244 protein-coding genes, 5 tRNA genes, 1 other RNA gene and 2 pseudogenes (2 of these 252 running past the window's edge) are annotated in these 219,904 nt (G+C 59.5%); 142 read left to right on the forward strand and 110 right to left on the reverse strand.

Annotated elements, in window-relative coordinates:
• On the reverse strand, positions 1 to 218 hold the 5' portion of the coding sequence (gene hemN, locus F6A13_RS00900) for an oxygen-independent coproporphyrinogen III oxidase (protein ID WP_126604615.1). It extends 1,174 nt beyond the left edge of the window; the window shows 218 of its 1,392 coding nt (coding positions 1-218); its start codon is at positions 216 to 218; its stop codon lies off the left edge, out of view.
• 37 nt (positions 219 to 255) lie between these two features.
• Complete coding sequence (locus F6A13_RS00905; RefSeq protein ID WP_225981893.1) at positions 256 to 1,275, reverse strand: LysR family transcriptional regulator; 1,020 nt, start codon at positions 1,273 to 1,275, stop codon at positions 256 to 258.
• 151 nt (positions 1,276 to 1,426) lie between these two features.
• On the opposite strand from F6A13_RS00905, the gene F6A13_RS00910 reads away from it, so the two are divergent.
• Positions 1,427 to 2,770 (forward strand): OprD family outer membrane porin, encoded by a 1,344-nt coding sequence (locus tag F6A13_RS00910; protein ID WP_113526193.1) that lies wholly within the window; start codon positions 1,427 to 1,429, stop codon positions 2,768 to 2,770.
• 72 nt (positions 2,771 to 2,842) lie between these two features.
• Here the strand turns inward: F6A13_RS00910 and waaF are convergent, their stop codons facing one another.
• Genes waaF through F6A13_RS00940 form a run of 6 tightly spaced genes read right to left on the reverse strand, consistent with a single transcriptional unit; the run spans position 2,843 to position 9,321 of the window.
• A complete protein-coding gene (waaF, locus tag F6A13_RS00915; RefSeq protein WP_151528010.1) occupies positions 2,843 to 3,973 on the reverse strand; it encodes a lipopolysaccharide heptosyltransferase II in 1,131 nt (376 codons plus the stop codon).
• A gap of 1 nt (position 3,974) precedes the next feature.
• Positions 3,975 to 4,739, reverse strand: coding sequence for an RMD1 family protein (locus F6A13_RS00920; RefSeq protein ID WP_126604613.1), 765 nt, complete (start codon positions 4,737 to 4,739; stop codon positions 3,975 to 3,977).
• Between the two features lie 3 nt (positions 4,740 to 4,742).
• Positions 4,743 to 6,128, reverse strand: a complete 1,386-nt coding sequence (locus F6A13_RS00925) for an FAD-binding oxidoreductase (RefSeq protein ID WP_126604612.1) — start codon at positions 6,126 to 6,128, stop codon at positions 4,743 to 4,745.
• On the reverse strand, positions 6,125 to 7,201 hold the full coding sequence (gene rfaE2, locus F6A13_RS00930) for a D-glycero-beta-D-manno-heptose 1-phosphate adenylyltransferase (RefSeq protein ID WP_126604611.1): 1,077 nt from the start codon (positions 7,199 to 7,201) through the stop codon (positions 6,125 to 6,127). Before rfaE2 ends, F6A13_RS00925 begins: the two co-directional genes overlap by 4 nt.
• Positions 7,198 to 7,563: a YraN family protein gene (locus tag F6A13_RS00935; protein WP_113526198.1), complete on the reverse strand. Its 366-nt coding sequence runs from the start codon at positions 7,561 to 7,563 to the stop codon at positions 7,198 to 7,200. The genes rfaE2 and F6A13_RS00935 overlap by 4 nt, the downstream gene beginning before the upstream one ends.
• Positions 7,564 to 7,566: 3 nt before the next feature.
• The gene (locus tag F6A13_RS00940) at positions 7,567 to 9,321 is read right to left on the reverse strand and encodes a penicillin-binding protein activator (RefSeq protein WP_225981894.1); all 1,755 of its coding nucleotides are present in this window, start codon (positions 9,319 to 9,321) and stop codon (positions 7,567 to 7,569) included.
• A gap of 153 nt (positions 9,322 to 9,474) precedes the next feature.
• Here F6A13_RS00940 and rsmI point away from each other — a divergent pair, with 153 nt between their 5' ends.
• On the forward strand, positions 9,475 to 10,350 hold the full coding sequence (gene rsmI / locus F6A13_RS00945) for a 16S rRNA (cytidine(1402)-2'-O)-methyltransferase (protein ID WP_126604610.1): 876 nt from the start codon (positions 9,475 to 9,477) through the stop codon (positions 10,348 to 10,350).
• 13 nt (positions 10,351 to 10,363) lie between these two features.
• Positions 10,364 to 10,439 (forward strand) — tRNA-Phe (locus tag F6A13_RS00950).
• A gap of 6 nt (positions 10,440 to 10,445) precedes the next feature.
• On the opposite strand, the gene F6A13_RS15290 is transcribed toward F6A13_RS00950, so the two are convergent.
• A complete protein-coding gene (locus F6A13_RS15290) occupies positions 10,446 to 10,727 on the reverse strand; it encodes a hypothetical protein (RefSeq protein WP_172959343.1) in 282 nt (93 codons plus the stop codon).
• A gap of 33 nt (positions 10,728 to 10,760) precedes the next feature.
• Here F6A13_RS15290 and ssb point away from each other — a divergent pair, with 33 nt between their 5' ends.
• Entirely contained in the window at positions 10,761 to 11,270 is a 510-nt protein-coding gene (gene ssb, locus F6A13_RS15900) for a single-stranded DNA-binding protein (protein ID WP_269149223.1), read from the forward strand.
• A gap of 499 nt (positions 11,271 to 11,769) precedes the next feature.
• On the opposite strand, the gene F6A13_RS00965 is transcribed toward ssb, so the two are convergent.
• The 7 genes from F6A13_RS00965 to F6A13_RS01000 all read right to left on the reverse strand — a co-directional run bounded on the left by F6A13_RS00965 (position 11,770) and on the right by F6A13_RS01000 (position 20,757).
• Positions 11,770 to 12,480: a hypothetical protein gene (locus tag F6A13_RS00965; RefSeq protein WP_126604608.1), complete on the reverse strand. Its 711-nt coding sequence runs from the start codon at positions 12,478 to 12,480 to the stop codon at positions 11,770 to 11,772.
• A 152-nt stretch (positions 12,481 to 12,632) separates the two neighbouring features.
• Entirely contained in the window at positions 12,633 to 13,571 is a 939-nt protein-coding gene (locus F6A13_RS00970) for a viperin family antiviral radical SAM protein (protein ID WP_197722483.1), read from the reverse strand.
• A 186-nt stretch (positions 13,572 to 13,757) separates the two neighbouring features.
• Positions 13,758 to 15,434, reverse strand: a complete 1,677-nt coding sequence (locus tag F6A13_RS00975; RefSeq protein WP_126604606.1) for an SUMF1/EgtB/PvdO family nonheme iron enzyme — start codon at positions 15,432 to 15,434, stop codon at positions 13,758 to 13,760.
• A gap of 539 nt (positions 15,435 to 15,973) precedes the next feature.
• Complete coding sequence (locus F6A13_RS00980; RefSeq protein WP_126604605.1) at positions 15,974 to 16,747, reverse strand: hypothetical protein; 774 nt, start codon at positions 16,745 to 16,747, stop codon at positions 15,974 to 15,976.
• A gap of 58 nt (positions 16,748 to 16,805) precedes the next feature.
• Positions 16,806 to 17,072 (reverse strand): hypothetical protein, encoded by a 267-nt coding sequence (locus F6A13_RS00985; RefSeq protein WP_151528011.1) that lies wholly within the window; start codon positions 17,070 to 17,072, stop codon positions 16,806 to 16,808.
• 783 nt (positions 17,073 to 17,855) lie between these two features.
• Positions 17,856 to 20,153 carry an EcoAI/FtnUII family type I restriction enzme subunit R gene (gene hsdR, locus F6A13_RS00995; RefSeq protein WP_151528012.1) on the reverse strand — a complete coding sequence of 766 codons (2,298 nt, stop codon included), beginning with the start codon at positions 20,151 to 20,153 and terminating at the stop codon, positions 17,856 to 17,858.
• A 10-nt stretch (positions 20,154 to 20,163) separates the two neighbouring features.
• Positions 20,164 to 20,757, reverse strand: a complete 594-nt coding sequence (locus F6A13_RS01000; protein ID WP_172959342.1) for a restriction endonuclease subunit S — start codon at positions 20,755 to 20,757, stop codon at positions 20,164 to 20,166.
• A gap of 48 nt (positions 20,758 to 20,805) precedes the next feature.
• On the opposite strand from F6A13_RS01000, the gene F6A13_RS15510 reads away from it, so the two are divergent.
• Entirely contained in the window at positions 20,806 to 20,949 is a 144-nt protein-coding gene (locus F6A13_RS15510; RefSeq protein WP_225982036.1) for a hypothetical protein, read from the forward strand.
• Between the two features lie 65 nt (positions 20,950 to 21,014).
• Here F6A13_RS15510 and F6A13_RS15940 read toward each other — a convergent pair.
• The 12 genes and pseudogenes from F6A13_RS15940 to F6A13_RS01060 all read right to left on the reverse strand — a co-directional run.
• Positions 21,015 to 21,305: pseudogene (locus F6A13_RS15940) on the reverse strand (restriction endonuclease subunit S); the annotation flags it as partial.
• Positions 21,302 to 22,756: a type I restriction-modification system subunit M gene (locus tag F6A13_RS01010; RefSeq protein WP_126604601.1), complete on the reverse strand. Its 1,455-nt coding sequence runs from the start codon at positions 22,754 to 22,756 to the stop codon at positions 21,302 to 21,304. The pseudogene F6A13_RS15940 and the gene F6A13_RS01010, both read right to left, overlap by 4 nt.
• Positions 22,757 to 22,854: 98 nt before the next feature.
• Positions 22,855 to 23,229, reverse strand: a complete 375-nt coding sequence (locus tag F6A13_RS01015; RefSeq protein WP_126604600.1) for a type II toxin-antitoxin system VapC family toxin — start codon at positions 23,227 to 23,229, stop codon at positions 22,855 to 22,857.
• On the reverse strand, positions 23,226 to 23,423 hold the full coding sequence (locus tag F6A13_RS01020) for a type II toxin-antitoxin system VapB family antitoxin (RefSeq protein ID WP_012536620.1): 198 nt from the start codon (positions 23,421 to 23,423) through the stop codon (positions 23,226 to 23,228). Before F6A13_RS01020 ends, F6A13_RS01015 begins: the two co-directional genes overlap by 4 nt.
• A 98-nt stretch (positions 23,424 to 23,521) precedes the next feature.
• Positions 23,522 to 23,728: pseudogene (locus F6A13_RS15515) on the reverse strand (type II toxin-antitoxin system YafQ family toxin); the annotation flags it as partial.
• Positions 23,715 to 23,984: a type II toxin-antitoxin system RelB/DinJ family antitoxin gene (locus tag F6A13_RS01030; protein ID WP_126604598.1), complete on the reverse strand. Its 270-nt coding sequence runs from the start codon at positions 23,982 to 23,984 to the stop codon at positions 23,715 to 23,717. The gene F6A13_RS01030 and the pseudogene F6A13_RS15515, both read right to left, overlap by 14 nt.
• Before the next feature lie 220 nt (positions 23,985 to 24,204).
• Positions 24,205 to 25,278: an alkene reductase gene (locus F6A13_RS01035; protein ID WP_126604597.1), complete on the reverse strand. Its 1,074-nt coding sequence runs from the start codon at positions 25,276 to 25,278 to the stop codon at positions 24,205 to 24,207.
• A gap of 270 nt (positions 25,279 to 25,548) precedes the next feature.
• A complete protein-coding gene (locus tag F6A13_RS15520) occupies positions 25,549 to 25,809 on the reverse strand; it encodes a deoxyribodipyrimidine photo-lyase (RefSeq protein ID WP_126604596.1) in 261 nt (86 codons plus the stop codon).
• 401 nt (positions 25,810 to 26,210) lie between these two features.
• Entirely contained in the window at positions 26,211 to 26,456 is a 246-nt protein-coding gene (locus F6A13_RS01045; RefSeq protein WP_113526222.1) for a DUF6868 family protein, read from the reverse strand.
• A gap of 208 nt (positions 26,457 to 26,664) precedes the next feature.
• The gene (locus tag F6A13_RS01050) at positions 26,665 to 27,459 is read right to left on the reverse strand and encodes a transferase (protein WP_126604595.1); all 795 of its coding nucleotides are present in this window, start codon (positions 27,457 to 27,459) and stop codon (positions 26,665 to 26,667) included.
• Positions 27,460 to 27,572: 113 nt separating this feature from the next.
• Positions 27,573 to 27,971 carry a rhodanese-like domain-containing protein gene (locus F6A13_RS01055; protein WP_012535979.1) on the reverse strand — a complete coding sequence of 133 codons (399 nt, stop codon included), beginning with the start codon at positions 27,969 to 27,971 and terminating at the stop codon, positions 27,573 to 27,575.
• Positions 27,972 to 28,001: 30 nt separating this feature from the next.
• On the reverse strand, positions 28,002 to 28,385 hold the full coding sequence (locus F6A13_RS01060) for a DUF423 domain-containing protein (RefSeq protein WP_113526224.1): 384 nt from the start codon (positions 28,383 to 28,385) through the stop codon (positions 28,002 to 28,004).
• Between the two features lie 188 nt (positions 28,386 to 28,573).
• On the opposite strand from F6A13_RS01060, the gene F6A13_RS01065 reads away from it, so the two are divergent.
• The 3 genes from F6A13_RS01065 to F6A13_RS01075 all read left to right on the forward strand — a co-directional run bounded on the left by F6A13_RS01065 (position 28,574) and on the right by F6A13_RS01075 (position 30,996).
• Complete coding sequence (locus F6A13_RS01065) at positions 28,574 to 29,266, forward strand: VIT family protein (RefSeq protein ID WP_126604594.1); 693 nt, start codon at positions 28,574 to 28,576, stop codon at positions 29,264 to 29,266.
• 299 nt (positions 29,267 to 29,565) lie between these two features.
• Positions 29,566 to 30,222, forward strand: a complete 657-nt coding sequence (locus tag F6A13_RS01070; protein ID WP_113526226.1) for an MIP/aquaporin family protein — start codon at positions 29,566 to 29,568, stop codon at positions 30,220 to 30,222.
• 168 nt (positions 30,223 to 30,390) lie between these two features.
• A complete protein-coding gene (locus F6A13_RS01075; protein WP_113526227.1) occupies positions 30,391 to 30,996 on the forward strand; it encodes a histidine phosphatase family protein in 606 nt (201 codons plus the stop codon).
• A 30-nt stretch (positions 30,997 to 31,026) separates the two neighbouring features.
• Here F6A13_RS01075 and speE read toward each other — a convergent pair whose 3' ends face one another.
• Both speE and speD read right to left on the reverse strand, forming a co-directional pair.
• The gene (gene speE, locus F6A13_RS01080) at positions 31,027 to 31,863 is read right to left on the reverse strand and encodes a polyamine aminopropyltransferase (RefSeq protein ID WP_126604593.1); all 837 of its coding nucleotides are present in this window, start codon (positions 31,861 to 31,863) and stop codon (positions 31,027 to 31,029) included.
• A 115-nt stretch (positions 31,864 to 31,978) separates the two neighbouring features.
• Positions 31,979 to 32,380, reverse strand: coding sequence for an adenosylmethionine decarboxylase (gene speD, locus F6A13_RS01085; RefSeq protein ID WP_113526229.1), 402 nt, complete (start codon positions 32,378 to 32,380; stop codon positions 31,979 to 31,981).
• 320 nt (positions 32,381 to 32,700) lie between these two features.
• Between speD and F6A13_RS01090 the strand changes: the two genes are divergently transcribed.
• Genes F6A13_RS01090 through pdxA form a run of 8 tightly spaced genes read left to right on the forward strand, consistent with a single transcriptional unit; the run spans position 32,701 to position 37,929 of the window.
• Complete coding sequence (locus tag F6A13_RS01090; protein WP_151528013.1) at positions 32,701 to 33,525, forward strand: ABC transporter ATP-binding protein; 825 nt, start codon at positions 32,701 to 32,703, stop codon at positions 33,523 to 33,525.
• Between the two features lie 2 nt (positions 33,526 to 33,527).
• Entirely contained in the window at positions 33,528 to 34,310 is a 783-nt protein-coding gene (gene mlaE / locus F6A13_RS01095) for a lipid asymmetry maintenance ABC transporter permease subunit MlaE (RefSeq protein ID WP_113526231.1), read from the forward strand.
• 14 nt (positions 34,311 to 34,324) lie between these two features.
• A complete protein-coding gene (mlaD, locus tag F6A13_RS01100) occupies positions 34,325 to 34,783 on the forward strand; it encodes an outer membrane lipid asymmetry maintenance protein MlaD (protein ID WP_126604592.1) in 459 nt (152 codons plus the stop codon).
• A gap of 16 nt (positions 34,784 to 34,799) precedes the next feature.
• A complete protein-coding gene (locus tag F6A13_RS01105) occupies positions 34,800 to 35,438 on the forward strand; it encodes a phospholipid-binding protein MlaC (RefSeq protein ID WP_126604591.1) in 639 nt (212 codons plus the stop codon).
• The gene (locus F6A13_RS01110; protein WP_126604590.1) at positions 35,435 to 35,752 is read left to right on the forward strand and encodes a lipid asymmetry maintenance protein MlaB; all 318 of its coding nucleotides are present in this window, start codon (positions 35,435 to 35,437) and stop codon (positions 35,750 to 35,752) included. The genes F6A13_RS01105 and F6A13_RS01110 overlap by 4 nt, the downstream gene beginning before the upstream one ends.
• A complete protein-coding gene (locus tag F6A13_RS01115; RefSeq protein WP_113526235.1) occupies positions 35,745 to 36,665 on the forward strand; it encodes an ABC transporter ATP-binding protein in 921 nt (306 codons plus the stop codon). The genes F6A13_RS01110 and F6A13_RS01115 overlap by 8 nt, the downstream gene beginning before the upstream one ends.
• A 2-nt stretch (positions 36,666 to 36,667) precedes the next feature.
• Positions 36,668 to 36,931, forward strand: a complete 264-nt coding sequence (locus F6A13_RS01120; protein ID WP_126604589.1) for a S4 domain-containing protein — start codon at positions 36,668 to 36,670, stop codon at positions 36,929 to 36,931.
• Positions 36,928 to 37,929, forward strand: coding sequence for a 4-hydroxythreonine-4-phosphate dehydrogenase PdxA (gene pdxA / locus F6A13_RS01125; RefSeq protein WP_126604588.1), 1,002 nt, complete (start codon positions 36,928 to 36,930; stop codon positions 37,927 to 37,929). The genes F6A13_RS01120 and pdxA overlap by 4 nt, the downstream gene beginning before the upstream one ends.
• Positions 37,930 to 37,955: 26 nt before the next feature.
• Here the strand turns inward: pdxA and F6A13_RS01130 are convergent, their stop codons facing one another.
• Positions 37,956 to 38,510, reverse strand: a complete 555-nt coding sequence (locus tag F6A13_RS01130) for an HNH endonuclease (RefSeq protein ID WP_113526238.1) — start codon at positions 38,508 to 38,510, stop codon at positions 37,956 to 37,958.
• Between the two features lie 62 nt (positions 38,511 to 38,572).
• On the opposite strand from F6A13_RS01130, the gene rsmA reads away from it, so the two are divergent.
• Both rsmA and F6A13_RS01140 read left to right on the forward strand, forming a co-directional pair.
• Positions 38,573 to 39,379, forward strand: a complete 807-nt coding sequence (rsmA, locus tag F6A13_RS01135; protein WP_172959341.1) for a 16S rRNA (adenine(1518)-N(6)/adenine(1519)-N(6))-dimethyltransferase RsmA — start codon at positions 38,573 to 38,575, stop codon at positions 39,377 to 39,379.
• On the forward strand, positions 39,376 to 39,843 hold the full coding sequence (locus F6A13_RS01140) for a YbjN domain-containing protein (RefSeq protein WP_113526239.1): 468 nt from the start codon (positions 39,376 to 39,378) through the stop codon (positions 39,841 to 39,843). Before rsmA ends, F6A13_RS01140 begins: the two co-directional genes overlap by 4 nt.
• On the opposite strand, the gene F6A13_RS01145 is transcribed toward F6A13_RS01140, so the two are convergent.
• The 3 genes from F6A13_RS01145 to F6A13_RS01155 form a co-directional block, all read right to left on the reverse strand.
• Positions 39,809 to 40,642 (reverse strand): SPOR domain-containing protein, encoded by an 834-nt coding sequence (locus tag F6A13_RS01145; protein ID WP_126604587.1) that lies wholly within the window; start codon positions 40,640 to 40,642, stop codon positions 39,809 to 39,811. The two genes, F6A13_RS01140 and F6A13_RS01145, sit on opposite strands and share 35 nt — an antisense overlap.
• A gap of 7 nt (positions 40,643 to 40,649) precedes the next feature.
• Positions 40,650 to 42,389, reverse strand: coding sequence for an arginine--tRNA ligase (gene argS, locus F6A13_RS01150; protein WP_126604586.1), 1,740 nt, complete (start codon positions 42,387 to 42,389; stop codon positions 40,650 to 40,652).
• A gap of 133 nt (positions 42,390 to 42,522) precedes the next feature.
• Positions 42,523 to 44,085, reverse strand: coding sequence for an MFS transporter (locus F6A13_RS01155; RefSeq protein ID WP_126604585.1), 1,563 nt, complete (start codon positions 44,083 to 44,085; stop codon positions 42,523 to 42,525).
• Positions 44,086 to 44,175: 90 nt separating this feature from the next.
• On the opposite strand from F6A13_RS01155, the gene F6A13_RS01160 reads away from it, so the two are divergent.
• On the forward strand, positions 44,176 to 45,069 hold the full coding sequence (locus tag F6A13_RS01160) for a LysR substrate-binding domain-containing protein (RefSeq protein ID WP_126604584.1): 894 nt from the start codon (positions 44,176 to 44,178) through the stop codon (positions 45,067 to 45,069).
• A gap of 15 nt (positions 45,070 to 45,084) precedes the next feature.
• Here F6A13_RS01160 and prmB read toward each other — a convergent pair whose 3' ends face one another.
• From prmB to F6A13_RS01180, 4 genes are all read right to left on the reverse strand, one after another.
• Positions 45,085 to 45,996, reverse strand: coding sequence for a 50S ribosomal protein L3 N(5)-glutamine methyltransferase (gene prmB, locus F6A13_RS01165; RefSeq protein ID WP_113526244.1), 912 nt, complete (start codon positions 45,994 to 45,996; stop codon positions 45,085 to 45,087).
• Positions 45,997 to 46,764: an exodeoxyribonuclease III gene (locus F6A13_RS01170; protein WP_225981896.1), complete on the reverse strand. Its 768-nt coding sequence runs from the start codon at positions 46,762 to 46,764 to the stop codon at positions 45,997 to 45,999.
• A gap of 6 nt (positions 46,765 to 46,770) precedes the next feature.
• On the reverse strand, positions 46,771 to 47,055 hold the full coding sequence (locus F6A13_RS01175) for a DUF2322 family protein (protein WP_113526245.1): 285 nt from the start codon (positions 47,053 to 47,055) through the stop codon (positions 46,771 to 46,773).
• A gap of 74 nt (positions 47,056 to 47,129) precedes the next feature.
• Complete coding sequence (locus tag F6A13_RS01180; protein ID WP_113526246.1) at positions 47,130 to 47,966, reverse strand: 23S rRNA (adenine(2030)-N(6))-methyltransferase RlmJ; 837 nt, start codon at positions 47,964 to 47,966, stop codon at positions 47,130 to 47,132.
• 85 nt (positions 47,967 to 48,051) lie between these two features.
• Between F6A13_RS01180 and F6A13_RS01185 the strand changes: the two genes are divergently transcribed.
• The 15 genes from F6A13_RS01185 (at position 48,052) to F6A13_RS01255 (ending at position 62,588) form a co-directional block, all read left to right on the forward strand.
• Positions 48,052 to 48,660, forward strand: a complete 609-nt coding sequence (locus tag F6A13_RS01185; RefSeq protein ID WP_225981897.1) for a glutathione S-transferase N-terminal domain-containing protein — start codon at positions 48,052 to 48,054, stop codon at positions 48,658 to 48,660.
• A gap of 5 nt (positions 48,661 to 48,665) precedes the next feature.
• Complete coding sequence (gene xth, locus F6A13_RS01190) at positions 48,666 to 49,439, forward strand: exodeoxyribonuclease III (protein ID WP_113526248.1); 774 nt, start codon at positions 48,666 to 48,668, stop codon at positions 49,437 to 49,439.
• A complete protein-coding gene (gene hemH / locus F6A13_RS01195) occupies positions 49,436 to 50,449 on the forward strand; it encodes a ferrochelatase (RefSeq protein WP_113526249.1) in 1,014 nt (337 codons plus the stop codon). The genes xth and hemH overlap by 4 nt, the downstream gene beginning before the upstream one ends.
• A gap of 68 nt (positions 50,450 to 50,517) precedes the next feature.
• The gene (locus tag F6A13_RS01200; protein ID WP_113526250.1) at positions 50,518 to 51,006 is read left to right on the forward strand and encodes an FKBP-type peptidyl-prolyl cis-trans isomerase; all 489 of its coding nucleotides are present in this window, start codon (positions 50,518 to 50,520) and stop codon (positions 51,004 to 51,006) included.
• Between the two features lie 66 nt (positions 51,007 to 51,072).
• Positions 51,073 to 52,236 carry an anhydro-N-acetylmuramic acid kinase gene (locus F6A13_RS01205; RefSeq protein WP_232027826.1) on the forward strand — a complete coding sequence of 388 codons (1,164 nt, stop codon included), beginning with the start codon at positions 51,073 to 51,075 and terminating at the stop codon, positions 52,234 to 52,236.
• Positions 52,217 to 53,113 (forward strand): shikimate dehydrogenase, encoded by an 897-nt coding sequence (gene aroE / locus F6A13_RS01210; protein WP_113526252.1) that lies wholly within the window; start codon positions 52,217 to 52,219, stop codon positions 53,111 to 53,113. The genes F6A13_RS01205 and aroE overlap by 20 nt, the downstream gene beginning before the upstream one ends.
• On the forward strand, positions 53,083 to 54,792 hold the full coding sequence (pilB, locus tag F6A13_RS01215; RefSeq protein WP_126604582.1) for a type IV-A pilus assembly ATPase PilB: 1,710 nt from the start codon (positions 53,083 to 53,085) through the stop codon (positions 54,790 to 54,792). Before aroE ends, pilB begins: the two co-directional genes overlap by 31 nt.
• Before the next feature lie 122 nt (positions 54,793 to 54,914).
• On the forward strand, positions 54,915 to 56,519 hold the full coding sequence (locus F6A13_RS01220) for a two-component system sensor histidine kinase NtrB (RefSeq protein WP_225981898.1): 1,605 nt from the start codon (positions 54,915 to 54,917) through the stop codon (positions 56,517 to 56,519).
• On the forward strand, positions 56,512 to 57,867 hold the full coding sequence (locus tag F6A13_RS01225) for a sigma-54-dependent transcriptional regulator (protein ID WP_113526254.1): 1,356 nt from the start codon (positions 56,512 to 56,514) through the stop codon (positions 57,865 to 57,867). Before F6A13_RS01220 ends, F6A13_RS01225 begins: the two co-directional genes overlap by 8 nt.
• The gene (locus tag F6A13_RS01230) at positions 57,864 to 58,664 is read left to right on the forward strand and encodes a prepilin peptidase (RefSeq protein WP_113526255.1); all 801 of its coding nucleotides are present in this window, start codon (positions 57,864 to 57,866) and stop codon (positions 58,662 to 58,664) included. The genes F6A13_RS01225 and F6A13_RS01230 overlap by 4 nt, the downstream gene beginning before the upstream one ends.
• The gene (gene coaE / locus F6A13_RS01235; protein WP_126604581.1) at positions 58,665 to 59,279 is read left to right on the forward strand and encodes a dephospho-CoA kinase; all 615 of its coding nucleotides are present in this window, start codon (positions 58,665 to 58,667) and stop codon (positions 59,277 to 59,279) included.
• 40 nt (positions 59,280 to 59,319) lie between these two features.
• The gene (locus F6A13_RS01240) at positions 59,320 to 60,150 is read left to right on the forward strand and encodes a cell division protein ZapD (RefSeq protein WP_225981899.1); all 831 of its coding nucleotides are present in this window, start codon (positions 59,320 to 59,322) and stop codon (positions 60,148 to 60,150) included.
• 30 nt (positions 60,151 to 60,180) lie between these two features.
• On the forward strand, positions 60,181 to 61,191 hold the full coding sequence (locus tag F6A13_RS01245) for a class 1 fructose-bisphosphatase (protein ID WP_113526257.1): 1,011 nt from the start codon (positions 60,181 to 60,183) through the stop codon (positions 61,189 to 61,191).
• A gap of 309 nt (positions 61,192 to 61,500) precedes the next feature.
• On the forward strand, positions 61,501 to 61,926 hold the full coding sequence (locus F6A13_RS01250; RefSeq protein WP_113526258.1) for a ClpXP protease specificity-enhancing factor: 426 nt from the start codon (positions 61,501 to 61,503) through the stop codon (positions 61,924 to 61,926).
• 11 nt (positions 61,927 to 61,937) lie between these two features.
• Positions 61,938 to 62,588: a lytic transglycosylase domain-containing protein gene (locus F6A13_RS01255; RefSeq protein ID WP_113526259.1), complete on the forward strand. Its 651-nt coding sequence runs from the start codon at positions 61,938 to 61,940 to the stop codon at positions 62,586 to 62,588.
• Here F6A13_RS01255 and F6A13_RS01260 read toward each other — a convergent pair.
• The 7 genes from F6A13_RS01260 to F6A13_RS01290 all read right to left on the reverse strand — a co-directional run bounded on the left by F6A13_RS01260 (position 62,570) and on the right by F6A13_RS01290 (position 67,177).
• Positions 62,570 to 62,812, reverse strand: coding sequence for a helix-turn-helix domain-containing protein (locus tag F6A13_RS01260; protein ID WP_113526260.1), 243 nt, complete (start codon positions 62,810 to 62,812; stop codon positions 62,570 to 62,572). The two genes, F6A13_RS01255 and F6A13_RS01260, sit on opposite strands and share 19 nt — an antisense overlap.
• Positions 62,813 to 62,822: 10 nt before the next feature.
• The gene (locus tag F6A13_RS01265) at positions 62,823 to 63,455 is read right to left on the reverse strand and encodes a zinc-ribbon and DUF3426 domain-containing protein (RefSeq protein WP_126604580.1); all 633 of its coding nucleotides are present in this window, start codon (positions 63,453 to 63,455) and stop codon (positions 62,823 to 62,825) included.
• 2 nt (positions 63,456 to 63,457) lie between these two features.
• The gene (prmA, locus tag F6A13_RS01270) at positions 63,458 to 64,336 is read right to left on the reverse strand and encodes a 50S ribosomal protein L11 methyltransferase (protein WP_113526262.1); all 879 of its coding nucleotides are present in this window, start codon (positions 64,334 to 64,336) and stop codon (positions 63,458 to 63,460) included.
• Positions 64,333 to 65,679 carry an acetyl-CoA carboxylase biotin carboxylase subunit gene (gene accC / locus F6A13_RS01275; protein ID WP_113526263.1) on the reverse strand — a complete coding sequence of 449 codons (1,347 nt, stop codon included), beginning with the start codon at positions 65,677 to 65,679 and terminating at the stop codon, positions 64,333 to 64,335. The genes prmA and accC overlap by 4 nt, the downstream gene beginning before the upstream one ends.
• Position 65,680: 1 nt before the next feature.
• Positions 65,681 to 66,151 (reverse strand): acetyl-CoA carboxylase biotin carboxyl carrier protein, encoded by a 471-nt coding sequence (gene accB, locus F6A13_RS01280; RefSeq protein WP_113526264.1) that lies wholly within the window; start codon positions 66,149 to 66,151, stop codon positions 65,681 to 65,683.
• A gap of 19 nt (positions 66,152 to 66,170) precedes the next feature.
• Complete coding sequence (gene aroQ / locus F6A13_RS01285; RefSeq protein WP_113526265.1) at positions 66,171 to 66,632, reverse strand: type II 3-dehydroquinate dehydratase; 462 nt, start codon at positions 66,630 to 66,632, stop codon at positions 66,171 to 66,173.
• 167 nt (positions 66,633 to 66,799) lie between these two features.
• Positions 66,800 to 67,177 (reverse strand): winged helix-turn-helix transcriptional regulator, encoded by a 378-nt coding sequence (locus tag F6A13_RS01290; RefSeq protein WP_113526266.1) that lies wholly within the window; start codon positions 67,175 to 67,177, stop codon positions 66,800 to 66,802.
• Positions 67,178 to 67,514: 337 nt separating this feature from the next.
• Here F6A13_RS01290 and F6A13_RS01295 point away from each other — a divergent pair, with 337 nt between their 5' ends.
• Complete coding sequence (locus F6A13_RS01295) at positions 67,515 to 68,372, forward strand: ferritin-like domain-containing protein (protein ID WP_113526267.1); 858 nt, start codon at positions 67,515 to 67,517, stop codon at positions 68,370 to 68,372.
• Positions 68,373 to 68,492: 120 nt separating this feature from the next.
• Here F6A13_RS01295 and ftsZ read toward each other — a convergent pair whose 3' ends face one another.
• From ftsZ to rnpB, 17 genes are all read right to left on the reverse strand, one after another.
• Complete coding sequence (gene ftsZ / locus F6A13_RS01300; RefSeq protein ID WP_113526268.1) at positions 68,493 to 69,656, reverse strand: cell division protein FtsZ; 1,164 nt, start codon at positions 69,654 to 69,656, stop codon at positions 68,493 to 68,495.
• Between the two features lie 58 nt (positions 69,657 to 69,714).
• Positions 69,715 to 70,983 (reverse strand): cell division protein FtsA, encoded by a 1,269-nt coding sequence (ftsA, locus tag F6A13_RS01305; protein ID WP_113526269.1) that lies wholly within the window; start codon positions 70,981 to 70,983, stop codon positions 69,715 to 69,717.
• A gap of 30 nt (positions 70,984 to 71,013) precedes the next feature.
• Positions 71,014 to 71,856, reverse strand: a complete 843-nt coding sequence (locus tag F6A13_RS01310; protein WP_151528014.1) for a cell division protein FtsQ/DivIB — start codon at positions 71,854 to 71,856, stop codon at positions 71,014 to 71,016.
• Positions 71,849 to 72,775 (reverse strand): D-alanine--D-alanine ligase, encoded by a 927-nt coding sequence (locus F6A13_RS01315; protein ID WP_113526271.1) that lies wholly within the window; start codon positions 72,773 to 72,775, stop codon positions 71,849 to 71,851. The genes F6A13_RS01310 and F6A13_RS01315 overlap by 8 nt, the downstream gene beginning before the upstream one ends.
• The gene (gene murB / locus F6A13_RS01320) at positions 72,768 to 73,655 is read right to left on the reverse strand and encodes a UDP-N-acetylmuramate dehydrogenase (protein WP_113526272.1); all 888 of its coding nucleotides are present in this window, start codon (positions 73,653 to 73,655) and stop codon (positions 72,768 to 72,770) included. Before murB ends, F6A13_RS01315 begins: the two co-directional genes overlap by 8 nt.
• The gene (gene murC, locus F6A13_RS01325) at positions 73,652 to 75,046 is read right to left on the reverse strand and encodes a UDP-N-acetylmuramate--L-alanine ligase (protein WP_113526273.1); all 1,395 of its coding nucleotides are present in this window, start codon (positions 75,044 to 75,046) and stop codon (positions 73,652 to 73,654) included. Before murC ends, murB begins: the two co-directional genes overlap by 4 nt.
• Positions 75,039 to 76,121 carry an undecaprenyldiphospho-muramoylpentapeptide beta-N-acetylglucosaminyltransferase gene (murG, locus tag F6A13_RS01330; RefSeq protein ID WP_126604579.1) on the reverse strand — a complete coding sequence of 361 codons (1,083 nt, stop codon included), beginning with the start codon at positions 76,119 to 76,121 and terminating at the stop codon, positions 75,039 to 75,041. Before murG ends, murC begins: the two co-directional genes overlap by 8 nt.
• Positions 76,114 to 77,286 (reverse strand): putative lipid II flippase FtsW, encoded by a 1,173-nt coding sequence (gene ftsW / locus F6A13_RS01335; RefSeq protein ID WP_113526275.1) that lies wholly within the window; start codon positions 77,284 to 77,286, stop codon positions 76,114 to 76,116. The genes murG and ftsW overlap by 8 nt, the downstream gene beginning before the upstream one ends.
• Positions 77,283 to 78,629, reverse strand: a complete 1,347-nt coding sequence (gene murD, locus F6A13_RS01340) for a UDP-N-acetylmuramoyl-L-alanine--D-glutamate ligase (protein ID WP_113526276.1) — start codon at positions 78,627 to 78,629, stop codon at positions 77,283 to 77,285. Before murD ends, ftsW begins: the two co-directional genes overlap by 4 nt.
• Before the next feature lies 1 nt (position 78,630).
• On the reverse strand, positions 78,631 to 79,713 hold the full coding sequence (gene mraY / locus F6A13_RS01345; RefSeq protein WP_113526277.1) for a phospho-N-acetylmuramoyl-pentapeptide-transferase: 1,083 nt from the start codon (positions 79,711 to 79,713) through the stop codon (positions 78,631 to 78,633).
• Positions 79,713 to 81,065: a UDP-N-acetylmuramoyl-tripeptide--D-alanyl-D-alanine ligase gene (locus F6A13_RS01350; RefSeq protein WP_113526278.1), complete on the reverse strand. Its 1,353-nt coding sequence runs from the start codon at positions 81,063 to 81,065 to the stop codon at positions 79,713 to 79,715. Before F6A13_RS01350 ends, mraY begins: the two co-directional genes overlap by 1 nt.
• Positions 81,062 to 82,513 carry a UDP-N-acetylmuramoyl-L-alanyl-D-glutamate--2,6-diaminopimelate ligase gene (locus F6A13_RS01355; RefSeq protein WP_126604577.1) on the reverse strand — a complete coding sequence of 484 codons (1,452 nt, stop codon included), beginning with the start codon at positions 82,511 to 82,513 and terminating at the stop codon, positions 81,062 to 81,064. Before F6A13_RS01355 ends, F6A13_RS01350 begins: the two co-directional genes overlap by 4 nt.
• A complete protein-coding gene (locus F6A13_RS01360; protein ID WP_126604576.1) occupies positions 82,500 to 84,275 on the reverse strand; it encodes a peptidoglycan D,D-transpeptidase FtsI family protein in 1,776 nt (591 codons plus the stop codon). The genes F6A13_RS01355 and F6A13_RS01360 overlap by 14 nt, the downstream gene beginning before the upstream one ends.
• Complete coding sequence (ftsL, locus tag F6A13_RS01365; protein WP_113526281.1) at positions 84,272 to 84,535, reverse strand: cell division protein FtsL; 264 nt, start codon at positions 84,533 to 84,535, stop codon at positions 84,272 to 84,274. Before ftsL ends, F6A13_RS01360 begins: the two co-directional genes overlap by 4 nt.
• Positions 84,525 to 85,490: a 16S rRNA (cytosine(1402)-N(4))-methyltransferase RsmH gene (gene rsmH, locus F6A13_RS01370; RefSeq protein ID WP_113526282.1), complete on the reverse strand. Its 966-nt coding sequence runs from the start codon at positions 85,488 to 85,490 to the stop codon at positions 84,525 to 84,527. Before rsmH ends, ftsL begins: the two co-directional genes overlap by 11 nt.
• A complete protein-coding gene (gene mraZ, locus F6A13_RS01375) occupies positions 85,487 to 85,942 on the reverse strand; it encodes a division/cell wall cluster transcriptional repressor MraZ (RefSeq protein WP_113526283.1) in 456 nt (151 codons plus the stop codon). Before mraZ ends, rsmH begins: the two co-directional genes overlap by 4 nt.
• Positions 85,943 to 86,264: 322 nt before the next feature.
• Positions 86,265 to 86,610: RNase P RNA component class A (gene rnpB / locus F6A13_RS01380), an RNA gene on the reverse strand.
• Positions 86,611 to 86,759: 149 nt separating this feature from the next.
• Here rnpB and F6A13_RS01385 point away from each other — a divergent pair.
• Positions 86,760 to 87,026, forward strand: coding sequence for a hypothetical protein (locus F6A13_RS01385; RefSeq protein WP_113526284.1), 267 nt, complete (start codon positions 86,760 to 86,762; stop codon positions 87,024 to 87,026).
• Here F6A13_RS01385 and F6A13_RS01390 read toward each other — a convergent pair.
• The 3 genes from F6A13_RS01390 to F6A13_RS01400 are packed head-to-tail and all read right to left on the reverse strand — an operon-like array spanning position 86,971 to position 90,711.
• The gene (locus F6A13_RS01390; RefSeq protein WP_126604575.1) at positions 86,971 to 88,341 is read right to left on the reverse strand and encodes an HD domain-containing protein; all 1,371 of its coding nucleotides are present in this window, start codon (positions 88,339 to 88,341) and stop codon (positions 86,971 to 86,973) included. The genes F6A13_RS01385 and F6A13_RS01390 overlap by 56 nt on opposite strands.
• A gap of 5 nt (positions 88,342 to 88,346) precedes the next feature.
• Entirely contained in the window at positions 88,347 to 90,089 is a 1,743-nt protein-coding gene (locus F6A13_RS01395; RefSeq protein WP_126604574.1) for an AMP-dependent synthetase/ligase, read from the reverse strand.
• 1 nt (position 90,090) lies between these two features.
• Entirely contained in the window at positions 90,091 to 90,711 is a 621-nt protein-coding gene (locus F6A13_RS01400) for a glutathione S-transferase N-terminal domain-containing protein (RefSeq protein WP_113526287.1), read from the reverse strand.
• Positions 90,712 to 91,000: 289 nt separating this feature from the next.
• Here F6A13_RS01400 and lpxC point away from each other — a divergent pair, with 289 nt between their 5' ends.
• On the forward strand, positions 91,001 to 91,915 hold the full coding sequence (gene lpxC / locus F6A13_RS01405; protein ID WP_113526288.1) for a UDP-3-O-acyl-N-acetylglucosamine deacetylase: 915 nt from the start codon (positions 91,001 to 91,003) through the stop codon (positions 91,913 to 91,915).
• Here lpxC and F6A13_RS01410 read toward each other — a convergent pair.
• On the reverse strand, positions 91,855 to 92,367 hold the full coding sequence (locus F6A13_RS01410) for a DciA family protein (protein ID WP_126604573.1): 513 nt from the start codon (positions 92,365 to 92,367) through the stop codon (positions 91,855 to 91,857). The two genes, lpxC and F6A13_RS01410, sit on opposite strands and share 61 nt — an antisense overlap.
• Before the next feature lie 52 nt (positions 92,368 to 92,419).
• Between F6A13_RS01410 and secA the strand changes: the two genes are divergently transcribed.
• From secA to waaA, 13 genes are all read left to right on the forward strand, one after another.
• Positions 92,420 to 95,161 carry a preprotein translocase subunit SecA gene (secA, locus tag F6A13_RS01415; RefSeq protein ID WP_126604572.1) on the forward strand — a complete coding sequence of 914 codons (2,742 nt, stop codon included), beginning with the start codon at positions 92,420 to 92,422 and terminating at the stop codon, positions 95,159 to 95,161.
• A gap of 9 nt (positions 95,162 to 95,170) precedes the next feature.
• Complete coding sequence (gene argJ, locus F6A13_RS01420) at positions 95,171 to 96,397, forward strand: bifunctional glutamate N-acetyltransferase/amino-acid acetyltransferase ArgJ (protein ID WP_126604571.1); 1,227 nt, start codon at positions 95,171 to 95,173, stop codon at positions 96,395 to 96,397.
• Positions 96,397 to 97,386 (forward strand): Nudix family hydrolase, encoded by a 990-nt coding sequence (locus F6A13_RS01425; RefSeq protein ID WP_126604570.1) that lies wholly within the window; start codon positions 96,397 to 96,399, stop codon positions 97,384 to 97,386. The genes argJ and F6A13_RS01425 overlap by 1 nt, the downstream gene beginning before the upstream one ends.
• On the forward strand, positions 97,387 to 98,349 hold the full coding sequence (locus F6A13_RS01430) for a glycosyltransferase family 2 protein (protein ID WP_126604569.1): 963 nt from the start codon (positions 97,387 to 97,389) through the stop codon (positions 98,347 to 98,349).
• Positions 98,350 to 98,366: 17 nt separating this feature from the next.
• Complete coding sequence (locus F6A13_RS01435; RefSeq protein ID WP_225981901.1) at positions 98,367 to 99,062, forward strand: polysaccharide deacetylase family protein; 696 nt, start codon at positions 98,367 to 98,369, stop codon at positions 99,060 to 99,062.
• On the forward strand, positions 99,059 to 100,135 hold the full coding sequence (locus F6A13_RS01440) for a glycosyltransferase family 4 protein (protein ID WP_126604567.1): 1,077 nt from the start codon (positions 99,059 to 99,061) through the stop codon (positions 100,133 to 100,135). The genes F6A13_RS01435 and F6A13_RS01440 overlap by 4 nt, the downstream gene beginning before the upstream one ends.
• Positions 100,136 to 100,385: 250 nt before the next feature.
• Positions 100,386 to 101,777, forward strand: coding sequence for an ArnT family glycosyltransferase (locus F6A13_RS01445; RefSeq protein WP_126604566.1), 1,392 nt, complete (start codon positions 100,386 to 100,388; stop codon positions 101,775 to 101,777).
• A 437-nt stretch (positions 101,778 to 102,214) separates the two neighbouring features.
• Positions 102,215 to 103,117, forward strand: coding sequence for an O-antigen ligase family protein (locus tag F6A13_RS01450; protein ID WP_225981902.1), 903 nt, complete (start codon positions 102,215 to 102,217; stop codon positions 103,115 to 103,117).
• 310 nt (positions 103,118 to 103,427) lie between these two features.
• Entirely contained in the window at positions 103,428 to 104,375 is a 948-nt protein-coding gene (locus F6A13_RS01455) for a glycosyltransferase family 2 protein (protein ID WP_126605677.1), read from the forward strand.
• Positions 104,376 to 105,176 (forward strand): glycosyltransferase family 2 protein, encoded by an 801-nt coding sequence (locus tag F6A13_RS01460; protein ID WP_126604565.1) that lies wholly within the window; start codon positions 104,376 to 104,378, stop codon positions 105,174 to 105,176.
• A complete protein-coding gene (gene waaC, locus F6A13_RS01465) occupies positions 105,173 to 106,225 on the forward strand; it encodes a lipopolysaccharide heptosyltransferase I (protein WP_126604564.1) in 1,053 nt (350 codons plus the stop codon). Before F6A13_RS01460 ends, waaC begins: the two co-directional genes overlap by 4 nt.
• Positions 106,222 to 106,902: a tyrosine-protein phosphatase gene (locus tag F6A13_RS01470; protein WP_126604563.1), complete on the forward strand. Its 681-nt coding sequence runs from the start codon at positions 106,222 to 106,224 to the stop codon at positions 106,900 to 106,902. Before waaC ends, F6A13_RS01470 begins: the two co-directional genes overlap by 4 nt.
• Positions 106,899 to 108,152, forward strand: a complete 1,254-nt coding sequence (gene waaA / locus F6A13_RS01475) for a lipid IV(A) 3-deoxy-D-manno-octulosonic acid transferase (RefSeq protein ID WP_126604562.1) — start codon at positions 106,899 to 106,901, stop codon at positions 108,150 to 108,152. Before F6A13_RS01470 ends, waaA begins: the two co-directional genes overlap by 4 nt.
• A 4-nt stretch (positions 108,153 to 108,156) precedes the next feature.
• Here the strand turns inward: waaA and F6A13_RS01480 are convergent, their stop codons facing one another.
• The 5 genes from F6A13_RS01480 to F6A13_RS01500 form a co-directional block, all read right to left on the reverse strand.
• A complete protein-coding gene (locus tag F6A13_RS01480; protein WP_126604561.1) occupies positions 108,157 to 109,065 on the reverse strand; it encodes a lysophospholipid acyltransferase family protein in 909 nt (302 codons plus the stop codon).
• A 100-nt stretch (positions 109,066 to 109,165) separates the two neighbouring features.
• Entirely contained in the window at positions 109,166 to 110,323 is a 1,158-nt protein-coding gene (locus F6A13_RS01485) for a pyridoxal phosphate-dependent aminotransferase (protein ID WP_113526304.1), read from the reverse strand.
• Positions 110,320 to 112,428, reverse strand: coding sequence for a 5-histidylcysteine sulfoxide synthase (gene ovoA / locus F6A13_RS01490; RefSeq protein WP_126604560.1), 2,109 nt, complete (start codon positions 112,426 to 112,428; stop codon positions 110,320 to 110,322). Before ovoA ends, F6A13_RS01485 begins: the two co-directional genes overlap by 4 nt.
• A gap of 44 nt (positions 112,429 to 112,472) precedes the next feature.
• The gene (gene trmL / locus F6A13_RS01495) at positions 112,473 to 112,988 is read right to left on the reverse strand and encodes a tRNA (uridine(34)/cytosine(34)/5-carboxymethylaminomethyluridine(34)-2'-O)-methyltransferase TrmL (protein WP_113526306.1); all 516 of its coding nucleotides are present in this window, start codon (positions 112,986 to 112,988) and stop codon (positions 112,473 to 112,475) included.
• 10 nt (positions 112,989 to 112,998) lie between these two features.
• A complete protein-coding gene (locus tag F6A13_RS01500) occupies positions 112,999 to 113,712 on the reverse strand; it encodes a ComF family protein (protein WP_126604559.1) in 714 nt (237 codons plus the stop codon).
• A 111-nt stretch (positions 113,713 to 113,823) separates the two neighbouring features.
• Between F6A13_RS01500 and bioF the strand changes: the two genes are divergently transcribed.
• From bioF to F6A13_RS01555, 11 genes are all read left to right on the forward strand, one after another.
• Complete coding sequence (gene bioF / locus F6A13_RS01505; RefSeq protein WP_126604558.1) at positions 113,824 to 114,993, forward strand: 8-amino-7-oxononanoate synthase; 1,170 nt, start codon at positions 113,824 to 113,826, stop codon at positions 114,991 to 114,993.
• Positions 114,990 to 115,745 (forward strand): alpha/beta fold hydrolase, encoded by a 756-nt coding sequence (locus F6A13_RS01510; RefSeq protein WP_113526309.1) that lies wholly within the window; start codon positions 114,990 to 114,992, stop codon positions 115,743 to 115,745. Before bioF ends, F6A13_RS01510 begins: the two co-directional genes overlap by 4 nt.
• A 2-nt stretch (positions 115,746 to 115,747) precedes the next feature.
• A complete protein-coding gene (gene bioC / locus F6A13_RS01515) occupies positions 115,748 to 116,626 on the forward strand; it encodes a malonyl-ACP O-methyltransferase BioC (protein ID WP_113526391.1) in 879 nt (292 codons plus the stop codon).
• Positions 116,623 to 117,327: a dethiobiotin synthase gene (gene bioD / locus F6A13_RS01520; RefSeq protein WP_126604557.1), complete on the forward strand. Its 705-nt coding sequence runs from the start codon at positions 116,623 to 116,625 to the stop codon at positions 117,325 to 117,327. Before bioC ends, bioD begins: the two co-directional genes overlap by 4 nt.
• Positions 117,328 to 117,440: 113 nt before the next feature.
• A complete protein-coding gene (gene htpX / locus F6A13_RS01525) occupies positions 117,441 to 118,337 on the forward strand; it encodes a protease HtpX (protein WP_113526311.1) in 897 nt (298 codons plus the stop codon).
• 46 nt (positions 118,338 to 118,383) lie between these two features.
• Positions 118,384 to 119,109 carry a leucyl/phenylalanyl-tRNA--protein transferase gene (gene aat / locus F6A13_RS01530; protein ID WP_225981903.1) on the forward strand — a complete coding sequence of 242 codons (726 nt, stop codon included), beginning with the start codon at positions 118,384 to 118,386 and terminating at the stop codon, positions 119,107 to 119,109.
• A 2-nt stretch (positions 119,110 to 119,111) separates the two neighbouring features.
• Positions 119,112 to 119,822, forward strand: a complete 711-nt coding sequence (locus F6A13_RS01535; protein ID WP_126604556.1) for an arginyltransferase — start codon at positions 119,112 to 119,114, stop codon at positions 119,820 to 119,822.
• Positions 119,819 to 120,598: an ABC transporter permease gene (locus F6A13_RS01540; RefSeq protein ID WP_113526313.1), complete on the forward strand. Its 780-nt coding sequence runs from the start codon at positions 119,819 to 119,821 to the stop codon at positions 120,596 to 120,598. Before F6A13_RS01535 ends, F6A13_RS01540 begins: the two co-directional genes overlap by 4 nt.
• A 6-nt stretch (positions 120,599 to 120,604) precedes the next feature.
• Complete coding sequence (rnt, locus tag F6A13_RS01545; RefSeq protein ID WP_012536046.1) at positions 120,605 to 121,210, forward strand: ribonuclease T; 606 nt, start codon at positions 120,605 to 120,607, stop codon at positions 121,208 to 121,210.
• Positions 121,211 to 121,284: 74 nt separating this feature from the next.
• The gene (locus tag F6A13_RS01550; protein ID WP_126604555.1) at positions 121,285 to 122,301 is read left to right on the forward strand and encodes a CDP-6-deoxy-delta-3,4-glucoseen reductase; all 1,017 of its coding nucleotides are present in this window, start codon (positions 121,285 to 121,287) and stop codon (positions 122,299 to 122,301) included.
• Positions 122,302 to 122,363: 62 nt separating this feature from the next.
• A complete protein-coding gene (locus tag F6A13_RS01555; RefSeq protein ID WP_113526315.1) occupies positions 122,364 to 122,732 on the forward strand; it encodes a hypothetical protein in 369 nt (122 codons plus the stop codon).
• An 84-nt stretch (positions 122,733 to 122,816) separates the two neighbouring features.
• Here F6A13_RS01555 and F6A13_RS01560 read toward each other — a convergent pair whose 3' ends face one another.
• Positions 122,817 to 123,128: a zinc ribbon domain-containing protein gene (locus F6A13_RS01560; protein ID WP_113526316.1), complete on the reverse strand. Its 312-nt coding sequence runs from the start codon at positions 123,126 to 123,128 to the stop codon at positions 122,817 to 122,819.
• On the reverse strand, positions 123,121 to 124,059 hold the full coding sequence (locus F6A13_RS01565) for a hypothetical protein (RefSeq protein WP_113526317.1): 939 nt from the start codon (positions 124,057 to 124,059) through the stop codon (positions 123,121 to 123,123). The genes F6A13_RS01560 and F6A13_RS01565 overlap by 8 nt, the downstream gene beginning before the upstream one ends.
• 191 nt (positions 124,060 to 124,250) lie before the next feature.
• Here F6A13_RS01565 and F6A13_RS01570 point away from each other — a divergent pair, with 191 nt between their 5' ends.
• Both F6A13_RS01570 and argB read left to right on the forward strand, forming a co-directional pair.
• On the forward strand, positions 124,251 to 124,895 hold the full coding sequence (locus F6A13_RS01570; protein ID WP_113526318.1) for a TetR/AcrR family transcriptional regulator: 645 nt from the start codon (positions 124,251 to 124,253) through the stop codon (positions 124,893 to 124,895).
• Entirely contained in the window at positions 124,892 to 125,764 is an 873-nt protein-coding gene (gene argB, locus F6A13_RS01575; protein WP_113526319.1) for an acetylglutamate kinase, read from the forward strand. Before F6A13_RS01570 ends, argB begins: the two co-directional genes overlap by 4 nt.
• 63 nt (positions 125,765 to 125,827) lie before the next feature.
• Here the strand turns inward: argB and F6A13_RS01580 are convergent, their stop codons facing one another.
• The gene (locus tag F6A13_RS01580) at positions 125,828 to 126,841 is read right to left on the reverse strand and encodes an HlyD family secretion protein (RefSeq protein WP_113526320.1); all 1,014 of its coding nucleotides are present in this window, start codon (positions 126,839 to 126,841) and stop codon (positions 125,828 to 125,830) included.
• 236 nt (positions 126,842 to 127,077) lie between these two features.
• Between F6A13_RS01580 and F6A13_RS01585 the strand changes: the two genes are divergently transcribed.
• A complete protein-coding gene (locus F6A13_RS01585; protein WP_113526321.1) occupies positions 127,078 to 127,644 on the forward strand; it encodes an acyloxyacyl hydrolase in 567 nt (188 codons plus the stop codon).
• A 45-nt stretch (positions 127,645 to 127,689) separates the two neighbouring features.
• On the opposite strand, the gene bioB is transcribed toward F6A13_RS01585, so the two are convergent.
• The 5 genes from bioB to F6A13_RS01610 are packed head-to-tail and all read right to left on the reverse strand — an operon-like array spanning position 127,690 to position 130,779.
• Positions 127,690 to 128,640, reverse strand: a complete 951-nt coding sequence (gene bioB / locus F6A13_RS01590; RefSeq protein WP_113526322.1) for a biotin synthase BioB — start codon at positions 128,638 to 128,640, stop codon at positions 127,690 to 127,692.
• Positions 128,637 to 128,987: a DUF167 domain-containing protein gene (locus F6A13_RS01595; RefSeq protein WP_126604554.1), complete on the reverse strand. Its 351-nt coding sequence runs from the start codon at positions 128,985 to 128,987 to the stop codon at positions 128,637 to 128,639. The genes bioB and F6A13_RS01595 overlap by 4 nt, the downstream gene beginning before the upstream one ends.
• Before the next feature lie 24 nt (positions 128,988 to 129,011).
• Complete coding sequence (locus F6A13_RS01600; protein ID WP_113526324.1) at positions 129,012 to 129,290, reverse strand: YggT family protein; 279 nt, start codon at positions 129,288 to 129,290, stop codon at positions 129,012 to 129,014.
• Positions 129,287 to 130,114, reverse strand: coding sequence for a pyrroline-5-carboxylate reductase (gene proC, locus F6A13_RS01605; protein ID WP_113526325.1), 828 nt, complete (start codon positions 130,112 to 130,114; stop codon positions 129,287 to 129,289). Before proC ends, F6A13_RS01600 begins: the two co-directional genes overlap by 4 nt.
• Complete coding sequence (locus F6A13_RS01610) at positions 130,111 to 130,779, reverse strand: YggS family pyridoxal phosphate-dependent enzyme (protein WP_113526326.1); 669 nt, start codon at positions 130,777 to 130,779, stop codon at positions 130,111 to 130,113. Before F6A13_RS01610 ends, proC begins: the two co-directional genes overlap by 4 nt.
• Before the next feature lie 101 nt (positions 130,780 to 130,880).
• On the opposite strand from F6A13_RS01610, the gene F6A13_RS01615 reads away from it, so the two are divergent.
• The 3 genes from F6A13_RS01615 to F6A13_RS01625 are packed head-to-tail and all read left to right on the forward strand — an operon-like array spanning position 130,881 to position 134,239.
• Positions 130,881 to 131,930, forward strand: coding sequence for a type IV pilus twitching motility protein PilT (locus F6A13_RS01615; protein ID WP_113526327.1), 1,050 nt, complete (start codon positions 130,881 to 130,883; stop codon positions 131,928 to 131,930).
• 9 nt (positions 131,931 to 131,939) lie between these two features.
• Complete coding sequence (locus F6A13_RS01620) at positions 131,940 to 133,070, forward strand: PilT/PilU family type 4a pilus ATPase (protein ID WP_151528015.1); 1,131 nt, start codon at positions 131,940 to 131,942, stop codon at positions 133,068 to 133,070.
• 5 nt (positions 133,071 to 133,075) lie between these two features.
• A complete protein-coding gene (locus F6A13_RS01625; protein WP_151528412.1) occupies positions 133,076 to 134,239 on the forward strand; it encodes a glycosyltransferase in 1,164 nt (387 codons plus the stop codon).
• 38 nt (positions 134,240 to 134,277) lie between these two features.
• Here F6A13_RS01625 and F6A13_RS01630 read toward each other — a convergent pair whose 3' ends face one another.
• The 5 genes from F6A13_RS01630 to trmB all read right to left on the reverse strand — a co-directional run bounded on the left by F6A13_RS01630 (position 134,278) and on the right by trmB (position 138,381).
• On the reverse strand, positions 134,278 to 135,405 hold the full coding sequence (locus F6A13_RS01630) for an NAD(P)/FAD-dependent oxidoreductase (protein ID WP_113526330.1): 1,128 nt from the start codon (positions 135,403 to 135,405) through the stop codon (positions 134,278 to 134,280).
• 124 nt (positions 135,406 to 135,529) lie between these two features.
• Positions 135,530 to 136,147 (reverse strand): hypothetical protein, encoded by a 618-nt coding sequence (locus F6A13_RS01635; RefSeq protein ID WP_113526331.1) that lies wholly within the window; start codon positions 136,145 to 136,147, stop codon positions 135,530 to 135,532.
• 13 nt (positions 136,148 to 136,160) lie between these two features.
• A complete protein-coding gene (gene sdo, locus F6A13_RS01640) occupies positions 136,161 to 136,850 on the reverse strand; it encodes a sulfur dioxygenase subunit alpha Sdo (protein WP_126604552.1) in 690 nt (229 codons plus the stop codon).
• A gap of 140 nt (positions 136,851 to 136,990) precedes the next feature.
• Positions 136,991 to 137,656 (reverse strand): Crp/Fnr family transcriptional regulator, encoded by a 666-nt coding sequence (locus tag F6A13_RS01645; protein WP_225981905.1) that lies wholly within the window; start codon positions 137,654 to 137,656, stop codon positions 136,991 to 136,993.
• Between the two features lie 32 nt (positions 137,657 to 137,688).
• Positions 137,689 to 138,381: a tRNA (guanosine(46)-N7)-methyltransferase TrmB gene (gene trmB, locus F6A13_RS01650; protein ID WP_172959340.1), complete on the reverse strand. Its 693-nt coding sequence runs from the start codon at positions 138,379 to 138,381 to the stop codon at positions 137,689 to 137,691.
• Positions 138,382 to 138,418: 37 nt separating this feature from the next.
• On the opposite strand from trmB, the gene purE reads away from it, so the two are divergent.
• Positions 138,419 to 138,916 carry a 5-(carboxyamino)imidazole ribonucleotide mutase gene (purE, locus tag F6A13_RS01655; RefSeq protein ID WP_126604551.1) on the forward strand — a complete coding sequence of 166 codons (498 nt, stop codon included), beginning with the start codon at positions 138,419 to 138,421 and terminating at the stop codon, positions 138,914 to 138,916.
• A complete protein-coding gene (locus tag F6A13_RS01660; RefSeq protein ID WP_126604550.1) occupies positions 138,913 to 140,046 on the forward strand; it encodes a 5-(carboxyamino)imidazole ribonucleotide synthase in 1,134 nt (377 codons plus the stop codon). The genes purE and F6A13_RS01660 overlap by 4 nt, the downstream gene beginning before the upstream one ends.
• Positions 140,047 to 140,079: 33 nt before the next feature.
• On the opposite strand, the gene F6A13_RS01665 is transcribed toward F6A13_RS01660, so the two are convergent.
• The 4 genes from F6A13_RS01665 to smpB are packed head-to-tail and all read right to left on the reverse strand — an operon-like array spanning position 140,080 to position 143,321.
• Positions 140,080 to 140,592 (reverse strand): disulfide bond formation protein B, encoded by a 513-nt coding sequence (locus tag F6A13_RS01665; protein WP_225981906.1) that lies wholly within the window; start codon positions 140,590 to 140,592, stop codon positions 140,080 to 140,082.
• Positions 140,589 to 141,200 carry a thioredoxin fold domain-containing protein gene (locus tag F6A13_RS01670; protein WP_113526337.1) on the reverse strand — a complete coding sequence of 204 codons (612 nt, stop codon included), beginning with the start codon at positions 141,198 to 141,200 and terminating at the stop codon, positions 140,589 to 140,591. Before F6A13_RS01670 ends, F6A13_RS01665 begins: the two co-directional genes overlap by 4 nt.
• Positions 141,197 to 142,867, reverse strand: a complete 1,671-nt coding sequence (locus F6A13_RS01675; RefSeq protein WP_126604548.1) for an ArnT family glycosyltransferase — start codon at positions 142,865 to 142,867, stop codon at positions 141,197 to 141,199. The genes F6A13_RS01670 and F6A13_RS01675 overlap by 4 nt, the downstream gene beginning before the upstream one ends.
• Positions 142,860 to 143,321, reverse strand: coding sequence for an SsrA-binding protein SmpB (gene smpB / locus F6A13_RS01680; RefSeq protein WP_126604547.1), 462 nt, complete (start codon positions 143,319 to 143,321; stop codon positions 142,860 to 142,862). The genes F6A13_RS01675 and smpB overlap by 8 nt, the downstream gene beginning before the upstream one ends.
• A 127-nt stretch (positions 143,322 to 143,448) precedes the next feature.
• On the opposite strand from smpB, the gene F6A13_RS01685 reads away from it, so the two are divergent.
• Together F6A13_RS01685 and F6A13_RS01690 are read left to right on the forward strand one after the other, a co-directional pair.
• Entirely contained in the window at positions 143,449 to 144,618 is a 1,170-nt protein-coding gene (locus F6A13_RS01685; protein ID WP_113526340.1) for a phospholipase D-like domain-containing protein, read from the forward strand.
• A gap of 9 nt (positions 144,619 to 144,627) precedes the next feature.
• Positions 144,628 to 145,113 (forward strand): type II toxin-antitoxin system RatA family toxin, encoded by a 486-nt coding sequence (locus F6A13_RS01690; protein WP_113526341.1) that lies wholly within the window; start codon positions 144,628 to 144,630, stop codon positions 145,111 to 145,113.
• Here the strand turns inward: F6A13_RS01690 and F6A13_RS01695 are convergent.
• Positions 145,110 to 145,457 (reverse strand): outer membrane protein assembly factor BamE, encoded by a 348-nt coding sequence (locus F6A13_RS01695; RefSeq protein ID WP_113526342.1) that lies wholly within the window; start codon positions 145,455 to 145,457, stop codon positions 145,110 to 145,112. The genes F6A13_RS01690 and F6A13_RS01695 overlap by 4 nt on opposite strands.
• A gap of 66 nt (positions 145,458 to 145,523) precedes the next feature.
• On the opposite strand from F6A13_RS01695, the gene fur reads away from it, so the two are divergent.
• Positions 145,524 to 146,000: a ferric iron uptake transcriptional regulator gene (fur, locus tag F6A13_RS01700; protein ID WP_113526343.1), complete on the forward strand. Its 477-nt coding sequence runs from the start codon at positions 145,524 to 145,526 to the stop codon at positions 145,998 to 146,000.
• Here the strand turns inward: fur and proB are convergent.
• The 5 genes from proB to F6A13_RS01725 all read right to left on the reverse strand — a co-directional run bounded on the left by proB (position 145,997) and on the right by F6A13_RS01725 (position 149,394).
• The gene (gene proB / locus F6A13_RS01705; protein ID WP_126604546.1) at positions 145,997 to 147,127 is read right to left on the reverse strand and encodes a glutamate 5-kinase; all 1,131 of its coding nucleotides are present in this window, start codon (positions 147,125 to 147,127) and stop codon (positions 145,997 to 145,999) included. The genes fur and proB overlap by 4 nt on opposite strands.
• The gene (gene cgtA, locus F6A13_RS01710) at positions 147,124 to 148,248 is read right to left on the reverse strand and encodes an Obg family GTPase CgtA (RefSeq protein ID WP_126604545.1); all 1,125 of its coding nucleotides are present in this window, start codon (positions 148,246 to 148,248) and stop codon (positions 147,124 to 147,126) included. Before cgtA ends, proB begins: the two co-directional genes overlap by 4 nt.
• Positions 148,249 to 148,303: 55 nt before the next feature.
• On the reverse strand, positions 148,304 to 148,564 hold the full coding sequence (gene rpmA, locus F6A13_RS01715; protein ID WP_113526346.1) for a 50S ribosomal protein L27: 261 nt from the start codon (positions 148,562 to 148,564) through the stop codon (positions 148,304 to 148,306).
• Between the two features lie 11 nt (positions 148,565 to 148,575).
• Positions 148,576 to 148,887, reverse strand: coding sequence for a 50S ribosomal protein L21 (gene rplU, locus F6A13_RS01720; RefSeq protein WP_113526347.1), 312 nt, complete (start codon positions 148,885 to 148,887; stop codon positions 148,576 to 148,578).
• 69 nt (positions 148,888 to 148,956) lie between these two features.
• Positions 148,957 to 149,394: a YaiI/YqxD family protein gene (locus tag F6A13_RS01725; protein WP_113526348.1), complete on the reverse strand. Its 438-nt coding sequence runs from the start codon at positions 149,392 to 149,394 to the stop codon at positions 148,957 to 148,959.
• A 167-nt stretch (positions 149,395 to 149,561) separates the two neighbouring features.
• Between F6A13_RS01725 and F6A13_RS01730 the strand changes: the two genes are divergently transcribed.
• From F6A13_RS01730 to F6A13_RS01755, 5 genes are all read left to right on the forward strand, one after another.
• Positions 149,562 to 150,485, forward strand: a complete 924-nt coding sequence (locus tag F6A13_RS01730) for a type I restriction endonuclease (RefSeq protein WP_225981907.1) — start codon at positions 149,562 to 149,564, stop codon at positions 150,483 to 150,485.
• Position 150,486: 1 nt separating this feature from the next.
• Positions 150,487 to 150,813, forward strand: coding sequence for a hypothetical protein (locus F6A13_RS15525; RefSeq protein ID WP_197722482.1), 327 nt, complete (start codon positions 150,487 to 150,489; stop codon positions 150,811 to 150,813).
• A 103-nt stretch (positions 150,814 to 150,916) separates the two neighbouring features.
• Positions 150,917 to 152,539, forward strand: coding sequence for a type I restriction-modification system subunit M (locus F6A13_RS01740; RefSeq protein ID WP_126604544.1), 1,623 nt, complete (start codon positions 150,917 to 150,919; stop codon positions 152,537 to 152,539).
• An 83-nt stretch (positions 152,540 to 152,622) separates the two neighbouring features.
• Positions 152,623 to 152,811 (forward strand): hypothetical protein, encoded by a 189-nt coding sequence (locus tag F6A13_RS01745; protein WP_225981908.1) that lies wholly within the window; start codon positions 152,623 to 152,625, stop codon positions 152,809 to 152,811.
• A 235-nt stretch (positions 152,812 to 153,046) separates the two neighbouring features.
• Positions 153,047 to 156,106: an L-glutamate gamma-semialdehyde dehydrogenase gene (locus tag F6A13_RS01755; protein ID WP_172959339.1), complete on the forward strand. Its 3,060-nt coding sequence runs from the start codon at positions 153,047 to 153,049 to the stop codon at positions 156,104 to 156,106.
• 3 nt (positions 156,107 to 156,109) lie between these two features.
• Here the strand turns inward: F6A13_RS01755 and F6A13_RS01760 are convergent, their stop codons facing one another.
• From F6A13_RS01760 to metX, 7 genes are all read right to left on the reverse strand, one after another.
• Positions 156,110 to 157,660 carry a SulP family inorganic anion transporter gene (locus F6A13_RS01760; protein WP_113527378.1) on the reverse strand — a complete coding sequence of 517 codons (1,551 nt, stop codon included), beginning with the start codon at positions 157,658 to 157,660 and terminating at the stop codon, positions 156,110 to 156,112.
• A gap of 9 nt (positions 157,661 to 157,669) precedes the next feature.
• Complete coding sequence (locus tag F6A13_RS01765) at positions 157,670 to 158,299, reverse strand: carbonic anhydrase (protein WP_113527379.1); 630 nt, start codon at positions 158,297 to 158,299, stop codon at positions 157,670 to 157,672.
• Positions 158,300 to 158,467: 168 nt separating this feature from the next.
• On the reverse strand, positions 158,468 to 160,822 hold the full coding sequence (metE, locus tag F6A13_RS01770) for a 5-methyltetrahydropteroyltriglutamate--homocysteine S-methyltransferase (protein WP_126604543.1): 2,355 nt from the start codon (positions 160,820 to 160,822) through the stop codon (positions 158,468 to 158,470).
• Between the two features lie 95 nt (positions 160,823 to 160,917).
• Positions 160,918 to 161,703 carry a bifunctional demethylmenaquinone methyltransferase/2-methoxy-6-polyprenyl-1,4-benzoquinol methylase UbiE gene (ubiE, locus tag F6A13_RS01775; RefSeq protein ID WP_126604542.1) on the reverse strand — a complete coding sequence of 262 codons (786 nt, stop codon included), beginning with the start codon at positions 161,701 to 161,703 and terminating at the stop codon, positions 160,918 to 160,920.
• Between the two features lie 47 nt (positions 161,704 to 161,750).
• Positions 161,751 to 162,407, reverse strand: coding sequence for a glutathione S-transferase family protein (locus tag F6A13_RS01780; RefSeq protein ID WP_126604541.1), 657 nt, complete (start codon positions 162,405 to 162,407; stop codon positions 161,751 to 161,753).
• Between the two features lie 19 nt (positions 162,408 to 162,426).
• Complete coding sequence (metW, locus tag F6A13_RS01785; protein WP_113527383.1) at positions 162,427 to 163,032, reverse strand: methionine biosynthesis protein MetW; 606 nt, start codon at positions 163,030 to 163,032, stop codon at positions 162,427 to 162,429.
• On the reverse strand, positions 163,029 to 164,180 hold the full coding sequence (gene metX, locus F6A13_RS01790) for a homoserine O-succinyltransferase MetX (protein ID WP_113527384.1): 1,152 nt from the start codon (positions 164,178 to 164,180) through the stop codon (positions 163,029 to 163,031). The genes metW and metX overlap by 4 nt, the downstream gene beginning before the upstream one ends.
• A 191-nt stretch (positions 164,181 to 164,371) precedes the next feature.
• Here metX and F6A13_RS01795 point away from each other — a divergent pair, with 191 nt between their 5' ends.
• From F6A13_RS01795 to F6A13_RS01840, 10 genes are all read left to right on the forward strand, one after another.
• Positions 164,372 to 165,151 (forward strand): hypothetical protein, encoded by a 780-nt coding sequence (locus tag F6A13_RS01795; RefSeq protein ID WP_225981909.1) that lies wholly within the window; start codon positions 164,372 to 164,374, stop codon positions 165,149 to 165,151.
• Positions 165,152 to 165,283: 132 nt separating this feature from the next.
• Entirely contained in the window at positions 165,284 to 166,528 is a 1,245-nt protein-coding gene (gene glyA / locus F6A13_RS01800; RefSeq protein ID WP_151528016.1) for a serine hydroxymethyltransferase, read from the forward strand.
• 6 nt (positions 166,529 to 166,534) lie between these two features.
• Positions 166,535 to 167,026 carry a transcriptional regulator NrdR gene (nrdR, locus tag F6A13_RS01805; protein ID WP_113527387.1) on the forward strand — a complete coding sequence of 164 codons (492 nt, stop codon included), beginning with the start codon at positions 166,535 to 166,537 and terminating at the stop codon, positions 167,024 to 167,026.
• Positions 167,016 to 168,116: a bifunctional diaminohydroxyphosphoribosylaminopyrimidine deaminase/5-amino-6-(5-phosphoribosylamino)uracil reductase RibD gene (gene ribD, locus F6A13_RS01810; protein ID WP_113527388.1), complete on the forward strand. Its 1,101-nt coding sequence runs from the start codon at positions 167,016 to 167,018 to the stop codon at positions 168,114 to 168,116. The genes nrdR and ribD overlap by 11 nt, the downstream gene beginning before the upstream one ends.
• 3 nt (positions 168,117 to 168,119) lie before the next feature.
• Positions 168,120 to 168,776, forward strand: coding sequence for a riboflavin synthase (locus tag F6A13_RS01815; RefSeq protein ID WP_113527389.1), 657 nt, complete (start codon positions 168,120 to 168,122; stop codon positions 168,774 to 168,776).
• Positions 168,773 to 169,906, forward strand: coding sequence for a 3,4-dihydroxy-2-butanone-4-phosphate synthase (ribB, locus tag F6A13_RS01820; RefSeq protein WP_113527390.1), 1,134 nt, complete (start codon positions 168,773 to 168,775; stop codon positions 169,904 to 169,906). The genes F6A13_RS01815 and ribB overlap by 4 nt, the downstream gene beginning before the upstream one ends.
• Positions 169,903 to 170,367, forward strand: a complete 465-nt coding sequence (gene ribE / locus F6A13_RS01825; protein WP_113527391.1) for a 6,7-dimethyl-8-ribityllumazine synthase — start codon at positions 169,903 to 169,905, stop codon at positions 170,365 to 170,367. Before ribB ends, ribE begins: the two co-directional genes overlap by 4 nt.
• 10 nt (positions 170,368 to 170,377) lie before the next feature.
• The gene (nusB, locus tag F6A13_RS01830; RefSeq protein WP_113527392.1) at positions 170,378 to 170,821 is read left to right on the forward strand and encodes a transcription antitermination factor NusB; all 444 of its coding nucleotides are present in this window, start codon (positions 170,378 to 170,380) and stop codon (positions 170,819 to 170,821) included.
• A gap of 125 nt (positions 170,822 to 170,946) precedes the next feature.
• Positions 170,947 to 171,234: a DUF2934 domain-containing protein gene (locus F6A13_RS01835; protein WP_113527393.1), complete on the forward strand. Its 288-nt coding sequence runs from the start codon at positions 170,947 to 170,949 to the stop codon at positions 171,232 to 171,234.
• A gap of 157 nt (positions 171,235 to 171,391) precedes the next feature.
• Positions 171,392 to 171,964 (forward strand): tetratricopeptide repeat protein, encoded by a 573-nt coding sequence (locus F6A13_RS01840; RefSeq protein ID WP_113527394.1) that lies wholly within the window; start codon positions 171,392 to 171,394, stop codon positions 171,962 to 171,964.
• A 17-nt stretch (positions 171,965 to 171,981) separates the two neighbouring features.
• On the opposite strand, the gene F6A13_RS01845 is transcribed toward F6A13_RS01840, so the two are convergent.
• The 3 genes from F6A13_RS01845 to F6A13_RS01855 form a co-directional block, all read right to left on the reverse strand.
• On the reverse strand, positions 171,982 to 172,335 hold the full coding sequence (locus F6A13_RS01845; protein WP_113527395.1) for a lipopolysaccharide assembly LapA domain-containing protein: 354 nt from the start codon (positions 172,333 to 172,335) through the stop codon (positions 171,982 to 171,984).
• Between the two features lie 54 nt (positions 172,336 to 172,389).
• Entirely contained in the window at positions 172,390 to 174,072 is a 1,683-nt protein-coding gene (gene ubiB, locus F6A13_RS01850) for a ubiquinone biosynthesis regulatory protein kinase UbiB (RefSeq protein WP_113527396.1), read from the reverse strand.
• Positions 174,073 to 174,171: 99 nt separating this feature from the next.
• Positions 174,172 to 174,825, reverse strand: a complete 654-nt coding sequence (locus F6A13_RS01855) for an OmpA family protein (RefSeq protein ID WP_113527397.1) — start codon at positions 174,823 to 174,825, stop codon at positions 174,172 to 174,174.
• Between the two features lie 216 nt (positions 174,826 to 175,041).
• Between F6A13_RS01855 and F6A13_RS01860 the strand changes: the two genes are divergently transcribed.
• The 47 genes from F6A13_RS01860 to rplQ all read left to right on the forward strand — a co-directional run bounded on the left by F6A13_RS01860 (position 175,042) and on the right by rplQ (position 206,698).
• Positions 175,042 to 175,126: transfer RNA gene (locus F6A13_RS01860), tRNA-Tyr, on the forward strand.
• 61 nt (positions 175,127 to 175,187) lie between these two features.
• A tRNA-Gly gene (locus tag F6A13_RS01865) sits at positions 175,188 to 175,261 on the forward strand.
• An 8-nt stretch (positions 175,262 to 175,269) separates the two neighbouring features.
• Positions 175,270 to 175,345, forward strand: a tRNA-Thr gene (locus F6A13_RS01870).
• 45 nt (positions 175,346 to 175,390) lie between these two features.
• Positions 175,391 to 176,581 carry an elongation factor Tu gene (gene tuf / locus F6A13_RS01875; RefSeq protein ID WP_113527398.1) on the forward strand — a complete coding sequence of 397 codons (1,191 nt, stop codon included), beginning with the start codon at positions 175,391 to 175,393 and terminating at the stop codon, positions 176,579 to 176,581.
• 52 nt (positions 176,582 to 176,633) lie between these two features.
• Positions 176,634 to 176,709 (forward strand) — tRNA-Trp (locus tag F6A13_RS01880).
• A 22-nt stretch (positions 176,710 to 176,731) separates the two neighbouring features.
• Positions 176,732 to 177,082 (forward strand): preprotein translocase subunit SecE, encoded by a 351-nt coding sequence (gene secE, locus F6A13_RS01885; RefSeq protein WP_113527662.1) that lies wholly within the window; start codon positions 176,732 to 176,734, stop codon positions 177,080 to 177,082.
• Positions 177,083 to 177,616 (forward strand): transcription termination/antitermination protein NusG, encoded by a 534-nt coding sequence (gene nusG / locus F6A13_RS01890; protein WP_126604540.1) that lies wholly within the window; start codon positions 177,083 to 177,085, stop codon positions 177,614 to 177,616.
• Positions 177,617 to 177,669: 53 nt separating this feature from the next.
• Positions 177,670 to 178,098 (forward strand): 50S ribosomal protein L11, encoded by a 429-nt coding sequence (gene rplK, locus F6A13_RS01895; protein WP_012536080.1) that lies wholly within the window; start codon positions 177,670 to 177,672, stop codon positions 178,096 to 178,098.
• Positions 178,099 to 178,101: 3 nt separating this feature from the next.
• A complete protein-coding gene (rplA, locus tag F6A13_RS01900) occupies positions 178,102 to 178,794 on the forward strand; it encodes a 50S ribosomal protein L1 (protein ID WP_012536081.1) in 693 nt (230 codons plus the stop codon).
• A 143-nt stretch (positions 178,795 to 178,937) separates the two neighbouring features.
• On the forward strand, positions 178,938 to 179,459 hold the full coding sequence (gene rplJ / locus F6A13_RS01905; RefSeq protein ID WP_009568780.1) for a 50S ribosomal protein L10: 522 nt from the start codon (positions 178,938 to 178,940) through the stop codon (positions 179,457 to 179,459).
• Between the two features lie 29 nt (positions 179,460 to 179,488).
• Complete coding sequence (gene rplL, locus F6A13_RS01910; protein ID WP_009568779.1) at positions 179,489 to 179,875, forward strand: 50S ribosomal protein L7/L12; 387 nt, start codon at positions 179,489 to 179,491, stop codon at positions 179,873 to 179,875.
• Positions 179,876 to 179,998: 123 nt separating this feature from the next.
• The gene (rpoB, locus tag F6A13_RS01915; protein WP_126604539.1) at positions 179,999 to 184,087 is read left to right on the forward strand and encodes a DNA-directed RNA polymerase subunit beta; all 4,089 of its coding nucleotides are present in this window, start codon (positions 179,999 to 180,001) and stop codon (positions 184,085 to 184,087) included.
• Between the two features lie 33 nt (positions 184,088 to 184,120).
• The gene (rpoC, locus tag F6A13_RS01920; RefSeq protein WP_126604538.1) at positions 184,121 to 188,275 is read left to right on the forward strand and encodes a DNA-directed RNA polymerase subunit beta'; all 4,155 of its coding nucleotides are present in this window, start codon (positions 184,121 to 184,123) and stop codon (positions 188,273 to 188,275) included.
• A gap of 109 nt (positions 188,276 to 188,384) precedes the next feature.
• Positions 188,385 to 188,756, forward strand: a complete 372-nt coding sequence (gene rpsL / locus F6A13_RS01925; protein WP_010641426.1) for a 30S ribosomal protein S12 — start codon at positions 188,385 to 188,387, stop codon at positions 188,754 to 188,756.
• A 26-nt stretch (positions 188,757 to 188,782) separates the two neighbouring features.
• Positions 188,783 to 189,253, forward strand: a complete 471-nt coding sequence (gene rpsG, locus F6A13_RS01930; RefSeq protein ID WP_064220035.1) for a 30S ribosomal protein S7 — start codon at positions 188,783 to 188,785, stop codon at positions 189,251 to 189,253.
• A 32-nt stretch (positions 189,254 to 189,285) separates the two neighbouring features.
• Positions 189,286 to 191,385, forward strand: coding sequence for an elongation factor G (gene fusA / locus F6A13_RS01935; protein ID WP_126604537.1), 2,100 nt, complete (start codon positions 189,286 to 189,288; stop codon positions 191,383 to 191,385).
• Between the two features lie 20 nt (positions 191,386 to 191,405).
• Positions 191,406 to 192,596 carry an elongation factor Tu gene (gene tuf, locus F6A13_RS01940; protein ID WP_113527398.1) on the forward strand — a complete coding sequence of 397 codons (1,191 nt, stop codon included), beginning with the start codon at positions 191,406 to 191,408 and terminating at the stop codon, positions 192,594 to 192,596.
• Positions 192,596 to 192,904: a 30S ribosomal protein S10 gene (gene rpsJ, locus F6A13_RS01945; protein WP_012536086.1), complete on the forward strand. Its 309-nt coding sequence runs from the start codon at positions 192,596 to 192,598 to the stop codon at positions 192,902 to 192,904. The genes tuf (F6A13_RS01940) and rpsJ overlap by 1 nt, the downstream gene beginning before the upstream one ends.
• 17 nt (positions 192,905 to 192,921) lie before the next feature.
• Positions 192,922 to 193,554 carry a 50S ribosomal protein L3 gene (rplC, locus tag F6A13_RS01950; RefSeq protein WP_126604536.1) on the forward strand — a complete coding sequence of 211 codons (633 nt, stop codon included), beginning with the start codon at positions 192,922 to 192,924 and terminating at the stop codon, positions 193,552 to 193,554.
• A gap of 10 nt (positions 193,555 to 193,564) precedes the next feature.
• On the forward strand, positions 193,565 to 194,182 hold the full coding sequence (gene rplD, locus F6A13_RS01955) for a 50S ribosomal protein L4 (protein WP_113527400.1): 618 nt from the start codon (positions 193,565 to 193,567) through the stop codon (positions 194,180 to 194,182).
• Positions 194,179 to 194,472, forward strand: coding sequence for a 50S ribosomal protein L23 (gene rplW, locus F6A13_RS01960; protein WP_113527401.1), 294 nt, complete (start codon positions 194,179 to 194,181; stop codon positions 194,470 to 194,472). The genes rplD and rplW overlap by 4 nt, the downstream gene beginning before the upstream one ends.
• Before the next feature lie 16 nt (positions 194,473 to 194,488).
• Positions 194,489 to 195,313, forward strand: a complete 825-nt coding sequence (rplB, locus tag F6A13_RS01965; protein ID WP_113527402.1) for a 50S ribosomal protein L2 — start codon at positions 194,489 to 194,491, stop codon at positions 195,311 to 195,313.
• 18 nt (positions 195,314 to 195,331) lie between these two features.
• Positions 195,332 to 195,607 (forward strand): 30S ribosomal protein S19, encoded by a 276-nt coding sequence (gene rpsS / locus F6A13_RS01970; RefSeq protein ID WP_009565435.1) that lies wholly within the window; start codon positions 195,332 to 195,334, stop codon positions 195,605 to 195,607.
• Between the two features lie 11 nt (positions 195,608 to 195,618).
• Positions 195,619 to 195,954 (forward strand): 50S ribosomal protein L22, encoded by a 336-nt coding sequence (gene rplV / locus F6A13_RS01975; RefSeq protein WP_113527403.1) that lies wholly within the window; start codon positions 195,619 to 195,621, stop codon positions 195,952 to 195,954.
• Between the two features lie 7 nt (positions 195,955 to 195,961).
• On the forward strand, positions 195,962 to 196,624 hold the full coding sequence (gene rpsC, locus F6A13_RS01980) for a 30S ribosomal protein S3 (RefSeq protein WP_009565437.1): 663 nt from the start codon (positions 195,962 to 195,964) through the stop codon (positions 196,622 to 196,624).
• 12 nt (positions 196,625 to 196,636) lie between these two features.
• Positions 196,637 to 197,053, forward strand: a complete 417-nt coding sequence (gene rplP / locus F6A13_RS01985; protein WP_113527404.1) for a 50S ribosomal protein L16 — start codon at positions 196,637 to 196,639, stop codon at positions 197,051 to 197,053.
• The gene (rpmC, locus tag F6A13_RS01990) at positions 197,050 to 197,247 is read left to right on the forward strand and encodes a 50S ribosomal protein L29 (RefSeq protein ID WP_009569559.1); all 198 of its coding nucleotides are present in this window, start codon (positions 197,050 to 197,052) and stop codon (positions 197,245 to 197,247) included. The genes rplP and rpmC overlap by 4 nt, the downstream gene beginning before the upstream one ends.
• Positions 197,244 to 197,519, forward strand: a complete 276-nt coding sequence (gene rpsQ / locus F6A13_RS01995; RefSeq protein WP_113527406.1) for a 30S ribosomal protein S17 — start codon at positions 197,244 to 197,246, stop codon at positions 197,517 to 197,519. Before rpmC ends, rpsQ begins: the two co-directional genes overlap by 4 nt.
• The gene (gene rplN, locus F6A13_RS02000) at positions 197,516 to 197,884 is read left to right on the forward strand and encodes a 50S ribosomal protein L14 (RefSeq protein WP_012536089.1); all 369 of its coding nucleotides are present in this window, start codon (positions 197,516 to 197,518) and stop codon (positions 197,882 to 197,884) included. Before rpsQ ends, rplN begins: the two co-directional genes overlap by 4 nt.
• Before the next feature lie 9 nt (positions 197,885 to 197,893).
• Complete coding sequence (gene rplX / locus F6A13_RS02005; protein WP_113527444.1) at positions 197,894 to 198,214, forward strand: 50S ribosomal protein L24; 321 nt, start codon at positions 197,894 to 197,896, stop codon at positions 198,212 to 198,214.
• Between the two features lie 14 nt (positions 198,215 to 198,228).
• Complete coding sequence (gene rplE / locus F6A13_RS02010; RefSeq protein ID WP_126604535.1) at positions 198,229 to 198,771, forward strand: 50S ribosomal protein L5; 543 nt, start codon at positions 198,229 to 198,231, stop codon at positions 198,769 to 198,771.
• Positions 198,772 to 198,784: 13 nt separating this feature from the next.
• The gene (locus F6A13_RS02015) at positions 198,785 to 198,970 is read left to right on the forward strand and encodes a type Z 30S ribosomal protein S14 (protein ID WP_012536091.1); all 186 of its coding nucleotides are present in this window, start codon (positions 198,785 to 198,787) and stop codon (positions 198,968 to 198,970) included.
• Between the two features lie 9 nt (positions 198,971 to 198,979).
• Complete coding sequence (rpsH, locus tag F6A13_RS02020; protein WP_009568793.1) at positions 198,980 to 199,375, forward strand: 30S ribosomal protein S8; 396 nt, start codon at positions 198,980 to 198,982, stop codon at positions 199,373 to 199,375.
• A 13-nt stretch (positions 199,376 to 199,388) separates the two neighbouring features.
• Positions 199,389 to 199,913 carry a 50S ribosomal protein L6 gene (gene rplF / locus F6A13_RS02025; protein ID WP_113527408.1) on the forward strand — a complete coding sequence of 175 codons (525 nt, stop codon included), beginning with the start codon at positions 199,389 to 199,391 and terminating at the stop codon, positions 199,911 to 199,913.
• 18 nt (positions 199,914 to 199,931) lie between these two features.
• Positions 199,932 to 200,285 (forward strand): 50S ribosomal protein L18, encoded by a 354-nt coding sequence (gene rplR / locus F6A13_RS02030; RefSeq protein ID WP_113527409.1) that lies wholly within the window; start codon positions 199,932 to 199,934, stop codon positions 200,283 to 200,285.
• Between the two features lie 12 nt (positions 200,286 to 200,297).
• Positions 200,298 to 200,828, forward strand: coding sequence for a 30S ribosomal protein S5 (rpsE, locus tag F6A13_RS02035; RefSeq protein ID WP_113527410.1), 531 nt, complete (start codon positions 200,298 to 200,300; stop codon positions 200,826 to 200,828).
• Complete coding sequence (gene rpmD, locus F6A13_RS02040; protein WP_113527411.1) at positions 200,821 to 201,006, forward strand: 50S ribosomal protein L30; 186 nt, start codon at positions 200,821 to 200,823, stop codon at positions 201,004 to 201,006. The genes rpsE and rpmD overlap by 8 nt, the downstream gene beginning before the upstream one ends.
• Entirely contained in the window at positions 201,003 to 201,440 is a 438-nt protein-coding gene (gene rplO / locus F6A13_RS02045) for a 50S ribosomal protein L15 (RefSeq protein ID WP_113527412.1), read from the forward strand. Before rpmD ends, rplO begins: the two co-directional genes overlap by 4 nt.
• Complete coding sequence (gene secY / locus F6A13_RS02050) at positions 201,440 to 202,771, forward strand: preprotein translocase subunit SecY (protein ID WP_113527413.1); 1,332 nt, start codon at positions 201,440 to 201,442, stop codon at positions 202,769 to 202,771. Before rplO ends, secY begins: the two co-directional genes overlap by 1 nt.
• Before the next feature lie 2 nt (positions 202,772 to 202,773).
• On the forward strand, positions 202,774 to 203,430 hold the full coding sequence (locus F6A13_RS02055; protein ID WP_225981911.1) for an adenylate kinase: 657 nt from the start codon (positions 202,774 to 202,776) through the stop codon (positions 203,428 to 203,430).
• Positions 203,431 to 203,649 (forward strand): translation initiation factor IF-1, encoded by a 219-nt coding sequence (gene infA / locus F6A13_RS02060; RefSeq protein ID WP_009568282.1) that lies wholly within the window; start codon positions 203,431 to 203,433, stop codon positions 203,647 to 203,649.
• 8 nt (positions 203,650 to 203,657) lie between these two features.
• Entirely contained in the window at positions 203,658 to 203,771 is a 114-nt protein-coding gene (gene rpmJ, locus F6A13_RS02065; RefSeq protein ID WP_009568281.1) for a 50S ribosomal protein L36, read from the forward strand.
• Positions 203,772 to 203,834: 63 nt separating this feature from the next.
• Positions 203,835 to 204,191 carry a 30S ribosomal protein S13 gene (gene rpsM / locus F6A13_RS02070; protein ID WP_113527415.1) on the forward strand — a complete coding sequence of 119 codons (357 nt, stop codon included), beginning with the start codon at positions 203,835 to 203,837 and terminating at the stop codon, positions 204,189 to 204,191.
• A gap of 17 nt (positions 204,192 to 204,208) precedes the next feature.
• Positions 204,209 to 204,604: a 30S ribosomal protein S11 gene (rpsK, locus tag F6A13_RS02075; protein WP_009568279.1), complete on the forward strand. Its 396-nt coding sequence runs from the start codon at positions 204,209 to 204,211 to the stop codon at positions 204,602 to 204,604.
• 20 nt (positions 204,605 to 204,624) lie between these two features.
• A complete protein-coding gene (gene rpsD, locus F6A13_RS02080; protein ID WP_012536098.1) occupies positions 204,625 to 205,251 on the forward strand; it encodes a 30S ribosomal protein S4 in 627 nt (208 codons plus the stop codon).
• Positions 205,252 to 205,273: 22 nt separating this feature from the next.
• Entirely contained in the window at positions 205,274 to 206,293 is a 1,020-nt protein-coding gene (locus F6A13_RS02085) for a DNA-directed RNA polymerase subunit alpha (RefSeq protein ID WP_126604533.1), read from the forward strand.
• A gap of 30 nt (positions 206,294 to 206,323) precedes the next feature.
• Positions 206,324 to 206,698 (forward strand): 50S ribosomal protein L17, encoded by a 375-nt coding sequence (gene rplQ, locus F6A13_RS02090; RefSeq protein WP_012536100.1) that lies wholly within the window; start codon positions 206,324 to 206,326, stop codon positions 206,696 to 206,698.
• Positions 206,699 to 206,857: 159 nt separating this feature from the next.
• Here the strand turns inward: rplQ and dut are convergent, their stop codons facing one another.
• Together dut and coaBC are read right to left on the reverse strand one after the other, a co-directional pair.
• On the reverse strand, positions 206,858 to 207,310 hold the full coding sequence (dut, locus tag F6A13_RS02095; RefSeq protein WP_113527417.1) for a dUTP diphosphatase: 453 nt from the start codon (positions 207,308 to 207,310) through the stop codon (positions 206,858 to 206,860).
• Entirely contained in the window at positions 207,303 to 208,559 is a 1,257-nt protein-coding gene (coaBC, locus tag F6A13_RS02100; RefSeq protein ID WP_126604532.1) for a bifunctional phosphopantothenoylcysteine decarboxylase/phosphopantothenate--cysteine ligase CoaBC, read from the reverse strand. Before coaBC ends, dut begins: the two co-directional genes overlap by 8 nt.
• Before the next feature lie 32 nt (positions 208,560 to 208,591).
• Between coaBC and radC the strand changes: the two genes are divergently transcribed.
• From radC to F6A13_RS02140, 8 genes are all read left to right on the forward strand, one after another.
• Positions 208,592 to 209,266 (forward strand): RadC family protein, encoded by a 675-nt coding sequence (radC, locus tag F6A13_RS02105; RefSeq protein ID WP_126604531.1) that lies wholly within the window; start codon positions 208,592 to 208,594, stop codon positions 209,264 to 209,266.
• Positions 209,263 to 209,628, forward strand: coding sequence for a diacylglycerol kinase (locus F6A13_RS02110; protein WP_113527420.1), 366 nt, complete (start codon positions 209,263 to 209,265; stop codon positions 209,626 to 209,628). Before radC ends, F6A13_RS02110 begins: the two co-directional genes overlap by 4 nt.
• Positions 209,629 to 209,631: 3 nt before the next feature.
• A complete protein-coding gene (locus F6A13_RS02115) occupies positions 209,632 to 210,378 on the forward strand; it encodes a phosphatase PAP2 family protein (RefSeq protein WP_126604530.1) in 747 nt (248 codons plus the stop codon).
• 164 nt (positions 210,379 to 210,542) lie between these two features.
• Positions 210,543 to 210,896 (forward strand): hypothetical protein, encoded by a 354-nt coding sequence (locus F6A13_RS02120; protein ID WP_126604529.1) that lies wholly within the window; start codon positions 210,543 to 210,545, stop codon positions 210,894 to 210,896.
• A gap of 23 nt (positions 210,897 to 210,919) precedes the next feature.
• Positions 210,920 to 211,276 (forward strand): YtxH domain-containing protein, encoded by a 357-nt coding sequence (locus tag F6A13_RS02125; RefSeq protein ID WP_126604528.1) that lies wholly within the window; start codon positions 210,920 to 210,922, stop codon positions 211,274 to 211,276.
• Positions 211,277 to 211,387: 111 nt separating this feature from the next.
• Positions 211,388 to 211,765, forward strand: coding sequence for a DsrE/DsrF/DrsH-like family protein (locus F6A13_RS02130; RefSeq protein ID WP_113527424.1), 378 nt, complete (start codon positions 211,388 to 211,390; stop codon positions 211,763 to 211,765).
• 7 nt (positions 211,766 to 211,772) lie between these two features.
• Positions 211,773 to 212,321, forward strand: coding sequence for a hypoxanthine-guanine phosphoribosyltransferase (locus tag F6A13_RS02135; protein ID WP_172959338.1), 549 nt, complete (start codon positions 211,773 to 211,775; stop codon positions 212,319 to 212,321).
• Positions 212,321 to 213,133: an S-methyl-5'-thioinosine phosphorylase gene (locus tag F6A13_RS02140; RefSeq protein WP_126604526.1), complete on the forward strand. Its 813-nt coding sequence runs from the start codon at positions 212,321 to 212,323 to the stop codon at positions 213,131 to 213,133. Before F6A13_RS02135 ends, F6A13_RS02140 begins: the two co-directional genes overlap by 1 nt.
• 22 nt (positions 213,134 to 213,155) lie before the next feature.
• Here the strand turns inward: F6A13_RS02140 and gorA are convergent, their stop codons facing one another.
• The 4 genes from gorA to mfd all read right to left on the reverse strand — a co-directional run.
• On the reverse strand, positions 213,156 to 214,505 hold the full coding sequence (gene gorA / locus F6A13_RS02145) for a glutathione-disulfide reductase (protein WP_126604525.1): 1,350 nt from the start codon (positions 214,503 to 214,505) through the stop codon (positions 213,156 to 213,158).
• Between the two features lie 89 nt (positions 214,506 to 214,594).
• On the reverse strand, positions 214,595 to 215,374 hold the full coding sequence (locus tag F6A13_RS02150) for a glutathione peroxidase (RefSeq protein ID WP_225981912.1): 780 nt from the start codon (positions 215,372 to 215,374) through the stop codon (positions 214,595 to 214,597).
• A gap of 99 nt (positions 215,375 to 215,473) precedes the next feature.
• Entirely contained in the window at positions 215,474 to 216,592 is a 1,119-nt protein-coding gene (gene serB, locus F6A13_RS02155) for a phosphoserine phosphatase SerB (RefSeq protein WP_126604523.1), read from the reverse strand.
• Positions 216,589 to 219,904, reverse strand: partial view of a transcription-repair coupling factor gene (gene mfd / locus F6A13_RS02160; protein ID WP_126604522.1) — the 3' portion only. The gene runs 134 nt beyond the window's last position; the window shows 3,316 of its 3,450 coding nt (coding positions 135-3,450); its start codon lies off the right edge, out of view — the gene reads right to left on this strand; the stop codon is at positions 216,589 to 216,591. The genes serB and mfd overlap by 4 nt, the downstream gene beginning before the upstream one ends.

Consider the following 219,904-nt stretch of genomic DNA (forward strand, 5'->3'; position numbering starts at 1 on the left):
TAAAAACACAGGTGCTCGCAAAAGGGGATATGGAAGTATAGGGAGAGTGGGCGACCGCTGGCATTGGAGCGGTCGAGCGCGCCTTGCAGCGACCTTTCATCGAAATCTTCGCGGAAATGGGGGGCGGTGGGGTACGAAGTGTAGCGCGGCCCCGGCCGGTCGTAACGGCGGATGAGTTCCGGGTCGAAAATCAGGCGTTGGGTGGGCGTTATGGTCATCGGCTTTTGGCTCCGTCGAAACGCGGTTGCAGGGTGATCATAAGCCTGGAATATCCTTTACCCCAAGCAGGTTGGCCGCTACGCTGGCGCGGATTTCGGCGAGGAAAGCCTGCATGTGCGGCTGCTCCGCCTGCTCCGCCGTGGTGGCCGCCTGCAGTGTTTGCCAGAGACCCTGCGATCCCAGAGGAATGGCGCGGACATAGTTTTTCTCGCCGTAACTTCCCACCGCCCAGGCTGGTAACGCGGCGATGCCCTGCCCGGAGGCGACGAGCTGAAGAATGATGACGGTGAGCTCCGCGTGGCGCCGCCGCCAGGGCTGGATACCCGCAGGCTGGAGAAATTCGCGAAAAAGATCAAGGCGGCGATCCTCTACCGGGTAGGTGATCAGGGTTTCTTCCAGAAAGTCCGCGGGGGTCAGAAAACTGCGTTCAGCCAGAGTGTGCCGCGGATTGACCAGTGCGACGACTTCATAAGCGAAGAGCGGGTGCACGATAATATCGCAGCCCATGGCATCCGGGGCGGTCAACACCATGAGGTCGGCCTGATGGCTCTGGAGCAGGGGTAAGGGATCCTGCTGAAAGCCCGAAACCAGATCCATTTCCACGTCCGGCCAGTTCTCGCGAAAGTGGTTCATGGCGGGCGTCAGCCAGTCGAAGCAGGTATGGCATTCGACGGCGATACGCAGGCGGCCGCTGTTGCCCGCTGCCCGCCGTCGCAGTTCCTCCTGCATCTGCCGGATACGCGGCAGCACTTCCCGGGCCACGGCCAGCAAGGCCTCTCCGGCGGGGCTCATGCGTAACTGCGCGCCACGTTCCCGATCCAGGAGATTGACACCGTATTCTGCTTCCAGCCCGCGCAACTGGTGGGAGAGCGCGGATTGGGTGAGGTGCAGGCGTTGCGCCGCCGCGGCGAGGCTGCCGAACTGGGCGACTGCCTCCATAGTGCGCAGGTGACGGATTTCCAGTGGCATGCGGATCCCGGTGAGCAACAGATCAGGTTGCAGTTTCCCACGAACATCGGGTAATGCAAAGACTTTGGGGGATGATGGGGATTTCATCGTGCGGCACCCCGTTCGCCGAAGGCGACCGGGGATTGTATTAATGCAGATATAACGTCACAAAAAGTTCATGAAAAAGTCATAATAGTGTCATGTTGGTCCTTTACCATAGGTGGCATCATTTCAAGAACACCAAAGAGGGAGGGTTGTTGTGTTTATCAAAAACCGCATTGTCATCGCGACGGTCGCCGTCCTGTGTGGCGTCAGTGCCTCAGCCCAGGCCGAAACGCTGACCGATTTTTTTAAGCAGAGCAAGATCGATGGCCAGATCCGCTCTTATTATTTCAGCCGGGATTACGGTGCAACCGGACCCAATACCTACAATCAGGACGTCTTTAGTCTGGGGGGCATCCTGAATATCAAGACGGCACCTTTTCTGGGCGGCTTTGGTGTAGGCGTCAGTTTCTTTACCGCGCACGGGCTCGGGGCGAATGATACCAGTGGCGGACCGACCTACCCACATCTGGATGCGACGGTAATGGGTCCGCAGTCCATCGATGCCCTGGGGCAGGCTTACCTCCAATATGAGATCCCCAAAACGCTGTTGATCCGGGCGGGCGATCAGGAGCTGAATACGCCCTGGATGAACGGCTCCGATTCGCGCATGTTGCCCGCCACTTATCAGGGTGTGTTTGCCGATGTTTCGCCCTATCACGATTTACACCTGTATGGCATGCGTATTTTCCGCTGGAAGAGCCGCACATCGAATAGCTATTACAATGACAACCTGTTTTATTCCGCTAATTACGAGGGGGATGAACTGTACGGTGGTGGGACACAGTTGCCGACCACCGCTCCCTCCACCAGTGGTACCCTGGCTTTTGGCGCCTCCTATTCCCTGATGGGCGCCAAGGCGACCGCCTGGTACTATGATTTTTATCAATTCGCCAAGATGTTTTATACGACAGCGGATTATACGCTGAAAACCGGGACCGGGGTTGATCCATTTGTGGGTGCCCAGTACCTGCGTGAGTGGGGTGCTTCCCTGCTCTCCCGGCAAGGGGTTGACGCCACGGCCTGGGGTGTCATTGGTGGTGTGAACTACAAAACCGGTATGGGTGACGGGACCTTCAGTGTGGCCTATAACGCACTTGCGCCGCAGACTGGCGGATTTTTGAACGGTGGAATAGTGTCACCCTATACCGTGGGCTATGCCACCGATCCACTATACACGACGGCGATGATTCGTGGTCTTGCGGACAATCTTGGGCCTGGGCATGGTTACAAGATCAAGGTGGCACAACATCTTGACTTGATGGGCCAGAAATTCCTGGCCATCGCGGCATTTGCGCATTTCACCACCTATTATAATGGCAGCAGCAGTTATCCCTATTTTGATCTGACCTACTTCCCGGGTGGCGCGTTCAAGGGGCTTTCCATTCGTGACCGGGTGGAACTGGCTACCGGAACGAGCGCGCAATTTGGTAATGGTGCCGGCTTCAACAAGGGGCATTCCTTCATCTACAACCGGGTGATGCTGACCTACGCATTTTAGTTTTCCTCCTGTTTAGTTCCTCCTCTCCTCGCCTCGACCCGCAAGTCGGGGCTTTTTTTATCCGTTCGCGGCCTATATCCCGAAGATCTGGCGGAGAACGTATTCCGGCCTGAGATCTTCCATACAGCGGTGATGTCGGAGTGGACACTCGCGCTTTCCGCAGGGACTGCAGGGCAGGTCGATGCGTAGAGCCTGCGCCCCGGCGGAGAGGGGGGGGGTCATGCTGAGAGGGGTGGAGCCATAGAGCGCGATGACCCGGCTGCCGACAGCCCCTGCCACATGCATCAGACCAGAGTCGTTGCTGACCGTCAGGGGGGCGAGCGACAGCAGGTCCAGAGCTTCCAGCAGGGTGGTCCGGCCCCCTAGATCAAGGGTTTCCGGGACGGCCGCCGCTATGGCCCGAGTGATTTCTGCATCCTTGGGACTGCCGAAAATCCACACGGCATAGCCGCGTTCGATAAGGGCCTGGGCCAAGGTACTCCAGTGATGCACCGGCCAGCGCTTGGCCGGACCATATTCGGCACCGGGTGCCAGGGCGACCAGGGGCCGTTGTGGCGGGCTTATGCCCAGCCGCTGCAGGGTCGCGGCAAGGGCCGCCCGATTTACCTGTAAACGGGGCGCGGGAAGTTGCGTGGGTTGTGGAAGGCGTGGCGGCAGTCCGAGGGCAACGAAGCGGTCCACGGTGCGCAGCAGTTTCTTTTTGTTCAAGCGACGGCGGTCGTTCAGGAGCAAACGGCGATCCGCACCGCTGAAACCGGTGCGGGTCGGGATATGTGCCCAATAGGGGATCAGCGCGGATTTGAAGCTGTTGGGCAGGCAGATGGACCAGTCATAGTTCTGTGCGCGTAATTCCGCTGCGGTCCGGCGCCGCAGACGCAACCCCAGTTGACCGTGGTCGATGCACAGGGGCATGGCTCGTCGCACCTCCAGCATGCGTTCCGCTATCGGAATGCTGGCGGGCGGCGCCAGGACATCCACCTGCAGGCGTGGCCAGCGACGGCGCAGTACCTGCAACAATACCTGCGCCATGACCATGTCCCCCACCCAGGCCGGACCGATCAGCAGCAGGCGGGCGGGATCGTAGCTGTGGGCAATGCGGGTGTTGCGCGGAGCAAAGGCTTCATGTTCGTTACAGGGCGGTTCTGCTGCGTCGGCATCGTGTGCATCGGGATCGTCCTGCAACTTTGGTCGTTGCTCGGACATATTACTTGCCCATGAGCATGATCAGCGCTTCGACCGAGATCAGGATAATGATGATCCATTCCAGAATCGTCTCCCGGTGGTGCCGGGTGGCCACGATCATGACTTCCAGTCCCTCATGAATGGCGTCGAGTTTTTCATCCAGGGCGCGGAACCGGCTGGTGAGCTCCAGGTCGGCGGAGAGTTCGCGGGAGAGCAGTTCCAGCCCTGGGGTTTCCCAGACGATATCGGGGTTGTCCAGCACCGCCAGACGGGAAAGGATTTCGGTGCGGGTAGCGGAAGTCGAGGCGAGAAAGCGCAGATGTCCGCTGCGCCATCCCGGCAAACGCCCGGTGCGGGCCACTTCCGAGAGCAGGTTCAGGGTGGTTTCCAGCAGATTTTCGACGGCCTCTTCGTGGAGTTCCAGGGCCAGGCTCTGGGCCAGACGCAGGGCGACCAGAAGGATGCGTTCTTCATCGAGATTCTTGAGGGTGACGCCATCACGGCCCACGCCATCACGTTCGCCGACCAGGATCGCGAGCTCTTCCACCTTGGGATTGGCGATGGGGGTGAACTGCGCCTGCACGGTGGCGATGACTCTGGCCTGCAATGCCGGTCCCGCACCAAAAAAACAGATGACACCGGACCGGAAGAGCACCACCCAGGCGTCACCGTCGCGGAGCAGGCGATGGGCGGGCGTATCCTCTGCTGTCTCTATCCCGAAATCTTCGCGCCAGCTTTTGAGAGAGATATGGCGTACCGGCTGGATGGCGTGCAGGATGCTGGTCATGGCTCAGACTTCGGGGAGCAGTTTGCCGGGATTGAGAATGGTGTCAGGGTCGAAGACCTGCTTGATGGCGCGCTGGATGCTCAGGCTTTCCGGGCTCAGTTCCAGGGGGACATAGGCGCGCTTGCTGCTGCCGATGCCGTGCTCGCCGGAGAGGGTTCCATCCAGTGTCAGTACGGCCTGAAAGAGCTTTTGCAGGCCCTGCCTGGCACGGCGCATTTCGTTGCCATCTTGGGGATGGACCAGAAAGTTGACGTGCAGGTTGCCGTTCCCGGCGTGACCGAAGCTGACGATATGCAGGGACTGTTCTGCAGCGATCCCTTCTATGGCCTCCAGCAATTCGCGCAGGCGGCTGACCGGCACGACCACGTCCTCGTTGATTTTGAGGGGTGCCATGGCTTTGGTGGCGGGGGACAGGGATTTGCGCGCCGCCCACAGATCGGCGACGGCAGCCGCGTCCGTTGCCTCCAGGATTTCCAGGTTTCCCTCGCCCGCCAGAGCAGCGCGGATGGCCTGCACCTGGTCGGGGATGGTGATCGCCTCGCCATCCACCTCGACCATCAGCAGGGCGTTGCTGCCTTCTGGCAGATCCCTGGCGGCACCCATGGCGCGCACTGCGGCCAGGGCGTAGGGGTCCATGAGTTCCAGGGCGCTGGGCGTATGGTGTTGTGCCATCACCCGCTGCACCGCCGCGCAGGCGCTGGCCGTATTGTCATAGGCGGCGCGCAGGGTGGCCTGGGCGGCGGGGAGGGGGAGCAGGCGCAGGGTGGCCTCGGTGATGAGGGCAAGGGTGCCCTCGCTGCCTACCAGCAGACGGGTCAGGTCATAGCCGACCACCCCTTTGCTGGTATGAACACCGCAGCACAGCGTTTCGCCGGCGCCGGTGACGGCACGCAGGCCCAGTACGTAATCGCGGGTGACGCCATATTTTACGGCGTGCGGCCCGCCGGCATTCATGGCCAGATTGCCGCCGATGCGGCAGTAGGGGTTGCTGCCGGGATCGGGGGGGTAAAACAGTCCGTCGGCCTCTACATAGGCACTGATCGCGGCCGTGATACATCCGGCCTCTACGGTGATGGTACGGTCCACCGCGCTGTAATCGCAGATTTTTTGCATGCACTCGAAGCTGACGACGGCGCTGCCGGGTACCGGCTGTGCCCCGCCGACATTCCCGGAACCTGCTCCGCGCGGAACGAGGGGCAGACGATGGCGGCGGGCGATGCTGACAATCGCCTGCACTTCTTCATGGCTGTGCGGGAAGAGCACCATCACCGGTACGCAACTCCCCGGAGTATCGTCGCGGCTATAGATGGCGAGGGTTTCTGCATCGTCGCGCACCCGCTCGGCATCGAGAGCGGCGCGCAGGGCGGGAATGATGGTGCTGATGCTCATGGCTGGATCCCTCGGATTTTTTGCAGGAGCGCGGTGGTGCTCCGTTCGTGGCGAAAAGGAATGCTGAGTACCCGGCCGCCTCCGGCCTGCACCCAATCGGCACCGACGATGCGCTCTATCGGCCAGTCGCCACCTTTGATCAGTACGTTGGGTTGGAGATGTTGGATCAACTTCAGTGGGGTGTCGTCGTCAAATGCCGTAACGAAATCCACCGCCTGTAATCCGGCGAGCACCGCCATGCGGTCTTCCTCGCTGTTGACCGGGCGATCCGCGCCTTTGCCGAGGCGGCGCACCGAGGCATCACTGTTGACGCCTACCACCAGGCAGGCGCCTTCCGCGCGGGCTTCGGCGAGATACTGCACATGGCCCCGGTGCAATACATCGAAAACGCCGTTGGTAAAGACCAGGGGACGACGGAAGGCGCAGGCTTCAGCCAACGCGTCCCAGTCGCGGAGCACCTGGCCGGTGTGGAATACGGATGCGGGGGCATCGCCCACAAAGCTGGCATCCACACCACTGCAGAGGGCGTGAATGAGGACGAGGTGGACTTCCTGAATGCGTGCCGTGTTCTGCTCGGGCACCCGCAGTTCAATGTCCACGGGGCGCAGCAGTGGCGCGAGTTGCCCGCCTTCCTTGCCGGTAAGAGCCAGCACCCACATGCCGCGCTGTTGAGCAGTCCGGGCGGCGGCGATGACGTTGGCGGAGTTGCCGGAGGTGCTGAATGCGACCAGACAGTCACCAGGACGGCCCAAGGCCTCGATCTGGCGGGCGAAAATCTGTTCATAGCAGGCATCATTGGCGATGGCGGTGACCACACTGCTGTCGGTGCTGAGGGCGATGGCGGGCAGGGCGCGGCGTGTTGTCTCAAAGCGGTTGACCAGTTCCGAAGCGAGGTGCTGGGCATCTCCGGAAGAACCGCCGTTACCGCAACTGAGTACCTGCCCGCCCGCCTGCAGGGTGGCGATCAGGCGCCGACTGGCTTGCGCGAAAGGCGCTGCAAGGGCTGCGGCGGAGTGCCCCATACAGGTAATATTGTTGTGCAGGGCAGAACCTATCCAGTCATTGCCGGTCATGGGCTGGGTACTCTGAAGGCATCACGAATCCAGTCTGCCGGGGCATCACCGTCCAGGGCGACCACATCAAAGCGGCAGGGGCGTAACCCATGCTGCGGGTTACGCAGCAGAAAATATTCTGCGGCGCGGATCAACCGTTTTTGCTTGCGGCCGGTGATGCTGGCCGCCGCCCCCCCCTGCCGGTCATGGGCACGTTGGCGTACCTCCACGAAGACCAAGGTATCACCATCGAGGGTGATGATGTCAATTTCTCCCATCCGGCAACGATAGTTGCGCGTCAGGGGGCGTAGCCCGTGCCCCGCGAGCAGCGCAATTGCACGGTCTTCACCCTGCTGACCTGAAATCTGGCGTGGCGACGGCATGATTCAGGCGCCCGGCCCAGGCACTCCCGATAAAGGGACGACCCGTCCGTTCTCCACTTTCATCCATTCCATGTCCCGCACGATGCGGCCGTCGGCAGCAAAGCGGAGGACGCCTGTAGCGCCGTTCAGGCTGCCACTCATATCCTGGTCCAGAACGCGCTCCGCCATTCGATAGGCATCCAGCCCGAAGGCCGCCATGCGCCACTGGGCGTCACTGGCGTTGGGGAGATTGGTACGCAACAGTAGTGACGCTTGCGGCCAGCTTTGCCCGGGGTTGATGATCCAGGGCATATCGACCGATTCAATGCCGGAGAGCCCCTGCGCGTCGCTGGGCAAGGCTGCGCCGTGCAGCAACGCCGGGCTGAAGACAGGCACAGTGCGATTGATCTGCCGGATGGCAGTGACCGCAGAGTTGGCGTTTTTCGCTGCGGTAACCAAAAAGACAAAACTGTGTCGCCCGGGGGGCGCGCTCAACAGTTGCTGCGCCTCGCTGGTGAGCGAGCGACCGGGCAGATAGGTGGTGACGCCACTGACATCGCCGCCGAGATGCTTCCAGGCGGTGATAAAGTCTGCCTGAATGGCAGCTCCGCTGGAGTCCTGGGGGTACAGCACATAGGCATGACGATAACCCGCTGCATAGCTCTGGGTGGCAATCTGCCGGGCCGCGACGTCCCGACTCAGGCTTAGGGTATAGAGTCCGGGCTGCCGCACATCAGATGCCGTGCCGAGGGCTATGACCGGCGGGTCACCGGGCTTCCGGACGGCGGCTACCGCGTTGATATCCTGCGGCAGCCAGGGGCCGACGAAGATTTTGCAACCTTCCCTGACCCCACGCTCAAAGAGTACGGCGGTGTAACTGGGGTTGCCGGTACTCCGCAGAATGCGCACTGCGGGTCCAGACCGTAATTGCGCTGCTGTTTCCATCCCTGCGGCAATGGCCTGGGAGAGCGGCCCGTAGAACCCGCTGGAAGGTAACAAAGCACATATGCCGCCGGGCGCGCGGTTGAGGGCAGAAGCGCCGGCAGCCGTCGCGTCGTCGTCCGAGAAGTTTATGGGGGGGTGCCCCGGATGTGCCGCCAGCCAGGCACGGATCGCCGTCTGCCGCTGTTGGGGATCGGGATTCTGGCGGGTGATCAGGGCGATGGCGATCCACTCCTGGACAAGGGGATTACCGCTACGTCCCTGCCAGTTCTGAAGTTTTGCTACCGACTGCTGGTCGAGGAGGGCATGAATGCGGCGGTGATTCTCCGCGATCGCATCGCCGCCCAGCAGGCTATCCCGTTCGATCAGAAAATTCAGCGCGGTGAGTTCATGGCCTTCCTGCGTATAGAGTGTGGCTAGGGTGCCCATGGCCCGGGCACGCACTTCTTGGGGTGTGCTGGTGATGGTCAGGATTTCTTCAAGGTTGCCCTTGGCGCTGGGGGTCTGCCCCTGATCCATGAGTCCCTGGGCGCGGACCCAGAGCGCTGCGCCACGCAGAGTGGTATTGCCGTGCTGCAAGCGCAGTACTTCATTGGCCAGTAATATCGCAACCTGCGGCTTTTGCCCCTGCAGGGAAGCCTGTGCCGCTTTCATCAGATAATCGAGCTGGGCTTGCCCCCGCACATCGGCGGCTGCGTGAATATAGTCCTTGGCCGCTTCCTGGTAGTGCCCTGTGATCATGAGCTGGTCGGCGCGCTCTGCCTGCGGTGTCTGAGAAACGGCGGTGGCCGTTTCGACAGGCGGCGGATTCGACGAAGGTGGCGCTTTATGTGGCATACTCGCGCATGCGCTCAGGCCCATGGCCAGGGCCAGAGTCATCAGCAGGCGGAAAGAGGCCTTCAAGGTTGCGGGAGTTGTCATGAGCAGAGTGTATGGAGAAAGGCGAAGGTGTTCAATGACCGAAGCGCGGCCTCGGTCGGGAATGCGCTTATGAATGACCATGCTGAGGCAGCAGAAGGGGCCGTCGGGCAACTAACCATTATCGCCACTCCTATCGGTAACCTCGATGATCTCTCACCGCGCGCGCAACGTGCGATTGGGGCTGCTGCCCTGATTCTGGTGGAAGACCGCCGTCACGCCCAACGGCTCTTTCAGCATCTGGGTGTGCAACCCAAAACGCTGGCTCTGCACGAGCATAATGAACGTGTCCTTGCCCCGCAGATTGCCCTGCGTATCGCCGCCGGGGAGCATATTGCGCTGTTGTCGGATGCAGGAATGCCGTTGATCTCCGACCCCGGGTTTCCGCTGCTGGCTTTGCTCCGTGAGCAACAGTTGCCGGTGACCATCATACCCGGGCCTAACGCCGCCCTGTCTGCGTTGGCCCTGTCCGGTCTGCCCAGCGACCGCTTTAGCTTCGAGGGTTTTCTGCCTGCCAAAGGGGGGGCGCGAAGGACCCGGATACTGGCCTTGCAGCGGGAGCCGCGCAGCATGATTTTTTATGAGGCGCCACATCGGATCAGCGAGACACTGGCGGATATGGTGGAATTGTGGGGCGAGGATCGTGGGGCGGCTCTGTGTCGGGAACTGACCAAAGTATATGAGGAATGTTTGCGGGACTCGCTGGGGGGGCTGGCGGCGCTACTCCGGGCACATCCTGACAAAGTGCGCGGCGAAATGACGCTGGTGGTAGGCGGCGCACCGGAACAGACGCTGGAGGAAGCCGACGCCGACCGTTTGCTCGGCCCGCTGCTCGCCGAACTGCCGCTGGCGCAGGCCGTGCGTATCGCGGCCAATCAGAGCAGCATGGCGCATCGTTTCCTTTATGGACGGGCCCTGGCCTTGACTTCCGGGCGGGACCCCGTTTAAATACGCGCTCTTGGCCCAGGTAGCTCAGTCGGTAGAGCAGAGGACTGAAAATCCTCGTGTCGGCGGTTCGATTCCGTCCCTGGGCACCATATAAATCAGGCGGTTACCATCTTTTTGGGTAAGGCAAAAATGTGCGGTTGTGACGCATTTGTACCATGCGGACAGACCTTTTCCAGGATGCTCTCAATTTTTGCCGAATCCTCTGCGAGATGTTCCGGGGCCATGTGCGCATAGCGACGCACCATCTCGACCGATTCCCAACCGCCCATTTCCTGTAACCGCTCCCGGCTTGTGCCGGACTGGATATGCCAGCGTAAATCGGTAATCCCTGCCTTTTCCAACGCCTTTCGCCAGGCTTTGGTATTCGTCTGTTTCACCGGCTTCCCGCGATAAGTGAATACCTGGGTGAGATGCCTGCCTATCTGACGTTGCAGAATGGCAATGGCAGAGACGGCAATCGCCAGGAGCGTACCGAGTGGCACCGCGTTGCACTCTTCGCGAGGACGGCAGAAGTCGCTGGCGAATATCTTCGCAAAGGGAGCCAGGCGTACATCGAGGGGCGTATCCGCACCAGAAAATGGACCGATAAGGACGGTCAGGAGCGGTATTCCACGGAGATCGTGGGCGACCGGCTCCAGTTGATCGGTGGCCGCCGCGACGCGGCTGACGGTGGCAGTCCCGCACTACAACATGGAAGGAAGACCATTTCCATAGAGCCGGTTCTTGCCCAGCACGGCGTAGGTATTTCCGCTCGGATCTACCCTGAATCCCCCGCAGTGCCAGTACCGGTGGAGCAGGCCATCAAGGCGCTGCTCCCGGAGGGGTGGAAGTTCGCCAGGATGGCGCTAGTCGCATTTTATATCTGCTGGAGAATCCCATACCGGCCCACTCACTCTGGCGGCGGCTGGCGAGATGTTTGATAAAGGTAGTACCAACAACAACTAACCAGGGGGGCGCAATTTAAATCACTCGCACCTGCGATCGCCTCGGCACAATCCCTATATCTCGCGTTGGCTACGCGGGACTATGGCTGGGTTTTATGGTGGTCGTGCTGGTGGTGCGGGCATGGCTCGCCTGGTCCGACTGGCAGTAAATTACTTCATAGGTGCGAGTCCTATGGCCAGATTTACGCAGAACTGAAGGCAAGGAGAAAGGCAGGGGCGTTGTTGCGAGGCAGGGTCTAAAAGGGCTTGCGGAAATGAATTTCCACAAGCAGTGTGCTGTCGACAACCAGTAGGCTCAACGGCGGCAGTGCAGCGTTTGCAGTCATTCCCATCCAGCTTGGAAACGAGTAATATCGGTCAGAAGCTGACCTCATCTAATTGCACCGGGAGTGGCTGCTTGCTGATTGAGAACCGACATTCTGCTTCCGCACCGTCTCCACCATAGTTATTCGTCAGCAGAGGACTCTTTCGCGTTTTATTGCCGTCTTTCTAGTGCCGCAAGCTGTGACTCAGCCTCAGCCTTTTGCCGATCCAGATCGCGCTGCATCCCTTCAAATACACAAATAACATTGTCATGACCATGCGGCTTCATGCCATAGAGGGAGGCGTCGAACATGTAGTTGTAACGATTAAGTAGCGTGCGTGCGCGCTCCAGCAGTCGCTCCACTTGCTCATCGAACAACGGCGGGAATTTGGTCTCATCGCCTCGTTTTGTTAGCGTAGCACCTCGGTGAGCTAACAGGGTGTGGCGATACAGATTTAGTGCTTTGACATCCGGGTCAGACATCGAACTGGCATCGATGTCTTGGTTGAGTTGCGTCAGATCAGGCTTGGCCGCATCTTGTGGCATCCATTGTGCAAATGGGTCATCAGGCCGTCGCTGCAACACGCCATCCTTATCAAACAGGTGCAGGTGGTCACGAATAGCTATGAGTAACGACTGCATGTGAAGCGAGCTATCCTCTTGATCGAACGCGCGTGCCAAACTTACCAATGCTGTTTGACGGTGAGCGAGCAGCGTGTAATACCAGAACGTCCACGCCTCAGCACGCACCTCTGGCCATTTGTCCAACTGCGCTTGAAGGGCGTTTAGCTGACCCCAGTGAATGTGGGCATCAACGACGTCTTGCGCAAGTCCACGGATTAGGGCCCCAAATTCGGCCTCATTGATGTTTTTTAAAGACATAGACCATGATATCCCTGATTGCATGCCGTGGAAGGGCGGTAAAATTGCTCTCCTCAGGCCGCAGTTGTATCAGGATACAGCCCAAGGGAAAAGATATCTGCGATTTAAAAATCTTCCCAGTAATCATCATCCCTTCGAGGCGCGATACCGTTTCATACTGAGGCGTCTTCGAGATGTCCGAGGTAGCGCGCGCAAAACTTGGCGGCGTCCACGCCAACCTCAGCAAACGCTTGTTCGGGGCCGACATCCGGGATCGGACAACTGTAGCGATAGCTTGATTGGCCTGATGCATTTTGGAAGAAGCGGCCGAGCGGGTCGATCATTAAGTAGGACTCAACCATTTCCGTGTTGTCCTCGACGCACAGAATGTGGCCTAGATGCTGATGCCGAGCAACAAAGTCCTGAAAATCAGAATCGCTAACCATCAATTCGTTGGTGATCACGGGAAGCATGCGCAGTATCTTCCAGCGTTGAGGTGCTAAACGCTGAAGCAATACGCTTAGATCCTCATGACAATTGAGCGCGTTGACGACGGTGTTGAGCTTGATCTGCAGACTAGAATTGCAGCGCCTCGCTTCTTCAATAACCTCCGCCAGTTGCTCGACTATCAGCAACTGGCCATGCGGGCCTTGCCGCCCAATCAGGCGATTGGTAGGGGATTGGCCAGAATCTAGGCTGACCCCCAGCACGGAAAGGTGCGGAGCAATCTGCACTGTAACGGCAGGCGATAACAAACTGCCGTTGGTGATCAGGGAGGTGGTGAAGCCAATATTGCGTGCGGCGAGCAGGATCTGGCTTACACGCTCTGGGTAGAGGAGGGGTTCTCCGCCTGCTAGATTGAGCCGCACGCCCTGCCAATCCATCTGCCGGCGAAGTGGGTTTGCAAGGTTTTTCGGATGGAAGTACAGCCACAAATTTTCCAGCATCTGAGCGGTGGCCGGGATGTTATGAATGAGCTCCCGACCATTGCCATCCCAATGGGCATAGCAATAACGGCAGCGATAGTTGCAGGCTTCGGTGATGTGCCAGTTAATCACCAGTTCTGATAGCCGCGGGCGTACGCGCCAACTCCGCGTCAAGGAATGCGTCATGGTCATCTCCTGAACGAGTTAAGCGTCGGGGTGTGTGACGTAGCAGAGGCGGAAGCCGACCTTCAAGCCTTTGTAGCGCATGGTCAGATGCGCTGGACAGCGATCCCGATCAAGAGGACCGGTCATAAGAGCTTTGCCGGTCGCAGCATTGGCTACAGGGGCAAAACCATCAGCATAGTCGGCTAACTATTCACCGAAATCTGGAACGGATACGAAGGGAAGCCCCTGTTGATTCTGCGTCCAGGTTAATTCTTTGCCAAAACGCAGGAATCCACCACCGTCGCAGGACTCTGGATAACGATGACAGGTTTCGTCCTCGGTTTTCCCATCTTCGCCAGTAACGACCCAAGTTAAGTCAGCCCAGCCGTCTTGTTCGATATCTTGGAGAGGGGGCGGACTAATTTGCTTCCACTCTTCTACCTTCAGCAGGCGAACGTAGAGGCCGGTTTTCTGCTCGTAGTAGCGGCAATATGCCAAGGCATCAAACCACGTTACGCTCGCCGGAAGATGGTCGTCATCATGCAGATTGACTGCGGCGAGATCCTCTTTAAGCTGGACCTTGTTATGTGAGCGGATTACGCGATCATTCCGCCAATCCGAACTCTCGAAGAAACGCCAGAATTCCTGGATCGTCACCGGCGGCGAAACCATCAAGCAGTAATCGCTGAGCCGATGGGGGACAAAGTTCTGAGCCCCCCACCCCTTCGGCTGAGTCGGCTGCGCATAGTTACCGCGTGTTGCCACTAGTTCGCGCATGAGCAGCTTGAGGTAACCCGGCCAGGTAGCAACCGTCCCACCTTCTGCATAATGGCGGGTTTCTGCACTGTGCTCCAGTCGCTCATACCATTCACCGGTTTTGAAATAGAGATGTGCCTTGAACCGGGAGTCCTCCATCGCGGTTGGCAGTTCGTGACTTTTGAAGAACGGATGGTATGGATTCCCCGTAAAGACTTCGTCCCGCTGATCACGGATGACCCAGTCAAACGCACCGTTTGCCCCTTTCAGGAAAATGATGTTGTCGTTGCCGGGCAACGGAATGATATCAACCCAGCCTGATTCAGAACGGTCGATCTCTTGGCGAAAGATATCGAAGACCCTGCGGTCAAAAATAAGCTCGTCCTCGCTGGCGTTGTACAAACGGAATTCGGGCGGCCGTTGCATTGGTGCCACCAGATTGTCGCCTAGGAGGTTGAAGGCGCCGGCGATGTGATCAAACCGGTATGAATGAAGCAACAGGTCACGGCCGGTCAATTCAAGAAAGTCCGGTGCATCGGCATCACAATCGAATTCACGCTCCAAGGAGAGAACTACTTGGTTGGCCCGATCTTCACACCATTTGAATCTGGCTTCGTCACTATAGAGGGAACCATCGGCCAGTTGATGTATATCGAAACGGCCGCGGCCGCTTGCGGCGAAAAACTTGGAGCCGACGCCGGTGAAAATTCTTTCCGGCATCGGCAGGCCAGAATTGAAGAGACGATCCGATACTTGACGGGCTTTCAGGCTATAGCAAAACATGCGGGGCCAACTGATCAAGTCGGCGGGGCGGGTCATGCCGCGGGTCTGGAGGAAGTCGATAAGTTCCAGTTCGATATTCCGCCAAGCATCGAAGGATTTGCTGCCTAGCGCTTGTGCAAGTCCATGGTGGAGGCTGCTGACTTTCAGGGAAACATCTTCGGAAATGGGCTGATCGGAGCGCTTGCGAGCATCCCGAAGGACTTTGGCCGACTTTTTGACGTGATTGCAGTGTAAGCCCGCTAGCTGCATTGCCCAGAACTTCGGTTCTGCAGATTCGGGTTGGCCGGGACGGGGAATCAGAAGGTTGACAGGGCGGACTGCGCGCAGCAGGTTTTCGGTATTCATGTGAATCTCCAATCAAAAGCCACGACGAAGTCGTGCTGCCTCAGGCCGCATTGAAAATGCCAGCTAGATTTGGAGGTTACAGAGGGAGTACCCTTGGGCAATTTCGGCTGAAGAGGCTGCTTTTCACCCGCGAGTGCTCACACGCGTGGTAGAGATTACCGCTTTAAACGTCAGATAACAATAGGGTCCGCTTGCCACCCATAACCAGCCATATTTCAAAGACGCCTCTTTGTCCGGTTTGGCCGAACTCCGGGCGCTGACTATTCCCACCTTGAATGGCCGCTTTGGGTCATTTGCTTACCGCTGCTGAACGACCGCAATCAGTCTGCTGCCGACCATCAGGGCTCAACGGCGGCAGGGCAGCGGAAGCCGCCGTTCACAAATAGTCCACAATGTGTGTTTTCATGATCATAGAAAATCGGACGGGAATACCGAAACCAAAACGTCCCGGGTGTTTTCAGTTACTCGGCGTCCGAAAAAGATTCCTTAAAAACCAATAACCACAAAATAGAGCCCATACAGAAACATTATTGATAGTTCTACATCTCATAGTGAGCGTAAATAGCAACCTCTAAAATAAAACCAGCTATTACGGATAATATTGCTATAACATTTGATGGGCCGAATGCGTAAAATAGAATCCCAGCAGAGTAATACAACGTGTAACAAAATTTTTTTGATAGGAAATAAAAAATACCTACTGTCTTTTTTTCTGTTATACCTATCACTTTCTCATTTATAACTATCGACACTTTTATCCTCATTTGGTTAAGGAAGGATATAAATAAACCAAATATATATATCAATGAAAAGGTTTCAAGCTCCCCGCTGTTTGGGATTATTATCTTCTTAACTTCCGGAAAATGAAAAATGATTATCGCAGCAATTATCCCCATCACTATAGAGAGAGATATGTGTGATGCCCAACTGGATACATCAGAGGCAAAAAGAAATATCTTTTTATATGTCGGTATCTTATGCCTGTTTTTAAACAAGGAATATTCATCTTTAATTTCATCCATTGCTGTCTTGTTTATCGTTACAGTATCGCCAGCTATAAGGAATTCAGATCCTGTTTGGAAGTTTTTATACGCGAAAAACGCATTATTTTTATCAATTTTTACTTGATCGCTAATTATTTTTATGGAGTATCCTGATCTTCTTGTGAAACAAGAAAAGCTGCTGCACTTATATATGTTCTCTATCTCATCGCCGATGTTTTTTGGCTTTGCTATAGATTTGAAAAATGTAGAAAAAATTGTTTTCCCAGACATTAATTCATTAGCCATACCGGCTAATTGATTAGAATCCATGATTTATCCTTTTTTCACTTAATAAAAATAAATAATAATTTTTAATATTTTTAAAAGATTACAGAGAAGGAAAAATGTCAGGAAAGTGCTGATAAGATTGATGCGGGAGTTCTGTTTCTAATAAATAAGCGGTTGGCCTTAATCGCAACATCTGTGCCATTGAACATTTGTGTCCTTCTGTCGCATGATTGCCAATCTCGGCTGCGCGTAATACCTGGTTTTTACAGGATTCATCACTTAGCCTTTGGATGCCATCATGAGACAAAAAGTTGATACTGCTAGACTTGACATTTGCCGGTTGATCAAACTGTCGTGCAGCAACCATGGTCATACCTCCTAGTGTCATACCGTGATGAAAATCATAGTGTTTTTTCAGTCAGATGTCCACCCATTACGTAATTAGTAACAGAATGCCTGTTGAGCAAGCCTATGTGAGCGCCTCAATGTCCGCTATCAGTCTAAACCCGCCGTTCACTCCGCATGATACTATTCCAGTAGTCTGGTGATCAGGATCTGGAATAATGCTATATTGTCCATCAACAATTTTGGCTGTTGCTCTTCTGTCCCCACTCACAACTAAATCCTATCGATAAGGGCTTTAGCCTTTCTCTTATCAATATCTGGGTCAGTCTTCTGGCTATACTCCACTGCCGCAAGATCATCCCCGCGCTTTCGATTTTGTCGTGGTTCCAGGGCCTCAATAAGTATTGCTTCCAATGCTGGAACCAGCTTTTCTGCTGGATATGACGCTGGCATAACCCCGATGCTGCCGGTCTCGGATACAGGAAGCAGACCGAACCACGAAAACCGATCCCATCTTGTAGCCATACGATCCGCAGTATGTTCGTAAAGTCGTCGCCCTAGGGGACGGTCGGTGCTACGTCCAACGTAAATAACTTCTCTGCCGTCATACAGTAGATAGATGCCAATTTGTCTGCAGAAGTCTACTGAGTCGGCGCCTATCTGTTGGACCCCGTAAAGTTTAGGCATTGCGTTCCATTCTACAATACGCTCCGCGATGTTAGTATAGTATAGTGTAGTGGCGTAGATGATTCTGCCAATACCTCATCTATGACAGCACGCCATTTCTTGTCCGTTACGATCATCGTTAGTCCCTTTGCCGTGCATCATACAAATACCGCTGAAACCCACTGAATACCTTCCTCACCTCTGCCGGGCTACCCAGCTCCGCAAAGGCATCGGATATGGCGTTGTTGTACTTCAGTCGGAGTAATGGCGATAGCTTTTCGGTGTCCAGTTCCGCATCCCCGACCTTGATGTATTGCGCCAGCACAAAGTCCAGAAAGGCCCGCTGCTTGTCGGTGAACTGTTGGTCCATACTCTGCTTGGCGTGTTCAGCCCGCTCTGATCTGGAAACCGGTTGCAAGGCAAAGGCCACATAGGCCAGCACGTCATAGAGATCACTATTCTGCGCGTCGATGATTTGCTGCATCTCCATGAGCAGTTCCCGGTTATAGCCCTTCTCGGCCAGTCCCTGCAGAAAGCTCTTCCGCGTCTCAGGATCGCTCCATATCTGGCGAAGCGCGTCCTCATCCTTGAAGAACTCCGGCAGTGTGCCAAAGAGCCCTTCCAGAAACTGCGCTGCCGTAACGGGATTTCCATCTGGTCCGAAATAGATGGTGGAAGATATGCTCTGGATGCTGCGCTCCTTCCCATCCCGCAGCTTCACCCGGATTTTGACGGGCCGCTCGGTCGGCGGTAGAGGTAGACGGGGTTCCCGCACTTCGCTGCTTCCCCCTGTGGATTCCGCTTCCAGCGGCTCGCCATCCCATTCCGGATCACCAAAATGATGATGCGCCTTCACGAAGTCATAGACGGTGAAAAAGTCCTTCCCATCATACAGCCGGGTGCCCCGACCGATGATTTGCTTGAATTCGATCATGCTGTTGATTTGGCGAAGCAGAACGATATTGCGAATGTTCCGGGCATCGACGCCGGTGCTCAGCTTTTGGCTGGTGGTCAGGATGGTGGGGATATTTTTTTCGTTGTCCTGGAAGTCTTTCAGATACTGATCGCCCATGCTGCCGTCATTGGCCGTCACGCGGACACAGTAGAGGGGATCGGTGCTGGTCTTCTCCTGATTGATGATGTCCCGCACCATGGCGGCATGTTCCTGATTGGCGCAGAACACCAAGGTCTTCTCGCGCTGGTCGATCTGGCTCATGAAGAGTTTTACCCGATAGCGTTCCCGCTCGGGGATGACGATTTTGCGATTGAAGTCTTTTTCCAGATAGGTTTTTCCAGGCTGAATTTCCCCTTCGAGGAGATCATCATCGGGGGTGTATATGTATTCGTCGATGGTGGTGGCGAATTGCTTGACCTTGAAAGGGGTCAGGAAGCCGTCGTTGATACCGTCCTTGAGGCTGTAAATATAGACCGGCGCTCCAAAGTACGCATAGGTGTCCACGTTGTCCCGGCGCTTGGGTGTAGCGGTGAGGCCCAACTGTACCGCAGGCGCAAAGTATTCGAGGATGCCGCGCCAGCTGCTTTCGTCCTTGGCGCCGCCCCGGTGACATTCATCCACCACGATGAAGTCGAAGAAGTCCGGCGGATAGTCCCCGAAGTACGGCGTGTCACCGGCACCGCTCATGAACGTCTGGAAAATGCTGAAAAAGATACTGCCGTTGGTAGGGACGCGGCCTTTCTTGCGGATATCCTCAGGAGCAATCCGCACCAGGGCATCTTCGGGAAACGCGTTGAAGGCATTGAATGCCTGATTGGCGAGGATGTTTCGGTCGGCCAGAAACAGAATACGCGGCCTGCGGCTGGGTTCACGAGAAAGGTTCCAGCGGGCCTGAAAGAGTTTCCAGGCGATCTGGAAGGCGATGAAGGTTTTGCCCGTGCCGGTGGCCAGCGTCAGGAGGATGCGCTCCCGCCCCTGTGCAATGACTTCCAGGACGCGCTGTACGGCGGTCTCCTGATAGTAGCGGGGCTGAAATGACCCCCCGACACTTTCAAATGGAATGGCGGCAAAACGATCCCGCCAGGCATTTTCTACGGCATGGGTTTGATTCCAGAGTTCCTCGGGAGTGGGATAGCGGGTGATGTCGCCCTCGCTACCCGTTTCCATATCCATCCCATAGAGGGATTGACCATTGGTGGCATAGGTGAAGCGTATGGCCATCTTCAGGGCGTATTGCTTGGCCTGCATGACTCCTTCAGTATGGGGCAGATCGTGGCGCTTGGCTTCGACGATGGCGAGCTTCTCGTTGCGGTACTCCAGCACGTAGTCGGCAATCTCGGGCTTGCCGCGTTGTCCGGCGCCCTGCAGCCGCCCCTGAGTGATCCGGTACTCCCGCAGTACCCGGCTGCCTTCCACCACACCCCAGCCAGCGGCCTTGAGGGCAGGATCTACCAGTTGGGCGCGGGTGTCGGCTTCATTCATGGCGGAGTCCCTATAAGTCGCCGTTAAAGGCTTGGTGTAATAGGGATTGCTTCAGCTCATCGAGAGCTGTGATTTTTTGCTTGTAAAGGGATTCGAGGTGTTGGGTATAGTTATTTAACTTATCTATTTCAGAAACTATGGCCATTTGCGCCTGCAAAGATGGAATTGTAATAGTCGACTTTTTAATTGTTTTGAGAATTATTCGTTTTATGGCAGTTCCCGTCATGCTCCCAGTTATTTTATTAATACCTATTGGGCTGCGTAAATAAAAGTATAAGAATTTTTGAAGCAAAAAGTTTGTGTTGGATTTGATGAGGCATACACTGGAAAGCAAGCTAAATGGTTCTGCTATGCTATTTATGGAGACGTTGCCTGTATTCGAGCCATCCTTCGTCAAAAGGATGTCGCCAACATCTGGCTGGCATCGGGAATAAATACGATTATGAAAATCGCTGTTAACATAAGCAACTTTATTGAGATCCAAGTAACCATCCTTTATATTTTTTGAGGTTATATATAGAAATCTTCCATTTCCAGGGGTATCGAAAAGAACTTGAGGGGATTCATGGGCACCATCCTGAATTTTTAAACAGACTTCATCCAACCCCTTCTCCATCCATCCCTCACCCCGCTGCGAAAACACCGCATTCAGATGGCTCTCAAAGACCTCACGGGCATTCTGGAGATTCTTCTCCGCGTTCGCCTTTGCGGTTGCTATGCCTTCAAAGGCTTCGTCGAGGATGGCGACGATGCGGCGTTGTTCGGGGAGGGGGGAACTGAGGTGGACAACGCATAAACTTCATTTCGATTTATTCCAGGCTTTACTCCCTTAGCAAGGTCAGGAAGATTTAGTGTTATAAGTAGATAGTAAATAAAGCGGAGATCATATTTTTGACGATTGAATTCTGCATAATATGTAACATCTAGAGGCCAAAACCTATCTTCTGTAAGCGTGATCTCTCCCGCTGAACCCTTCCTGCCAACTACTATGCTTGGTGTATCGCACAGACTTTTATCAGTGCGATCTTTCTCGCCATTTGCACCATAAGCAGGATATTTACCGTTCGGATTTCTATCAGATTTGTCCAGCGGTTTACCATACTCAAGACGCAGAACTTCCCCAAGCTGTTTAACCTCCCACCTCCCCCTCACAGCAGTCCCCGAATAGCCGCCAGCACCTCAGCACTCTCGGCATCCAGTGCGGCAATCTCATCCAGAATTTCTTCCGGGCTACGCAGCACCTTCTCATCACCGCCATTGGGATTCTTGGCCGACAGGTCATAGGTACGGGTGTCGATTCCAGACACATCCACAGTCCATGACTGCGGCGAGTCGGCCTTGGTCTTCTGCAGTGCGACAAACTCCGCCAGATCGTTGTCATTGAGGGGATTCGTCTTCCCCATGTTCCGTCCGGGGTTGAGTTGGTAGTACCAGACCTTTCGGGTCGGCGCGCCCTTGTCAAAGAACAGCACCACGGTTTTTACTCCCGCCCCCTGAAAGGTCCCGCCCGGCAGATCCAGTACGGTATGCAGGTTACAGTCTTCCAGTAGCAGTTTGCGCAAACTGACCGAGGCATTGTCCGTATTGCTCAGGAAGGTGTTTTTAATGATCACACCGGCCCGTCCACCAGCTTTCAGCATACGGATAAAGTGCTGCAGGAATAAAAAGGCCGTCTCGCCGGTCTTGATGGGGAAGTTCTGCTGAACCTCTTTGCGCTCTTTACCGCCGAAGGGCGGATTCGCCAGCACCACATCCACCCGGTCTTTCGGCTGGATATCCATGAGATTCTCGGCCAGGGTGTTGGTATGGACGATATTCGGCGCATCGATGCCATGCAGGATCATGTTCATGATGGCGATGATATAGGCCAGGCTCTTTTTTTCTTTGCCGTAAAAGGTACGCTCCTGCAGCGTCTGCATATCGCCGGTGGTCAGTCCCGGCTGGGCCTTGAGATAGTCGAAGGCTTCACAGAGAAAACCCGCAGAGCCCACGGCGCCGTCGTAAATCTTCTCGCCGACCTTGGGCGCCACCACCTGCACAATCGCCCGAATCAGGGGGCGGGGCGTGTAGTATTCGCCGCCATTTCGCCCGGCATTCCCCATGTTCTTGATCTTGGCTTCATACAGGTGGGAGAGCTCATGCTTCTCCGTCTGGGACCGGAAGCGCAGACCATCAATGATCTCCACGATCTCCCGCAGGTTGTAGCCACTTTGAATCTTATTTTTGATCTCGCTGAAGATCTCACCGATCTTGTACTCGATGGTGTTGGAACCAGTAGCACGGCGCTTGAAGCCTGACAGATACGGAAACAGCCGGATATTCACAAAGTCCCGGAGGTCGTCCCCGGACATGGCCTTGTGGTGGTCCATCCTGCCATCTGCCGTTTTGGGCGCCGCCCAATGCTCCCAGCGGAAGGCGTCGTCCAGGATGAAGGTGTAGGGACGGCCTTCCAACTCCGCCTCCATGGCCCGGTCCTGCTCCAGGGCGTCCAGGTATTTTAAAAACAGCAGCCAGGAGGTCTGTTCGGTGTAATCGAGTTCGCTGGAGGAGCCTGCATCTTTGTGGAGGATGTCATCGATATTCTTGAAGGCCTGCTCGAACATGCGTCTCTCTTGCGGTCGGTAGTTGTTATATATCTGGCTTGAATATAAGGCATTGGAGGCACGGCGGGAAGGAGCGCGGCGTGGGACTGAACTGCCTTCTATTCGGATGACGTCGGCGAGTACGCGCAGCCAAGTTCGGTAGCCAGAGCCATGAGACGTTTGTCGCGGGACCATAAATTGGCCTGCACGAGCATGGCGGAGGCTAGGATACTCGCGTCAATATAGCCTATACCGCGTCCCATCAGGCTATGACGCCCAATGAAAAACAGGGTTTCTTCTGGAGAGGTGGCGGTGCATCGGGGTAAACAGGAGAGCAGATATAAGGTCTGTTGCCGATTTTTGAGATTCCCGCAAGCGATTTCTCCGATGATGAAATCGTGCGTTTGCACCATGGCATGATCAAGCAGAGTAGAGAGGTGTGCATCTCCAGAGCGGAAATGGTCGATCCAGACGGAGGTATCGACCAGAATCAAGCGGCAGGCTCTCGTCTGCGAGGAATGTTCTGTAATTGCGGTTCTGTTCCACCCAAGCGAGCGAGGCGACGGGCACTTTCCCGTTCAATCAAAGCACGCAGGGCCTCTTTTAAGAGGGCACCACGGTCTTCTACGCCACAGAGCGTTTTGGCTTGGGCCAGGAGCTCATCATCCAGGTTGATTGTCGTTCGCATAAGATGGACCTCACCATGGCATCATATGATGTTATTTTAGATGTTTGGTGTTGGTTTGTCATGGGCTCGGTGCGCATATTCGGACGATGATTTCTATGCAGCAGGTCGGGCTTGACGTGGCATTCACGGTAGCCTGCCCAATCGCCGGAGAGGTCGTGATCGCGGTAGCGCGCATCGAGGGGCTGATCTGTCGCCAGTGCCACCAATACCGGCCTGAGCGTGTCATCGAGCGTGACCCGGTGTTGGCCCTTGGCCTCGCGCTTGTAGTCGCGTTGAAACGCGGAGGAACGGTCAATCGTCCGCATGCAAATCCGCCATCAGATCGTCCACGCTAGTGAACTTCTTGCCTTTGCCCGCTTCCAGCTCGGCAATGGCCTTCTTGGTGGTGGCATTGGGCACCTTCACGTCGAAAGGCAGGCGTTGTTCGTCGGCGATGCGCAGCATCAGCAGGCGAATGGCGTCGGAAACCGACAGCCCCATTGCTTCAAGTGCGCTGGCGGCCCGCTCCTTGGTGTTGGTGTCAATGCGGGCGCGGACGTAGGTGTCGGTGGTAGTGCTCATGGTAGTTCTCCAGGAAGGTTCAGACACCCATATTGTAGTCACAATGCGACTACGCAACAAGGAAGCGGGCCAGGATAAGCGGAACGAACAGGAAATGAGCGCAAGCGAACCCTTCGCAGGGGGCGAACCCCATCCCGACGCGCCACCCGCTCCGGTCAATCCATGCCCTGTATGATATCCCACTATGGTCGGGTATTTAAGGGCCGTATTAATAACAAGCTTATTGATCTTCGAGTAGCGGATAATCTGTATATCCCTGCGCGCCAGATGTATAAAATGTACTAGCGTCGGGGCTGTTCAGGGCAGCACCTTTACGTATTCTTGCGGGTAGATCTGGATTTGCCAGAAAAGCGGTACCAAAAGCAACAGCATCTGCTTGACCAGAAAAGACTGCTGCCTGGGCTTCTTCTGCTGAGTAACCCATGTTGACGATCAAGGGGCCTTGGAAATGTTTCCGGGCTGGTGCCAGGACATCTCCGGTCTGACGTCCATAAAAATCGGCGCGCATCACATGCAAATAGGCCAATCCGAAATCATTCAGTCGACCAGCAAGCCAGGATAGCAAACCAACGGGATCACTATCCCGCATATCATTAAAACTGTTCAGTGGCGAAAGGCGCACTCCGACGCGATCTGCACCGATTGCCTGACTGACTGCCGCCAGAACCTCAAAAAGAAAACGGGCGCGATTTTCCCGATCTCCACCATAGGGCCCCTGGCGATGATTGGCACCATCCCGCAAAAATTCGTCCAGCAAATAACCATTGGCAGCATGCACTTCCACCATGTCAAAACCGGCTAGACGGGCATTGCGGGCAGCCTGGGCAAAGCCTTCGACAATCCCAGGGATTTCGTCGTCAGCCAGGGCGCGCGGTGTGGTGTATGTCTGCTTGCCTTTGGGGGTGTGTACTTCTTCACCGGCAATGGCAATGGCACTGGGCGCCACAGGCACTGCCCCATTATTGAGATCAGGATGACACGCCCTACCCCCATGCCAGATTTGCAAGGCAATTTTTCCGCCCGCCTGATGCACGGCCTTGGTTACCTCGCTCCACCCTGCGATTTGGGCGGAAGAATAAATTCCTGGCTCATGCCAGAAAGCCGAATTACCGGGCATAATCATGGTTGCTTCGGCGATTATCAAACCTGCACTGGCTCTCTGGGCATAGTATTCCGCCATCAGCGGTGTTGGAACATGTTCTTCTTCAGCCCGACAGCGTGTGAGCGGCGCCATCAGAATACGGTTGTCCAGCTCCAGGCTGCCAAGCTGGAGAGGAGAGAACAAATCAGTCATGGGGCCTCCGAAAAAATGGTTTTCCTGGTCTCGTTTATTAAGTATACCGACCAGTCGGTCTGTTTTCAAGCCAAAACAAAAATTCTACGCCAAGCACACCAGACTCCATTCCCTTGGCCGAGACACGCATAGGCACAATACTGTTTAGCCAGATAAGATGATCGGAATGGAATCACCGGGCGTGAAAGACAAATTTTCAGCGGCCTGCCCGGTTTGGGCCGCCGCTTTGGTCATTAGCGGGGTTCTGCAGCGGGGACCCCGTCCAGAAATCTAACTAACTAAACAGCCGACAGTATTGAGGCTAATGAGAGAGCAATGAGAGAGCAATGAGAGAAATGTTTTGCCAGAAAAAACGGATCCTATCAGATGCTGCAGACTATGGTGTCGCCACCAGCGTTCGGCAGCACCCGATGTCTCGTTCGGATCCAGAATATACAGAGGGATTACTTTACCATCCTGGGCTGCCTGCCGCAGGGCCGGGTGATCTCCGAGACGGAGATCACGGCGAAACCAGACAATAGTGGCTGTCATATCATTCCTGGGGAATGGCTGCCGTCCCTCAGATGGCGGTGATTGCTGCACAGTAAATCAAAGGGTTGCAATTCTCGAAAACCATTCTCAAAAGACTGCTACGGTTTACAGCCATGGTGACGAGTTTCGAGAACATGATGATCAGTCCGCGGGACGACTGCAACTGCTGCCCTGCCGCCGTTGAGCTTTGGTAGTCGTTTCCATGCAAATCACTCCAGGTTCCTCCGGGCTAAACCCGGCAGGGTATCAGGTGGTAAATTTACACGCTGTTTAACAGGGCAGCGGGTGATCTCCATGGCTAAGTCTTATCGGGAGGGCCGTGTCTGGTCCTTCCGGCTACACACCCAGGCCCAGATGCAGACGGGAAAGCCAGAGCCCTTGTCATTGCGAGCATTCCTGGATCAGGAAATCAGAAAGCAGGCCACCATTGGCACCAGATTGAATATCAGAATTCCAATCTTGTAGACAGCCATCCCGGCGTAATGTACGGCATCGAAGTGCTCCGTGGAGAGATGAAACCAACGATGGTGCAGCTGGTACAGCCAATCATGTGCGCCGATAAATACTGCGAACCAGACAATCAGCACGACATAGTTGATAACCGTACACCAAACCAGCACCTCTTGAACCTGTTCCAGAATCGTCATGATTGCCTCCGGTGCTGCCCATATGGGCAGCTGCTGGCGCGCATTTAAAACTGACCACCTGTGCGCGTTGAATAATGTGTTCCATGCAATGGCGTACAAAGAAATGACGCGGGCAGACCCGGATCAGGAATATCGGCAATGGTGCATCCACTAGGCTTGATTGCTGAGGAGGCATCCATGGAATCATAGGTACAATCCGCCTGGACGGTTACGCGCGGCATGAATAAAGCTGCTGGAGTTGCCTGGACAATTTTTGCGCGGTGGCGTGTAGAGAGATACTGTGTGAAGGGCCCAGCGCACGGACGCGATCGCGTATTTTGCTCGCCAACTGAGGGAAGTCCGCACCTTTGTATGCAAATACGATTTTGTTGCCAGACTCTTCTGCATCTATAACGACGACCTGATCATCGAAACTTGTCTGGATGCGGGCGACATAGGCATCGCATTGCCAGTCACTACTCAGCATGTTGACCACCAGTACCCCATTCTTTCGCAGCTTGGCATAACAGTCGTTGTAGAACCCTGTGCTGCATAGTTGCCTGGGTTGGCCATCATGATTGAAGCCATCGACCAGTAGCACATCGACCGGTTTGGCGTGGTTGCTGACATATACTGCGCCATCTCCACTCAGCACCCGGAAATTGGGGCCATCTGGTGGGATGCCGAAGCGGTCACGCAACTCAATGACCTTGGGGTTGATCTCCACGGCGGTGAAGTGGGCATCCGGGATGTGGCGCAGACAATATTTTGCCAGGGAACCTCCACCCAGACCGATCATGGCAATCCGTTTGGGTTTTGGCTGTAGAATCAGAAAGCCCATCATGGTGCGGGTATAACCCAGAACCAGCTTGTCTGGCGCAGATTTGTGCATGGTACTTTGAGTCGCCGAAAGATCGAAGCGTAATGTTATGGACCGAAAATCTTCTTGCGCGAATGGTTGCGCCAGCACAGGTTGACTGGGTAGATCGGGAGAGTTGGTCAAAGAACCCGCAGATTCGTTCATATTTCTGGTGCATCCTTTTATTGCGCTGTCATTTTTTCACGATTTGGTTTTTTATGGGTCTCATTACCCATGCGCCGTGCGGCGGGAATCAACAAAAGTTTCTTGTCGCGGTGTTATATTTGCTCCCAGGGTAGTCCATCAAAGCGCCACCCATTCAGGCTGCTTCGGCGATGCTGATCATTCAGATCCCCTTCAAAGCCATGCGCCACATTGTAAACGGCGCTGAAACCATTGGCCTGTAAGTACTGTCCAGCCTCCAGCGAGCGATGGCCACTACGGCAGATCAGTAAGACGGGTCGGTTGAGAGATGTGGCCCGTCGTACCCGACACAGAAAGTCCGGGTTGATTTCCCAGTCAGGATCGTCTCGCCAAGGGATGGTTAACGCTTCTTTCGGGTGCCCGACAAACAGAAACTCCATTTCACTTCTGACGTCAATAAGCACCGCCTGCGGATTTTTCTGCAGGAAGTGGAAGGCGTCCTGCGGGGCGAGGTTTATTACCGACTTTGTCATGCTGCTCTCCTGGCCAAAGCTGACCGGAAATTATACCTGTAACACGCCTGCAGCCAACAATATCCATGCAGAAATGAGCGACAGACCACCGACGGGCGTAACGGCGCCAAGCCAACCCTTGCCAGTCATCGCCAGAAGGTAAAGACTGCCCGAAAATAACGCCGTCCCGGTCAGCATAAGCCAGCCCGACCACTGCGTAAGGCCGGATTCTGGCACCTGCAGCGCCACTACTCCCACCAGCATCAGTCCCAGGGCGTGGTAGAGGTGATACTGGTTACCGGTATGGTAGATGCTCATCATTTTGGGTGACAAGCGGTCTTTCAGGGCGTGGGCGCCGAAGGCCCCCAGCGCTACTGCCGCCCCTGCGTTGGCGGCGCCAAGGGCAAGGAACCACTTGTCCGTCTGCGACATCATAACTGTTCTCCGCTGCATCATGGTATTCGGACCGCGAGTTCCTGCTTCGCAGACAGGCGGCTGTCGGGCAGGATAGCAGAAATTCGCTCCTCTGGGTGGAACACCGGGTGAGGCAGGAATGGCTGGACCAGTGCTTTGCACCGTGGTTACACTCTGGCCACCCATTCTCGGCCGGGAGTAGACATTGCATGTATCATGACGAACACCATCACCATGAGAAGATCGGCTGGCTCCGGGCCGGCGTGCTGGGCGCCAACGATGGCCTGCTCTCGACAGCAAGCCTCCTTGCCGGTATCGCTGCCGGACAGGCAAGCCACGAACAGATTCTGCTCGCTGGCGTTGCGGCGATGGTCGCTGGCGCCTTTGCCATGGCGGCCGGTGAGTATGTATCCGTGAGCTCACAGGCCGATACCCAGGCCGCAGATCTCGAAACGGAAAAGCGCGAACTGGAAAAAAACCCTGAAAAAGAACTGCTTGAACTCAGGGGCATCTATGTGGCGCGTGGCCTTAGCGAGGCGCTGGCCCAGCAGGTCGCCGCCCAGCTTATGGAGCATGATGCCCTTGCTGCACATGCCCATGACGAACTGGGCATGACGAAAATGGCGGCGGCGCGGCCCGCCGAAGCGGCACTGGCTTCCGCTACTGCCTTTGCATTTGGTGCCCTGTTCCCGGTGCTGATCGCCGCCTTCGTCCCCCACGGCGGGGTATTACCGGCCCTGTATACGACCAGCATCCTCCTGCTGGTGTTCCTCGGTGCGGTCGCTGCCCGGGCGGGTGGCGCCCCCATGGTGAAGGGCGCCGTCCGCGTGGTCTTCTGGGGTGTTCTCTCGATGCTTGCCACCACGCTGATCGGCCATCTGCTCGGTCAGACGGGCATCTGACCGGTAACGCGCCAATCTGAATCGGTCGCGTCGAGAACCAGGTGCGCCCCGCCGAATCAGAGGATTACGACTTTCGCCACGGAAGGATAGCCCTCATCTGCGCCAAAAGGCGGTTCTCAGTCATGCACCGTCATGGACTTCATCCATCTACGGACAGGTTATATCCTTGTAGCCGGTTTATAGGTATCATCGCCCCAGATCTGTAAGTTTGTCATTATGTGCTTATGGATCTTCGTGCGGCACGGCGTCAAAGCGGGATGCCGCGTCACCTTTCGCATGTTTTTAATGGAGAATCCTTAATGTGCTCAATAAGTCGGAAAATGGCGGCAGAGTTCATCGGTACCTTCGGGCTCATATTTTTTGGTGGCGGTGCCGCGGCAATGGGTTATCCCCTGATCGATGTGGCCCTGGCCAACGGACTGGCCATCATGATCGCCGCGTATGTGTTTGGTGACATCAGCGGTGGCGTGGTCAACCCTGCGGTCACTCTTGGCGGGGCCATTGCAGGAAAGATAGGCTGGAAGGATGCCGGCCTATATATGGTCGCTCAGGTTGGTGGTGGCATCGCGGCCGGTTATGTGCTTCTGGTGGTTCTTGGCGGATCGACAGGACATCTTGGGGCCACCACCATCAATACCGGCCTGGTATCGGTCTCCGGCGGTTTTATACTGGAGGCTTTGGGAACATTTTTCCTGACCACTACCGCGTTGTATACGGCCATGAGCGGTCGTGCCGGTAACGCTGCTCCTCTCGCTATCGGTTTTACCCTGGTCATGGCGGTGACGTTTATGGGCCCGCTGACCGGAGCAAGCCTGAATCCCGCGCGGACATTGGGGCCGGCCGTCGCTGGTGTCTACTTCCCGCACATCTGGGTGTATCTCGTTGCGACGCCGGTGGGCGGACTGATTGCCGGATTGCTCTACAATTTCATGCAGGAGCACAAGGCTGTTTCCTGACTCGTCGGTTTTTGCCGGGTAGCACTTTAGTAGCGGCGGCGCCACGATTTTGTGGCGCCGCCGTCATTTTCTCCAAGGCCAGGCCTCTTCATCGCCCCTATCCCGCCACGATCCGCAGGTTCTGGTTCTATAGTTTAGGTGTTACAGGCCACCTTCTGGAGTCCCCTCATGAGTATAGAATCCATCACATTGGTGCGGCATGGCGCGACCGAGTGGGCGGATAGCGGCAAACACACTTCGGTGACCGACGTGGCATTGACAGCGGAGGGCCGAAAAGACGCGCAGGCGCTCTGGAACCACTTTGTGGAACAGGGGCATTTTGACGGGGTTTACTCCAGCCCTATGCTGCGTGCCCATCACACGGCCATTCTCGCGGGTTTTGCTGTTCCTGAACTGCACCGCGGGCTCTGCGAGTGGCGCTACGGTCGCTATGAGGGAATGACGACGGCGGAAATTCGCCAAGAAAATCCGAAATGGAGCGTTTTCCGTTGTGGCGGACCGGGTGGCGAAAGCCCGGAAGCCGTCAGTAGCCGTTGTGAGGAGCTGCTGAAGGAATGGAATGAAAAGGGCCACCGGCACGTGCTGTGCTTTGCCCATGGCCACATTCTGCGGGCACTGGCCGCCCATTGGCTGGGACTGGATCTCCGTTTCGCTGACCACCTGCACCTGGACCCGGGCAGTATTTCCCGTCTGGGTTGGGAGCACGAAGTTCCCGCCCTGCATTTATGGAATTACTGCCCTCAGCGCCCGGTCTTCGGGCCTCGCCCTGGCTGATTCGGCGTTGTTTCCGGTGCTGGCGGCCGTTCAAGGCAGCAGAAAGGCCGGCGCGACCTGGGCGGCCTGCTGCATGGCCGCGTGGTAGTAGCGGGTGCCGGTAAAGGCCCTGGCGGCATCGATACGGAAGGCATCCATGGCAAGGCCCTTGCGTCCCAAGGTTGCGCTCCACCAGCCGGAAGGATAACAGAACTGCGGGAAATACAGGCTGCTCACTGCGCCGAAGCCCGCTTCCGTCATGCGGCCTTGGCATTGGCGGATGAGATCGGCGTGCAGGAGCGGCGACTCGGACTGGGCGACCAGCACGCCCTGATCGGCCAGTGCATGATGACAGGCTGCGTAAAAGTCCGTGGCGAACAGTCCAGCCGCCGGTCCGACCGGGTCGGTGGAGTCAATGATGATCACATCATAGCGTCCCGCTTCCGCCTCTTTGGTCCAGGTAATTCCATCGGCAAAATGGAAACGGGCTCGGGGATCCTGGTTGTTCTCGCAGAGTTCCGGGAAAAAACGCTCGGCGACGCGGGTAACCCGCTCATCCAGTTCCACTTGCACGACTTCTTCCACCTCCTGATGGCGCAGCACCTCGCGCAGGGTGCCGCAGTCACCGCCGCCGATGATCAGCACCCGTTTCGGTGCCGGATGAGTAAAGAGGGCCGGATGGCTCATCATTTCGTGATAGAGGAAGTTGTCGCGGTCAGTGACCATGACCAGACCGTCCAGGGTCATGAGGGTGCCAAACTGTTCGGTCTCGAAGATTTCTATATTTTGATAAGGACTTTGCTCACGATGCAGCACTTCGCGGATTTTCAGGCTCAGTGCCGCGCCGTGCTCTTCATAGCGCTCGGTATACCACAGTTCTGTGCTCATAACCGCCTCTCTCAACGGGGATGGTGGAGTGCCCGCAGGGATTTTGCGGAAGTTGCGGGCAAAAGAAAAGGGTGGACCGACGATTCCGGTCCACCCGTTACCACTGTGAGTCATCTCAAGCGCAAAGAACCGGCTTGACGCGCAACTCATGGGCGGGAACACCCATCATGTCCACTTGCCCGCGCTTCATCTCCATGGTGGAGACTTGCCCGGCGCCAAAGGCTTCCTTGAGATAATTCAAGGCATCCTCGGGCTGGATGATATCGCCGCAGGTGAAAATATCCACCGCTGCGTAACCATATTCCGGCCAGGTATGAATGGCCAGATGCGACTCGGCGACGATAACGGCGCCGCTCACCCCGTAGGGTGAAAAGTGGTGAAAAGTTTGCGTCACGATGGTGCAGTTGGCACGCCGAGCGGCCTCGAGCATGGCATCCGTAACAAAATCAACATCAGACAAGGTACTGCCGTCACAGTGATAAAAATCTGCAACGATTTGATGTCCCAATGAGCGCATAGGTGCCCCCCTTACCAAAGTTAAAAAAGGTTAAGAAGTAGCTCCCGTGCACCCCCAGACAGTACTTGGTTTTATGCCCTACCTTGCTGGAACGATGCATTGCTCCAAATCTCTTAAGGACTGACCCCCTTAGTAACTGCTTTCGGTGCCGTGGAAACAGAACGCGAACTATACGCTTATATGCAGGGGATGCAAGGGTTTTCTGAGTGCGGCGACGTGCGGATTTTCTAGGGGTTTTCGGCCATTTCAGTGGCAATCTGGCCCCACCCTGACCGTTCGGTTTATACTGCGCCCCATGACTGCAAAAACAGAGAGTGCCCATGGCCGCTAAGGCGCTTGTGGAACTGGAAAACGTGCAATTTGCCCGTGGCCCGCACACGGTCCTGGACGGCGTGGATCTGCGCATCACCCAGGGGGCCATCGTATCCATCATGGGGGCGAGCGGCGGCGGCAAGACGACCCTGCTCAACCTGATGGCCGGAACCCTCGCGCCCCAGGCCGGGCGGATACGGGTGGCGGGTCAGGATCTGCAGGCGCTGAACTTTGAGGACCTGTACCGCCTGCGTCGGCGTATGGGCATGCTTTTTCAGCACAGCGCCCTGTTTACGGATTTCAGCGCCTTTGAGAATGTCGCCTTTCCTCTGCGCCGCCACTTCCGGCTGGACGAGAGCATTCTGCGCAAGCTGGTGCTGATGAAGCTGGAGGCGGTGGGGTTGCGCGGAGCGGCCGGATTGATGCCCGCCGAACTCTCCGGTGGTATGGGTCGGCGGGTGGCGCTGGCCCGTGCCATGGTGATGGACCCGATGCTGATATTTTACGATGAGCCGTTTACCGGCCTGGACCCCATCAGTGTAGGGATTATTGCGACCCTGATCCGCCGCCTCAATGACGCCCTTGGCGCGACGAGCATCCTCGTCAGCCACGACGTGCAGGAGACTTTTTCCATCACCGATTACGGTTACATCCTCGCGGGCGGCAAGATCATTGCCGAAGGTACGCCAGATACCCTGCGTGCCAGTGATTCGGAACTGGCACGGCAGTTTCTCGGGGGTAAGCCCGATGGGCCGGTGCCCTTCCACTACCCGGCGAAAGATGACTATGCTACCGCCCTGACCGGGGTATGGGCAGCGGGCGAGGCGAGTTAAACATGGCTTTTATGGAATTCATACCGAATCTGGGGCGGCGGACCCTGCGCACGGTGCCCAACCTGGGCACCGCGTCGCGCTTTTTGCTGCTGAGCCTGTTTGCGGTAGCGAACCGTCATTTTAGCCTTCAGCAACTGCTCAAACAGGTATACGGCTTTGGGGTGCGGTCGCTGCTGCTGATGATGGTCGCCGCATTTTTCACGGGTATGGTACTGGGTTTTCAGGGGTATTATGCGCTGGTGCGTTTCGGCGCGACCTCGGCGCTGGGCACCCTGGTCGCCCTGTCGCTCTTGCGCGAACTGGGGCCGGTACTCACGGCGTTGCTCTTTGCCGGACGCGCGGGCTCGGCGCTGACCGCCGAAATCAGTTCCATGAAGGCGACCGAGCAATTGAGTGCCATGGAAATGATGGCGGTCAATCCGCTCGCCTGGGTCGTGGCACCCCGGCTTTGGGCCGGAATCATCGTCGTGCCGATCCTCTGCGTTATCTTTGACCTGGTCGGCATTTTTGGCGGATACCTCATTTCGGTGCCGGTGCTGGGTGTGGACGGTGGCACTTTCTGGGCGCAGATGCAGTCCAACGTAGCATTTTCCGGAGATATCCTGACCGGACTGTTCAAGGCCCTCTGCTTCGGGTTGGTGGTGACCTGGATTGCCGCCTGGCAGGGTTACGCCGCGCAGCCCACCGCGGAGGGCGTGGGTAATGCCACAACCATCAGCGTGGTGACGGCGTCACTGGCGGTGCTGGGGCTGGATTTCATTCTCACGGCTTTTTTATTCACCTGAGGAGTAGAGGACGCATGGAAAAACGGGCGATAGACTGGTGGGTGGGCATCTTCGTGCTCCTCGGTATCGCTGCTCTGGTCGTATTGGCACTGCGCGTGGGCAACCTCTCTGGCTTCGCCTACAACGACGGTTATGTCCTGCATGCGGATTTCTCCAATGTCGGCAGCCTGAAACCGCGCAGCCCGGTGAAACTGGGCGGCGTGACCATTGGCGAGGTGACCCACATCGGCATGAACCCCAAGACCTTCATGGCGCAGGTGACGATGCGGATCGAACCGAAGGTGAAGTTGCCGACGGATACGGGGGCGTCCATCTACACCGAGGGGCTTCTGGGCGAACAGTATGTCTCCATTCAGCCGGGCGGCATGCCTCAGGACCTACCGCCGGGTGGTACCATTACCATGACGCAAAGCGCTGTCAATATCGATCAGCTTATCGGCCAGATGGTCTTCAGTAAGGCCTCGGGCAAGTAAATAGGGAGGATTCTGTATGCGTCAAATTTCGTTTGTTGCTCTGCTTGTTGTGCTGTTGAGCTGGACTCTTCCCGCTGCTGCCGAAGACACCCAGGGGGCGGTAACGGTCGTTCAGCAGCTTACCAACAGTGTCCTGAAGGTGTTACGCGCGAACGAAGGCAAGCCCATCACGCCGTCCGTGAAGAAGGAAGTGGCCGATATCGTCCTGCCGCACATGGATTTTACCACCATGTCGCAATATGTGATGGCGCAATACTGGCGGCAGATGAGCCCGGCGCAGCAGCAGGAGTTTGTGGTGCTGTTCAAGGATCTCCTGGTGCGCACCTACAGCAATTCGCTCAACCATTATCATGGACAGACCGTAAGAATCACCGGCAGCCAGCAGATTTCCCAGAATCCGCCGGTGGCGCAAGTGAATATGGTGATCCGTCAGAACGGCGGTGGACCGGATGTTCCGGTGATCTACGCCCTGCTCTATACCAACAACACCTGGCGGATCTACAACACCTACATCGACGGGGTCAGCATGGTGCTGAACTACCGGCAGAGCTTTGGCCAGATCGCTGCGAGCCGCGGGATCCCCGCCTTGTTGCAGGACATGAAAGCCAAGGATGACGCAGGCGCCGCGCCAAACAAAAAGGCGGCAGCCGCTTGAGCGCAGCGAACGCCTGGGAGCTGCGGACGGTCGACGGCGCTGGTTGGCTGTTCCTCCGGGGGGACTGGCGGGTGGCACAGTTGGATAAGGCCCTTCAGTTCTTTTCATGGGCGAAGGACGGTCGGGAGTGTACGGAGATTTCCGTCGCAGAGCTGGATGCGGCAGACAGCGCTACCCTTGCCGTGCTGTTGGAGTGGACGCAGCAGGCCACCGGACGGGGCGTTCCGCTGCGTATTCATGGGGCGTCTCCCAAGCTGCGGGAACTGGCAAGCTTGTACAGTCTGCAGGATATTCTGCCCCTTTGCCATGATTGATTCCCTGGCCATTCACATCGCCGGGTTGCGCAAGCTCTACGGGAGCGGGCATCTGGCCCTGGCGGGTGTGGACCTAGATGTGCATGCCGGAGAATTTTTTGGGCTGCTGGGTCCCAATGGCGCGGGCAAATCTTCGCTGATCAACATCCTGGCCGGGACTGTGCGCCGTTCCAGCGGCGTGGCGGAGATATTCGGCTTTGACGTGGAGCAGGATTTTCGCCGAAGTCGTCGGTTGTTGGGCGTCGTACCACAGGAACTGGCCTATGACCCGTTTTTTACCGTGCGGGAATTCCTGCGTATGCAATCGGGTTATTTCGGGCTGCGTCATAATGACGACTGGTTGGATGAACTGATGGCGGAGCTGGATCTGACGGACAAGGCCGATACCAATTTGCGCGCCTTGTCCGGCGGTATGAAGCGGCGGGTGCTCATCGCCCAGGCTTTGGTACACAAGCCCCCGGTGGTGGTGCTGGATGAGCCGACCGCCGGGGTGGATGTGGAACTCCGGCAGGGTCTCTGGCGTTTCATGCGGCGGTATAATGAGGAGGGTCACACGGTCATCCTCACCACCCATTATCTGGAAGAAGCCGAAGAGCTTTGTCAGCGAATCGCCATTCTCCAGCAGGGGCGACTCGTTGCCCTGGATAACAAGGATGAATTGCTGCGTAGCACCGGCTGGCGGGTACTGACGGTGACTTTCGATCACGATCCGGGCACACTTCCTCCCGAGTTGGCAGACCTGCTGACCGGGGCCGCGGAAAATACCCGGGTACTCAGAATCGACGCCCAGAGCAACCCGTTGGGGGACGTCCTGATACGGTTGCAGGCGCTGCCCGCCCAGATCGTGGATCTGCACCTGCAGGAACCGCGCCTGGAAGATGCATTTACGGATATTCTCGGACAAGGGCGTTAAGCTTGGCAGGCGATTTGCGCGTCGATCTTTTCCTCAAGATGTCACGTCTGATCAAGCGGCGCAGTCTGGCCAAGGAAATCTGCGATGCCGGTTGTGTGCAGATCAACGGGCGGGTTGCCAAAGCGGGGACGCTGGTGCAGGTGGATGATGTACTGACCATGGATATTCGTGACCGTCTCCTGCGGGTGCGGGTCTTGCGTATTCCGCAGCGGATCGAAGGGCCGGAAGGGGTGGTGGAAGTGCTGCCTGGGGAGGTTGAGGAATGATCACGGAGCCACGCCTGCTGCTGACCGTGGGGGAACCCGCGGGTATTGGTCCGGATATCTGTTTGCAACTGGCCTTCCATGCGCTGCCCTCGGGGGTGCTGCTCATCGGGGATCTGCACTGTCTGCGCAGCCGCGCCCTGACTTTGGGCTTGTCGCTGCGACTGGAGCCCTGGCTGGAAGGCAATCCCTGGCCGGCGCTGGAAAGGGGCGTGTTGCATGTGCTGGATGTGCCCCTGGCTCAGCCCTGTCGGCCCGGTCGTCTGGATATGGCCAATGCGCCGGCGGTACTGGCTACTCTGGATAAGGCGATGCACCTGCTACGGGTAGGTGCCGCGGATGCGCTGGTAACGGCCCCGGTACACAAGGGCATCATCAACGACGCGGGGATTCCCTTTACCGGACATACGGAATATCTCGCGGCAGCGTGTGGCAGCCCGAAGGTGGTCATGCTGCTTGCCGGTCGCGGCTTGCGGGTGGCGCTGGCAACGACGCATTTGCCCTTGGCGCAGGTGGCGGCGGCCGTTACCCAGGAGGGGCTGGAGGGCACGCTGCGCATTCTGCACCGGGCGTTGCGCGAAGATTTCGCTCTCTCGGAACCCCGTATTCTGGTCGCCGGCCTGAATCCCCATGCCGGGGAGGGCGGGCATCTGGGGCACGAGGAGCAGGATGTCATTGCGCCGGTCATAGCGGCCCTACAGGGAGAAAGTCTGCGGATCAGCGGTCCGTGGCCGGCCGATACTCTGTTTACCCCGCGCCTGCTCGAAGGCGCCGATGCGGTACTGGCCATGTATCATGATCAGGGTCTGCCGGTGCTGAAGTACCATGCCTTCGGTGAGGCGGTGAATATTACTCTGGGCTTGCCCATCGTGCGCACCAGTGTGGACCACGGCACGGCGCTGGACATCGCGGGCACAGGCCGGGCAGAAGGCGGCAGCCTGCTCCGGGCCCTGGACAGCGCGGCGGAAATCGTTCGCAACCGGCGCGCCGCCAGTTGCTGATGCCGACGGCGCGCCGATCTGCAGTCTCAAAAAACGCGATAGCGTCCTTCCGGCACCTGGGCGATCAGGAACTCCATCTGATCGGCGAGAATGCGCCGGTTACTGAGCAGCAGATATTCGGCCCAGGTCGGAGTAAAAGGCACCGCGAGCAGCGGCATATGGGCCTCTTCGGGGGTGCGATTGTCCTTGCGGCTGTTGCAACTGCGGCAGGCAGTCACCACGTTGGTCCAGATATCCCTGCCCTTGCGGGAGATGGGAATGATGTGGTCACGGGTGAGTTCGCGGAGAGGGAAATGTTTGCCACAGTACATGCAGAGATGATGATCGCGATGGAACAAGGTCTGATTGGACAGGGCCGGGGGCCGAATCTTGCCCTGATGGCGACCGCGGACGGCGATGACCGGATGAATGTCGAGTTGCGAGAGGACACCACTGCGGCGGCAGATGCCGCCGTGGGCGGTAAAGAAAGGATTCCCCAGTGTCCAGGCAACGTTACCCCGGACATAATGGGCCGCGGCTTCTTCCCAGGTTTCCCAGGCCATGGGACGACCACCGACGTCAAGGCGCAGCACGAGGTGCATAGACTTTCCGTTTCGTATCGCCTGCTGGAGGCGTCGACCGAATATAGCACGAAGATGCGCTGATGATGCAAGAGGGGAGGCTGCCGCGCGCCAAAAAACGTTTCGGGCAGAATTTTTTGGTTCAGCCGCAGATTGTCGAGCGCATTGTGGCGGCTATCCGCCCGGCGTCCGGCGATCATCTGGTGGAGATTGGACCGGGGCCGGGGGCACTGACCAGATCCCTGCTGCGCCTCTTGCCGCAGCTCACGGTGGTGGAACTGGATCGGGATATGATTGCCGGTTTGCGCGCGCTCGCGCCGCCGGAGCAGTTGCGGGTCTTGCAGGCCGATGCACTGGAGGTCGACTTCGCGGCGCTGGCCGGCGCCGGGAATGCCCTGCGGATAGTCGGTAACCTCCCCTACAACGTAGCGACACCGCTGATTTTCCATATTCTGGAACACGCAGAACAGGTGCGGGATATGCACTTCATGCTGCAAAAAGAGGTGGTGGACCGGGTGGTGGCGGTGCCGGGAAGCAAGGCCTACGGACGACTTTCGGTGATGATACAGGCGCACTGCGCGGTGGAATCCCTATTCACGGTGGCCCCGGGAAACTTCTTTCCGGTGCCCAAGGTGGATTCGGCCTTCATGCGTCTGATACCGCATCGTCCGGGGTTGCTGCCCCCGCACCTGCAGGCGCCCTTCGCACGGATTGTGGCCACCAGTTTTGCCCAGCGCCGCAAGACCCTCGCCAATAATCTGCGCGGCATTTTGAGTGCGGACGACTTGCGGGGTTTGCAGATCGATCCCGGCTGCCGCGCCGAGACGCTGGATCAGACCGCCTTTTTTCGCCTCGCCGAGGCCACTGTTGAACAGGGAGACCGATCGTGAATCATTTGGAAGTTGCCGAGAGGCTGTTTGCCGAACTGGAATGGGAAGCGAAAACACTGCCTGATTATCCGGTTCTGACTTGCGCGGTGCAGGTCCCCAATGGCGTTCTGGATATTTTTTGCCACGTGCACGGCGAACGGGAGCGTATCCTGTTTTACCTGCGTCCCCAGAATCTGGAGATAACGATGGAAAAACGCATGGCGGTGGCGGAGTTTCTGACTCGTGCCAACTATGGACTGGCTCTGGGTAACTTTGAGCTCGATATGGAGGATGGAGAAATCAACTTCAAGACGATTCTCCAGGCGCCTGTCACGGTGTTGAGCACTACCCTGCTGCGTCCTTATCTGCTGGTTGGCGTAGAGACCATCAACCACTATCTGCCAGGGCTGGAACGGGTGCTGAGTGGCCAGGAAACCCCGGCTGCCGCGATTAAGGCGCTGGAGATTGCGACAGCGGTACATTGACCCCGGAGCCGATGATTCCGCTGCCCAGCAGCAGCGGGGTGATGCCCATGCCGCGGATTTTGGCAAGGGTGGGCTGGGCCGCTGCCAGAGAATCGAAGGTGTTGGTGCGGAGCCGGTAGAGGGTGCTGTTATCGCCCGCTTCCGCCTTTTCCATCTGGGTGCTGACCCCCAGCAGGGCGAGGCGATCGCGCAGCACGACGGCGGCGGCGCGGTTGGTGAAGGCGCCTACCTGAATGGTCACCGGCTGGTGAACGGCACTGGTACTGCTGGCGGTCGCTGCACTGGGGATACCGGGACCGCTGCCGAGGATGTCGGCTGGAATATCCACATGCATGGCGGGCAATATCTGATAAAAATTGAAATCGACGCCGCTGCGGGTGGCGGCTGTGGAGGTCGTGGAAGCCGCAGCGGAGGTGGCGACGGTGAGTGGGCCGCCCCGCGAGGAGAGTGCGACCGCGCTAATCGGTGCGGCCGCTGACGGTCGGGTGGCTGCCGGGCTGCCAGGCGGTTTCTGCCCGGTTGCCGCCGCGTTGTTGCTGGAGGTCGCCACCGTCGTTGGTTCCGTCCCGCTACGGGTGAGGCCTGGCCTGCCGGTGGCGATGGGGAGTTGCGCAATCCACCACCAGACCCCCGCACTCAGTGCGATCACCAGAAGCAGCAACACCCAGGGCCAGTGCCGTGCCCGAGGGGACGGTGTTGCCTCGGCATCATCTTCCGGAGTTACCCGTTGTCGGGGCGGGACGGGTGGGCGCGGCTCCTGCGCTTGCGGGCGGCTGGTCTGATTTTTGTAGTCGCGCATGATCCTTTTACATCTGTTCCGGCGCGCTGACGCCAAGCAGCCGTAACCCATTGGCAATAGTCTGTGCGACGGCCAGACAGAGCGTCAGGCGGGCGTGGCGTAGCGGTGTTTCCTCCACCAGAATTCGGGTCGAATTGTAGTAGGTGTGAAATGCTGCCGCCAACTCCCTGAGGTAGAAGGCGATCTGGTGCGGTTCGCGATCCCGGGCCGCCGTGGCCACTACTTCCGGGAAGCGCCAGAGGGTGTCGGCAAGCGCGATTTCGCGGGACTCCTGCAGAATTTCCAGGCCGACGCCGTCTGCTGGCGGCAGGCTGAGTCCCTTTTCTACCGACTGGCGCAGCAGGGAATAGACCCGGGCGTGGGCATACTGGACATAAAATACCGGGTTTTCCTCGGAGTGCTTTTTGGCCAGTTCCAGATCGAAGTCCAGATGCTGGTCGGCGCGGCGCAGCACATAGAAGAAGCGCGCGGCATCATTGCCCACTTCCTCGCGCAGTTCACGGAGGGTGACGAACTCGCCGGCGCGGGTAGACATGGAGATCTTTTCCGTACCGCGATAGAGGATGGCGAACTGGACGAGGACGACTTCCAGTTGCTGGTCGTCGAGGCCGAGGGCGCGCAGGGCGGCCTTGACCCTGGGCACATAGCCGTGATGGTCCGCACCCCACATGTCGATGACGTGGGTGAAGCCGCGGGCAAATTTTTCGGCATGGTAGGCCACATCGGAGGCAAAGTAGGTATAGGCGCCATTGTCGCGACGCAGAACCCGGTCCTTGTCGTCATCAAAGGCGGTGGCGCGGAACCAGAGGGCGCCTTCCCGGGTGTAACAGTGTCCGGCTTTTTCGAGGGCGGCGACGGCGGTATCGACCGCCCCCGTATCCATCAGACTGCCCTCGGAATACCAGCGCTCGTAATGCACGCCAAAGCCCTCCAGATCGTCACGGATGTCGGCGAGAATCTCGTTCAGTCCAGCGCGGTGCAGGGTGCGATAGTCTTCGCCGAGCGACTGCTTCAGGTGGGCGATGAGGGTGTCGATGGCGATATCGCCGTCGCTCATCTGGGGCAGGTTTGGTAATCCGGCCGCCGCGTGCCGTAAGCGGTCGCCGACCTGCTCCCGGAGATGGGCCGCTATTTCACGCACATAGTCGCCGCGATAACCGTTCTCCGGGAAGGGCCAGGGCAGCGCCTTGTCGGCTTCGAGGTAGCGCAGGTAGACGCTGCCCGCGAGAATGTCCATTTGCCGCCCGGCGTCGTTGACATAGTATTCACAAAAGATGTCGAAGCCGTTAAAGCGGAGGATGTTGGCGAGGCTGGCGCCATAGGCGGCGCCGCGCCCATGCCCGACGTGCAGGGGGCCGGTGGGGTTGGCGGAGACGAACTCCAGTTGCAGGCGCTGGCCGACGCCGTTCCGGTTGGCGCCGAAGCGCTCTTTTTCGGTATGTACCCGTTGAATGACGGCGTGAAAGGCGGCAGGCTGCAAAAAGAAATTGATGAAGCCGGGACCGGCAATCTCGGTGCGGGCAATCCAGTCCGAGGCAGGCAGCGCTGCGACGATGTCGTTGGCGATGTCGCGGGGCTTGCGCCCGACTGCTTTGGCGAGGAGCAGGGCGACGTTGCTGGCGAGATGGCCGTGTTCCACCTGCTTGGGGCGATCCAGCTCCAGGGTGGCGGGAATCCCTGGAATGCGGCCCTGGGCGTGGAGTTGTTGAAGCGCCCCTTGCAGGGCCTGGCTGACAAATGCTTTCACAGGGCTACCTTATGCACGAAATTTTTGCCTTAGTGTAACCGAAGCAAACATTTTACGGCAGAGGTGGCGTGTTCTGGATACTCTGTCGGCATAACCGCAGATCTGGTCCCTTGCCCGGAATGTGGTGGCCGCCTCAAGAAGAGATGCCTGCGCCCTCCCCGACGGGCGCACGGGCGGATAAGGAAAACTCGTCCTCTTCCTCCTCCACATAATTGCGCGGGCTATCGGCGCCTCTCAAAACGCGCGGCGGGATGATAAAGACGTAGGCGGCAACCGCTGCTGCCAGGCAGGCCCACATAGACAGGCGCAGCAGGTTGTCGATGCTCAGGGTGTCCGCCTGCGCGCTGATCAGGGCGTGCAGGTGCTGAGGTGAGAGTGTGGTGTGCCGGCCAAAGCGACTGACGTGGCTCCGCAGGTGGTCGCCGGCGAGGGCGCTGTAACGGGTCCAGTAGACACTCAGCAGACTCACCCCGATGTTGGCGCTGAAGACGCGAATGAAATTGCTGGTGGTGGCGGCTGACGGAATTTCCTGGGCGCCGAGGCCGGAGAGAATCACCATGGTGAGCGGTACGAAGAGCATGCCCACGCCCGTGCCGATGAATAGTATCGGCCAGAACAGGTCGCCCAGGCTGCTGATGGGACTGAGATAGGCGCTGCCGTAGGCGAAGGCAAAAATGGCAAAGCAGAGGGTCGTCAGGCGGCGCAGACCCAATAATCCCTGCAGACGGTCCATCAGGGTCGATAAAGGGATGGCGCCGAGGGCGAGGGGAACGAGCACCGCACTCCCCCAGAAACCATTGAAACCGAGTGTTTCCTCCGCCCAGAGGGGCAGCAGGGAGGCCCAGCCCATGAACATGGCCCAGCCCAGGCACAGCAGCAGCAGCCCCAGCCAGTAATTGCGCCGACGCAAGAAGCGCAGTTGCAGCAGGGGATGGCGGGTCTCGCTTTCGCGCCAGGCAAAGAGCAGCAGGAAGACGAAGGCGAACAGGGTCATTTTCAGGATGAAGGCCGAATGCCACCAGCCGTACTGCTCGCCCTGATCCAGCACCACCTGCATGCTCATCAGTCCGCCGTAGAGCAGGCCGAAACCCCAGCCGTCGAAGGGCGGCGTCCGGGGATCACCGCGATCTTTGGGAATGCCCGTGCTGCCCAGAAACAGGGCGACGCCCCAGATCGGCAAGGACAGCAGAAAAATGCTGCGATAGCCGAGTTCTGTCGCCAACAGGCCGCCAATGGCCGGTCCGAAGAAAAATGGCACCAGCATGGCGTTGCTCCAGAAGATGGTGACCATGCCGTGGCGTGCTTTCGGGCTGTGGCGTAAAAAGAGGCTCTGGCTGAGGGGGACAAGAATTCCGGCGGCGATACCCTGCAGGGCGCGGGACAGCAGCATGATCCAGAGATTGTCGGTCACCGCACTGATGAGGGTGCCTGCCATGGCCACGATAACCGCCACCTGAAAGACGCGGCGCATGCCGAAGCGGGCGGTTGTCCACGGCATCAGGGAGATCCCCAGTGACCAATGGACGATGAAATAGGTGAGCGTCCAGAGGGCGTGATCGCTGCTGGTGGAGAGGCCGCCCGCGACGTAGGGAAAAATGCCCTGTAGCGCGGCGCCATCGAAAGAGCCCATGCCAAGGGCAAGGCCGACCCCCGCGAAGAGGGGCCAGGTTTGGGAGAGGGATGGTAATGTTTCCACGCCGTTGGATCCTCGAAAGTTGCCATAATTTAACGCCAACACTAATATTCAACTAATAGATTGATTTACGTTGAATCATCGGAAATACCTATGAGAATACATGCAGAGGAATTGCTGACCTTTCTGGCGGTGGCGGAGGCTGGGGGAGTAGGTGCCGGAGCGCAGATCCTGCGGCGCAGCCAGCCGGCGGTTTCCGAGCGGTTGCGCGCACTGCAGGCCGCGGTCGGCGAGCCCCTGTACCAGCGCGCCGGGAGGGGTATCCGTCTGACCGCCGCGGGAGAGTCCCTGCTGCCCTATGCCCGTCGCCTGCGGGAAGGTCTCGGCGAAGTGGAAAACTGGTCGGCGCGGCGGCATGCACTGCAGGAAGGAAGCCTGCGCATCGCGGCCAGCAATACCGTGGCGAATTACTTTCTCATGGAGCATCTGGCGCGTTTTCGCGGACGCTATCCCGGCGTTCAACTGCAACTCAGGACCGGACCGCTGACCGACAACCTGCCGTTGAGTGCCTGGGATCTACTGTTCACCGAAGAACAGATAGAGCGCAGTGGCTTACCGCCGCATATGGAGTTGAAGGCCTGGCGGGAGGATGAACTGGTGGCGATCCTTCCCCAGGATCATCCTTGGGTGCGGGCGGGCCGGGGGTGGGTACGCTGGGAGGAGGTATTGGCGGAACCTATCGTCTGGCGCGAGCCGCATTCGGGGATCCGCCGGCGGGTGGAGGCGGCCATTGTCCGTGCCGGATTGCGGGCGCGCTACAGCGTTGAGGTGACCGGGGTGGAGGCGCTGCGAGACGCCGTCGCCGCCGGGCTGGGCATAGGTTTCGCGTCGGTAGAGGCCTTGGATAAGGTACGCTGGCCGCTGGCTTCCCTGCGCCTCGATCCGCCCCATGGCCTGTTCTGGACCTTGTACCTCATGCGCCCTCAGGCCGATTTCCAGTCGCGGGCGGTGCGCGCTTTCCTGGACCTGCTGGCGACGCCGGACTGAGGCGGCGCAGGAGGCCTAAAATCCGCCGTCGGCCGCGGCTACCACTAGAAAGGCGCCGGAACCTCCGGCCGGATGCTCCAGCCAGATCAAGGGCAGGTCGGGACGGCGACGGATGAGGGCTTCTTCGGCATCGCCGGTTTCCACCACCAGGACGCCGCCCCCCTCCAGGTGATGCGGTGCCTGCTCCAGAAGGGGAAGCAGGCAGTCCAGACCATCCTCACCGGCGGCCAGGGCGAGACGAGGCTCGTGCCGGTATTCCGGGGTCAATTCCGCCATGGTTGCCGCGTCCACATAGGGCGGGTTGCTGAGAATCAGGTCATAGCGTCGTCCCTCCAGGGCGGCAAAGAGGTCGGATTGATGCAGGTGCACCCGGTCTTCCAGACCGTAACGCCGGATATTGGCGTGTGCCACGGAGAGGGCATCTGCAGAGATGTCCACCGCATCCACTTCCGCCTCCGGAAAGCGCAGCGCCAGGGTAATGGCCATGCAGCCGGAGCCCGTGCCGATCTCCAGAATGCGGCGCAGCTGCGACGCCTCTACCCAGGGCGCAAAGCCCTCCTCGATGAAGGGTTCGAGCAGGCTGCGGGGAATGAGGACACGTTCATCGACGCTGAAACGCAGTCCGGCGAACCAGGCTTCGCCGGTAATATAGGCGGCGGGCCGACGGAGTATTTCCCGTTGATAAAAGTGCTTGAAGATCGTGGTTTTTTCGCGGTCCAGCAGGCGTGCCGCGCCGAATTCCGCAAGATCTTCCGGCTCGAGGTGCAGTGCCGCGGCCAGGAGCGCGTCGGCTTCGCCGCGGGGTTGCTGCTGGCCCTGACTGAAATCGAGCCCTGCGGCGGCAAAACGGCTGGCGCCCCAGCGCCGGAAATCGGTGATCGTCTGCAGCGCGTCGCCGGCGAGGGCGGTGTATTGTTCCAGGTTCATTCAATCCAACTCCAGCCAGACCGGGCAATGATCGGAGCCGGTCACATCGGTGGCGATTCCCGCCCCGCGCAGGCGCGGCAACAGGTTCTCATGTATCCAGAAATAATCGAGACGCCAGCCAATATTGCGGGCGCGGGCGTTGGTGCGCTGACTCCACCAGGAATATTCCACGGCATCCGGGTGAAGGTGGCGGAAGCTGTCCACCCAGCCCGCCGCTGCCCATTGGTCCAGACAGGCCCTTTCCTCGGGGAGAAAACCGGATATTCTCGCGTTTTCTTTGGGGCGTGCAAGGTCGATGGCCTGATGGGCGGTGTTGACGTCGCCACAGAATACCACCGCCCGACCGGCGGCGACCCGTGCGTTGATCAGTTCCAGGAAGGCGGCATAGAAATCCAGCTTGAAGGCGAGGCGTTCCGTATCCTTCTTGCCGTTGGGGAAGTAGACGTTATACAGGTCGAAATCACCGCAGTCAGTGATAACCACGCGCCCCTCCCGGTCGAAGCGCGGGATGCCCAGGCCCGTTGTCAGCGGCCGGCAGGGCGCTCTGCTGAAGGTGGCGACGCCGCTGTAACCCGGGCGTTCAGCGACTGCCCAGCGGGCATCGTAACTATCCAGTGCGGTTTCCGCCGCCGGCAGGCGGTCCGGGTCGGCCTTGATTTCCTGAAAGCAGAGCACATCCGCCCGCGCCATCGCGACCCATTCGCGCAAACCCTTGCGGCAGGCGGCGCGCCAGCCGTTCACGTTCCAGCTATACAGGCGCATGGTCATGACCACTCAACGCATCACCCGCACTGCCAGAAAATCCCCTTCCGTCAGCACCCGTTCCAGGATGGCCCGCCCCGCAGCACCGGCGGGACCCACCGCGGCGAGCAGGGCGAGCCCTTCCCGCGCTGCCGTCGGACTGATGACGCCATGGCGCAGTGCCAGTTGATACAGTACGGCAATACTGATTTCCTGGTCGGGTTGTTTGACCAGTTCTCCCTGGAGTTGCGCGAGGGGGCCGCCATACAGAAGCAGCTTGCGCACATGGTCGATATTGGGCAGCGTCGTGGTACTCATGGTGGTTCCTTGTTGATAAATCATGCGTTAGAGCGCACTGGCGGGTTCGGGTGGTGACCCCTGGCATACGCCGGCTAACTCTTCTCGGGACCCGGCCAGCCCTGGCAACGCAGGGACCACAACCCACCGCCTTGCGGCGCACTGAGCAGTGGACCCAATTCCGTCAGTGCCGCGGCCAGTGCCTCGCGCAAACCCCAGGGTGGGTTCACCACGATCAGTCCGCTGCCGAAAAGCTGTTCCCGACCCTCTTCCGGCATCTGCAGCAGTTCGCAGGCAAAGGCGGGCAGACGCCCGCGCAACGCCTGCCACAGGCGGGTGATCGTACCGCGGATTTTCACCGGGTACCAGACGAGATACACCCCCTGCGGCCAGCGTTGATAGGCACGGATCAGGATATCGGCAAGGCGCTCCCATTCATCCCTGCGTTCGAAAGGCGGATCGATGAGGACCAGTCCGCGTTTTTCCGGCGGGGGGATCTGCCCGAAGAGGGCGCGATAGCCGTCTTCACCGACGACGCTGGTATGGGCCCGTTTCCCTATCGCCTTGCGCAGGCGTGCCGCGACTTCCGGCTGTTCCTCGCAGAGTACCATCCGGTCGGTCGGCCGGAGCAGTGCGGCAGCGAGGGCTGGCGAGCCGGGATAGTGGTGCAACGCGCCGTCAGCATTCTCATTGCTGACGATTTTCAACCATGCGCCCGCATATGGCAGGCTGCGCCGGTCCGCCCACAGGCGCGAAACACCTTGCAGGTGTTCCCCCTGTACGCCCAGGGCATATCGCCCTGCTCCTGCGTGGGTCTCGATATAGGCAAGGGGGCTGTCCTTGCGGATCAGGGTTTGCAAGGTGAGGCTCAGGGCCAGATGCTTGACGCAGTCGGCGGCGTTGCCCGCGTGGTAATGATGGTCGTAATTCATGGCGCGCTGGTCTTTCCGGGGTTGGCTTGGGGCGATGCTTTCGTCATGATAACAGATAGCGGTCGGACTCAGCAGAAAAGGAGAGATGACGATGCGACTTTATGCGACGCAGACCAGTCCCTATGCCCGGAAAGTGCATATCGCGCTGCTGGAAAAAAACATCCCCTGTGATATGGAGTGGGTGGATCTCCGCGCTCCCGGCCACGCGGCCCTGGAGCACAACCCCCTGGGCAAGATCCCCGTGCTGGTGCGGGATGACGGTTCGTCGGTATATGATTCGGCAGTGATCATCCAGTACTTGGAAATCCTGTGCCCGGAACCCGCCATCATCCCCCACGACCCGGAAGCCCGCATCGAGGCATTGCGGATCGAGGCGCTGGCGAGCGGCATCATGGATACGACCATTGCCTGGGTGCTGGAGCAGCGCCATGCCAGCGATTGCCAGGATGCCGCCATGCTGCAGCGCGCCCGTGGCAAGATCCTGGCCGCCCTGGCGATACTCCAGGAAGAGACGGACGCGTGGCAGGATGCCGGCACCGCGCCGGTGCTGACCCTGGCGCAGATTGCGACGGTCGCGGCCGTGGGTTACGTTGATCTGCGCGCGCCGGATTTTCTGCTGCAATTCCCGGATTTGACGGCCTGGATGCATACCATGCGCCTGCGCCCCAGCGTCAGCGCCACGGCCCCCCGGTAATCTTCGTGAAAATTGCGACCTGGAACGTCAACTCCCTCAAGGTACGCCTCCCCCAGGTGTTGGCATGGCTGGGTAGCGAGCAGCCGGATGTCCTTTGTCTGCAAGAGACCAAGTTGGCCGATGCGCGTTTCCCGGTGGCCGAGTTGGCGGATGCCGGTTATCGGGCGCTCTATCACGGTCAACCGACGTATAATGGGGTTGCCATACTGAGCCGCAACCCACCCAGTGACGTCCGCTGCGACTGGCCGGATGGCGGCGACGGGCAGGCGCGGCTGTGCGCCGCCAGCTTCGGCGACCTGCGCGTCGTCAACGTCTATGTACCCAACGGCCAGGCCCTGGACAGCGACAAGTATCCCTACAAGTTACAATGGCTGGAGCGCCTGCGTGGGTTGATCGCCGGAGAATTGCAGGGTTGGCCGCAACTGCTGTTGGTGGGGGACTTCAATATTGCCCCCGATGCTCGCGATGTTTACGACGCTGCAGACTGGGGGGAGGGCATCCTCTGCTCGGCGCCGGAGCGGGCGGCGTTGGGCGCCCTGTTGGAACTCGGGCTGCATGACAGCTACCGCAAGCTGCATCCCGATGCGCGGGCGTGGAGCTGGTGGGATTACCGCGCTGCGGCGTTTCGGCGTAATCAGGGCCTGCGCATCGATCTGATTCTGGCTTCCTCTCCCGTTCTCTCGCGCACGCGGGAGGTGGTCATCGACCGTGCCGCCCGGGCGGCGGAGCGTCCCTCGGATCACGCACCCGTCTGCATCACACTGGAGAGCGGCGCGTGATCGGTATTCTGGTCGTCAATCTCGGCACCCCCGATGCGCCTACCGCCCCGGCGGTGCGCCGCTACCTGCGCGAGTTTCTCAGCGATACCCGGGTGGTGGAGCTTCCCAGGGTGCTTTGGTGGCCCATCCTGAACGGTCCCATTCTGCGATTTCGTCCCGCCCGCTCGGCGCGCAATTATGCCAGCATCTGGCTTCCCGATGGATCCCCCCTGATGGTTTATAGCCAGCGCCAGTGCGATGCACTTCAGGCCCGCTGGGATCGTCAGTTTCCCGGTCAGGTCCGGGTGGAACTAGCCATGCGTTATGGCAATCCCTCCGTCGCAAAGGGCATGGCGGCCTTGCGCGACGCTGGATGTGGCAGGATTCTGGTGGTTCCGCTGTATCCGCAATATGCGGCGGCCACCACGGCCTCCACTTTTGATGCGGTTGCCAAAGAGTTGCGGAAATGGCGCGAAATCCCGGAGATGCGCATGATTCGCGACTGGCATGCGCATCCCGCCTATATCGGCGCCCTGGCGGACAGCATCCGCGCCTGGTGGCAGGCGCACGGACAGGCGGAGCGTCTGCTCATCACCTTCCACGGCTTACCGGAAAGCTCCGTCCTGAAGGGCGACCCCTATCGTGCCCAGTGCGAAAAGACCACCGCGTTGCTGGTACAGGCGCTCGGCCTGTCCGATGATCAGTGGGTGCAGAGCTTCCAAAGCCGCTTCGGCGCCGCCAGATGGCTGGGGCCCTATACGGACAGAACCCTGGTCGGGCTGGCGAGCGCCGGCGTGTCCCGCGTAGATGCCGTGTGTCCAGGTTTTGCTGCGGATTGCGTGGAAACACTGCAGGAAATAGCTATCGAAGGCAAAGAAACTTTCCTCCATGCAGGTGGACAGGAATTGCGTTATATCCCGGCCCTCAACGACAATCCTCTCTGGATAGAAGCATTCAGCCGGATTCTGGAGCCTCATTGGCGTGATTGGGATGCCCCGGAAAACTTTGCCGTTTCCCCAGAGTCAGGCTAAAATCGAGCCGCACCGCCAATGTAGGACAGCATTTTCCCTCGGCCCTCCAACCTAACAGGACTCGCGCCATGATAATCAGCAAAGACAAAGTCGTCACTATCGACTATTCCCTGACCGATGAAGAAGGAGAGCTGATCGACAGCTCTGTGGGGGAAGAACCCCTCGTCTATCTGCATGGCCACCATGGCGTCATCCCCGGTCTGGAGCAGGCCCTGGCGGGGCGTCGTGTCGGCGACAGGCTGGAGGTCTCCATCCCTCCCGAGGAGGGCTATGGTGACTGGGACGAAGATCTGGTGGAAGTGGTGGGTGTCGAAGATTTTGACGACGCCGAAGAGCTGGAGGTCGGTACCCAGTTTGAGACCATGACCGAGGATGGTACACGTCTGGCCACGATCATCGACATCGAAGGTGACGAGATTACCGTCGATCTCAATCATCCCCTGGCCGGAATGACCCTGAACTTCGATGTGACGGTGCTGGAAGTACGGGATGCCACCGCCGAAGAGCTGGCCCACGGCCATGTCCATGGTCACGGCGAGCACGACGAGGGTCACTGAGGTGCCGTTGCCGCTCCGGCTGCAGCGCGTTCCGACCCGATAACCGCCTTGCGTGGCCTGGGGTTGATGTCGGGCACCAGTGCTGATGGTGTGGATGCCGCGGTGCTGGATTTGGCCGTCGCCGGCTGTGGGGGGTATCGGGGCGTTTTCACGCGCGCCTTTGCGCCCGCACTGCGCACGGAAGTGCTGGCCGCCAACGGGCCATTGGGTGTCGAAGCGATGGCGCAACTCGACCGACGTCTGGGTGCCTGTTATGCACGGGTGGCCCGGGAGGCCATGGACCGCTTGGGTCCGGTGGACTTCATCGCCCTGCATGGGCAGACCATTCGTCATCAGCCGCGGGGTGATCCCGGTTTCACGCTGCAAATTGGTGCGGCGGCAGATATCGCGGTGGCAACAGGTCTGACGGTGGTCCACGATTTCCGGCGTACGGATGTGGCAGCGGGGGGCGAGGGCGCACCGCTGGTGCCGCCTTTCCATCAATACTGCTTTCAGGATGAACATCCGCGTCTGATACTCAATCTCGGTGGCATGGCCAATGTGACCTGGTTGCCGGGTGCCGGCGATCCGCGCCCGCTGCTGGCGTTCGACTGCGGTCCGGGTAACGTACTCATGGACGCCGCCGTGGAGTTGTGTAGCGCCGGACAGGCTACCTGCGACGTGGATGGCCGGTTGGCGGCTGCCGGACAGCGCGATGTGGCACGCCTGGAGGAATGGCTGGACCACGTGTTCTTCCGGCAAGCACCGCCCAAAAGTACGGGTCGGGAGACTTTCGGCATGCCGCTGGTGACGCGTTGGTGGTCTTCCTGGCGGGGTTCCGCGGCGGATTTTCTGGCGACACTGACGGCATTGACCGCCGAGTCCGTGGCACAGGCGGTGCGAGCCTGGACACCGGGTGCCGCGGAGATGCTGGTATTCGGCGGTGGGGCTGAAAACCAGGCCCTGATGCAGGCCCTGCAGGACGCCATGACGGAGACCCGGGTGCTGCACGGCGGGCGGCACAGCGGTATCCCCGGTCAGGCCCTGGAGGCGCTGGCCTTCGCCTGGCTGGGCAGCCAGTGCCTGCTGGGGAAACGCCTGGACCTGGAGCGGTTTACGGGGGCGCGGCACCCCATGATCCTGGGTAATATTCTGCCCGGAGATAACTGGCCGGATCTGCTCGTCCAACTCTCGCAACGGCCGGAAATCACCGCCAGGGAAGGCCCCTATCATGCCCTCCGCTCCGTCTGACCTCCGGCATTGCTGGCACCCCGACGGCGGCACTTCCGTCTATGGCATCCTGGGGTTTCCCGTCAACCACAGTCTCTCGCCGTGGCTGCATCGTCTCTTCGCGGCGCAGCAGGAACTGGATCTGGTGTATGTACCTTTTCCGGTGCGCGAAGAGGATATCGCCGCGGCGCTGGCCGGGTTGCCGGCGCTCGGGATCCGGGGCGTGAATGTCACGGTCCCACACAAGGAGGCCGTATTGCCGCTGATGCAGTGGCTCAGCGCGGAGGCGCGGGCTATCGGTGCAGTGAACACCATCTGTTTCACGCCCTCGGGCATGCAAGGGCACAACACCGATGCACCGGGATTTTTGCGGGCGCTGGAACGTGCGACGGGGGACGGCTGGCGGCAGTATCCGGCGACGGTAATCGGCGCCGGCGGGGCTGCCCGGGCCATCGTCTACGCCCTCGGCCATGCCGGATGTCCGGCGATTTATCTGGCGAATCGCCACCTGCCGCGTGCCGAAGTGCTGGCGGCGCAGTTTCCCGGCCTCCCGGTGCATCCCATCCCGCTGGACCGGGCGGCATTGTCTGCCGTGTTGCCCTGCAGTTCGTTGCTCGTCAACACCAGCACGCGGGGCCTGCACGGCGAGGACCACCCGGAACTGGATCTGGCCCGCATGCCCGAAAATGGCAGTGTGTACGATATCGTCTATAACCCATTGGAAACGCCCCTGCTGCAAGCCGCCCGGCAAGCCGGGCTGGGTGCGGTGGATGGGCTGGGTATGCTGGTAGAGCAGGGCGCGGAGAGTTTTCGGATATGGACCGGAACATTGCCGCAGACCGCCGCCGTGGAGGAGATATTGCGTCGATGGCTACAAACCCGGAACACATCTCGTTAACGCCAGTATTGCGGGCGCTCGTCAGTAACGGTTTAAGCGACGAGACGCGCTTGCAAAGCCTGGCCGCCGATCCTGCCCGCGGTAAGACGCCGCTGCTGTTTTATGTGGTGGAGAAGGGCGCCGTCCCGGCCGCGGTGCTCATGGCGCACCTTTCCGCGCGCTACAACATGCCCATGCTCGATCTCGACGCAGCGGCGATCGATGCGTTGCTCATCCGCAAGCTCGACAAAGGGCTGATGACCCGCTATCTGGTGCTGCCCTTATCGAAGCATGGGGACACCCTCTACCTCGCCATGGCCGATCCCACGGACTTCAAGGCGGTGGAGGATGTGAAATTCAATTCCGGTTTGCAGGTGATGCCGGTGCTGGTTGAGGCCGACAAACTGGTCAAGGCGGTACATGCTGCGGTCAACAGCTTGCAGGGCGGGATTGACGACGTATTCGTGGATAAGCCGCACGGTGAGGAAGATCCGGAAGAATTCGACCTCGCCCAGGAGAACGACGGTAGTGTCGAGGATGCGCCGGTGGTGCGCTTTGTCCGGCAACTGCTGCTGGATGCCATTCAGCGCGAGGTGTCCGATATTCACCTGGAACCCTATGAAAAGGATTTTCGGGTACGTTACCGCCTCGATGGCGTATTGCAGGATGCGCTGCATCCGCCCGTGGCGTTGCGGGACGGGGTCACCTCGCGCCTGAAGATTCTTTGCCGTCTGGACATTTCCGAGCGACGTCTGCCGCAGGACGGCCGACTGCGGGTCCGCGTGCCCCCGGCCCGGGTCATCGATTTTCGCGTCTCCTTTCTGCCCACCAGTTTTGGCGAAACGATCGTGCTGCGCCTGCTGGATCCCGCCAGTTCCAGGGTGCCCATCGAGCAACTGGGCTTTTTACCAGAGCAGCGCAAAGCCTTTGAGGACGCCATCCATCGGCCCTACGGCATGATTCTGGTCACCGGGCCCACGGGTTCCGGCAAGACCACGACCCTCTATACCGCCCTGAACATCCTCAACACCGGTGACTGCAACATCAGTACCGCAGAGGACCCCGTGGAAATCCCGGTGTACGGGATCAATCAGGTGAACATCAACGAGCGCATCGGTCTCACCTTTGCCGCAGCCCTGCGCTCCTTCCTGCGCCAGGACCCGGATATCATCATGGTCGGCGAGGTGCGCGATCTGGAAACCGCCGAAACCGCCATCAAGGCAGCCCAGACGGGCCATCTGGTATTGGCCACCCTGCACACCAATGATGCTCCACAGAGTCTCACTCGCCTCGAGAACATGGGTATTCCCACCTATAACATCGCCGGCAGCGTACATCTGGTGATGGCGCAGCGACTCGTCCGCAGGCTTTGCCCGCACTGTAAAAAACCCCTGCGCATTCCCGAACAGGCCCTGATCGAGGCGGGACTTGCGCCCGAGGATCTGCAGGGCTGGCGCCCTCTGGGCGCTGTGGGCTGCGAACAGTGCAATAAAACCGGATATAAGGGCCGGATGGGGCTTTATCAGGTGATGCCGGTGAGCGACACCATGCGCGAAATCATCATGCGTGGCGGCACGTCCATCGACTTGGCGCGCGCCGCGGCACAGGAGGGGGTGCTGACCATGCGGCAGAATGGGCTGAGGCGGATCCGGGAGGGCGTGACCAGTCTGGAGGAGGTGCTGCGGGTGACCAATCTTTGATGCTGTCGCCCGGTGTCTGCAGATATGTGATGCCAGAAGCCACGGGACGGCAGGGGTGAGCGGAGGATGCGCGCTGGCACGGGTAAGGTCCTGCAGGACGGCGCGGCGGGCTGGTACCTGATATGGCGGAGATGATGGGTGACTGGCGGCGACTTTGGGGCATCTCCGCCTATCGGTTGCTGATCGCGGCAGCCATCGCCATCCTGGTGCGCTTACCGGTCAATGAAACCATCATCGATCTGGGAGGGCATGCCGAACTGCTGCACATCCTGACCTTGGTGGCCGCCTTGGTCAGCCTCGTCTACCTGCTGGGACTGCTGTTGCGATGGCCGACGCAACCGCGCCGCCACGCCTGGATTCAGGTCTCGACGGACACTCTGCTGGTGTTGCTGCTGCTGCATTTCGGTGGCGGTGTCAGTGGCCCCTTCAGTATCCTGCCCTTTCTGCTGCTGGTGTCCACGGCAAGCCTGTTGCGCGGCAAAAGCGCTTTTGTTTTCGTGTGGATATTGCTGGCGCTGCTGGTCGGCGAGTCGCTATTCGGCGGGATGACCGCCGTGCATCCGCCCCTCGGTCAGCTTTTCATTTATCTCCTCGCATTGGTGGCGGTGGCGGTACTGGCCGACAGTCTGGTGGCGAGTCTGGAACGTGGCAACCGTCTAGCGCTGCAAAGGGATGCAGAGGTCGTCAATCTGAATGCGTTGAGCCAGGAAATTGTGCAGCATATGGATGTGGGCATTTTTGTGCTGGACCGGCAAAGTCGCGTGGTGCTCAGCAACCCCGCGGCACGGACGCTTTCGGGTTACCGGAAATGGACCTCCATGCCTATCGCCATCGGCGTAGTGCAGCCGCGTCTGGCCATGATGCTGCGACAGGCCACGGCCAACGACAGCGAGATGGTGATCACGGCAAACGGGCGTGACCCAACTCTGCAGGACAGCACCCTGACTCTGCTGGTGCGCAGGATCGACCTGCCCGATAGCTCTTACCGACTGCTTCTCCTCCGTGATGCATCCGCACTGCGTGCCCGGGAACGAGAGGCGCAACTGGCGGCGCTCGGTCGTCTGGCGGCCAATATCGCCCATGAGATCCGTAATCCTCTCAGCGTGATTCGCCACGCCGGCAGCCTTCTCGCCGAGCGCATGGACGACCCCGCTTCGCAGCATCTTTTTGACATTCTGGAACGGGAGACGGTACGCATCAATGCCATTGTCGAATCGGTGCTGGAGATGGCGCGTCCGAGTCCGGCGCATTCCGAACCCATTTTCTTGCGGAGCTGGTTGCCGATGCTCACCGCCCAGTTGCAGGCGGATCCACTGTTGGCACCCATGAGCATCGCCATCGGCGAAATCGCGCCGCAGCTTACGGTTTATGCCGATCCCGCGCAGTTGCGGCGGGTATTCTGGAATCTGTTGCATAACAGCGCGCAGTACGGCGTGGCGGAAGATGCTACGATGCGTGTCGAAATCGATGCCGTCCCCGAGGACGAAGGGAACATCATGGTGACGCTGCGGGATTTTGGACCGGGCGTAAAGGCGGAAGTGATGGAGCGCATTTTTGAGCCGTTTTTTACCACCAACCCCCGAGGTACCGGGCTGGGTTTATCCATGGTGCGGGAACTGCTGCGCATCAACGACGGGCGCATAGCCTGTGAAAATCACCCCCAGGGCGGCGTATTGTTCCGGATTTTTCTCCCCCGCAGGGGGTGGACGGAGAGGCGTGATGGCTGACTATTCCGGTTTGCCGCCCGCCCTGATCGTCGATGACGAGCCGGGCATCGTCGAACTGCTGCGCATTACGCTGCAGGGTATGGGGATCACTGTCACTGGCGCATATTCCCTTGCGGAAGCCCTCGCCCGCCTCGCCGAAGGTGCCCCTTCTTTATGCTTGAGCGATCTGCGTTTGCCCGACGGTTCCGGTCTTGATCTGATCCGCCGTTTGCGCGAGTCATATCCACAAGTGCCGGTCGCCGTGATTACGGCCTATTCTTCCGCCGAAGGTGCCGTCGAAGCGATGCAGGCGGGGGCCTTCGATTACATGGCCAAGCCCATCGAGCTGGCGCGTCTGCGGCGATTGATATCCCAGGCCGTTGATCTCAGCCGCCTGTCCCCAGCGGGTCTGGGCGGCACCCAACGACTGGTCGGCGATGCGCCGGTCATGCAGCGCTTGCGCGACGATATCCGCCGCGTAGCGCGGAGTAATGCGCCGGTACACATCACCGGTGAGTCCGGTACGGGCAAGGAACTGGCCGCACGCGCCATTCATGCCTCGGGACCCCGTCACGACAAGCCCTTCGTGGCCGTCAACTGCGGCGCCATTCCCGAGGGGCTGGTGGAGAGTGAGCTCTTCGGTGCCGAAAAGGGGGCTTATTCCGGTGCCGTACAGCGTCGCGAAGGACTCTTTGCGGCGGCCAATGGGGGCACTGTTTTTCTGGATGAGATCGGTGATCTGCCGATGATGATGCAGGTCAAGCTGCTGCGGGCCATTCAGGAGCGGGCCATTCGCCCCTTGGGTGCGGCGCGGGAAATCTCCCTGGACCTGCGCTTCATTTCCGCCACCCACCGTGACCTGCAGGAAATGGTTGCGGCCGGAAAGTTTCGTCAGGATCTCCGATATCGTCTGGATGTCGTGAGACTCCATATGCCGGCCTTGCGGGAACATCCGGAAGACATCCCGCAACTGGCGGAGGTGATTCTGCAACGTATCGGCGTGGCACCGGAGGATATTCCGGCACTGCTATCCCCAGGCACTTTGGAGCGGCTGGGTGGTTACGCCTTCCCCGGCAACGTTCGCGAGTTGGAAAATGTTCTGGAGCGGAGCCTTGCCCTCAAGCAGGAAGGGATGCTGTTCGACGATGGGATGTCCTCCTCCGGCGGCCCAGTGGCGAAAAGCAACGGGCTGGCGTTGGCGCCGGTAATCGCCGTACCGGCCCCTTTCGACGCGGCGGAGGCCGCATTGCTGCGGCAGGTGCTCGATCAGGCCGAAGGGGATCGGCGCCGTGCCGCCATTCTGCTGGGGATCAGTCTGCAGTCGCTGGATCTGCGGCTGCACCGGTCATTCCCGGGGGGTGGCGTATGACGCAGACCCTCCTGGGGGCGACCTATATCCTGACCACGCTGCTCGGCCTGCTCGTGGGCAGTTTTTTGAACGTGGTGGTACACCGGGTACCCCGCCGCGAATCCATCATTTATCCTGCGTCCCACTGCCCACACTGTGGCCATGTGTTGCGCCCTTGGGAAAATATCCCGGTCCTGAGCTGGCTGGCGCTGCGTGGCCGCTGCCATGCTTGCGGCAAGTCCATTGCCTGGCGTTATCCGGCGCTGGAACTGCTGAGCGGACTGCTCAGTCTGGTGGTGGTCTGGCAATTGGGCCTGACCTGGCATCTGCTTCCCGCCCTGGTCTTCACCTGGGCACTGCTGGCGCTGACCATGATCGATCTGGAGACACAGCTTCTGCCCGATCGTCTTACCAAGCCGGGCATGTTGGCCGGGCTGCTGCTCAACGGGTCGGCACTTTTCTGGCCCGGGCTGGCGCTGGTAACGCCCCTGGACGCCTTGCTCGGTGTAATCATCGGCTACGGTAGCCTGTGGTTGCTGGCTACCGTGTACTATAAGATCGCAGGACGGCACGGCATGGGGGGAGGGGATCTCAAATTGCTCGGCATGATCGGTGCGTGGCTGGGCTGGCAGGCCGTATTCCTGACCCTGTTTATCGCCGCCCTGGGCGGTGGACTGGTTGCGCTGGGCTTTCTGCTGCGGGGCAAGGGACGGGACTATGCCATGCCCTTCGGTCCTTATCTGGCGCTGGGGGGCTGGCTCATGCTGCTGTGGCCACAAGCCATCCTTTCCGGTTACCTGCACCTGCTGGGTTCCTGAATGGCGCTGCGGATCGGTCTGACGGGGGGGGTGGCCTGCGGCAAAAGCACGGTCGCCGAAATGCTCAAAGCGGCTGGCGCCCATGTGCTGGATGCCGATGTCATTGCCCGCGAACTGGTGGCTCCGGGCAGCCCTGCCCTGCAGGCCATCATCGCCCATTTTGGCCCGGCCTTTGTCGCCCCGGGAGGTGGGCTGGACCGTGCAGCGTTGCGCGCCCGCATTTTTGCCGACACGGCGGCAAAAACCTGGCTGGAAGCCCTTCTCCATCCCCTTATTCGGGCCACCTTCATAACGGCCAGCGCCGCGTTGGCCGAACAGCATCCGCAAACGCCGCTGGTCTGGGTGGTGCCGCTGCTGGTTGAAAACGACTATCGCCCATTGCTGGATCAGGTGCTGGTGGTCGATTGTCCCCGCTCCGTACAAGTAGAGCGTCTGCGTGCCCGTCCTGGCTGGACAAAGGAACAAGTCACCGCAGTGCTGGCGGCGCAATGTGATCGTGCCGCGCGTAATGCGGCTGCCGACTGGATCATCACCAATGAGGGCACCCTGACCGAGTTGCAAACCCAGGTGGGTCTCTATCTTCGTCATTTGCGTGGAACCGGACGATTTGCTTAGGGAAAGCGCCTGTGGCACCCTGAGGGAACGTTGCCCGAAAATGGTGCACGCGGCCGTTGCCTGGCGTTGGGGTCTGCGGTCGCGTGCGGCGGCAGCGGCTGCTGAACGAGGTTACGGCATGGCCGTTTACGAACACCCGCTCCATGAACGCGCGCGCCTGCTGCTGCGTCTGGAAAGTGTTTTTGCACAACTACAGCAGGGGCGGGCCGATGCTGGCTGCCTGCGTAACGCCCTGCGCGCCTATAATGAACTGCTGGATTTTTGCAGCCGCCCGGAGCTGCGCCTGGATCTCATTCTGGAGCTGGAGCGTCTGGCCCAGAGCCTTGCCGTCTGGTCGCAGAGTCCCGAGGCGGACGAAGGCCCTTTGCGCGCCTGGCAGTTCCGCATAGACCAGCAACTCAAAGCGCTGCGCGAGTATCGCGAACCCTTCGGGCAACTGTTGCGCCACCAGGATATCATCCAGCTCGCACGGGGCAGGATGGGGGTGGCCGGAGGCCTCGCCGACTGTGATCTGCCGATTCTGGCCTTCTGGAAATATCAGCCCCCCGAGCGTATCGCGGGACTCCTGCAGGGCTGGCGGGAGAGTCTGTCGATCTTGCAGGATAGCACCGATCTGATTCTCGCCTTGTTGCGGGACTCCTGCTCGTGGTCCGGGGTGGAAGCCCCGGAAGGGCGTTATGGCGCGCTTCTGGATGCACGCCATCCGCCTTCCCTGATCTGCTTGGAGTTGTCGGATCGTGCGGATTACTATCCCAAAATCAGTGGGGGTATCCATCGTTTTCATATCCAGTGGCTGCCATGGTTGGACCAGGGAACGGCGCGCGCGATAGAATCCACCATAAAATTTCGCCTGGGACTCAGTGCCCTCTGACCTCTTCACTCTTTTGTAAAGGATTCCGGCATGCACATCGGCACCACCCTCAGCCAGTTCATCATTGAAGAAACCCGTCTTTATCCTGGTGCCTCCGGCGACTTCGCCGGGTTACTCAACGATCTCACCATTTCCTGCAAGTTTATCGGTGCCCAGGTCTACCGTGGCGCGTTGGTGGGAGCGCTGGGCAGCGCCGGCACCGACAACGTCCAGGGGGAGGTGCAGAAAAAGCTGGACATCATCTCCAATGAAGCCATTCTCAAATCCATGGACTGGACGGGGCATCTGGCCGGTATGGCCTCCGAGGAGATGGATGACCCCTATCCCATCCCCCGCAACATCCCGCGCGGCAAGTATCTGCTGCTTTTTGATCCGTTGGACGGTTCCAGCAATACCGATGTCGGCATCAGCGTGGGGACCATTTTCAGCATCCTCAAGGCGCCGGTGGTGGGGCGGGATGCGGAACTCGCCGATTTCCTGCAGCCCGGCGTCGAACAGGTCTGTGCGGGCTATGCCCTGTACGGCTCCAGCAACATGCTGGTATACAGCACCGGCTACGGGGTCAATGGCTTCACCCTCGATCCTTCCATCGGTGAATACATCCTGACCCACAACCAGATGCGTATTCCGGAGGATACCAGTGAATATGCCATCAATATGAGCAATCACCGGCACTGGCAGAAACCGGTACAGCGTTACATCGACGAACTCAATCAGGGTACGGATGGGCCTCGCCAACGCAATTTCAATATGCGCTGGGTGGGTTCCATGGTAGCGGATGTGCATCGCATCCTCTGTCGGGGCGGTATTTTCCTGTACCCGTTCGATCAGCGCGACCCGAAGAAGCCGGGCAAGCTGCGCCTGCTCTATGAGGCCAATCCTATGTCCTATCTGGTGGAACAGGCGGGTGGCGCGGCCAGCACGGGCACGACCCGCATCCTGGATATCGTCCCCCAGGGCCTGCACCAGCGCATTCCCGTCATCCTCGGCGCCAAAAATGAGGTGGAGCGGGTGGTGGCTTACCACCAGGAGTCATTCTGAAAGTGCATAGGCCGCCCCATCCGGGGCAGCCTATGCACGCTGTTATCCCGTAAAATCTACAGGATGTCGGAATGGATGTGGACCAGTTGAAACTGCAGGGGTGGTAGGCGGTGGAGACGATACGGGTCCGGCAATTTACAGCCAGTGACCTGTGCTGCTGGCTGGTGGTGATGCTGGCGCCCTCCGCAGGAGGCGCGAGCAGATTCTACTGGGATCGCTTCGAAACTTCAGAGACGTGGGCCTGGCGTTGATTGCTCTTGAGAATTTTCGAAAATCGTCTATATACGGTTTTAGGAGTCTGGAACAGACATGGGGGAAAAATTGTTACCTGAAAGCGCCAAGTCTTATCTGCTCAATGCCGTCTATCAGTGGTGCGTGGACCAGGGGCATACACCCTATATCCTGGTAGTGGTGGCCTATCCCGGAGTGTCTGTCCCGAGCGGCTATGAAAAGGATGGGCGGATGATTCTCGATGTCTCTCCACGTGCCTGCCACGGTCTGCGCATGGCGGACGACTGGATTTCCTTCAATGCCCGCTTCGGCGGGGTTGCGCGGACAGTGGACGTACCCATGGCGGCAGTAGCGGCGATATACGCCGCAGAAACGCAGGAAGGAATGGGCTTTGCCGATCCGGAAATCCCGGCCGCGCCCCCGCCTTCTTCGGCGGGCGGCGGTGCAGAGAATGCGGAGATTTCCGGGAAGCGTGAGCGTCCCGCACTGCGAGTGGTGAAGTGAAGCCCGCTTTGATGGCGGCAGCGCTGTTGCTGCTTTGCGGAGGTACGGCGGAAGCCGATATTTATGCCTATACCGATAGCAGCGGGGTGGTGCATCTTACCAATGTGCCTGCCGGGAATGACCGGTACCGGATGGTCATGCGCACCCCAAAAATGGCGGTAGCCGTGGCGCGCGCCGATTTCAACCGCGCCGCCCGGAGGCGTTATCAGGGCCTGATTCATGCGGCCGCCAGTCGTTACCAGGTCAGCTCGGCACTGATCAACGCCGTAATCAGCGCCGAGTCCGGTTATAATGCGGGTGCGGTATCGCCCAAGGGCGCCGTCGGCCTGATGCAGCTCATCCCCGCCACGGCGCTTCGCTTCGGGGTGGCGAATGCTTTCAGTCCGACGGATAACATCAACGGCGGCACAGCGTATCTCGCCCATTTGTTGCGGGTCTTCAGTGGCGACCTGAAACTGGCCATAGCCGCTTACAATGCGGGATCAAACGCAGTGATCCAGGCGGGCTATCATATCCCGCCCTTCGCAGAAACTCAGGCCTACGTACCGCGGGTGCTCGCCTATTATCAGCACTATCTGAATGGCGGCGGCACGGTACCGGGCGTGAACCAGCAACCCGTGGCAAATGCCGCCCCGCAGTTGATTCAGGTATCCAATCCGTAGGTTTGCAACTTCTTCCGCAGAGTATTGCGATTGATGCCCAGCCACTGGGCGGCCCTGCCGCGTTGTCCACCACAATGTTGCAGCGTGTGCGCGAGCAGCGCACGCTCCACTTCTTCGACGATCAGCGCATGCAGGTTGCCGGGGACTTCGCCTCCCAAATCCGCCAGATAGCGGTCCATGACGTGGATTACGCAATCGCCCAAGGACATATTCGTGCTATCCATGGTTACCCCTTCAGGGACGGCTGAGGAGGGTGATTTGATAACCCGCCGCCTTTGTCAGGGCCGGGCTGCTGAGTACAAAGGGTACTGGCGTACCCGGAACAAATCCCGCACGGGCGGGGAACGCTGCGCTCAGATATTGCGTCGCGGTAAAATGCAGGTGGGCAATGGGTGCGCCATAGACGTTGCTGAGGGTGACTTCAATCACCGGGTAGGCCTGAACCTGGTTGGCTACATTTTCCATATTGCCGGTGATCCGCGCCAGGTGGTCCGCCACGGGGGTGACCTGGCTGTTGAGAATACGGATGTCTTTGTTGGGACCTGGCCAGGGAATGGTGATATCCAGTTGCTCCGCGCTACTCAGCAAGAAGCGGCGGATGGGCGCGCTGGTCGCGGCGTAACTGTAACTGCGCGTCCACCAGAGTATCTGTCCGATCAACGCAATAACCAGCAGGATGATGGCCAGGATGAGTAGAAACCGACCCAGACGGCGCCCCAGGCTGCTGCCCGCACGAGCAGTTTCTGCGGCGACATCCACGTGAAAAATATGGTGGCAGACGCTGCATTTCACCCGATAATGGTGCTCGCGCAGGGCCTTGTCGTCCGAGAGGAAGGTCGATTCACAGCGGGGGCAGGTAATTTCCATAATCAGACTCCAGTGTTGCGCTGGCCATAGAGGAGTGACCAGTCTTCTTCGTGTTGCGCGACTGCGAGATCAAAATAAGGCTCGTAGGCGGCGTGAATCTCCGCTTCCTGATGGTGCAGGATGCCGGATAGTGCGATCCAGCCTCCAGGACGGACGGAATGGGCCAGGGCCGGCGCAAGGGTCAGAAGGGGGGTCGCCAGAATGTTGGCGACCAGGATGTCGGCCAGGGGCAGCCTGGCGTTTTCCGGCAGCGCGAGCTGCAGACCGGCGCTGACGCCGTTACGTTCTGCATTGGCGGCCGCTACCTGCAGTGCAACGGGATCGGTATCCACCCCGAATGCCTGGCCGGCGCCCAGCAGCAGCCCGGCGATGGCCAGAATGCCGGAGCCGCAGCCGTAATCGATGAGGCTTTCGCCTCCGCGGATCTGCGTATCCAGGAAGCGCAGGCAGAGCGCCGTGGTGGCGTGGGCGCCGGTGCCGAAGGCCTGGCCGGGGTCGAGATGCAGCACACGGGGGGCGTTGGCGGGCGCCGCATCCCAACTGGGGGTTACCCAGAGGCGGCCGAAGCAGCGTGCGGGGAAGGCTGCCTGGGTTGTCGCTACCCAGTCCTGTGCCTCCAGCGCGGTGTAGCGTGCCGCGTAGGGCCGCCAGTCGTTGTCTCTGATCAGGTTTTGCAGGGTTGTTTCGCTGTGGCTGTCCGCAGCAAACAGGGCTTCGCACCGGCTGTTTTGCCAGATATCGCCCTCATCGAACACCGCTTCACTGTCATCGCCTTCCAGAAAAGTGACTGCCTCTGCGCCAGCGTCCAGCAATTGCGCCTCGACGGCTGCTGCGGCTGCTGCGGGGACGCGCATGTCGAGCTGCCACCAGGCGATTTTCATAGGGCGAGCAAGGCCTCCAGATAGTGGATATGCACACCGCCCGTGGCGTATTGCGCCTCTTCCAGTACCCGCCGATGCAGGGGAATGTTGGTTTGAATGCCCTCAATGGTGGTCTCGCGCAGGGCGCTGCGCATGCGCATGTTGGCTTCCTCGCGGTCACCCCCGAAGGCGATGATTTTACCGATCATGGAATCATAGAAGGGCGGTACCCGATAACCCGCATAAATATGACTGTCGACGCGGATGCCCGGCCCGCCAGGGGGGTGCCAAGCGGTAATCTGTCCCGGTGAGGGTACGAAGCGCTCCGGGTCTTCGGCATTGATGCGGCATTCGATGGCGTGACCGCTGAGTACCACGTCCTCCTGCCGAATCCCGAGAGGCAGTCCCGCCGCAATGCGAATTTGCGCTTTGACGATGTCGATGCCGGTAATCATCTCCGTGACCGGGTGCTCGACCTGCACCCGTGTATTCATTTCAATGAAATAGAAGGTTTGGCTGCCGGGATCGTAGAGAAATTCGATCGTGCCGGCGCCCCGATAGCCCATATCCTGGCAGGCTTTGACTACCGATGCACCGATTTCAGCTCGCTGGGCGGCGCTGATACCGGGAGCCGGCGCTTCTTCTATCACTTTCTGATGACGGCGCTGCACCGAGCAGTCTCGTTCACCAAGGTGAATGCAATGACCTTGGGTGTCACACAGTATCTGAAATTCGATGTGGCGCGGCGTTTCGAGAAATTTTTCCATATAGAGGGTCGGGTTGCCGAAAGCCTTGTCGGCCTCCGCGCGGGTCAGGCTCGCGGCGTTGACGAGGTGTGCTTCGGTGTGTACGACCCGCATGCCGCGCCCGCCGCCGCCGCCGGCCGCCTTGAGAATGACGGGATAACCGATCTCCCGGGCGAGGGCTTTGAGGGCCTCGTTATCGTCGGGTAGCGGTCCATCGGAGCCAGGCACACAGGGTACGCCAGCCTTCTTCATCGCGGCCTTGGCGGCGATTTTGTCACCCATCTGGCGGATGGTTTCCGCGCGCGGCCCGATGAAGGTAAACCCGCTGTTTTCGACCCGTTCGGCGAAGTCGGCATTTTCGGAAAGAAATCCGTAGCCGGGATGAATCGCTTCGGCGTCGGTCACCTCGGCGGCGGCAATCACGGCGGGGATATTGAGATAACTTTTATCGCTCGGCGCTGGGCCGATGCACACCGATTCGTCGGCCAGCTTGACGTGGAGAAGATCGCGATCTGGTTCAGAGTGGACGGCTACGGTACGAATGCCCAGTTCGCGGCAGGCGCGCTGAATCCGAAGGGCGATCTCGCCGCGGTTGGCGATGAGGATTTTCTCGAACATTTCAATCCCCGGGGGCGATGATGAACAGGGGTTCACCGTATTCGACGGGCTGGCCATTGCCAGCGAGAACCTTGATCACTTTTCCGGAGACGTCGGCTTCAATTTCGTTCAGCAGCTTCATGGCTTCGATGATGCACAGGGTCTGGCCGGCCTTCACCATGCTGCCTTCTTCCACGAAGGGTGCAGATTCCGGAGAGGATGCGCGATAAAAGGTCCCGACCATGGGGGATTTGATCATATAGCCCTGAGGCGGCACTTCGACCGCTGCCGCGGGGGAGGGCGCCGTTCCCACGATGGTGGGCGTAGTCGGCATCGCTGGCGCGGGCTGGGCGTAAGCGATGGCCGGTGCCGGATGGGCGGGAGCGGTGTGCCGCGTGATCCGGACTTTGCTGTCGCCCTCCACCACTTCGATTTCATCGATGGCGCTCTTTTCCAGCAGTTCGGCCAGGCGACGGATGAATTGGATATCCATGCTCTTTCCTTGGTGTCAGTTATGGGTTATGGCGTTTCATGCGCCGATGAATGGCATCCAGCGCCAGGAAGTATCCATCCGCGCCCAGTCCCGCGATGACGCCCTGGGCGAGATCGGAGAAGTAGGAGTGACGGCGGAAGGGTTCCCGACCATGAATATTGGATAAGTGTACTTCGATAAACGGAATCTGGACGGCAGCCAGGGCATCACGCAGGGCAACGCTGGTGTGGGTGAATGCCGCGGGGTTGATGATGATGTCGGTGACGCCCAGGGGGAGGGCCTCCTGGACCGCATCGATCAATACATGCTCAGCGTTACTCTGCAGACTGCGCAGTCGCCAGCCCCAGCCCTGGGCGAGTGTCTGCATCCCGGCATCGATCTCGGAGAGGGTGGTCCGCCCGTAATGGCCGGGCTCACGACTGCCCAGCAGATTCAGATTCGGGCCATGCAGTACAAGGACATGAGGAGAGGATGCAGCCATAGATCCCGCGTAACACGAAGTATATCCGCGAAGTCTGCCCCAAATGGCCGGATAAATCTAGGTCATCCGCAGCGCAGGCAGGTGCCGCGACACGTCATGGACCCAGGTTCGCCTACGGATTGAGCATGGAAATCCCGGCGAATGATCGGGGCGGGTGCGGGTAACCGCTAATTGGTAACAGGCAGGGCCGATTCCCGGTGGATGCTTTTCCTGCCAGCGTCTTCGCTATTCCAGCGCCGGGCCAGGGTATCCAGTGCATCCAGCACTTCCCGCAGTTCCAGTCCGCGCGGCGTCAGGCCATAAGTCACTTCTGGAGGAATGCTGGGACGATACACCCTGAATACCACTCCGGCCTCCTCCAGGGTGCGCAAACGCTCCGTCAGCATCCGTGACGAAATGCCGTGCACTTCCCGCTTGAGCATCCCGAAACGGGTGGGACCGCGTTGTCTCAGCGTCCAGAGGATGTATGTGGTCCACGGCCCCATCAGCAAGCGGAGCAATGCATCCATGGGGCAAGTCGTTTCCTGTTTGGTTTGGCTGTTCATGGTTACTCAATCGTACCGGATCTACAAAATATACTAACATTATCCCGTTATGAACAACCAATGCAAGGCGTCGCAAGGCGTGCTTGCCGAGCAGGAATCTGGTGCTCATCCGGGCCGGACTTCAGGACCGTTGGCGCGTACCCGGGCATACATGGTCCATCATTCGCCCGATGCCGGGATTTGTCGTAAAATGCCAAGCATATATTTTACGAAGCCTCACGGTGTTGTCACAAGGCTTTGTGGGGGGCCGGCGCGCGACTTTCGTCTGCTGTGCGGAAGGGGGCCGAGGTGCCCCGGCGCCCGTTATCGAGAACGCCATGAGAGAGGTTGGTTCGCCATGTTATACCCTGAGTTGTTCAAATCGCTGGAGGCCGCGCGCTGGAACATGGCCACGGATATCCCTTGGGAGCAGTTTGACCGTAGCCTGGTCAGCGATGAGCAGTTGCGCACGATCAAGATGAATGCGGTCACCGAGTGGTCGGCACTCCCGGCGACGGAGATGTTTCTCCGCGACAACCGGAGCGACTCCGATTTCTCGGCCTTCATGTCCATCTGGTTCTACGAAGAGCAGAAGCACGCCCTGGTGCTTATGGAATACCTGCGCCGCTTCGCACCGGAATATCTGCCGACGGAAGAGGAATTGCACAATGTGCGCTTTGAATTTGATCCGGCGCCGGCGATGGAAACCCTTATGCTGCATTTTTGCGGCGAAATCCGCCTGACACACTGGTACAAATGCGCGGCGCAGTGGCATAGCGAGCCGGTGATCCGTTCGATTTACGAGGTGCTATCCAAGGACGAGGCGCGGCACGCCGGTGTTTATCTGAAATATATGCGGCGCGCTATTGATCGCCTCGGGGACAGCGCGCGTCTGGCTTTTGCGAAGATCGGTGTACTCATGGCCAATACCAAGACGGCGAAGGCATTGCATCCTACCAATCTCCATGTGAACAAGGCGATGTATCCCGAGGACAGCGTGCAGAGTCATCTGCCGGATCCGGGTTGGCTGGAGCAATGGCTGGATACCCAGATTCATTTCGACGCGATCTGGGAGGGCAAGGTGGTCAACGGCATTTTGCGCAATCTTTCTGCTTTGCTCGAAACGCCCATTCAAAGCATCAAGGATCTCAGCCGTTACCGCAAGTTGATGAGCGCCGCCGACCATGATGCTTCCGGGCACTTGGTGACGGGCTGATCGCGCTGTAACGGTTCGCCATGGGCACGGTAGCGGCATGATGGCGGGCAGACGGTTCCCCACCGGGCGGGAAACGTAGCCGCCCGGGGTCAGCGCCTGCGCTGACCCGGCCCTACGCCCTTAGTCCGCCTGACGGCGCAGGAAGGCGGGGATGTCCAGGTCCGCGTAGTTCGGCGTATGGTTGCCGCCATGGGCGGGCACGCTCGAACCCGTCGGACGTTCGAGCTGGCGCATGCCGGTGGGCTTGTCGAGGTTGCGCCAGTCTGCCGCCGTGGCAGGGATGGCTGCCGACCGTGGCCGGATGTTCTCGACCGCCAGCCGCACGGGTTCCCGTTGCAAACCGGTGGCGACCACCGTAACCCGTAGTTCCCCTTCCAGTTCCGGATCCAGCACCGTACCGACCTTGACGTTGGCGTCATCTGCCGCATAACCACGGATCAGTTCGCCAACTTCTTCGAACTCGCCCAAAGTCAGGTCCATGCCGGCGGTGATGTTGACCAGAATGCCGCGGGCACCCGCGAGATTGATGTCGTCCAGCAGCGGGCTGGAGGCGGCACGGGTGGCGGCATCCTTGGCGCGGTTTTCGCCGCGGCCGCTGGCGGCACCCATCATGGCCAGGCCCATGCCGGACATGACGGTACGGACATCGGCGAAATCCAGGTTCATCAGGCCGGGGCGGGTGACCAGCTCGGAGATGCCCTGCACGGCGCCGAGGAGGATGTTGTCGGCGGCCTGATAGGCGTCCTTGAGGCTGATGTTCTTGCCGAGGACGGACAACAGTTTCTCGTTGGGGATGATGACCAGCGAGTCCACATACTGGGAGAGTTCGTCGATGCCGGAGAGGGCGTGCTGCTGGCGCTTCTTGCCTTCAAAGTTGAAGGGCCTGGTGACCACACCGACGGTGAGGATGCCCATGTCGCGAGCAATGGCTGCCACCACGGGGGCGGCGCCGGTGCCGGTGCCGCCGCCCATGCCCGTGGTGATGAAGACCATGTCGGCCTTTTCCAGGGCCGCGCGGATTTCGTCACGGCCTTCCTCGGCGGCCTTGCGCCCGACTTCGGGATCCGCGCCCGCACCGAGGCCGCGGGTGATCTGAGCGCCGAGCTGGATCGTATGGCCGGCGTGGGAGTGGCGCAACGCCTGGGCATCGGTATTGGCGCTGATGAACTCCACGCCTTCCAATCCTGCCGCGCACATGTTGTTGATGGCGTTGCCGCCGCCGCCGCCGACGCCGATGACTTTGATGACCGCGCCGTCCTGTTCACATTCATTGAGTTCAAACATCGTCTTTCTCCTTCTTGAAGTCCTGCAAAATTGTGTACCTCAGCCCTGCGAGCAGAAATCAGCCAAAGCTCGTCTGTACCCAGGAGCGCATCTTGCGAAAAACGCCGCCGAAGCTGGTATCCATATGGTTTTCCCGGGCCGCGATGGCCGGGTTCTGAAGTGGCTCGGCCTGACTCGCCACTTGATTGTGCAGCCCGTACATGACCAGACCGACACCCGTGGCATGGCCCGGAGTCCGGACGACGGTTTCCATGCCCGGTAAATGCATGGGCTCGCCGACGCGCACCGGCAGATGGAGGATTTCTTCGGCCAGCTCGGCCATGCCTTCCAGCTTGCTGGAGCCGCCGGTAATGACCACTCCGGCAGCGACCATGTCTTCGTAGCCGGTGCGGCGCAGTTCCGCCTGGATCAGCTCGAAAAGCTCCTTGATGCGAGGCTCGATGATGTCGCCGAGGATGCGCCGCGAAATCGTTCGGGGCGGGCGGGTGCCAACGCTGGGGACGGGGATTTCGTCATCCTGCTCGATCAGATCACCGAGGGCGCAGCCGTAGAGCTTTTTGATCTGTTCGGCTTCGACGGGCGGGGTGCGCAGGCCGAGGGCGATGTCGTTGGTCACCTGATCGCCGGCAATGGGGATGACAGCGGTGTGGCGAACGGCGCCATCGCGAAAGATGGCGATGTCCGTGGTGCCACCGCCGATGTCCACCAGACAGACACCGAGTTCTTTCTCATCAGCGGTGAGGACGGCATCGGCGGAGGCGAGCTGTTCGAGGACCAGATCCTGTACCTGCAAGCCGCAGCGTTCGACGCACTTGGTGATGTTTTGCGCGGCGCTGACGGCACCGGTGACGATGTGCACCCGTGCCTCCAGGCGCACGCCGGACATGCCGAAGGGCTCACGGACCCCCTCCTGACTGTCGATCATGAATTCCTGGGGGAGGATATGGATGACGTTCTGGTCCTGGGGAATGACGATGGCACGGGCGGCGTCCATGACCCGACCGACATCCTCATTGCTGACTTCCTTGTTCTTGATGGCGACGATGCCGTGGCTGTTGTAGCCGCGGATGTGGCCGCCGGCAATACCGACGATGGCGCCGTGAATCTGCACGCCGGCCATCAGTTCCGCTTCCTGTACAGCGCGGGTGATGGCTTGAACGGTGGATTCGATGTCGACGACCACACCCTTTTTGAGGCCCCGGGAGGGATGCTGACCGACGCCGATGATCTCTGCCTCACGGCCGCCCCTGGACTGGGCGACGATGCAGGCGACCTTGGAGGTGCCGATGTCCAAACCGACGATGAGTTCCGGATTGCTGCGTTTCATTTCGTTTCGCTCCTTCGGATCGGTGATCCGTTACTGACTGCTGACGGTGGCCGCCGCGGGCATGGCGACCGCAAAGCCGTTGGTGTAGCGCAGGTCCATGGTGGCCCCCGGCACGAGGTATTCCTTGACCTGGGGGGCGATGGCCACCCAGCGTTTTAAGGCGGGAAGGATGTTTTCGCTGCCCAGCAGCAAGCGCACCTGATTACTGAGAATGCAGCGCCAGCCGCCGCGTCGGTCTTCCTGAAGGGACGTCACCTTGACGCCAAGCGGGGCGACGATATCGTTGAAAGTGGCGAGTTGTGCGATCAGTTCACTACCGCTGCCGGCCGGGCCTTCGAGGTTCGGAAGTCCTGCCGGTATCTGCTGGGGGGGGACGCTGAACACCTGACCCTGGCCATCCACCATCTGTCCCGCGCCGCACAGCCAGCGGGCTACGGGTGTGTAGGATTTGATCTGGATCTGCAGTCGGTCGGGCCAGACCCGGCGGACTTCCGCATCCGCTACCCACGGGAGGGCGTCGATTGCCCGTCGCACCTGATCCGGATGGATCCAGAGAAAACCCTGACCCACGTAGGGTCTGAGGGCGGCGTTCACCTCGGGCAGCGGGATCCGCGCCGATATGCCGGAAATGGTCAAGGTGCTGATGGGCATGACTTGTGGTTCACGCACCCAGTTCCAGCCCATCCAGCCCCCCCACGCGAGGGCGCTGATACCGATTCCGCCAAAGAGCGTGCGGCCATAAAGCCGCCACGGAATGGCCCGGCGTACTTTGGGCGGGGCCGCCTCGGCTGTGGGTCTGGGCGGTTTTCTGAGGGTGGCGGCAGGATGTTGCGCTTGCTGCCCATGACGGTAATCGCGCATGACGCTAACCATATTTCACTCTCCTCTGCGCGGTGCGCAGTATGGCGGCGCATAATTCCGGGAAACCTATGCCGGTGGCTTTGGCGGCCATGGGAATCAGGCTGTGGCTGGTCATGCCGGGTACACTGTTGACTTCCAGCAGATGGGGTCGGCCATCGCCGTCGACCATGAAGTCGACCCGCCCCCAGTCGCGGCAGCCGAGCTCGGCAAAGGCACTGAGCGCAAGCGCCTGCAACTGCTGGTCCAGTGGCGCGCCGAGGCCGGAGGGCAGGAGGTAACGGGTATTGTCGGCAAGATACTTGGCGGTGTAGTCATAGAAGGCCCGGGGCGTTTCGATGACGATCGGCGGCAGCGCTTGGCCATCGAGGACGCCGACGGTGGCTTCGTGACCGATGACGGCACCCTCGCAGAGGACTTCCTCCTCGATGGCGAAGGCGCACTGTAAGGCTGCATCCAATTCCGCCGGGCCGCAGACTTTGCTGACCCCGAGGCTGGAGCCACCGTGGTTCGGCTTGATGTACAGGGGCCAGCCGAAGCGGGCGCCGAGATCGGGCGTATGGCCGCCGCGATGCAGCAGGATGCCGTCGGTCACCGGTAACCCGGCAGCTCGCCAGAGCTGCTTGCAGCGCCATTTATCCATGGCGAGCGCGGAGGCGAGGACCCCGCTGCCGGTGTAGGGCATATCCAGAGTTTCCAGGCAGGCCTGCAACAGACCGTCTTCGCCTACCGCGCCATGGCAGACGTTGAAGGCGATCTGCGCCCCGCTTTCGGCCATTTGCTGCTGGAGGATGGCCGGCTGGATGTCGACGCCGACGGCATCCATACCCAGCCCCTGCAAGGCTTGCAACACGGCGCGGCCGCTGTCGAGAGAGACTTCGCGCTCTCCGGAGGGACCTCCATAAAGTACGGCTATGCGGGCCAAATCAGACATCGGCCACCTCCCCGATGACCCGCATCTCTGGCTGAAGTTCGACGCCGAAGCGGTTGCGGACCTCTCGTTGTACGTTGGCCACCAGTGCCTCGATCTCTTCGGCGCGGGCGGCACCGCGGTTGATGATGAAATTGGCGTGCTGGGTGCTGACTTCGGCGTCCCCATAACGCAGGCCCTTGAGCTCTGCCGCCTCGATGAGCCGGGCGGCATGATCGCCGGGCGGATTGCGGAAGACGGAACCGCAGCTCGGCCATTCCAGGGGCTGAGTGGCGGCGCGGCGTTCCTGCCAGGCGCGCAGGCGCTGCAGGACGATGTCGCTGTCTGCGGGCGACAGGCGCAATCCCGCGGCGATGAAGCAGGCAGCACCCTGACCCTGCACCTCGCGATAACCCACCTGGAACTCGGAGCGGGACAGGCGTTGCACTCGGCCATCGGGGTGCAGGACCTCGGCCCATTCCACCAGGCTCCAGGTGTCGCCGTCGTTGGCCCCCGCATTCATCGTCAGGCAGCCGCCCAGGGTGCCGGGTATGCCGGCCAGGAATTCGGCGCCCGCAAGCCCGGCTTTGGCCGCGAAATGAGCAATCTTGACGGCGCCGGCGCCGGCGCCAGCATGGATCAGGCCGGACGCATCGAGGGTGATGGCATCCAGGGTGTTGGCCAGGCAAATGACGGTACCGCGCAGGCCGCCATCCCGCACCAGCACATTGCTACCCAGCCCGAGCCAGGTGATGGGGGCGGTGGCGAAATGCTGCAGGAAAGCCTGCAAATCTTCCAGTGTGCCGGGCAGATAGAAGCGGTCAGCCGGCCCGCCGACCCGCCAACTGGTGTGGCGATGCATGGGTTCCCCCAGGCGCAGACGGCCACCAATGGCATGCATCATGAGGGGTCCTCCCCAAAAACCTGGGGCCATTGTGCCGCCAGACTGGCAATGCTGCCGGCCCCGAGGGTCAGCAGCACCGCATTGGCAGGAAGCTCGGCACGGAGCTGTTGCGGCGCGGTCAGCAAGTCGGGCAGAAAACGGACGCTTATGCCCTGGGCGGCCATGGCCTCGGCGAGGGCGCTGCCGGTGACGCCGGCCAGGGGTTTTTCGCCGGCGCTATATATATCCGTCAGAATCACCCGGTCCGCCGCCGCCAGACTGCTGACAAAATCAGCGAAGAGCGCTTGCGTGCGGCTATAGCGGTGGGGCTGAAAGGCTACCACCAGCGGCCGCTCCGGCCATACGGAACGGGCTGCGGCGATGGTGGCGGCGATTTCCCGGGGGTGGTGGCCGTAATCGTCCACCACGGTAACGCCGGCGAAGGTACCGACCAGCTCAAAGCGGCGGCCGACCCCACGAAAGTCGGCCAGAGCAGCGGCAATGGTGGATTCCGGTATGCCCACCTTGCTGGCGATACCGATGGCGGCGAGGGCATTGAGGACGTTATGGCGGCCGGGGATGCCCAGTTCTACGTCCAGCCAATGGACATAGTCGCTGTCCACCCGCCGCCACACGGCGAAGCGGCTGCCGATGCCCTGCACGGTGACATCACGCGCTTGTAAATCCGCATCGTCACCGAAACCGTAGCGCAGCACGGGGGTGCGCAATTCGGGGATGAGGCCGGCGACCAAGGCTTCATCGGTGCAGAGGACGGCGAGGCCGTAGAAGGGCAGGCGCTGGAGAAATTGCAGGAAGGCGCCACGCAGATTGTCGAGGCTGCCGCCGTAGGTTTCCATGTGATCGGCGTCAATATTGGTGACGACGGCCATGACGGGTGAGAGATAGAGGAAGGATGCATCGGATTCGTCCGCTTCCGCCACCAGATATTCACCGCTGCCGAGGGCGGCATGGGTGCCGGCACTCTTCAGGCGGCCACCGATGACGAAGGTGGGATCCAGTCCGCCAGCGCCGAGAATGCTTGCCACCAGGCTGGTGGTGGTGGTTTTGCCGTGGGTGCCGGCGATGGCGATGCCCTGCTTGAAGCGCATGAGCTCCGCCAGCATCTCGGCGCGGCGGACGACGGGGATGCGCAGCGTGCGGGCGGCCTGCACCTCGGGATTGCTTTCGGGAATGGCCGAAGAAATCACGACCACATCGGCGCCGCGCACATTGGCTGCTTCGTGGCCGCTGAAAATCCGCGCCCCCAAATCCGTCAGGCGCAAAGTGGAATTGCCGGGCCGCAGATCAGAACCGGAGACGGCATAGCCGAGATTCAGCAGTACCTCGGCTATGCCGCGCATGCCGCTGCCGCCGATTCCGACCATATGGATTTGTCGTACCCAGTTACGCATCGGTGCCTCCCACGCATTCCATACATGCTGCCGCAACGGTGGCGGCGGCGTCGCCCTTGGCCTGCCGGCGTGCCGCCTCTGCCCAGCGCAGGCGGAGTTCCGGGTCGGCCAGCAAGGGACGCAGCACATCGCGCAGTTGCGGGGCGTCCAGTCCCTCCTGACGCAGCATCCTGGCGGCACCGGCCTCCTCCAGAAAACGGGCGTTGGCGGCCTGATGATCGTCCACGGCGAAGGGGAAGGGGATCAGGATGGCGCCGAGACCAGCGGCGGCGAGTTCGGCGATGGTGGCGGCGCCGGCGCGGCAGAGGGCAAGATCGGCCCATCCCATCGCCGCCGCCATATCCTCTATAAAGGGTTCTACCCGAGCGTCAATGCCGGCCCGCGCGTAAGCCGCCTGCGTGCTTTCCACGTGATCCCTGCCCGCCTGATGCCAGATGGCAGGACGCTCGGCGGCGGTCATACCGCTCAGCGCGGCGGCACTGACTGCGTTCAGTCCCTTGGCACCCTGGCTGCCGCCCATGATGAGCAGGCGTACCGGCCCTTTGCGGTCGTGGAAGCGTTCCCGTGGCAGCGGCAAGGCGCGAATAGCCTCGCGCACCGGATTCCCCACCCACTCACCCCGGGCCAGGCGGGCGCTGGGGAAGCCGAGAAAAATACGCCTGGCCAGTGGGGCCAGCAAACGGTTGCTGAGCCCGGCGACGGCATTCTGCTCGTGCAGACAGAGCGGGCGACCCAAGGTCCAGGCGGCGATGCCGACGGGCGCGGCGACATAACCCCCCATACCCAGGACCACTTGGCTCCCGGTCTGCCGCAAAATCCGGCGTGCCTGCAGAACGGCCCTGCCCACTCGCCAAGGCGCGCGCAACCAGCGTCTGATGCCATTGCCGCGCAGGCCCTGCATATCCAGCGTATGTAACGGGTAGCCGCGCTCGGGCACGAGGCGTGCTTCCATCCCGGCGGCCGTTCCTGCAAAAGCGACCTCCGCCCCCTGGGCGCGCAGCGCATCGGCGACCGCCAGTGCCGGGAAGACGTGGCCTCCGGTGCCACCCGCTGCGATCAGGACGCTGTCAGCCATTCTGGAGTTCCTCCCGGATCACGACCGAGCCCTTGTGTACGGCCGGATAGCGGCGGCTGACGCCGAGGACGACGCCCAGCGCGGCGCAGAGAAAGACCAGGGCGCTGCCGCCGTAACTGATCAGGGGCAGGGCAAAACCCTTGGTCGGTAAAGCGCCCAGATTCACGCCCATGGACATCACCGCCTCGCCCCCAAACCAGGTCAGTGTGCCGTAGCAGAAAAGAGCGAAGAACGCATCCCCGGCCGCCGCCGCGCGCCGGCCGACGCGGTAGATCCTCCAGCTGGCGATGCCATAGAGAATCGCCAGGGACCACACCCCGATCATACCCAGCTCTTCGCCGATCACCGCCAGAATGAAGTCTGTATAGGACTCGGGCAGGTAGAAATATTTCATGATTCCGTCGCCCAGACCGACTCCGAAGACGCCACCACGCCCAAAGGCAATGAGAGATTGCACCAACTGGAATCCGGCGCCGTAGGGATCTGCCCAGGGGTTCTGGAATGTGGTGATGCGGGCCAGGCGATAAGGCGCGGATACGGCCAAAATCCCCAGGGCGCTACCCGACACGATGCCGGCCAGGAGGACGTAACCCAAGGGCAGTCCACCCAGGAAAAGCATCACTCCGGTAAGGAGCACCACCATCGCGTAGGAGCCGAAATCCGGTTGCAGGAGTAAAAGCAGACCCAGCAGACCCAGCACTACGAAAATCGGCCAGAGACCTTCCTTGATGCGTCCCAGCAACTCCCCCTTGCGTACCACGTAGCGGGCGAGGAAAAGCAGCAGGGCGAATTTCAGCAACTCGGAAGGTTGCAGGCGGACGATCAGGAAATTGATCCAGCGGTGGGAGCCATTTACCGATACCCCGACGAATGGCACAAAAACCATGACCAGGGCAATGAGAGAAATGCCCATCAGTGGGAACGTGATGCGCTCCCAGAAGTCCAGATCGACGCGGCTGGTATAATAAAGCACGGCGGCGGCGAGGCTGGCGTAGATGCCCTGCCGCTCCGCAAAAAAGAAAGGGTTGCCGGTTTCGTGCTGGGCAATGGGGGCGCTGGCCGAGTACACCATGATGAGGCCGAAGCCGAGCAAAATCAGGATGATCCACCACAGGACCGTGTCTGCGGGCCCGTCTTCCGCCAACCACCAGCTCGGCCTGGTCATGCCAGATCCTCCGTCAGGGCCCGTACCGCCACGGCGAATTGACGGCCGCGATCCTGATAATCGGTAAACATGTCGGTACTGGCGCAGGCGGGCGAGAGCAGCACCTGGTCGCCGCGCTGCGCCAGCACCGCCGCCTTCTCGACAGCCTGTGCCATGTTCCGGGCACTCTCGACGGGCAGTATTCCGGCGAGCAGGGCGGAGATCTGTGCCCCGTCCTTACCGAGGACGACAGCGCCACGCTGCCCGCGACAGGCCTCCCGCAGGGGGCTCAGGTCGGCCCCCTTGGCATCGCCGCCGAGTATCATCACCAGGGGTCCCGGCAAGCCGGACATGGCTTTGAGGGTCGCGCCCAGGTTGGTGCCCTTGGAATCGTCGTAGTAACTCACACCGTTGACCTCGGCGATCCGGGCAAGGCGGTGGGGTAGGCCCGGAAAAGTGCGCAACGCCTGGCGGATGGCCGTCACAGGGATGGCCATCGCGCGGGCCAGCAAGGCGGCGGCCAGCGCATTTTCGGCGTTATGCGCGCCGCGCAGCGGGAGTTGATCGAAATCCAGCAGGGGACCGTCGCGACGCAGGCAGAGCCGGTCACCGGCGATGCTGGCGTCGTGTTCGTCAACGCCGCCAAAGAACTGCACCTGTACGCCCGCAGGGACCTGGGACGGCAGGGCGGTCGTAAAGGTGTCGCCGGCGTTCAGTACCAGCGTGTCCCCTGCGCCCATCGCCCGGAAAATGCGGGTTTTCGCGGCACCATAGGCCGCATAGTCACCATGCCAGTCCAGATGATCTGGGCTCAGGTTGAGGATGGCGGCGGCGCGGGGGTGGAAATCCTGGCAGGCCGCAAGCTGGAAGCTGGAAAGTTCGAGGACATAGAGATCGGGCTCGGGCCTTGTTTCCGGCAGAAGGTCGAGGGCGGGGGTGCCGAGGTTGCCGCCGACGGCGGCGCGCAGCCCCGCGGCCCGTGCCATTTCGCCCACCAGGGTGGTGACGGTGCTTTTGCCATTGCTGCCGGTGATCGCGACGATGGGGGCCCGGGCGATTCGGCCAAAAAGTTCGATATCGCCCATAATCTCAATGCCGGCCCGTCTGGCGCTGACAAGGGCGGGCAGCGACGGTGCCAGCCCTGGGCTGAGCAGAACAATATCCGCCTCCAGAAACAGGTCCCCGGGCATGTCACCAAAATGAAAATCGACTGCTGGATAACGGCGCCGCAAGTCGGCGGCGTCTGGCAGCAGACGCGTGTCGGCCACTCGGCAATGAGCGCCCAGGCGCAGGGCCGTACGCAAGAGGGAGTGTCCCGTCTTGCCCATGCCGACGATGTATGCCTTTTTCCCGTTCATGTCCATGTCAGCGGATCTTCAGACTGGAAAGGCCAACGAGGACCAGAATCACGGTGATGATCCAGAAACGGACCGCCACCCGGGGTTCGGGCCAGCCTTTTTTTTCAAAATGATGATGCAGGGGCGCCATGCGAAAGACCCGTTTGCCGGTGAGCCGGAAGGAGGCTACCTGAATGATGACGGACAAGGTTTCTACCACGAACACGCCGCCCATGATGAATAGCACCAGTTCCTGACGGGCGACGATGGCGACGATGGCCAGTGCCGCACCCAGCGCGAGAGCGCCGGTATCGCCCATGAAAACATCAGCCGGATAGGTGTTGAACCATAGAAAACCCAGCCCCGCACCCACCAGTGCCCCGCAGAATATCAGCATCTGGCCGGAACCCGGCACCCAGGGTACGTCTAGGTAGCGGGCAAAGACGGCGTTGCCCGAAACGTAGGCAAATACGCCCAGTGCGCCGGCGACCATGACCGTCGGGACGATGGCCAGGCCGTCCAGACCGTCGGTCAGGTTCACCGCATTGGAGGTGCCGACAATCACGAAATAACTGAAGACGATGAAGCCGGCACCCATCGGGATCAACACATGCGGTATAAAAGGCAGAATGAGGCTGGTCTCCACGGGATTGCTGGCCAGGGCATAGAGCACCCCCCCCGCGGCAAAGGCCACCAGCGACTGTAAGCCGTATTTGGCCCGCGCCGAGAGCCCCTTGCTGTTCTGGCGCCGCAGCTTGCGCCAGTCGTCGACGAAACCGATGGCCCCAAAGGCCAGGGTGGTGAGCACCGCCACCCAGACCAGCGGGTTGCCCAGATCCGACCAGAGCAGAGTTGTCAAAATGACCACCAGCAGGATCAGCGCGCCGCCCATGGTCGGCGTACCCTGCTTGATCAAATGGGTTTCGGGACCGTCATTGCGAACCATCTGACCGATTTTGTAGCGGCGCAGGCGGGCGATGAAGAAGGGGCCGATGAACAGCGAAAGGACCAGCGCGGTGAGGGTGGCGAGCACGCCGCGCAGGGTCAGATACTGAAAAACGTAAAAGCCGTGATAGAGGCTGCCGAGCTGCATGAAGAGGGCGTAAAGCATCAGGCATCCCCCCCGCCGAGGGCTTGCACGACACGCTCCATTCGGGCGGCGCGGGAGCCTTTGATCAGCACCACCGTTTCTTCATCCAGGCGACGGCGTATCGCGGCCAGCAGAGGAGGTAATTCGGAGAATGCCTCGGCGTTGGTCCCGAAGGCATTGGCTGCTTCCTGCGCCAAAGGCCCCAAGGCGTAAAGCCGTTCAACGCCGAGCTGGCGGGCCAGCAACCCCGCCTGGTGATGGTAGAGTGCGGCCTCGGGACCCAGTTCACCCATGTCGCCTAAAACCAGAATGCGTTGACCCGGCTGTGCGGCGAGCACACGCAGGGCAGCCTCCAGGGATGCGGGGTTGGCGTTGTAGGTGTCATCCAGCATCCGGCTACCGTGCGGACCGGAGTGCCACTGCAGACGTCCGGGAATGGTTTGCAGTCCGGCCACCGCCCGTTGAATCTGCGGAATGGGAATGTCGAGCGCCAGTGCCGCGGTCGTGGCCGCCAGGACATTGCGGCCGTTGTGTTGACCGGGCAAGGGAATCTCCAGGGTGAATTGCCCTTGCGGAGCGCGCACCTCCAGATGTCCGCCACCCTGTTCGTGGGCGCGCCAGTGTCCGCGCACCCGCGTCGGGCGATGTTCCAAACTGAAGCGCCAGACTTCGCCCGGCGCCCGTTCCGCCCAGAAATCCGCGAAGGAATCGTCGCCATTGAGGATGGTGAGACCGCGGTTATCGAGACCGGAGAGAATTTCGCCTTTGGCCGCGGCAATGGCGGCAACGCTGCCGAGGCCTTCCAGATGCGCGGGGGCTGCATTGTTGATCAGGGCCAGGGTAGGCCGCGCCAGCCCGCTGAGGAGGGCGAGTTCGCCGGGATGATTCATGCCCATTTCCAGCACCGCGTAGCGATGCTCGGGACCGAGCCTGGCCAGCGTCAGAGGCACGCCGACATGATTGTTCTGATTGCCGCGAGTGGCGAGTACCGGGCCGGACTGGTTAAGGATGGCGGTGAGTACCTCTTTGACCGTAGTTTTGCCGCAGGAGCCGGTCACTGCCAGCAGCGGCAAGCTGAAACGCCGCCGCCAGTGGGCGGCCAGTGTCTGCAACGCGACCAGGGTATCCCTCACCAGGACACCCGGTGCCGCCACCGGGATATCCACCAGCGCGCCTCCGGCACCCTGTGCGATGGCACCGGGTACGAAGTCCGCGCCATTGCACCGCGTGCCGCGCAAGGCCACGAAAAGTTGTCCGCTCAGCACCTCACGGCTGTCCGTAGTGACACCCTGAATCATCTGGCTGCCATCGCTGCCGGGCAACAGCGCGCCGCCGGTAATATCAGCTATTTCCTTCAGCGAATAGCGGATCATACGCGCAGTACCTCCGTGGCGACGTCGCGGTCCCGCGGAACGGGTTGGCGCTGTCCCATGATCTCCTGGGTGCGCTCGTGTCCCTTACCGGCGATGAGCACCCAATCCCCCGCCTGCGATGCGGTGATGGCGGCCCGGATGGCCGCCGCGCGGTCATGAATCACCATAGCCCGACCGGGCTGTTCCATACCGCCCAGGATGTCGTTGGCGATAGCCTCGGGCGCTTCGCTGCGCGGGTTGTCGTCGGTGAGAATGACGTGGTCGGCAAGGCGTTCGGCTATCCGTCCCATTTCCGGTCGTTTGCCACGATCCCGGTCACCGCCGCAGCCAAAGACCACAGTCACGGCGCCTTTGGCGACTTCGCGCAGGTCGGTCAGCACTCGCTGCAGCGCGTCGGGGGTATGGGCATAGTCGATCATCACCTGCGCCTTGCCGGGGACCGGAGCCAGACGCTGATAACGACCTTCCGGCAGGTCGAGTCCAGCAATGGCTGCATCGCTGACCGGCCAGCCCATAGCTTCGGCGGTCGCCAGCGCGGCCAGCAGATTCTGAACATTGCTGTTACCGATCAGGGGGCTGCGTATGCGCCGCGAACCTGCAGGGGTCCGCAGGTCGAGCAGGGTACCGCTGGCGCCAGGGTGCAACGCGACCGCCTGGTAGTCTACACTCCCCACCCCGAAGCGTAGCTGCCGGACTTCCGGCGCCACGGCAGCAGCGATCTGCCCGGTGAATGCATCATCACCGTTCAATACGGCCAGGCGGAGGCCTGGGGTCTGGAAGAGACGGGTTTTGCTGGCACCGTAGCGCAGCATATCCCCGTGAAAATCGAGGTGGTCCCGACTGAGATTGGTGAATACGGCGGCGGCAAAGGGTACTGCTGCCACCCGTTCCAGGGCGAGGGCATGGGAGGAGACTTCCATGGCGATGACCTTGGCGCCCTGATCGCGCAGGGTGGCCATGGTCTGCCACAAAGGGACCGGGTCTGGTGTGGTGTTGGCGTGGGAGATCAGCGCATCGACGCGGCCATAGCCGAGGGTGCCGATGATCATGGCCGGCTGCGGGGCGAGCTCGGCAATGAGGCGGGTCACGCTGCTCTTGCCGTTGGTGCCGGTCACGCCAACGATGACGGGCGCCTGACCCTCGTCCCAGCGGTACCAGCGGCGCAGAGCCATGCCGAGCAGGGCTCGTGCCTGCGGACTTTGCCAGACGGGATGACCCTGTTCGCCATGCACGTGCTCGTCACTGCTCTCCAACAGGGCAGCGGCCGCACCCGCCGCCCACGCCTGTTGCAAAAATTGCTGCCCATCGCCATGACGGGTGTTCAGCCCGACATAGAGCATGCCGGGTCGCAGGCGACGAGTATCGGTTTCAATCCCCTGCAGGGCAATTCCCGCCAGGGCGGCAGGAGCGGTTGGCAGCAGGCGGGCAAGCATCTCAGTGTGCGGCATCACCAGCCCCCTCGGCCCAGCGCCGCTCCTGTTCCGCCGTCATGGCTTTCCCTGCGGCGGCGTTCCAGCCCTCGGCCCCGACATCGGGCTGTACGCCCATTTGGTGCAGCGCGGTGCCCATGGTTACCCGAAATACCGGCGCGGCGACCACGCCACCATAACGCCATCCCCGAGTTGGTCCACGCACCACTACCGCCATGACAAATTGCGGATTGCGTGCGGGAGCGAAGCCGACAAAGGTGGTATTCACCTGATGCTTATGAAAGCCGCCCTTGCCATTCGCCATGATGGAGGTACCCGTTTTCCCGGCCACCGAATAGCCGGGAATCGCGGCGAGAAAGCCGGTGCCGCCCCGGCCGGTCACCCCCGTGAGCCAGTCGCGCAGACGTGCTGCGGTGGCGGCCGGCATGATTTGCTGACTGTGCGAGGGGGTATTGCGCAGCAGGGTGGGCTGGACGTAGACCCCGTTGTTGGCGATGGCGCCGTACGCCGCCGCGAGTTGCAAAGGCGTGACCGAGAGGCCGTAACCATAAGCCATGGCCGCGCGTCGCGCAACGTCCCAACCCTGCCAGGCGGGAACGGTACCGCCCGCCTCCCCGGGCAGGCCCAAGCCGCTCACCTGTCCGAAACCGGCATTGCGCAGCATCCGGTAGAGATCGGCAGGTGGCGTGCGCAGGGAAATCTTCGCTGCCCCAATGTTGCTGGAATACTTGAGCACCTGCGCGAGGTCGAGAGTGCCGTGGCGGACATCATCCTGAATACAATAATGGGCCACCCGGAAGCAGTTGGTGTCCACATCAAACGTGGAATCGGCCTGGATGCTGCCATCATCCAGCGCAGCAGCGATGGTGAAGGGCTTCATCACCGAGCCGGGTTCCAACGTGTCGGCGACAGCCCGGTTGTTATAGAGGCTGGGCTGAAAGTCCCCACGATCATTGGGGTTGAACGAGGGATAGCTGGCCATGGCCAGGATTTCGCCCGTGCGTACATTCATGAGCACCGCCGCTCCAGAGCGTGCCTGAAAACGCTGAACGGCCGAGGCGAGAGCCGTGTAAGCCACATACTGGATATTGCGGTCGATACTCAGGGTCAGCGTTTGACCGGGCTGTGCCGGCCGGGCTGTGCCCAGGATCGCCAGGGGATGCCCCAGATTGTCGCGCAGCCCGGTTTCTTCCCCCGCCTTCCCCCGCAGCCACTGATCGTATGCCAGTTCCAGCCCTTCGATGCCGCGCCCGTCCACATTGGTGAAGCCGAGCAACGGCGCGGCGATGCTGCCGGACGGATAGTAACGCCGATTTTCGTTGAAGTTATATAAGCCAGGTACATGCAGGGCGAGAATGGCAGCGGCACGTTCCGGAGCGATCTGCCGGGCGAGGAAGGCGAACCGGCTGCCGCCGCTATGGATTCGGGTGGCGAGGGTCGCTGCGCCGACCCCCAGCAGGGATGCAATCTGTGGCCACTGCGCCCGCTGGGCGTTAAACAACCGGGGATCTACCCAGAGGGTTTGTACCGGGACGGACAGCGCCAGTGGTTTGCCGGAACGATCCAGAACAGCACCGCGCTGCGCCGGCAGGGCAAAGTGTCGCAGATAACGCTGGGCACCCTGGCTGCGCAGAAATGGGCCGCGCTCCACCTGTGCCTGCCAGGCTTCCGCCATCACCGCTGCCAGACCCAGCGCGACGGTCACCCACAACGCCGTAGCCCGCCATGCGGGGAGCATGACGGTTGGGAGCGGGAGGAGTGGCGCGCCGGGCTGGGTCATCGTGTTCTGACCATGATGATCTGATTGCTTTTGGGGGCAGAAAGCCCAAGCTTCTGGCGGGCGATATCGCCTACACGGGCATTGGAGGCGAGCGTCGCCTGCTCCAGCTCCAGCTGACCCCAGCGGTTGTCCAGGGCAAAATGTCTGGCCTGGGCCTCCTGTAACGCAATGAACTGGCTACGGGTATTTTGCCGCGCCGCGACGATGCCGAATAGCGAGGCGGTAATCAGCAGGGCGAGAATGATGGTGCTACGCCGCATGACGTTCACTCCTTTCGGCAACCCGCAGTACAGCAGAGCGGGAGCGGGGGTTGTCGTGAGTTTCCTGGGGACCGGCACGCAGCGCCTTGCCTGCCGGATGCCATGGCAGGGGCGGAAGTTCGCTGGCGCGCAGAGGGATATCAGCACTGATACGATAATCGTCGGCGCGGAAAAAACGTTTCACCAGACGGTCTTCCAGGGAGTGAAAGCTGATGACCGCCAGCCGGCCCCCGGCGCGTAACGCATTCATGGCCTGAGGAAGAAAGGCCTCCAGTTCTTCCAGTTCGCGGTTGATGAAAATGCGGATGCCCTGAAAACTGCGGGTCGCCGGATGCTGTCCGGTTTCGTGCCGGGGCAGTACCTGGGCGATCAGCTCCGCCAGTTGCAGGGTTCTGGTAATGGGCGCCTGTTCCCGGGCGCGCAGGATGGCGCGGGCGATGGGGCGAGCAAAACGTTCTTCGCCGTACTCGCGCAATACCCGCGTCATATCTGCTTCCGTCGCAGTCGCCAGCCACTCTGCCGCACTCCTGTCTGCCCCCGGGTCCATACGCATATCGAGGGGGCCATCGCGCAGGAAACTGAAGCCGCGCGCTGCCTCATCCAATTGCGGAGAGGACACGCCGAGATCAGCGAGGATGGCGTCCACTTGCTCCCACTCCAGCGCAGCAAGCACTTCGGCCAACTGGCTGAAGCGCGCCTGGCGGATATATACCCGGGAATCCTGCGCGAAGCGCGCGCGCAATGCGGCGATGGCGCTCGGGTCGCGGTCAAGGATGAGTAGAGTGTCCGCCGCGCCGAGTTCCGCCAGCAGCGCCGCGCTATGGCCGCCCCGACCACCGGTGGCATCGACGCAGCGTACGGTGGCGCCAGTATGGAGCGCGGGACGCAGGGCGACGATGGTTTCTGCCAGAAGCACGGCAACATGGGTTGCATCCGGATCATTTGCGCTCCTCACAGGATCAGATCCCCCAAGCTGGCAAAACCATCCGCACCGGACAGCCAGATTTCCTGGCAGGCATCCCAGCGTGCGGCATCCCAGATTTCAAACTTGTCGATCTGACCGACCAGTACCAGTTCCTTGTCGAGTTCCGCAAATTTGCGCAAGTTGGGAGAGAGCAGGATACGGGCCTGGGCGTCCAGGCGAAGTTCTTCGGATTGTCCCACAAAAAGACGCTGGAACTGCCGGGCTGCGGGGTTGTTGCTGGGGAGTTCTGCGATACGGCGTTCCACCTTTTCCCAGGTGGGCAAGGGGTAGGCCACCAGGCAGCGTTCTCCTTTCTGGCTCTGGGCGTCAATGGTGACGACCAGTTGACCATCGCAGTGGGCGCTGAGCCAGTCGCGGAAGCGTGCCGGGACACTCATGCGTCCTTTGCTGTCCAGACTGTGCCGATGGGTTCCCCTAAACATGTCTGTATGCTTCCTCCAAAATCTTCCACTTCAACCCACTTTGCCCCACACTTTGAAGATTAGAGGGAAGGCCGCCCGCTGTCAAGGAAAAAACGCGAATAATTACGGCATGTTAGAGCGTGTTTATAAAGAGTAAACAAAGCACTTGAAGGGGTTTCCGCAATTGTCGGATTATATGGCGCAAAATATAGGGCAGGGAGGACTCCCCAAGGTAGGGAATGCGTGGGCACCATTTGCGGAACACACTCTATCAGGCTTATTTTAATTGGCGTTTTCAATGGTGCCACGGGCACTGTGGGGATGGCGCGCGGCATGTGGTAAAAATTGGAGTGGGCCGATAAGCCGGGTTCTGTCGTGGACGACCATTCCTCTAGGCCTGAACTTACGCGCAGGCTCCAGCAACCTACCCGCATGCACCGCGGGCCACGGTATCGCACGCCTATTTGGTCTTGCTCCAGGCGGGGTTTTCCCTGCCATTTCCGTCGCCGGAAATGCGGTGCGCTCTTACCGCACCTTTTCACCCTTACCGGCGCTTACGCGCTTTGGCGGTATATTTTCTGTGGCACTTTCCGTAGGCTCACGCCTCCCGGCCGTTAGCCGGCGCCTTGCCCTGTGGAGCCCGGACTTTCCTCCCCGGATTGCTCCGCGGCGGTCGTCTGGCCCACTCCGTCGCGGATCATACGCGTTTTGAACCCTCTTGTCAGAAGAAAAACGTGGAGCCGGATTACCGCACTATACTTCATTACGCTGGGGTGCGCCGGTGTAGGTCGCGGCAGGACGCCGTTCAGTGCGGGTCTGTGGAAAGGAGCGAAATGACATGATCAACGATAGTTTTCTCGACGAATCAAGGGAAGTGCCATCAACGGCACCGATGGAACGGGTGGTCGCGTGGTCCGTTTTCCGGAGCCGTGAGGAGGCCCGGAATCTGGTGGAGCATGTCTATCTGGCGCCAGGGCAAAGCCTCGTCGGTGGCCATGGGCAGGACAGTGTTGCGTCGTACTGGTGGGTGGGAGTGCAGGTGCCGGACGTCAGCCATTGGGGGAACGCGACCGCAGTCCATAAACACGGTCGCCTCGGAGACTGAGCTCGGGCAGACGTCGGCGCAGTTCCGCCATCAGGCGCTCGCGGTCATGGCAAGCACCCACGATCTGTAGTTCGTGGGCAAGGGCCAGCGCCTTGCCCAACTGCGGTCCGGGGGCGAGTCCCAGTGCCATCAGGTCAGGCCCCTTCAGCAATGGTTTCGGCAGACGGGGCCAGGCATTCATCTCCTGCCAGAGCCTGCGGGCGGTGTCTATGGCCGGTGGGTGCTCCCTGCCTGCCCCGCGCGCATCCGCCGCGGCGACATCGAGCAGTAAGGAAAGGTCAGGAACCTGCAGCGCAAGGTGGGCATAGGCGGCACGCCCGGCGCCATCGCGGTACAGGGCGTAGGGAGCGCCGTGCCAGCGAATGACCGGCAGTATCTGGTGGCTGAGGTGTGTGCCCGGAAAATAGCGGCCGAGAAAAGACTCGGCGGCGGTGCGTGCTCGTTCATGCCCGAAGGCGCGCCAGCGACCCTGAGGATCGCGCCGGGTGGTGCTGGCTTTGCCGAGATCGTGCAGCAGGGCGCCGAGCATGAGGATGATATCGCGCGACCGGTCGCCCCTGCGTAGTTGGCCGGCAGCAGCCAGTACTCGCCCCGTATGTATCCATACGTCGCCTTCCGGATGGGCATCGGGACGCTGAGGTACGGCCTGCAAGGCTTGAAGTTCGGGGAATCGGGTGACCGCTCCGGTAAGGGCAAGACTATCCCATGCCCGGATCAAGTGCTGGCCGCGCAGAAGCAGCGCCTCCCACTCCTTGCGCAGACGTTCCCCGGGGACCTGCTGGAGGCGGGGCGCCAGTTGGCGGCAGAGGGCGGCAGTCTGGGCTTCAATGGAAAATCCGAGCTGCCCCGCCAGTCGGGCGGCGCGGAAAACGCGCAGGGGATCCTCGCCGAAACTATTCGCCGACACCGCGCGCAGCCGCCGGGCGTGGAGGTCGTCCACCCCGCCAAAGTGGTCCAGCAGACGCTGCGTCCGCCAGTCCCAGACCAGGGCGTTGACCGAAAAATCTCGCCGCTGTGCGGCGATCTCCCAGGGCAGGTGGGGGTCGATACGCCCGCCTTGGGCCTGGGGCAGGGCAATCTCCGCACCCGCTACCACCCACACCGCGCAGCGGCCGCCTACCCGATGAGCGCCAAAAGGCAGCAGACACTCGCTCAGGCGTGCCTCGCTCAACCCGTAAATTTCCAGATCCCAGTCGTGGGTGGCCATGCCCAGCAGTGCATCCCGCGGCGTGCCGCCCACCACCAGGACTTCTGCCCCGGCCCGCTGCAGAGCCGTGAGAACGGGTGTCAGCGCGGCAGGTGGTTCGAGGCGCATGGTGATCAGCCCTTGCCGCTGTCCATTTGCGTCAGCAGAGCGGCGTAACGCTCGGCGACGACGCGCCGTTTCACTTTGAGGGTGGGCGTCAGTTCGCCATTGCTTTCACTCAGTGCTTCCGGCAGCAGGGCGAAACGCTTCACCTGTTCATGGGAGGGCAGATCGGCGAGGGCGGTCGTGATGGCCTTATGGATGGCATTGCGGATGGCGGCTTCGTCCGCGTGGTCACCGACACGCGCCTTGAGGACTTCCTGATTGGGAAAGATGAGCGCCACAAGATAGGGCATTCGGTCACCGAAGACGATGGCCTGTTCGATCAGCGCTTGTGCCATCAGCCGCATCTCGATTTTTTGCGGGGGGATATTCTCGCCGGCGGAGTTGACGATCAGGTCTTTCTTGCGGTCGCTGATTCGCAGGTAACCGTCCGGGTCCAGACTGCCCACGTCGCCGGTGTGCAACCAGCCGTCTACCAGTGCCTCGCCCGTCGCACTCTCGTTGTTCCAGTAGCCCAGCATGACGGACGGGCCGCGCACCAGGATTTCGCCATCTGCGGCCATGCGCCCCTCGAGATTGGGCAGGAATCGCCCCACGGTTCCCGGATGAATGGCTTCCAGTGGATTGGCGGCGATCACCGGACTCGCTTCGGTCATGCCGTACCCTTCCACAATGGGCAATCCCAGGTCCATGAAGAAGCGGGTGATCCCGGCGTCCAGCGGCGCGCCGCCGGAGACGAAGAAGCGCAGGTGCCCGCCCAGTTTTCTGCGGAGGCTGCGGATCAGCAGGCGGCGGGTAAGGGAACGTTGCCAGCGCTTCGCCGGACGTCCCTGCGGATCGAGCCCCGCCCCCCGGCGCAGAAAACGTCCGAGCAGGCCCGGCCGGTCTTCGATACCTCGTCGTACCCGGCCATAGAGTAGTTGAAAAACGCGCGGCACGGCGACCACTATATCCGGATGCGACGTGGCCATGTCGCGGAGCACGGTGTCCGGGCGCTCCGCGTAGGCTACTTCCAGGCCCAGCAGGTAGGCGCCGAAATGCCCGGTACCGCGTTCAAAGACATGAGACAGGGGCAGTATGGAAAGCAGGCGTTGTCCAGCATGCAACGGTACCAGCGGCAGAAAGCCTTCGACGTTACTGAGGATGTTGCCGTGACTGAGCATAACGCCCTTGGGCCAACCCGTCGTCCCGGAAGTGTAGACGATGGTGGCGGTTTGCTGGCGCTGCAAGCCCGCCAGACGTTCTTCCAGCCCGCTATTCGGTACGGTTGCTCCCTCGTCCTCCAGCGATGCCCAATGGCGCAGGCCGGCGTTCTGCGCGGCCGTCGTATCGCGCAGCAGGATACGGTCGTCGGCCACGCCCCAGCCCCCCTCGCCCCCCAGTCGTTGCCACTCCCCGGCGCCTTCCAGCAGCATCAACCCGGCGCCGCTGTCACCCAGCACAAAGTGAATCTCGCGCGGGCTGAATGTCGGGTAGAGAGGGACGGTAATGGCGCCAACGCTGAGAATGGCAAAATCCATGATGGCCCAGTCCACGGAGTTGGGGGCCATCAGAATGACCCGCTCGCCCCGGCGCACCCCCAGGTGCAGAAGTCCCCGTGCCCGTGCCCGTACATGTCCGACGAAGGCTGCTGCGGTCATCGGCCGAAAAGCATCGCCCAGTCGTTGCAGGGCGATGGTCCCGCCGGGAGCGCGGGCACAGCGTGCAAAGAGTCCCTCGGGCAGACTCTGGAAATGGCCGAGATCGATGTTCATGTCAGCGCATGGCCTTCTCGGCAGGCGTCAGGCTGCGTTTGAAGCTTTCCATGCTGAAGATGCGATCCATATAATTCTGAGTGGCGCGGGCTGCGGCAGGCAGAGAGATGTCCAGTACCGGCATGCGCCACAGGAGGGGGGCGATAGCACAGTCAAGCACCGAAAGGTCATCACCAAAGAGGTAACGCTGCTGGCTGAAGATGCTGTTCAGCCCGGCGAGGGTGCTGCGAATCTGCTCCTTGGCGGTTTTGACCTGCTCGGCACCGTAGCCGGGCTGAAAGAGCGGCGCAAACCAGTCACGGTCGAAGCGCAGGAGACCCAGGCGCACCTTGGCGCGGGATATGGGGTCTACCGGAATCAGTGGCGGATGGGGGAACCGCTCGTCTAGGTACTCCATGATCAGGACCGATTCGTGAATGGCAAGATCGCGATCCACCAAGGTCGGCACCTGGTTGTAGGGATTGAGTTCCGCAAGGTCTTCGGGCCGGTTGCCGAGATCGACGTCGATGGTTTGATATTCCATAGCTTTCTCTTCCAGCACGAAACGCACACGGTGCGCGAAGACACAATCGTTGCTGGAGTAGAGCGTCATGAGGGTTTTTTTGCTGCTGGGGGTGGCCATGATCTGTGTCCTTGTTTCCGAGAAGCCTGGTTACTATGCGACGGCCGTTGAGCGATCGCGCATCCAGCAATTATACATAACCGGACGTGCCTTTGGGTGATTAGCGTGGCGGCCGGCGGGAAAAAGCTTCTATGGCATGTGTTAACAAATGTCAATGGAATATTGTCAAGACTGACCAGCCCCTGTAAACTGCCTGACCAGTCGGTTAGTTGTATAGAGACAACAAAAGTTGTAAAGTAGAGATACTTATTCAGTGGGAGGGCGATCCCTCAGGTCGCGGAAGAAGGCTATGATGCGTCAGCGTACACTTAAGAACATGATCTGGGGCACAGGGATCGGTTTGCATAGCGGCAAGAAGGTCTACATCGGCCTGCGCCCGGCACCTGTAAATACCGGGATCGTATTCCACCGCAGCGATATCGAGGGCGGCGCCTGGATCAAAGCGGATCCGCTCCATGTGGTGGATACCCGCCTTTCCACCAATATCGGCGATGGCCATATCCGGGTTGGTACCGTTGAACACCTGATGTCGGCCTTGGCGGGTCTTGGCATCGACAATGCCTATGTGGATCTCGACGGACCCGAAGTGCCCATCATGGACGGTAGCGCTGCGCCCTTCGTATTCCTCATCCAGTGTGCGGGGATTGAAGAGCAGAATGCCTCGAAGCGATTCATCCGCATCACCAAACCGCTCAAGGCGGAAGATGGTGACCGCTGGGTACAACTGGAGCCATTCGAAGGCTTCAAGGTGAGTTTTGCCATCGATTTCGACCATCCGGTGATGAAAAACGGCGGTCAGGAGGTGACGGTGGACTTCGCTCGCACTTCTTACCTCAAGGAGGTGGCCCGTGCGCGAACCTTCGGCTTCATGCGCGAAGTCGAGGCGTTGCGGCGGATGGGCCTGGCCCTCGGCGGCAATCTGGACAACGCTATCGTGGTCGACGACTACCGTGTGCTCAACGAAGAGGGGCTGCGCTACACCAATGAGTTCGTGCGCCATAAGGTGCTGGATTCCATAGGTGATCTATACCTGCTCGGGCACCCGCTGGTCGGCCATTTTTCCGGACACAAGGCCGGACACGCCCTCAACAACAGTCTGCTGCGGGCGCTGCTTCTCCGTCAGGACGCCTGGGAGTTCGTGGATTACGCCGAGCGGCGTGCGCCGTTTTCCTTTGCCGACACCTTGGTGACGGCCTCCGCCTGAAGACGGTCCATGGTGTTGGCCAGGCGCTGCAGTGCGGCGGCGACGGCCTGGGGCACCTGCCCGGCCACGGCCCGCAGTGCCGCGGGTGCCTCTGCCGAAATCTGAGGCGTCGGCTGAACTCCTGCCGACTGCGGCAGCCGGTATGACCAGGGCCGGACTGTGGCGACGATCTGCCTCGCCGACGTTTCCGGGAAACGGCTATTCCATCGTTTCAGTATGATTTTTTCATTTCTTCGCAGCCAGGAAATCCATACCGGGCTCTGACAAAGTACGCTCAGCACCCCCCCGGACCAGTCCACCAGCCAGGTCTGGCCCTGTGCTTCCAGCGCGAGTAATCCGTTCCAGTCGAACTGGCGCTCGCGCAACAGTGTGCCGTGGCGGCAGACCTCCGCGATGGGTCCTGAAGAATCTTGCGTCATGGTGCGCCAGGCGCGCCACCGTTTATCACCCATAGGCTTTCATGCTACCCTGCTCGATATTTTTTACTAGGTTCGTATACTCATCATGTTTGGAACTATCATCCGCCATGTCGTCGGCAGCCGCAATGACCGACTGATCAAGAAGGCCCGTACCATTGTGGCGCAGGTCAACGCCCTGGAAGACCGCCTCAAAGCCATGGATGATGCGACCCTTGCTGCACAGACCGCGTTTTTCCGGGAACGGTTGGTCCGTGGTGAATCCCTCGATGCCCTGTTGCCGGAGGCATTCGCCGTGGTGCGTGAGGTGAGCCGGCGGGTAATGGGCATGCGCCAGTACGATGTGCAGATCATCGGTGGCTACATGCTCCATGAGGGCAAAATCGCGGAGATGCGCACTGGTGAGGGCAAGACCCTCGTTGCGACCTTGCCGGCCTACCTCAACGCCCTGCAGGGTAAGGGTGTGCATGTGGTGACCGTCAATGACTATCTGGCCAGCCGCGATGCTCAGTGGGTCGGCAAGATTCACCAGTTTCTGGGCCTGAGCGTGGGTACCATCATCTCGGATATGTCCAGTGAGGAGCGCCGCGCCGCCTATGCGGCCGACATCACCTACGGCACCAATAACGAGTTCGGTTTCGATTATCTGCGGGATAACATGGCGTTTTCTCCGGCCGATCGGGTACAGCGCGGCCTGCACTACGCCATCATCGACGAAGTGGATTCCATCCTGATCGACGAGGCGCGCACTCCGCTCATCATCAGTGGCCCCACGGAAGAAAATACCGATCTGTACTACCGGGTGGACAAACTCGTCGGGAGTTTTGTCGTCGATGAGGACTATACGGTCGATGAAAAGGCCCGGCAGGTCCTGCTTACGGAGGAGGGGATCGAAAAGGCGGAACGCCTGATGGCGGAGAGCGGTCTGCTGGTGGACGGCGACCTCTACGATCTGGCCAACGTCACCCTGGTCCATCACCTCAACCAGGCGTTGCGGGCCCATGTGATCTACCGGCGGGAGACGGATTATATCGTTCGCGACGGAGAGGTCTGTATCGTCGACGAATTCACCGGACGCATGATGTCCGGGCGGCGCTGGTCTGACGGCCTGCATCAGGCGGTGGAGGCCAAGGAAGGGGTGGCGGTCCAGAATGAGAACCAGACCCTGGCCTCCATCACCTTTCAGAATTATTTCCGCATGTACGAAAAGCTGTCGGGCATGACCGGGACCGCTGACACGGAAGCATTTGAACTGAATCAGATTTACGGCCTGGAAGTGGTGATCATACCGACTCACAGGCCGGTGTGTCGGACGGATTTCGCCGATCTTATCTACCGGACCAGTCAGGAGAAATGGAAAGCGATAGTGGAAGATATCCGCGACTGTCAACAGCGCGGGCAGCCGGTGCTGGTGGGTACCACCTCTATCGAACACAACGAGTTTCTGTCTCATCTGCTCAAGCAGGCGCGGATCTCCCATGAAGTGCTGAACGCCAAACAACATCAGCGCGAGGCGGAGATCATTGCCCAGGCGGGCACACCGGGGGCGGTGACCATCGCCACCAACATGGCGGGACGGGGTACCGACATCGTGCTGGGCGGCAATGTCGGCCATCAGGTAGATATGGTGCTGGCCAATCCGGAACTGGAAGAGGAGGAAAGAACCCGGCGGATCGAGTCTCTCAAGAGCGGTTGGCAGGGGTTGCATGACGCGGCGATAGCGGCGGGCGGATTGCATATCATCGGTACCGAACGTCATGAATCGCGGCGGATAGACAACCAGTTGCGCGGGCGGTCCGGCCGCCAGGGCGACCCCGGCACCACCCGTTTCTACCTTTCCCTGGATGACCCCCTGATGCGCATTTTCGGCAGCGACCGTCTGAGTGGCCTGATGCAGAAGCTGGGCATGAAGGAGGGGGAGGCGATCGAGCATCCGTGGGTGACCAAGTCCATCGAGAATGCCCAGCGCAAGGTGGAAAGCCGCAACTTCGATATCCGCAAACAATTGCTGGAATACGACGACGTGGCCAATGAACAGCGCCGGATCATCTATCAGCAGCGCAACTCCTTCATGGATGCCGATGACGTTGGTGCGGAGATCAGGGCGTTGCGCGAGGATGTTCTGGACGCGGTGCTGGCCGCGACGGCGCCGGAAGGTGTTATGGAGGAGCGCTGGGATCTGCCAGGCCTGGAAGCGGCACTGGAGCGGATTTTTGGCCTGCAGGTCCCGGTCGGGCAATGGCTGGAGGAGGATAAAGGCCTCACTCACGCGGTGCTACGGGAGCGGATCATGGAGATGGCGTTGTCCGCTTACGCGGCCAAAGAGTCTCTCATGGGCAGCGAGATGACCCGCCACTTCGAAAAGTCCATCCTGCTGCAGGTCCTGGACAGCCAGTGGAAGGACCATCTGGCGAGCATGGATCATCTCCGTGAAGGCATTCACCTGCGTGGATATGCTCAGAAGAATCCCAAACAGGAGTACAAGCGGGAGTCTCTGATCATGTTCAACGCCATGCTGGACCAGTTGCGCGAAGAAGTGGTCAGCGCCCTCTCGCGCCTGCATGTGAGTCCGGCTCCGGCAGAGCCGCTGGATTGGGATGCCATAGCCCGTGCTGCCCAGCCTCAGCATTTGCAGTTTTCCCATCCGGATTTTGCGGCGGCGGCACCGCTTGCCGAGGATGCCGGCCTCGCACTGGCGGGGTTGGGCGTCATTGGTGAACAGGAGGCCGGTCACAGCCCCGCAATCAGTGACGACAAGGTGGGACGGAATCAGCCATGCCCTTGTGGTTCCGGCAAAAAGTACAAGCATTGTCACGGGCGCCTGCAATAAGGATAGCGTATGGCCGTCGGTCTTGATCCTCCCCGGAATATCCTGCCCGTAGCCGGGGTTCGCCTGAGCGTGGCGGAGGCGGGTATTCGTTATGTGGGTCGTCGTGATCTGACCCTGATTCATCTCGCCGAGGGGTCCCAGGTGGCGGCCGTTTTTACCCGCAACCGCTTTTGTGCCGCGCCCGTACTGGTGGCACGGCATCATCTGGCGGAAGGGCCCGGCGTGCGGGCGCTGGTGATCAATACGGGCAATGCCAATGCCGGTACGGGTGTGGCTGGTTTGCGGGCGGCGGAGGCGAGTTGCCGGGAAGTGGCCGAACAGTTGGGCTGTGCGCCCGGAGCGGTGCTGCCCTTCTCCACCGGGGTGATCGGTGAGCCTGTGGCGCTGGCGGAAAAAATCGCCGCAGTCTTGCCGGCCTGTGTTGTCGGACTCGCCGAGGACCAATGGGAGGCTGCTGCGGCGGCGATCATGACCACCGACACCGTCGCCAAGTGCTGTTCCCGGCAGATCGAGATGGACGGCGTTACGATCACGGTGACCGGCATGGCCAAAGGGTCGGGGATGATTCGCCCCGATATGGCGACGATGCTGGCCTACATCGCCACCGATGCCCCGCTGCATGGGGCGGCCTTGCAGCAGTGCCTGCAAGAGGCCATGGCGCAGTCCTTCAACCGCATCACAGTGGACGGCGATACCTCCACCAACGATGCCTGCGTCCTGATGGCGACGGGACGGGCGGCGCTACCGCCCGTTACGAAGGCGACGGACCCCCGCTACGGGAAACTGAGAGACGCCATCACCCTCGTCGCACAATGGCTGGCACAGGCGGTTGTGCGCGACGGTGAGGGGGCGACCAAGTTCATTCCGATCCGTATTTCGGGCGGATATGATGAGGCGGAGTGCTTGCGGGTGGCTTACCGCATGGCCCATAGCCCCTTGATCAAGACCGCGTTCTTTGCTTCTGACCCGAACTGGGGGCGCTTGCTGGCGGCCATTGGTTCAGCCGGCATCGAGGACCTGGATGTGGCGGGTGTGCAGGTCTGGCTGGGCGCTACGCGCATCGTGCGGGATGGTGCCCGCGACCCCGGTTACAGCGAGGCGGCTGGTCAGGCGGTAATGGTGCAGGAGGAGATCCCGGTGCGGGTGGATCTGGGCAGGGGTGCCGCCGAAGCGCAAATCTGGACCTGCGACTTGTCCTATGACTATGTACGTATCAACGCCGATTACCGTAGCTGATGCCTACCGTTCCCGTCGCAACCGGAATCATTGAAGACGCCTCCGGGCGCCTGCTGGTTGCACTGCGCCCGGAGGGCAAGCCCTGGCCGGGCTTCTGGGAGTTTCCCGGCGGTAAAGTCGATCCGGGCGAAACGCCGGAACAGGCGCTGGTCCGGGAGCTCTGGGAAGAACTGGGGATTACGGTAACCGCGCCGGAACCCTTCCGGGTGCTCGAATATACCTATCCGGAACGGACGGTGCGGGTGCATTTCTACCGGGTGCGGCACTGGACGGGCACGGCCCATGGTCGCGAGGGACAGGAAGTACGCTGGCTATTTCCCTGGGAGATCCCAGCGCTGGAGTGCCTCCCCGCGAGCCTCCGTCTGATTGCGGACGTGTTGGCGGAGGCTCTGCCCCAGCCGCCCCTCTGTCTGATTGCGGATCCGGGAAGGTTGCCTCTGCCCGATTTCCGGCGCGCACTGGAAGCGGCCCTTGATGCCGGATTGCGCTGGCTGGTGTTGCGCTGCAAAGCGGTGCCTGATGGCCCCAGCGCTGACGTGCTGGCGGCACTATGCGTCGGGGCGTTGGCGGGGGGTGTGCAGGTCTACCTCAATCATCCCGACCCCCTGCCCGGCTGGCCAAGGACCGGCCGTCACCTGACCCAGGCGCAGTCGGACGTGGGCGTAAAACCCGATGAGACATTCGGGGTGTCCTGTCATGACGCTGCGGGCTTGCAACGGGCGGCGCGTCTGGGCGCGCGTTATGCCTTTCTCTCGCCGATTTTCCCCACTTCCAGCCATCCGGATACGGAGGCGTTGGGACCCGGGGCTTTCGCGGCGATGGCTGCTGAGTCCTCTCTACCCCTCATTGCGCTCGGCGGAATGACGGCAGCACGGGTGCCGGAGGCGCTGGCGGCAGGTGCACGGGGTGTGGCGGTACTCTCCGGCATTCTCGAAGCGCAGGACCCTGCGGCCGCCACCCGCGCTTTGCTCCGGCACTGGGACCGATAAATGGCCCTGGTTTCCGTCGTGATCCCGCTCTACAACGAGATCGACAATGTCTCGCCGCTTTGTACGGCCCTCAGCAACGCCCTGGGAGACACCGACGCCGAAGTGATCATCGTCGATGATGGCAGTCGGGACGGGAGTGCCGCCGCGCTGGACCGGGAGGCGGAGGCGCGCGGCCCACGTTTCAAGGTCATCCACCTGCAGCGGAATTTTGGGCAGACGGCGGCGATGCAGGCGGGGATCGACGCCGCCCTGGGCGAGGTGATCGTGACCCTGGATGGGGATCTGCAAAATGATCCCGAAGATATCCTGCCTCTGGCGCGGCGTCTGCTGGACGAGAATCTGGACGTGGTGGCCGGCTGGCGGAAAAATCGGCAGGATGGCCTGTTGTTGCGCAGAATGCCGTCGCGGATTGCCAATCACCTGATCCGCCGCCTCACGGGGGTTTATCTGCACGATTATGGCTGTACCCTCAAAGCCTATCGGGCCTCGGTGATCAAGGGGGTGCGCCTGTATGGCGAAATGCATCGCTTTATCCCGGCCTGGCTTTCCACCCTGACTTATACGGATCGCATCGTCGAGGTACCGGTACGGCACCACCCGCGCCGGGCGGGGCACAGCAAATATGGCATCACCCGTACCTTCCGGGTGCTGGTGGATCTGCTCTTCGTCAAATTTTTTCTGGGCTACAGCCAGCGGCCCATGCATTTTTTCGGGGTGATCGGATTGATCCTCCTGAGCAGCGGTTCGGCCATGCTGCTGTATCTTTTCATCGATAAATTCGGTTTTGGTGCGGAAATCTCCGGGCGCCCTATGTTGATTGCGGGAGTGCTGTTTTTCCTCGCCGGGCTGCAATTCCTCAATACCGGCATCCTCGGCGAGATGCTGGTGCGCGTCTATCATGAGTCTCAGGATAAAAAGACTTATGTGGTTCGCCATACCGTACATCTCGATCCGCCCGCGTGAAGCCGGTTCCCATTCTGATGTACCACAACATAGCGGTGGCCCCGCAAGGGGTCAGGTTGCGCGGCCTCTATGTTTCGCCCCGGCGCTTCGCGCGGCAGATGGCGCTGCTGCACTGGTTGGGTTACCGTGGTTTGTCCATGTCTGCGGCGCTGCCCTATCTGCGTGGTGAGCGCGAGGGCAAGGTGGCGGTGATTACTCTGGATGATGGCTATCGAGATAATCTCGAATATGCCATGCCGGTGTTGCAGCGCCATGGTTTTACGGCAACCTGCTACGTGGTGAGTGCCGCCATCGGTACCGACAATCACTGGGATGCGCAGCAGCTCGGCACACATAAGCCATTGATGGACATGAATGAATTATGCCGATGGCGGGATGCCGGGATGGAGGTCGGGGCGCACAGCCGCCATCATCCCCATTTGCCGGAATTGAGTGAGTCCGAGTTGGACGACGAGGTGGCAGGATCCAGGCGCGAGTTGGAAGGGCTTTTGGCGGTGCCGGTGACCCAGTTCTGTTATCCCTACGGTGCGGCGGGGCCGCGCGAGCGGGAGGCGGCCCGGCGCGCCGGCTTTGCCGCTGCGGTGACCGTACGGCGGGGTCGCGCCCAGCCCGGTGAAGACCTCTTCGGCTTGCCGCGGGTGATGGTCGGCGGACACCACGCGCCGCATGTGTTTCCCCTGCAATTGCTGACCAGGCATGAGGACCGCCATTGACCGCCGCCCCGCGTCTGCTCTGGGTGGGCACCAATCCCGGCGGTGGTGGTACGGAGACGCATATGGTCACCCTGAGTCGCGCCCTGGCCGAACGGGGGGCGGAGGTGCATTGTCTGGTGCATCCGCAAGGACGGATCGCGCAGGCGCTGGAGACCGCGCCGGTGACCAGGCATTTCGGAGTCTTCCGCAATAGCGCCGATCCCGGCGGCATCCGTGCCTTGCGTCGGGCTATCCGTATGGTGCAGCCGGACTGGGTTATCGGCAGCTTCAGCAAGGAATACTGGCCGCTGGCGCTGATCAGCCGCAGCGAGGGGCGGCCTCTGGCATTGTTCCGGCACATGGATCTACGCCTCAAGCCCAGTACCCGCTGGCTGCTCTCGCGTTGGCCTCTGCGCTTGTTCGCGATCTCCGCCTATCTGCGAGAGCGGCTGATCCTGCAGGGCGTGCCCGCAGAACGTGTCGAAGTATTGGCGAATCCCCTGCGTCTGGCAGATTTCCAGCGTGATTGCACGGCGCGAACGCGGCAGCGCGCCGCCTTGGGATTGACGGATGAGGATTTTCTCGTGGGCTTTGTCGGCGCCTGGCACCGTGGCAAGGGTGTGTTCATGCTTGCCGATGCCATTGACGCCGCGCATGCCACCGATGCACGGGTGCATGAGCTGTGGTTGGGGGGAGGCACCCATGAAGCGGAGTTGCGCGCGTATCTGGAGGATAAGCCCTGGCATCATCTGCTGGGCTGGCAAGATCCGGCAACGCCCTGGTACAGCGTCATGGATGTCCTTGCCTTGCCTTCCATCGAGCCGGATACCTTTGGCCGCGTCTGTCTGGAGGCGCAGGCCTGCGCGACACCGGTGCTGGGTGCGGCCATGGGGGGTATTCCCGAGAGCTTTGCGGCGGATCGGAGCGGTTTGTTATTGCCTGCCGGAAACATGGCATGTTGGCGGGACGCTATCCTCCGCTTGGCGGCGGATCGGCATTTATGCGCGGAGTTCGGTGCCGCCGGGCCGGAATATGCCCGGCATTTTGACGCCGGCATCATCGCCCGCAATTTTCTGGCCACCCTGGCGCGATGACACCGAAGCGTCCGCACTTTATGATGGGCGTATTCTGTTCGCTGAGCCGGGAAGAAAGTGCATGCAAGTAACGATATTGCTGCTGTTGTCTGTCAAAGGGCATCTGGCTGGACAGATCTATACCGGCGTAGACCAGCCCTTGGCCGCTCCGACCGATTGAATGCCGCGCTGATGCCAGGTCCCGCCGAGAGGGGGCTCCAGCGACTCAGCAGGTGTTGCACATGCTTTCCACCCTGGGGTACCGGATCGAATGACCACAACGAACACCAGAAACTACTGGCTGCTTTTCGCACTCGCCGCGGCTAGCTTCGTCTTTACCCTCCATAACGTCCAGTATACCGGTGAAGAAGCGGTTTATCCGCTCATGTCCTATGAAATGTGGTATCACGGCCATCTGCTCACCCCGGTCATGTACGGACAGGACTATTGGCGCCCGCCCTTGGATAATTGGCTCATCACCATGGTGTCCATGTGGATTGGCTGGTCTCACATGCTGGTTGCAGCACGATTGATCGCGGCTTTGGCGACGGTGGGTTCCGGACTGCTGGTGGGATGGTTCGCAGGAAGAATCTGGAAGGAGAGGAGGCTGGCTGCTTTCGCTGCCTTGGTGTATATCACGTTGGGGGACGTGCTCTTTTACGATGGCTGGCTGGCGTATAGTGACCCGCTGTTCGCCTTTTTCTGTTTGGCGGCCATGCTTTTTGGATGGCTTGCGGTGATGGAGCGGCGTGTTGGCTTCTTCGCTATTGCCGTGCTGGCGTTGTCTTGTGCGTTTCTTACCAAGGCTCTGACCGTCTATGTATTTTACGGTGTGGCGGTATTGGTGGTGACCTACCAAACCCGCGGCTGGCGTTTTTTGTTTTCGTGGCCTTCCTGGGCCATACATCTTCTGGCGTTGGTGGTCCCCGTCCTCTGGTATGCCATGGCCCCAGCCGGTGGCACCATGGCCCATGGAATGTTCGACGACATCATCGGCAAATTGCAGGGGCAGGGATTGCTGGATTACCTGCATCAGTTTTTTGTCTTTCCTGCGCAGACTTTCGGGCAGTTGCTTCCGGTCGGAGGCGTCGTGTTATATGCCATGTTGCGCCGTTATCCGATTTCCCGTATGAACGATCCGCAGGTACGGACGGCTCTATGGATAGCGGGAGTAAATTACCTGCCCTATTGGCTATCGCCGCAAAGTGGGATCCGTTACCTGATGCCGCTCTATGGAATAGTGGCACTGGTATTGGCGGGGTGGGTCGTTGATTCCGAAAAGACACGGCGTTTGGCCGTAAAGTGGATGATGGCAGCCATCCTTCTCAAATATTTTTTCGCGCTATGGGCCTTTCCCGCGTATACCGATCGGTTTCGCCCGCATATCAGCGCCATAGCGCGGGACGTGCTCATGCAAACCCGTGGGGCATCCCTCTATGTTACGAACGCTGCATGGGTAGGTATCGGCGTGACAGCCGACATAGACCTGGCGATAAGGCCGCATCCTCCACTGGTAACGCCGCCATCAAATTTGGCCAACGGATTCGTCATCAGCTACCCTGGGGCGGTGCCGCCCGGCTATACCGTTGTGTCACGGTATCAGGGCGTGTGGCTGCTATGTCGCGGCACGGTTTGCGGTCAGAAGGACAAAAGCCATGAATGAACCACAAAAACGTAAAGATATGAATAAGAAAATGGGACGATGTTTTTCCCTTCGCGAGCGACCACGTAGCATGGTGTGGCCTATGATTGAATATAAACCGCGCTGACGCTACGCCTATGAAAGCACTTTTACAAAAGACCATGTTCCTGTGTTTTTGTCTGCCGATTTTTTTCTTTCCGTTAAGTACTGCGGCAGCGGGCATTAGTGGCGGTATCTTTATACTATTATATATCATGAGCGGGTACTGGAAAGACTCACGGGAGATCCCGACGCGCCCATGGTTCGTACCACTGACCTTGTTAATATTATGGACGTTGCTAGGTACTATTTGGAGCAGAGCGAGCCCTCACGATACCTGGATAGCCATAAGTCGACTCGGATATTTCTTTTTTGCGTATGCCGGGACAACACTGCCTTGGAACAGAAGCAGGTTCCGGATGATTCCGGGTTTATTTCTGGCGGGATTGATATTGAACTGGATAGTCGGCTTATGTCAGTGGCTTGGAATATGGAAATGGAATCCGTTGATTCCGAGGCTTGGTCCTGTCGGTTATGCCAATCATATTTTTCTCAGCATGACGCTGACCATGGCATTGCTATGGATAGCCTACGATATGCGGGATAGGGTCTTGTTGCCGAGATGGGTAAACGCAATGCTCGCGGTAGCCTTTCTGCTGCAATTGGGCATGGGGGCCGGACGTACTGGTCAGCTGCTTTTCGTTATCCTCATGCCGCTTGCGGTATGGGTATTATTCAGGGGGCGGTGGCGTTATTGGGCGTTGGGGGGTATTGCGCTGACAATAATTGGGATGGGAATGTCTCCCATTGTTCAGCATCGAGTGCAAGAAGGATTGCAAAATTTACAAGTCGTCAGCAAGGGTGATTACGATACCAGTTGGGGACTACGTGTTTTGATGGCCCAGGGTGCACTGCACATGGGCTTCCAGCATCCTATCCTAGGGGTTGGTACAGGCAATTACGCAAACGAGATGGCACAATTACAGAAAAATCATATTCTACCTGATCTGCCATCTCCGTTGATCATGAGCCAGCCTCAAAACAGTTATCTCCTTGAACTGGCCATGCTGGGCATTCCCGGTCTATTGCTGCTGGTGTGGTTCTTATGGGCCGTAACGGCACCAGCATGGCGATTGAAGGCGGTTCCCGAAGGCTGGTTTGTTTTAGTTTATATGGCGGTATTTATAGCTGGTAGTTTTTCTGACACATTGATTTGGGGGTATGCTAATGTATTCTCGCTGGCGCTACTGGCTGCCTTACCAATCCCCCTTGCCCAGGATGGCTTACGTGGCGCGACTACAACTGACAATCGCTTCGCGTAGGGGGTACGAAGGGTGAACTGTGGTGACAACAAGCGGAGACATAAATTTGTAGTCATGGCTGTCGCATTTTCATGACTGGCTGCTTTTTGCCTGATAAATCATTTGCGTCGGTTTCGGGCGCGATGATGATATCGTTAACTGTATTGATTTTTCGCGGATTCCCACTGGGATGGCGCGTATTGCCGGTTCCAGCAGTGTTCCGGCGGGTGATGCTATATAAGGCTATAAATTGGGGTTGTGAAGACGCATTGAGATTGGCTTCGTGTATAGGACTACCCATGCAATATAGGGGGGTCGCATTATCGTGACTATGAAATTTTGCGTTATTATTGTTAACTACAATGGCGTATCAAAAACACTTGACGCAATGTCTTCCTGTCTTGCGGAGGGCGTGTTGGCGCAGCATTGTATCGTCATCGATAATGGTAGCGATGACGGGTCGGTGGAGGTGATTTCGCAACGGTTTCCCGACGCCAAAATATTGGCGAACAGTTGTAATGCCGGCTTCGCCCGTGCGGTCAACCAGGGGTTGGCAGTCGCTGATCGTGATTTTGTCATGGTTCTGAATAATGACGCGCAATTATTATCGGGTACGCTGGAGGCTGTGACATGCTGTTTTCTGGCCTGGCCTCGAGCGGCCCTTGTGGGTGCCCGCCTGATTGACCCGGTTGGTCGTACCCAAAATGTAGTGGCGGCATTGCCGCGATTCTGGCACGAAATATTGCCAAGGGCGCTGCTCAAAAGAATGGCACCAAAATACTTCGGTGGGCGTCTATCAGGGGAGCGTCAATCGGTAAATGTTCCCAGCCTGATCGGTGCAGCAATGACGGTACGCCGTTCTTTCTTGCCTCAATTGGGCATGCTGGACGAAGATTTCTTCTTTTATCTGGAAGAAACGGAATGGTGCGCACGTGCTCATCGCCTTGGATTTGACGTGGTGTTTTGTCCAGATGCCAGGGTGGAGCATGCGCTCGGTGGCACCGCTAGGAAATTTCAAGTAGGGTCGCGCATTGAATTTCAGCGCTCACGGTTGCTCTATGCACGTAAGGTGGAGGGACGCATTCCCTGGGTAGTTTTATCTTTTTGGATGCCAGTAAAGGCAGCAATTAATTTTCTTGCCAACGGAATAGCAATGGTGCTTACTCTCGGGCTTCTTCCTCGTCAGCGGAAACGTTGTTTGACCTATGGAGGAATACTGATGTGGCATCTCCTGTTCCGGCCAACACATTGGGGCTTGCCGGGGAAGTGCAGTAAATGAATGAGTACTTCTTATGGAGATCAGGTGGCCGTGGCTGCTAGTGCTCTATCCGTTATTTATATTACCAGAGATGCCGGGCGTTTGCTGCGGGCATCGCTGGGCAGCGTAGTGCCGTTAGGTGCGGAAATTGTTCTGGTAGACAGTGGTTCTACGGATGATACGCTGGCCATCGCAACGGAAATGGGTGTAAAGATCATTCAAAGGCCTTGGCCCGGCTTTGGTGCGCAACGGCAGTTTGCCGTGGAGTCGGCGGAAAATGACTGGATACTGATGCTGGATGCGGATGAAATTTTGCGCGATCAGGCGCGTTCTGCCATTGTGGATGTGGTGCGGAGTGGCGACCCTCATGTTGCTTATGCGCTAAGGCGTTATAATTACCTTCACGGCAAGGCCATACGCCACGGAGACTGGAGCCGGGATTATGTGGTGAGGCTTTTTAACCGACGCTATGGGCATTATCGTCCCGAGGATATGGTGCATGAAAGCTGGTATGGTCAGGGGGAGACGCGGCGTATGCAGGGATATATCCTGGACCATCATTCTTTCCCGAGCTATGCGGATATGCTGGATAAACTGCGCCTCTATGCTACCCTCAACGCGCAGCAGGTCCACCAGCGCGGCAAGGTGCTCCATGCTTACATGCCCATGACCCACGCGCTGGCGGCTTTTTGGCGCGGCTATTTCTGGCGCTTGGGATTTCTGGATGGTGTGGAGGGCGCCGCTATTGCCTGGACCACGGCGCTGGGCGCGTTCATGAAATATGCCATGGCGCTGGAACTCAGAGACCATAGTCAGCGATGAAGATTCTGCTGCTGCGCCTGAGTTCCATGGGCGACGTGCTGCATACCCTGCCGGCGGTGACGGATATGCGACAGGCCCGCCCGGATCTATGCTTACACTGGTTGGTTGAGCCCGCATTCGCGCCCCTCGCCCAGTTGCATCCCGGGGTCACGCGGGTGATCCCCTTCTCTCTGCGTGTTCATAAAGAACGGTGGCGAGGCTTGGCGGCTGCGCTGCGAGATTTACGCCAGGGTCTACGGGACGAGCATTACGACCATATTCTCGACGCCCAGGGCCTCTACAAAAGCGCCTTGCTGGGCCGTCTGGGCGGTGCGCCCCTGTGGGGTCTGGATGCCGCCAGCGCCCGCGAACCGGGTGCCACCCGGCTATATCATCGCCGGTTTTGCGTGGCCTGGGGGCAGTCCGCCATCAGTCGGAATCGCCAGCTGTTCGCACAGGCTTTGAACTACCCCTTACCGGAAACACCGCCGGATTATGGTTTGCAGGTGGCCATCGCGCGCCTGCGTAAAGACACGCTGGCGCAGCCTTGGAGCGAACTGGCGCGGCAGCCCTTTGTGCTGGGTTTTCACGGGACCTCGCGGGAGAACAAGGAATGGCAGGAAGACCACTGGTGGGCATTGGCCGCCCTGTTGCGACAGGTGGGGTTGCGTTTGTTGCTGCCCGCAGGCAATGCGCGCGAGGCGGCGCGCGCCCGGCGCATCGCGGAACAGGCGGATAATGTGGTCGCCCTACCCCCCGCCACGTTGCCGGAGCTTGCCGCCTTGATCGTGCGGGCTGATGCCTATGTCGGTATGGATACAGGCCTTTCTTATCTGGCCGGTGCCCTGGGGCTGGCGGGGGTTACTTTGTACGGACCGACGGCCAGGGATCGGTTTTCTGTGGCAGAGAGCCGTCAGGCCAGCCTGCAAAGTTCCGAGCCTTGCGCGCCGTGCGGTAAATCCCGATGCCCGTTGCCGGAGGCGAAAAAAGGCCTGATACTCTGCCAGCAGGCCATGCGCCCGGAGCGGGTCTGGACGGCCTTATCCCCTTTGCTGGAGCACCGATCATGAAACACCCCCTGGTGCTCCTGCCGGATGAGCGCCGCCGCTATCGGCGCCATCAGTTCTGGACGGATCACGGCATTTTCCGCGAACTGTTTTATGCAAACTTTCACGAGATTGCGCCAGGGGTGTTTCGCTCGGCCCAGCCGTCGCCGGTCCAGTTACGGCACTGGCAGCAAAAGCATGGTCTCTGCGCGGTATTGAACCTGCGTGCTCCGGCCCCCCACGAGCCCCATTACCGTCTGGAGCAGGAGGCTTGTGATGCCCTGGGCATGATGCACCTGACCCTGCACGGCTTCGGCTCCCGGGATCTGCCGGAACGCGACAAGTTGCTGGCGGGCATAGCGGTGCTGGATCAATTACCCCAACCTTTTTTGCTGCATTGCAAATCCGGCGCGGATCGGGCCGGTTTCATCAGCGTGCTGTATCTGCATCTGGTGCTGGGGATACCCCTCCGCGTGGCGCAGCGGCAACTGCGTTTGTGGCCCTTCGGTCATATTCGGCACGCCAATACCGGCATTCTCGACTGGTTTTTCATCAGTTACCACGATGCTGCCGCCCGCCGGCCCGGCTTGACCCTGCGTGCCTGGATCCAGGACGGGTATGATCGTGAGCACATCCTGAAAAACTTCCGGCCCTGGTATCGTCTGGACTGGCTGACCGACCGTATTTTGCACCGTGAATGATGAGCCGCCGCCTCTACGCCTTTCTGCTCTGGTTGCTCACCCCTGTCGTCCTGGGTTATACCCTTTGGCGGGCCTGGCGACGGCCTGCCTACCGGGAGCGCTGGTGGGAGCGTTTCGGCTGGGGGCCGCGCCGGTCGGATCGGCCTATCTGGATTCATGCGGTGAGTGTGGGGGAGACTATTGCGGCGATTCCCCTGGTGCGGGCTTTGCAGGCACGTTATCCGGAGCTGCCCATTCTGATGACCAGCACAACGCCGACGGGAGCTGCAGTAGTTAGTCAGCGTTTGGGTACGGAAGTGCTGCGGTATTATCTGCCTTATGACCTGTCAGCGGCGGTCACGCGCTTTTTGCGCCGCCAGCGACCACGCCTGGGGATTATCATGGAAACGGAGATCTGGCCCAATCTCTGTCATGCGGCCAGCCGTGAGGGCGTGCCCCTGATGCTGGCCAATGCCCGGCTCTCGCAGCGATCGCTTCGGGGTTACGCTCGTTTCCGGACGCTCTTTGCCCCCGCACTGGCCAGTATGAGCGCTGTTGCGGCCCAGAGTTCGGAGGATGCGGCGGCTTTCCGCCGCCTGGGGGCAGAGCATGTGGTGGTGACCGGTAATATCAAATATGACCTGCCCGAACCTGTCGCCGCGCGGGAGCGGGGGCGTCAGTGGCGACAGCGCTTCGCTGGGCGACCGGTCTGGGTATTCGCTTCCACGCATGCCGGTGAGGAGCAGATGGCGCTGGCGGCGCTGGAAGACTTGCAGCGCCAATGGCCGAATCTGCTGCTGGTGCTGATTCCCCGCCATCCCTCGCGGCGACCGGAGGTGATGGCGCGGATGCAGGCAAAGGGAGTGTCCTTTGCCTTGCGCTCGCGTGCCGAGGACGTGGGGGCGCGCGCGGTTTTTCTGATAGATACACTGGGTGAGGTGATGGACTTCTACGCGGCGGCAGATGTGGTGACCATCGGTGGCAGTTTTGTGCCGGCGGGGGGGCATAATCCCCTGGAAGCTGCAGCACTGGCACGCCCGGTTACCTTCGGCCCGCATATGGATAATTTTAAGGGCATCACCCAGGATTTGCTGGCGGCCAACGCGGCGGTTCAGGTGGCGGATGCCGCGGCACTGGTAGCGCAGTTGGGTGCGTGGTTGACTACCCAGGGGCCAGCGACAGAGATGGGCGACCGTGCCCTGGCGTTTCTGCAGCAGCAGCGTGGCGCGCTAAGGCGTACTTTTGCCCTGCTGGATCATCTCGTTCCGTAACTTTTTAATAGGGATGGTCCCAGCCTTCCGGCTGATCCTTGAAACGGCGGTGAACCCACCAGTACTGTTCAGGGGCTTTACGGATGGCGGTCTCCAGTGCCGCATTCATCGCCGTGGCATCGGCTGTGGCATCCCCGCTCGGAAAGGATTCCGGCATGGGGACAATCTCGACACGAAAACCCTCACCACCCGGTAACCGATAGGCGAAGAGTCCGAACACCGGGCTTCCGCGCCGCGCCGCCAGCCGGCCCAGCAAAGGTGTGGTGCAGGCAGGACGGCCGAAGAACGGGACGTAATCCCCTTCGCGCGGATCGACGTTCTGATCCGGAAGTATACCGATGGCCTCTCCCTGATGCAGTGCGTGGAGCAGGGGGCGGATACCTCCCTCCTTGGGGACCAATTGCGCGCCACTGCGCCCGCGCCCAGCCACAATGCGGGCGTTGACGGCCGGATTGCGGGTTTCCATGTAGAGTACGGTTACCGGCCAGCGTTGCCCGATGTAGAGCACCGCGGCTTCCCAGGCCCCGAGGTGCGCGGTGAAGAGAATCACCCCATGTCCTTTGGCTAAAGCGGCGTCCACCAGATCGTCCCCACGCACTTCGCGGATCAGGCCGAGGGCGCGGGGCAAGGGCCAGTACCACAATGGTCCCAGCTCCAGGGCCGCCTGGCCCAGTGCCCGGAAGTGCGCGCGCCGCAGAGTAAGCCGCTGGGCCAGACTCATCATGGGGAAAGCAATGGCGAGGTTGGCATCCACCACCTTGCGCACCCGGCTCATACTGAGCCGCACCACATCACCGAGCATTGCGCCCAGAGCTGCCCGCCAACGCCGCGGCAGGTGCCCCGCCCCGCGCAGAATGCCCGCTGCCAGCGTGGCCACTGCTTTTTGCTTCAGGTTACCCTGCACCTCTGTCACTTCTCTCTGGTCTCCTCCGCTCGGTGGAACGTATTGTAGGGTAGGGCAAGCCGTTCCGATACCGTCGTCGGGGCGGTTTCCTGTGGAAAGTTCTCCGGGACTAGCGGTGCAAGGCCTGTCGCAAGTGCCCCAGCCCTTCTTCCAGGATGCTTCGGGGGGTGGCGAAGTTCAGTCGCAAGAAACCCTCACCACCCGGCCCGAAACTGGGCCCGGGATTGAGGCCGAGACCTGCTTGCAGCAGACGCCGCGCCAGCGTCTCGTCGTTGCCGTAATGATGCACGTCCAGCCAGGCGAGGTACCCGAACTCCGGTTGCCGATAGCCGACCTCGGGTAGCTCCCGCATCAGGTATTCGCTGATGAAACGGGCGTTGTCCGCCAGATAACCGCGCAACGCGGACTGCCATTCCGCGCCGTGCCGCCAGACGCCGGTCATGGCGGTCAGCGCGAAGAGGTTGGTGTGCTGAATCTGACTGCGCCGGACCTCGGTCAGAAAGGTACGACGCAGCCCAGCGTCGGGGATGACGCTGACCCCGCCGCCCAGTCCCGCCAGATTGAAGCTTTTGCCGGCAGAGGTCAGGAGGATCGAGCGCGGGAAGCGGCTGGGGAAAGGGCTGTGCGGATGCTGACTGAGGTCGGCATGGATTTCATCGCTGACCACCACGCAGTCGGCATCGGCGCACAGTGTGCCCAGTCGTTGCAGTTCTTCCGGTGTCCAGACCCGCCCCACCGGGTTGTGGGGCGAGCAGAGGATCAACAGTTTCGCCCGCTGGACGGCGATTTCCAGGGCATCCCAGTTCATGCGGTAATGGCCGGTGTCATCCGCGATCAGCGGGGCCAGCAGCAATTTCCGCCCGTTGTCCTCCACTGCAGTCATGAACGGCGGATAAATGGGCGGCATGACGATGATCGCTTCGCCCGGCTGGGTGAAGGCCCGTACGGCTGCGTAAAGGGCGGGAACGACACCGCTGATGCAGGCGATCGCGTCGCTTTCCGGCCGCCAGTCATGGCGTCTGGCCAGCCAGTCGGCGGCGGCCTGCAACATGGTCCCTTCATTGCCCGGATAACCGAAAATGGGGTGATTCAGGCGTTCCTGCAAAGCGGTGATGACCGTGTCCGGTGCGGCGAAATCCATGTCCGCCACCCACATGGGCAGCACTTCAGCGCCAAAGCGTTCTGCGGCACCATCCCATTTGAGGCATCCAGTTCCGCGTCGTGGAATGACCCGGTCGAAGTCGACGCCGCCCCGTTCCGCGCTCATAAGCGCTCCCAGATGGTCACCTGCGCGATGCTGTGCTGATATTTGCGCGCCGTTTCGCGGATGACGAAGGGCAGATCCTGCGGACTGCCATCGCGTAGACGGAATGGCCCGGACAAAATTTCCCGCAGGGCGTCGAAGGTGCTCAGATTCTCTCCATCTCGTTTGAAACCGCCGAGCCACTCCGACCGCGCGGTGTATTCTTCCAACCAGGTGTAGGGCGACGTGATGACCAGCAAACCGCCGGGAAGGATGCGGTCGGCGATGTCCTCCAGAAATTTGCGGGGGTGGTGCAAGCGGTCGATGAGGTTGGCCGCCACCACCAGATCATAATCCTTGTACAGGGGCTTCAGATTGCAGGCGTCGGCCTGAAAGAAGTGGACCCGGTTTGCAGCCCCGGTTAGCCCCAGGGTGGCGAGATCCGCCGTTTGATAGCTTTGCAGTTCACCCTCTTCAGTCAGCGTGTAGGAGAAGTGCCCGCGCTCGCGCAGTTGCACGCCGACGCTGATGAAGCGTGCGGAGAAGTCGAGGCCGGTGACTTCGGGGCAGTGCCTTGCCAGTTCAAAACTACCGCGGCCTACGGCACAACCGATGTCCAAAGCGCGACGTAACGGCTTGCCGGCCATAGCCTCCACCGCGATTCCCACGACCTCTACCGCAAAATTGGCCACCCCATAGTACTCGCGCCCATAGTGAAATTCCGCGTATTGAGAGACCAGGGCGTCACTCTCATAGACCGGTACCTCAGGCAGTGCATTGGGCGAGGCCACATAACGGAATCCCGCGTGCTGGAAGAAATGGCGGCGGAAGGCGTAGCGAGCCTCTCGCTGCATTTCGTTGCCGAGGCTGATGAATGAGCCGCCCTTGAAAAGATTGTGCTGCTGGTCGAAGGTGGGCACCGTGAAGTCATCATAAACCGGATGCACCTCGAAACCGGGAAAGGGATAGATGGGCGTCGCGGTCCATTGCCAGACGTTGCCGACCACATCGTAGAAATCTCCCTGTTTGAATTGATCTACGGGGCAGGGCGAGCAGCCGGCGGCGAGCCCGATATTGCCAGGCACCGCGTCATCCCAGGCATCACAGTCCGCCAGTCCACTGAGCTCACGCAGACGCCGCCACTCATCCTCGCTGGGCAGGCGCAGGCTCTGACGGGTCCCGGCCGATTTCCAGCGGCAGAAGGCGTCGGCTTCCAGTGCGTTCACCTCCACCGGCCAGTTCCACGGCATGGGGCGCTCCTCCGCGATCAGGCGCAGCCGCCAGCTGTCCTGATCCGGGACCCAGAAAGTCGGGTGCCGGGCCTGGCTGAAGCGGCGCCAGCGATCGCCCTCCGCGGTCCACCAGCGGCTGTCGCTGTAGCCATCCTGCTCCACGAAAGCCAGAAACTCCTGATTGCTCACCAAAAAGCGGGAGGCATGAAAGGGCTGTAGTGCCGCCTGATGAAGGCCATATTCATTATCCCAGCCATAACGGGGATCGGCGCGTTCTTTGCCCAGACGGACGGCGCCGCCCGCTACGGCCTGCAGGATATTATCCGGCGCGGCCCCTGCGGGGGTCCAGGGACGGAAGGCTTCTACGGGGCGGACGCGGGACAGGGGCAATTGCCGTATGAGCACCGAACTGGTCTCCAGATGGATGTTTTCATGCTCCATTCCCATGAGGATCACCCACCACGGCGAATCCCAGGTGATGGGCAGGGACAGGGGCATCTCGCCGATCAGACCGTCCACCAGTTCCCGCACCCGCTGCCGGTACTGACGGACGTCATCGACGGAGGGCCAGTCATAATGGGTTTCGTCCAGGTCGTCCCAGGACATTTCATCGACGCCGACCGCAAAAACGGACTCTAAACGCGAATCGAGACGCCGTCCGATCAGACCGGCTACCTGGAGTTTGTTTACATAGAAGGTGGCGCTATGGCCGAAATAGAAGATCAGGGGATGACGCAGGGGAATGGCCTTCTCATACCACGCCGCCGGTTCTGCCAGGTGATCGAAAAGCTGTTCATACAGCGAAAAAGTCTCGTGAAAGGTCCTGCGAATCTCTTCCCGTTTTTGCTCTGCATGCTCGCCGTCGAGACGGAGCGCAGCGATACGTGTACGCGCCATGGATTCCCCCTGTTATGAGCTTTTGGTGTCTCGGACCGATCAGTTTACCACAGGATACCATCTGATCCCGTGCCCCGGGGTGAACGTAGACCGCCGCAATAGTCCATCTGCCGCCAGGCCTCGAAGACCGCGACAGCACAGGCGTTGGACAGATTCAGGCTGCGCTGGCCGGGGCGCATGGGCAGGCGCAGTACCTGCGTGGCGGGCAGACTGTTCAGGAGGTCGGCAGGCAAGCCGCGGGTCTCCGGGCCGAAAAGCAGCGCGTCGCCGGGCTGGTACGCAACGTCGTGATAGAACTGCGTTCCCTTGGTGCTGAATGCAAAGACGCGCGCATCGCCTAAAAATGCCCGGCAGCTCGCCCAGTCCGCATGGCGATGCACTTGCGCGAACTCGTGGTAATCCAGCCCGGCGCGGCGCAGGCGGCGGTCGTCCCAGGCGAAACCCAAGGGCTCGACGAGATGCAGGGTGGCTCCGGTGTTGGCGCAGAGGCGGATGATATTGCCGGTATTGGGGGGTATCTCCGGCTCATACAGGATGACGTGCAAAAATGACTCAAGCATCCATGGACTCTCAGAGGGCACGGGCGAGCACCCAGACGTCGATGCGCTGTACACCGGCATCCCGCAGGGTGCTGGCAATCCGGGCGGCGGTGGTGCCGGTCGTCAGTACATCGTCGACGATGGCGACATGGTCCGGTACGCTGGCACGCAGGGCAAAGGCTGCATCCAGGTTCTCCCGCCGGGTGGCCGCGCTCAGTCCAAGCTGATGGCCGGTACTGCGGCGCCGCCATAACGCACCAGGGATGACCGGGATTCTCCAGCGTTTGCCCCAGTGGCGGGCGAGCAGCATGGACTGGTTGTAACCGCGTTCGCGCAGGCGCCGGCGATGCAGGGGCACGGGCAGCAGCGCTTCCGGGCGGGACGGCGGATATTCGCCCCAGGCACTGGCCCAGGCGTCGGCCAGAGGTCTGGTCCAGTCCAGACGCTGCTGAAACTTCCACGCGATGATGGCGGTGTTCAGGGGTTCGGCATAGATAAACGGGGTATAGACATGGTCATAGGCGGGGGCTTCCACCGAGCAGACCGGGCAGTCCCCATTGTCCAGCAAAGGTAGCGCGCAATAGCTGCAACGCTCGGCGGGCAGACGCGGCCAGTCGCCGAAGCAGTCGGCGCAGAGCGGAGCGCCAGGCGCACCGCAGGCACGACAGCGTTCCGGGAAGAGCCAGTGGTTAAAACGCCCCGCTGCGTCATATAGCCGGGACAGGTGTGGAAGAATCCGTTGCAAGAAGTTCCTTGGGTTGTTTAGCCATCTGGCAGGGCGAGTGTTATCACCGGCTACGATTCTCCCGCTCCAGCACTCCATTGACAAGGCACAGGCCCCTCCCTATAAGAAGCTATGCATAGCAAACGGGAAGAATCATGGCGCGCTGAATTGTCTGCCTTGCGTGCGCACGACCTCTGGCGGGAGGTGCAGGTCCTGCACCCTGCGCCGGAGCGCGGGCCGCCCACTTTTGTGGGGGCGCAGGGCGAACCGCTCCTGTCCTTCGCCAGTAATGATTATCTGGGCCTGAGCGCAGAGCCGGCCTTACGTGATGCCGCCATCGCCGAGATTCGGCAGAGTGGGGTAGGGGCTGGTGCCGCGCCCTTGCTCGGTGGCGAGCGGCCCGCCCATGCCGCGCTGGCGGACGCCCTGGCCCGCTGGCTGGGAGTGGAGGCGGTGCTGCTCTTTGGTAGCGGCTATCTGGCCAATCTGGGGGTCATCTCCACGCTGGTCGGACGCGGTGATCGTGTCTACGCCGACCGCCTCAACCACGCCTCTCTGGTGGACGGGGTGCGTCTCTCCGGCGCGCGCCTGCATCGCTACCGGCATGGCGACATGACCCATCTGGCGCAATGGTTGGAACGCGGCGGCCGGGGGCAGCCCTGGATCATTACGGACGGGGTGTTCAGCATGGATGGTGACATCGCCCCGCTTCCTGAACTCGCCACCCTGGCACAACGGTATGGCGCAGGGATCATTCTCGACGAGGCCCATGCCTTTGGAGTGCTGGGGACGGAGGGGCAAGGCACCGTGGCGCACTGGAACATGGACGTCCATGGGGTAGACGCCATCATGGGCACGCTGGGTAAGGCCTTCGGTGTTTACGGCGCCTTCGTGGCGGGGAGTCAGGACTTGGTGGATCTCCTACGTAATCGCGCCCGTAGCTTCATCTACCATACCGCCCTGCCCTCCGCCCTGGCGGCCGCCGCCCTCGCCGCGCTCGACCTTTTGCGGAATGGGGATGCCCGGCGCGAGCGCCTGACGCAGCACCGGCAGCATCTGCGTGCGCAAGTGCCCGATGCCCCCTGGTTGGCCAGCGAGACACCTATTCAGGGTCTCCTGCTGGGCGATGCGCGACGGGCGCTGACGGTCAGCGCCCAATTGCGCCGTGCCGGCCTTTACTGTCCGCCAGTACGGCCACCGACGGTGCCTGCCGGTAGTGCCAGGCTGCGCATCACCCTCAGTGCGGCGCACAGTCGGGATGATATCGAGCTTCTGGCTACCGCGCTCCGGGAGGTCCTATGAACTGGGCGCGTCAGGTCAGTGGTCAGGGACGTCCGCTGGTGCTGCTCCATGGCTGGGGGATGGAAAGCCGGGTCTTCGCTTCCTGGCGGCCCCTTCTGGATGTCCATTTCACCTGCATCAGCTACGATCTCCCCGGTCACGGGCAGACGCCCTGTGCGCCCTCCGGTCTGGCTTGGTCCGCCAGTCTGGAGAGTCTCCGCCAGATGCTTGCTCAGGAGGCCCCCAAGCCTCTGTTGCTCGGCTGGTCCCTCGGGGGCTTGTTGGCCCTGGGTATCGCCTTGCAGCACCCTGAATTATTGGCGGGACTGGTGCTGATCTCCAGTTCCCCCGCCTTTTGCCAGCGCCCCGACTGGTCTCCGGCCATCCCTGCCGCGACTCTGGAGGATTTCGCGCAACGCCTGCGCGAAGATCCCCAGGGTACCCGGCGGCGCTTCCTCGCCCTGCAAGTGTTGAACGATCCACAAGGACGCCGCGCTCTGGAGGGCCTCGGCGCCTGGCCCATGCCGGATCAGGTTTGTCTTGCCGATGGGCTGGGCCTGCTGCGGGAGGTGGATTTGCGCAGCCAGCTGAGGAGAATACCCATACCGGTGCATATCGTGCATGGGCGACAGGATCGGATCGTGCCCGTCGGCGCCGGTGAATATCTCCACCAGCATCTGGCCGGCAGCCGGTTTACCCTCCTGGAACAGGCTGGTCACGCCCCTTTTCTGTCTCAGCCCGAAGCCTGCGCCAACGCGCTGCTGGAGACCTAGTGGTGAGTTCCGGCAATCCGTCCTTTTTCATGGAAAAACGCGCCGTGCGGCGGGCTTTCGAGCAGGCAGCGGCCGGGTATGAGACCAGTGCCGTCCTGCAGGATCAGGTCGGCGCGCAGCTCATCGAGCGACTGGACCTCGTCAAGCTGGAACCCCAATGGATACTCGATATGGGCAGTGGTACCGGCTTGCAAAGCCGCCGTCTCAATCGCCGTTATCCCCGTGCACGACTGCTCGCCCTGGATCTGGCGTCGAACATGTTACAGCAGGCCCGGCGTCGTAAAGGCTGGCGTCAGCGCCAGTATTTCTGCCAGGGCGACGCGGAAGATTTGCCACTGGCGACGGCCAGCATCGACCTGCTCTACGCCAATATGTCCATGCAGTGGTGCAATGATCTGGATCAGGTGTTACGCGAGTTTGCGCGGGTGCTGCGTCCCGGCGGCCTGCTCATGTTCAGCACCCTCGGTCCGGACACCCTCAAAGAACTGCGTCACGCCTTTGCGGCGGTAGACGACCAGTCCCATGTCAGTCACTTCATCGACATGCATGATATTGGCGATGCCTTGGTGCGTCAGGGCTACGAAATGCCGGTCCTGGATGTGGAACATTATCAGCTCACCTATGCGGCGGTAGACGATCTCCTGCGGGATCTGCGGAATATCGGTGCCACCAATGCCGCCGCAGGTCGCGCCCGCGGTTTGCTCACCCCCCGTCGCCTGCAGGCACTGCGGCAGGCCTACGAGGGTTTTCGCGCCGACGGCCGCCTGCCTGCCACCTATGAAGTCGTCTATGGACATGCTTGGGGCGGGGGCCCCCACGCATCCCCGCGTGAAGACGGCGGTATCGTTTTTCCTCTCACGCGGCTGCGACGCCGTCCATGACCGGGGAGCATCCTGCGCCGCGTCGGCATGCGGGTCCACTGCGAGGACTATTGGTTACCGGTACCGATACGGGCGTCGGCAAAACCGCTGTCACCGCTGCCCTCGCCCACAAATGTGCACAGCACGGAATGCTGGTGGCAGCCCTCAAACCCATTGTTTCGGGAGTCGAGGCCGACGGTACCTGGGAGGATGTGGAAATCTTGCGCGCCGCCAGCCAGCCCCCGCGCAGTGTTGCCGAAACGGGTCTCTACGCTTTCGAGCCGCCAGTGGCGCCCCACTGGGCGGCACGTCAGGCGGGTGTCACCGTCGAGCGTGAGCGGGTAGCGGCTTTCGTCCGGATGCAATCCGCAGCGATGGATTGTGTGCTGGTGGAGGGCGCCGGTGGTTTTCTTTCCCCATTGGGCGATGACTGGGGTGTTGCCGAACTGGCCGGGGATCTGCAATTTCCTGTGCTGTTGGTGGTGGGCTTGCGACTCGGTGCCATCAACCACACGCTGCTGAGTGTCGAAGCCATCCGCGCACGGGGACTGCGCTTGGCCGGGTGGGTAGCAAACACCCTGAATCCCGCAGTCGCGGTGGGCACACTGGAGACCTTGCAAGGGCGGCTGGCGGCGCCATGTCTGGGGGCGTTGCCTTACATGCCACACTGGTCTCCCGCCATCCTGAGCCCTTGCCTGTCCCTTCCTGATGTCCTGTCTTGATGTTAGACTGCTTCTGCATTGTCATAAAAAACAAAAGGCAAGCGGCCGCGATGTCAGGGTGGAAATTCAGTCGTCGCGGTAAGGTCGGTGTATTCTGATGGAGCGTGCGTGTCATGAAATCATTCAAGAGCATACTGCTGTTGGTGGTGACGAATCTGCTGATATTCGTCAGCCTGTCGATCAGTTTTACTATTCTAGTCAACTTCATTTTGCCGATCTTCGGTGTCGACCTCCGCGGATCGGTGAGTGGCGCGGACCTGCTCTGGGCGCTGCTGATCGGTTTCGGCGGTGCCTTTGTTTCGCTGTTGATGTCGAAACATCTGGCGCGCGCGGGCCTGCAGATGCAACGCATCGATGCGCCGCAATCGGCCAAGGAGCAACTGGTATACGATTCAGTGGCACAGCTTGCCAATCGTTTGGGTATTCGCATGCCGGAAGTCTGGGTGTACTGGAATGATGAGCCCAACGCCTTCGCCACCGGACCGGGGCGCAACCACAGCATGGTGGCGGTCAGCAGCGGTCTGGTCAATCTCCTCGGCGACAATGAGGTGCGGGCGGTACTGGCCCATGAGATGGGGCACGTATACAATGGCGACATGGTGAGTACCACCTTGCTGCAGGGGCTGATGAATACGTTTGTATTCTGGTTGTCCATGCTTGCCGCGCGGCAGTTTGATGACCGGCCCATGGTTGCTTTTGCGGTATCCATAGTGCTGCAGATCGGCCTGTCTTTCCTGGCGCTGATTCCCATCACTTGGTTTTCGCGCCGTCGGGAATTCGCTGCGGATCGTTTTGCCGCCGAGCAGGTGGGCGTGGCCCCGATGATCTCGGCCCTGCAAAAACTGCAGCGGGGCGCGGAAGCCCTGCATGTGGTGCATGATGTGGTGCGTGATCCCATGGCGACGGCCTACATTTCCGGAAGCTGGCGCGGCTGGTTTGCCACCCATCCCAGTCTGGAGGCGCGGGTGGCAGCTCTGCGGGCATTGCAAAACGGTTATAGTTACCAGTAGTTGGTAACGCGATGGAGGAATTGGTCTTTGATGCAACCAGGAGGCAGTGCAGTTGCGCCCTGAGGGCGTCCGTCCGGTCCTCCTGCAACGCCATGACCGGTCAGCCCCCTTCCCCGACCCGGAGCAGGCCGACGGCAACCTAGTCGCCATCGGTGGCGATTTGTCCAGGGAGCGCTTGCTCCGGGCCTATGCCCACGGCATCTTTCCCTGGTTCGGTGAAGAAGACCCCATTCTCTGGTGGTCACCTGATCCCCGCGGTATTCTGGAGCCCCCGGCGATACACGTCAGTCGCAGTCTGCGCAAATCCGCCCGTAACCGTGACTGGCAATATCGCATGGACAGCGATTTTGCCGGTGTCATCGACGCTTGCGCAGCGCCGCGCCCAGGGCAGGGAGATACCTGGATTACTCCGGCGGTACGGGCCGCCTACCTGGATCTGTTCGCGGCCGGAGCAGCACATTCCCTGGAAGTCTATCAGCAGGACCGCCTGGTCGGGGGGCTTTACGGCGTAGCCCTCGGTGGACTTTTTTTCGGGGAGTCCATGTTCAGTCGGGTGCCCGACGCCTCCAGGCTGGCTCTTGTTCTACTGGCGCGTCATCTTCAGCACTGGGGCTTTGGCCTGATCGATACCCAGTTCATCACCCCGCACCTGCAGAGCATGGGCGCGCGGGAAATACCCCGCCGTGATTTCCTGCGCGCCGTTGCTGATCTGCGCACCCAGCATACGCATGCAGACTGGAACATCTTGTTACCGCTGCCCGGGATGTTTTAATCATGGCCTTTTATTTGTCCGCCTTGCAGAAGTGCCCTTACCTGCCGGATCAGGAAGAACTCCTGGTGCTCAGCGATCCTCGGGAGATGGTGGGCAGCGCCCAATATGACCAACTTCTGCAGAAAGGATTCCGGCGCAATGGTCCGGTGGCCTACCGCCCGATGTGCCCGCAGTGCGATGCCTGCATTTCCGTGCGCATCCCCGTTGCGGAGTTCCGGCCAGATCGTGGCCAGCGGCGCACCTGGGCATGCAATCAGGATATACGGATACGGGAACAACCCCCCCACTGGGAAGCCGCCCACGCACGTCTCTTCGCCGAGTATCAGTGTTCGCGGCACCCAGGGGGTGGCATGGACGAGCATGCGGATCGCCTGTACCGGGAAATGATCGTCGAGAACGGCGGCGTGGATGCCCGCCTCCTGGTCTTTGAGCAGGAAGGACACCCGTTGGCGGTGGCACTGGTGGACGTGCTCGGCGGTGGCGTCTCTGCGGTTTACACCTTTTATACCCCAGATCTGCCGCAACGCGGCCTGGGTATTTTTGCTATCCTCAGCCAGATTGAATGGACCAGGAAGTTGGGCCTTCCCTATCTTTATCTGGGCTATTGGGTCGCCAACAGCCCCAAAATGGACTATAAAAAGCGCTTTCGCCCCCTGGAGGGTTTTGTGGCGGGCGACTGGCGATTGCTGACAGAGGCGTTCAAACGCGGATGAACAGTGCCGCACCGGACATTTTCAGCACCTTTTCACCGTGGACCATGGCGGGGGTGACCGGCCTCCTCGGCAGTGCCTGGGCCTTGTCGGCCTGGCAAAAGCTGGGGGTGGGCAAAGAACTTCTGTGGTCGGCGGCCCGGGCGACGATTCAGTTGGGGATCATGGGGTTTTTGCTGGGTTGGCTGTTCCGCCAGCATCAGCCGTTTTTTCTGGTACTCTTTCTGATAGCCATGATCCTGATGGCCGGTCGTTTCAATCGTAAGCGCGGTGCCGGTATCCCGCACGCCTATTGGATCGGGGTGATCAGCATCACGGTGGCGACTGCGGTCACCCTCGCTTGGATGCTCCTTTCCGGATTGGTTTTCTGGCGCGGCGAATCATTGGTCCCCATTGGCGGCATGATTATCGGCAATGCAATGAACGCCGTATCGCTGGCACTCAACCGTTTGCGCAGCGAGGTGGACCAGCGTGAGGCGTTGTTGCTGGCCATGCTGGCGCTTGGTGCCACGCACCGTCAATCGATGCGCAGCCTGTATAGTATGGTGGTGCGCAGTTCCCTGATTCCGACGATAGACAGCCTGAAAAGCGTCGGTATGATCCATATTCCAGGAATTACCGCAGGAATGATTCTCGCGGGTATGGCGCCCCTTGCCGCAGTATCCATGCAATTGGTGGTAATGGTGATGTTGACAGCCGCTGTTACCTTGAGTGTTTCCACCGCGGTTTTGCTGGCTGCACCGCGTGCGCTGGTTTTTTCACAACAGATGGAGGAGTAACTTCTGATGGCGGCTTTGGCCGGACGGTTTCGCGGCTTTTTGCCGGTAGTAGTCGATGTGGAAACGGCAGGATTTGACTCTGAACGTAATGCGTTGCTGGAAGTGGCTGCGATCATCATCGGTGGCGAAGTGGGGCAGTTGCGGCCCGTAGCCACCCACCACTTTCAGGTCCAGCCCTTTGCCGGCGCGGTGCTTGACCCGGCAGCACTGGCGTTTACCGGTATTGATCCCTTTCAGGCACTGCGCGGCGCTGTTTCCGAGGAGGAAGCCCTGCGCGGAATTTTCAGGCCGGTGCGCACTGCTGTAAAGGTGGCTCAATGCCGACGTGCCATTCTCGTGGGGCACAATGCCGCTTTTGACCTGTCCTTTATCAAGGCAGCAGAAAAACGGACCGGCGTCAAAAACAATCCCTTTCATCTTTTCAGTACCTTCGACACCGTTAGTCTGGCCGGATTGGCCTATGGTGAGACCGTGCTGGCCAAGGCCGCCCTGGCAGCCGGTCTGGACTGGGATCATACCCAAGCCCATTCGGCACTCTATGATGCGCGCCAGACGGCGGAATTGTTCTGCCGGATCGTGAATCGCTACGATCTCAACCGGGAGTATCCGTGAAGCGCGGCCATCACGCCGCGCATCTGCTAGAATGCCCGCCGAAACATTTTTAATCGTTACGAAAGGATGTGCTCATGACTTACCGCCTGCGCATTGAACCGAGCGGCCACGAGATGGATTGCGACAGAGATGAAACCATCCTGGAGGCCGCTCTGCGGCATGGTTTTCATATCCCCTACGGTTGTCGCAATGGTACCTGTGCGACCTGCAAGGGACGTATTCTCAGTGGAGAAGTAGATTACGGGAAGGTGGAGGAAAAGATTTTGTCGGCCGCCGAGAAGGATGCGGGCCTGGCGCTCTTCTGCCAGGCAATACCCCTGTCCGACGTGACGATAGAAGTCCGGGAGATCGGGGCCACCAAGGATATCCAGATTAAAACACTGCCGTCACGGGTAGCAAGAATCGTCGATTTGGCACCCGATGTGCGCGCGGTTTTTCTAAAAATTCCGACTACGGAGCGTCTCCAGTTTCTCCCTGGACAGTATATCGACATTCTCCTGAAAGACGGTGGCAGACGGGGTTTTTCCCTCGCCAACATACCCGGTGAAGATGCGCTCCTGGAGCTGCACATCAAAAGAGTGCCTGGCGGTGTCTTTACCGGGCATGTATTCAGTGCGATGAAGGAAAAGGACATCTTGCGTTTCGAGGGACCATTGGGCACTTTTTTTATTCGTCAGGAATCCACCCGCCCTTTACTGATGGTCGCTACCGGCACCGGTTTTGCACCCATCAAGGCGATGCTCGAGTCGCTCTTTGCGCAGGGCTGCATACGTCCGATCCATTTTTATTGGGGTGTGCGCCATCCGGAGGATTTTTATTATCAGGATTTGCTGAGGGAATGGCAGGCACGTCATGACCATTTTCAGGTAACCAGGATAGTATCCCGTCCCGATGCTTCCTGGTCCGGAGCAACCGGCTATGTTACGGCACAAGTGATCCATGACTTTCCGGACGCGAGCCTGCTCGACGCCTATATTTGTGGGCACCCGGACATGGTGTTTTCCTTAAGCGCCGCTTTACAGGGAGCCGGATTGAATCCGGAACACATTTATGCAGATGCGTTTGTATTTGCCAAAGCAAAAACAAGCTGACATAATTATTAAATTGGCGAGGGGTTCTGCCAAGTTAACCTGACTTAGAGGAGCGATAGCATATGGAAGCACAAGTAAAAAAGCGTCACCGTCGTAGTTCGGAGGAGCGTCTCGCGGATTTGGAGGAGAAGCAGCGCCAGACGGAAATGCGACTGCGTGAACAGTTGGCAAAAATCGAACAGCAGAAGCGGAGCCTGCAGGAAAACCCGCGCGCCCGTCGTGAGCGGGAAGCACAACGGCGGTCATTGATGGACCGTATTTCCCGTCTGGTACCTGATTGGGAACCCGCCCAGATTCTGGCGGCTGTTGCCGAAGTGCGTGACCGCGTGGGTAGTAATGACCATCTGCTGGGTGAACTGAACCACCGCGGTGATGCGCTCATGCAGGAGCTGAAACCCCGTCGCGGTCGTCGTCCCCGTTCCGCGATTTAATTCTGGTCCGATCGGTTTTTCACCTACAGAAGCCCCCGGCGCTGAGCGGCGGGGGCTTCTTTATATAGGGCGCGGCGGCGTTTTCTAACGCTTTTTGCATCCCCGCCAGCGAGCCAGTGTCGGCACGCGATGCGCCATGTAAGCTCGGACGTACCATGGCGCATTACGTTGGCGCATCAATTGCCGGACACGGTGCTGCATGGCATCCAGCGCCAGTTCCGGCTCCCGGAATTGACCTCCGGCATAGCAATAGCTGCAGTAACAGTTGCTGTGGCTACCATCGGCTTCCGTTCCCCCACCTTCGGGATCAAACTGCAGCGGCATGCCACAACTCTGGCAGCGGTTTCTTTCAAGTTCCAGTTGGCGTATCCATTTTTTCATAGGGAAATTAGACATCCTCCGGTGCTACCAGTTCGAGAGCCTCAACATAAATGTGTGCCATACCCAGCAGAAACACCACATTGGGGAGAATGAATACCAGTGCGCCGGCCAAGCCCATTCCCATGCTGAGTCCAGCGTTATACAAGGAGGTATTTGCCGCCATCGCCGGTACAGGCATTCCGCTGCCAAAAACCCTGTCTCCCGACAATGCTCCCAGCATTTGCCAGAACATGTCCGCACTGCGGCTGATTTCGTCAGCCAGCACCGGGGTAGCCGCCGTTAATGTCATGCCATATCCAATATAGAGAATCATTGCAATGATAATTCCCATGCTGGTCGCCAGGGCGGCGAGCAACAACATCATCAGCAGGATGGAACCGGGTTTATTACGGGCGATGGCAATGGTATGACGAAGTGACTTGCCCACGCCTTCGCCGTGCCACAACGCCGGTCCGGAAAGGTTGAAGACAATAATGGCGAGGACAAAAACAACGGCGTTTAGCAGCATGATGGCAGGGAAAATCGGGACGAACAGTATCGCGCCCACCCCGGGTATCTTGCAGGCGAGAAACGCCAATACCTCCACCACAAAAATGCCGAGAAGCAGAAGACTTTCGATAATCAGTAATCCCAGCAGACGTGGCAGCGCCCGTATGCCGAAGCGGAGGCTTTTGATTATTCCGGGCAGCGGGTCGCCGCGCGCCTCGTGCAGCAATACGCCACCGGAGCCCAGATAGCCGACACCAAAACTGATCAGCAAAATGACCATCCCGATGGTGGTACCTGCCCACCCCCCCGGCCATTGTGCGAAAAATTCCAGACCAACCATACCCAGGAAAACCGCGATCACGTATACCAGAATGGGCTGCCATAAAGTAATGCCGCGAAGCGCCCGCAACAACAAAGAAAAAGACAGGTCTCCCTGGCTGGGAGTATGGGTAAACATGCGTAGTTCCCTTGCTAGAATTTCCAGCCCCTAGAATAGCAAATTGCAGGCGGATGGTGGACAGCTTCCACCCGTGCCCACAGAGGGACAACTGCCACGGGTGATGCTACACTGTCCTCAATATTGACCGATTGGTCGGGTGCCGCGCAAGTGTGGCCATCACATGCAGATTGGGGGCGGGAGACGGTTTCATGGGGGAGTTGCCACTGATACTTGAAGGCGAAGGACGGCAGCGGATTCTGGCCGCTGCCGAAAAGCTCTTTTCCGATAAGGCATTTGATGCGGTCTCCATGAATGCCATCGCGTTGCAGGCGGGTATCAGCAAGGCCAATATCTATCATTATTTTCCCAATAAGGATGCCCTCTATCTGGCAGTATTGCGCGCGGCCAGCCGCAACTTGCGGAAACTGCTCAACGATGCGGTCGACGCCCACGGAACCGTGGTGGATGTGCTCCGGCATTTTGCACGCTGCCACCTCCAGGCTCTGCTGGATCGGCCGGAACTGGTGCGTCTGGTATGGCGGGAATTACTCGAAAAAGGCGCGCCCAGAGCACGGGAGTTTGCGGAACAGGGTTTCGCGGATGTGTTTTCTGCCTTGGTTGCGGTCTTGGAAAGCGGGCAGGCCCGGGGCGAACTGCGGGCGGATTTCAACCCTGCCTTGGTGGCAACCCTGATGTTGGGCGCGAATGTTTTCTTTTTTCAGTCCCGGGATATTCTGCGCCATTATCCGGCCGTGGGCTTTGCCGATGATCCCGCAGGTTATGACGCTGGGGTTGTCGAGATTCTTCTGCGTGGGCTGATTCCGGAATCTTCAACAGACACGGTACGTGCATGATAAACTCCATACACAGCGATCCCCACCTGCAGGCCCGCATACTGGTGGAAGCCCTGCCTTACATGCAGCGTTTTCACGGCCGTACCATCGTCATCAAGTACGGTGGCAACGCCATGATCGATGCCCGACTTCAGGAACAGTTTGCCTACGATGTAACCCTGATGAAACAGGTGGGCATGAATCCGGTGGTGGTGCATGGGGGTGGGCCGCAGATCGGTGCCATGCTGGAGCGACTCGGGGTGCATACCCATTTTGTGGATGGCATGCGGGTGACCGATGCCGCGACCATGGAAGTGGTGGAAATGGTCCTTGGCGGGGGTGTCAACAAGGAGATCGTGCAGGCCATCAATCGTGCGGGCGGCCGCGCCGTGGGGTTGACCGGCAAGGACGGCGGCTTGCTCCGGGCGCGCCCCCTGCGCCGGGATGGTGTGGATCTCGGACTGGTGGGCGAGGTCGCACGGGTGGACCCGGATATTATCCGTCTGCTGGATCAGGGTGATTTTATTCCGGTGGTGGCGCCAGTCGGGGTGGGCTCCCTGGGCGAGTCCTATAATATCAATGCCGACCTGGTGGCGGGCGCTCTCGCTGCGACGTTGCGAGCAGAGAAGCTCATCCTGATGACCAATGTCGCCGGTGTGCTGGATTCTGACGGACAGTTGCGCACTCGTCTGGAGGCCGCCGAGGTGGACCGGATGGTCGCCGATGGCCGTATTTACGGCGGCATGTTGCCCAAGATCCAGTGCTGTCTGGACGCTGTGGCGGCGGGCGTGCAGGCTTCACATATCATCGATGGTCGGGTACCCCATGCATTATTGCTGGAAATATTCACCGACGCCGGGGTCGGTACATTGATCTCCGACACGCGCTGAACCTGGGTCACCTGCGCGTGCGTTGGTGCAGATCTCGCCGGCACGGCCGGTAACGCCGGGGCCTCAGAAGATCGGTCGCAGCGCCTTGACCCAGCCCGGTGCTCCGCCCGTATCCACCGTTACCGACGCGCTGGTACCGATCCGTAGCGGGAACCTGGGGTCCGGATTGGTGATGAGCACGCGCACCGGTACCCGCTGTGTCACCTTCACCCAGTTACCCGTAGCATTTTCCGGGGGCAGCAGGGAGAAGGCGTTTCCGGCACCGCCGCTCAGGCTTATCACCCTTCCCTTGAAGCGATGGTCGGGGTACATGTCCACAGTGATTTTCGCACTCTGTCCCGGGTGTACCCGGCTAAGATCGGTTTCCTTGTAGTTGGCCTCGACCCAGTATTCCGCATTGCCGATCAGGGGGAACAGGTCTTGATTGACATTGACCACGTCGCCCACATGGATTTTATCCACTTTGCTGACGACTCCCGCGATGGGCGCGTAGAGCGTGGTTTCAGACAGATAGAGCCGGGCTGTGCGCAGGGCGGCCTTGGCGGCGGCGATGCGGGCACCATTGAGGACTTGCTGTGCCTGTGTCTCCGCCAGGGCCGCCTGATCGGCGGTCAGGCGCGCCCCGGCACTTTTCGCCGCGGTCATTTCGTTATCCGCCTGTTGCGCGGATAGATATTTCTGTGCCGCCAGCGCTGCCGCGCGTTGGGCGTTGTGCCGGGCATTCTGGTAATTGACCTGGTCGGCGCTGATATTGGCGCGCGCTCCGGCAATATTGGCCTGAATGGCGGCCGTCTGCCGTTCCGCCTGGGTCAGTTCGGCCTCGGCTTTCTGCACGTCGTAGACGTAGGCCCGCGGATCCACCTGGAGCAGGGGCTGTCCAGCCTGCACGACCTGATTATCATGCACATAAATGGCGACAATATGTCCCGTAACCCGCGGTGCGATGTTCACGACATGGGCATGCAGATAGGCATCGTCGGTGTTGGGATAGTAATCAGAAATCTGGAAGTATGCATAGGCGCCAAAGGCAACCACGACGATGATGACCAGAACCAAAAGGCGTTTGAGCCAGCGCATATGTGTCCCTTGTTGAATCCCAGCAGCCGGGCGACTCTCCGGACCTGTTTCGACGGTCGACTCATGCGCAACCCCTGCTTACAATGGGTTTTGCGCACAGTATATGCGCGGCTCAGGTCCATCAGGCTTTTTTGACATGCGCGCTGAGCGAACGCATACTGACCGTTCGGTTGATACCATAACGCAAACGATTCCTGTCGGCAAGGCGGCCGACACATCTTTACTAAGGAGCAGTCATGAAGGACGGTAGTAAAATCCTGGCGAGGATCCTGGGTGTGACGGCATTGGCTCTGCTGGCAGCCGGGCCAGCCTGGGCAGAAGGCGCAGGCTTGCATGTGGTCCAGGGCGGACCTGCGTATTTCGACGCCGGTATCGGCGCCTTTAACGCGGCTGGCGTCGAGCCCGGTCCTGGACATCGGGGTAATGCAACCCTTCCGGAGATCGATCTGGAATACCAGTCTGCCTCCAAGTTGTTCGGCATCGGCGCGCTATGGGGTATCGTCGCCAATACCAACGGCGGTTTCATGGGCTACACCGGCTTTTACTCGGATATTGCCTGGGATCACTGGGTACTGACGCCGGTGCTCGGCATGGGCGGATATAATCAGGGGCGCGGCAAATATCTGGACGGCACCTTCCAGTTTCGTCTGGAGTTGAGTCTGGCTTATCAGTTTGCCGATCAGTCGCGCTTGGGAATCAAGATCGCCCACATTTCCAATGCATATATCGCCAACGAGGATCCCGGCGAGGATGAGGTGCTGCTGACCTACGCCATCCCCCTGTCTTTTGGTGACCACTCCTGAGCTACACCGGGGTCGGTCCGTCCGGCTGGCCCCTGTCGCCGACCGTCAGTCCGCGCTGCGGTGCAGGCCCAGTCGGTTGAACAAGGCCTGATCATGTCCGGTGCTGGCATTCCCTGTCGTCAGCAGGCGATCCCCAAGAAAAATGCTGTTGGCACCGGCCAGAAAGGCGAGCGCCTGTAATTCGTCGCTCATGGCTTCGCGCCCTGCCGAAAGCCGTACGTAGGCCTTGGGGAAGAGGATTCTGGCGACCGCGACGGTGCGCACGAATTCAAAGCCGTCAATCGGCTCCGCAGCCTCCAGCGGGGTGCCGGGAATGGGCACCAGGGCGTTGATGGGGATACTCTCCGGAGCCTGGGGCAACTGCGCGAGCACTTGCAGCATCCGCGCCCGGTCCCGGCGGGACTCTCCCATGCCGAGGATGCCGCCGCTGCAAATCCGGATACCGGCGTCACGCACCGCTTCCAGGGTGTCGAGGCGGTCCTGATAACTGCGGGTGTGGATGACTTCACCATAAAACTCGGGGGAGGTATCGAGATTGTGGTTGTAGTAGTCGAGGCCAGCATGCTGTAAGCGTTCCGCTTGCCCCGGTTTGAGCATCCCCAGCGTCACGCAGCTTTCCAGGCCATACTCCTTGACCACGCCGATCATGGCGGCTACTTTTTCGATATCCCGGTCGTGGGGCGAGCGCCAGGCAGCCCCCATGCACAGGCGTTGGGCCCCATTGGCTTTGGCCTCCCGCGCGGCGGCACGCACCTGTTCAAGATCCATCAGCGGTTCGGCCTGGAGGGCCGTCTGGTGATGGACGCTCTGGGAGCAGTAGCCACAATCCTCGGGGCAACCGCCGGTCTTGATGGAGAGGAGGGTGGAGCACTGGATGGCATTTGGATCAAAGTGTAGCCGATGCACCTGTTGCGCCTCATAAATCAGATCGTTGAAGGGGCTGGCATAGATTTCGAGGATGGCATCGAGAGTCGGCAGTGCTGCGCTGTGGTTCATCGGTCTTCCCTGTCGAGAGCAGGTGAGTGGGCGGATTCGGCATATTTTCTGAGTTGAGTCTGCACGTGTGTGGGCGCTGCGCTGATCCTGAGCACTTTGTCCCGCGCGCTCTCCCCCTGCACCAAAGTGATCTGCTGTCTTTTCAGGCGCAGGGTAGCACAGAGCAAAGCCGAAAGGGCAGTATTGGCAGCGCCATCCACGGGCCGGGCACGCAGGCGAATTTTGAGGGCATCGCCGTGGCATCCGCCGATGGCATCGATCTTGGCACCCGGCTGTACGTGGACGCGTACATACAGGTCGTCACCGTCTGCCCGCAGATATGGGGGGCGTGTTTCTGAGGAAGTCATGTGCTGCAGTCCGTCGTAATGGGGTTACCCGCCCAGATTGAGGATGGCATGAACCAGCAGCCCCTTGAGCACTTCGATGATCAGCAGCGCTGCCAGCGGACTGAGGTCGAATCCGCCGATGGGCGGGATGATCCGCTGTAGGGGATAGAGAATGGGTCCGGTCAGCCGATCCAGAAACTGTATGACCGGATTGCGTGGATCGGGCTGTACCCAGGACAATATGGCACGGATGAGAATTGCCCAGAACAGCAAGGTCAGAATGAGACTGGTAAGGCGCGCCGCCATAATGCTCAGTTCGGTCATGATATATCCTTTTCGGGGCTGCCTAGGGCGCGGCTGCGCTCCGCCGCGGCGGCTAGGGCCCGCTGCGCCAGTGGCCGCAGGTGCTCTTCCCAGACCGCCAAACCCGCCGCCGTGGTGCCCCCCGGACTGGTGACCTGATGGCGTAACTCGGTCGGACTGAGGGCGCTGGCAGCCGCCATCTGTGCGGTGCCGAGCACCGTCTGCAGGGCGAGGGCGCGCGCAGTGACACGGTCCAGGCCCTGCAGCACGGCGGCATCTTCAAGGGCTTCCAGGAACAGCAGGACATAGGCAGGGCCGCTTCCGGATAGTGCCGTAACGGCGTCCATCAGTGATTCATCGCTTAACCAGTAAATCTGGCCCACGGCGGACATGATAAACCCGGCAGTCTGGCGTTGCGCGGCGCTCACCGAATCGCGGGCATACAGCGCCGTCGCTCCGGCGCCGACTTGCGCCGGGGTGTTGGGCATGCCGCGCACGATGGCGCTCCCGGGGTTTAGTTCGGCGGCAATGCGTGCGCTGCCGATGCCGGCAGCCACAGAGAGGAAGAGCACGCCGGCATCGGCGAAAGCCTGCCGCCACAGCGCGAGCACTGCGGATATCTGCTTGGGTTTGGCTGCGTAGATGACCACGCTGTTGGCAGGCAGACTTTGCGCCGTTGCCGCCAGGCTGCGGATGCCGAACTCTTCGGCAAGTGCGTCACGGTGTGCACTGCTGGGGGCGTGAACCTGAATCTGCTCGCCTGCAATGCCCTGACGCCGCAGACCGGCGATAAGGGCGCGAGCCATATTGCCGGCACCAATGAAGACAATATTCTGAGGTATCATAAGGGCTCCTGGGCACGGGCTCCGAAGAGGATGGTACCAAGACGGATTTCTGTGGCACCCTGCTGCAGGGCCTGGAGGTAATCCGCCGAAGTGCCCATGGAGAGGGTATCCAGATCGGCATGGACCTGGGTTTGCCGCAGCGCGAGAAAAAGTTCTGCCATCCGGCGGAAGTCGGCCTCTGCCGGCTCCGGTTGCGGGTGGACCAGGGCCATCAGGCCGCGGAGCCGTAAACGGGACAACCGGGAAATGACGAGGGCCAATTCCGGAACCTCTTCTGGCGCGCAGCCGCCCTTGGTTTCCTCCCCACTGATGGCGACTTCGATCAGCACATTCAACGGCTCCATGCCGGCGCGGGCGGCATGGAGCCGTTCCGCGATGAGTGGGCGGTCCACACTTTCCACCCAGTCGAAATGCTGGGCTATTAGTGCGGTCTTGTTGCGCTGGATGCGACCTATGAAATGCCAGATGATGCCATCCAGATCTCTCAGTGCCGTCTGTTTGTCCAGCGCCTCCTGCAGGAAGTTTTCGCCGAAGTGGCGAAGTCCGAGGGCATAGGCGTCACGCAGTGTCGCCGCCGTAACGTGCTTGCTTGCAGCCAGCAGGCACTGCGGCGGGTGATCGGCAATCTCCCATTGCACATGGGCCAGGCGTTCAGCGATGGACATCAGTCTCCGGCAGACGTGGGCGAAATGGTCAAGGTCGACTATAGTAACGCCCAATAGCCTTTGGCCCCAAATCATGGGGCGTTCATGTCGGGAGCCGCACGATGGATATTTCAGAACTGCTCGCCTTCGCGGTAAAAAACAACGCATCGGACACCCATATCTCGGCAGGTCTGGCGCCGATGCTGCGGATCAACGGCGACATCCGTCCGCTGAATGTGGAGGCGCAGGACAGCAAAACCGTACACAGCATGATTTACGACATCATGAACGATTTCCAGCGGAAGGGGTATGAGGAGAACCTGGAAATCGACTTTGCCTATGAACTGCCGGGTGTGGCGCGTTTCCGGGTTAACGCCTTCAACCAGGACCGCGGACCGGCTGCGGCGTTCCGGACGATTCCTGCGAGTGTGCTGACACTGGAAGACCTCCATGCGCCCAGTTCTTTCAAGGAGATCATCAACGTGCCGCGCGGACTGGTATTGGTCACGGGGCCGACCGGATCGGGTAAGTCAACGACGCTGGCGGCGATGGTAGATCATATCAATGCGAATCGCGCCGACCACATCATTACCATTGAAGATCCTATCGAATTTCTGCACACCCCCAAGAAGTGCCTGATCAACCAGCGCGAGGTGGGTGCCAGCACCCACTCCTTTGAAAACGCCCTGCGCTCGGCTTTACGTGAAGATCCCGATATCATCCTGGTGGGCGAGTTACGTGATCTGGAGACCATGCGCCTGGCGCTTACCGCGGCAGAGACCGGCCATATCGTGTTTGCGACGCTGCATACCAGTTCCGCACCAAAAACCATCGACCGTATTGTCGATTCCTTTCCCGGGGGGGAAAAGGATATGGTCCGCGCCATGCTGTCCGAATCCCTGCGCGCGGTCATTTCCCAGACTTTGCTCAAAACGGCCGACGGCAAGGGAAGGGTCGCCGCCCACGAAATCATGATCGCCACCCCGGCTATCCGCAACCTGATTCGTGAGAACAAGGTTGCGCAGATGTACTCGGTGATCCAGACCGGGCAAAATCAGGGCATGCAAACCCTGGACCAATGTCTTGCCGACCTGGTGCGTGCCCACAAGGTGACTCGCGAAGATGCGCTGCGCCGGGTACAGAACAAAGACAGCTTCATGAACGTGGCCTGAGGATAATTTATGTCTGTACTGGATGACTTGCTGGTCCTGATGGTGGAAAAAAACGGCTCGGACCTGTACCTCACCGTGGGCTCGCCACCGGTCATGAAAGTCGACGGGCGGACGGTTCCGCTGGGGACAGAAATGCTGAAACCGGGTCAGGTGCTGAATCTGGCCAAGGAAATTCTGGGGATGGAGCGCTTACAGGAGTTCCAGCACGAGAAAGAAATCAACATGGCCATTTCCGTGCCCGAGGTGGGGCGTTTCCGGGTCAACGGGTTTTTCCAGCGTGGTGAACTGAGCTTTGTCCTGCGCGCCATCAAGACCCAGATTCCCAGCCTGGAGCAGCTCAGGCTGCCGCCGATACTGAAAGATCTGGCCATGACGTCGCGGGGGCTGGTGCTCTTCGTCGGTTCTACCGGTTCCGGGAAAAGCACCTCCCTGGCGTCGATGGTCCAGTATCGCAACCAGAATGCGGCGGGTCATATCCTCACCATTGAGGATCCAATCGAATTTCTGCACCGGAATGCGAAGTCCATCGTCAATCAGCGCGAAGTGGGCATCGATACCCTGAATTATGAGCGGGCGCTGGAGAATGCGTTGCGGGAAGCGCCGGATGTCATCCTGATCGGCGAAGTGCGCAGCCGGGACACCATGGATCATGCCATCGCTTATGCCGAAACCGGGCACCTGTGTATGTCCACCCTCCACGCGAACAATGCCAATCAGGCCATTGAACGGATCATCAATTTTTTCCCGGAAGATCGTAAAAAACAGTTGCTCATGGATCTTTCACTCAATTTGCGTGCCGTGGTCTCACAGCGCCTGTTGCCGGTCAAGGGGCAGAGCGGACGAATCGCTGCCATGGAGGTGCTGATCAATACCCCGGCCATTGCCGATCTGATCTACAAGGGTGAAGTGAGTCTGCTGAAGGACGCCATGTCGCGAACGAACGACGTCGGTATGCAGACGTTTGATCAGAGCCTGTTGCAGTTGTTTATGGATGGACTGGTGGAATATGACGATGCCCTGCGCGCGGCCGATTCGCAGAACGATCTGCGCCTCGCCATCAAACAGGCGTGTATGCGTTCGGGCATGGCCGATCCTGGGGCCGCCACCTCTGCGGAAGGGCAGTGGCGTATTCAGTCTTGAGCGACGTGTGGCTGTTACCGGCCGCATGGGCCGTTCTGGTGGCCTGGCTGGTGCTGTTCCTCGGGCGGGGCGCTTTCTGGCGGGCAGATCAGCGTCTTCCACCCCGCGAAAGCAACCCACGGCGAAGCTGGCCAGAAGTCACCGCCGTAGTGCCTGCGCGTAATGAAGCAGAGGGTATTGGTGCTTGCGTAACGGCCCTGCTGAGACAGGATTACCCCGGCGTCTTGCGGGTCATCGTGGTGGATGACCAGAGTACGGACGGCACCGCAAAGTGCGCACGGGAGGCGGCGCGGCAGATGGATGCCTCCTCCCGTCTGGAGGTGCTGACTGGCGCGCCGCTGCCGGAAAACTGGGCGGGTAAGGTCTGGGCCATGGACCAGGGGGTGACCGCGGCCGGCCCGGTGCCGCTTCTCTGGTTCACCGACGGAGATATCGTGCATGGGCCGGATGTCTTGCGGCGCCTCGTCACCCGGATAGAGGATCGGGATTTGTCACTGGTCTCGCTGATGGTGATGCTCTCCTGCCGCGGTTTTTGGGAGCGTCTTCTGATTCCGCCCTTCATCTTCTTCTTCCAGATGCTGTATCCCTTTCCCTGGGTCAACGACCCACACCGTACTCTGGCCGGTGCGGCGGGGGGGTGTATGCTGCTGCGTCGGGAGGCACTCGAAAAGGTCGGCGGGTTCGCCGCCATGCGTGCCGCACGCATCGATGACTGCACGCTGGCAGCATTGCTGAAGCCCCATGGCGCGATCTGGCTGGGTTTGGGGACGGAGAGCCATAGTCTGCGGGATTACCGCCAACTTGGCGAAATATGGCGGATGGTAGCTCGCTCCGCCTACGTGCAACTGCGGTTCAGCCCCTGGCGGCTGCTCGGAGCAACGTTGGTGATGACTTTTCTCTATGCCGGGCCGGTAGGAGGGCTGCTGTATGGACTTTGGACCGAAAATGTCTGGCTGGCGATGCCCACGCTGCTCGCCTGTCTGCTGATGCTGACGGCCTATGTGCCCACTTTGCGGCTTTACGCGCTGAACCCCCTCCGGGCGTTCAGTCTGCCCATTGCGGCACTGTTCTATACACTCATGACGCTGGATTCCGCCCGCCGTCATTACGGCGGCCGGGGCGGAGCGTGGAAAGGGCGGCATTATAGTGCGCCCGGACAGGAGCGCTGAAGCCCCGCCGCGCGTTGTCGGGGCCGCATTGCGCTGGCTCAGCGGTAATGCAGCAGATAACGCCACTCAAAGGCGACCTTGGCCGCATGCCAGAGCGAATTTGGCAGGATGCTGGCATGATTGGGGCTGCGATAGACCATGATGCCGCTGTCCAGGGTGTCGACAATGCAGATCAACTCGCTGCGGAAGGTGTTGTCTGCCGCCTTCCCTTGCAGATGCAGGAGCAGGTTATGCACGGCGGTCCCGGCCTGCAGGTCCGCCATGTGGCCCTGCTTGGGTAGCCAGTCCGGGCTGCCCGCGTAGGACCCCCCGTCACCAATGACAAAGACGCCCGGATGGTCGGGAACCGTGCAGTGCAGGTCGGACTGAAAAAAGCCACCGGCAGAGAGGGGCAAACCGCTGTTGGCTGCCCAGTCCGGGCCGGTCATGCCGGGCATGAACAGGATCAGGTCCGCGGCAATGTCGCCGCCTTCGGTCATCACTTTGTTTACCGAGAACCCACTGATTTTATGACCAAGATGGGTGCGAATATCGCGCCGCTGCATTTCCGCGAGCAGTCCTTCCACCGCCTTCGGACCCAGCCGGTTACCCGGTTCGGTCATCGGATTGAAAAATACCAATTCGATTTGTCCGCGCTTATCGATCTGACGAAGGTAAGTGTCGATTCCAAAGAGCAGTTCAAAGACCGGACCACCGCGTACGGCGGTTGGCTCCAGGGGGTTGCCGGCGAAACCGAAGGCAATGGTACCTTTGTCCATCAGCGCCAAGCGGTCTCGGATGTTTTCGGCGGCATCGATGCCGTCGCAGATAGCGAAACTGTGCTCGATGCCCGGTAGCTTACGGATACCGCGACCGCCGCTGGCAATGATGAGCGCGTCGTTCCGCACTTCACCGTGGTCGGTGATGACGGTACGGCCACCGTCGCGCAGGCCAGTGACGCGACCCTGATGAAACTCCACCCGTTGGCGCTGAAAGAAACGGTCCAAGGGAATCCGCAGATTCTCGCCTTGCCGCAGCCCGGTGGGAATCCAGATCAGGCTGGGGTAGTAAACGAACTCCGCCCTGGGTGCGATGACGGTGATTTCCGCGTCGGGCATCCGGCGGCGCAGGTGGCGGACGGCCGTCAGGCCACCAAAGCCTGCGCCGATAATGGTCACTTGGGTCATATGCTATTCCTCAGTAGCAGAAAACGTGGAAGGAAGCCGCAATCGGCCCCGTTCACACAGTATACTGCATCCGCCTGGCAGGGCGCCCGGCAGGCCGGACGCCGTTGCCCCTCCGGCAGACTGCTCAGCCACCCAGTACACGCTGATAGTTGTCTGGCAAGGGGCTGACCTCCTGGGCCTGGGCAAAGCCGCGTTGCACGAAGAGGCTGACGACGATGCCGTGGGCTTGAATGAGGGTCACCACGTTGGGATCCTCGCTGGTCTCTTCCACAAGAACTCCATTGGGTACCAGGGTTACTTCCATTTGTACTTTTTCGCGCTGCGCGAAAATTTCCGGAAATGCTGGATCCCAGAAGCGCAATCCAAAGTTTTCTTCCAACCGGTGGTGCATGGCCGGAACATGGTCGTGCAGCAGGCTGACGATCTCCGGGTTGGCGGAAGTCGTCAGCGAACGTATGCCATCGGGAAGCCGGGTCAATTCACGCTGAATCTGGTCGTGATGGCGAAGCAGGGTATGGAAGACCTCCTGATCGTGCTGATGGCGTGCCCTTTTGTCCGTGTTCCCGGTGCTCACCAGCATCCGCTGTTCCATAGCTTCCTCGTCGGCCAGGCTCATGCCGGCAGGCCGCATGCCCGGCTCATTCCCGAAACGAATGCCGCCCTGCCCGCGTCCGCGACCTCCGCCGCCGCCACCACGTCTCATGCCTGCCAGCACCCCGTGCACGGTATTTTTTTTGCTCATCTTTAAGTACTCCTCATATATTGAGCGCTCCACAGCGCTGGTTGGCGGGCACGGCAACATGAATTTTCTTCGGTTTTGACAAGTGGAGTTCCGCCATGATGGCGATGAACTCCTCCCGGCTTTTACCCGCCAGGCGACGGTTCATACGCTTTTCCTCGCCGACGCAACTGACGTGGCGACCGGCATAGTCGTGGCCAGGATAGACCAGGGTCTCGTCGCGCAGTGTGAAGATCTTCCCGGTGATGCTGTCATAGAGCGCCCCAGCATCGCCACCCTGAAAATCCGTGCGGCCACAGCCCCCGATCAATAGTGCGTCGCCCGTGAAGACCCGGTCGCGCCAACGGTAACTAGCGCATCCCGGAGTGTGGCCGGGCGTGCTAATGACCCGTATGACGTCATCACCCAGCACGATAAAATCGTTATCATCCACCGGTACGTCTGCACAGGGCGCGGCAGCTCGGCGGCTGATCACGACCTGCGCACCGGTGTGCGCACGCAGTGCGCTGGCGCCGGTAACGTGGTCGGCGTGGACATGGGTATCGAGCACGTATGCTAGTCGCATGGATTCCCGATCAAGTATGCGCAGTATCTCATCGATGGTTTCCAGAACCGGGTCGATAACCACGGCCTCGTGCCAGGTCGGGTCCCCCAGGATGTAGGTATAGGTGCTGGTTTCGGTTTCAAGAAGCTGTCTGAAAAACATGCTATCACCCCTTGTCGGCAATGGTGTCGGAGCATCATCCTGTGTTCTGAGACGCCCATACTCTCACCATAAGGCGTAGAAAGAGTGTCTGCATTGACAATTGTCAAAATTGACAGATTTGGTTAACTAACAGGGGAGGCTCAGGCGCGGGTGCCGTCGCTGCTCGCGTACAGGAGTAGGTTTTGGGGATCAGGAATTTCGATTTGCCCCTTGTGTTCGTGGAGCAGCCCATGGCGTTTCAGGTCCGCCATGATGCGGCTGACGTGCTCGGTGGAAAGGCCGAGAAACTCCCCCAGGTCCTGACGGGTGAGGGGGAAAGGCGCCGCACGCTGTTGCGGGTAGGCGCTGACCCATTGGCAGAGGAATGTGGCCAGCCGAGCATCGGCCTTTTTGGCACCCAGTTCGACAATGCGGTCTTCAGCTTCCTGCAGTGCCTGCTGCCAGCGCGCGAAAATGGCTTCACGCACCGCTGGGAGACGCTGGGAAAGCGCATCCAGTGCCCTCAGTTCCAGGCGGCAGAGATCGGTGCCGGTCAAGGTAATGGCACTATGACGATGCCGCTCGCTACGCAATCCTTCAAAACCCAGGAGGTCGCCGTGGTTGAGCAGGCGAACGATTTGCGCGTGACCATTGGGCAGACTCTTGACCAGCTTGATGCCGCCCTGACGAAGCGTATAGGCATATTGCGCAGGGCCGCCCTCGTGATAGATCGACGTTCCCGTCGGGACGTGGATATCCTGGACGTCCATACCGAGTTCGCAGACTTCGTCCCTGCTCAACCCGGCAAAAATGCTTCGTCCGCGCATGAGGCAATGCACACAGTCGGAGCGCTTGGCAGTCACGGGATGCGCCGATAGCAGAGGTCATAAACTGTATGCCCCAGTCGCTGCCCGCGCCGCTCAAATCGGGTCAGAATGCGGTTGTCGGGGCGGAAGACATAGCCATTGTCGGGAGACGCATTTTGCAGGCCTGGGGTGGCGTTGAGCACGGTGAGCATCTGCCCAGCATAGTCCGCCCAGTCCGTGGCCAGTTGCAGTTCGCCTCCGGGCTGCAGCAGGCGACACAACACTGCAGCAAAATCCGGCTGGATAAGGCGCCGTTTTTGTTGCCGTTTTTTAGGCCATGGATCAGGAAACTGAATGATGATGCAGCGCAGAAGAGCGTCCGGCAGCGCCTTCAGCCATGTGACGGCATCGTCGTGGACGATCCGGACGTTATCGGTTCCGGCCTCCACCAGTTGCAGCAGCAGGGACCCCACGCCGGGTGTATGCACCTCGATGCCGATGCAGCCCCAGGTCGGCCGTTGCGCGGCAATGGCGGCCAGGTGCTCACCGTTGCCAAAGCCTATTTCCAGCAAGAGCGGTCTTTGGTTATCCCAGGGATCCCGCCACTCGGCATGGGCATCTATCTGTCGGGCCGGCAAATATTCCGCAACTGCCCGGGTCTGGGCAGCGGTGATGCGGCCCTGGCGCAGCACGAAACTGCGGATGGCCCGATGGCTGGTCTTGAGCGCTCCTTCCATGACAGGCATTATAACCCGTTTGGGGTCAGGGCGTAGAGGGGCAGGTATGGAACAACCGGTAGTCGGTGTGGTGATGGGCAGCGAAAGTGACTGGGAAGTGATGCGCGCCGCGGTGGAACATCTGCAGGCGATGGCCATTCCCTGCGAACAGCGTGTCGTATCCGCACACCGCACGCCGGACCTCCTTTTTGACTATGCGGCTGGTGCCGCGCCGCGGGGGTTGCGATGCATCATTGCCGGCGCTGGCGGCGCTGCGCACCTGCCCGGTATGCTGGCGGCCAAGACCATCGTGCCGGTGCTCGGCGTGCCGGTGCCTTCCCGGCATCTGCAAGGCCTGGATTCTCTATTGTCTATCGTGCAGATGCCAAAGGGGGTGCCGGTGGCCACCTTTGCCATCGGCGCGGCGGGTGCTGCCAATGCTGCCCTGTTTGCTGCCGCGATGCTGGCTGGTGCCGATGCCGCGCTGGCCCTGCGCCTCTTGGATTTTCGCGCGCGCCAGGAGACTGCAGTGATGGCCATGACCTTGCCGGAGACCGGCCTTTGATCCTGCCCGGCGCCACTCTCGGTATGCTCGGCGGCGGACAACTCGGTCAGATGTTTGCCCTCGCCGCCCGGCGCGTCGGCTACAGCGTATGGGTACTGGACCCCGATCCGGATTGTCCCGCCGCCGCGGTGGCAGACCGCCATCTCTGCGCGGCCTATGACGATATCCACGCATTACGGGAGTTGACGGGTACCTGTGCGGCGGTTACTACGGAATTTGAGAATGTTCCGCTGGCTGCCTTGGAGCGTGTCGCCCGGGAGGTACCGATGCACCCCGGCGTCGCGGCGGTGGCCATTGCCCAGGATCGGGCACGGGAAAAGGCCTTTTTCCGCGACCTGAATCTGGCTGTTGCGCCTTTCGCACTGCTGCGCAGCGCCGCCGACCTGGCAGCGGCAGCGGCAAATGTGCCCTTTCCAGCCATTCTCAAGACTGCGCGTCTCGGTTATGACGGCAAGGGGCAGATCGATGTGGCTTCCGCAGCAGACCTGGCTGCCGCCTGGGCATCACTGGGAGAGACGGAAGCGGTGCTGGAAGGGCGCGTTGCGCTGGCTCAGGAGCTTTCCATCATTCTGGCACGCACCAGCGATGGCATGATGGTGTTCTACCCGATGGCCGAAAATATCCATTATCGGGGCGTTCTCGACCTCAGCATCGTACCCGCCCGTGCCGTCGAGCCGCTGCAGGAACGGGCGCGATACAGCGCCGCTCGGATTGCCGGGGCGCTGGATTATGTCGGTGTGTTGGCGGTCGAATTTTTTGTGGATGGCGCGGGCCAACTGTTGGTGAACGAGATGGCGCCCCGTCCTCATAACAGTGGTCATTTTACCGTGGACGCCTGTGTGCACAGCCAGTTCGACCAACAGGTGCGGACCCTCTGCGGTCTGCCTCTCGGGGATACCCGCCTGATCAGCCCCGTGGTGATGATGAACTTGCTGGGTGATCTCTGGGATAGGGGTAGCCCGGACTGGGATGCGCTGCTGCGTCATCCCCAGCTCAAGCCCCACCTGTACGGGAAAAAGGAGGCTAGACCGCGGCGTAAAATGGGGCATGTGAATGCGCTCGCCCTGGACACGGGTCGGGCGCTTGACGTACTGGAAACCCTGCGTCGTGACTGGCGATGGCCAAACTGAAGAAGTCGGAAACCCTGTTTCTGTGGTCGAGGCCTAACGCCTGTCCTGCCGTCCGCAAAGCCATTGGGCAAGCCACAGCAGTACGGCGCAGGTGAGGAAAAAGACCAGACTCCAGTGCGTAACGGGCCATCCAGCCAGGGTGCGGGCTCCGGCGGCGGCACAGGAGCCCTGTCCCGAGAAGACCGAGGCTGCCTCTTTGCCCCAAGGCCCGAAACTGCGCCCACTCCGGAAGATACTCACCGCTGCGCATGCCTCGGGTGCGTGGCTTGCGATCGCGCTGAGATGCCATTGCCAGCCGGCAAGCCCTGCGCCCGCCAGGGCATAGGCACTGGCCAGCATCCACAATCCGCGCCGTGCCACCCTCGTCCAGAAAAATCCCATCACGACGATGAGCAGCACGGCGATATTGGCCAGGCGCTGATACACACAGAGACTGCACGGTTCGTAGCCTCGTGCGAATTGCAGCCAGAGGACCAGGACAAAGGCACCGGCCGCCGCGCCCGCCACCAGCACCGCAATCAGGCCGGACAGCCTCGCTGGGCTCATGAAGCGTCGAGCAGGTCTTTCCATTGTGCGTTGTCGGGCGGGCCTAAAAGGTAATGGATTTTTTTGCCCCGCTGGTAGACCAGAAAAGGCACCGCGGCACCTTCCATCCCAAAAAGTTCAGATTCTTTGCCATCGAGACGGGACTGGTTGAATTGAAGTTGCTTCTGCACATTGGCGATTACTGCGGCGTCGGCAGGCTTGATGCCGCCTTCCGGACCGTTTTGGGTCATGGCAAAACCTTTTTCCGTCCGCCGGAGGGCGGCCAGAGGTTCGGGTGCCGCGAGAATGGCCGCAGCCTTGCCCTTGCTGCTAGGCGACAGGAAACCGACGATGACGAAGCGCACGCGCAATTGTCCACCATCAACGGGATTTTGCAGCCAGACATAAGTCTGATGGCAATAGGGACAGTTGGGATCCAGAAAATCATAGAGGATGGGCCCCTTGCTGCCTTCTTCGATGTAGTGGGTGTGGCTCAGGGCTTGCCAGTAGTCGAGATCATGATCGGCGGCCGCTGTCGCCCCCTGGGCGATGCCGACGCCCGTGGTCAGGATGACCCCGCCAATCGCCAGCGAACGAGCCAGGGTCTGAATTGCGTGAACAATCGTCATGATCCGTTTTTCTCCTGAGATATGGGGGACTCGATGCGTAACAGGGCGATATGCTGCCGACTATAGAGTTCATAACCCGAGTAGAGTTCCTGTACATGCAACGCTCCGGGTAAGCCTGTCCGCAGGGCCGGTATATCGCGGGTCGGCAGGGCGAGATAGGCGGTGCCGTGGCCATCGGCAACGACGCGCCGGATCGCCTGCGGGTTTTTCAACTGATGCACGCGCATGGCGCCACGCCCGGCATAAAAAAGAAAACTGGGCTCAAACCACTGCCAGGTCGCGATGGCGTAGGGTCGTGCGCCGACACTCGCGCGGATCATGCGACCCATGGTCACCGAGGGTTTCAAGACATTCAGGGCGGGCATGGCCAGCAATACCAGGCAGGCCGTGAGGGCTACCGCGCCTGCTCCGAGACTGCTGATGATCGGCAGCAGCAGGCCTCGCCAGGCGAAGAGCAGACCGAGCATTGCCGCGGCGATATAGGGCAGGCCCAGATAGGCCATGCTGCCCAGGGGCGGAATTTTTTCCGGTACCAGCCAGGCCCCCAGGGCCGCCAGGATGACACCCACCAGCAATAATGCCACGAGGGACAGGACGACACCGCGACGACCGAGGGGCTCCGTCCCGTTCAACGCCCGGTAAAGGCGCGCCGCGATAAGGACGAAGAGCGGGGGGTAGGCTTCCCAGACGTAATTGGGGAGCTTGGTGGCGCCGAGGCTGAAAAAAGCGACCCAGATAACGGCCCAGACCAGCATGAAGGTATCAGCGGGTGCCTGTTGCAGCAGCGTTGCCCGTCTCTGCCAGATTTCCGCAATGGTTTGCGGCAGAAAAATCGTCCAGGGCAGCAGCGCCAGCGCTATGGTGAAGAGATAATAGTAAATCGGACCCGAATGACCCTGCATGGCGGCGGCGTAGCGATCGATGTTCTGCTGGTCAATGAACAGGCGATCCCAGGCCCAATGGGTCTCTATACCCACCGCCAGATACCAGGGTAGGGTGACGACCAAAAACAGTGGGATACCCCACGCCAGGCGGCCGCGGCGCCAAAGATCCGGCAGTTCCCGGCGCAGCAGCAGGAAAACCACAATGACAAGGCCAGGCAGGAGGAAGCCTATGGGGCCTTTGGCCAGGGTCGCCAACCCCATCGCTGCGTAGGCGATCAGATAGTCACGCTTCGCTTTTTCCGGGTAAAGATAACCCCGCAGGTAGGAAACCAGTGTGATAGTGACAAAGAGAATCAACAGAGGATCCGGTACTGCGGCCCGGAAGATGATCTGGCTATGGAGGGCTGTGGCAGCCAGTAGTCCGGCCAGCAGCGCAGTCTGCTCCCCATAGGGGCGACGCAAAGCCAGCGCCAGATAGAATACCAGCAGCGCCCCCATCGCCACCGAGCCGATACGCAGGCCCCAACTGTTCATTCCCAGCACGTGTACCCCGGCCCACATCAACCAGTAATTGAGGATGGGCTTGTCGGGACGCAGCGCGGCGTTGAAGGTGGGGACCACCAGGTTGTGATGCACCATCATTTCTTTCAGCGCCTGGGCATTATTGGGCTCATCGATGTCCCAGAGGCTGGAATTTCCGGTATGAAAGGCCAACAGCCAGAAGGCAAAAAGGAACAGAATCAGCGCCTGAAAGAGAAAAGTCCCCTGACGCCGTTCAGACATCCCGCGCTCCGCCCTTCATGATGCGCGCCCTGTCCCGCTGCCACTCCCGGTCTTTGACCGTGGCACGTTTGTCGTGCTCCTGTTTGCCCTTCACCAGTGCGATTTCCACTTTGGCACGGCCCTGCTTCCAGTACATGGCCAGGGGCACGATCGTAAAGCCCTTGCGCTCGACACTACCGATCATGCGATTGATCTGTTCCCTGTGCATCAGCAGCTTGCGGGTACGTGTCGGGTCAGGGTTTATATGAGTGCTGGCGGTAAGCAGTGGACTGATGTGCGCGCCCAGCAACCAGAGTTCCGCATTTTTGACGATGATATAACTGTCTTTGAGAGTGAGCCGATTGGCACGCAGGGACTTCACCTCCCAGCCCTCCAAGACCATGCCGGCCTCAAAGCGCTCTTCAATGAAGTAATCATGTTTCGCCTCGCGATTGAGGGCGATTGTGCTGCTCATCCTGCACCTCCCGTGCCGGTCAGTCGCGTATTGTACGGGAAAAGGCCAGCGCGCAGAAAGGTGGCATTGACTTTGTCGTTGTTCCTGTGGAAGGTAACCAGCATGCACCATAGCGGAGCCTGAAGACGTGCCGAAGCTGTTGCCCGACCATTTCGCGGCGCATCGCCAAAGACGCTGGGAGCCCATTCCCGCAGCCGTGCTGCTGAGCGAGATGCCTGCTATCGCCGAATGGCTGGAGCAGTGCCTGCGCGACGCGCACAACGAGATTCTCTTTGAGAACTATATTTTTGCCGGAGGCGACTGGCCCCGGCGTGTCGTGCGTATCCTCTGCGACAAGGCGGCGGCTGGGGTAGAGGTCTATATCACCCTGGACGCTGTGGGCAGCCGCGGCTTTCCGGGCGCCTGGGCGGCTGAGTTGCGCGCCGCTGGTGCCCGGTTACACTGGTACCATCACCTGCAAACCAAAGGGCTGGAAAAAAGGCTGCGACGCAGCCACCGGCGCATCGTCGTGGTGGATGGTAAGTGGGTTGCGGTCGGTGGTTTCGCGATTGCGGATGACTGGCTCACCGGCGTTCCCGGTACCGTGCCCTATCGTGAGACGCTCTTTGCCTGTCGTGGTCACTTGGCGGAACAAGGTCGCCAGATTTTTTTTCGTCATCGCCCCGAGTCGCTTCCGTCGCCGGGCATGGCGGCATCTTTCCCCTCCGATACCTTGTGGTGGGGTTTTGGCCGTTTCGTAGAGGGGGCGCCGCCGAAAAATCTGGCGGTGCGTCGCCGTCTGCTCGCCGCCATCCGTGCGGCGCATCGCAGTATCTGGATCGCTACCCCCTATTTCAATCCCGATCCTATCGTCCTGCGGGCGGTATATCATGCCGTTCAACGGGGTGTCGACGTCAGGCTTCTGCTCGCCGGCAGAATCACCGATCACCCGCTTTTGCGATTTGGGATTCAGGCGTACTATCAAAAGCTGATGCGCAGAGGAGTGCATATATACGAATATGAGGGTGCCTTTCTGCATGCGAAATATCTGCTGGTGGATGATTCCTGGGCATCCATCGGCTCCGCGAATCTCGATTTTCTGAGCCTGTGGTTCAATCATGAACTGAACCTGGAGCTGCGCGCTCCCCTCGCGGCGCTGTTGCTGCATACCCTGTTTTTACGTGAATTCGCCCAGGCGCGGAACATCGACCCGGAGCCCTGGCGCAAACGGCCCCGCTGGCGGCGGGTCGTGGAATGGTTTTTGGTACAGATAGATCGTTGGGTGCAGGCGCGCGCGCTGGGGCAGCGCCGATATTGAGAGGATTTCATGCATCATATTTGTAAGACCGCCGTGCTGCCTTACAGCGCGGCGCAGATTTTTGCCCTGATAGAGGATATCCGCGCCTATCCGCAATTTTTACCCTGGTGTGGGCGAACCCGGATCATCCAGTCGAAGGAGGATGAAGTGGTTGCCGAGATCACCATCTCCCACGGCGCTTTTGGCAAATCCTTCACCACCAAAAATCGTTATCAGCGGCCCAAGATGGCGGAGGTGCGGCTGGTCAATGGTCCCTTCCGCTTTCTGGAAGGGCTCTGGCAACTGGAACCGGACGCCAGGGGTACCAAAGTAACCCTGGATATGCGTTTTGAGTTCGCGTCCCGGTTGTTGGGTGCGTTTCTAGAACCCATATTCAAGCAGGCGGCGGAAACCATGGTGCAACGCTTCGCTCAACGTGCGCGGGCCGTATATGGCCAGCCGCGCGCGTTGGGGGCACAAGAACCTGGGGACGCCCCGCACTCCGGCCATCCCTAAGACGCAGTGGCCGCTGTCGTCGGCGTGGTGCTCCGTACGTCTCCCTGCACGCCGGTCAGCTTGTCGTCCTTGTCAAAAAGCACCAGCACCTTGCGGACCTCCGTATTGCCATAGGCCGGTTTGAAGCTGTAGGCATACACCCACTGATGGGGATGCCACGGGTCCTGCAGGAGTGGCGAGCCAAGGATGGCGCGCACCTGCAGCTCATCCATTCCCGGGTGTAGTTCAGCCAGCTCCTTGGCGGTGATGACATTGCCCTGTTGCACACTGACGCGGTAAATGCTGCAGGCGCCGAGCGGTAGGGCACAGAAAGTAAGCAGAATAATCAGGCGGAAGCTTCTCATGGTCCTTGTCTTGGGCGTCAGGTGCAACTATCCTAAACCATTACGCATGGCTATTGCTACGAGCGAATGATCGACGAACGAATGAACAGCGATGAATTGAAACGCGCCGGTCTCAAGGCGACCTTGCCGCGGCTGAAGATACTCCGCATTTTTGAGGACAGCGACGCACGGCATCTTACGGCCGAGGAAATTTACCGGCTGTTGCTGGAGACCGGTGAAGAAGTGGGCCTGGCGACGGTCTATCGAGTGCTTACACAGTTTGAAATGGCCGGATTGGTGCGAAGGCACCACTTCGAGGGCGATAAGGCGGTCTTTGAGCTCAATGAAACCGGCCACCACGATCATATGGTGTGTACCGCCTGTGGTAAGGTGCTGGAGTTTTTCGATGAGATGCTGGAGGCCCGGCAGCGGGAGCTCGCTGCGAACCAGGGCTTTTTTATCAGCGACCACAGCCTCTATCTCTATGGTACCTGTCTTGGCATGCAGGACGTGGGGATTTGTTCACTAAGGGACGACGATGCCCCGGGAGCCGGTACGAATTAGCCCTGGTCGCTGCTGAGCACCAGGTTGTCACGGTGGATGATCTCGAACTCGTCCACATCGCCGAACAACGCGCAGAGTGCCTTGCTGCCCTTACCTAGCCGCAACAGGACTTCATGCTGCGCGAAGTTCACCAGACCGCGCGCGACTTCATGACCTTCCGGGTCCACACAGCGCACCAAGTCGCCGCGCTGGAAGTCGCCCTCGCTGGCGGTAATACCGACTGGAAGCAGACTGCTGCCCTTTTCCCGGAGTACCCGCACGGCGCCCGCGTCCAGATGGAGTGTCCCGGACGGGCGCAGCTGCCCTGCCAGCCAGCGCTTGCGCGCAGCCAGTTTGGCAACGCCCGGACGAAAATACGTCCCCACATCTTCCCCGGACCAGATTCGCAACAGGATGTTGTCGGCGCTGCCTGGGGCGATAACGGTGGCGGCGCCCGACTGGGCGGCACGGCTGGCCGCCCGCACCTTGGTGATCATGCCTCCGCTCCCCAGCATTGTCCCGGCACCACCAGCCATCCGTAGTAGTTCCGGGTCTCCGGCCCGCACTTCCGAAAGCAGGCTGGCATGGGGGTCGTGGCGCGGGTCCCGGTCATAAAGCCCGGCCTGATCGGTGAGTATCACCAGCAGGTCAGCTTCCAGTAGATTGGCGACCATGGCCGCCAGGGTGTCATTGTCGCCAAAGCGGATTTCGGCGCTGGCAATGGCGTCATTCTCATTGATAATGGGGATTACACCCATTTCCAGCAAGATGCGCAGGGTGGCGCGGGCGTTGAGGTAACGCTGACGATCCTGCAAATCTTCATGGGTCAGCAGGACCTGGCTGCCATGCACGTTGCCCCGGCGCAGAAAATCTTCATAAGCCTGAATGAGAGCAGCCTGGCCAACGCTGGCAGCCGCCTGGAGTTTGTGGAGTGATGTAGGGCGAGTCGACCAGCCGAGGCGCTCCATGCCGGCAGCTACCGCGCCCGAAGAAACCAGCACCAGTTCAATACCCTGCCGCCGCAACACCAGTATTTGCGTAACCCATGCCTCGATGGCGGCGAGATCAAGGCCCTGACCGTTATTGGTGAGCAGGCTGCTGCCGATTTTTATGACCCAGCGTTGCGCGGTTTTGAGGTTGCGGCTCACACCTGCCCCTCCTCCCAGTCGGCATCGAGATCGTCGCCCTCCCAGTCTTCAAGGTGCTCGTCGCCATCGCTTTCGTCACCCCAGTCCTCTGTCTGCGTAGGGTCAGCGGCCGGAGGAAGGTCGGGAAGGGCCTGCCAGATGGCATACACCAAAGCCTCACAGCCGGCGCCGCTGGCGGCCGAGATCAGAAAGGCCGGCCTTTCCCATTGCAGAGCCTTGCAGATCTGTTGAAACCTCGCCTCGGCTTCTTCGCCCGGAAGGAGGTCTGACTTGTTGACCACCAACCAGCGGGGACGCGCGGCCAGGGTTGGGCTGTAGGCGGCCAGCTCCATTTCCAGTGCGCGGATATTCATCGCCGGATCGCTCCCGTCGACGGGGGCCATGTCTACCAGATGCAGGAGTAGGCGGGTGCGACTCAGGTGCTTGAGAAAGCGGGTGCCTAGTCCTGCACCTTCAGAGGCGCCCGGAATGAGGCCGGGAATATCGGCAAGCACAAAGGACTCGTGCGCTGCGACGCGCACGACGCCGAGATTGGGATACAAGGTGGTGAAGGGGTAGTCCGCCACTTTGGGGCGGGCAGCACTGACGGCACGGATCAGGGTGCTTTTGCCGGCATTGGGCAGTCCCAGCAGGCCGACGTCGGCAAGCAGGCGCAACTCCAGGCGCAGATCCCGTTCCTCACCCGCGCCGCCTTTCTCAAACTGACGAGGGGCGCGATTGGTACTCGATTTATAGGACAGATTACCGTGCCCCCCCCGGCCGCTCCGGGCGACCAACAGCCGTTCGCCTTCGAAACGCAGGTCACCAAGCAATTCATGGGTGTCGTCGTCATACACCAGGGTGCCGACCGGGACTTTGATCTCCAGGTCGTGACCGGCGCGGCCCGTCATTTGGCGCCCGGCGCCGCCGTGACCATTTTCGGCGCGATAGCGGCGCTGGTAACGGAAATCGATGAGCGTGTTGAGGCTGGCCTGGGCCACCAGATAAACACTGCCGCCGCGCCCGCCATCGCCGCCATCGGGGCCGCCAAAAGGAATAAATTTCTCGCGGCGAAAGCTCACCGCGCCGTGGCCACCGTTGCCGGACGCCACATGAATGCGTACTTCATCAATAAATTTCATAGAAAAACCCCGCTCCCGCAAAAACGGGGCGGGGTCCCTCCGGGCGGTAGCCTGATCAGCCTGCCGAAACGACGCTGACGGTGCGTACCTGGCGCGGACCTTTGCGCTCGAACTTCACGACACCTTCGGCGGTGGCAAAGAGGGTATGGTCTTTGCCGATACCGACGTTGGCGCCCGGATAAAACTGGGTGCCACGCTGACGAATGATGATGTTGCCGCTGATGACCTCCTGTCCGGCGTAGCGCTTGACGCCCAGACGCTTGGACTCGGAATCGCGACCGTTACGGGAGGAACCGCCAGCCTTCTTGTGTGCCATGATTGTGCTCCTTAGGCTTCAATGCCGGTAATGCGGACTTCGGTAAAGTACTGACGATGGCCCTGCTGCTTACGGTAGTGCTTGCGCCGACGCATCTTGAAAATATGTACCTTTTTCGCGCGGCCCTGGCTGAGTACGGTGGCTTTCACTGCGGCACCTTCCACCAGAGGTCGTCCTACCTGGACGTCCTCACCAACGCCGACCATGAGCACACGGTCCAGTGCAAGTTCGGCTCCCGGCTCTACTTCCATCTTTTCGAGCCGGAGCTTGTCGCCCACTGTCACCCGATACTGCTTGCCACCATTTTCAATGACCGCGTACATCACAGACCTCCAACAAGGGTTTCGCCGGGACTGCCCGGAAAAGTTCGCAAGGATAGCGTTATCAGTCTATTAACGCAAGAGGAAATCCAGAGCGTTGGCAAAGGCCTGCCGGTCGGCTTGACTCAGGGTGGCGGGACCGCCGGTACGGACGCCGGAATCTCGAAGTTGCTCCATCATATCCCGTATCCGCAGGCGCTCGCGGATGGTTTCGGGGGAATACCGCTCGCCGCGCGGGCTGAGGGCATGGCCATTTTTTTTCAGCACAGCAGCGGCTAGGGGAATATCGGCGGTGATGACCAGATCGCCCGCTTCAATGCAGCGCACGATTTCATCGTCGGCCACATCAAAGCCTCCCGGCACTACCACACTGCGAATATGAGCAGTGTGGGGCACGCGCAGGGGCTGATTGGCGACCAGAGTCAGGGGCAGTTTCAGACGCGTACTGGCGCGAAACAGAATTTCCTTGATGACATTGGGGCAGGCGTCGGCATCGACCCAGATATGCATGGAAGCACTCGGAACTGTTGGAGGAATAGACCTTGGCACAGACGGGGCGAGCTGGCAATGCCAGCATCCCGTCACGCAAGCGACTCACCACTTAACGGAAAGCGGTAAAATTTTGTCCTATAAGCCCAACAGCGTAGAATGCACCAAAACATGTCGCTGGAGAACGCATGAAACCGGAAGACCGCACCCGGAAACAAATCAACGCTCCAGGCACCTACAGTCGGCCCGCTGATCGCCCGCATTCCGCCGTCCGCGAGGACACCATCGAATACGGCTTCATCGGCACCCTGCAAAACCTCAAATACGACTATCGCGACGATATTCATGACCGCGCCGCGCTGGAGCAAAACTTCCGCGAGAAATTCGAGGCGCTCAACCGCGTCCGTCTCACCGATGCCGAGTTCGCCCGCCTGCTGGAAGAAATCGTCACCCCGGATGTCTTTACCGCCGCCAGGACCCTACGCAGCATCAATGCCTTCACCCGCGACGACGGCACGCCGCTCAACTACACATTGGTCAACCTCAAGGACTGGTGCAAGAACACCTTCGAGGTCATCCACCAGCTGCGCATCAATACCGACTACAGCCACCACCGCTACGACGTCATCCTGCTCATCAACGGCGTGCCCTGCGTGCAGATCGAGCTGAAGACCCTGGGTGTCCATCCGCGCCGGGCCATGGAGCAGATCGTCGAATACAAGCACGACCCCGGCAACGGCTACACCAAGACGCTGCTCTGTTTCATGCAGTTGTTCATCGTCAGCAACGGCGACCGGACCTACTACTTCGCCAACAACAACGCCCGCCACTTCGCTTTCAATGCCGACGAGCGCTTTCTGCCCGTCTATGAATTCGCGGACGAGGACAACCGCAAGATCACCCAGCTCGACGCCTTCGCCGAACGCTTCCTGAAAAAGTGCGAGCTTGGCCAGACCATCAGCCGCTACATGGTGCTGCTCGCCGGTGAGCAAAAGCTCATGATGATGCGGCCCTACCAAGTCTATGCCGTGCAGCACATGATCCAGTGCATCGACGAAGATAACGGCAACGGCTACATCTGGCACACCACCGGCAGCGGCAAAGCTCTTTGACGTGAGCACGGACAACGTGGGGTTGCACCTCAAGAACATTTTTACGGATGGCGAACTAGAGGAGAAACCAGTTACCGAGGAATCCTCGGTAACTGCGGCCGACGGCAAAAACTACCTCACCAAGCTCTACAACCTCGACGCCATTCTGGCCGTGGGCTATCGGGTGCGCCAAGGCGGGCACCACATTGACGAGGCGGTGATCCGCCGCCGTTTTTCTGCCGGACGGCGCAACCTCGATCAAGCCTACAAGGCCGCTGTGGATACCTGGGCAGAATATGACAATGTCGGCGAAGAGCCGACCCTCTTGCAATGGGGAGAAAACCGATGAGCACCAAAGACATTTCCAATGCCAAAGACCCCGACCTGCGCGCATCCCTGGGGGCGTTGCGGCGGGCCGCCCAACAGGCAAACACCGAGAAAACGCTCAAACCATGACCGAAACCAACCAAAAACAACTGGGCAATACCCTCTGGAGCATCGCCGACCAACTGCGCGGGGCGATGGATGCGGACGACTTCCGCGACTACATGCTGTCTTTTCTCTTTCTGCGCTACCTCTCCGACAACTACGAGACGGCGGCGAAGAAGGAACTGGGCAAGGATTACCCCGATGTGGGCAAAGACACGCGCAAGGTGCCGCTGGCGCTCTGGTACGCCAACAACGCGGACGACATTCCGGCCTTCGAGAAGCAGATGCGCCGCAAGGTGCATTACGTTATTGAGCCACAGCACCTCTGGAACAGCATCGCCAACCTGGCCCGCACGCAAAACGCGGAGCTGCTCAACACGCTGCAGGCGGGCTTCAAATACATCGAGACGGAATCCTTCGAGAGCACCTTTCAGGGCCTGTTCTCCGAGATCGACCTGAGTTCGCCCAAGCTGGGCAAGACCTACACCGACCGCAACGCCAAGCTCTGCACCATCATCCAGAAAATCGCCGAAGGGCTGGCGGAGTTTTCCACGAACATCGACGCGCTGGGCGATGCCTATGAATACCTGATCGGCCAGTTTGCCGCTGGGTCGGGCAAGAAGGCGGGCGAGTTCTATACGCCGCAGCAGATTTCCGACATCCTCTCCGCCATCGTCACGCTGGACAGTCAGGAACCGAAAACCGGCACCAAAAAACGGCTGGAGAGCGTGATGGACTTCGCCTGCGGCTCCGGCTCGCTGCTGCTGAACGTGCGCAAGAGGGTGGCCAAGGCGGGCGGCACCATCGGCAAAATCTACGGCCAGGAAAAGAACATCACCACCTACAACCTCGCGCGCATGAACATGCTGCTGCACGGGGTGAAAGACACGGAGTTCGAGATCTTCCACGGCGACACCCTGCTCAACGAGTGGGACATGCTGCGCGAGCAGAACCCGGCGAAGAAGCCGAGCTTCGACGCCATCGTCGCCAATCCGCCCTTCAGCTACCGCTGGGAGCCCACCGACGCGCTGGCCGACGACGTGCGTTTCAAAAGCCACGGCCTCGCGCCGAAATCCGCTGCCGACTTCGCCTTTTTGCTGCACGGCTTTCATTTCCTGAAAGACGAAGGCGTGATGGCGATCATCCTGCCCCACGGGGTGCTATTCCGGGGAGGGGCGGAGGAACGCATCCGCACCAAGCTGCTGAAAGACGGCCACATCGACACCGTCATCGACTTGCCAGCGAACCTGTTCTATTCCACCGGTATTCCGGTTTGCGTCCTCGTGCTGAAAAAGTGCAAGAAGCCCGACGACGTGCTGTTCATCAACGCCGCCGAGCATTTCGTGAAAGGCAAGCGCCAGAACCAATTGAGCAAGGAACATATCAAGCGGATTGTCGATACCTACCAGTTCCGCAAGGAAGAACTGCGCTACGCCCGCCGCGTGGACATGGCGGAGATCGAGAAGAACGACTTTAACCTGAATATCTCCCGCTACATCAGCACGGCGGTGGCCGAGGAGGAAATCGACCTCGCGGCGACCCATGCGCGCCTGGTGGACATCGAGCGGGCGATCCAGATCGCGACGGCGAAACACAACGCTTTCCTCAAAGAACTCGGTATGCCGCTGTTACCGTCGGCGGACTGAAAATTTACATGACTTAGAGCGCGGTGCTTCGTAAAATAAGGACTTATGCGATACGGTAAGATAATTTCAGTGCGCCGGCCTGGATGGACTCGGAGATAGGAAAGCGTTACGTCGAGCGCGAGGAATCTCGCGAGCGCTTCAAGCAGGAAGCCTTGGCCTCATGGACGGCCTACAAGGAAACCGGCCGACACCTGACCGGCCAGGAAGTGCGCGCCTGGTTGAGCTCCTGGGATACTGATGACGAAAAGGCTATTCCTGAGTGCCACGAGTAACCGTCACCGAAGGCGCAGCGGAAGGCTTGGAACGCTGCCGGCAGTTTCTGGCGTCCACGGCCCTGGTAGTACCACAAGGCGCATAAAACCCGCAGGTGAAAAAAAGGAGGTAGGCACAGGCTGATCATGAACCCGATTACCTGCTGCAAGGAGCCTTATCGGAATGTCTCAAACCCGTTTACAATCAGTTTTACCCGGTGAACCTGCTGATTCCCCGGATTTTATTCGGAACAATGTGACACTGCCGCCCCCGTACCGGGATGAAAATCAGCAGGTTGAGGCGTTGCTGTCGGCGCTCAACGGCAAGCTGAACTGGCTGAATGTCATTGATCAGGCGCGGCCCTGGGTGGAGGCGGTACGCAAGCAGCCAGCCCCGTTCTGGGCGTTGGAATCGCTGTTGCGGGAATACCCCATCACCAGTGCCGAAGGCTTGGCCTTGATGCGTCTGGCCGAGGCCCTGCTGCGGGTGCCCGATACCGGCACCGCAGCGCTGCTGGCGGCGGACCAGTTGGGCAGAGCGCGCTTTGCCGGTGAAGAAAAACAGTCCTGGATCACCCAGATTTCCGGTCGCGTGCTGATTTTATCTCGCCGTCTGCTCGCCGAAAAAGAAACGCGCAGTCTGGTGCAAAGACTTGGTATGAATACCGTAGTGACGGCTGTGGTGCGTGCCATTGCGCTGCTAGGTCGGCAGTTTGTACTCGGACAGGATCTTGGCGAGGCGCGCCGGCGCTCCGCAGAGGCCCGGAAAAAACAGCCCGCACTATGTTATTCCTACGATATGCTCGGAGAGGGTGCCCGCAATAGTGCCGATGCGACCCGCTACGCGGCTTCTTATGAATCCGCATTGAGAGCACTCGCCACGCAAACCGGTAATGGAGGTCCTCGGGAACGCGATGGTATCTCCATCAAACTGTCAGCATTACACCCGCGCTTCGAAGAAGCCCAGCGCGCCCGTCTTTGGAGAGAACTTTTCCCCAAGCTGCAGCAACTGGCCGAGTTGGCCGCCCAGGGACGCCTGAATCTGACGCTGGATGCAGAAGAAAGTGATCGCCTTGAGTTGCAGCTCGATTTGCTGGATGCCTTGCAACAGCATATTGCCGGGCATGCGACTTGTGCAGGCTGGGACGGGATGGGTATTGCCGTGCAGGCGTATCAGAGCCGGGCGGATGCTGCCATTGATGAAGTTCTGGCCCGGACGCGTCGCAACCAGAGCCGTTTGATGTTGCGTCTGGTCAAGGGTGCTTACTGGGATATGGAAATCAAGAGAGCCCAGGAAATGGGTTTGTCCGGTTATCCGGTGTTCACCCATAAACATCATACCGATATCAGTTATCTGGCCGCTGCAGCGCGTCTCCTTGAAGAGGCGAATGGTCCACAGGCTCTGGTCTATCCGCAATTTGCCACCCACAACGCAGCGACCATTGCCGCGGTTTTGCAATTGGCGGATCAGCAACCCGATGCCCGTTTTGAGATGCAGCGCCTGCATGGTATGGGAGAAGGGATTTACCGGGAAGTTTTACGCCACGCCCGCATTCAGCACTTGCGGATATATGCCCCGGTAGGCCGTCATCGGGATCTGCTCGCCTACCTGGTGCGCCGCCTTCTCGAAAATGGGGCCAACACGTCTTTTATTCATCAGCTGGCCAATCAGCATGTGGCAGCCGAAGATTTGCTGGTCAGCCCGCTCTGGCGGGCTGAAGAAGTGGCACTGCCCAAACCGATAGAGATTTACGGCCGTTTGCATGGTGAATTGCGACTGAACAGTCAAGGAATGGATATGACTTATATTGTGGAACGCGGCCCGGTTCTGGAAGCTGCCCTGGCGCTGCGGGTACAGACCCCCGAAGAAATACAGGTGGAAGAGGTGGATCCGTTGATGCGCACGCTGCATGCCGGGCAAACACGCTGGGATGCGGTGCCCGTGGAGCGACGCGCCGAGATTTTGACCCAGGCGGCAGAGCTGCTGGAAACCCGACGGGATTCAATGATTGCTCTGGTGATGCGCGAAGCGCACAAAACTTTGGCAGATGCTGTGGCCGAACTGCGCGAAGCTGTGGATTTTTGCCGTTATTATGCCATTCAGGCCAAGACGCTCATGCGTAAGGAAGCCCTGCCCGGTCCTACCGGTGAGGCCAATTCCCTGAGTTTGCGGGGGCGTGGTGTGTTCGTTTGTATCAGCCCCTGGAATTTCCCCTTGGCGATTTTTGCCGGACAGGTTGTAGCGGCTCTGGTTACGGGCAATAGTGTGGCTGCCAAGCCCGCCGAACAGACCATGGCTATTGCCAAAGCTTTTGTCGCACTGCTGTGGGAAGCAGGTGTTCCCCGCGATGTGCTGGCGCTGATGCCGGGTGCTGGCGAAACCGTGGGTGCCGCTCTGGTGGCGCATCCGCTGACCAGCGGGGTGGTGTTTACCGGTTCGACGGGTGTTGCTCGCCACATTCATCAGGCCCTGGCCGTCAAAGAGGGCCCCATTGTGCCCTTGATTGCCGAAACCGGAGGCATCAATGCCATGATTGTGGACTCCACCGCTCTGGCCGAGCAGGTGGTGGATGCGGTGATTGCCTCGGCATTTCGTTCCGCCGGACAAAGATGTTCTGCACTGCGTTTGCTATGTGTGCAGGAAGAATGCGCGGAAGAAATTCTGACCATGCTGAAAGGCGCCATGCACGAGCTGGTGATTGGCCCTACGGTAGAATATGCCACTGATGTGGGACCAGTGATTGATGCCGACGCGCAGTCCAATATCCTTGCCCAAATGGCCCGTATTGAGCAGGGCGGAGGAAGATTGCTGGCCCGTTGTGCCTGGCCCGCATCCTTGCTGGAAAATGCCCACGCTACGGATATTTCTGTAGCGCTGACGATGCAGGATGATCAGCAGCGGGATCTGCATTTTGTGGCCCCCTGTGCTTACGCCATTAGCCATGTCAGTCAGGTTCGCGAGGAAATATTTGGTCCGGTGCTGCAGGTGGTCACCTGGAAAGCCGGACAAATCGACGCGCTGATTGATGCTATCAACGCTTTGGGATTCGGACTGACTTTGGGTGTCCAGACCCGGATTGATGACCGGGCGGCACATATTGCTGCGCGGTCCCGCTGCGGTAATGTGTACGTGAACCGCAACATGATTGGTGCAGTGGTTGGTGTGCAACCATTTGGTGGAGAAGGGTTAAGTGGAACCGGCCCGAAAGCCGGTGGTCCACATTATTTGTTGCGGATGGTGGCGGAACAGGCGGTGAGCATCAATACCACGGCAGCTGGAGGCAATGCGGAATTGCTGTCGCAGGGTCGACTGTGATCATTATACGGGGACCTTCAGCACCGGCGCATCAAAGCCCTGTTCCCGTAGGCGGATTTCACGCAAGGGCGCAGAGCGTTCAAAATCCCTGATCACTTCGAGGACATCGTGATCAATGAAACCCACATGTTCACCATCCAGTATGACCTCTGCGCCCTTTGGCAGTCGTTCCAGGATGTGGGAAAGTCGCGCCTTGTTGACAAATGTCACCTCCCGGTTCAAGGCAATTTTATAAGCGGGGCCCTCCCGGCCAATCTCTATGGCACTATGGTAATTGGCCTTGAGGACAAAGAACACCCCGGCCAGCAGGCCGATGATCACGCCGGTAATCAGGCTGGTGAATAAAATGGCAACGATGGTGATGAGGAAGGGTAAATACTGGGATTTATCCAGCTTGAACATTTTTTGGAAAATGTTTGGGTGGGCCAGCTTGAAGCCGACGAAAATCAGAATGGATGCCAAGGCAGCCAGCGGAATCTGGTTCAACAACGTCGCCAGAAACAGCACGGCGAGTAGCAGGAACAAGCCATGCAGAAAGGCACTTGCCTTGGTGCGGGCCCCGGCAGCCACGTTGGCCGTACTGCGCACGATAACCGCCGCCACAGGAAGCCCGCCGATCAGACCGCTGGCAATATTGGCCACACCTTGTCCGAGTAATTCGCGATCAAGGGGCGTACGTCGTTTGAATACATCCAGTTTGTCCGTTGCCTCGACGGATAACAGGCTCTCCAGACTGGTGATAAAGGTGAGGGCGATGGCGGTCACCCAGACGGCTTTCGATCCGATCATCCCCCAGTCCGGCATTTGCAGCATGCCCTGCAGATCCGCAACGGAGCGGATGATCGGCAGATTGACCAGGTTATGGCCGCTGACGGCCAGACCTGGAACGGCGTAGAGGAACAATGTGTTGAGCAGGGTGCCCAAGATCACCGCCATGAGTGGTCCCGACAGCCAGGTCTGTTTACGCAGTACCGCCACCTTGTCCCAAGTGATGAGAACCGAAAGGGCGAGTACGCTGACCAGCAGTGCGCCCCATTCCAGGTGGGCGAGGGCAGCGATGACACCAGTGAAGGTATTCTCGCCATGGGCGCTGATGAAATCCTGATTGCCAAATTCGCCCAGGTCAAAACCGATGGCATAAGGAAACTGTTTGAGGATGATGATGATACCGATCGCCGAAAGGATGCCCTGAATGACCGCGGAGGGGAAAAAATATGCGACGACGCCGGCACGGATGGCACCCAGAACGATCTGGATGCCCCCGGCAATGACTACCGCCAGCAGGAAGGCGGAGAAACTCGGCAAAGTCTGCATGGCCAGGAGCACCGTGGCGACGATGGCGGGCGTCGGACCGCTGACGGCCAGTTGCGAACGGCTGAACAAGGGGACCAGCAGGCCGCCCATAACGCCCGCAATCAGTCCGGCGATCATTGGTGTCCCTGACGCCAGAGCTACGCCGAGACAGAGCGGCATCGCTACCAGGGCGACGACCACGGCAGCGGGCACATCCGTGCGCAGATTTTTGAATGGCGAAAGATTGGCGCTGTTTTCCATATCGTGTCCTCAGGCCAACGGCTCGAACTGATGTTTCTCCGCACGATAGCTGAGGAGAGTGCCTTCTTCCATGTCGAAGTACCAGCCATGCAACTGCAACTCACCCCGCACCACGCGGCGGCGCACACTGTCGAAGGTCAGCAGGTTTTCAAGAGAAATCAGAATGCTGGCTTTTTCCAGTGCACGTGCCTGCTCTTCCGGGCTGGCATCGGCGTACTCCCGCAGCACGTCGGACCGGGCGTCTTTGGCAATCTCCACCCAGGGGCCGACATATTTGCCGTCGCTACCGTGAAGCAGCGCTTTTATGCCGCCGCAGTGTGAGTGGCCGTTGATGATGATATGTTCGACTTCCAGGCGGCTGACTGCGAATTCCACTGCAGCACTGGTACCGTGGAGATGGCCATCCTGCTCCGCCGGCGGCACGAGATTGGCGATATTGCGCACTACAAAAATGTCCCCGGGCTCGCTGCCGTAGAGGGCTGTGGGGGTGACCCGGGCATCGGAGCAACCCACCAGCATGACTTTCGGGCTTTGCCCATTATCCACGAGGGAATCGAAAAGGTCGGGGCGATCATCATAATAGGTACGGTGGAACGCCTTGAAGCCGTTGATCATGGCATCGGTCACGTCGTTTTTCATGGCTGTCACTCCCTCGTTATCGGTTGAAATTCAGACGTAAAGCGCCAGTTGGACCATGACGCCGACAACAAGGTTCAATAACCATATGCTTAGTTAATGATGGTCCGAAATGATTATAAAAAAGCCCTCGGAACAACGAGGGCTTCTTCACGGCTCCAGAGGTGGATGTCAACCGTGCCGGGCGCGAACCTGACGGGCTGCTTCGACCATATTCTCCAGTGCCGGGGTGACTTCCGCCCACTTGCGGGTTTTCAGACCACAGTCGGGATTGATCCAGAGACGTTCGGCGGGAACCACTTTAACTGCCTTCTCCATCAGACCCACCATCTCTTCGACGCTGGGGACGCGCGGGGAGTGGATGTCGTAGACGCCCGGTCCGATTTCGTTGGGGTAGTTGAAGGTTGCGAAGGCGTCCAGCAGCTCCATCTGCGAGCGGGAAGTCTCGATGGTGATGACATCGGCATCCATGGCCGCAATGGCGGGCAGAATGTCGTTGAACTCCGAGTAACACATGTGTGTGTGAATCTGGACATCATCGGGGGCGACCTGCGCCGAAATCCGGAAGGCGCGGGAGGCCCACTCGAGGTAGTGACCCCAATCCTTGCGCTTGAGGGGCAAACCCTCACGGTAGGCCGGTTCGTCGATCTGGATGATGCCGATGCCTGCGTCGATCAGGTCCTTGACCTCATCACGGATGGCCAGGGCGATCTGTAGTGCAGTACGTTCCCGGGGTTGGTCATCGCGGACGAAAGACCATTGCAGAATGGTCACCGGACCCGTGAGCATGCCCTTCATGGGCCGCTGGGTGAGAGACTGGGCGTACTTGCTCCAGGCTACCGTCATCGGAGTGGGACGGGAGACGTCGCCGAAAATCAGCGGCGGTTTGACGTAGCGTGAACCATAGCTCTGTACCCAGCCATGACGGGTAAAGGCGAAACCGGCGAGCTGCTCACCAAAGTATTCCACCATGTCATTGCGTTCCGGCTCACCGTGGACGGGTACGTCGATGCCCAGACGTTCCTGTTCCTTCACCACCAGGGCGATTTCTGCTTCCATGGCTTTCTGGTAATCAGCGTTGCTCAACTCACCCTTGCGATTCTGCAGGCGGGCTTTACGGATCTCGGGAGTCTGCGGGAAGCTGCCGATGCTGGTGGTGGGGAAGGCAGGCAGTTTGAAACGGGCGCGCTGCGCGGCTTCGCGGGTGGGGAAAGGGCTCTTGCGCCGACCATCATCCTGACCCAGTCCCTCCAGACGCTGGGCGACCGCCGGGTTGTGAATGCGTGGCGAGCTTTTGCGTGAGGCGGCGGCTGCGCGGGCGGCGGCCAGTTCCTGTGCCACCGACTCGACGCCTTCATTCAGCGCGCGTCCGATGATGGCGACTTCGTCCAGTTTCTGTACCGAGAAGGACAGCCAGGACTTGAGTTCGGCGTCCAGCTCGGTCTCCTGCTCCAAGTCTACCGGAGTGTGCAGCAGGCTGCAGGACGGTGCCACCCAGAGGCGATCACCGAGTTGTTTGTGAGCGGGTTGCAGCAGTTCCAGAGCAGCGTCCAGATCGGCGCGCCAGACGTTACGGCCATCGACGACGCCAAGGGAGAGTACCTTGTCGGCGGGATAGTCGCTGAGGAAACTGTTCAATTGCTGCGGCGCACGGCGCAGATCCAAGTGTACGCCGGCCACCGGCAGCGCCTTCAGTGCTTTGGCATGGTCGGCGACGGAGTCAAAATAGGTCGCCAGCAGCACCTTGGGCGTCTTGTGACTGTGCAGTGCCTGGTATGCGGATTCCAGCGCCTTGACCCATTCCTGGGGGAGATCGAGGGCGAGGGCAGGTTCGTCGATCTGTACCCATTCGACACCCATTTCCGCCAGACGCGCGAGTATCTCGGCATAAACCGGCAGGACCTTGGACAGCAGGGTCAACCGGTCAAAACAAGCGGTCCCGATCGGGGCGCCATGGCCATGACAGGCGCTGTCATCGTGATGATGTTGCGCTTCATGGTGTGCTTCTGCTTTCAGGTCCTTTTCCTTGCCCAGCCACAGATAGGTGATGGGGCCGACCAGTACGGGTTTGGCCTTGAGACCCAAGGACTGCACCTCTTTCACCTGATCAAACAGACGCTCGCTGCTGAGGCGGAAATCCATCCCCTCGTGGAACTCGGGGACGATGAAATGATAGTTGGCATCGAACCACTTGGTCATTTCCATGGCTGGCTGGGTGGCGGAGCCGCGGGCCATGGCGAAGAAGGTGTCCAGACCGACCTGACCGCCGGCGAAGCCGTAACGGGGCGGAATGGCACCAAGGGTGCAGCTCATGTCGAGCATGTGGTCGTAAAGGCTGAAATCACCGACGGGTACCAGATCCATGCCGCAGGTCTGTTGAATCCGCCAGTGACGGTCACGTAACTGGGCAGCGCGGGACTGCAACTCCTGCTCGTCAATTTCCCTGGACCAGAAGCTTTCCAGCGCCTTCTTCAGCTCGCGCTTGTGGCCGATACGGGGAAAACCGAGACTGTGGACCGATGTCATGGGCATTACTCCTCTGCGAAAATTGCCGCCATCATGCCCTGCCATGTCGGTGGGCTCAAGAGGGAATTTTTAGGCGTGGTGATGAAAAGCATTCATTAGTCCATCCGGAACCCGCGATGCAGTGCGACAATCCCGCCGGAGAGGTTGAATACCTCCACCCGCTCCAACCCGGCATCTTCCATCATTATTTTGAAGGTTTCCTGATCGGGGAAGCGGCGGATGGATTCCACCAGATACTGGTAGCTCTCACGGTCTTTGGCCACCAGTTCGCCAATTCGCGGCAATAACTTGAAGGAGTACATATCATATACGGTCTGCAAACCGGGCCAGCGTGGATGGGAGAATTCGAGGATCAATACCCGCCCACCGGTTTTCAGCACCCGATGAATTTCTTTCAGCGCCCTTTCCGGGTGGGTCATATTGCGAATACCGAAAGCCAGGGTGACCAGATCGAATTCGCGGTCAGGGAAAGGCAGATCCTCGGCGTTGGCCTCGACAAACTCCACTCCCGCGATGATGCCTTTGTCAGCCAGCCGACTTTCCCCCACCGCCAGCATCTCGGGATTGATGTCCGAGACCACGATGGAGCCGTTGGGCCGCACCCGCGGATAAATGGCGGCCGCCAGATCGCCCGTACCACCCGCCAGATCCAGTACCCGCTGCCCCGGCCGGGGCCGGGCGAGATCTACGGTAAAGCGTTTCCACAAACGGTGGACCCCGAGGGACATGAGATCGTTCATCAGGTCATATTTGCTGGCGACGTTGCTGAAAACCCCCCTGACGAGTTGCTCCTTCTCCGTCTCGGGTACCTCCTGGTAGCCGAAGTGGGTGGTCGGCACCAGTGCCTGACTCTGTTCCCCATTTTCGTGATGTGCGCTCATATGGTCTACTCCCCTGTTCTTTATCGGATTTGTGGTGCGGCGTTGGTTCAGGCAGTACGCAAAAACAGACTGCCTCTCTCACTAATATAGTTGCGCAGACGATCGGGGAAGTCCGCAGTTACCGATCCCGCCACTTCCGGCAGCTCCATGAGCAACGCCGTCAAACGTCGCAGTTTGCCCAAGGATTCCCAGCGCGGCAATGGGCGCAGGGTATGGAGGATTTCCATGCGCATGAACAGGGGAGCCAATGCGGCGTCTATCAGACTGAAGTCATCGCCAGCAAAGAATGCGCCGTTTCCCATGGCTTTATCCAGTCGCTCCAGTTTATCAAAAAGCTGACGACTGGCGGCGGTAAAACGCTCTTCTCCCTGAGCGACCATCATCTGCATCTGATCGCCCAGTATTTCGCTGCCGAAGGCAATCCAGGCGCGGTGCTGCGCCCGCTCCAGCGGGTCGGCAGGATGCAGCGCGGGGGCGATGGTTTCGTCCAGATATTCATTGATGACCTGCGAATCGAAAAGAACGGTGTGTTCATCGATCTTCAGGCAGGGGACTTTGCCCAGGGGCGACAGGGCCAGAAACCACTCCGGCTTATGCGCCAGATCAATGTGGGTGAGGGTGAAGCCCACCTGCTTGTGGAGCAGGGTGATGACGGAGCGCTGCACGTAAGGGCAGAGGGGAAAGCTGATGAGTTCTAGTCGCATGGCGTTCTCCTGCAGCGGGTCAGTGCACCTTCAGGGCGCAACGATAGAGGGCGACCTCGCCGAAAAGATTGGGCAACAGGCGGTTGCGCCAGGTCTCGCGACGCAGATCGTTCAGCACGACCCGCTGATGGACGGCAATCCCGTTATCATGGCACAGCGACTCGAAATCGCGGATCGTACACAGATGGATATTCGGCGTATCGTACCACGTATGGGGCAAAACATCCGTCATGGGCATGCGGCCACGGATACCCAGTTGCCAGCGCGCGTGCCAGTGCCCCATGTTGGGAAAAGTGACGATGACCTCGCGTCCCACCCGCAGCATCTCCAGCAGCAGTTCGCGCGGGTAGGTTGTAGCTTGCAGGGTCAGGGAAAGGACTACCGTATCGACGCTTTGATCGGCAAAATTACGCAAACCTTGATCGAGATCCTGCTGAATCACCGGTATGCCGCGGCGTATGGCCGCCACCACCCTCGCCTCCTCGATTTCCACGCCATAGCCCTGCACCCCTTTTTCGGCGCGCAGGTAAGCCAACAGTTCGCCTTCCCCGCAACCCAGATCGAGGATACGGCTCCGGGGGGCAATCCAGTCGGCGATGATCGCCAGGTCCTTACGCAGGGTCATGCGCCGACCTCTTCAGCAACCCGCCCCAGATAGGTGCCCAGCACTGCCACGTATTGGGGGATGGGCATCAGGAAAGAATCGTGACCATGCTCTGCCTCGATCTCCGCATAACTGACGTCCCGGTTACAGGTATACAGGGCTTGCACGATTTCGCGGGAGCGTTCCGGAGAGAAGCGCCAGTCCGAGCTGAAGGAAATCACCAGAAAGTTTGCCCGAGTGGAGGCAAAGGCCTCGGCCAGATTGCCCCCCCAGGCGCTGGCCGGATCAAAATAGTCCAAGGCCTTGGTGATATAAAGGTAGCTGTTGGCATCAAAGCGCTCCACAAAGCTGGAGCCCTGATAACGCAGATAACTCTCCACTTCAAAATCCACGTCGAAGCCGAAGGAGAAAGCCTTGCCGCCCCGGGTGTCGCGGCCGAATTTGGTACGCATGGCGTTGTCGGAGAGATAGGTGATATGGCCGATCATGCGTGCCAGCGACAGGCCGCGACGCGGTTTGGTGTTGTGCGCATAATAACGGCCGTTATAAAAGTCCGGATCCGTCATGATGGCTTGCCGGCAAACCTCGTTGAAGGCGATGTTCTGGGCGGTGAGCTTGGGTGCGGCGGCGATGACCACAGCATGCCGCAGGCGCTCCGGATAATCCATGCTCCACTGCATCACCTGCATGCCGCCAAGGCTGCCTCCCACAACCGCCGCCCACTGTTCAATGCCCAGATAGTCTGCCAGTTCGGCCTGGGTTTTCACCCAGTCGCGCACGGTGACCATGGGAAAATCCAATCCCCAGGGTGCACCGGTTTCCGGGTTGGTACTGGCTGGGCCGGTGGACCCCTTGCAGGAGCCGATGAAGTTGGCGCAGACAAAGAAAAACCGCTCCGTATCCATGGCCTTTCTCGGTCCCAGCAAGTGTTCCCACCAGCCGGGTTTGCGATCGTCCATGCTGTGATAGCCCGCTGCGTGGTGGTCGCCGGAAAGGGCATGGCAGAGCAGGATGGCGTTGCTCCGCTGCGCATTGAGTGTGCCGTAGGTCTCGTAGGCGAGGGTGTAGCCGGGCAGCCAGCGCCCGCACTCCAGCTCCAGAGGTGCCGAAAAGGTCACAGTCTGCGGGGTCACCAGTCCAACGGAATCGACGGGTATCTCTACTGGCATTATGCACTTCGATTTATAGGGAGAGCTGAAAGAGTCTAATCGCGCCGGCCCCCAGCTACAAGACGTGCCGGACAGATCCTGGTGCAGGTGTTTTGTCATGACCCGCATTCTTGGCTACACTGATCCCTGTTGTACCGGCCTGGTACAGGAATTGCGCGCAGGCCGTTTGTCCTTAGTCCGGGAGCAGCGCTTTGGCTTGGAATTGGTTGAATCGAATGATGACCTGGGTGGAAGGTGGAGCCGAGTTGGTAGCGGTGCGCCCCAAGCCATGGCTTGCCTTCGCCGCCGGGGCCCTGATCTTCGCCGCCATTCCCTTTCCGGGTTGGCTTATGGACGCGCTGGCACCGCTTGGATTGCTGGTCGGTCTGCGCATCGCCGGCCGCAGTGAGGGAGAGGAATACACCCCGCAGCAAACCCGGCACGCACTCCATGTGGCCGTTTTATGGGGCATGGTATTCGCGATATTCGGGATGATCTTCGAGTTCGGCCAGGATACGGTAGTGATGGGGGCCATCCTCGCCGGAATTCAGATGCCCTGGAATGACGGGTCTGGCTTGGGGCAGGGGTTCTGGGGCTGGTGGTTCGCATTCGGCGAGCGCTTCTCCAATCTGGCGCTCATGCCCTACTTCTGGTTCTCTCCCGCCTTTTTTGGTATCGCCCTTGCACTGCATAAAGGGCATGGCTGGCTGGAATCAGAGGTAGAAACCACGCTGACCCTGATTTTCCGGCCGGAGTTGCGCGACCCCCTGATTGCCCTGTGGGCCGCCATTCTGATCAGCAATGTGCTGATGCCCGCATTCTCTCAGCTTTGGCTCGGACTAGTGGTCTGGGTGCTTGGGCCACCGGTCATTTATGTGGCTTATCAGGATATTTTTGCGGACAAACAGCGGCCACGCCGTGGCAAGAAAGAAAAGGCGGCACCAAAGTTCGTTTTGCAGGGCCATCCCCAGCCGGTGCGTATCAAGATCTGAGCCGGCGCATGTCCAGGCGCTGGCGCCGGATGAAAGAGATTCATGGGTTATGCCAATTTTTCACCCTTGCTGTGACCGTGTGCATCCATTAGTGTTTACGCCTGCTTTTTCTGAAGCCCAAGGAGTTTCGCCATGTTTTCCAAGACCCTGACCATCGCTGATTTTGACCCCGTGCTTTGGGATGCCATGCGCAAAGAAACCCGGCGTCAGGAGGATCATGTCGAGCTCATCGCTTCCGAGAACTATGCCAGCCCCATGGTAATGGCCGCGCAGGGCTCGGTGCTGACCAACAAATACGCAGAAGGCTATCCTGGTAAACGCTACTATGGCGGTTGCGAGTACGTAGATATCGCCGAGCAGCTCGCCATGGACCGTGCGCTGGAGCTTTTTGGCGCCGAACATGCCAATGTCCAGGCGCACTCCGGCTCGCAGGCCAATCAGGCTGTTTACTTGTCCGTGCTCCAGCCCGGTGACAAGATCATGGGCATGAGCCTTGCTCATGGCGGCCACCTGACCCACGGCGCCAAAGTGAACGTGTCCGGCAAGCTTTTTCAGGTGGCGGCTTATGGCGTGCGCGCGGAAGACGGCCGCATCGATTATGACGCCATGGCGGAGCAGGCGGAGCGGGAACGCCCGAAGATGATCGTCGCCGGTGCCAGTGCCTACTCTCGCGTCATCGACTTCGCCCGCATCGGCGAGATTGCCCGCAGCATCGGCGCCTATCTGCTGGTGGACATGGCGCACATCGCCGGCCTTGTGGCCACGGGCCTGCACCCCAGCCCCGTGCCCCATGCGGATTTTGTCACCACCACCACCCACAAAACCCTGCGCGGTCCTCGCGGCGGATTGATCCTCTGCCGGGAGCAATATGGCAAAAAAGTGAACTCCCTGATCTTCCCCGGCTTACAGGGGGGGCCGCTGATGCATGTCATCGCTGCCAAGGCCGTCGCCTTCCGTGAAGCGCTGCGGCCGGAGTTCAAGTCCTATCAGCAGCAGGTCATTCATAACGCGCAAACCTTGAGCAAGGTGTTGGCGGGGCGTGGTTATGGCGCGGTTTCGGGTGGTACCGACAACCATCTCTTCTTGCTGAACCTGGGCGAGAAGGTCACGGGTAAGGAGGCGGAAGAGGCACTGGGACAGGCCAATATCACCGTCAACAAGAATGCCGTGCCCTTCGATATCCGCCCCCCGGCGGTTACCAGCGGCATCCGGATTGGTACGCCGGCCGCTACCACGCGAGGTTTTGGCGAGGCCGAAATGCATCGCCTGGGCAACGGCATTGCGGATGTCCTGGATGCGAGCAGCGATGCTGCGGTCATTGAGCGGGTCCGTGCAGATATGGAGGCCCTCTGCCATCAGTTCCCGGTGTACGGCTGAGTATTCATGCATTGTCCGTTCTGTGCCTACGCCGATACCCGCGTGGTGGATTCCCGCCTCGCGGATGACGGTGGAAGTGTACGGCGGCGGCGCGAATGTCCTGAGTGCGGGCAACGCTTCACCACCTTTGAACGGGCAGAGCTGGCGTTGCCCATGGTCGTCAAGACCGATGGACGACGCGAATCCTTCAGCGAAGACAAACTCCAGCGGGGTCTGACCCGGGCATTGAGCAAGAGGCCGGTAGCCACTGCGCGGGTGGATGCCGCCGTGCGGATGATCCAGCGCCGTATCCGCGAACGCGGTGAGCGGGAGATCCCGGCGCGCCTCATCGGCGAACTGGTGATGGAGGCTTTGCGTGACCTCGATCCTGTCGCCTATGTGCGTTTTGCCTCTGTTTACAGGCGCTTTGAGGACGTCGATGCGTTCAGCGTGGAGATTGCGCGGATGAAGGAGGCGGAGGTCCCCGGCGGGGGAGACGATCCGAATCGTGGCGACTGAGCAGGATCTTGCCTTCATGGCTGAGGCTCTGGTGCTTGCGAAGCAGGGCCAGTACAGCGCGCACCCCAATCCCTGTGTTGGTGCTGTTCTGGTCAAAGACGGACGCGTCATCGGGCGGGGCGCTCATCTGCAGGCCGGTGAGGCGCATGCGGAGGTTCTTGCGCTGAAGGAGGCGGGTGCTGCTGCGCGCGGCGCTACGGCTTATGTGACTCTGGAGCCTTGCAGTCACTATGGCCGTACGCCGCCCTGTGCGGATGCGCTGATTGCCGCGGGTATCGCGCGGGTGGTGATTGCCATGCGCGACCCTAACCCTCTAGTGGCGGGGCGCGGCGTGGAACGTTTGCGCGCCGCCGGCGTGGTGGCCGAGGAGGGCTGCCTGGAAGCGGCGGCAGAAGCCCTGAATCCTGGATTTCTGCGCCGGATGCGCCATGGCCGCCCCTGGATGCGGCTCAAGCAGGCCATGAGTCTGGACGGCCGGGTGGCGCTTGCCAACGGACAAAGCCAATGGCTGACGGGCGAGGCGGCGCGTGCGGATGTGCAGCAGGAGCGCGCACGGGCCAGTGCCATCCTTGTCGGCATCGGCACGGTGCTGGCCGACAATCCGCGCCTGGCACCACGCCTGGAAACTCCCCTGCGGCGCTATCCGGTGAAAGTCATCGTGGACAGCCATCTGCGCACGCCGCCGGATGCGGCGCTTTTTGGTACACCTGGTGCGGTATGGATTTTCCACCGGCAGGATGCTCCCGTTGCCGCCCGGGCGGCGCTGTGCGCTGCCGGTGCGGAGTTGCTGATCTGTGGCAGCACGGTACAGGGACTGGACTGGCAGGAAGTGACGGGCATGCTGACCGAGCGGCAGATCAACGAGGTGCTGGTCGAAGCGGGGCCTGGCGTCGCTGCCTCCCTGTTCGCGGCTGGTCTGATCGACGAATGGCTGCTTTATGTGGCACCGCTGCTGCTCGGGCAGGATGCGCGGCCGGTGCTTGCTACCGGCCCCTATTCGGATCTCGCGGAGGTGCCGCGCTGGTCGGTGATCCAAAGCTCCCGATTGGGCAACGATATCAAGTGGACATTGCGTCCACAGGAGCGATAGGCGATGTTTACTGGCATTATTCAGGCATTGGGGCAGATCCGCGGGATGCAGCCCCAGAGCGGCGACCTACGGCTGACCGTCGCTGCCGGGAACCTTGATCTTAGTGATGTCCAGTTGGGCGACAGTATTGCGGTTTCCGGCGCCTGCCTGACGGTGGTGGAAGTCCAGCGCGACGCCTTCGCCGTCGATGTCTCCCGCGAAACCCTCGATAAAACCATTCTTGGACGTCTTCAGGTGGGCAGTCCGGTCAATCTGGAAAAAGCTCTGCGACTGGCAGATCGCCTGGGAGGGCATCTGGTCGCTGGCCATGTGGATGGTGTCGGACAGGTTCGCGAAGTGAGCGCCTCGGGACGCTCGCAGGTATTTGCCATCGCCGCACCTCCGGACCTGCTACGCTATGTTGCCGCCAAAGGCAGCGTCTGCGTGGACGGCATCAGCCTGACCGTCAACGCGCTCCGAGGCGACCTGTTCATGCTCAATCTCATCCCCCACACCTTGGCACAGACGACAGCCGCGCAGTGGCGGCCGGGGCAGTCCGTCAATCTGGAGGTGGACCTCATTGCGCGCTATCTGGAACGCTGGGTGGCCACAGGCCCCGGGTCCGGGTTAAAATCAACAGTCGATCGCGATTCACTCGCCGCAAAAGGGTTTCCGGTATGAGCAGTGCCAGTATAAGTTCCGCAGAGGAGATCATCGCCGACATCGCTGCCGGCCGAATGGTGATTCTGATGGACGACGAGGGGCGTGAAAACGAAGGTGACCTGATCATGGCGGCGGAGTTTGTGACACCCGCCGCCATCAACTTCATGGTTTCGCAGGGACGTGGTCTGGTGTGCCTGCCGCTTACCCGTGAGCGTTGCGAGCGATTGCGTCTCCCGCAGATGGTAGGGCATAACACTGCCAACCTCAGCACCGCGTTCACGGTCTCGATTGAGGCCGCCCGCGGTGTCACCACCGGCATTTCCGCCGCCGACCGCGCGGCGACGGTTCAGGCTGCCATTGCCGATGACGCCGGCCCTGAGGACATCGTGATGCCCGGTCACATTTTCCCCCTGGCCGCAGAACCCGGGGGCGTACTCGTTCGCGCCGGTCATACCGAAGCAGCGGTCGACCTTGCGCGACTGGCTGGCTGCAAACCCGCTGGCGTCATCTGCGAAATTCTCAATGCCGACGGCGAAATGGCGCGTTTGCCCGACCTGCTCCCCTATGCTGCGGACCATGGCCTCAAAATTGGCACCATTGCCGACCTGATCCGCTATCGCCTGGAACGGGAGCGGATCGTACAGCGGGAGGCGAGTGGCCCGTGGCATACCCCATATGGCGACTTCGAACTCCACGTTTATCGTGACTGGGTCGCCCGTGAAACGCATTTTGCCCTGGTTCTTGGCGACCTGGAAGCGCATGATGAACCCGTACTGGTACGGGTACAGGTTGGCAAAACGCTGAATGATCTCTTCGCCGGTGAAGCCAGCCCGAATGTCATCGCCTTGCGGCGGATTGCTGCAGAAGGTCGTGGCGTACTGGTCTATCTCCACCATCAGGAGAGTGTCGAAGAACTCCTGCGCGAGATTGCCGCATTGCCTGAAAAGCCCAAGGGGCCTGGTCAGGCAGGCGACGCCGGACGAGTTCTGCGCACCTTTGGTATCGGTGCCCAGATTCTCTCTGATCTGGGGGTGCATCAGGCGGTGGTCCTCAGCGACAGTCAGTTTCAATACCGTGGTATCGGCGGCTTCGGTCTGGAGATCGTCGGCCAGCGTCCCTTTCTGGAAGTCCCCGAGGATGAGTCATGATTCGTCATATCGAAGGCAGTCTGCAGGCCGGTGAGCATCGCTTTGCCCTGTTGGTCAGCCGTTTCAACAGCTTTATCACCCAGCAGCTGGAGCAGGGTGCCATCGATGCGTTGCGCCGTCACGGTGCAAAAGAAGAACAGCTTCATGTCGTTCATGTCCCGGGTGCTTATGAGATGCCGCTGATCGCACAGAAGCTGGCGCGTAGCGGTAATTATGACGCCGTGCTTTGTCTGGGGGCAGTGATCCGCGGCAGTACCCCACATTTTGATTATGTCGCGGCCGAAGTGTCCAAGGGGGTGGCCCAGGTATCCTTGGACACGGGAGTGCCGGTGATTTTTGGGGTGCTGACCACGGACAGCATTGAGCAGGCCATCGAGCGCGCCGGAACCAAAGCAGGCAACAAGGGCTTCGATGCTGCCATGACTGCGCTGGAAATGGTGCAGTTGTTGCGTCAGATCTGAACAGCACTCGATGAAAATCAGTCGCCGTCGTCTGGCGCGTCAAGCTGCTGTTCAGGCCCTCTACCAGTGGCAGATGAACCCGGGCCATTGTGCGGAGATCGAGTTGCAATTTACCTCCGATCCGGAGCGCCTGCAGGGCGCCGATGTCGCTTTCTTTAAAAGCCTCTGGCAAGGAGTCTGTGCCGCAACCTCCGAGCTGGACCCGGCCATCGCCGAGGAAGTGCAGGACCGTCGCTGGGCCGACGAGGTCAGCGAAGTCGAACGGGCGATCCTGCGTCTGGCGGCCTACGAATTGCGGGACTATCCGCAAACGCCATACCGGGTGATCATCAATGAAGCCATAGAACTGGATAAGGACTTTGGTGGTGAGCAAGGCCATCGCTTCGTCAACGCCGTCCTGGATAAACTCGCGCAGAGGTGGCGGGCTGCGGAGATGTTGCAGACCGGTCGCTGATGACACGATGATGGTCTTCATTCTATTCCACAAAATGGAAAGACGTCTTGCCCGGACTTTGAAAACGCTGCCGCCATGTGCTATCTCTTATAAAGCGGTTTTTCATGTCGTTCAGGAGAGTAGTCATGGCGGAAGAGCAACCTAAAAAACGGGTCACAAAGCCCAAGGAAGTTTCAGCGGATCCCAAGGTGGCGCCGACGCCTCGCGCAACGGCGCGGAGTGCGGTCGTCGTGCCCAAGAAGCCCCGGGCTGCCGGACGTCCAAAGTCTCCGCAGGTCTCTGCTGCGGATCGCCAGCGCATGATTGCGGAACGTGCCTACTATCTTGCCGAGGCGCGCGGTTTTGCGGGAGGCGACTGTCAGGCGGACTGGTACGCGGCGGAGTCTTGGATCGACGCTCATCTGTCTGCTTGACGCGTCTGATTTGCGGCGCCTGCGCGGGGAGAGACGCGCAGGCTGTGGCCAGTCGGCAATTCCCGTTTGGCATGGCCTGAAAAACTTCTGGTTATCCGTGAGGTTTTTGGTGTAACCTCGCTATCTGTAAGGTGTGGGCAATCAGCTAGGAGTTTCTATGCGCAATGATCACGATTTCAGTAAACGATTCCTTCCTGCTGTCTGTGGGGCAGTATTTTTGGCGCTTTCTGCGCCCTGGGCCGGTGCGCATACCGCAAGCGGTGTAGCCCCGGAAGATGTGGCTGCCGCCCACTCTGCGGATCTCACCACGGCCAGGCTCGAGAATACGATAGGTACTCGTTGTGCCTTGGGTGACGGAGTTCCGCAAAATTATAGCTTGGCTGCACATTGGTTCAATAAGGCTGCCCTCCATGGTTACGCCAAAGCGGAATACAACCTTGGCATGCAGTATTATTTTGGCCAGGGCGTGAACAAGGATGAAGCCAAAGCAGCTTACTGGTGGGAGAAGGCGGCAGCGCAGGGTATTCCCGCCGCTCAGTACAACCTGGGCAATCTCTATTTCCTGGGGCAGGGGGTGCCGCAGGACTATGGCAAGGCCGGCCTCTGGTGGCGCAAAGCAGCGGCGCTTGGCAACGTACAAGCCAGCCGTAACCTGGCGACTTTAGCGCAAGTACACCCAGAGTACCGGGAGGTGGCTGCTGTTAGGGAAAAGACGGTAGCTGCACCATGACGCGCGACTGATCACCTTCAGTCCGCGCTTCTCCCAGTGTTGCCGGTCGCCGTGTTGTTGCCTTTCTGGACGCGCATGGCGGCTGCATGTTCCTTTTCGAAGTACTCCCGCTTGCCGCGTTCCGCGTTGAGCTGCCCTTCAAGATCGGTCTCGCGTCGTTCATGGCGGCGGATCTTCAGCTTGTTACGGATATGTGTGGGTAGGTAAATCAACATACTCGCAATAAAACCGGCGACAAAACCACTAAGCAGGACCACCCCCTGGGATTGTGCAAACGTCCACGAGAAGAAATGAATGGTGGCGGGTGCTCCGTTCTGAACCGCGAAAATGACAGCCAGCGCCGCTATCAAAAATGAAACGACCATCCACATGACACCCTCCTTTCCCTAGCTCGGTGTATCTGTTGTAACGGACCCCCGCCTACCTTAGTCGCGACGGACAAATATGCTGCGTACCCATCTGGTCCCTGCCCAGAGCGCCATCGGCAGGATAATCAGCCAGGCCCACACCGGCAAATGAAGTACCGGGCTATCCAGCCGGTGCTCCAGCGCCGCAATAATACCCAAGCCTACCACAATAAACGTGCCGCCTACGCTATAGGTAAGTTTTTGCAAACCATTATGCAGTTCCTGCCGAATACCCTGGATGTCGTTGCTACGGATCACCAAGGGTAGTTCACCCTGCTGGGTCTGGCGCAAGATGTTATGAAGGAGCACCGGTATTTCCGGAAGAACCAAACCCCACTGGGGAAAGTATCGTTTCAGCTCGGACCACCAACCCTGCGGACCGCGCTGACGGCTGAGCCATTCTGTCAGAAGCGGCGTAGCCACTTCCCAGATATTGAGTGCCGGGTTGAAATCACGGGCGATGCCCTCGACGTTGACCAGCGTTTTTTGGAGCAGCAGGAGTTGTGGCTGGGTTTGCATATGAAAGGCGCGCGTAGTCTGAAAGAGCCGCAGCAACAGGCTGGCAACGGATATTTCATTCAGCGGTTTTTCGAACACCGGCTCCGCAATGGCACGGATGGCGGTTTCAAAATCCTGCACATTGGTATCCGCTGGGACCCATCCGGCTTCCACATGCGCTTCTGCCACGCGCCGGTAGTCGCGTCGGAAAAACGCAACCATATTTTCTGCAAGGTAATGCTGGCTTGCATCATCCAAGCTGCCCATGATGCCAAAATCCACTGCGATGAAGCGCCCGTTCTTCGGGTCGATGAAAATATTGCCGGGATGCATGTCCGCGTGAAAATATGCGTCACGAAAGACCTGCCGGAAAAAGATTTCCGCAGCGCGCCGCGAGAGCTGATCAAAATCGATGCCGGCATCATGAAGTGCCTCACGCTGACCGATGGGGATACCATAAATGCGCTCCATCACCAGTACCGGAGACGCGCAATAGTCCCAGTATATTTCCGGCACATAGAGCAGTTCCGGTTCTGCGGTAAAATTACGTCGCAACTGACTGGCGTTGGCCGCTTCACGTAGCAGATCCAGTTCCCCGCGAATGACTTTCGCGTATTCTGCGACAACGGCGCGCACCCTCAGGCGCCGGCCTTCCTGAGAGTAGCGCTCCGCGAGATCAGCGAGCAGCGCAAGGATGGCCAGATCCTGTTCGATGATCCATTGCAAGCCCGGCCGTCTGACCTTGATCGCGACCTCGCGGCCATCCAGCAATTGCCCGAAGTGCACTTGGGCAATGGACGCCGCTGCGGCAGGCTGATCATCAAACCGGGAGAAGATCGCATCCAGCGTTTTGCCAAGCGCTGCCTCGATGATCTGCCGGGCAACATTGGAGGGGAAAGGGGGTACTGCGTCCTGGAGTTTCGCAAGCTCATGAGTAATGTGGTCGGGAAGTAAATCCCGGCGGGTTGAAAGCATCTGTCCTAGTTTGATAAAGGTGGGGCCCAGTGTTTCCAAGGCCTCGCGCAGGCGTTCGGCAAAGGAGCCCTGGGGACGCGGCGCCAGCCATGTCATGGGGTTTAGGCGCAACACGGCCTGATATGGTTTTAACAAAGGAAGAAAATACAGCACTTCGTCCAGGCGGTAACGCACCAGAACGCGGGTGATTTGCAGTGTTCGCACAAAACGAAGGAAGGACTGTCGCATGGCGTTTAGTCTATCACGGAAACGATGCCATGCGCCGCCATGGCCGCCGCAAAAAAAGCGGGCCTTGGCTGGCCCGCATCTGCAATATTTGGAAGGAGATTAACGAACGGTCTTCTGAACCTTGATGCTGGAATTGATTTCCACGCGCTGATTCAGGAAGCGGCCTTGGGGGGTAGCGTTCGTGGCGACCGGATTGTCGTAGGAGTGACCCTTCAGTACCATACGATCACTCGCCACCCCGTGATGGGCCAGGTACTGTGCGACACTCTGGGCACGCAGCTTGGACAGCTTGAGATTGTAGGCGTAGGTGCCCACCTTACTGCAATATCCATTGACGTCGAGTACGGCCTCGGGATGATTTTTGGCAAAACTCGCCACTTCGTCCAGTACCCGGATGTCATGATCCAGCAGCTTGTACGAATCGAACTTGAAGTTGATACCGGTGATGGTGATCGGCTTGCTCACCAGGATCGTCTGCTCCACAGGCGCGATGGGGGCAGGTACAGGGGCCGGAGGCGGTGTCGGCGCAGCTGCCACGGCGACCGGCGCGGGCGCACAATAGGCGGGTACTGGACCATCCGTTACCGGACGCCCGCCACGCACGCAGATACCCCGACTGGTGACAACAGGCTTGGCGCCGTGGTTGACTGCATAACCCACATAGCCACCGTCCGCATAGGCTGCGCTGGCGAAAAGCCCCCCGCTGATGGCAACCAGCAGTGTGATACCTTTGATTCCTTTAATATGTTCCATTATCAAAACCCTCCTCTCTCAAGCCCTGGCGAAGCTGCCCGGCAAAAAACCTGCACTATTCTTTTACAGGATGTTGTAAATGGGCAACGATGTCAAGGCGCTGAAAGCGCAGAATACGCATCATTCGTCAAGTTGATGTGCGTTCCGGAAGTTTCCGGACGCCCGGCACCGCTTGACAAAGAAATACCCAGGCCGCACAATGCGCCGCTAATCGTGGGAGGGGTTCCCGAGCGGTCAAAGGGATCAGACTGTAAATCTGACGGCTCTGCCTTCGGAGGTTCGAATCCTCCCCCCTCCACCAAGCTTTTATTTTTATGGCATTCTGCCTAGAGCGGGCGCCAGTATGGCAGGTTTTGATTTGTGCGGGTGTAGTTCAATGGTAGAACCTCAGCCTTCCAAGCTGATGGTGTGGGTTCGATTCCCATCACCCGCTCCAGTGTCCATGCCCACATAGCTCAGTCGGTAGAGCACTTCCTTGGTAAGGAAGAGGTCACCGGTTCGAATCCGGTTGTGGGCTCCATATTTTCGGGTCTTTCTTGGGTCTGGTATTCTTGGGGAGTGTCTGATGTCCAAAGGGAAATTTGAGCGGACGAAGCCGCATGTCAACGTGGGAACGATTGGTCACGTGGACCATGGCAAGACCACATTAACGGCGGCGCTGACGAAGGTGTTGTCGGCGAAGTTTGGCGGAGAGATTCGCGCCTATGATCAGATAGACAATGCGCCGGAAGAGCGGGCGCGAGGGATCACGATAGCGACCTCGCACGTGGAATACGAGACCGCGAATCGTCACTATGCCCATGTAGACTGTCCGGGTCATGCGGATTATGTGAAGAACATGATCACCGGGGCGGCGCAGATGGACGGCGCGATCCTGGTGTGTTCGGCAGCGGACGGCCCGATGCCCCAGACCCGTGAACATATTTTGCTTGCCCGTCAGGTGGGCGTTCCCTATATCGTCGTGTTTCTGAACAAGGCGGACATGGTGGATGACGCCGAGCTGCTGGAATTAGTGGAAATGGAAGTGCGTGAACTGCTGTCCAAGTACGAGTTCCCCGGTGATGACATCCCGGTGATTATCGGCTCGGCGCTGAAGGCCCTGGAAGGGGATCAGAGCGACATCGGGGAGCCTGCGATTTTCCGTTTGGCGGATGCCATGGACAGCTACATCCCGATGCCCGAGCGTCCCATAGACAAACCCTTCCTGATGCCGATAGAAGACGTATTTTCGATTTCGGGTCGTGGCACCGTGGTGACCGGGCGTATTGAGCGTGGTGTGGTGAAGATTGGCGATGAAATCGAGATTATCGGCATTCACAACACCGCCAAGAGCATTGTCACCGGCGTAGAGATGTTCCGCAAGATTCTGGATCAGGGGCAGGCCGGAGACAATGTCGGGGTACTGCTGCGCGGCACGAAGAAAGATGACGTAGAGCGTGGTCAGGTACTGGCCAAGCCTGGCAGCATCAAACCGCATACGCGTTTTGAAGCGGAAGTATATGTGTTGTCGAAAGAGGAAGGTGGTCGACACACGCCGTTTTTCAACGGGTACCGCCCGCAGTTTTACTTTCGTACGACGGACGTAACGGGTGCGGTGGAATTACCGGAAGGTGTGGAGATGGTGATGCCGGGAGACAACATATTGTTCAAGGTTGCGTTGATTGCGCCGATTGCGATGGAGGAAGGTCTGCGTTTCGCGGTACGCGAAGGCGGTCGTACCGTTGGCGCCGGCGTCGTCTCCAAGGTGGTCGAATAAGTTTTCATGTTGTAGTGTTGAACGGCGGCATTGTCCGCCGTTTGCCGTCTGCAGGGCAGTAGCTCAATTGGTAGAGCAGCGGTCTCCAAAACCGCAGGTTGGGGGTTCGAGCCCCTCCTGCCCTGCCATTATTAAAAAGGTGTGGTGTTCATGTCGGAAAAAGTGAAGCTCTATTTTGCGGCAGGATTCGCTGCCCTCGGGGTATTCGCCTATTTCCTCATCCCCATCCACTTCGGTACGTATTACCCTGGTGCGGCGCTGATTCTGGCTTTGTTGATTGCTACCGGTCTTTTCGCTTCCAGCAACAACGGCAAGGCGCTCCTGATCTTTTTTCGGGAAGCATACGTGGAGTTGCTGAAGGTGGTTTGGCCGACGCGCCCCGAGGTCTTGCGCAGTACGGCCATCATTATTGGCTTGATCGTGGTAATTGCCATCTTCCTTTGGCTGGTGGATATGGCACTCCTTGGGATCGTGCGCCTGCTACTCGGAGGAGTCGCGTAAATGTCTATGCGTTGGTATGTGGTTCATGCGTTCTCGGGCTTCGAGAAAAAGGTGCAGGGCGAGATCCGCGAGCGTGCCAATCGGGAGGGGCTTGCCGACAAGTTTGGTGATATCCTCGTTCCCGTCGAAGAAGTGGTGGAAATGCGGGGCGGTCAAAAAACGAGCTCGCAACGAATGTTTTACCCCGGTTATGTCTTGGTGCAGATGGAAATGGACGACGTGACTTGGCACCTCGTCAAGAGCACACCACGGGTCACCGGATTTGTCGGCGGCTCTGTAGGGCGCCCCCATCCGCTGAGCGACGCAGAGACCAACGCCATCATGGACCGCATCAAGGAAGGCGTTGAGAAACCGCGTCCGAAATTCAGTTTTGACGCAGGTGAGCAGGTGCGTGTCGTAGATGGCCCGTTCAAGGATTTCAACGGCGTCGTCGAGGAAGTCAATTTCGAAAAGAGCAAGTTACGAGTTTCGGTGACCATCTTTGGTCGCTCCACGCCCGTAGAATTGGATTTTGGCCAGGTCGAGAAGGCCTGATCGTTTTCAACAGAGGGAGCCTGACGGCGTTCGCACCTCGCAGGAGTTAAATTATGGCAAAGAAAATAACGGGATATATCAAGCTGCAGGTAAAGGCTGCGCAAGCCAATCCAAGCCCGCCTATCGGCCCGGCTTTGGGTCAGCGTGGATTGAACATCATGGAGTTCTGCAAGGCGTTCAATGCCCAGACCCAGGGTGTTGAACCGGGTTTGCCGTTACCCGTGGTCATTACTGTTTTTGCAGATAAAAGCTTCACTTTCGAGGTGAAAACGCCACCAGCAGCGGTGCTGCTGATGAAGGCTGCGGGCCTGCCAAAGGGCAGCGGGCGTCCCAATACGGTAAAGGTTGGTAAGGTTTCGGAAGCGCAGATCGAAGATATCGCCAAAACGAAAATGCCGGATCTCAATACGCAGGATATCGAGTCGGCAAAGCGCAGCGTGCGTGGTACTGCCCGCAGTATGGGCCTGACGGTGGAGGGCTGAAATATGGCGACGAAATCCAAGCGCACACTTGCCATCAGGGCGATGGTGGATCGGAATAACCGTTACGCGATCGAGGAAGCCCTCGAGCTCGTCAAGAAGATGGCCACGACCAAGTTCGACGAGTCGGTGGATGTGGCGGTAGGTCTGGGTATTGATCCGCGCAAATCGGACCAGGTGGTGCGTGGTGCGGTAGTGCTTCCCCATGGCACCGGTAAGCAAATGCGGGTGGCCGTTTTTGCCACCGCCGATAAAGCGACCGAAGCGCGTGAAGCCGGTGCCGATATTGTCGGCATGGAGGATCTTGCGGAGTTGGTAAAGGCTGGGCAGATGGACTTTGACGTGGTCATTGCTACGCCGGATGCCATGCGTGTGGTGGGCACCCTGGGTCCCGTACTGGGTCCCCGTGGTTTGATGCCGAACCCCAAAGTCGGAACGGTGACTGCAGATGTTCGTACTGCCGTAATCAATGCCAAGGGTGGACAGGTGCGTTATCGCGCCGACAAAGGCGGTATCGTGCACAGTACCATCGGCAAGTCTTCCTTTGAGGTGAAGGCGTTGCAGGAAAACCTGCTGGTGCTGATCGACAGCTTGCGTAAAGCCAAACCGGCCACCAGTAAAGGTATATATATCCGTAAGGTGAACCTCTCTCCGACCATGGGTCCTGGCGTTGCCGTGGATCTGAGTGGTCTCGGCTAAAGATTTCCGTTTCCGGGCGGGAAGGTCGGCGTAAGCCGGCGTACAAAGACCGCAGGGGGCGTAAGCCTTAATGATTTTCCCTGCGTAGGCGACGGCGCGCCAGATCTTCTGGCCGCCTCGGTTAGATAGGAGGTGACATTCACGTGAGTCTCAAACTCGCAGAAAAGGAACAGGTCGTTGCCACCTTGCAGACCAGACTCACTAGGGCGCAAGCCACAGTGGTAGCGGAGTATCGCGGTTTGACGGTGGCGCAGATGACTGTTTTCCGGGCAGAAGCACAAAAGCAGTCGGTGCATGTGCAGGTTGTGAAGAACACGCTGTTGAAGCGCGCCCTCGCGGGAACGCCATTCGCAGTGATGGACCATCTGCTGAAAGGCCCTCTGGTATTCGCGGCAGCAGAAGACCCTGTTGCCCTGGCGAAGCTCTTCACTGACCATGCAAAGCGTTTGGAAAAACTGGTCATTATCGGTGGTGTGCTCAGTGGTAAGCAGATCGATGCGGCGGCAATCGCGCAATTGAGCAAAATGCCCTCACGCGAAGAATTGCTGGCCAAATTGCTCGGCACCATGCAGGCCCCGGTTGCCGGCTTTGTTCGCACCCTTAACGAGGTCCCGAGCCGTTTCGTCAGGACCTTGGCGGCAGTTCGCGATCAGCGCGCTGCTTAAAATCAACTTGAACTGAAGGAGTTAGTAAAATGGCATTGTCCAAAGCGGAAATTTTAGACGCTATTGCGGGTATGACGGTCCTCGAGCTGTCTGAACTCATCAAGGAAATGGAAGAGAAGTTCGGCGTATCTGCAGCGGCCGTCGCGGTCGCAGCACCTGCCGGTGGCGCGGCGGCTGGCGAAGGTGCGGCTGCTGTGGAGGAACAGACCGAATTTGACGTGATCCTCACCGCCGCCGGTGCCAACAAGGTGAATACCATCAAGGTGGTTCGGGCCATCACCGGTCTTGGCCTGAAGGAAGCGAAGGATCTGGTTGACGGTGCGCCGAAGCCTGTGAAGGAAGGCGTAGCCAAGGCCGAAGCCGAAAGTGTCAAGGCGCAGCTCGTCGAGGCCGGTGCCGAGGCGGAGATCAAGTAATCTATAGTTGATGTAGTAACCCTTATCGGCTGGCCGCGTAAAGCGCTGCCAGCCCCTCATTGTTTGCGGAAAGCAGCTTTAACCGCTGATCCCTGAACCATGCAGTCGTCGCGCGGAGCATCCATGGCCTACTCTTTTACTGAAAAGAAACGGATTCGTAAAGACTTTGGCAAAAGCCAGAGCATTCTTGCTGTGCCATATCTGCTGGCTACGCAGATGGATTCCTACCGGGAGTTTCTCCAGGAGTCGGTACCCCCGGCGGCGCGAAAGGAAACGGGTTTAGAAGCTGTTTTCCGTTCGGTTTTTCCGATGGAAAGTTATTCCGGCAACGCAATGCTGGATTATGTTTCCTACCGCCTGGAAAAACCGGTGTTTGATGTGGTGGAGTGCCGCCAGCGCGGGCTGACCTACTGTGCCGGTTTACGGGTACGTTTGCGTCTGGCGGTGATGGAAAAAGACGACACCACTGGCGCCAAAAGAGTCAAAGACGTGAAGGAGCAGGACGTCTATATGGGCGAACTGCCGCTGATGACGGAGCACGGTTCCTTCGTGATTAACGGCACGGAGCGCGTCATCGTCTCGCAGTTGCATCGTTCGCCCGGCGTTTTCTTCGATCATGATCGCGGCAAGACCCATTCTTCGGGAAAGCTCCTCTTTAACGCGCGCATCATTCCTTACCGGGGTTCGTGGTTGGATTTCGAGTTTGACCCCAAGGATCACGTTTATGCGCGCATCGATCGCCGTCGTAAGTTGCCGGCGACGACGCTGCTGCGTGCGCTGGGCTACAGTACCCAGGATATTCTTGAGATGTTCTTTGATATGGAGACCTTTCGCCTGATCGACGGCGATCTGCGCTATGTGCTGATCCCGCAGCGTCTACAGGGCGAAGTGGCGGCGTTTGATATCATCAGCCCGGAAACCGGCGAAGTGCTGGTACAGACCGGTAAGCGAATTACGGTGCGCCAAACCAGGGCGCTCTCCGAGGTTCAGGGTCTGCATGAGATTCCCGTGCCGGATAGCTTCCTTCTGGGCAAGGTCGTCGCCCGGGATATCGTTCATCCTGAAACCGGCGAAGTGGTGGTACAGGCCAATGAGCCCGTCAGCGGTGAGCTTCTGGACGCTCTGCGAAAAATGCCGTCACTCACACTGCATACGCTCTATCTGAATGAACTGGATCGTGGGCCTTATATTTCAGAAACGTTGCGTATCGACACGTCACGTGATGCGCACGACGCCCAGATGGAAATCTATCGGCTGATGCGTCCGGGCGAACCGCCGACGAAGGATGCGGCGCAAAACCTGTTCCAGGGACTGTTCTTCAGTCCCGATCGCTATGACCTGTCGGCCGTAGGCCGCATGAAGTTCAATCGTCGGGTGGGACGCGATGAGATTACCGGTCCTGGCATACTGAATGATGCGGATATCATCGCAGTACTCAGGGTACTGGTCGCCCTGCGTAACGGTGTGGGGGAGATCGACGATATCGATCATCTCGGTAACCGGCGCGTGCGCTCGGTTGGTGAGTTGATGGAAAATCAATTTCGGCTTGGTCTGGTGCGTGTGGAAAGGGCCGTCAAGGACCGTCTTGCGCTCGCCGAGAGCGAGGGCCTCACGCCTCAGGATCTGATCAATGCAAAACCCATTGCGGCAGTGGTCAACGAGTTCTTCGGCTCCAGCCAGCTTTCCCAGTTCATGGATCAGACCAACCCACTTTCCGAGGTCACCCACAAGCGGCGTGTCTCGGCTTTGGGGCCGGGCGGCCTGACCCGGGAACGTGCGGGTTTCGAGGTGCGTGACGTACATCCGACGCACTACGGCCGGATCTGCCCCATTGAAACGCCGGAAGGCCCGAATATCGGACTGATCAACAGTCTATCGTGCTACGCGCGGACGAATTCCTACGGGTTTCTCGAAACGCCGTATCGACGCGTCGTCGATCGCCGCACCACCGACGAGGTGGAATATCTGTCGGCGATTGAAGAAGGCAATTATATGATTGCCCAGGCAAACTCGACGGTGGACGAGCACGGCGTGCTGACCGACGAACTGGTGTCCTGCCGTTTCAAGAACGAGTTCACTCTGGCAAACCCGGATCAGGTTCAGTTCATGGATATCTCGCCGCGGCAGATCGTCTCGGTGGCGGCGAGTATGATCCCGTTCCTGGAGCATGATGACGCCAATCGCGCCCTCATGGGTTCCAACATGCAACGCCAAGCGGTGCCGACGGTGCGTTCCGATGCACCGATGGTGGGTACGGGCATGGAACGGGTGGTCGCCATCGATTCCGGCGCGGCCGTCGTCGCCCGGCGTGGTGGCGTGGTGGATATCGTTGATGGTGCCCGTATCGTCATTCGGGTCAGTGATGAGGAAACCCTGCCGGAAGAGCCCGGCGTGGATATCTACAACCTCGTCAAGTACGCGCGTTCCAACCAGAACACCACCCTGAATCAGCGCCCCGTGGTCAAGGTCGGCGATGTGGTGAGTCGTGGCGACGTACTGGCCGATGGGCCGAGCACGGAGATGGGTGAACTGGCACTCGGCCAGAACATTCTAGTCGCCTTTATGCCCTGGAATGGCTATAACTTCGAGGATTCCATCCTGATCTCGGAACGGGTCGTAGCAGAAGACCGCTATACCACGATTCATATCGAGGAGTTTTCGGTCTTCGCCCGCGACACCAAACTGGGGCCGGAAGAAATCACCCGGGATATTCCCAACGTCGCCGAAGGTGCCTTACGTCATCTGGATGAGTCGGGTATTGTCGTAATCGGTGCGGAGCTAGCGCCGGGTGACATTCTCGTCGGCAAGGTCACGCCCAAGGGCGAGACTCAGCTGACGCCGGAAGAGAAGCTTCTGCGGGCAATCTTCGGTGAAAAGGCCTCCGACGTGAAAGATAACTCCATGCGAATGCCTGCCGGTATGTATGGCACGGTGATCGACGTGCAGGTCTTTACCCGCGATGGTATCGAGAAGGATGCCCGTGCCAAGTCCATTGAAGAACATGAACTTGCACGGATCCGTAAGGATCTCAATGATCAGTATCGCATCGTCGAGGAAGACAGCTATCAGCGGATTGAGCGTCAGCTGATCGGTAAGGTTGCCGAGGGCGGTCCCAACGGCCTGGCGGCCGGAAACAAGGTGACCAAGGCTTATCTGAAAGACTTGCCGCGTGCTAAATGGTTTGAGATCCGTTTGCGCTCGGAAGAGAGTAACGAGTCTCTGGAACAGATCCGTGCGCAGCTCGAGGAACAACGCCAGCGTCTCGATGCGGTGCTCGAAGAAAAGCGGCGCAAGCTGACCCAAGGGGATGATCTGAGCCCGGGCGTTCTGAAGATGGTTAAAGTGCATGTGGCCATAAAAAGGCACCTGCAACCCGGAGACAAAATGGCGGGCCGCCATGGGAATAAGGGCGTGGTCTCCAAGATCGTGCCGGTGGAAGACATGCCCTATCTTGCCGATGGTACATCGGTGGATATCGTGCTCAATCCTCTGGGTGTACCGTCCCGTATGAACGTGGGACAGATCCTCGAAACCCATCTGGGATGGGCTGCCAAGGGGCTGGGCAAGAAGATCGGCGCGATGCTGGACAGTGAGATGGCAATGGCGGAGCTGCGCGCTTTCCTTGCGGAAATCTACAACCGATCTGGCAAGAAAGAGGATCTCGACAGCCTGACAGACCAGGAAATTCGCGAGCTTGCCGCGAATCTTCGTGGTGGCGTGCCCATGGCGACCCCGGTCTTTGATGGTGCCTCCGAAGAAGAGATCGGCGATATGCTGGAGTTGGCCGGCTTGCCGCGCAGCGGCCAGGTCACGCTGTATGACGGACGAAGCGGTGATGCCTTTGATCGCCAGGTGACGGTGGGTTATCTCTATATGCTCAAGCTCCATCACCTGGTGGATGACAAGATGCATGCCCGTTCCACAGGTCCCTACAGTCTGGTTACCCAGCAGCCTTTAGGTGGTAAGGCGCAGTTCGGCGGCCAGCGCTTCGGTGAAATGGAGGTGTGGGCGTTGGAGGCCTATGGCGCGGCATACACCCTGCAGGAAATGCTCACCGTGAAGTCGGACGACGTAAGCGGGCGCAGCAAGATGTATGAGTCCATCGTCAAGGGTGATTTCCGCATGGATGCCGGAATGCCGGAGTCTTTCAACGTGTTGTTGAAAGAACTGCGTTCTTTGGGTATCGATATTGAACTGGAACAGTCCAAGTAAAATTTCCGCCCGTGGCGGGCAAGGATGGATGCGTTGAAAGACTTACTGAAGCTCTTCAAACAAAACGATCAGCAGGAAGAATTCGATGCGATTCGGATCGGTATCGCGTCTCCGGATAAGGTGCGGTCATGGTCTTTCGGTGAGGTAAAAAAACCCGAGACGATTAATTATCGGACCTTCAAACCGGAACGCGAAGGCTTGTTCTGTGCCAAGATCTTTGGGCCGATCAAGGACTACGAGTGCCTCTGCGGCAAGTACAAGCGCCTGAAACACCGCGGCGTGGTCTGCGAAAAATGCGGTGTTGAGGTAACCCAGGCGAGGGTCCGCCGCGAGCGGATGGGACACATTGAACTTGCCAGCCCTGTCGCCCACATCTGGTTCCTCAAATCTCTGCCGAGTCGTATGGGCATGATTCTCGATATGCCGCTGCGTGATATCGAGCGGGTCCTCTATTTTGAAGCGTATGTGGTCGTTGATCCGGGGGTGACCGCGCTGGAACGCGGGAACATCCTTACCGAAGACCAGTACCTGGACGCCCTGGAAGAGCATGGGGATGAGTTTACGGCAAAAATGGGCGCAGAGGGTATTCGTGACCTGCTGCGTGGCATACCCCTGGCTCAGGAAATTGAGCAGATCCGCAATGAACTGCGAGAGAGCAACTCCGACACAAAGACCAAGAAGCTCAGCAAGCGGTTGAAGATCCTGGAGGCCTTTGAACAGTCTGGCAATCGTCCCGAATGGATGATCATGGAAGTGCTTCCGGTGCTGCCCCCGGACCTGCGGCCCCTGGTGCCACTGGATGGCGGCCGTTTTGCAACCTCTGATCTCAACGATCTCTACCGGCGGGTCATCAATCGTAACAACCGGCTCAAGCGCCTGCTGGAACTAAAGGCGCCGGACATCATCGTGCGCAACGAAAAACGCATGTTGCAGGAAGCCGTAGACGCGCTGCTCGATAACGGTCGGCGTGGACGTGCCATCTCGGGACCCAATAAACGCCCGCTCAAGTCGCTTGCGGATATGATCAAGGGCAAGCAGGGTCGCTTCCGTCAGAATCTGCTGGGTAAACGGGTGGACTACTCCGGCCGCTCGGTTATCGTCGTCGGACCTGAACTGCGCCTGCACCAGTGCGGTTTGCCGAAGAAGATGGCCCTGGAGTTGTTCAAGCCATTCATTTTCAACAAGTTGGAAGAGCGCGGGCTGGCGACCACCATCAAGGCCGCCAAGCGTTTGGTCGAGCAGGAAAAACCGGAAGTCTGGGATATCCTTGAAGAGGTGATTCGCGAACATCCGGTCATGCTGAACCGCGCGCCAACCTTGCATCGCCTGGGTATCCAGGCCTTTGAACCGGTCCTGATCGAAGGCAAGGCCATCCAACTGCATCCACTGGTATGTGCGGCATACAATGCGGATTTTGACGGTGATCAGATGGCTGTGCACGTCCCGCTGTCGCTGGAGGCGCAGTTGGAAGCCCGGACCCTGATGATGTCCACCAACAATATTCTCAGCCCGGCCAATGGTGAGCCCGTTATCGTCCCGTCCCAGGACATCGTCCTCGGACTCTACTACGTCAGCCAGGAGCGGGCCGACGCCAAGGGCACGGGCGGGGTCTTCGCGGATACGGCAGAGGTGCGGCGCGCCTATGAAACGGGCAACCTGGGTCTGCATGCCCGTATCACCGTGCGCTTTCGCGGTGAGCGTATCGATACCACGGCAGGACGCGCCCTGCTCGGGGATATTCTCCCCGAGGGGCTGCCGTTCAGTGTCATCAACCGGGTACTGAAGAAGAAGGTGATCGGCGAACTTATCAATACCTGTTACCGGCGTTTGGGTATCAAGGATACGGTTATCTTTGCGGATCAGTTGATGTATACCGGCTTCCGTATGGCGACACGCGCAGGCATTTCCTTTGGTGCCGGGGATATGGTCACGCCGCTGGAAAAAGAGGGCATCCTGGCGCGGTCCGAAGATGAGGTCAAAGCCATTCAGGCCCAATACACCTCGGGTCTGGTGACCGAGGGTGAACGTTATAACAAGGTCGTCGACATCTGGTCGCGGGCTACCGACGAAGTTGCCAAAGCCATGATGGATCGAGTCAGTAAGGATACCGTGTACCTCCCGGACGGCAGTTCGGTGCAGCAGGATTCGTTCAACTCGATCTTTATGATGGCGGATTCCGGCGCCCGAGGTTCGGCGGCGCAGATTCGCCAGCTTGCAGGCATGCGCGGCCTGATGGCGAAGCCCGACGGTTCTATTATCGAGACTCCCATCACCGCAAATTTCCGTGAAGGGCTCAACGTCCTGCAATACTTCATTTCCACCCATGGTGCCCGCAAGGGACTTGCAGATACCGCGCTGAAAACCGCCAACTCCGGCTATTTAACCCGGCGTCTGGTAGACGTTACCCAGGATCTGGTGGTGGTCGAGACCGATTGTGGATCGGAGGAAGGCCTGCCCATGACCTCCCTCGTCGAGGGCGGTGAGATCATCGAACCTCTGCGCGATCGCGTGCTGGGTCGTGTAGTTGCGGAGGATGTGGTCCACCCCAACACCGGTGAGATTGTCATCCTCCGCAATACGCTGCTGACAGAGCGGCATCTCGGTCAGTTGGACGAACTGGGCGTGGATGCACTGAAGGTGCGTTCGCCCCTGACCTGCCGGTCACGCCATGGGGTCTGTGCACTGTGTTATGGGCGTGACCTGGCACGTGGGCATCTAGTCAACGCGGGTGAGGCAGTCGGCGTTATCGCCGCGCAATCCATTGGTGAACCGGGTACCCAGCTCACCATGCGTACTTTCCACATCGGTGGTGCGGCCAGTCGTTCTGCTGCGCAAAGCAGTATCGATATCAAACAGGGCGGGGTTTTTCGTTATCAGCCAAACCTTCGTCTGGTTACGCACAGCAGTGGACGCCACGTAGTGGTGGGCCGGAATGGGGAGGTGACCGTCACTGACGAACAAGGCCGGGAAAAAGAGCGTTACAAGGTGCCCTATGGTGCCACCATTCTGGTGGATGACAACGCCGCGGTCACCGCGGGCCGTCGGGTCGCGGAATGGGATCCGCATACGCGGCCCATTGTCAGCGAGGTCGGCGGCAAAATTTCTCTGAAAGATGCGGTGGAAGGCGCGAGCGTAGCCATCCAGACCGACGAGATCACCGGGCTGTCGACACTCGTCGTCATCGACGCCAAACAACGGCCACCCCAGGGACGGGATTTGCGCCCGGTGATCAGCCTGCTGGACGAGCACGGCCAGGACCTGAAGCTGCCCGGTACGGACCTGCCCGCACGCTATTTCCTGCCGGCAAAGGCGATTATCGCGGTGCACGAAGGTATGGAAATTCATCCCGGAGATATTCTGGCACGTCTGCCGGTGGGTACCACAAAGACGCGCGACATTACCGGTGGTCTGCCCCGTGTGGCGGAGCTGTTCGAGGCCCGGCGTCCCAAGGACTTCGCTGTTATCGCGGAGCACGAGGGCATCATCGGCTTCGGGAAAGACACAAAGGGCAAGCAGCGACTGATCATCACCGACGAGAGCGGGGAACAGCATGAATATCTGATTCCCAAGGGGCGCCATGTGACCGTGTACGAAGGGGAGCGGGTCAGCCCGGGTGAGCAGCTTGTCGAAGGCCAGCCGGTTCCGCACGATATCCTGCGTGTGCTGGGTGTGCAGGCTCTCGCCAACTACATCGTAGATGAGGTGCAGGACGTATACCGTCTGCAGGGCGTGCGTATCAATGATAAGCACATCGAAGTCATTCTGCGCCAGATGCTGCGTAGGGTCGAAGTGACGTCCAGCGGGGACAGTACCTTTATTCCCGGAGACCAGGTGGATCGGGCACGGGTGGAAGATGAAAGCATCGCGCTGGAAGCCGCCGGCAAAGAACTGCCGCGTTTCACTCCGATGTTGCTGGGTATCACCAAGGCAAGCCTGTCTACCGAATCGTTCATCTCGGCGGCAAGCTTCCAGGAAACCACCCGCGTACTCACTGAGGCTGCAGTATCCGGCAAGGCAGACGACTTGCGCGGCCTCAAGGAAAACGTCATTGTCGGACGTTTGATTCCTGCAGGAACGGGCCTGGCCTACCATGAGCATCGCCGACGGCTGAGTCGGGGTGAATCTGCCCTTTCCCTGGAGACCGCGGTGCCGCGCGATATGCCGGTATCGGTGAGCGATATGCCGTAATTTGTTGTATGACTGGGGCTTGCCTTGACAGCCAGGGCAAGCCTAACTAGAATGCGCCCTCTCATCGGTGAGAGGGCTGGGTGCCCCCATCGTACTCTGGAGATTGTAAATGCCCACATTAAATCAGCTCGTGCGCAAGCCACGTAAGCGGCCTGTAGCCAAAAGCAAGGTTCCGGCGTTGGACGCCAACCCGCAGAAGCGCGGCGTGTGTACCCGTGTTTACACGACGACACCTAAAAAGCCCAACTCGGCATTGCGTAAAGTCGCCCGTGTGCGTCTCACCAATGGTTTTGAGGTCAGCAGTTATATTCCCGGTGAAGGGCATAACCTGCAGGAGCACTCCGTGGTACTGATTCGCGGCGGTCGTGTCAAGGATCTTCCCGGTGTACGCTATCATATCGTGCGTGGCACCCTGGATACTGCCGGTGTCAAAAACCGTAAACAGTCGCGTTCCAAGTATGGCGCCAAGCGTCCAAAGTAAATATTTATTGAAGGAGTTGTTGCGCCATGCCAAGACGTCGTGAAGTCCCCAAGCGGATTGTTCTGCCGGATCCCAAGTACAAGGAAGAGGTCATTGCCAAATTTGCCAACGTGATGATGCGTGATGGCAAAAAAAGCACTGCCGAAAAAATCGTTTACGGTGCATTGGAAATGGTTGCGGAGCGGAGCAAAAGCGACGCCCTCGAAATTTTTCGTAAGGCTATCGACAACGTGCGCCCGGTCGTGGAAGTGAAAAGCCGTCGCGTCGGAGGTGCCACTTACCAAGTACCCGTCGAGATCCGTTCGGACCGGCGCATGGCGTTGGCTATGCGTTGGCTGCGTGACTCAGCGCGTAAACGGAACGAAAAGTCCATGGGTAACCGACTGGCGGCGGAAATTCTCGAAGCGGCGGAAAATCGCGGCAACGCGGTTCGTAAGCGTGAGGAGACCCATCGTATGGCAGAAGCGAATAAGGCCTTTGCCCATTTCCGCTGGTAATTGACAGCAACCCTCCGCACAAGGACTGACACGTGGCACGCACAACCCCTATCGAACGCTATCGCAATATCGGCATCATGGCGCACATTGATGCCGGCAAAACGACTACCACTGAGCGCATTCTGTTCTACACTGGCGTCTCTCATAAGATTGGCGAGGTGCATGAAGGTACCGCGGTCATGGACTGGATGGCGCAGGAGCAAGAGCGCGGTATCACCATTACCTCTGCGGCAACTACCTGCTTCTGGAAAGGTATGGATGGGCAGCGTGCCGAGCACCGGATCAACATCATCGACACCCCCGGACACGTCGACTTCACTATCGAGGTGGAACGGTCCCTGCGGGTGTTGGATGGCGCCATGGCGGTATTTTGTGCGGTGGGTGGCGTGCAGCCGCAGTCCGAGACCGTATGGCGGCAGGCAAACAAGTACAAGGTGCCCCGTATTGCGTTCGTCAACAAAATGGATCGCCAGGGTGCCAACTTCAAGCGCGTTGTCGATCAGATCGCGACCAAGCTGCGCGGTAACCCTGTCCCGGTTCAGTTGCCCATCGGTGAGGAAGATCACTTCAGCGGTGTCATCGACCTGATGAAGATGAAGTCCATCAACTGGGATGATGCGTTGCAGGGCACGCGATTTACCGAAGAAGATATTCCCCCTGCCTTGCAAGCGGACGCAGAAGCGGCACGGCACTTCATGGTCGAAGCGATTGCGGACGCCGACGAAGACGTGATGATGAAATATCTGGAAGGTGAGGAAATCAGCATTCCAGAATTGCGGGCGGCCTTGCGCAAGGCGACGATTTCCGGCGCCGTGGTTCCGGTGTTGTGCGGAAGCGCCTTCAAGAACAAAGGGGTACAGGCAGCATTGGACGCAGTATTGGACTATCTGCCGTCGCCTGTTGATATCAAGCCGGTGGAAGGTACGAATCCCGACAATGGCGAAGTAATCGTCCGTTCCGCTGATGACAGCGAACCTTTCTCCGCGCTCGCGTTTAAAATCGCGACGGATCCGTTTGTCGGGCAACTCACCTTTTTTCGGGTGTATTCCGGGGTGCTCACCGCGGGTTCCACGGTCCTCAACCCGGGGCGTAACCAAAAGGAGCGTATCGGGCGCGTGCTGCAGATGCATGCCAATGAACGCCATGAAATCAAAGAGGTGCTTGCTGGCGATATCGCCGCCGCCGTCGGCCTCAAAACAGCTTATACCGGAGATACGCTCTGTGACTTGAATAAGCCCATTGCTCTGGAGCAGATGGAGTTTCCCGAGCCGGTGATTCATGTCGCGGTCGAACCAAAGACCAAGGCGGACCAGGAAAAGATGGGCATTGCTCTGGGGAAGCTTGCGCAGGAGGATCCATCGTTTCGGGTCCGTACCGATCAGGAATCCGGGCAGACCATCATCTCCGGTATGGGCGAGCTGCATCTGGAAATCATCGTCGACCGCATGAAGCGTGAGTTCGGGGTTGAAGCTACTGTCGGTGCGCCGCAGGTGGCGTATCGCGAAACGATCCGCAAGACGGTCGAGTCGGAAGGCAAGTTCGTGCGCCAGTCAGGCGGTCGTGGTCAATACGGACATGTCTGGTTGCGCCTTGAACCCCTCGAGCCGGGAAGCGGTTTTGTATTCGAAAACGGGGTGGTTGGCGGTACGGTGCCCAAGGAGTTCATCGGTCCGACGCAGAAAGGTGTTGAAGAAGCGCTGGAAAATGGTATCATTGCCGGCTTCCCTGTGGTGGACGTCAAGGTCACCATTTTTGACGGTTCATATCATGATGTCGACTCCTCAGAGGCGGCATTCAAGATCGCGGGGTCCATGGGTTTCAAGGCGGGCGCAGCCAAGGCGAATCCTATACTGCTGGAACCCATCTTTGCCGTAGAGGTAGTAACTCCGGAAGAATATATGGGTGACATCATCGGCGACATCAATAGTCGTCGCGGCATGATGCAGGGTATGGAAGACGAGGCGGGCGCCAAGCTGATCCGCTGCGAAGTGCCTCTGGCGGAGATGTTCGGATATGCGACGACGGTACGTTCGCTTTCCCAGGGCCGCGCCACCTATACCATGCAGTTTGAGAAGTATATGGAAGTCCCCGGCCATGTGGCCGAGGCCATTGTCAAGAAAAGTCAGCGCTAGTCGTAACGGGAGAGTTCAAGATGTCCAAAGGGAAATTTGAGCGGACGAAGCCGCATGTCAACGTGGGAACGATTGGTCACGTGGACCATGGCAAGACCACATTAACGGCGGCGCTGACGAAGGTGTTGTCGGCGAAGTTTGGCGGAGAGATTCGCGCCTATGATCAGATAGACAATGCGCCGGAAGAGCGGGCGCGAGGGATCACGATAGCGACCTCGCACGTGGAATACGAGACCGCGAATCGTCACTATGCCCATGTAGACTGTCCGGGTCATGCGGATTATGTGAAGAACATGATCACCGGGGCGGCGCAGATGGACGGTGCGATCCTGGTGTGTTCGGCAGCAGACGGCCCGATGCCCCAGACCCGTGAACATATTTTGCTTGCCCGTCAGGTGGGCGTTCCCTATATCGTCGTGTTTTTGAACAAGGCGGACATGGTGGATGACGCCGAGCTGCTGGAATTGGTGGAAATGGAAGTGCGTGAACTACTGTCCAAGTACGAGTTTCCCGGTGATGACATTCCGGTGATTATCGGCTCGGCGCTGAAGGCTCTGGAAGGGGATCAGAGCGACATCGGGGAGCCTGCGATTTTCCGTTTGGCGGATGCCATGGACAGCTACATCCCGATGCCCGAGCGTCCCATAGACAAACCCTTCCTGATGCCGATAGAAGACGTATTTTCGATTTCGGGTCGTGGCACCGTGGTGACCGGGCGTATTGAGCGTGGTGTGGTGAAGATTGGCGATGAAATCGAGATTATCGGCATTCACAACACCGCCAAGAGCATTGTCACCGGCGTAGAGATGTTCCGCAAGATTCTGGATCAGGGGCAGGCCGGAGACAATGTCGGGGTACTGCTGCGCGGCACGAAGAAAGATGACGTAGAGCGTGGTCAGGTACTGGCCAAGCCTGGCAGCATCAAACCGCATACGCGTTTTGAAGCGGAAGTATATGTGTTGTCGAAAGAGGAAGGTGGTCGACACACGCCGTTTTTCAACGGGTACCGCCCGCAGTTTTACTTTCGTACGACGGACGTAACGGGTGCGGTGGAATTACCGGAAGGTGTGGAGATGGTGATGCCGGGAGACAACATATTGTTCAAGGTTGCGTTGATTGCGCCGATTGCGATGGAGGAAGGTCTACGTTTCGCGGTACGCGAAGGCGGCCGTACCGTTGGCGCCGGCGTCGTCTCCAAGGTGGTCGAATAATGGACAGTTCCAAGATTCGCATCCGCCTTAAATCATATGATTATCGCATGCTTGATATTTCCGCTGCGGAAATCGTAGAAACCGCGCGCCGGACCGGTGCACGTGTTTGTGGCCCGATTCCCCTTCCCACAAAAATCGAACGCTTTACGGTTTTGCGTTCGCCGCATGTGGATAAAAATGCGCGTGATCAGTTTGAACAACGTACGCACAAACGCTTACTAGATATTCTCGATCCCAACGACAAGACGGTGGATGCCCTGATCAAACTGGATCTGGCGGCTGGCGTCGATGTCGAGATCAAGCTGTAATTATAAAGGACGATACAATGGTAATGGGCCTGATCGGACGGAAAGTAGGTATGACGCGCATCGTTGCAGATGACGGGCGTGTGTTGCCGGTAACCGTCATCCATGTGGCGCCGAATACGGTGGCACAGGTTAAAGATATCGCCACTGACGGTTACTGTGCAGTGCAGGTGGCAACCGGTACGCGCCGTCCACAGCGAGTAACCTCTGCTGTGGCAGGACACTTTCGTAAAAGTGGCATTGCTCCCGGGCGGCTATTACGAGAATTCCGCGTGGCAGATACTGCTAATTATACGTGCGGTATGGACATCGATCTGGACATTTTCGCTGAAGGGCAGCGCGTGGATGTGTCGGGCGTGAGCAAGGGTAAAGGCTTCGCCGGCGCCATCAAGCGCCATAATTTCCGGAGTAACCGCGCGAGTCATGGTAACTCCCTGTCCCACCGTGCACCGGGATCCATCGGTTGTCGCCAGACGCCGGGCCGCGTGTTCAAGGGCAAGAAAATGGCCGGACACCTGGGCGCAGAACAGGTCACAACACTCAATCTTGAGTTGGTACGTATCGATGCCAATCGTCGCCTGCTCATGATCAAGGGTGCCGTCCCTGGTGCGCGAGACGGGGACGTGATGATTCGTCCCGCCGTGCGTGGTTAGGAGAAGAACAATGCAAGTGCAAAGCTTGGAAGTGACCACCGGGAAAAGTAGCGAAATCGAGATCGCCGATGGTGTTTTTGGTGTGCCTTATAATGAGGCGTTGCTGCATCAGGTGGTGGTAGCCCAGATGGCCGGCATGCGTTCGGCCAACGCCGTACAGAAGAATCGTGCGGCAGTGCGTGGTGGCGGACGTAAACCCTGGAAACAGAAAGGTACGGGGCGGGCTCGCGCGGGCAGCATTCGTAGCCCGATCTGGCGCGGTGGTGGGCGAGCTTTTCCCGGCGGAAATGAAAACTACACGCAGAAGGTCAACAAGAAAATGTGGGCCGGGGCAATGCGGACCGTACTAGCAGAATTGCTACGCCAGGGTCGTTTGCAAATCATTCAGCAGGAAGATTTCGGAGAACCACGAAGCCGCCTGGGTAGGGACTGGTTAAGTCGCGCAGGAGGAGATGATGTTCTGCTCGTCATGGGGGAAGTGCCGTTGAATCTTTTTCTGGGCTTGCGGAATTTTCCGAGAGTGGGTATCGCCGGATGGCAGGATGTCGGTCCTGCCGATCTGCTTCAATATGGCCGAGTATTACTGGATGTTGAAGCCGCAGCCAGGTTAGGTGAGGTGTATGGATGAACGCTGAGCGTAAGTATCTGGTCTTGCTGGCGCCTCTGATCAGTGAAAAAAGCACGATGGTGCAGCAGCAGGCGAATCAGTTCGTATTTAAGGTCGCCCGCGATGCCACGAAGCGCGAGATCAGGTCAGCAGTTGAAAAACTTTTTGAGGTTCAGGTTCTTTCTGTTCAAACCTGTAACTATCTGGGAAAGGAAAAGCGTGTAGGTCGCCATGTCGGGCGTCGCTCGTCATGGAAAAAAGCCTATGTACGGCTGGCCGAGGGCAGCAGCATAGATTACGGCGTTGCCTGACGAAAAGGGATAACACATGGCACTGATTAAAACCAAACCGACCTCTGCAGGGCGGCGTTTCGTGGTAAAAACCGTCGACACACGTCTTCATAAAGGGAACCCGCATTCCGCGCTGGTGGAGGTGCAATCTCATAGTGGCGGTCGCAACAATCTTGGGCGGGTTACTCGGCGGCACCAGGGCGGCGGACACAAGTCCCATTATCGGCTGGTGGATTTTAAGCGTAATAAACTAGACATACCTGGCAAGGTAGAACGCTTGGAATACGATCCCAATCGCTCCGCTCATATTGCGTTGATTTGTTATGTCGACGGTGAGCGTCGCTATATCCTCGCGGCAAAAGGCATGTCTGTCGGTGATCCGGTGCTTTCTGCTGAGCAGACGCCCATAAAGCCCGGTAACTGTATGCCGCTTCGCGGTATCCCGGTGGGATCAGTGGTTCATAATGTTGAGATGCGGCCAGGCAAGGGCGGACAGATCGCCAGATCCGCTGGTGCATCGGTTCAGCTCATGGCCCGTGATGGCGATTACGCCCAACTGCGCTTGCGCTCTGGTGAAGTTCGCAGAATTCATGTATCCTGCCGCGCTACTATAGGTGAGGTGGGCAATGAAGAACACGGATCTCGTCAGTTGGGAAAGGCGGGAGCAACGCGCTGGCGGGGTGTGCGGCCAACAGTTCGCGGTGTGGCGATGAATCCGGTTGACCATCCACATGGTGGTGGCGAAGGCCGCACTTCGGGTGGCCGCCACCCAGTATCGCCGTGGGGCCAACCGACCAAGGGTTACCGTACTCGTAGAAACAAGCGTACGAGTAATATGATTGTGCGTCGTCGTTCGCGTTAGTGGTTAAGGGGATTTCACGTGCCACGTTCGATTAAAAAAGGTCCGTTCATTGATGAACATCTGGACCGCAAAGTGCAGAGTGCTCAGGCGAGTAACAGCCGTCGGCCGATCAAAACATGGTCGCGCCGTTCGACGATTACACCTGATTTCATTGGATTGACCATTAGCGTTCATAACGGCCGTCAGCATATCCCGGTAGTCGTTAACGAGAATATGGTGGGTCATAAGCTCGGTGAATTTGCTTTGACGCGGACCTTCAAGGGCCACGTCGCTGACAAGAAAGCCAAGCGCTAAAGGGGGGAATGATGAAATCATCAGCCGTGCTTAAAGGATTACAGATGTCACCCCAGAAGGCGCGTCTTGTCGCAGATCTGGTACGCGGACAGCCGGTGGAGAAGGCGTTGGAGATTCTGCGTTTCACTACTAAAAAGGCCGCCTTGCCCATTCGTAAGTGTTTGGAATCGGCGATCGCGAACGCCGAGAATAACGAAGGCGCCGATGTCGACGCCTTGGTGGTCGAGCAGATCATGATTGATGGTGGTGCCGTACTGAAGCGGTTCGCGGCTAGAGCGAAAGGTCGCGGCTCGCGGATTCTGAAGCGCACCAGCCATATCACCGTTGTAGTTGCAGAGGTTTACTGAGGAACCTATGGGACAAAAAACCAATCCAATCGGACTGCGTCTGGGAATCATTAAGAATTGGAATTCCCGGTGGTATGGCAAAAGCGACTTCCAGGAGAAGCTGCTTGAAGATATCAAGGTCCGGCAGTTTATTCGGGAGCGACTTGCTGGCGGGGCGGTTTCTGACATTATTATTGAGCGCCCAGCGCGTAGTGCGCGCATTACCGTACATACCGCCCGACCGGGTATTGTGATCGGTAAAAAGGGCGAAGATATTGAAAAGCTTCGGCATGACGTGCAAAAGCGCATGGGGGTTCCCGTGCATATCAATGTGGAGGAAATCCGCAAGCCTGAGCTGGACGCGCAGTTGGTGGCAGAAAGCGTAGCGCAGCAACTCGTCCGTCGTATCATGTTCCGGCGGGCCATGAAGCGCGCTGTTACCAACGCCATGCGTTTCGGTGCATTAGGCATGCGCATTAACTGTGCCGGTCGTTTGGGTGGGGCTGAAATTGCCCGTACTGAATGGTATCGAGAGGGTCGCGTTCCGCTTCACACGTTGCGCGCTGATATTGACTACGGTTTCGCCGAGGCCAACACCACCTACGGAATCATTGGGGTGAAGGTATGGATTTTCAAAGGTGAAATCCTGGAGTGGAGCACGGCACAAACGGCCGCTGCCCGCCAGAAGTGACGGGAGTTTCCGATGCTGCAGCCAAAACGTACAAAATTTCGTAAACAACACAAGGGGCGTAACCGCGGTATCGCGACGCGCGGAAGCAAAGTGAGCTTTGGTGAGTTCGGCCTCAAGGCTGTTGGTCGCGGCCGTATTACTGCGCGTCAGCTTGAAGCCGCACGGCGCGCCATCAGTCGTCATGTGAAACGGGGCGGGCGCATCTGGATACGTATTTTCCCGGACAAACCAATCAGTAAAAAGCCTGCCGAGGTGCGTATGGGCAAGGGTAAAGGCAACCCGGAATATTGGGTGGCGCTGATTCAGCCTGGCAAGGTGCTTTATGAAATGGAAGGTGTAACGGAAGAGATTGCGCGTGAAGCATTCGCGCTGGGTGCGGCTAAGCTTCCAGTGCAGACGGCATTTGTAAGTAGACGGGTGATGGGATGAAAGCTCAGGCAGTTCAGAAACTTGATTTAGCAGGTTGTCAGGCTCAATTGTTGGTCCTTTTGGAAGAGCAATTCAGATTGCGGATGCAACATGCAACCGGGCAATTGGCCAAGACGTCCCGTTTACGCACTGTGCGTCGTGATATTGCGCGCGTACGGACAGCCATTACCGTGAAGAAGGAAGCGCACTCATGACCGAGGCGAAAAGTCCGCGTAGTCTGGTTGGTACGGTAGTCAGCAACCTGATGGATAAAAGTATAGTGGTGAATGTTGAACGTCGCATTCAGCATCCACTTTATAAAAAATATATTCGGCGGTCCAAGAAATTTCACGCCCATGATGCAGAAAATATCTGCCATATCGGAGATATTGTAAAAATCGAGGAGTGTCGCCCGTTATCAAAAACCAAAAGTTGGCGTTTGGTAAGCGTGCTCGCCGAAGGCGTCGTAGAGGGAGATAACGCATGATACAGACACAGACAAGGCTCAATGTCGCGGACAACAGCGGCGCGCGAGAAGTGATGTGTATTAAGGTGCTTGGCGGTTCACATCGGCGTTATGCGGATATCGGCGACGTGATCAAGGTCAGCATCAAGGATGCGGTGCCGCGCGGCAAGGTTAAAAAAGGCGACGTATACAACGCGCTCGTGGTGCGCACCCGTAAGGGCGTGCGCCGGGAAGATGGATCCCTGATTCGCTTTGACAGTAACGCCGCAGTGCTTCTGAATAATCAATTGCAACCTATTGGGACACGTATTTTTGGCCCGGTTACGCGTGAACTGCGCGGGGCTAATTTTATGAAGATCATTTCTTTGGCGCCGGAAGTGTTGTAGGGGATGACCATGTTGAAGGTACGTAAGGATGATGAGGTTGTGGTTCTTGCCGGCAAAGACAAGGGTAAACGCGGTAAGGTGCTCAAGGTGCTGGGGGAGGACTCGCGGGTGCTGGTTGAAAAGGTGAACATGATCAAACGCCACGTTCGTCCGGATCGCATGGGTAAGGCGGGCGGCATCGTGGAGAAAGAAGCGCCTATTCACGTATCCAACGTGGCAATTTTCAACGCCGCAACTGGCGGCGGGGATCGCATCGGCTATAAAGTGCTTGAGGATGGGCAGAAAGTGCGTGTTTTTAAGAGCAACGGCGAAGTTATCGGCCGCCGTTAAGCAAGGGAAATCATATGGAAGCACGTTTACATGCGTTGTATAAAACCTCCATTGCGCCCAAACTGATGCAGGAGTTTGGCTTCAGTAGTGTCATGGAAGTGCCAAAATTGCTTAAGATCACTCTGAACATGGGGGTCGGCGAGGCGGTTGGCGATAAAAAAGTGCTGGACGCCGCGGTGGGGGACATGACCAGGATTGCGGGGCAGAAGCCGGTAGTCACGCGTGCGCGAAAGTCTGTGGCGGCATTTAAAATTCGCGAAGGCTATCCGATTGGATGTATGGTGACGTTGCGGGGGATCGTGATGTACGAGTTTTTAGATCGCCTCGTCAGTGTCGCTATCCCCCGAATTCGGGACTTTCGCGGGCTTTCGCCGAAGTCTTTTGATGGGCGTGGAAATTATACGATGGGCGTGAAAGAGCAGATCATATTCCCGGAAATCGAATATGACAAAATCGATCGTTTGCGCGGGTTGGACGTGGTGTTTACCACCACCGCCAAGAATGATGAAGAGGGCCTTGGGCTGTTGAAAGCCTTCAAGATGCCCTTCCGGCCTTGAAGGAGTTTGACGCGTGGCAAAGAAATCGTTAATCGCAAAGTCTGAAAGGACTCCAAAATTTAAAGTGCGTGCGTATCACCGGTGCAAATTGTGCGGGCGTTCACGCGGTTACTATCGGAAGTTCGGCTTGTGCCGTCTATGCTTTCGTAAGCATGCGTCGGCTGGGTCAATTCCCGGTATCGTTAAAGCGAGCTGGTGAGGAAACACGATGAGCGTGACGGATCCTATTGCTGATATGCTGACGCGCATTCGTAATGCGCAACAAGTAAATAAGGCGAAAGTGCGGATGCCCGCTTCTAAGCTGAAACGTGCGATCGCACGAGTTCTGGTGGAAGAAGGCTATATTCAGGAAGTAAAAGAGGACGTCGCGAACGGTCACCCCGTTCTCGATCTGACTTTGAAGTATTATGCTGGTGCGGGTGTGATCGCTGAAATTCGGCGAGTTAGCCGACCTGGTGTTCGCGTTTACCGTGGTGCGGAAGATTTGCCGCGCGTGCGTGACGGCTTCGGTATTGCCATTATCTCAACGTCTCAGGGAATTATGACCGATCGCGCGGCCCGCAGTGCCGGGATTGGTGGCGAAGTTCTCTGCGTCGTGTCCTGAGGAGGGAACGAAAATGTCTCGTGTAGCGAAACAACCAGTACCGCTGCCTAAGGGGGTTGAGGTCCATGTTGCAGATCAACGCCTGGTGGTAAAAGGCCCTAAGGGCGAAATGTCCGTTCCTTTTCATCCTGCGGTGGAGTTGCGGATAGATGACGGCAGCGCGTCACTGACATGGTCGGATAACCAGAATGCCCAAGCGGGAACCATGCGCGCCATATTGAGCAATATGGTACAGGGTGTCTCCCAGGGCTATGAACAAAAGCTGGAAATTATCGGCGTAGGTTACCGTGCCCAGGCGAAGGGCAAGACCCTCAGTTTGAGCCTCGGCTTTTCTCATCCCGTGGACTATCCGGTGCCAGATGATATCACCATCGAGACACCGACTCAGACAGAGATTGTCATTCGGGGAATCGATAAACAGAAAATCGGGCAGATCGCTGCAGATATCCGTGCCTATCGTCCTCCGGAGCCCTACAAGGGTAAGGGCGTGCGTTATGCGGGAGAAAATGTCAGACGTAAAGAAGCGAAGAAGAAATAATGGTTGAGGCTTACTACTATGAATAAAAATTTGGCAAGGCTTCGTCGGGCGCGTAAAACGCGAGCACGTATTGCATCGCAGGCCAAACCGCGACTCTGTGTTTTTCGCTCGGGCAAGCATATTTACGCTCAGGTGATTGATGACACGCAGGGTAAGGTTCTGGCGCAGGCCTCCACCCTCGAGGGTGAGTTGCGTGCGTCAAAAGGGCGGGGTGCAGATGTGGCGGCAGCCGCAACAATCGGACAACGGGTTGCAGCGAAGGCATTGGCTGTGGGCGTTAAGGAAGTGGCATTTGACCGGAGCGGATATCGTTATCACGGTCGGGTGAGAGCTTTGGCCGACGCTGCCCGTGAAGGCGGGTTGTCGTTCTGATGGAGAGCTAAGATGGCACGGGAAAATCGCGATACGCAGCCCAATGACGGAATGCAGGAAAAATTAATTCATATCAACCGCGTTTCCAAGGTGGTTAAGGGTGGGCGGCAGTTTGGTTTCGCGGCGCTCATGGTCGTGGGGGACGGGGATGGAAAGGTTGGCTTTGGCCGCGGAAAGGCCAAAGAGGTGCCCGCGGGCATTCAAAAAGCTACCGATCAGGCCCGCCGCTGGATGACCAGCATACCGTTGATGCGGGGCGGCACGATTCCGTACCCGGTAGAGGGTCGTCACGGTGCAGCGCGGGTAATGTTGCGGCCAGCGCCGGAGGGTAGCGGTGTGATTGCGGGCGGTGCGATGCGTGCGGTTTGCGAGGCGGTAGGGTTGCGCAATGTAGTCGCCAAGTCGCTGGGTTCCAATAACCCCATCAATGTGGTTCGGGCGACCTTTGATGCCTTCAACAAACTGGTTAGCCCCCAGGTGATCGCGATGAAACGTGGTAAAAGTCTTAAGGAGATTCGCGAGCAAGGAGGACACGATGAGTAAACGTCTGCGTATCACGCTGGTAAAAAGTTTGATAGGCGTTGCTGAGAAACATCGTCGGGTCGTTGTCGGACTGGGCTTGCGCCACACCCATCACTCGGTGGAGCGTTTGGATACCCCGGAGATTCGAGGGATGGTAAACAAGGTTCCTTATCTGCTTCGCTGGGAAGAGTTGTCATGAAATTAAACACTATCTCGCCCGCAGAGGGCTCAAAGAAGGACCGCCGGCGTGTTGGGCGGGGTATCGGCAGCGGCTTCGGCAAGACGGCCGGGCGTGGTCATAAGGGCCAGCACGCGCGGTCCGGCGGTTACCATAAGGTAGGTTTTGAAGGCGGGCAGATGCCTTTGCAACGACGTATTCCCAAGCGTGGCTTTCGTAACACGTTGGGCGTTCGCGTCGTGGAGGTGGCGTTATCGCAATTGGAGTCTGCAGCCATTGACGGCGTGGTGGATTTGGAAGGTCTGCTACTGCGGCGCATCGTTCGCGGTTCACCCGATGCGGTCAAGGTTATATTGACCGGAGAAATCACTCAGGGGTTGACGGTGCGTGGTCTGCGAGTCAGCGCTGGTGCCAGGGCGGCTATCGAACAGGCCGGCGGAAAGGTGGAAGATTGATGGCTGGGTTACGTAGCATTGGAGGTGCCGCACAGGGTGCTGGTAAGATCAATGAGTTACGTAACCGTATCCTGTTTTTGCTGGGTGCGCTTCTGGTTTTTCGGGTGGGGGCGCATATCCCCGTGCCCGGAATCGACCCAGCGGCTATGGCGACGTTTTTTAATCAGCAACGGGGAACCATCCTTGGCATGTTCAACATGTTCTCCGGCGGGGCACTTTCCCGGCTGACGGTTTTTGCGTTAGGGATCATGCCCTATATCAGCGCATCCATTATTTTTCAGTTGGCGGGATCAGTTTTTCCGAAACTTGAGGAACTAAAAAAGGAAGGCGAGGCCGGGCGGCGCAAAATAACAGAGTATACACGTTATGCGACGGTCGTATTGGCGCTGATGCAAGGTCTGGGAATCGCCATCGCGATTGAGAAGATGCATGCCGGAAATGTCCCGGTTGTTATTAGCCCGGGCCCGCTATTCTTGTTCACCACAACCATTTCTTTGGCTTGTGGTACGGTTTTTTTGATGTGGATTGGGGAACAGATCACCGAGCGTGGAATCGGTAACGGTATTTCCATGATTATCTTCGCCGGCATTGTTGCCGGACTGCCGGATGCAATAGGGACGACCTTTGAACTGATGAAAACTGGTCAGTTTCAGCCACTATTTGTTGTGGCGCTCTTTGTGCTGGCGCTCGCTGTGACGGGATTTGTGGTGTTTATGGAGAGTGCGCAGAGACGTATTCCCATTCAGTACGCCAAACGGCAGGTCGGTCGCAAAGTATATGGTGGGCAGAGCACCCATATGCCGCTCAAGGTGAATATGTCCGGAGTAATTCCACCGATATTCGCATCCAGCATCATATTGCTGCCCGCGACTCTGTCAGGTTGGTTTGCGAATGTGCCAGGTATGGAGTGGTTGGCGCGCTTCGGTCAGGCGTTGAGTCCTGGTTCTGCTCTTTACGTTGTGGTGTTTACAACGGCGATCGTATTTTTTGCGTTTTTTTACACCGCCATGGTCTTTAATCCTCGGGAAACGGCGGACAACTTAAAAAAGTCCGGCGCTTTCGTACCAGGCATTCGACCAGGTGAGCATACGGCTAAGTATATGGATCGTATTCTTACCCGGCTTACGCTCTGGGGCGCCATATATCTGACCCTGGTTTGTTTGCTGCCGGAATTTCTCATTGTGCAGTACAATGTCCCATTCTATTTTGGCGGCACGAGTCTGCTGATCGTGGTCGTCGTGATGATGGACCTGATGGGCCAGATTCAGAGCCATTTGCTGACGCACCAGTACGAAGGGTTGATTCGCAAAAACCCTCTTGGCGGGCGGTGAGGGTGGCAAAGCATTTTATTTTTCTCGGTGCGCCGGGCGTTGGCAAAGGGACACAGGCGCAGCGCTTGGCCCAGTTGTTAGGCTTGCCTCATGTCTCTACCGGTGATATGCTCCGCGCCTCGGTTCAGTCCGGTAGTGACATTGGTGTTCGTGCTGCGGCGGTTATGGAGTCCGGCGCGCTCGTTGGCGACGAAATTATCATTGGCATCGTTGCAGAGCGGTTGCTTCTTCCGGATGCGGCGACGGGGGTTGTTTTCGATGGATTTCCCCGGACTATTCACCAGGCGAACGCGCTGGACGATTTGCTTGCCGGACGTGGTGATCAAATTGCGTCGGTGCTTCATATTGAGTTGGCTGATGAAGAAATCGTGGAGCGTCTTTCCGGACGGCGAGTGTGTGCGACGTGCGGGGCGATTTACCATGTACGCTATCACCCGCCTGCAGTCGAAGGGATCTGTGATGCCTGCGGGGGGGTGTTGTTGCAACGCGAGGATGATCAGCCGGCGGTGATTCGTAGGCGCCTGGCTGTTTATCAGACAGAAACTGCGCCGTTGATTGCGTATTATCACGATCGGTCTGCTTACCACTTGGTGAGCGGAGAGGGTGAGGCGGATGAGGTATTCTCTAGAATCGTGAAAGCGGTAGGGGTAGCACGCTAAATGTCGAAAGAAGATACCCTGGAAATGCAGGGTGAGGTAGTGGAGAATTTACCAAGCGCGACCTTTAAGGTTCGCTTAGAAAATGGTTATGTCGTCAATGCACATATCTCCGGGAAAATGCGGATGCATTATATTCGTATTTTGCCTGGAGATAAGGTTACTGTAGAGATGACGCCCTACGATTTAACGAAGGGTCGCATCATTTATCGTGCCAAATAGGGGGTGTCATGAAGGTTCGCGCATCTGTTAAAAAGCTTTGTCGTAACTGCAAAATTGTTCGTCGTAATGGCGTGGTTCGGGTGATTTGTGTTGAGCCGCGCCATAAACAGCGCCAGGGTTAAGGTGCGGGCGAAACTGTTTAGTCTTGTGGGGTCACCCCACTCAGTCTCTTGGAGGAATTGCGGATGGCCCGCATCGCTGGTGTAAATATTCCGAATAACAAACAAATAGAAATTGCCTTGACGTATATTTACGGTATCGGCAGAACGCGTGCCCGGACCGTTCTGAGCGCAGCCGACATTGCATGTGATATGCGGGTCAAGGATATCAGCGAGCCTGAGCTGGAACGCATACGTTCGGAGATTGCAAAGTTTCTTGTGGAGGGCGACCTGCGCCGCGAAGTTACCATGAACATAAAACGCCTGATGGACCTGGGGTGTTACCGCGGCATACGGCATCGGCGCGGCCTCCCTGTTCACGGTCAGCGGACCAAGACCAATGCGCGTACGCGTAAAGGTCCCGCCAAATCTATTACGCGATAGGCAGGAAGATTCCAGAAATGGCAAAAACTCAAACGAATACTCGTGCGCGAAAGAAGGTCAAGAAAAATGTCCTGGATGGCGTCGCGCATATTTACGCATCTTTCAACAACACGATTATCACCATCAGTGATCGTCAGGGTAATGTGCTGACTTGGGCCAGCTCCGGTGGATCGGGGTTTCGGGGCTCGCGCAAAAGTACACCTTTTGCGGCCCAGGTAGCCGCTGAAAACGCGGGTAAAAAAGCTCAGGAGTTTGGTGTAAAGAACCTGGATGTCGAAGTCCGGGGACCGGGGCCTGGACGCGAGAGCACTGTGCGTGCACTTCATTCCATTGGTTTCCGTATCGCGAGTATCCGCGATGTAACGCCGATTCCTCATAACGGATGCCGTCCGCCTAAAAAGCGGCGTGTTTAAATTTTAGGTGGAGGTTGTCTGTGGCTAAATATACGGGTCCGAGTTGTCGTTTGTGTCGGCGCGAAGGCGGAAAGTTGTTTCTCAAGGGTGAGAAATGCTTTTCTGATAAATGTCCAGTGAGTATACGGGCCTACGCCCCTGGGCAGCATGGCCAGCGGCGGGGACGTGTCAGCGAGTATGGCGGGCAGTTGCGTGAGAAGCAGAAAATCCGGCGCATTTACGGCGTGTTGGAGGGGCAGTTTCGGCGATATTTCCAGCGGGCGAGTCAGGCACGCGGTGTCACCGGCGAGTTGCTGCTTCGGTTCCTCGAGTTGCGTCTCGACAATGTTGCGTATCGTTTGGGTTTCGGCGCATCCCGTGCGGAGGCGCGCCAGGTCGTTCGTCATGGCCACATTCTGGTTAATGGCCGACGTGTGGATATTCCGTCTTACCAGGTACGTGCCGGGGACGTTGTGAGCGTCGCTGAGGCCGCCCGGACGCATATCCGTATTGCTGCATCGGTTGAAGCTACAGCAGGTCGTGGTTTCCCGGAATGGGTGAGCATGGACACTACCGAACTTAAGGCGACCATCAAAGCCGTGCCGGTGCGAGAAGACATGGCCCCGGATTTGAACGAACAGGTCGTCGTGGAGTTGTACTCTAAGTAAGACCGGGGGTTGAGGAACGCTTATGACTGAGGTTGGAGAGCTGTTGCGCCCGCAGGGCGTTGACGTGGAAGTGATTTCAGCACGCCGTGCGCGTATGGCCCTTGGGCCCTTGGAGCGTGGTTTTGGCCACACTCTGGGTAGTGGGTTGCGCCGGGTGTTGTTGTCGTCTCTCAAAGGTGCGGCGGTTACCGAGGTGGAGATTGAAGGCGTGTTGCACGAGTACTCGAGCATCGAGGGCGTGCAGGAAGACGTGGTGGATATCCTGCTCAACTTGAAGATGCTGGCGGTACGGGCGCACGGACGCGGAGATGCGGTGGTGACACTGCGCAAGCGTGGCCCCGGCCAAATGACCGGCGCCGATATCGTATCGGAACATGGTATCGAAGTGGCGAATCCGGAGCAGGTCATCGCAACGCTGACCCGCGATGTCGAACTGGTACTCCATTTGCGTATTGACGAAGGACGTGGCTATGACGCGGCTGCTACGCGACGTCAGTCGCATGAAAAACGTATCGGTGTGATGGCTCTGGACGCAAGTTTTAGTCCGGTGCTGCGGGTGAGCTATCTGGTGGAAAACGCCCGGGTTGAGCAACGTACCGACCTGGATCGTCTAGTACTGGATGTCGAAACCAATGGTGTGGTGGATCCGGTCTGGGCGGTGCAGGAGGCTGCCCGCATTTTTCGCAGTCAGCTTGGCGTGCTGGCGGGTGCGGAAACCCTGGAAATACCAGAGGCATCGCAAGTGCAGGTCAGCCAGAGCCTTACGCCCCTGTTGATTCGTCCGGTCGATGATCTGGAACTCACGGTGCGGTCGGCGAACTGCTTGAAGGCTGAGGACATTTTTTATATCGGCGATTTAGTGCAGAAATCGGAGCAGGAACTTTTAAAGGCGCCTAATCTGGGACGCAAGTCGCTCAATGAGATAAAGGAAGTTTTGGTGGCGCATGGCCTGACGTTGGGGATGCGACTCGACAGCTGGCCGCCGGAAAATCTGCCGCCGGTGCCCGGGCGAGCGGCAGATACGGACTCGATCATCGGCTAACGTTAGAAATTATGTAGAGGGAATGGTGCCATGCGTCATCGTAAAAGTGGTAAACAGTTAAATCGTAATAGCAGTCATCGACAGGCCATGTTTGCGAACATGATGGTGTCGTTGTTTCATCATGAGCGGATCGTTACTACCTTGCCGAAAGCCAAGGAGTTGCGGCGCTTTGCCGAGCCCATGATCACGCTTGCGAAGGAGGCGACCGTCGCAAAACGACGTCTGGCATTTTCTCGCCTGCGCGATCGCCAGGCAGTGGTAAAATTGTTTGATGACCTTGGCCCGCACTACCTGGCGCGGCCAGGTGGTTATTTGCGTATCGTCAAATACGGTTTTCGGGCTGGTGATAATGCGCCGTTGGCTATTGTCGAGCTGGTAGACCGGCAAACGGCAGCCGCCGAATAATTCTGTATGTCGTGATCAGAAAACCGGCCCGTCCTTCGTGGCCGTTTTTTTTGCTCAGGTCGCTATGCCCCTATACGTTCGCTAACGGGGTCAGCCCCGCCCGAGGCTTCGGTGGTACCTGCGCTAGTAGGCCACGTCGGGAGGGAGCGTACCCGCCTGTTATTGTCGTCCGGTGCTGCCAAATCCGCAGGCACCCCGTACGCTGGCTGCAAAATGGTCCACCACCGTAATGGCGGGACGGATAACCGGCACCAGCACCAGTTGCGCGACGCGCTCACCAGGTTCGATGAGTATTTCTGCGCTGCCGCGATTCCACAGGGACATCTTCAGCGGCCCTTGGTAATCCGCATCGATGAGGCCCACCAAGTTGCCCAGTACCAACCCGCGGTGCCCCAGACCGGAGCGCGGCAGCAACAGCGCTGTAACCTGAGGGTTGCCGATATGCATGGCAAATCCGGCGGAGACGAGTTCGGCCTGCCCCGGAGCCAGCCGCAGCGGGTTGTCCAGACAGGCACGTAGGTCCATGCCTGCTGCGTCGGCGCTGGCGTAATGAGGAAGAGGCCAATCCTGGCCGATACGCGGATCCAGGATGCGAATTTGCAGGTTATTCATGAAGGTCTTCAATCTCCGTTCCAGGCAGTGAGATAAAACTACTGAGGTGACGCACCAGGTGGCGCGCCAGATCGATTTTGCTGCAGCGCGGGATGTGCAGCACCCGTTCACCCTGCAGGATGCTGCAGGCATTATCGGCGGCCCCCATCCCCAGCTCGGCAGAATTGATATCGTTGACCACGATAACGTCCGCGCCCTTGCGCTGCGCCTTGGTACCAGCGGTGGCAAGGTGATTATGGGTCTCGGCTGCGAAGGCGACGATATAGCGTGGTCGCCGGGAATCCCGATCTACAGCACTGACAATATCCGGATTGATGCTGAGGGGAAGGGGATTGGCAATAGCGGTTTTGCTGAGCTTTTGGGCGCTGAAGTGACTCGGTCTATGGTCGGCCACGGCAGCGTTGGCGATAAATATATCCGTCGGTCGGTCCAGAGCCTGCAGGCAGGCCGTGAGCATATCCCGCGCAGAGACGACATCCAGGCGGCTTACTCCCGGCGGGGTTTGTTCATGGGTGGGTCCGGTAATCAGTAGCACCTCCGCTCCCGCTTCTGCGCAGGCCTGGGAGAGGGCGAAGCCCTGGCGGCCACTAGCCCGATTGCTGAGACCTCTTGCCGGATCGATTGCCTCCCAAGTCGGACCGGCGGTAATGAGGACACGTTGGCCGCGCAGGGTTTTCTCGGCCAGGGCTAGACGTAGTTCGCCCACCAGCCGGTCGGGCGCCAACAATCGTCCAGCGCCGTCCTCGCCGCAGGCGAGACTGCCGCTGTCGGGACCCAAGAAGTGGGCGCCATCCGCCTGGAGCTGCGCAAGGTTACGTTGAGTCGCGGGGTGCATCCACATGGCACTGTTCATCGCGGGTGCGAGAAAAAGCGGCACACGACTGGCGAGCACAATGGTGCCGAGGAGGTCATCCGCCAGACCTTGAGCGAGACGGGCCATTCCGTTAGCGGAGATGGGCGCGATCAGGAGGGCGTTCGCCCAGCGGGCCAGACGGATATGGTCCATGGCCGCCTCTTCGGTAGCGGCAAAGAGATCGCTACGCACGGGCTCGCCGCTCATGGCCTGCAAGGTCAGCGGGGTTACAAACTGTGCTGCGCTCCGTGTCATGACTACACGCAACTCTACACCGGCCTGGCGCAGGGCGCGCACGATTTCCGGGCTTTTGTAGGCGGCAATACTGCCGCCCACGCCTAGAAGAATCCGTTTGCCAGCGAGGGGCTCCGTCGTGTTGAATACGCTATCAGTCATCACATTCCCAGTGTAAGGGAAGGAGGGAGCGTATGGCCATCACTGATTGGCCGATGGACGAGCGTCCGCGGGAAAGATTATTGCAAAAAGGGGCCGCGACGCTGTCGGATGCGGAATTGCTGGCGATTTTTCTGCGGGTGGGGGTGGTGGGTAAAAGCGCAGTGGATCTGGCCAGGGAGCTGCTGCTGAGTTTTGGCAGTTTGCGGGCATTGCTCACTGCCTCCCATCATGATTTTTGTGTACATAAAGGACTCGGCGACGCGAAATATGCCCTCCTGCAGGCGGTGCTGGAAATGGGTAGGCGTCATCTTGCCGAGGAGTGGCAACGTGGGGACGGCCTTGATTCGCCGCTGCGGGTACGACAGTATCTGTCTGCTACTTTGCGTGACCGCTGCCGGGAGGTTTTTGCGGTGATCTTTCTGGATAATCGGCACCGGGTGCTGCGTTTTGAGGAGATGTTCCTCGGCACTATCGACGGCGCTACGGTGCACATTCGCGAAGTGCTGAAGCGCGCCCTCGAGCTGAATGCGGCGGCGCTCATCGTTGCGCACAATCATCCCTCCGGTGTGGCGGAGCCCAGCGCGGCGGACCTTTCCCTGACGCGGCGTCTGGATCAGGCCATGCAACTACTGGACTTGCGCTTGCTGGATCACTTCATTGTCGGTGATGGTGAGCCTTTGTCCTTGCGCGAACAGGGGGGCTGGTGAAAAAAAACAGCGCCTTATGGCGGCGCGCCCTTTTTGCGGGGCGTGGGTTGTGGATCGCTACCCGCGAGGAAGCCAGCTTCCGGACCGAGTTGCTGGCGGTGGCGGGGGGCGTGATCCTTCTGTACTGGACAGGGGCGTCTCTCCTTTGGTGGGGGGTCGGCATTTTGCTCATGGGCACGGTGCTTGCGGCAGAATTGCTCAACAGCGCCGTAGAATCGCTCGCTGATCTCGTAAGCCCGGAATATCACCCTCTGGTAGCGCGCGCGAAGGATTGCGGCGCGGCGGCGGTGCTGGTACTGAGCTTCACCGCAGTACTGATCGCCGCGTTGCTGTTATGGCGGTACCTGCGCATGGGGGGGTGACCGATGCGCGGACCACAACGCTGGGAATTGCTGGCTTTATTGCTACTCGCTGTGGGGCTGGCGGCGTTACTCTGGCTTTATGCGGGAGATCTTCTGGCGGGTCTGCTCCTGCATCGGGTAGCACTGCTGGACGCCCGTTGGGAGACAGTGATTCTGCAATCCAGGACCCCTGGTTGGCAGCCATTCTGGGCCAGGGTGACACAGCTCGGCGGGCCGGATTTTCTGCCTTGGCTGCTGGCGCTGATGGCCGCTGCCTGTTTCGCAACCTGGCGTTTCTTTGATGGTTTCCTGCTGGTATTCGGCACGGCGATATTGGCCGTACTCGTTCAACTGATCAAAGTGACAACCGCACGTGCTCGTCCCCCGGGCGCGGCGGAAATGTTGCCAGCCGCGTTTCCCAGTGGACATGTGAGCGTCAGCGTCGTGGTCTATGGCCTGCTGGCGCTCTACCTCCTTGCCACGCTGCGGCATCGAGGCCTGCGTCTGGCGCTGGTGACGGTGCTTGCGGGTTTGGTGGCGGCTATCTCCTGGAGTCGTCTGATCCTCGGGGTGCATTGGCCCAGTGATGTGCTCGGCGCATGGTTGCTGTCCGGACTATGGCTGGTCCTGCTCTGGGGGGTTTGGCGAACTTATCATTCCCGGCATCCATACTACAGATTGACCGGTGCGCGGCAGACCTGGAGCAGGGTGGCTCTCGGGCTGCTGGGTGTCGTCGGACTGGCCGTGATGGGATATGTATTGTCATTCTGAGGAAGCCTGCGCGCGTCACCTTGGCGCCTGCGATTTTACCCAGCCCGCAGATGCGGCTTATAATGAAAAGAGGTGGCGCGATAGGCACGGGGTTGTGGCGGATTGTTGCCCTTCACCGCATTTAATGGCATTGGCTTTCGGTGTCCGGAAGCTTGGGGGGGAGGATGACTGTCAGTGCGGGGGTAACCATCATTGCCATTGTCATGATCATTATTCTGTTGGTCATCACGGTGACAGCGGTCGTGCTGATACGGACCCAGTTGCGTCTGGAAAGGCTGCTGGCCAGGGCTGAACAAGACATTGGACCGCTGATATTCGATGCCAAGGTGGCATTGGCGGATATCAAACATATTACCCGGACCGGGCGAGTACAGATGGATCGGGTGGACTCCACACTCAGGTATCTGAGTGTGGAGATCATGGATACCGCGGATTCCCTGGTTCGTCCGGTTCGAGAACTGGGGCTGTGGTATCATGCGCTACGCACAGGGTGGCGTTATTTTTCCCGGAAACATTAGCTGGAAACACTGAGGAGACCACAATGAAGAACGCGGAAGGCTTTGTTATCGGAGTGCTGGTTGGTGCCGTTGGTGCCCTGCTGCTGGCCCCGGCCAGCGGCGCAGAGACGCGCCAGGAATTGCGGCGCGCGGTCGACAAAGGCCGTGATCGTCTACGCAATATGGAGTCTGTGGCGGAAGAACGCATCGGCGTACTCATTGACGAAATCCAGGAGAAAACTGCACATCTGATGGATGTGGGCGGTGATTTGGTCGAGTCCAGACGCCAGGATCTGCTGGAAGCCATTCAGGTGGCCAAGCGCGCACTGGCTGAGGAGCGGGATATCCTGACCCGGGCCAGCCGGGCGCGCCGTGTGGAGGTGCAGGATATCGACCACTAAGGACTCCTGGCGGGGCCTTACGACTTTTTATGGTGTAATCAATCATTTCATGGCGCGGCGCTGGATCGGGACGGCTATGATGGGCGGGCTGAATTTCACAAGGAGATATACATGGCTGATAAGTTGCTGATGGTTATGGTGAACACCGATCCTTCCAACCCCCAGGAGTTGGGCGCGCCCTTTTTCCAGGCGACGGTGGCTGCCGCGATGGATTTTGAGGTCGAAGTTGTGCTGACCGCCCGTGCCGGCGAGCTGGCCAAAAAGGGTGTGGCGGAGAAAATGTTTGTTATGCCGGGCAGCCCCAAGAGTGTCTACGACTTTATCAAGGACGCCCATGAGGCAGGCGTGAAGTTCTTTGTCTGCACCCCGACCCTTGAGTTGTGGGAATGCACCAAGGAAGACCTGATCCCCGAAGTCCAGGACATCGTCGGTGGCGCTTATGTCATCGAGCAGGCAATGGATGACAACGTGGTCACCTTTACCTACTAGTGCCATTATGACACCTACCCATTTAGGGCCCGCTGAGCATCTGTTCAGCGCGGAAGAGGTGGAGACGGCCATCCAGCGGATGGCCGTTGCCATTAATGAAGAGATGGAACATCTGACGCCGCATCGTCCGGTGGTATTGCTTTGTGTGCTGACGGGTGCCGTCGTGGTGGTCGGCCAATTGATGCCGCACCTGCGTTTTCCCCTGGTGCTCGATTGTGTGCAAGTCGGTCGCTATGGCGCCGAAACCAGTGGTGGTGTCTTGCAGTGGCGCACGCGCCCCAAAGAACCACTGGCAGGCGCGGTAGTTTTGCTGGTGGACGATATCCTTGACGAGGGCGTGACCTTGCAAGCTTTGCAGGAATATTGCGCGGCGGAGGGCGCTGCCGCCATCCATACGGCGGTGATGGTGCGGAAAATCCGTTCCCGCGCGATCGATGTGCGGGTGGACTATGTGGGGCTGGAAGTGCCGGATCGCTTTGTGTTTGGGTACGGGCTGGATGCCCGCGGCCTGGGGCGGAATGCGCCGGGTATTTTTGTTTTGCCGGAGGACGGCTGATGGGTGTGGCGGGCATTATCGGTGGCAGTGGTCTGACCGGGCTCAAAAATTTGCAAATTCGTCACCGCCGGGTAATCCGTACGCCCTTTGGGGAGACATCTGGCCCGTTGACCTTTGGTCAAATGGGTGGGCAGGAAGTCGTTTTCATCGCGCGCCACGGCTATGGCCATACCATTCCTCCGCACCGGGTCAATTATCGCGCCAACATCTGGGCGCTTCATCATGTCGGGGTGACACATGTGGTGGCGGTGGCGGCGGTGGGCGGTATCACCGCCGCCATGCGGCCAGGCGTTCTCTGTCTGCCGGATCAACTGATCGATTATACCAGTGGGCGTCCCAGTACCTTCTTTGAAGGTGGCGAGAGCATGGTGGTACATATCGACTTTTCTGAGCCCTATTGCCAACCGGTGCGTGAGCGCCTGCTGCAGGCGGCAGGATCTGCGGATATCGTCGTTATCGACGGTGGCACTTATGCGGCCACCCAAGGGCCACGCCTGGAAACCATTGCTGAAATCCGCCGGATCGAAAGGGATGGTGGCGATGTGGTGGGGATGACCGGGGCTCCAGAAGCGGTATTGGCGCGGGAAATCGGCCTGTGCTATGCGCCCTTGTCGCTGGTGGTCAATCTGGCGGCGGGCAAGTCGGCGGAGCCCATTACCATGGAGGCCATCGACATGGTAATGCATGAGGGGATGGAAAAGGTGCGAAAAGTGCTGGGGAATGTCGTACCGCTACTTGCGGATTGCCCGCAGTGCGGTTGTGGAACCGCGGTGGGACCGGAGGCTCTCCGGCAGTTGCATAACAAGAAGTAAGCTGCGGCTTTGCTCCGGCCCTTCAGCGCATGGTGACGAATTCCTCGGCGCTGGTGGGGTGGATGGCAATGGTGTCGTCAAGATCCTGTTTCGTTGCACCCATGCGCAGCGCTACCGCAAAGCCTTGGAGCATTTCATCCACACCGTCGCCGATGGCGTGCAGACCGACGACCTTTTCCTCCCGGCCCACCGTGACCAGCTTCATCGCCGTTTTTTCTGGTTCTGCCGCAAAAGCGCGGAGCATCGGGGTGAAGGTCGTCTGGTAGACCTTGACCGCCTCTTCTCCGTATTGCTCCTGGGCGGCAGCCTCACTGAGGCCGACCGTCGCGATGGGGGGGTGACTGAAGATCACCGTGGGTACCACGAGGGTGTCGAGATGCCGCTCCGCCTGGTCGCCGAAGATGCGGTCGGCGAGACGACGTCCGGCGGCGATGGCTACCGGGGTGAGGGCTGGTCCCGCTGTGACATCGCCGACCGCGTAGACACCCGGTGCATCGGTGTTCTGGAAGGCATCCACGGGGATAAAACCCTGCGGGTCGGCAGTAATGTTTGCGAACTCCAGACCAAGGTCGGCGCTGTTCGGGCGACGGCCGATGGCCCAGATGACGGCATCCAGCCCTCCGAGGCAGTCGCCATCGTGGAAATGCAGGCATAAGCCATCGGCGCGTTTTTCCAGTTCCCGGACCTGGCGCTGGGCGAGAAGGCTGATGCCTTGCCGGAGCATGGCATCCATCAAGCTCTCGCGCAGCATCGGATCGAAATCATTGAGGAAGTGCCTGCGGCGCATGACCAGGGAAACGTCACTGCCGAGAGCGTGGAGTACCCCGGCGAGTTCCACGGCGATATAACCGGCGCCCACCACGGCAACACAGCGGGGCCTCGATTCCAGTGCGAAGAATCCGTCCGAGGTGATGCCCAGTTCTGCACCCGGAATATCGGGCCAGACCGGATGCCCCCCCGTGGCGATCAGGATGTGTGCGGCTTCCAGGGTGTGGTCGCCGACATGGATCCGATGCGCGCCGGAAAAACGGGCATGTCCGCGGATCAGGGAGACGCCGTTACCATCCAGGCCTTGGGCATAGCGATCATTGAGCCGCCCGATGTAGGCGTCACGCTGCTGCTTCAGGTGTTCCCAGTGGAACCGTGGTTCTATGGTATCGAAGCCATATTCTCCTGCCATCTTCATTTGCCCGGCAAGGTGGGCGGCATTCCAGTAGATTTTTTTGGGGACGCAGCCTGCATTCACACAGGTGCCGCCCAATGGACCGGCGGCGACCAGCGCGGTGACTGCCCCGTAACGGGCGGCGCGGTTGGCCATGGCAATGCCTCCGCTGCCTCCACCAATGACGATGAGATCGTAGGATTGGGTCATGATAGCTCCCTTTTTTCGGGGTTGAACGAAGCAGGAAGGACGTCATCCCCGGCATACTGCTGGAGATGACCATCCGAAGGGATGTGCCCTTACTTCCCGTCGAAATATTTCTCCAGGTCGTCGGCGCCGCCGATGTGTTTGCCGCCGATAAAGATCTGCGGCACGGTGGAGCGTCCGCTCACCGCGCGAATCGTCCGCGAGCTGACTCTGGTACCCATACCTGTCCTGATCTCTTCAAAGGCCATGCCGTGCTCCTTCAACATTGCCTTGGCGCGGGCACAATATGGGCAGCCTTCGCGGGCAAAGATGGTGACGAATTCGGGATCGCGTGCTTCCGGGTTAATGTAGTGGAGCATGGTATCGGCGTCAGAGACCTCGAAGGGATCACCCGGTTTGTCGGGTTCGATGAACATTTTCTCGATGATGCCGTTCTTCACCAGCATGGAGTAGCGCCAGGAACGCTTGCCGAACCCAAGTTCGCTCTTGTCCACCAGCATGCCCATGCCTTCCGTGAATTCGCCATTGCCATCGGGAATCAGGTGGATGTTTTCGACAGCCAGTTCTTTGGCCCAGGCGTCCATGACAAAGGCGTCATTCACCGACATGCAGAGGATGTCATCTACGCCATTTTCGCGAAAGCTCGGCGCAAGTTCATTGTAGCGCGGCAGATGGCTAGAGGAACAAGTGGGGGTATAGGCGCCGGGCAGGGAGAACACGATCACGGTCTTGCCCTTGAAAAGTTCGTCGGTGCTGACGTCACGCCACTGATTATCATCGCGGGTGCGGAACACGACCTGGGGAACACTTTGGCCTTCTATGCTGGTCAGTTTCATCTCGGTCTCCTGTTTACGCTGCAGTTGCGGCACCATTGCCGATGTGCACCAGATTGTTCTGTGCTGCACATGGGCTGATAATAGAATAAGTCTAAAACAATATCAAGTATTACAATGTTGGCCGAAGTGCGAGGTTCAGGCTGTGTTCCAGCCGAGATAGGCGGCGGCGGTATCGAGACCGCCGTAGCGAATCTGAAAATCCGCCTGGGCGCGGACGACCGCTTTGGCGTGGTAGGCAATGCCTATGCCGGCTTTGCGGATCATGGGCAGATCGTTGGCGCCATCTCCGAGGGCGATGCAATGACCGGCGTCGGTGCCCAGACCGATGGCCAGCAGGTCGAGGATGTCGGCTTTGGCGGCGGCATCGACGATATCTCCGAGTACCTGGCCGGTGATTTGCCCTTGGATGATTTCCAGGGTGTTGGCGAAGGCGTAATCGAGGTGCAGTGCTTCCTGCAGGTGGCGAGTAAACTGGGTGAAGCCCCCGGATACGACACCGACCTCGACGCCCTGGGACTTGGCCGCCGCCACCAGTTCGCGGGCACCGGGACTGAGCCGCAGTCGTTCGCGGATGATGGTGTCGATACTGCTTGCCGGGGTGCCCGCCAGGAGGCGTACCCGTTCGCGCAGGGAGGTCTGGAAATCCAGCTCGCCCGCCATGGAGCGTTCGGTGATGGCGGCAACCTGCCGTCTGAGACCGAGGTGTTCGGCTAGTTCATCAATGCATTCAATGCTGATCAGCGTAGAATCCATGTCGGTCAGCAGCAGGCGGAAATGCCCCTTGTCCCACAGCGGAGAAACCGCAACATCCAGCGCGATCCCCTCCAGGGCTTCGATGAGGCGATGATTCACGGCGCTCAGAGGGCCGCGGGGACCGTGCAGGATCAGGGCCAGATCGTCGTCCTGGCAGTGGAGTACGCGGCCCGGCATAAAGTTTTGCAGGTGAAGGGTGGTCAGTGCGCGGCGCAGCGCCTCGGGCTGCGCCGTTCCATGCAGCACCAGACGTACAGCGCCATCGGCACTGCTCATGGGGGCCCAGATCACCTCCCGCTCCTGGTGCAGGGCCTGGCGCGAGAGTTCGTCGAGGAAAGGGGCGATTTCACCGGTGGTGACGGGCATATCCCAGCTTTGCAGCCAGCAACCCCATACCTCCTGGTGACTTTCCACCTCCGCCACCAGTTGGCCCATACTGGCCGGCAGACTCATGGGCCCGCGGGCGGCAGGGCTGAGAATGGCAAGGCGGGTACTGCTCATGGTTGAATCCTCAGTTGGTCGATGAGTTGCAGCAATTCCTGACAGCGCGCTTCGCCGTCGGGCAGGTCGCGGCGGATGCGCAGGCGGTGCTCGCCATCCAGCTGGTAGATACTGTGAGGTTGCTGGATGAGCCGGATGATTTTGTCGGGGGCCACCTGGTTTTCGGCGGCAAATTGCAGGCGGGCACCGGCGGGACCGGCATCGATCTGTTCAATGCCGGTCTGGGTAGCGACAAGACGCAACCGGGTCTGACAGAGCAGGGTGCGGGTCGGCGCCGGGATGGGTCCGAAGCGGTCGATCATCTCCACCATGATCTCACCGATGGCGGTGTCGCTGCGCACATCGCTGAGGCGCTTGTATAGTTGCAGGCGCAAATGCACGTCGGGCAGATAGTCGTCGGGGATGAGCGCCGGTGTGTTGAGATGGATCTCGGGACCGCTCGCGCGTTGTTCCTCCAGACTGCGGGGATCCCGCCCCGCACGTATGGCTGCCACGGCATCGTCCAGCCATTCCATGAAGAGGGTGAAACCCACCTCATCCATGTGCCCGCTCTGCTCTTCGCCGAGCAACTCGCCAGCACCGCGGATTTCCAGGTCGTGGCTGGCCAGGGCAAAGCCGACGCCCAGATCTTCCAGGGACTGGATGGCGTCGAGGCGGCGCCGGGCATCGTCGCTCATGGCCCGAAGGTCGGGGGTGAACAGGTAGGCGTAGGCGCGTTGATGGGAACGACCAACCCGGCCGCGCAACTGATGGAGCTGCGCCAGACCAAATTTATCGGCGCGGTTGATGAGGATGGTGTTGGCATGGGGGTTGTCGATACCCGACTCGATGATGGTGGTGCAGAGGAGGATGTCGAAGCGCTGATGGTAAAAATCCAGCATCACCGCTTCCAGCTCGCCCTCGGGCATCTGGCCATGGGCCACGCGCAGGCGCGCTTCCGGTAGCAGGCGGCGCAGTGTGGCCGCCATGCGCTCGATGTCGCGTACCTCATTATGCAGAAAATATACCTGACCACCGCGATGCAACTCGCGCTGGCAGGCTTCGATCACCGTCGCATCATCCCAGATTTGCACAAAGGTGCGTACCGGCTGGCGGCGCTGGGGTGGCGTGGCGATGATGGATAAGTCACGCAGGCCGGCCAGCGAGAGATTGAGAGTGCGGGGGATCGGCGTTGCGGTCAGGGTGAGGATATCCACCTCGGAGCGCAGGGCCTTGATCCGCTCCTTCTGGCGCACCCCGAAGCGATGCTCCTCATCCAGAATCAGCAGCCCCAGATCGTGGAAGGCGACATCCTTTTGCAGCAGGCGATGAGTGCCGATCAGGATATCCACCTCCCCTACGGACACTGCCGTGAGCACTTGCTTGTGCGTTTTGGTATTCTGGAAACGGGAGAGCACTTCCACCCGCAGGGGCAGCCCGGCGCAGCGGTTCCGGAAATTCTCGTAATGCTGCTGGGCGAGCAGGGTGGTGGGGACCAGTACGGCCACCTGCGCACCACTGTGCGCGGCCAGAAAGGCCGCACGGAGCGCCACCTCGGTTTTGCCGAAGCCGACATCGCCGCAGACCAGGCGGTCCATGGGGTGGGGGCTGGTCATATCGGCAATGACTGCGTCAATGGCTTGTTGCTGATCCGGGGTTTCCTCAAAGGGAAAGCGGGACACGAATTCCCAATAGGCGTCATCCGGTTCGGGAAAAGCCCGGCCGGTGCGCGCCGCGCGGCGGGCATAGATATCCAGCAGTTCGCTGGCGGCATCGATGGCCTTTTGCCGCGCCTTGGCCTTGGACTTTTCCCAGTGATTGCTGCCGAGGCGGGAGAGCACCGGTTCCGTCGCACCATTACCCACGTAGCGGGCGATACGATCCAGATGGTCCGCCGGGACGTAGACCAGATCGCCGTTGGCATACTCCAGGACCACATATTCATTGATGTCTCCCTGGGCGGCAAAGGGCGTGGCCATGCCCTGAAAACGGCCGATGCCGTATTCCTCATGGGTAACGGCATCACCCGGCTGTAACTCGCCGAGATCGCGGACCAGGCCTTCCATGCTGCGCTGTCGGGCGTTGGCGCTCCGCCGCTGGGCAAAGACGCGGTCACCAAAAATTTGCGCCTCGGAGACCAGCGCCAGTCTGACCAGGCCATTTTCCTTGATGAGCAGGCCGCGTTCCAGGGGCGCCACGGTGATGGCGATCCGTTCCGTACCCGCCAGGAACTCCGGCCAGTCATGCACCCGGCTGGGGAGCAGTCCGCTCTTGCCAAGCCGTTCCGACAGGGCTTCCTGGCGGCCCGCTGATTCAGCGGCGAGGATGACCCGGCCCGCGGTCGGCAGATGGCGCAGAAAGGTATCCAGTGAGGCCAGCGGCGCTTCCGGGCTGCCCTGGAGGCCGGGGAGGGGGGCGGTCGGCAGACGCTCCGCATCGCCCTCCTGTTGCCCATATACCAGCGCCCGACCGCGCAGGGCATCTTCCCATTCACCGGGGGGTAGGAGCAGTTCATCAGGTGGTAGTATGGGATACACCGTATCGTGGCGCCGTTCCTCGTAGCGCTCCTGCCAGTCCTGACGAACGTGCCGGGCGGATGCCTCCAGACCGGGCGGGAGAAGGACGACGCCGTCTACGGGAAAGTGCATCAGCAGGTGGCTGCTCTCCGTAAAGAAGAGCGGGAGATAATGCTCGGCGCCTTGGGGCGCCTGTCCTCGACTGGCCGCCCGGTATATCTCGGCGCGTTGCGGGTCACCGCTGAACCGGGCGCGGAAGCGGCTGCGAAATTCCTGTAGCGCGGCAGCGTCCACCGGCACTTCCCGCGCCGGGAGCAGAGAGACCCGCTCGACCTTTTGCAGGGTACGCTGGGTTTCCGGGTCGAAGGCACGGATGCTTTCCACGACTCTATCGAAGAGCTCGATGCGATAGGGCAGGGGGCTACCACTGGGAAAGAGATCGATGATTCCACCACGCCAGGCCAATTCGCCAGCCTCCGAAACCTCACTGACATTGCGATAGCCGGCGTCGATCAGGCGCTGGCGAAAACCTTCCGGGCTCAGATGGTCGCCCACGGCGAGGACAAAGGCGTGCTGGTCGAGGAAACTGCGCGGTGGCAGGCGTTGCAAGACGGCGGATAGAGGGGCGAGACACACGCCACGCCATTCCGGCAGAGTGGCAAGGGTGGCCAGCCGGGTGGCCGTGGCATCTGCCGGCGGCGCCAGGCGGTCATAGGGAAGGGTTTCGCGGTCCGGGAAAACCAGCGGCGCGGGCAAGTCCGGTGCGAAAAAACGCCACTCGCGCTGCCATTCCTCCACGTCGCGGGCGTTCGGCAGC

This window comes from Acidithiobacillus sp. 'AMD consortium', assembly GCF_008926505.1.
In the GTDB taxonomy this organism is placed as follows: Bacteria; Pseudomonadota; Gammaproteobacteria; order Acidithiobacillales; family Acidithiobacillaceae; genus Acidithiobacillus; species Acidithiobacillus ferridurans.

Excerpts from the sequence above, each read along its gene's own strand:
- F6A13_RS00905 (WP_225981893.1), bottom strand. The coding sequence starts at position 1,275 with ATGAAATCCCCATCATCCCCCAAAGTCTTTGCATTACCCGATGTTCGT.
- waaF (WP_151528010.1), bottom strand. The coding sequence starts at position 3,973 with ATGTCCGAGCAACGACCAAAGTTGCAGGACGATCCCGATGCACACGAT.
- F6A13_RS00920 (WP_126604613.1), bottom strand. The coding sequence starts at position 4,739 with ATGACCAGCATCCTGCACGCCATCCAGCCGGTACGCCATATCTCTCTC.
- F6A13_RS00925 (WP_126604612.1), bottom strand. The coding sequence starts at position 6,128 with ATGAGCATCAGCACCATCATTCCCGCCCTGCGCGCCGCTCTCGATGCC.
- rfaE2 (WP_126604611.1), bottom strand. The coding sequence starts at position 7,201 with ATGACCGGCAATGACTGGATAGGTTCTGCCCTGCACAACAATATTACC.
- F6A13_RS00935 (WP_113526198.1), bottom strand. The coding sequence starts at position 7,563 with ATGCCGTCGCCACGCCAGATTTCAGGTCAGCAGGGTGAAGACCGTGCA.
- F6A13_RS00940 (WP_225981894.1), bottom strand. The coding sequence starts at position 9,321 with ATGCCACATAAAGCGCCACCTTCGTCGAATCCGCCGCCTGTCGAAACG.
- rsmI (WP_126604610.1), top strand. The coding sequence starts at position 9,475 with ATGAATGACCATGCTGAGGCAGCAGAAGGGGCCGTCGGGCAACTAACC.
- ssb (WP_269149223.1), top strand. The coding sequence starts at position 10,761 with ATGCCTGCCTATCTGACGTTGCAGAATGGCAATGGCAGAGACGGCAAT.
- F6A13_RS00965 (WP_126604608.1), bottom strand. The coding sequence starts at position 12,480 with ATGTCTTTAAAAAACATCAATGAGGCCGAATTTGGGGCCCTAATCCGT.
- F6A13_RS00970 (WP_197722483.1), bottom strand. The coding sequence starts at position 13,571 with ATGACGCATTCCTTGACGCGGAGTTGGCGCGTACGCCCGCGGCTATCA.
- F6A13_RS00975 (WP_126604606.1), bottom strand. The coding sequence starts at position 15,434 with ATGAATACCGAAAACCTGCTGCGCGCAGTCCGCCCTGTCAACCTTCTG.
- F6A13_RS00980 (WP_126604605.1), bottom strand. The coding sequence starts at position 16,747 with ATGGATTCTAATCAATTAGCCGGTATGGCTAATGAATTAATGTCTGGG.
- F6A13_RS00985 (WP_151528011.1), bottom strand. The coding sequence starts at position 17,072 with ATGGTTGCTGCACGACAGTTTGATCAACCGGCAAATGTCAAGTCTAGC.
- hsdR (WP_151528012.1), bottom strand. The coding sequence starts at position 20,153 with ATGAATGAAGCCGACACCCGCGCCCAACTGGTAGATCCTGCCCTCAAG.
- F6A13_RS15510 (WP_225982036.1), top strand. The coding sequence starts at position 20,806 with ATGGCTCTCAAAGACCTCACGGGCATTCTGGAGATTCTTCTCCGCGTT.
- F6A13_RS01010 (WP_126604601.1), bottom strand. The coding sequence starts at position 22,756 with ATGTTCGAGCAGGCCTTCAAGAATATCGATGACATCCTCCACAAAGAT.
- F6A13_RS01020 (WP_012536620.1), bottom strand. The coding sequence starts at position 23,423 with ATGCGAACGACAATCAACCTGGATGATGAGCTCCTGGCCCAAGCCAAA.
- F6A13_RS01030 (WP_126604598.1), bottom strand. The coding sequence starts at position 23,984 with ATGAGCACTACCACCGACACCTACGTCCGCGCCCGCATTGACACCAAC.
- F6A13_RS01035 (WP_126604597.1), bottom strand. The coding sequence starts at position 25,278 with ATGACTGATTTGTTCTCTCCTCTCCAGCTTGGCAGCCTGGAGCTGGAC.
- F6A13_RS15520 (WP_126604596.1), bottom strand. The coding sequence starts at position 25,809 with ATGACAGCCACTATTGTCTGGTTTCGCCGTGATCTCCGTCTCGGAGAT.
- F6A13_RS01045 (WP_113526222.1), bottom strand. The coding sequence starts at position 26,456 with ATGACGATTCTGGAACAGGTTCAAGAGGTGCTGGTTTGGTGTACGGTT.
- F6A13_RS01050 (WP_126604595.1), bottom strand. The coding sequence starts at position 27,459 with ATGAACGAATCTGCGGGTTCTTTGACCAACTCTCCCGATCTACCCAGT.
- F6A13_RS01055 (WP_012535979.1), bottom strand. The coding sequence starts at position 27,971 with ATGACAAAGTCGGTAATAAACCTCGCCCCGCAGGACGCCTTCCACTTC.
- F6A13_RS01060 (WP_113526224.1), bottom strand. The coding sequence starts at position 28,385 with ATGATGTCGCAGACGGACAAGTGGTTCCTTGCCCTTGGCGCCGCCAAC.
- F6A13_RS01065 (WP_126604594.1), top strand. The coding sequence starts at position 28,574 with ATGTATCATGACGAACACCATCACCATGAGAAGATCGGCTGGCTCCGG.
- F6A13_RS01070 (WP_113526226.1), top strand. The coding sequence starts at position 29,566 with ATGTGCTCAATAAGTCGGAAAATGGCGGCAGAGTTCATCGGTACCTTC.
- F6A13_RS01075 (WP_113526227.1), top strand. The coding sequence starts at position 30,391 with ATGAGTATAGAATCCATCACATTGGTGCGGCATGGCGCGACCGAGTGG.
- speE (WP_126604593.1), bottom strand. The coding sequence starts at position 31,863 with ATGAGCACAGAACTGTGGTATACCGAGCGCTATGAAGAGCACGGCGCG.
- speD (WP_113526229.1), bottom strand. The coding sequence starts at position 32,380 with ATGCGCTCATTGGGACATCAAATCGTTGCAGATTTTTATCACTGTGAC.
- F6A13_RS01090 (WP_151528013.1), top strand. The coding sequence starts at position 32,701 with ATGGCCGCTAAGGCGCTTGTGGAACTGGAAAACGTGCAATTTGCCCGT.
- mlaE (WP_113526231.1), top strand. The coding sequence starts at position 33,528 with ATGGCTTTTATGGAATTCATACCGAATCTGGGGCGGCGGACCCTGCGC.
- mlaD (WP_126604592.1), top strand. The coding sequence starts at position 34,325 with ATGGAAAAACGGGCGATAGACTGGTGGGTGGGCATCTTCGTGCTCCTC.
- F6A13_RS01105 (WP_126604591.1), top strand. The coding sequence starts at position 34,800 with ATGCGTCAAATTTCGTTTGTTGCTCTGCTTGTTGTGCTGTTGAGCTGG.
- F6A13_RS01115 (WP_113526235.1), top strand. The coding sequence starts at position 35,745 with ATGATTGATTCCCTGGCCATTCACATCGCCGGGTTGCGCAAGCTCTAC.
- pdxA (WP_126604588.1), top strand. The coding sequence starts at position 36,928 with ATGATCACGGAGCCACGCCTGCTGCTGACCGTGGGGGAACCCGCGGGT.
- F6A13_RS01130 (WP_113526238.1), bottom strand. The coding sequence starts at position 38,510 with ATGCACCTCGTGCTGCGCCTTGACGTCGGTGGTCGTCCCATGGCCTGG.
- rsmA (WP_172959341.1), top strand. The coding sequence starts at position 38,573 with ATGATGCAAGAGGGGAGGCTGCCGCGCGCCAAAAAACGTTTCGGGCAG.
- F6A13_RS01145 (WP_126604587.1), bottom strand. The coding sequence starts at position 40,642 with ATGCGCGACTACAAAAATCAGACCAGCCGCCCGCAAGCGCAGGAGCCG.
- F6A13_RS01160 (WP_126604584.1), top strand. The coding sequence starts at position 44,176 with ATGAGAATACATGCAGAGGAATTGCTGACCTTTCTGGCGGTGGCGGAG.
- prmB (WP_113526244.1), bottom strand. The coding sequence starts at position 45,996 with ATGAACCTGGAACAATACACCGCCCTCGCCGGCGACGCGCTGCAGACG.
- F6A13_RS01170 (WP_225981896.1), bottom strand. The coding sequence starts at position 46,764 with ATGACCATGCGCCTGTATAGCTGGAACGTGAACGGCTGGCGCGCCGCC.
- F6A13_RS01175 (WP_113526245.1), bottom strand. The coding sequence starts at position 47,055 with ATGAGTACCACGACGCTGCCCAATATCGACCATGTGCGCAAGCTGCTT.
- F6A13_RS01180 (WP_113526246.1), bottom strand. The coding sequence starts at position 47,966 with ATGAATTACGACCATCATTACCACGCGGGCAACGCCGCCGACTGCGTC.
- F6A13_RS01185 (WP_225981897.1), top strand. The coding sequence starts at position 48,052 with ATGACGATGCGACTTTATGCGACGCAGACCAGTCCCTATGCCCGGAAA.
- F6A13_RS01200 (WP_113526250.1), top strand. The coding sequence starts at position 50,518 with ATGATAATCAGCAAAGACAAAGTCGTCACTATCGACTATTCCCTGACC.
- F6A13_RS01205 (WP_232027826.1), top strand. The coding sequence starts at position 51,073 with ATGTCGGGCACCAGTGCTGATGGTGTGGATGCCGCGGTGCTGGATTTG.
- aroE (WP_113526252.1), top strand. The coding sequence starts at position 52,217 with ATGCCCTCCGCTCCGTCTGACCTCCGGCATTGCTGGCACCCCGACGGC.
- pilB (WP_126604582.1), top strand. The coding sequence starts at position 53,083 with ATGGCTACAAACCCGGAACACATCTCGTTAACGCCAGTATTGCGGGCG.
- F6A13_RS01220 (WP_225981898.1), top strand. The coding sequence starts at position 54,915 with ATGGCGGAGATGATGGGTGACTGGCGGCGACTTTGGGGCATCTCCGCC.
- F6A13_RS01225 (WP_113526254.1), top strand. The coding sequence starts at position 56,512 with ATGGCTGACTATTCCGGTTTGCCGCCCGCCCTGATCGTCGATGACGAG.
- F6A13_RS01230 (WP_113526255.1), top strand. The coding sequence starts at position 57,864 with ATGACGCAGACCCTCCTGGGGGCGACCTATATCCTGACCACGCTGCTC.
- coaE (WP_126604581.1), top strand. The coding sequence starts at position 58,665 with ATGGCGCTGCGGATCGGTCTGACGGGGGGGGTGGCCTGCGGCAAAAGC.
- F6A13_RS01240 (WP_225981899.1), top strand. The coding sequence starts at position 59,320 with ATGGTGCACGCGGCCGTTGCCTGGCGTTGGGGTCTGCGGTCGCGTGCG.
- F6A13_RS01245 (WP_113526257.1), top strand. The coding sequence starts at position 60,181 with ATGCACATCGGCACCACCCTCAGCCAGTTCATCATTGAAGAAACCCGT.
- F6A13_RS01250 (WP_113526258.1), top strand. The coding sequence starts at position 61,501 with ATGGGGGAAAAATTGTTACCTGAAAGCGCCAAGTCTTATCTGCTCAAT.
- F6A13_RS01255 (WP_113526259.1), top strand. The coding sequence starts at position 61,938 with ATGGCGGCAGCGCTGTTGCTGCTTTGCGGAGGTACGGCGGAAGCCGAT.
- F6A13_RS01260 (WP_113526260.1), bottom strand. The coding sequence starts at position 62,812 with ATGGATAGCACGAATATGTCCTTGGGCGATTGCGTAATCCACGTCATG.
- F6A13_RS01265 (WP_126604580.1), bottom strand. The coding sequence starts at position 63,455 with ATGGAAATTACCTGCCCCCGCTGTGAATCGACCTTCCTCTCGGACGAC.
- prmA (WP_113526262.1), bottom strand. The coding sequence starts at position 64,336 with ATGAAAATCGCCTGGTGGCAGCTCGACATGCGCGTCCCCGCAGCAGCC.
- accC (WP_113526263.1), bottom strand. The coding sequence starts at position 65,679 with ATGTTCGAGAAAATCCTCATCGCCAACCGCGGCGAGATCGCCCTTCGG.
- accB (WP_113526264.1), bottom strand. The coding sequence starts at position 66,151 with ATGGATATCCAATTCATCCGTCGCCTGGCCGAACTGCTGGAAAAGAGC.
- aroQ (WP_113526265.1), bottom strand. The coding sequence starts at position 66,632 with ATGGCTGCATCCTCTCCTCATGTCCTTGTACTGCATGGCCCGAATCTG.
- F6A13_RS01290 (WP_113526266.1), bottom strand. The coding sequence starts at position 67,177 with ATGAACAGCCAAACCAAACAGGAAACGACTTGCCCCATGGATGCATTG.
- F6A13_RS01295 (WP_113526267.1), top strand. The coding sequence starts at position 67,515 with ATGTTATACCCTGAGTTGTTCAAATCGCTGGAGGCCGCGCGCTGGAAC.
- ftsZ (WP_113526268.1), bottom strand. The coding sequence starts at position 69,656 with ATGTTTGAACTCAATGAATGTGAACAGGACGGCGCGGTCATCAAAGTC.
- ftsA (WP_113526269.1), bottom strand. The coding sequence starts at position 70,983 with ATGAAACGCAGCAATCCGGAACTCATCGTCGGTTTGGACATCGGCACC.
- F6A13_RS01310 (WP_151528014.1), bottom strand. The coding sequence starts at position 71,856 with ATGGTTAGCGTCATGCGCGATTACCGTCATGGGCAGCAAGCGCAACAT.
- F6A13_RS01315 (WP_113526271.1), bottom strand. The coding sequence starts at position 72,775 with ATGTCTGATTTGGCCCGCATAGCCGTACTTTATGGAGGTCCCTCCGGA.
- murB (WP_113526272.1), bottom strand. The coding sequence starts at position 73,655 with ATGATGCATGCCATTGGTGGCCGTCTGCGCCTGGGGGAACCCATGCAT.
- murC (WP_113526273.1), bottom strand. The coding sequence starts at position 75,046 with ATGCGTAACTGGGTACGACAAATCCATATGGTCGGAATCGGCGGCAGC.
- murG (WP_126604579.1), bottom strand. The coding sequence starts at position 76,121 with ATGGCTGACAGCGTCCTGATCGCAGCGGGTGGCACCGGAGGCCACGTC.
- ftsW (WP_113526275.1), bottom strand. The coding sequence starts at position 77,286 with ATGACCAGGCCGAGCTGGTGGTTGGCGGAAGACGGGCCCGCAGACACG.
- murD (WP_113526276.1), bottom strand. The coding sequence starts at position 78,629 with ATGGACATGAACGGGAAAAAGGCATACATCGTCGGCATGGGCAAGACG.
- mraY (WP_113526277.1), bottom strand. The coding sequence starts at position 79,713 with ATGCTTTACGCCCTCTTCATGCAGCTCGGCAGCCTCTATCACGGCTTT.
- F6A13_RS01350 (WP_113526278.1), bottom strand. The coding sequence starts at position 81,065 with ATGATCCGCTATTCGCTGAAGGAAATAGCTGATATTACCGGCGGCGCG.
- F6A13_RS01355 (WP_126604577.1), bottom strand. The coding sequence starts at position 82,513 with ATGCCGCACACTGAGATGCTTGCCCGCCTGCTGCCAACCGCTCCTGCC.
- F6A13_RS01360 (WP_126604576.1), bottom strand. The coding sequence starts at position 84,275 with ATGACCCAGCCCGGCGCGCCACTCCTCCCGCTCCCAACCGTCATGCTC.
- ftsL (WP_113526281.1), bottom strand. The coding sequence starts at position 84,535 with ATGCGGCGTAGCACCATCATTCTCGCCCTGCTGATTACCGCCTCGCTA.
- mraZ (WP_113526283.1), bottom strand. The coding sequence starts at position 85,942 with ATGTTTAGGGGAACCCATCGGCACAGTCTGGACAGCAAAGGACGCATG.
- F6A13_RS01385 (WP_113526284.1), top strand. The coding sequence starts at position 86,760 with ATGATCAACGATAGTTTTCTCGACGAATCAAGGGAAGTGCCATCAACG.
- F6A13_RS01390 (WP_126604575.1), bottom strand. The coding sequence starts at position 88,341 with ATGCGCCTCGAACCACCTGCCGCGCTGACACCCGTTCTCACGGCTCTG.
- F6A13_RS01395 (WP_126604574.1), bottom strand. The coding sequence starts at position 90,089 with ATGAACATCGATCTCGGCCATTTCCAGAGTCTGCCCGAGGGACTCTTT.
- F6A13_RS01400 (WP_113526287.1), bottom strand. The coding sequence starts at position 90,711 with ATGGCCACCCCCAGCAGCAAAAAAACCCTCATGACGCTCTACTCCAGC.
- lpxC (WP_113526288.1), top strand. The coding sequence starts at position 91,001 with ATGATGCGTCAGCGTACACTTAAGAACATGATCTGGGGCACAGGGATC.
- F6A13_RS01410 (WP_126604573.1), bottom strand. The coding sequence starts at position 92,367 with ATGGGTGATAAACGGTGGCGCGCCTGGCGCACCATGACGCAAGATTCT.
- secA (WP_126604572.1), top strand. The coding sequence starts at position 92,420 with ATGTTTGGAACTATCATCCGCCATGTCGTCGGCAGCCGCAATGACCGA.
- argJ (WP_126604571.1), top strand. The coding sequence starts at position 95,171 with ATGGCCGTCGGTCTTGATCCTCCCCGGAATATCCTGCCCGTAGCCGGG.
- F6A13_RS01425 (WP_126604570.1), top strand. The coding sequence starts at position 96,397 with ATGCCTACCGTTCCCGTCGCAACCGGAATCATTGAAGACGCCTCCGGG.
- F6A13_RS01430 (WP_126604569.1), top strand. The coding sequence starts at position 97,387 with ATGGCCCTGGTTTCCGTCGTGATCCCGCTCTACAACGAGATCGACAAT.
- F6A13_RS01435 (WP_225981901.1), top strand. The coding sequence starts at position 98,367 with ATGTACCACAACATAGCGGTGGCCCCGCAAGGGGTCAGGTTGCGCGGC.
- F6A13_RS01445 (WP_126604566.1), top strand. The coding sequence starts at position 100,386 with ATGACCACAACGAACACCAGAAACTACTGGCTGCTTTTCGCACTCGCC.
- F6A13_RS01450 (WP_225981902.1), top strand. The coding sequence starts at position 102,215 with ATGATTCCGGGTTTATTTCTGGCGGGATTGATATTGAACTGGATAGTC.
- F6A13_RS01455 (WP_126605677.1), top strand. The coding sequence starts at position 103,428 with ATGAAATTTTGCGTTATTATTGTTAACTACAATGGCGTATCAAAAACA.
- F6A13_RS01460 (WP_126604565.1), top strand. The coding sequence starts at position 104,376 with ATGAGTACTTCTTATGGAGATCAGGTGGCCGTGGCTGCTAGTGCTCTA.
- waaC (WP_126604564.1), top strand. The coding sequence starts at position 105,173 with ATGAAGATTCTGCTGCTGCGCCTGAGTTCCATGGGCGACGTGCTGCAT.
- F6A13_RS01470 (WP_126604563.1), top strand. The coding sequence starts at position 106,222 with ATGAAACACCCCCTGGTGCTCCTGCCGGATGAGCGCCGCCGCTATCGG.
- waaA (WP_126604562.1), top strand. The coding sequence starts at position 106,899 with ATGATGAGCCGCCGCCTCTACGCCTTTCTGCTCTGGTTGCTCACCCCT.
- F6A13_RS01485 (WP_113526304.1), bottom strand. The coding sequence starts at position 110,323 with ATGAGCGCGGAACGGGGCGGCGTCGACTTCGACCGGGTCATTCCACGA.
- ovoA (WP_126604560.1), bottom strand. The coding sequence starts at position 112,428 with ATGGCGCGTACACGTATCGCTGCGCTCCGTCTCGACGGCGAGCATGCA.
- trmL (WP_113526306.1), bottom strand. The coding sequence starts at position 112,988 with ATGCTTGAGTCATTTTTGCACGTCATCCTGTATGAGCCGGAGATACCC.
- bioF (WP_126604558.1), top strand. The coding sequence starts at position 113,824 with ATGCATAGCAAACGGGAAGAATCATGGCGCGCTGAATTGTCTGCCTTG.
- F6A13_RS01510 (WP_113526309.1), top strand. The coding sequence starts at position 114,990 with ATGAACTGGGCGCGTCAGGTCAGTGGTCAGGGACGTCCGCTGGTGCTG.
- bioD (WP_126604557.1), top strand. The coding sequence starts at position 116,623 with ATGACCGGGGAGCATCCTGCGCCGCGTCGGCATGCGGGTCCACTGCGA.
- htpX (WP_113526311.1), top strand. The coding sequence starts at position 117,441 with ATGAAATCATTCAAGAGCATACTGCTGTTGGTGGTGACGAATCTGCTG.
- F6A13_RS01535 (WP_126604556.1), top strand. The coding sequence starts at position 119,112 with ATGGCCTTTTATTTGTCCGCCTTGCAGAAGTGCCCTTACCTGCCGGAT.
- F6A13_RS01540 (WP_113526313.1), top strand. The coding sequence starts at position 119,819 with ATGAACAGTGCCGCACCGGACATTTTCAGCACCTTTTCACCGTGGACC.
- rnt (WP_012536046.1), top strand. The coding sequence starts at position 120,605 with ATGGCGGCTTTGGCCGGACGGTTTCGCGGCTTTTTGCCGGTAGTAGTC.
- F6A13_RS01550 (WP_126604555.1), top strand. The coding sequence starts at position 121,285 with ATGACTTACCGCCTGCGCATTGAACCGAGCGGCCACGAGATGGATTGC.
- F6A13_RS01555 (WP_113526315.1), top strand. The coding sequence starts at position 122,364 with ATGGAAGCACAAGTAAAAAAGCGTCACCGTCGTAGTTCGGAGGAGCGT.
- F6A13_RS01560 (WP_113526316.1), bottom strand. The coding sequence starts at position 123,128 with ATGTCTAATTTCCCTATGAAAAAATGGATACGCCAACTGGAACTTGAA.
- F6A13_RS01565 (WP_113526317.1), bottom strand. The coding sequence starts at position 124,059 with ATGTTTACCCATACTCCCAGCCAGGGAGACCTGTCTTTTTCTTTGTTG.
- F6A13_RS01570 (WP_113526318.1), top strand. The coding sequence starts at position 124,251 with ATGGGGGAGTTGCCACTGATACTTGAAGGCGAAGGACGGCAGCGGATT.
- argB (WP_113526319.1), top strand. The coding sequence starts at position 124,892 with ATGATAAACTCCATACACAGCGATCCCCACCTGCAGGCCCGCATACTG.
- F6A13_RS01580 (WP_113526320.1), bottom strand. The coding sequence starts at position 126,841 with ATGCGCTGGCTCAAACGCCTTTTGGTTCTGGTCATCATCGTCGTGGTT.
- F6A13_RS01585 (WP_113526321.1), top strand. The coding sequence starts at position 127,078 with ATGAAGGACGGTAGTAAAATCCTGGCGAGGATCCTGGGTGTGACGGCA.
- bioB (WP_113526322.1), bottom strand. The coding sequence starts at position 128,640 with ATGAACCACAGCGCAGCACTGCCGACTCTCGATGCCATCCTCGAAATC.
- F6A13_RS01595 (WP_126604554.1), bottom strand. The coding sequence starts at position 128,987 with ATGACTTCCTCAGAAACACGCCCCCCATATCTGCGGGCAGACGGTGAC.
- F6A13_RS01600 (WP_113526324.1), bottom strand. The coding sequence starts at position 129,290 with ATGACCGAACTGAGCATTATGGCGGCGCGCCTTACCAGTCTCATTCTG.
- proC (WP_113526325.1), bottom strand. The coding sequence starts at position 130,114 with ATGATACCTCAGAATATTGTCTTCATTGGTGCCGGCAATATGGCTCGC.
- F6A13_RS01610 (WP_113526326.1), bottom strand. The coding sequence starts at position 130,779 with ATGTCCATCGCTGAACGCCTGGCCCATGTGCAATGGGAGATTGCCGAT.
- F6A13_RS01615 (WP_113526327.1), top strand. The coding sequence starts at position 130,881 with ATGGATATTTCAGAACTGCTCGCCTTCGCGGTAAAAAACAACGCATCG.
- F6A13_RS01620 (WP_151528015.1), top strand. The coding sequence starts at position 131,940 with ATGTCTGTACTGGATGACTTGCTGGTCCTGATGGTGGAAAAAAACGGC.
- F6A13_RS01630 (WP_113526330.1), bottom strand. The coding sequence starts at position 135,405 with ATGACCCAAGTGACCATTATCGGCGCAGGCTTTGGTGGCCTGACGGCC.
- F6A13_RS01635 (WP_113526331.1), bottom strand. The coding sequence starts at position 136,147 with ATGAGCAAAAAAAATACCGTGCACGGGGTGCTGGCAGGCATGAGACGT.
- sdo (WP_126604552.1), bottom strand. The coding sequence starts at position 136,850 with ATGTTTTTCAGACAGCTTCTTGAAACCGAAACCAGCACCTATACCTAC.
- F6A13_RS01645 (WP_225981905.1), bottom strand. The coding sequence starts at position 137,656 with ATGCGCGGACGAAGCATTTTTGCCGGGTTGAGCAGGGACGAAGTCTGC.
- trmB (WP_172959340.1), bottom strand. The coding sequence starts at position 138,381 with ATGCCTGTCATGGAAGGAGCGCTCAAGACCAGCCATCGGGCCATCCGC.
- purE (WP_126604551.1), top strand. The coding sequence starts at position 138,419 with ATGGAACAACCGGTAGTCGGTGTGGTGATGGGCAGCGAAAGTGACTGG.
- F6A13_RS01665 (WP_225981906.1), bottom strand. The coding sequence starts at position 140,592 with ATGAGCCCAGCGAGGCTGTCCGGCCTGATTGCGGTGCTGGTGGCGGGC.
- F6A13_RS01670 (WP_113526337.1), bottom strand. The coding sequence starts at position 141,200 with ATGACGATTGTTCACGCAATTCAGACCCTGGCTCGTTCGCTGGCGATT.
- F6A13_RS01675 (WP_126604548.1), bottom strand. The coding sequence starts at position 142,867 with ATGTCTGAACGGCGTCAGGGGACTTTTCTCTTTCAGGCGCTGATTCTG.
- smpB (WP_126604547.1), bottom strand. The coding sequence starts at position 143,321 with ATGAGCAGCACAATCGCCCTCAATCGCGAGGCGAAACATGATTACTTC.
- F6A13_RS01690 (WP_113526341.1), top strand. The coding sequence starts at position 144,628 with ATGCATCATATTTGTAAGACCGCCGTGCTGCCTTACAGCGCGGCGCAG.
- F6A13_RS01695 (WP_113526342.1), bottom strand. The coding sequence starts at position 145,457 with ATGAGAAGCTTCCGCCTGATTATTCTGCTTACTTTCTGTGCCCTACCG.
- fur (WP_113526343.1), top strand. The coding sequence starts at position 145,524 with ATGATCGACGAACGAATGAACAGCGATGAATTGAAACGCGCCGGTCTC.
- cgtA (WP_126604545.1), bottom strand. The coding sequence starts at position 148,248 with ATGAAATTTATTGATGAAGTACGCATTCATGTGGCGTCCGGCAACGGT.
- rpmA (WP_113526346.1), bottom strand. The coding sequence starts at position 148,564 with ATGGCACACAAGAAGGCTGGCGGTTCCTCCCGTAACGGTCGCGATTCC.
- rplU (WP_113526347.1), bottom strand. The coding sequence starts at position 148,887 with ATGTACGCGGTCATTGAAAATGGTGGCAAGCAGTATCGGGTGACAGTG.
- F6A13_RS01725 (WP_113526348.1), bottom strand. The coding sequence starts at position 149,394 with ATGCATATCTGGGTCGATGCCGACGCCTGCCCCAATGTCATCAAGGAA.
- F6A13_RS01730 (WP_225981907.1), top strand. The coding sequence starts at position 149,562 with ATGAAACCGGAAGACCGCACCCGGAAACAAATCAACGCTCCAGGCACC.
- F6A13_RS01740 (WP_126604544.1), top strand. The coding sequence starts at position 150,917 with ATGACCGAAACCAACCAAAAACAACTGGGCAATACCCTCTGGAGCATC.
- F6A13_RS01745 (WP_225981908.1), top strand. The coding sequence starts at position 152,623 with ATGGACTCGGAGATAGGAAAGCGTTACGTCGAGCGCGAGGAATCTCGC.
- F6A13_RS01760 (WP_113527378.1), bottom strand. The coding sequence starts at position 157,660 with ATGGAAAACAGCGCCAATCTTTCGCCATTCAAAAATCTGCGCACGGAT.
- F6A13_RS01765 (WP_113527379.1), bottom strand. The coding sequence starts at position 158,299 with ATGAAAAACGACGTGACCGATGCCATGATCAACGGCTTCAAGGCGTTC.
- metE (WP_126604543.1), bottom strand. The coding sequence starts at position 160,822 with ATGACATCGGTCCACAGTCTCGGTTTTCCCCGTATCGGCCACAAGCGC.
- ubiE (WP_126604542.1), bottom strand. The coding sequence starts at position 161,703 with ATGAGCGCACATCACGAAAATGGGGAACAGAGTCAGGCACTGGTGCCG.
- F6A13_RS01780 (WP_126604541.1), bottom strand. The coding sequence starts at position 162,407 with ATGCGACTAGAACTCATCAGCTTTCCCCTCTGCCCTTACGTGCAGCGC.
- metW (WP_113527383.1), bottom strand. The coding sequence starts at position 163,032 with ATGACCCTGCGTAAGGACCTGGCGATCATCGCCGACTGGATTGCCCCC.
- metX (WP_113527384.1), bottom strand. The coding sequence starts at position 164,180 with ATGCCAGTAGAGATACCCGTCGATTCCGTTGGACTGGTGACCCCGCAG.
- glyA (WP_151528016.1), top strand. The coding sequence starts at position 165,284 with ATGTTTTCCAAGACCCTGACCATCGCTGATTTTGACCCCGTGCTTTGG.
- nrdR (WP_113527387.1), top strand. The coding sequence starts at position 166,535 with ATGCATTGTCCGTTCTGTGCCTACGCCGATACCCGCGTGGTGGATTCC.
- F6A13_RS01815 (WP_113527389.1), top strand. The coding sequence starts at position 168,120 with ATGTTTACTGGCATTATTCAGGCATTGGGGCAGATCCGCGGGATGCAG.
- ribB (WP_113527390.1), top strand. The coding sequence starts at position 168,773 with ATGAGCAGTGCCAGTATAAGTTCCGCAGAGGAGATCATCGCCGACATC.
- ribE (WP_113527391.1), top strand. The coding sequence starts at position 169,903 with ATGATTCGTCATATCGAAGGCAGTCTGCAGGCCGGTGAGCATCGCTTT.
- nusB (WP_113527392.1), top strand. The coding sequence starts at position 170,378 with ATGAAAATCAGTCGCCGTCGTCTGGCGCGTCAAGCTGCTGTTCAGGCC.
- F6A13_RS01835 (WP_113527393.1), top strand. The coding sequence starts at position 170,947 with ATGGCGGAAGAGCAACCTAAAAAACGGGTCACAAAGCCCAAGGAAGTT.
- F6A13_RS01840 (WP_113527394.1), top strand. The coding sequence starts at position 171,392 with ATGCGCAATGATCACGATTTCAGTAAACGATTCCTTCCTGCTGTCTGT.
- F6A13_RS01845 (WP_113527395.1), bottom strand. The coding sequence starts at position 172,335 with ATGTGGATGGTCGTTTCATTTTTGATAGCGGCGCTGGCTGTCATTTTC.
- ubiB (WP_113527396.1), bottom strand. The coding sequence starts at position 174,072 with ATGCGACAGTCCTTCCTTCGTTTTGTGCGAACACTGCAAATCACCCGC.
- F6A13_RS01855 (WP_113527397.1), bottom strand. The coding sequence starts at position 174,825 with ATGGAACATATTAAAGGAATCAAAGGTATCACACTGCTGGTTGCCATC.
- tuf (WP_113527398.1), top strand. The coding sequence starts at position 175,391 with ATGTCCAAAGGGAAATTTGAGCGGACGAAGCCGCATGTCAACGTGGGA.
- secE (WP_113527662.1), top strand. The coding sequence starts at position 176,732 with ATGTCGGAAAAAGTGAAGCTCTATTTTGCGGCAGGATTCGCTGCCCTC.
- nusG (WP_126604540.1), top strand. The coding sequence starts at position 177,083 with ATGTCTATGCGTTGGTATGTGGTTCATGCGTTCTCGGGCTTCGAGAAA.
- rplK (WP_012536080.1), top strand. The coding sequence starts at position 177,670 with ATGGCAAAGAAAATAACGGGATATATCAAGCTGCAGGTAAAGGCTGCG.
- rplA (WP_012536081.1), top strand. The coding sequence starts at position 178,102 with ATGGCGACGAAATCCAAGCGCACACTTGCCATCAGGGCGATGGTGGAT.
- rplL (WP_009568779.1), top strand. The coding sequence starts at position 179,489 with ATGGCATTGTCCAAAGCGGAAATTTTAGACGCTATTGCGGGTATGACG.
- rpoB (WP_126604539.1), top strand. The coding sequence starts at position 179,999 with ATGGCCTACTCTTTTACTGAAAAGAAACGGATTCGTAAAGACTTTGGC.
- rpsL (WP_010641426.1), top strand. The coding sequence starts at position 188,385 with ATGCCCACATTAAATCAGCTCGTGCGCAAGCCACGTAAGCGGCCTGTA.
- rpsG (WP_064220035.1), top strand. The coding sequence starts at position 188,783 with ATGCCAAGACGTCGTGAAGTCCCCAAGCGGATTGTTCTGCCGGATCCC.
- tuf (WP_113527398.1), top strand. The coding sequence starts at position 191,406 with ATGTCCAAAGGGAAATTTGAGCGGACGAAGCCGCATGTCAACGTGGGA.
- rpsJ (WP_012536086.1), top strand. The coding sequence starts at position 192,596 with ATGGACAGTTCCAAGATTCGCATCCGCCTTAAATCATATGATTATCGC.
- rplC (WP_126604536.1), top strand. The coding sequence starts at position 192,922 with ATGGTAATGGGCCTGATCGGACGGAAAGTAGGTATGACGCGCATCGTT.
- rplD (WP_113527400.1), top strand. The coding sequence starts at position 193,565 with ATGCAAGTGCAAAGCTTGGAAGTGACCACCGGGAAAAGTAGCGAAATC.
- rplW (WP_113527401.1), top strand. The coding sequence starts at position 194,179 with ATGAACGCTGAGCGTAAGTATCTGGTCTTGCTGGCGCCTCTGATCAGT.
- rplB (WP_113527402.1), top strand. The coding sequence starts at position 194,489 with ATGGCACTGATTAAAACCAAACCGACCTCTGCAGGGCGGCGTTTCGTG.
- rplV (WP_113527403.1), top strand. The coding sequence starts at position 195,619 with ATGAAATCATCAGCCGTGCTTAAAGGATTACAGATGTCACCCCAGAAG.
- rpsC (WP_009565437.1), top strand. The coding sequence starts at position 195,962 with ATGGGACAAAAAACCAATCCAATCGGACTGCGTCTGGGAATCATTAAG.
- rplP (WP_113527404.1), top strand. The coding sequence starts at position 196,637 with ATGCTGCAGCCAAAACGTACAAAATTTCGTAAACAACACAAGGGGCGT.
- rpmC (WP_009569559.1), top strand. The coding sequence starts at position 197,050 with ATGAAAGCTCAGGCAGTTCAGAAACTTGATTTAGCAGGTTGTCAGGCT.
- rpsQ (WP_113527406.1), top strand. The coding sequence starts at position 197,244 with ATGACCGAGGCGAAAAGTCCGCGTAGTCTGGTTGGTACGGTAGTCAGC.
- rplN (WP_012536089.1), top strand. The coding sequence starts at position 197,516 with ATGATACAGACACAGACAAGGCTCAATGTCGCGGACAACAGCGGCGCG.
- rplX (WP_113527444.1), top strand. The coding sequence starts at position 197,894 with ATGTTGAAGGTACGTAAGGATGATGAGGTTGTGGTTCTTGCCGGCAAA.
- rplE (WP_126604535.1), top strand. The coding sequence starts at position 198,229 with ATGGAAGCACGTTTACATGCGTTGTATAAAACCTCCATTGCGCCCAAA.
- rpsH (WP_009568793.1), top strand. The coding sequence starts at position 198,980 with ATGAGCGTGACGGATCCTATTGCTGATATGCTGACGCGCATTCGTAAT.
- rplF (WP_113527408.1), top strand. The coding sequence starts at position 199,389 with ATGTCTCGTGTAGCGAAACAACCAGTACCGCTGCCTAAGGGGGTTGAG.
- rplR (WP_113527409.1), top strand. The coding sequence starts at position 199,932 with ATGAATAAAAATTTGGCAAGGCTTCGTCGGGCGCGTAAAACGCGAGCA.
- rpsE (WP_113527410.1), top strand. The coding sequence starts at position 200,298 with ATGGCACGGGAAAATCGCGATACGCAGCCCAATGACGGAATGCAGGAA.
- rpmD (WP_113527411.1), top strand. The coding sequence starts at position 200,821 with ATGAGTAAACGTCTGCGTATCACGCTGGTAAAAAGTTTGATAGGCGTT.
- rplO (WP_113527412.1), top strand. The coding sequence starts at position 201,003 with ATGAAATTAAACACTATCTCGCCCGCAGAGGGCTCAAAGAAGGACCGC.
- secY (WP_113527413.1), top strand. The coding sequence starts at position 201,440 with ATGGCTGGGTTACGTAGCATTGGAGGTGCCGCACAGGGTGCTGGTAAG.
- infA (WP_009568282.1), top strand. The coding sequence starts at position 203,431 with ATGTCGAAAGAAGATACCCTGGAAATGCAGGGTGAGGTAGTGGAGAAT.
- rpmJ (WP_009568281.1), top strand. The coding sequence starts at position 203,658 with ATGAAGGTTCGCGCATCTGTTAAAAAGCTTTGTCGTAACTGCAAAATT.
- rpsM (WP_113527415.1), top strand. The coding sequence starts at position 203,835 with ATGGCCCGCATCGCTGGTGTAAATATTCCGAATAACAAACAAATAGAA.
- rpsK (WP_009568279.1), top strand. The coding sequence starts at position 204,209 with ATGGCAAAAACTCAAACGAATACTCGTGCGCGAAAGAAGGTCAAGAAA.
- F6A13_RS02085 (WP_126604533.1), top strand. The coding sequence starts at position 205,274 with ATGACTGAGGTTGGAGAGCTGTTGCGCCCGCAGGGCGTTGACGTGGAA.
- rplQ (WP_012536100.1), top strand. The coding sequence starts at position 206,324 with ATGCGTCATCGTAAAAGTGGTAAACAGTTAAATCGTAATAGCAGTCAT.
- dut (WP_113527417.1), bottom strand. The coding sequence starts at position 207,310 with ATGAATAACCTGCAAATTCGCATCCTGGATCCGCGTATCGGCCAGGAT.
- coaBC (WP_126604532.1), bottom strand. The coding sequence starts at position 208,559 with ATGACTGATAGCGTATTCAACACGACGGAGCCCCTCGCTGGCAAACGG.
- radC (WP_126604531.1), top strand. The coding sequence starts at position 208,592 with ATGGCCATCACTGATTGGCCGATGGACGAGCGTCCGCGGGAAAGATTA.
- F6A13_RS02115 (WP_126604530.1), top strand. The coding sequence starts at position 209,632 with ATGCGCGGACCACAACGCTGGGAATTGCTGGCTTTATTGCTACTCGCT.
- F6A13_RS02120 (WP_126604529.1), top strand. The coding sequence starts at position 210,543 with ATGACTGTCAGTGCGGGGGTAACCATCATTGCCATTGTCATGATCATT.
- F6A13_RS02125 (WP_126604528.1), top strand. The coding sequence starts at position 210,920 with ATGAAGAACGCGGAAGGCTTTGTTATCGGAGTGCTGGTTGGTGCCGTT.
- F6A13_RS02130 (WP_113527424.1), top strand. The coding sequence starts at position 211,388 with ATGGCTGATAAGTTGCTGATGGTTATGGTGAACACCGATCCTTCCAAC.
- F6A13_RS02135 (WP_172959338.1), top strand. The coding sequence starts at position 211,773 with ATGACACCTACCCATTTAGGGCCCGCTGAGCATCTGTTCAGCGCGGAA.
- F6A13_RS02140 (WP_126604526.1), top strand. The coding sequence starts at position 212,321 with ATGGGTGTGGCGGGCATTATCGGTGGCAGTGGTCTGACCGGGCTCAAA.
- gorA (WP_126604525.1), bottom strand. The coding sequence starts at position 214,505 with ATGACCCAATCCTACGATCTCATCGTCATTGGTGGAGGCAGCGGAGGC.
- F6A13_RS02150 (WP_225981912.1), bottom strand. The coding sequence starts at position 215,374 with ATGGTGCCGCAACTGCAGCGTAAACAGGAGACCGAGATGAAACTGACC.
- serB (WP_126604523.1), bottom strand. The coding sequence starts at position 216,592 with ATGAGCAGTACCCGCCTTGCCATTCTCAGCCCTGCCGCCCGCGGGCCC.